This is a genomic window from Thermosynechococcus sp. PKX95 (assembly GCF_031583295.1).
Taxonomy (GTDB): Bacteria; Cyanobacteriota; Cyanobacteriia; order Thermosynechococcales; family Thermosynechococcaceae; genus Thermosynechococcus.
In genome coordinates, this window is record NZ_CP134171.1 from 56762 (window position 1) to 287447 (window position 230686).

The 230686-nt window shown below is 53.4% G+C and carries 191 protein-coding genes, 5 tRNA genes, 4 pseudogenes, 1 riboswitch and 1 other annotated feature (2 of these 202 cut by a window edge); of the genes and pseudogenes, 79 read left to right on the forward strand and 121 right to left on the reverse strand.

The window, feature by feature from the left end; translation table 11 throughout:
* The 4 genes in view from RHH81_RS00285 to RHH81_RS00300 are tightly spaced (at most 37 nt apart) and all read right to left on the reverse strand, a layout consistent with a single transcriptional unit that may run on beyond the window.
* On the reverse strand, positions 1-154 hold the 5' portion of the coding sequence (locus RHH81_RS00285; protein ID WP_206200575.1) for an OB-fold-containig protein. The gene continues 545 nt to the left of window position 1, outside the view; the window shows 154 of its 699 coding nt (coding positions 1-154); the start codon lies at positions 152-154; the stop codon falls past the left edge of the window.
* A 4-nt stretch (positions 155-158) separates the two neighbouring features.
* Entirely contained in the window at positions 159-947 is a 789-nt protein-coding gene (locus RHH81_RS00290; protein ID WP_310743184.1) for a TIGR03943 family putative permease subunit, read from the reverse strand.
* 33 nt (positions 948-980) lie between these two features.
* Complete coding sequence (locus RHH81_RS00295; protein WP_225901605.1) at positions 981-1433, reverse strand: diheme cytochrome c; 453 nt, start codon at positions 1431-1433, stop codon at positions 981-983.
* A gap of 37 nt (positions 1434-1470) precedes the next feature.
* A complete protein-coding gene (locus RHH81_RS00300; RefSeq protein ID WP_149817099.1) occupies positions 1471-1845 on the reverse strand; it encodes a DUF4346 domain-containing protein in 375 nt (124 codons plus the stop codon).
* A gap of 120 nt (positions 1846-1965) precedes the next feature.
* Between RHH81_RS00300 and RHH81_RS00305 the strand changes: the two genes are divergently transcribed.
* A tRNA-Met gene (locus RHH81_RS00305) sits at positions 1966-2038 on the forward strand.
* A gap of 19 nt (positions 2039-2057) precedes the next feature.
* On the opposite strand, the gene RHH81_RS00310 is transcribed toward RHH81_RS00305, so the two are convergent.
* The 10 genes from RHH81_RS00310 to RHH81_RS00355 form a co-directional block, all read right to left on the reverse strand.
* A complete protein-coding gene (locus RHH81_RS00310; protein ID WP_206200578.1) occupies positions 2058-4727 on the reverse strand; it encodes an RNA helicase in 2670 nt (889 codons plus the stop codon).
* A complete protein-coding gene (locus RHH81_RS00315) occupies positions 4724-8986 on the reverse strand; it encodes a response regulator (RefSeq protein WP_310743185.1) in 4263 nt (1420 codons plus the stop codon). The genes RHH81_RS00310 and RHH81_RS00315 overlap by 4 nt, the downstream gene beginning before the upstream one ends.
* A gap of 18 nt (positions 8987-9004) precedes the next feature.
* Complete coding sequence (locus RHH81_RS00320; RefSeq protein ID WP_310743186.1) at positions 9005-12172, reverse strand: methyl-accepting chemotaxis protein; 3168 nt, start codon at positions 12170-12172, stop codon at positions 9005-9007.
* Positions 12173-12371: 199 nt separating this feature from the next.
* A complete protein-coding gene (locus RHH81_RS00325; RefSeq protein ID WP_149817107.1) occupies positions 12372-12902 on the reverse strand; it encodes a chemotaxis protein CheW in 531 nt (176 codons plus the stop codon).
* 4 nt (positions 12903-12906) lie between these two features.
* Positions 12907-13272 carry a response regulator transcription factor gene (locus tag RHH81_RS00330; RefSeq protein ID WP_149817109.1) on the reverse strand — a complete coding sequence of 122 codons (366 nt, stop codon included), beginning with the start codon at positions 13270-13272 and terminating at the stop codon, positions 12907-12909.
* Between the two features lie 80 nt (positions 13273-13352).
* Complete coding sequence (locus RHH81_RS00335; RefSeq protein ID WP_302676941.1) at positions 13353-14543, reverse strand: response regulator; 1191 nt, start codon at positions 14541-14543, stop codon at positions 13353-13355.
* 58 nt (positions 14544-14601) lie between these two features.
* Positions 14602-15237 (reverse strand): MerR family transcriptional regulator, encoded by a 636-nt coding sequence (locus tag RHH81_RS00340; RefSeq protein ID WP_149817113.1) that lies wholly within the window; start codon positions 15235-15237, stop codon positions 14602-14604.
* A 321-nt stretch (positions 15238-15558) separates the two neighbouring features.
* Positions 15559-16881, reverse strand: a complete 1323-nt coding sequence (gene aroA / locus RHH81_RS00345) for a 3-phosphoshikimate 1-carboxyvinyltransferase (RefSeq protein ID WP_206200581.1) — start codon at positions 16879-16881, stop codon at positions 15559-15561.
* A gap of 48 nt (positions 16882-16929) precedes the next feature.
* Positions 16930-17472 carry a hypothetical protein gene (locus tag RHH81_RS00350; RefSeq protein WP_206200582.1) on the reverse strand — a complete coding sequence of 181 codons (543 nt, stop codon included), beginning with the start codon at positions 17470-17472 and terminating at the stop codon, positions 16930-16932.
* Between the two features lie 14 nt (positions 17473-17486).
* On the reverse strand, positions 17487-18338 hold the full coding sequence (locus RHH81_RS00355; RefSeq protein WP_206200583.1) for a hypothetical protein: 852 nt from the start codon (positions 18336-18338) through the stop codon (positions 17487-17489).
* A 73-nt stretch (positions 18339-18411) separates the two neighbouring features.
* On the opposite strand from RHH81_RS00355, the gene RHH81_RS00360 reads away from it, so the two are divergent.
* Complete coding sequence (locus RHH81_RS00360) at positions 18412-19437, forward strand: alpha/beta fold hydrolase (protein ID WP_310743187.1); 1026 nt, start codon at positions 18412-18414, stop codon at positions 19435-19437.
* 8 nt (positions 19438-19445) lie between these two features.
* On the opposite strand, the gene RHH81_RS00365 is transcribed toward RHH81_RS00360, so the two are convergent.
* The 3 genes from RHH81_RS00365 to RHH81_RS00375 all read right to left on the reverse strand — a co-directional run bounded on the left by RHH81_RS00365 (position 19446) and on the right by RHH81_RS00375 (position 21760).
* Positions 19446-19517, reverse strand: a tRNA-Cys gene (locus tag RHH81_RS00365).
* 59 nt (positions 19518-19576) lie between these two features.
* Positions 19577-21481 (reverse strand): sulfite reductase, ferredoxin dependent, encoded by a 1905-nt coding sequence (gene sir, locus RHH81_RS00370; protein ID WP_206200585.1) that lies wholly within the window; start codon positions 21479-21481, stop codon positions 19577-19579.
* A gap of 108 nt (positions 21482-21589) precedes the next feature.
* Entirely contained in the window at positions 21590-21760 is a 171-nt protein-coding gene (locus RHH81_RS00375; RefSeq protein WP_190278128.1) for a hypothetical protein, read from the reverse strand.
* Positions 21761-21918: 158 nt separating this feature from the next.
* On the opposite strand from RHH81_RS00375, the gene zds reads away from it, so the two are divergent.
* Both zds and RHH81_RS00385 read left to right on the forward strand, forming a co-directional pair.
* Complete coding sequence (gene zds / locus RHH81_RS00380) at positions 21919-23358, forward strand: 9,9'-di-cis-zeta-carotene desaturase (RefSeq protein ID WP_310743188.1); 1440 nt, start codon at positions 21919-21921, stop codon at positions 23356-23358.
* Complete coding sequence (locus RHH81_RS00385) at positions 23355-23804, forward strand: SRPBCC family protein (protein ID WP_206200587.1); 450 nt, start codon at positions 23355-23357, stop codon at positions 23802-23804. Before zds ends, RHH81_RS00385 begins: the two co-directional genes overlap by 4 nt.
* 7 nt (positions 23805-23811) lie before the next feature.
* Here the strand turns inward: RHH81_RS00385 and RHH81_RS00390 are convergent, their stop codons facing one another.
* The 3 genes from RHH81_RS00390 to RHH81_RS00400 form a co-directional block, all read right to left on the reverse strand.
* Positions 23812-24804 (reverse strand): inorganic phosphate transporter, encoded by a 993-nt coding sequence (locus tag RHH81_RS00390; protein WP_302676949.1) that lies wholly within the window; start codon positions 24802-24804, stop codon positions 23812-23814.
* A 3-nt stretch (positions 24805-24807) separates the two neighbouring features.
* On the reverse strand, positions 24808-26190 hold the full coding sequence (thiC, locus tag RHH81_RS00395; RefSeq protein WP_190278284.1) for a phosphomethylpyrimidine synthase: 1383 nt from the start codon (positions 26188-26190) through the stop codon (positions 24808-24810).
* A 10-nt stretch (positions 26191-26200) separates the two neighbouring features.
* Positions 26201-26299: riboswitch (TPP riboswitch) on the reverse strand.
* A gap of 42 nt (positions 26300-26341) precedes the next feature.
* Positions 26342-27277, reverse strand: a complete 936-nt coding sequence (locus RHH81_RS00400; RefSeq protein WP_304941100.1) for a septal ring lytic transglycosylase RlpA family protein — start codon at positions 27275-27277, stop codon at positions 26342-26344.
* Between the two features lie 519 nt (positions 27278-27796).
* On the opposite strand from RHH81_RS00400, the gene RHH81_RS00405 reads away from it, so the two are divergent.
* The 6 genes from RHH81_RS00405 to RHH81_RS00430 are packed head-to-tail and all read left to right on the forward strand — an operon-like array spanning position 27797 to position 33370.
* The gene (locus tag RHH81_RS00405) at positions 27797-29602 is read left to right on the forward strand and encodes a DUF2339 domain-containing protein (protein WP_310743189.1); all 1806 of its coding nucleotides are present in this window, start codon (positions 27797-27799) and stop codon (positions 29600-29602) included.
* The gene (gene pdxH, locus RHH81_RS00410) at positions 29599-30234 is read left to right on the forward strand and encodes a pyridoxamine 5'-phosphate oxidase (RefSeq protein ID WP_206200590.1); all 636 of its coding nucleotides are present in this window, start codon (positions 29599-29601) and stop codon (positions 30232-30234) included. The genes RHH81_RS00405 and pdxH overlap by 4 nt, the downstream gene beginning before the upstream one ends.
* Positions 30235-30269: 35 nt before the next feature.
* Entirely contained in the window at positions 30270-30575 is a 306-nt protein-coding gene (locus RHH81_RS00415) for an urease subunit beta (RefSeq protein ID WP_310743536.1), read from the forward strand.
* Between the two features lie 33 nt (positions 30576-30608).
* Positions 30609-31364 (forward strand): HEAT repeat domain-containing protein, encoded by a 756-nt coding sequence (locus RHH81_RS00420; RefSeq protein WP_206200591.1) that lies wholly within the window; start codon positions 30609-30611, stop codon positions 31362-31364.
* A gap of 14 nt (positions 31365-31378) precedes the next feature.
* Positions 31379-32176 carry an ABC transporter ATP-binding protein gene (locus RHH81_RS00425; protein WP_206200592.1) on the forward strand — a complete coding sequence of 266 codons (798 nt, stop codon included), beginning with the start codon at positions 31379-31381 and terminating at the stop codon, positions 32174-32176.
* 30 nt (positions 32177-32206) lie between these two features.
* Positions 32207-33370, forward strand: coding sequence for a glycosyltransferase family 4 protein (locus tag RHH81_RS00430; protein ID WP_302678555.1), 1164 nt, complete (start codon positions 32207-32209; stop codon positions 33368-33370).
* A gap of 6 nt (positions 33371-33376) precedes the next feature.
* Here the strand turns inward: RHH81_RS00430 and prmA are convergent, their stop codons facing one another.
* The 9 genes from prmA to RHH81_RS00475 all read right to left on the reverse strand — a co-directional run bounded on the left by prmA (position 33377) and on the right by RHH81_RS00475 (position 45179).
* On the reverse strand, positions 33377-34276 hold the full coding sequence (prmA, locus tag RHH81_RS00435) for a 50S ribosomal protein L11 methyltransferase (protein ID WP_206200594.1): 900 nt from the start codon (positions 34274-34276) through the stop codon (positions 33377-33379).
* 8 nt (positions 34277-34284) lie between these two features.
* Positions 34285-35868, reverse strand: a complete 1584-nt coding sequence (serA, locus tag RHH81_RS00440; protein WP_206200595.1) for a phosphoglycerate dehydrogenase — start codon at positions 35866-35868, stop codon at positions 34285-34287.
* 145 nt (positions 35869-36013) lie between these two features.
* Positions 36014-36913, reverse strand: a complete 900-nt coding sequence (locus RHH81_RS00445; protein WP_310743190.1) for a J domain-containing protein — start codon at positions 36911-36913, stop codon at positions 36014-36016.
* A 32-nt stretch (positions 36914-36945) separates the two neighbouring features.
* Complete coding sequence (locus RHH81_RS00450; protein WP_310743191.1) at positions 36946-38859, reverse strand: RAMP superfamily CRISPR-associated protein; 1914 nt, start codon at positions 38857-38859, stop codon at positions 36946-36948.
* 12 nt (positions 38860-38871) lie between these two features.
* Positions 38872-39261 carry a hypothetical protein gene (locus RHH81_RS00455; protein ID WP_206200598.1) on the reverse strand — a complete coding sequence of 130 codons (390 nt, stop codon included), beginning with the start codon at positions 39259-39261 and terminating at the stop codon, positions 38872-38874.
* Between the two features lie 2 nt (positions 39262-39263).
* Entirely contained in the window at positions 39264-40061 is a 798-nt protein-coding gene (cmr4, locus tag RHH81_RS00460; RefSeq protein WP_310743192.1) for a type III-B CRISPR module RAMP protein Cmr4, read from the reverse strand.
* A 72-nt stretch (positions 40062-40133) separates the two neighbouring features.
* On the reverse strand, positions 40134-41240 hold the full coding sequence (locus tag RHH81_RS00465) for a type III-B CRISPR module-associated Cmr3 family protein (RefSeq protein ID WP_310743193.1): 1107 nt from the start codon (positions 41238-41240) through the stop codon (positions 40134-40136).
* Positions 41241-41318: 78 nt separating this feature from the next.
* Entirely contained in the window at positions 41319-44366 is a 3048-nt protein-coding gene (cas10, locus tag RHH81_RS00470; protein WP_310743194.1) for a type III-B CRISPR-associated protein Cas10/Cmr2, read from the reverse strand.
* 375 nt (positions 44367-44741) lie between these two features.
* Entirely contained in the window at positions 44742-45179 is a 438-nt protein-coding gene (locus RHH81_RS00475) for a hypothetical protein (protein ID WP_206200602.1), read from the reverse strand.
* Positions 45180-45376: 197 nt separating this feature from the next.
* Between RHH81_RS00475 and gshA the strand changes: the two genes are divergently transcribed.
* Positions 45377-46516: a glutamate--cysteine ligase gene (gene gshA / locus RHH81_RS00480; protein ID WP_310743195.1), complete on the forward strand. Its 1140-nt coding sequence runs from the start codon at positions 45377-45379 to the stop codon at positions 46514-46516.
* 2 nt (positions 46517-46518) lie between these two features.
* Entirely contained in the window at positions 46519-47706 is a 1188-nt protein-coding gene (lpxB, locus tag RHH81_RS00485; protein WP_206200604.1) for a lipid-A-disaccharide synthase, read from the forward strand.
* A 50-nt stretch (positions 47707-47756) separates the two neighbouring features.
* Here lpxB and RHH81_RS00490 read toward each other — a convergent pair whose 3' ends face one another.
* The 3 genes from RHH81_RS00490 to RHH81_RS00500 form a co-directional block, all read right to left on the reverse strand.
* A complete protein-coding gene (locus tag RHH81_RS00490) occupies positions 47757-48197 on the reverse strand; it encodes a Spy/CpxP family protein refolding chaperone (RefSeq protein ID WP_206200605.1) in 441 nt (146 codons plus the stop codon).
* Between the two features lie 71 nt (positions 48198-48268).
* On the reverse strand, positions 48269-48589 hold the full coding sequence (locus tag RHH81_RS00495; RefSeq protein WP_206200606.1) for a hypothetical protein: 321 nt from the start codon (positions 48587-48589) through the stop codon (positions 48269-48271).
* The gene (locus RHH81_RS00500; RefSeq protein WP_149817174.1) at positions 48586-49191 is read right to left on the reverse strand and encodes a sigma-70 family RNA polymerase sigma factor; all 606 of its coding nucleotides are present in this window, start codon (positions 49189-49191) and stop codon (positions 48586-48588) included. The genes RHH81_RS00495 and RHH81_RS00500 overlap by 4 nt, the downstream gene beginning before the upstream one ends.
* A gap of 158 nt (positions 49192-49349) precedes the next feature.
* Here RHH81_RS00500 and RHH81_RS00505 point away from each other — a divergent pair, with 158 nt between their 5' ends.
* The 3 genes from RHH81_RS00505 to RHH81_RS00515 all read left to right on the forward strand — a co-directional run bounded on the left by RHH81_RS00505 (position 49350) and on the right by RHH81_RS00515 (position 51614).
* Positions 49350-50009, forward strand: a complete 660-nt coding sequence (locus tag RHH81_RS00505) for a MotA/TolQ/ExbB proton channel family protein (protein WP_206200607.1) — start codon at positions 49350-49352, stop codon at positions 50007-50009.
* A gap of 105 nt (positions 50010-50114) precedes the next feature.
* Positions 50115-50516 (forward strand): DUF3110 domain-containing protein, encoded by a 402-nt coding sequence (locus RHH81_RS00510; RefSeq protein ID WP_206200608.1) that lies wholly within the window; start codon positions 50115-50117, stop codon positions 50514-50516.
* Positions 50517-51614, forward strand: a complete 1098-nt coding sequence (locus RHH81_RS00515; RefSeq protein WP_206200609.1) for a glycosyltransferase family 2 protein — start codon at positions 50517-50519, stop codon at positions 51612-51614.
* Between the two features lie 61 nt (positions 51615-51675).
* Here RHH81_RS00515 and RHH81_RS00520 read toward each other — a convergent pair whose 3' ends face one another.
* Positions 51676-52050 (reverse strand): DUF4278 domain-containing protein, encoded by a 375-nt coding sequence (locus tag RHH81_RS00520; protein ID WP_286626129.1) that lies wholly within the window; start codon positions 52048-52050, stop codon positions 51676-51678.
* 173 nt (positions 52051-52223) lie between these two features.
* On the opposite strand from RHH81_RS00520, the gene RHH81_RS00525 reads away from it, so the two are divergent.
* Positions 52224-54539: an ATP-dependent helicase gene (locus RHH81_RS00525; protein ID WP_310743196.1), complete on the forward strand. Its 2316-nt coding sequence runs from the start codon at positions 52224-52226 to the stop codon at positions 54537-54539.
* Here RHH81_RS00525 and RHH81_RS00530 read toward each other — a convergent pair.
* Entirely contained in the window at positions 54520-55158 is a 639-nt protein-coding gene (locus RHH81_RS00530; protein WP_149817184.1) for a hypothetical protein, read from the reverse strand. The genes RHH81_RS00525 and RHH81_RS00530 overlap by 20 nt on opposite strands.
* 47 nt (positions 55159-55205) lie before the next feature.
* The gene (locus RHH81_RS00535; RefSeq protein WP_310743197.1) at positions 55206-55898 is read right to left on the reverse strand and encodes an HAD family hydrolase; all 693 of its coding nucleotides are present in this window, start codon (positions 55896-55898) and stop codon (positions 55206-55208) included.
* 350 nt (positions 55899-56248) lie between these two features.
* On the opposite strand from RHH81_RS00535, the gene RHH81_RS00540 reads away from it, so the two are divergent.
* Together RHH81_RS00540 and RHH81_RS00545 are read left to right on the forward strand one after the other, a co-directional pair.
* Positions 56249-58723 (forward strand): ATP-dependent Clp protease ATP-binding subunit, encoded by a 2475-nt coding sequence (locus RHH81_RS00540; RefSeq protein ID WP_149817189.1) that lies wholly within the window; start codon positions 56249-56251, stop codon positions 58721-58723.
* 14 nt (positions 58724-58737) lie between these two features.
* Positions 58738-60459 carry a transglutaminase domain-containing protein gene (locus tag RHH81_RS00545; RefSeq protein WP_206200613.1) on the forward strand — a complete coding sequence of 574 codons (1722 nt, stop codon included), beginning with the start codon at positions 58738-58740 and terminating at the stop codon, positions 60457-60459.
* A 6-nt stretch (positions 60460-60465) separates the two neighbouring features.
* Here RHH81_RS00545 and RHH81_RS00550 read toward each other — a convergent pair whose 3' ends face one another.
* Both RHH81_RS00550 and lepA read right to left on the reverse strand, forming a co-directional pair.
* On the reverse strand, positions 60466-60621 hold the full coding sequence (locus RHH81_RS00550; protein WP_206201713.1) for a hypothetical protein: 156 nt from the start codon (positions 60619-60621) through the stop codon (positions 60466-60468).
* Positions 60622-60631: 10 nt separating this feature from the next.
* Positions 60632-62443 carry a translation elongation factor 4 gene (lepA, locus tag RHH81_RS00555; RefSeq protein ID WP_206200614.1) on the reverse strand — a complete coding sequence of 604 codons (1812 nt, stop codon included), beginning with the start codon at positions 62441-62443 and terminating at the stop codon, positions 60632-60634.
* Positions 62444-62546: 103 nt separating this feature from the next.
* On the opposite strand from lepA, the gene RHH81_RS00560 reads away from it, so the two are divergent.
* Positions 62547-62620: transfer RNA gene (locus RHH81_RS00560), tRNA-Pro, on the forward strand.
* Positions 62621-62707: 87 nt separating this feature from the next.
* On the forward strand, positions 62708-64069 hold the full coding sequence (locus RHH81_RS00565) for a TrkH family potassium uptake protein (protein WP_315863395.1): 1362 nt from the start codon (positions 62708-62710) through the stop codon (positions 64067-64069).
* Here RHH81_RS00565 and RHH81_RS00570 read toward each other — a convergent pair.
* Both RHH81_RS00570 and RHH81_RS00575 read right to left on the reverse strand, forming a co-directional pair.
* Complete coding sequence (locus RHH81_RS00570) at positions 64066-65142, reverse strand: isocitrate/isopropylmalate dehydrogenase family protein (RefSeq protein WP_149817199.1); 1077 nt, start codon at positions 65140-65142, stop codon at positions 64066-64068. The two genes, RHH81_RS00565 and RHH81_RS00570, sit on opposite strands and share 4 nt — an antisense overlap.
* A gap of 199 nt (positions 65143-65341) precedes the next feature.
* Complete coding sequence (locus tag RHH81_RS00575) at positions 65342-65641, reverse strand: 30S ribosomal protein PSRP-3 (RefSeq protein ID WP_149817201.1); 300 nt, start codon at positions 65639-65641, stop codon at positions 65342-65344.
* A 91-nt stretch (positions 65642-65732) separates the two neighbouring features.
* Here RHH81_RS00575 and RHH81_RS00580 point away from each other — a divergent pair, with 91 nt between their 5' ends.
* Positions 65733-66530 (forward strand): TIGR01548 family HAD-type hydrolase, encoded by a 798-nt coding sequence (locus tag RHH81_RS00580; protein WP_310743199.1) that lies wholly within the window; start codon positions 65733-65735, stop codon positions 66528-66530.
* Here the strand turns inward: RHH81_RS00580 and rnhA are convergent.
* The 7 genes from rnhA to secE form a co-directional block, all read right to left on the reverse strand.
* Positions 66463-66942, reverse strand: a complete 480-nt coding sequence (rnhA, locus tag RHH81_RS00585) for a ribonuclease HI (protein ID WP_206200617.1) — start codon at positions 66940-66942, stop codon at positions 66463-66465. The genes RHH81_RS00580 and rnhA overlap by 68 nt on opposite strands.
* A gap of 79 nt (positions 66943-67021) precedes the next feature.
* The gene (rplL, locus tag RHH81_RS00590; protein ID WP_149817205.1) at positions 67022-67420 is read right to left on the reverse strand and encodes a 50S ribosomal protein L7/L12; all 399 of its coding nucleotides are present in this window, start codon (positions 67418-67420) and stop codon (positions 67022-67024) included.
* Positions 67421-67495: 75 nt separating this feature from the next.
* Positions 67496-68023, reverse strand: coding sequence for a 50S ribosomal protein L10 (gene rplJ / locus RHH81_RS00595; protein WP_149817208.1), 528 nt, complete (start codon positions 68021-68023; stop codon positions 67496-67498).
* An 18-nt stretch (positions 68024-68041) separates the two neighbouring features.
* Positions 68042-68174, reverse strand: a sequence feature (ribosomal protein L10 leader region).
* Between the two features lie 27 nt (positions 68175-68201).
* Positions 68202-68918, reverse strand: coding sequence for a 50S ribosomal protein L1 (gene rplA / locus RHH81_RS00600; protein WP_190278287.1), 717 nt, complete (start codon positions 68916-68918; stop codon positions 68202-68204).
* 84 nt (positions 68919-69002) lie between these two features.
* On the reverse strand, positions 69003-69428 hold the full coding sequence (gene rplK / locus RHH81_RS00605) for a 50S ribosomal protein L11 (RefSeq protein WP_206200619.1): 426 nt from the start codon (positions 69426-69428) through the stop codon (positions 69003-69005).
* Between the two features lie 14 nt (positions 69429-69442).
* Complete coding sequence (gene nusG / locus RHH81_RS00610) at positions 69443-70126, reverse strand: transcription termination/antitermination protein NusG (protein ID WP_310743200.1); 684 nt, start codon at positions 70124-70126, stop codon at positions 69443-69445.
* Positions 70127-70156: 30 nt separating this feature from the next.
* A complete protein-coding gene (gene secE / locus RHH81_RS00615) occupies positions 70157-70372 on the reverse strand; it encodes a preprotein translocase subunit SecE (RefSeq protein WP_149817217.1) in 216 nt (71 codons plus the stop codon).
* Between the two features lie 95 nt (positions 70373-70467).
* Between secE and RHH81_RS00620 the strand changes: the two genes are divergently transcribed.
* Complete coding sequence (locus tag RHH81_RS00620; RefSeq protein WP_310743201.1) at positions 70468-71349, forward strand: alpha/beta hydrolase; 882 nt, start codon at positions 70468-70470, stop codon at positions 71347-71349.
* 6 nt (positions 71350-71355) lie between these two features.
* On the opposite strand, the gene RHH81_RS00625 is transcribed toward RHH81_RS00620, so the two are convergent.
* On the reverse strand, positions 71356-72150 hold the full coding sequence (locus RHH81_RS00625) for a hypothetical protein (protein WP_206200621.1): 795 nt from the start codon (positions 72148-72150) through the stop codon (positions 71356-71358).
* Between the two features lie 176 nt (positions 72151-72326).
* Here RHH81_RS00625 and RHH81_RS00630 point away from each other — a divergent pair, with 176 nt between their 5' ends.
* Positions 72327-75335: a glycoside hydrolase family 38 C-terminal domain-containing protein gene (locus RHH81_RS00630; RefSeq protein ID WP_310744301.1), complete on the forward strand. Its 3009-nt coding sequence runs from the start codon at positions 72327-72329 to the stop codon at positions 75333-75335.
* A 157-nt stretch (positions 75336-75492) separates the two neighbouring features.
* On the opposite strand, the pseudogene RHH81_RS00635 reads toward RHH81_RS00630, so the two are convergent.
* From RHH81_RS00635 to RHH81_RS00680, 10 genes and pseudogenes are all read right to left on the reverse strand, one after another.
* Positions 75493-75831 (reverse strand): annotated as a pseudogene (locus RHH81_RS00635) (transposase); the annotation flags it as partial.
* A gap of 68 nt (positions 75832-75899) precedes the next feature.
* On the reverse strand, positions 75900-76940 hold the full coding sequence (gene pseI / locus RHH81_RS00640; RefSeq protein ID WP_310743203.1) for a pseudaminic acid synthase: 1041 nt from the start codon (positions 76938-76940) through the stop codon (positions 75900-75902).
* Positions 76941-76942: 2 nt separating this feature from the next.
* Complete coding sequence (locus tag RHH81_RS00645; protein WP_310743204.1) at positions 76943-77596, reverse strand: HAD family hydrolase; 654 nt, start codon at positions 77594-77596, stop codon at positions 76943-76945.
* The gene (locus RHH81_RS00650) at positions 77589-78548 is read right to left on the reverse strand and encodes an ATP-grasp domain-containing protein (RefSeq protein ID WP_310743205.1); all 960 of its coding nucleotides are present in this window, start codon (positions 78546-78548) and stop codon (positions 77589-77591) included. The genes RHH81_RS00645 and RHH81_RS00650 overlap by 8 nt, the downstream gene beginning before the upstream one ends.
* The gene (locus RHH81_RS00655) at positions 78541-79746 is read right to left on the reverse strand and encodes a class I SAM-dependent methyltransferase (RefSeq protein ID WP_310743206.1); all 1206 of its coding nucleotides are present in this window, start codon (positions 79744-79746) and stop codon (positions 78541-78543) included. Before RHH81_RS00655 ends, RHH81_RS00650 begins: the two co-directional genes overlap by 8 nt.
* Positions 79743-80468, reverse strand: coding sequence for a PIG-L family deacetylase (locus RHH81_RS00660; protein ID WP_310743207.1), 726 nt, complete (start codon positions 80466-80468; stop codon positions 79743-79745). Before RHH81_RS00660 ends, RHH81_RS00655 begins: the two co-directional genes overlap by 4 nt.
* Entirely contained in the window at positions 80465-82000 is a 1536-nt protein-coding gene (pseG, locus tag RHH81_RS00665) for a UDP-2,4-diacetamido-2,4,6-trideoxy-beta-L-altropyranose hydrolase (RefSeq protein ID WP_310743208.1), read from the reverse strand. The genes RHH81_RS00660 and pseG overlap by 4 nt, the downstream gene beginning before the upstream one ends.
* Before the next feature lie 16 nt (positions 82001-82016).
* Positions 82017-84038 (reverse strand): aminotransferase class III-fold pyridoxal phosphate-dependent enzyme, encoded by a 2022-nt coding sequence (locus RHH81_RS00670; protein WP_310743209.1) that lies wholly within the window; start codon positions 84036-84038, stop codon positions 82017-82019.
* Positions 84035-84910 (reverse strand): aldo/keto reductase, encoded by an 876-nt coding sequence (locus RHH81_RS00675; RefSeq protein ID WP_310743210.1) that lies wholly within the window; start codon positions 84908-84910, stop codon positions 84035-84037. Before RHH81_RS00675 ends, RHH81_RS00670 begins: the two co-directional genes overlap by 4 nt.
* Positions 84907-85596: a class I SAM-dependent methyltransferase gene (locus RHH81_RS00680; RefSeq protein WP_310743211.1), complete on the reverse strand. Its 690-nt coding sequence runs from the start codon at positions 85594-85596 to the stop codon at positions 84907-84909. Before RHH81_RS00680 ends, RHH81_RS00675 begins: the two co-directional genes overlap by 4 nt.
* A gap of 48 nt (positions 85597-85644) precedes the next feature.
* On the opposite strand from RHH81_RS00680, the gene RHH81_RS00685 reads away from it, so the two are divergent.
* The 4 genes from RHH81_RS00685 to RHH81_RS00695 all read left to right on the forward strand — a co-directional run bounded on the left by RHH81_RS00685 (position 85645) and on the right by RHH81_RS00695 (position 89258).
* Positions 85645-86382: a histone deacetylase gene (locus RHH81_RS00685; protein ID WP_310743212.1), complete on the forward strand. Its 738-nt coding sequence runs from the start codon at positions 85645-85647 to the stop codon at positions 86380-86382.
* A 94-nt stretch (positions 86383-86476) separates the two neighbouring features.
* Positions 86477-88063 carry a hypothetical protein gene (locus tag RHH81_RS00690; RefSeq protein ID WP_310743213.1) on the forward strand — a complete coding sequence of 529 codons (1587 nt, stop codon included), beginning with the start codon at positions 86477-86479 and terminating at the stop codon, positions 88061-88063.
* A 30-nt stretch (positions 88064-88093) separates the two neighbouring features.
* On the forward strand, positions 88094-88330 hold the full coding sequence (locus RHH81_RS13050; RefSeq protein ID WP_206200631.1) for a DUF29 family protein: 237 nt from the start codon (positions 88094-88096) through the stop codon (positions 88328-88330).
* A gap of 10 nt (positions 88331-88340) precedes the next feature.
* Positions 88341-89258 (forward strand): histone deacetylase, encoded by a 918-nt coding sequence (locus RHH81_RS00695; RefSeq protein ID WP_310743214.1) that lies wholly within the window; start codon positions 88341-88343, stop codon positions 89256-89258.
* On the opposite strand, the gene RHH81_RS00700 is transcribed toward RHH81_RS00695, so the two are convergent.
* The 4 genes from RHH81_RS00700 to RHH81_RS00715 are packed head-to-tail and all read right to left on the reverse strand — an operon-like array spanning position 89236 to position 92708.
* A complete protein-coding gene (locus RHH81_RS00700; protein WP_310743537.1) occupies positions 89236-89949 on the reverse strand; it encodes an FkbM family methyltransferase in 714 nt (237 codons plus the stop codon). The two genes, RHH81_RS00695 and RHH81_RS00700, sit on opposite strands and share 23 nt — an antisense overlap.
* Positions 89838-90941 (reverse strand): glycosyltransferase family 2 protein, encoded by a 1104-nt coding sequence (locus tag RHH81_RS00705; RefSeq protein WP_310743215.1) that lies wholly within the window; start codon positions 90939-90941, stop codon positions 89838-89840. Before RHH81_RS00705 ends, RHH81_RS00700 begins: the two co-directional genes overlap by 112 nt.
* Positions 90942-90949: 8 nt before the next feature.
* Entirely contained in the window at positions 90950-91216 is a 267-nt protein-coding gene (locus RHH81_RS00710) for a hypothetical protein (protein WP_310743216.1), read from the reverse strand.
* 1 nt (position 91217) lies between these two features.
* Positions 91218-92708 (reverse strand): DUF354 domain-containing protein, encoded by a 1491-nt coding sequence (locus RHH81_RS00715; protein WP_310743217.1) that lies wholly within the window; start codon positions 92706-92708, stop codon positions 91218-91220.
* A 234-nt stretch (positions 92709-92942) separates the two neighbouring features.
* Here RHH81_RS00715 and pseB point away from each other — a divergent pair, with 234 nt between their 5' ends.
* The 6 genes and pseudogenes from pseB (at position 92943) to RHH81_RS00745 (ending at position 99908) form a co-directional block, all read left to right on the forward strand.
* Positions 92943-93980 (forward strand): UDP-N-acetylglucosamine 4,6-dehydratase (inverting), encoded by a 1038-nt coding sequence (gene pseB, locus RHH81_RS00720; RefSeq protein WP_399378977.1) that lies wholly within the window; start codon positions 92943-92945, stop codon positions 93978-93980.
* A complete protein-coding gene (gene pseC, locus RHH81_RS00725) occupies positions 93981-95144 on the forward strand; it encodes a UDP-4-amino-4,6-dideoxy-N-acetyl-beta-L-altrosamine transaminase (RefSeq protein ID WP_310743219.1) in 1164 nt (387 codons plus the stop codon).
* A gap of 163 nt (positions 95145-95307) precedes the next feature.
* Positions 95308-95412: pseudogene (locus RHH81_RS00730) on the forward strand (IS630 family transposase); the annotation flags it as partial.
* A gap of 102 nt (positions 95413-95514) precedes the next feature.
* Positions 95515-97257 carry a M48 family metalloprotease gene (locus RHH81_RS00735; protein WP_310743220.1) on the forward strand — a complete coding sequence of 581 codons (1743 nt, stop codon included), beginning with the start codon at positions 95515-95517 and terminating at the stop codon, positions 97255-97257.
* Positions 97258-97281: 24 nt separating this feature from the next.
* Complete coding sequence (locus RHH81_RS00740; protein WP_310743221.1) at positions 97282-98709, forward strand: protein adenylyltransferase SelO family protein; 1428 nt, start codon at positions 97282-97284, stop codon at positions 98707-98709.
* On the forward strand, positions 98706-99908 hold the full coding sequence (locus RHH81_RS00745) for a lipid-A-disaccharide synthase-related protein (RefSeq protein WP_310743222.1): 1203 nt from the start codon (positions 98706-98708) through the stop codon (positions 99906-99908). The genes RHH81_RS00740 and RHH81_RS00745 overlap by 4 nt, the downstream gene beginning before the upstream one ends.
* 67 nt (positions 99909-99975) lie before the next feature.
* Here RHH81_RS00745 and psbC read toward each other — a convergent pair whose 3' ends face one another.
* The 3 genes from psbC to RHH81_RS00760 all read right to left on the reverse strand — a co-directional run bounded on the left by psbC (position 99976) and on the right by RHH81_RS00760 (position 102938).
* Positions 99976-101361: a photosystem II reaction center protein CP43 gene (gene psbC, locus RHH81_RS00750; RefSeq protein ID WP_190278038.1), complete on the reverse strand. Its 1386-nt coding sequence runs from the start codon at positions 101359-101361 to the stop codon at positions 99976-99978.
* Positions 101345-102403: a photosystem II D2 protein (photosystem q(a) protein) gene (gene psbD / locus RHH81_RS00755; protein ID WP_206199695.1), complete on the reverse strand. Its 1059-nt coding sequence runs from the start codon at positions 102401-102403 to the stop codon at positions 101345-101347. Before psbD ends, psbC begins: the two co-directional genes overlap by 17 nt.
* Before the next feature lie 385 nt (positions 102404-102788).
* Positions 102789-102938 carry a hypothetical protein gene (locus tag RHH81_RS00760; RefSeq protein ID WP_310453105.1) on the reverse strand — a complete coding sequence of 50 codons (150 nt, stop codon included), beginning with the start codon at positions 102936-102938 and terminating at the stop codon, positions 102789-102791.
* Between RHH81_RS00760 and rbfA the strand changes: the two genes are divergently transcribed.
* Positions 102937-103323: a 30S ribosome-binding factor RbfA gene (rbfA, locus tag RHH81_RS00765; RefSeq protein WP_149820016.1), complete on the forward strand. Its 387-nt coding sequence runs from the start codon at positions 102937-102939 to the stop codon at positions 103321-103323. The genes RHH81_RS00760 and rbfA overlap by 2 nt on opposite strands.
* On the opposite strand, the gene RHH81_RS00770 is transcribed toward rbfA, so the two are convergent.
* The 3 genes from RHH81_RS00770 to RHH81_RS00780 all read right to left on the reverse strand — a co-directional run bounded on the left by RHH81_RS00770 (position 103320) and on the right by RHH81_RS00780 (position 105515).
* Positions 103320-104207 (reverse strand): sulfite exporter TauE/SafE family protein, encoded by an 888-nt coding sequence (locus RHH81_RS00770; protein WP_302676999.1) that lies wholly within the window; start codon positions 104205-104207, stop codon positions 103320-103322. The two genes, rbfA and RHH81_RS00770, sit on opposite strands and share 4 nt — an antisense overlap.
* 3 nt (positions 104208-104210) lie before the next feature.
* Positions 104211-104753, reverse strand: coding sequence for a rhodanese-like domain-containing protein (locus RHH81_RS00775; protein WP_310453106.1), 543 nt, complete (start codon positions 104751-104753; stop codon positions 104211-104213).
* 63 nt (positions 104754-104816) lie between these two features.
* Positions 104817-105515, reverse strand: a complete 699-nt coding sequence (locus RHH81_RS00780; protein ID WP_024124642.1) for an MBL fold metallo-hydrolase — start codon at positions 105513-105515, stop codon at positions 104817-104819.
* Between the two features lie 187 nt (positions 105516-105702).
* Here RHH81_RS00780 and RHH81_RS00785 point away from each other — a divergent pair, with 187 nt between their 5' ends.
* The 5 genes from RHH81_RS00785 to RHH81_RS00805 all read left to right on the forward strand — a co-directional run bounded on the left by RHH81_RS00785 (position 105703) and on the right by RHH81_RS00805 (position 112362).
* Positions 105703-107166, forward strand: a complete 1464-nt coding sequence (locus RHH81_RS00785) for an FAD-linked oxidase C-terminal domain-containing protein (RefSeq protein ID WP_310437836.1) — start codon at positions 105703-105705, stop codon at positions 107164-107166.
* A 4-nt stretch (positions 107167-107170) separates the two neighbouring features.
* Complete coding sequence (gene cobW, locus RHH81_RS00790) at positions 107171-108187, forward strand: cobalamin biosynthesis protein CobW (RefSeq protein WP_310453108.1); 1017 nt, start codon at positions 107171-107173, stop codon at positions 108185-108187.
* Positions 108188-108193: 6 nt separating this feature from the next.
* Positions 108194-110530, forward strand: a complete 2337-nt coding sequence (locus tag RHH81_RS00795; protein WP_310743223.1) for an NAD-binding protein — start codon at positions 108194-108196, stop codon at positions 110528-110530.
* Between the two features lie 276 nt (positions 110531-110806).
* On the forward strand, positions 110807-111460 hold the full coding sequence (locus RHH81_RS00800; protein ID WP_206200646.1) for an FHA domain-containing protein: 654 nt from the start codon (positions 110807-110809) through the stop codon (positions 111458-111460).
* Positions 111460-112362, forward strand: coding sequence for an MnmC family methyltransferase (locus tag RHH81_RS00805; RefSeq protein WP_310743224.1), 903 nt, complete (start codon positions 111460-111462; stop codon positions 112360-112362). Before RHH81_RS00800 ends, RHH81_RS00805 begins: the two co-directional genes overlap by 1 nt.
* Here RHH81_RS00805 and RHH81_RS00810 read toward each other — a convergent pair.
* On the reverse strand, positions 112355-113098 hold the full coding sequence (locus tag RHH81_RS00810; RefSeq protein WP_302677006.1) for a M50 family metallopeptidase: 744 nt from the start codon (positions 113096-113098) through the stop codon (positions 112355-112357). The two genes, RHH81_RS00805 and RHH81_RS00810, sit on opposite strands and share 8 nt — an antisense overlap.
* A gap of 17 nt (positions 113099-113115) precedes the next feature.
* The gene (gene infC / locus RHH81_RS00815) at positions 113116-113610 is read right to left on the reverse strand and encodes a translation initiation factor IF-3 (protein ID WP_225901679.1); all 495 of its coding nucleotides are present in this window, start codon (positions 113608-113610) and stop codon (positions 113116-113118) included.
* A gap of 277 nt (positions 113611-113887) precedes the next feature.
* Here infC and RHH81_RS00820 point away from each other — a divergent pair, with 277 nt between their 5' ends.
* The 3 genes from RHH81_RS00820 to RHH81_RS00830 all read left to right on the forward strand — a co-directional run bounded on the left by RHH81_RS00820 (position 113888) and on the right by RHH81_RS00830 (position 120736).
* Positions 113888-115096, forward strand: coding sequence for an efflux RND transporter periplasmic adaptor subunit (locus RHH81_RS00820; protein WP_310743225.1), 1209 nt, complete (start codon positions 113888-113890; stop codon positions 115094-115096).
* A gap of 6 nt (positions 115097-115102) precedes the next feature.
* On the forward strand, positions 115103-118237 hold the full coding sequence (locus RHH81_RS00825) for an efflux RND transporter permease subunit (RefSeq protein ID WP_310743226.1): 3135 nt from the start codon (positions 115103-115105) through the stop codon (positions 118235-118237).
* 63 nt (positions 118238-118300) lie between these two features.
* Positions 118301-120736, forward strand: coding sequence for a DNA topoisomerase (ATP-hydrolyzing) (locus RHH81_RS00830; protein WP_310743227.1), 2436 nt, complete (start codon positions 118301-118303; stop codon positions 120734-120736).
* Here the strand turns inward: RHH81_RS00830 and tilS are convergent.
* Together tilS and ccsB are read right to left on the reverse strand one after the other, a co-directional pair.
* Positions 120657-121691 carry a tRNA lysidine(34) synthetase TilS gene (tilS, locus tag RHH81_RS00835; protein WP_310743228.1) on the reverse strand — a complete coding sequence of 345 codons (1035 nt, stop codon included), beginning with the start codon at positions 121689-121691 and terminating at the stop codon, positions 120657-120659. The two genes, RHH81_RS00830 and tilS, sit on opposite strands and share 80 nt — an antisense overlap.
* A gap of 13 nt (positions 121692-121704) precedes the next feature.
* Positions 121705-122664 (reverse strand): c-type cytochrome biogenesis protein CcsB, encoded by a 960-nt coding sequence (gene ccsB, locus RHH81_RS00840; protein ID WP_310453114.1) that lies wholly within the window; start codon positions 122662-122664, stop codon positions 121705-121707.
* 183 nt (positions 122665-122847) lie between these two features.
* On the opposite strand from ccsB, the gene RHH81_RS00845 reads away from it, so the two are divergent.
* A complete protein-coding gene (locus RHH81_RS00845; protein WP_190278036.1) occupies positions 122848-123630 on the forward strand; it encodes a YaaW family protein in 783 nt (260 codons plus the stop codon).
* On the opposite strand, the gene RHH81_RS00850 is transcribed toward RHH81_RS00845, so the two are convergent.
* From RHH81_RS00850 to RHH81_RS00865, 4 genes are all read right to left on the reverse strand, one after another.
* On the reverse strand, positions 123627-126626 hold the full coding sequence (locus RHH81_RS00850) for a DEAD/DEAH box helicase (protein ID WP_310743229.1): 3000 nt from the start codon (positions 126624-126626) through the stop codon (positions 123627-123629). The two genes, RHH81_RS00845 and RHH81_RS00850, sit on opposite strands and share 4 nt — an antisense overlap.
* Before the next feature lie 9 nt (positions 126627-126635).
* On the reverse strand, positions 126636-130433 hold the full coding sequence (locus tag RHH81_RS00855; RefSeq protein WP_310743230.1) for an EAL domain-containing protein: 3798 nt from the start codon (positions 130431-130433) through the stop codon (positions 126636-126638).
* Between the two features lie 252 nt (positions 130434-130685).
* The gene (trmD, locus tag RHH81_RS00860; protein ID WP_206200656.1) at positions 130686-131408 is read right to left on the reverse strand and encodes a tRNA (guanosine(37)-N1)-methyltransferase TrmD; all 723 of its coding nucleotides are present in this window, start codon (positions 131406-131408) and stop codon (positions 130686-130688) included.
* Positions 131408-132517 carry a S49 family peptidase gene (locus tag RHH81_RS00865; protein WP_206200657.1) on the reverse strand — a complete coding sequence of 370 codons (1110 nt, stop codon included), beginning with the start codon at positions 132515-132517 and terminating at the stop codon, positions 131408-131410. Before RHH81_RS00865 ends, trmD begins: the two co-directional genes overlap by 1 nt.
* 159 nt (positions 132518-132676) lie before the next feature.
* Between RHH81_RS00865 and pipX the strand changes: the two genes are divergently transcribed.
* Both pipX and gor read left to right on the forward strand, forming a co-directional pair.
* Entirely contained in the window at positions 132677-132958 is a 282-nt protein-coding gene (gene pipX / locus RHH81_RS00870; RefSeq protein WP_310743231.1) for a transcriptional coactivator PipX, read from the forward strand.
* A 47-nt stretch (positions 132959-133005) separates the two neighbouring features.
* On the forward strand, positions 133006-134391 hold the full coding sequence (gene gor, locus RHH81_RS00875; RefSeq protein ID WP_310743232.1) for a glutathione-disulfide reductase: 1386 nt from the start codon (positions 133006-133008) through the stop codon (positions 134389-134391).
* Here gor and ctpA read toward each other — a convergent pair.
* From ctpA to RHH81_RS00890, 3 genes are all read right to left on the reverse strand, one after another.
* A complete protein-coding gene (gene ctpA, locus RHH81_RS00880; protein WP_302678605.1) occupies positions 134378-135616 on the reverse strand; it encodes a carboxyl-terminal processing protease CtpA in 1239 nt (412 codons plus the stop codon). The genes gor and ctpA overlap by 14 nt on opposite strands.
* 65 nt (positions 135617-135681) lie before the next feature.
* Positions 135682-136545, reverse strand: a complete 864-nt coding sequence (gene truB, locus RHH81_RS00885; RefSeq protein ID WP_310743233.1) for a tRNA pseudouridine(55) synthase TruB — start codon at positions 136543-136545, stop codon at positions 135682-135684.
* Positions 136545-137984, reverse strand: a complete 1440-nt coding sequence (locus RHH81_RS00890; protein ID WP_310743234.1) for a TolC family protein — start codon at positions 137982-137984, stop codon at positions 136545-136547. Before RHH81_RS00890 ends, truB begins: the two co-directional genes overlap by 1 nt.
* Before the next feature lie 147 nt (positions 137985-138131).
* Here RHH81_RS00890 and RHH81_RS00895 point away from each other — a divergent pair, with 147 nt between their 5' ends.
* From RHH81_RS00895 to RHH81_RS00915, 5 genes are all read left to right on the forward strand, one after another.
* Complete coding sequence (locus RHH81_RS00895) at positions 138132-138770, forward strand: class I SAM-dependent methyltransferase (RefSeq protein WP_206200662.1); 639 nt, start codon at positions 138132-138134, stop codon at positions 138768-138770.
* Between the two features lie 36 nt (positions 138771-138806).
* On the forward strand, positions 138807-141677 hold the full coding sequence (gcvP, locus tag RHH81_RS00900) for an aminomethyl-transferring glycine dehydrogenase (RefSeq protein ID WP_310743235.1): 2871 nt from the start codon (positions 138807-138809) through the stop codon (positions 141675-141677).
* Between the two features lie 96 nt (positions 141678-141773).
* On the forward strand, positions 141774-143225 hold the full coding sequence (locus RHH81_RS00905) for a cytochrome ubiquinol oxidase subunit I (protein ID WP_302678608.1): 1452 nt from the start codon (positions 141774-141776) through the stop codon (positions 143223-143225).
* A gap of 11 nt (positions 143226-143236) precedes the next feature.
* Positions 143237-144250 carry a cytochrome d ubiquinol oxidase subunit II gene (gene cydB, locus RHH81_RS00910; protein WP_206200665.1) on the forward strand — a complete coding sequence of 338 codons (1014 nt, stop codon included), beginning with the start codon at positions 143237-143239 and terminating at the stop codon, positions 144248-144250.
* Positions 144251-144426: 176 nt separating this feature from the next.
* Complete coding sequence (locus RHH81_RS00915) at positions 144427-145257, forward strand: Tab2/Atab2 family RNA-binding protein (RefSeq protein ID WP_310437850.1); 831 nt, start codon at positions 144427-144429, stop codon at positions 145255-145257.
* 1 nt (position 145258) lies between these two features.
* Here RHH81_RS00915 and RHH81_RS00920 read toward each other — a convergent pair whose 3' ends face one another.
* The 4 genes from RHH81_RS00920 to RHH81_RS00935 form a co-directional block, all read right to left on the reverse strand.
* Positions 145259-146749 (reverse strand): hypothetical protein, encoded by a 1491-nt coding sequence (locus RHH81_RS00920; RefSeq protein ID WP_310743236.1) that lies wholly within the window; start codon positions 146747-146749, stop codon positions 145259-145261.
* A 9-nt stretch (positions 146750-146758) separates the two neighbouring features.
* Positions 146759-147805: a PstS family phosphate ABC transporter substrate-binding protein gene (locus RHH81_RS00925; protein WP_206200667.1), complete on the reverse strand. Its 1047-nt coding sequence runs from the start codon at positions 147803-147805 to the stop codon at positions 146759-146761.
* 80 nt (positions 147806-147885) lie between these two features.
* Positions 147886-149250 (reverse strand): glycosyltransferase family 2 protein, encoded by a 1365-nt coding sequence (locus RHH81_RS00930; RefSeq protein WP_310743237.1) that lies wholly within the window; start codon positions 149248-149250, stop codon positions 147886-147888.
* Positions 149171-150178, reverse strand: a complete 1008-nt coding sequence (locus RHH81_RS00935) for a radical SAM protein (RefSeq protein ID WP_206200669.1) — start codon at positions 150176-150178, stop codon at positions 149171-149173. The genes RHH81_RS00930 and RHH81_RS00935 overlap by 80 nt, the downstream gene beginning before the upstream one ends.
* Before the next feature lie 344 nt (positions 150179-150522).
* Between RHH81_RS00935 and RHH81_RS00940 the strand changes: the two genes are divergently transcribed.
* The 4 genes from RHH81_RS00940 to RHH81_RS00955 all read left to right on the forward strand — a co-directional run bounded on the left by RHH81_RS00940 (position 150523) and on the right by RHH81_RS00955 (position 155438).
* Complete coding sequence (locus tag RHH81_RS00940; RefSeq protein WP_255521475.1) at positions 150523-150678, forward strand: Mo-dependent nitrogenase C-terminal domain-containing protein; 156 nt, start codon at positions 150523-150525, stop codon at positions 150676-150678.
* Positions 150642-150746, forward strand: a complete 105-nt coding sequence (locus RHH81_RS00945; RefSeq protein WP_255521522.1) for a Mo-dependent nitrogenase C-terminal domain-containing protein — start codon at positions 150642-150644, stop codon at positions 150744-150746. The genes RHH81_RS00940 and RHH81_RS00945 overlap by 37 nt, the downstream gene beginning before the upstream one ends.
* A 66-nt stretch (positions 150747-150812) precedes the next feature.
* Positions 150813-153602, forward strand: a complete 2790-nt coding sequence (secA, locus tag RHH81_RS00950) for a preprotein translocase subunit SecA (RefSeq protein WP_310743238.1) — start codon at positions 150813-150815, stop codon at positions 153600-153602.
* 102 nt (positions 153603-153704) lie between these two features.
* Positions 153705-155438 (forward strand): phosphodiester glycosidase family protein, encoded by a 1734-nt coding sequence (locus RHH81_RS00955; RefSeq protein WP_310743239.1) that lies wholly within the window; start codon positions 153705-153707, stop codon positions 155436-155438.
* Here the strand turns inward: RHH81_RS00955 and RHH81_RS00960 are convergent.
* Both RHH81_RS00960 and RHH81_RS00965 read right to left on the reverse strand, forming a co-directional pair.
* The gene (locus RHH81_RS00960) at positions 155435-156589 is read right to left on the reverse strand and encodes a peptidoglycan DD-metalloendopeptidase family protein (protein WP_310743240.1); all 1155 of its coding nucleotides are present in this window, start codon (positions 156587-156589) and stop codon (positions 155435-155437) included. The genes RHH81_RS00955 and RHH81_RS00960 overlap by 4 nt on opposite strands.
* 61 nt (positions 156590-156650) lie before the next feature.
* The gene (locus tag RHH81_RS00965; RefSeq protein WP_310743241.1) at positions 156651-157976 is read right to left on the reverse strand and encodes a cobyrinate a,c-diamide synthase; all 1326 of its coding nucleotides are present in this window, start codon (positions 157974-157976) and stop codon (positions 156651-156653) included.
* A 156-nt stretch (positions 157977-158132) separates the two neighbouring features.
* On the opposite strand from RHH81_RS00965, the gene RHH81_RS00970 reads away from it, so the two are divergent.
* Together RHH81_RS00970 and RHH81_RS00975 are read left to right on the forward strand one after the other, a co-directional pair.
* A complete protein-coding gene (locus RHH81_RS00970; RefSeq protein WP_206200674.1) occupies positions 158133-160331 on the forward strand; it encodes a phosphoketolase in 2199 nt (732 codons plus the stop codon).
* Positions 160332-160337: 6 nt separating this feature from the next.
* Complete coding sequence (locus RHH81_RS00975; RefSeq protein ID WP_206200675.1) at positions 160338-161528, forward strand: Coenzyme F420 hydrogenase/dehydrogenase, beta subunit C-terminal domain; 1191 nt, start codon at positions 160338-160340, stop codon at positions 161526-161528.
* 74 nt (positions 161529-161602) lie between these two features.
* On the opposite strand, the gene psbA (RHH81_RS00980) is transcribed toward RHH81_RS00975, so the two are convergent.
* Positions 161603-162685, reverse strand: a complete 1083-nt coding sequence (gene psbA / locus RHH81_RS00980; RefSeq protein WP_206200676.1) for a photosystem II q(b) protein — start codon at positions 162683-162685, stop codon at positions 161603-161605.
* A 312-nt stretch (positions 162686-162997) separates the two neighbouring features.
* The gene (gene psbA / locus RHH81_RS00985; RefSeq protein ID WP_206200677.1) at positions 162998-164080 is read right to left on the reverse strand and encodes a photosystem II q(b) protein; all 1083 of its coding nucleotides are present in this window, start codon (positions 164078-164080) and stop codon (positions 162998-163000) included.
* Positions 164081-164344: 264 nt separating this feature from the next.
* Between psbA (RHH81_RS00985) and RHH81_RS00990 the strand changes: the two genes are divergently transcribed.
* Together RHH81_RS00990 and RHH81_RS00995 are read left to right on the forward strand one after the other, a co-directional pair.
* Positions 164345-165532 carry a TRC40/GET3/ArsA family transport-energizing ATPase gene (locus tag RHH81_RS00990; RefSeq protein ID WP_310743242.1) on the forward strand — a complete coding sequence of 396 codons (1188 nt, stop codon included), beginning with the start codon at positions 164345-164347 and terminating at the stop codon, positions 165530-165532.
* A 19-nt stretch (positions 165533-165551) separates the two neighbouring features.
* Positions 165552-166253 carry an ABC transporter ATP-binding protein gene (locus RHH81_RS00995; protein ID WP_315863390.1) on the forward strand — a complete coding sequence of 234 codons (702 nt, stop codon included), beginning with the start codon at positions 165552-165554 and terminating at the stop codon, positions 166251-166253.
* Here RHH81_RS00995 and RHH81_RS01000 read toward each other — a convergent pair.
* Both RHH81_RS01000 and purD read right to left on the reverse strand, forming a co-directional pair.
* Positions 166250-166543, reverse strand: coding sequence for a DUF3082 domain-containing protein (locus RHH81_RS01000; protein WP_206200680.1), 294 nt, complete (start codon positions 166541-166543; stop codon positions 166250-166252). The two genes, RHH81_RS00995 and RHH81_RS01000, sit on opposite strands and share 4 nt — an antisense overlap.
* On the reverse strand, positions 166540-167844 hold the full coding sequence (gene purD / locus RHH81_RS01005; protein WP_206200681.1) for a phosphoribosylamine--glycine ligase: 1305 nt from the start codon (positions 167842-167844) through the stop codon (positions 166540-166542). The genes RHH81_RS01000 and purD overlap by 4 nt, the downstream gene beginning before the upstream one ends.
* Before the next feature lie 559 nt (positions 167845-168403).
* Between purD and RHH81_RS01015 the strand changes: the two are divergent.
* Positions 168404-168987: pseudogene (locus tag RHH81_RS01015) on the forward strand (IS630 transposase-related protein); the annotation flags it as partial.
* Here the strand turns inward: RHH81_RS01015 and RHH81_RS13055 are convergent.
* The 5 genes and pseudogenes from RHH81_RS13055 to RHH81_RS01050 all read right to left on the reverse strand — a co-directional run bounded on the left by RHH81_RS13055 (position 168934) and on the right by RHH81_RS01050 (position 180716).
* A pseudogene (locus tag RHH81_RS13055) lies at positions 168934-171774 on the reverse strand (BPTD_3080 family restriction endonuclease). The pseudogenes RHH81_RS01015 and RHH81_RS13055 overlap by 54 nt on opposite strands.
* Positions 171774-173711, reverse strand: coding sequence for an AAA family ATPase (locus RHH81_RS01035; RefSeq protein WP_310743246.1), 1938 nt, complete (start codon positions 173709-173711; stop codon positions 171774-171776). The pseudogene RHH81_RS13055 and the gene RHH81_RS01035 overlap by 1 nt, the downstream one beginning before the upstream one ends.
* Positions 173708-176254, reverse strand: a complete 2547-nt coding sequence (locus RHH81_RS01040) for a DUF559 domain-containing protein (protein ID WP_310743247.1) — start codon at positions 176252-176254, stop codon at positions 173708-173710. The genes RHH81_RS01035 and RHH81_RS01040 overlap by 4 nt, the downstream gene beginning before the upstream one ends.
* Positions 176255-176565: 311 nt before the next feature.
* Positions 176566-177435: a DNA methyltransferase gene (locus RHH81_RS01045; RefSeq protein WP_310743248.1), complete on the reverse strand. Its 870-nt coding sequence runs from the start codon at positions 177433-177435 to the stop codon at positions 176566-176568.
* Positions 177436-177872: 437 nt separating this feature from the next.
* Positions 177873-180716, reverse strand: coding sequence for a UPF0182 family protein (locus RHH81_RS01050; protein ID WP_310744303.1), 2844 nt, complete (start codon positions 180714-180716; stop codon positions 177873-177875).
* 102 nt (positions 180717-180818) lie between these two features.
* Here RHH81_RS01050 and RHH81_RS01055 point away from each other — a divergent pair, with 102 nt between their 5' ends.
* Positions 180819-181358, forward strand: a complete 540-nt coding sequence (locus RHH81_RS01055; protein WP_310453140.1) for a peroxiredoxin — start codon at positions 180819-180821, stop codon at positions 181356-181358.
* Between the two features lie 4 nt (positions 181359-181362).
* On the opposite strand, the gene RHH81_RS01060 is transcribed toward RHH81_RS01055, so the two are convergent.
* The gene (locus RHH81_RS01060; RefSeq protein WP_206200691.1) at positions 181363-182208 is read right to left on the reverse strand and encodes a lipopolysaccharide assembly protein LapB; all 846 of its coding nucleotides are present in this window, start codon (positions 182206-182208) and stop codon (positions 181363-181365) included.
* 135 nt (positions 182209-182343) lie between these two features.
* On the opposite strand from RHH81_RS01060, the gene RHH81_RS01065 reads away from it, so the two are divergent.
* From RHH81_RS01065 to RHH81_RS01075, 3 genes are all read left to right on the forward strand, one after another.
* Positions 182344-182571: a hypothetical protein gene (locus RHH81_RS01065; protein ID WP_206200692.1), complete on the forward strand. Its 228-nt coding sequence runs from the start codon at positions 182344-182346 to the stop codon at positions 182569-182571.
* Between the two features lie 12 nt (positions 182572-182583).
* The gene (locus RHH81_RS01070) at positions 182584-183609 is read left to right on the forward strand and encodes an ABC transporter permease (RefSeq protein ID WP_206200693.1); all 1026 of its coding nucleotides are present in this window, start codon (positions 182584-182586) and stop codon (positions 183607-183609) included.
* Between the two features lie 70 nt (positions 183610-183679).
* Entirely contained in the window at positions 183680-184117 is a 438-nt protein-coding gene (locus RHH81_RS01075) for a peroxiredoxin (RefSeq protein ID WP_206200694.1), read from the forward strand.
* 60 nt (positions 184118-184177) lie between these two features.
* On the opposite strand, the gene RHH81_RS01080 is transcribed toward RHH81_RS01075, so the two are convergent.
* Positions 184178-184264: transfer RNA gene (locus tag RHH81_RS01080), tRNA-Ser, on the reverse strand.
* Positions 184265-184358: 94 nt separating this feature from the next.
* Between RHH81_RS01080 and RHH81_RS01085 the strand changes: the two genes are divergently transcribed.
* On the forward strand, positions 184359-185042 hold the full coding sequence (locus RHH81_RS01085) for a class I SAM-dependent methyltransferase (protein ID WP_310743250.1): 684 nt from the start codon (positions 184359-184361) through the stop codon (positions 185040-185042).
* Between the two features lie 34 nt (positions 185043-185076).
* On the opposite strand, the gene RHH81_RS01090 is transcribed toward RHH81_RS01085, so the two are convergent.
* From RHH81_RS01090 to RHH81_RS01110, 5 genes are all read right to left on the reverse strand, one after another.
* Positions 185077-185430 (reverse strand): hypothetical protein, encoded by a 354-nt coding sequence (locus RHH81_RS01090; RefSeq protein ID WP_310743251.1) that lies wholly within the window; start codon positions 185428-185430, stop codon positions 185077-185079.
* Positions 185431-186534 (reverse strand): cobalt-precorrin-5B (C(1))-methyltransferase CbiD, encoded by a 1104-nt coding sequence (cbiD, locus tag RHH81_RS01095; RefSeq protein WP_310743252.1) that lies wholly within the window; start codon positions 186532-186534, stop codon positions 185431-185433. It lies immediately after the preceding gene.
* 5 nt (positions 186535-186539) lie between these two features.
* Entirely contained in the window at positions 186540-187220 is a 681-nt protein-coding gene (locus RHH81_RS01100; protein ID WP_206200698.1) for a HEAT repeat domain-containing protein, read from the reverse strand.
* A 107-nt stretch (positions 187221-187327) separates the two neighbouring features.
* Positions 187328-189766 (reverse strand): phosphoenolpyruvate synthase, encoded by a 2439-nt coding sequence (ppsA, locus tag RHH81_RS01105; protein WP_310743253.1) that lies wholly within the window; start codon positions 189764-189766, stop codon positions 187328-187330.
* A 360-nt stretch (positions 189767-190126) separates the two neighbouring features.
* Complete coding sequence (locus RHH81_RS01110; protein ID WP_206200700.1) at positions 190127-191422, reverse strand: glutamate-5-semialdehyde dehydrogenase; 1296 nt, start codon at positions 191420-191422, stop codon at positions 190127-190129.
* Positions 191423-191543: 121 nt separating this feature from the next.
* Between RHH81_RS01110 and glgA the strand changes: the two genes are divergently transcribed.
* The 5 genes from glgA (at position 191544) to RHH81_RS01135 (ending at position 197599) form a co-directional block, all read left to right on the forward strand.
* Positions 191544-192968, forward strand: a complete 1425-nt coding sequence (gene glgA, locus RHH81_RS01115; RefSeq protein ID WP_206200701.1) for a glycogen synthase GlgA — start codon at positions 191544-191546, stop codon at positions 192966-192968.
* A 20-nt stretch (positions 192969-192988) separates the two neighbouring features.
* Positions 192989-194287, forward strand: a complete 1299-nt coding sequence (locus RHH81_RS01120) for a recombinase family protein (RefSeq protein ID WP_206200702.1) — start codon at positions 192989-192991, stop codon at positions 194285-194287.
* 136 nt (positions 194288-194423) lie between these two features.
* Positions 194424-195482, forward strand: a complete 1059-nt coding sequence (hrcA, locus tag RHH81_RS01125) for a heat-inducible transcriptional repressor HrcA (RefSeq protein ID WP_206200703.1) — start codon at positions 194424-194426, stop codon at positions 195480-195482.
* A gap of 93 nt (positions 195483-195575) precedes the next feature.
* A complete protein-coding gene (gene carA / locus RHH81_RS01130) occupies positions 195576-196724 on the forward strand; it encodes a glutamine-hydrolyzing carbamoyl-phosphate synthase small subunit (RefSeq protein WP_206200704.1) in 1149 nt (382 codons plus the stop codon).
* Positions 196721-197599 (forward strand): carbohydrate ABC transporter permease, encoded by an 879-nt coding sequence (locus RHH81_RS01135; protein WP_206200705.1) that lies wholly within the window; start codon positions 196721-196723, stop codon positions 197597-197599. The genes carA and RHH81_RS01135 overlap by 4 nt, the downstream gene beginning before the upstream one ends.
* Here RHH81_RS01135 and RHH81_RS01140 read toward each other — a convergent pair.
* The 8 genes from RHH81_RS01140 to RHH81_RS01175 all read right to left on the reverse strand — a co-directional run bounded on the left by RHH81_RS01140 (position 197592) and on the right by RHH81_RS01175 (position 207174).
* Complete coding sequence (locus RHH81_RS01140; protein ID WP_310743254.1) at positions 197592-199619, reverse strand: IMS domain-containing protein; 2028 nt, start codon at positions 199617-199619, stop codon at positions 197592-197594. The two genes, RHH81_RS01135 and RHH81_RS01140, sit on opposite strands and share 8 nt — an antisense overlap.
* Before the next feature lie 224 nt (positions 199620-199843).
* A complete protein-coding gene (locus tag RHH81_RS01145; protein WP_302677050.1) occupies positions 199844-200302 on the reverse strand; it encodes a hypothetical protein in 459 nt (152 codons plus the stop codon).
* Between the two features lie 25 nt (positions 200303-200327).
* Complete coding sequence (locus RHH81_RS01150) at positions 200328-200858, reverse strand: hypothetical protein (RefSeq protein WP_310743255.1); 531 nt, start codon at positions 200856-200858, stop codon at positions 200328-200330.
* Between the two features lie 42 nt (positions 200859-200900).
* A complete protein-coding gene (locus RHH81_RS01155; RefSeq protein WP_206200709.1) occupies positions 200901-201494 on the reverse strand; it encodes a 2OG-Fe(II) oxygenase in 594 nt (197 codons plus the stop codon).
* A gap of 33 nt (positions 201495-201527) precedes the next feature.
* Positions 201528-202757 carry an LPS export ABC transporter periplasmic protein LptC gene (gene lptC / locus RHH81_RS01160; protein ID WP_310743256.1) on the reverse strand — a complete coding sequence of 410 codons (1230 nt, stop codon included), beginning with the start codon at positions 202755-202757 and terminating at the stop codon, positions 201528-201530.
* Positions 202744-203439, reverse strand: a complete 696-nt coding sequence (locus RHH81_RS01165; protein WP_310743257.1) for an NYN domain-containing protein — start codon at positions 203437-203439, stop codon at positions 202744-202746. The genes lptC and RHH81_RS01165 overlap by 14 nt, the downstream gene beginning before the upstream one ends.
* A gap of 65 nt (positions 203440-203504) precedes the next feature.
* Complete coding sequence (metG, locus tag RHH81_RS01170; protein WP_206200712.1) at positions 203505-205094, reverse strand: methionine--tRNA ligase; 1590 nt, start codon at positions 205092-205094, stop codon at positions 203505-203507.
* Between the two features lie 13 nt (positions 205095-205107).
* Positions 205108-207174 (reverse strand): hypothetical protein, encoded by a 2067-nt coding sequence (locus tag RHH81_RS01175; protein ID WP_310743258.1) that lies wholly within the window; start codon positions 207172-207174, stop codon positions 205108-205110.
* A gap of 60 nt (positions 207175-207234) precedes the next feature.
* On the opposite strand from RHH81_RS01175, the gene pxcA reads away from it, so the two are divergent.
* Positions 207235-208620 carry a proton extrusion protein PcxA gene (pxcA, locus tag RHH81_RS01180; RefSeq protein WP_310743259.1) on the forward strand — a complete coding sequence of 462 codons (1386 nt, stop codon included), beginning with the start codon at positions 207235-207237 and terminating at the stop codon, positions 208618-208620.
* Here pxcA and RHH81_RS01185 read toward each other — a convergent pair whose 3' ends face one another.
* Positions 208621-209037, reverse strand: a complete 417-nt coding sequence (locus tag RHH81_RS01185) for a heavy metal-responsive transcriptional regulator (protein ID WP_149821266.1) — start codon at positions 209035-209037, stop codon at positions 208621-208623. It abuts the gene before it with no gap.
* Between the two features lie 123 nt (positions 209038-209160).
* Between RHH81_RS01185 and RHH81_RS01190 the strand changes: the two genes are divergently transcribed.
* Positions 209161-209241: transfer RNA gene (locus tag RHH81_RS01190), tRNA-Leu, on the forward strand.
* Positions 209242-209245: 4 nt separating this feature from the next.
* On the opposite strand, the gene cax is transcribed toward RHH81_RS01190, so the two are convergent.
* The gene (cax, locus tag RHH81_RS01195; protein ID WP_302678637.1) at positions 209246-210316 is read right to left on the reverse strand and encodes a calcium/proton exchanger; all 1071 of its coding nucleotides are present in this window, start codon (positions 210314-210316) and stop codon (positions 209246-209248) included.
* Positions 210317-210328: 12 nt separating this feature from the next.
* On the opposite strand from cax, the gene folB reads away from it, so the two are divergent.
* From folB to RHH81_RS01215, 4 genes are read left to right on the forward strand one after another with little or no spacing between them, the layout of a single operon-like run.
* On the forward strand, positions 210329-210712 hold the full coding sequence (folB, locus tag RHH81_RS01200; protein WP_255521478.1) for a dihydroneopterin aldolase: 384 nt from the start codon (positions 210329-210331) through the stop codon (positions 210710-210712).
* Entirely contained in the window at positions 210696-212732 is a 2037-nt protein-coding gene (locus RHH81_RS01205; protein WP_310743260.1) for a thioredoxin domain-containing protein, read from the forward strand. Before folB ends, RHH81_RS01205 begins: the two co-directional genes overlap by 17 nt.
* Positions 212725-213801 carry a glycine cleavage system aminomethyltransferase GcvT gene (gene gcvT / locus RHH81_RS01210; protein ID WP_304941101.1) on the forward strand — a complete coding sequence of 359 codons (1077 nt, stop codon included), beginning with the start codon at positions 212725-212727 and terminating at the stop codon, positions 213799-213801. The genes RHH81_RS01205 and gcvT overlap by 8 nt, the downstream gene beginning before the upstream one ends.
* A 49-nt stretch (positions 213802-213850) precedes the next feature.
* Positions 213851-214393: a hypothetical protein gene (locus tag RHH81_RS01215; protein WP_310743261.1), complete on the forward strand. Its 543-nt coding sequence runs from the start codon at positions 213851-213853 to the stop codon at positions 214391-214393.
* Here RHH81_RS01215 and RHH81_RS01220 read toward each other — a convergent pair.
* The 9 genes from RHH81_RS01220 to RHH81_RS01260 form a co-directional block, all read right to left on the reverse strand.
* Entirely contained in the window at positions 214390-214857 is a 468-nt protein-coding gene (locus RHH81_RS01220; protein ID WP_302677061.1) for an EVE domain-containing protein, read from the reverse strand. The two genes, RHH81_RS01215 and RHH81_RS01220, sit on opposite strands and share 4 nt — an antisense overlap.
* A gap of 23 nt (positions 214858-214880) precedes the next feature.
* A complete protein-coding gene (locus tag RHH81_RS01225; protein ID WP_206200719.1) occupies positions 214881-215828 on the reverse strand; it encodes an NAD(P)-dependent oxidoreductase in 948 nt (315 codons plus the stop codon).
* Complete coding sequence (hemE, locus tag RHH81_RS01230; RefSeq protein ID WP_206200720.1) at positions 215828-216859, reverse strand: uroporphyrinogen decarboxylase; 1032 nt, start codon at positions 216857-216859, stop codon at positions 215828-215830. Before hemE ends, RHH81_RS01225 begins: the two co-directional genes overlap by 1 nt.
* Positions 216860-217017: 158 nt before the next feature.
* Positions 217018-217596 carry a hypothetical protein gene (locus tag RHH81_RS01235; RefSeq protein WP_206200721.1) on the reverse strand — a complete coding sequence of 193 codons (579 nt, stop codon included), beginning with the start codon at positions 217594-217596 and terminating at the stop codon, positions 217018-217020.
* A gap of 105 nt (positions 217597-217701) precedes the next feature.
* On the reverse strand, positions 217702-218301 hold the full coding sequence (locus RHH81_RS01240; protein ID WP_206200722.1) for a hypothetical protein: 600 nt from the start codon (positions 218299-218301) through the stop codon (positions 217702-217704).
* A gap of 305 nt (positions 218302-218606) precedes the next feature.
* Positions 218607-220310, reverse strand: coding sequence for a R3H domain-containing nucleic acid-binding protein (locus RHH81_RS01245; protein ID WP_206200723.1), 1704 nt, complete (start codon positions 220308-220310; stop codon positions 218607-218609).
* On the reverse strand, positions 220303-221331 hold the full coding sequence (gene ldpA / locus RHH81_RS01250) for a circadian clock protein LdpA (protein ID WP_310743262.1): 1029 nt from the start codon (positions 221329-221331) through the stop codon (positions 220303-220305). Before ldpA ends, RHH81_RS01245 begins: the two co-directional genes overlap by 8 nt.
* Before the next feature lie 19 nt (positions 221332-221350).
* Complete coding sequence (locus tag RHH81_RS01255) at positions 221351-222136, reverse strand: RNA polymerase sigma factor SigF (protein WP_206200725.1); 786 nt, start codon at positions 222134-222136, stop codon at positions 221351-221353.
* A 233-nt stretch (positions 222137-222369) separates the two neighbouring features.
* Positions 222370-223191 carry an undecaprenyl-diphosphate phosphatase gene (locus RHH81_RS01260; protein ID WP_206200726.1) on the reverse strand — a complete coding sequence of 274 codons (822 nt, stop codon included), beginning with the start codon at positions 223189-223191 and terminating at the stop codon, positions 222370-222372.
* Positions 223192-223325: 134 nt separating this feature from the next.
* Here RHH81_RS01260 and RHH81_RS01265 point away from each other — a divergent pair, with 134 nt between their 5' ends.
* From RHH81_RS01265 to folE, 4 genes are all read left to right on the forward strand, one after another.
* Entirely contained in the window at positions 223326-224174 is an 849-nt protein-coding gene (locus tag RHH81_RS01265; RefSeq protein WP_206200727.1) for a hypothetical protein, read from the forward strand.
* Between the two features lie 15 nt (positions 224175-224189).
* Positions 224190-226577, forward strand: coding sequence for an ATP-dependent DNA helicase RecG (gene recG / locus RHH81_RS01270; RefSeq protein ID WP_310743263.1), 2388 nt, complete (start codon positions 224190-224192; stop codon positions 226575-226577).
* A 61-nt stretch (positions 226578-226638) separates the two neighbouring features.
* On the forward strand, positions 226639-228534 hold the full coding sequence (ftsH2, locus tag RHH81_RS01275; RefSeq protein ID WP_206200729.1) for an ATP-dependent zinc metalloprotease FtsH2: 1896 nt from the start codon (positions 226639-226641) through the stop codon (positions 228532-228534).
* A gap of 183 nt (positions 228535-228717) precedes the next feature.
* Positions 228718-229368, forward strand: coding sequence for a GTP cyclohydrolase I FolE (gene folE / locus RHH81_RS01280; protein ID WP_315863391.1), 651 nt, complete (start codon positions 228718-228720; stop codon positions 229366-229368).
* A 37-nt stretch (positions 229369-229405) separates the two neighbouring features.
* Here folE and RHH81_RS01285 read toward each other — a convergent pair whose 3' ends face one another.
* Entirely contained in the window at positions 229406-230059 is a 654-nt protein-coding gene (locus tag RHH81_RS01285; RefSeq protein WP_310744305.1) for a transposase, read from the reverse strand.
* A 93-nt stretch (positions 230060-230152) separates the two neighbouring features.
* Positions 230153-230686, reverse strand: the final stretch of a protein-coding gene (locus RHH81_RS01290; protein ID WP_206200732.1) for a mechanosensitive ion channel. It continues 1134 nt past the right edge of the window; 534 of the gene's 1668 nt are visible here — the last part of the coding sequence; its start codon lies beyond the right edge, outside the window — the gene reads right to left on this strand; the stop codon is at positions 230153-230155.

A 230686-nucleotide genomic window follows, 5' to 3' on the forward strand; every position in this document is an offset into this window, starting at 1 on the left:
CCTCCTCTAGATCGACCTCCACTTCCAAGGGATCGGCATCTCCCTCTAGCTCGACCTCTTCAGCGCCCACATCGCCAAAGATCACCGTCAAAAAGAGCAAGACCCCCATGCCCAAGACAATCCAGTAGGGAGTGTGAATCAAGTGAAATAGCATTGCCTTAGTACATAAAGGGATTTTCAGGCTCAGGAATCGGCGTTATCGTCTCAGCAACCAATACCAATTGGCGGCGGTCGTTGAGGGTTTCTGTGGTCATCCGACCTTCAACGCGAAACCACTGATCTTGGGGATAGGCTTGGCGCGATCGCCCCAATTTCACGGGCAGTCCCACAGGATAGGCATCCGCTGCACAACAGGTAATGACAAAACGGGTGAGCGTGAGATAAGTCTCTGGCAGTTGGGGACTATGAACCGCAAATCCCTCAATGCGAGCGGGCAACCCCCTATAGGCATCGGGTTCGGGATAGACATCAAGGGTGCGAATCCAGTCAATGAGCGTCCGCTCCTCAGGCCGTTGATTGAGGCGAAAGGCCACTGGACTATTGCGGGTCACTGTCAAGCCATCCTCGAGACCGCGATGAATGGCCGTGGCACTATTGAAAGGACGGGGCGTCATCACCAAACCCACGACTGCCGCGAAAATCAGAATACTGAGCGTCCAACGAGCCGGTAAGAGGGCAACATGCTGCACAGGTGTCACTCGCCCCCGCCATAACCGCCACCCTTGCCAACCACTCACAGCAACTAAAAGAAACCCAGCGGCGATCGCCAGTCCAAAGTAGTTGGGGTGAATCAGTAACCCCAGTCGCCCCTGCAACCAATATCGAAGAAACAACATTCCCCAGAGGAGAAGTGCCCCAACCGTCCACCACTCTTGCTGTAGCCAGCGACGGCGCATCATCATGCGTTGGACACGCGGAGAATAGCGATTGGAGGAGCTAGAAAACATCGGGCGGTGGAAAATTCGCCATCCCTAAACATTCTAGGGGGAATCCTGCCACTGCGGGCTTAGCTCACGAAAGTTAAAGAGGGTGGCCTTGGGATGGCACTGGGCACAACCATCGAGGGTGACGGGCTGCGGCACCGCAACACGGGGATGGAGGATACGAAAGAAGGGCGATCGCCCGACGCGAAAGGGAATTTGGGCATCGTTGGGCAGGGGTCGCGAATAGGTGCGCAAATAGTTCCACAGGGGAACCAGCTCTGGGCGGGGAATGGGTTCGAGGGTTGCGCCGTAGTGATTGGTATCTTGAATCAGTACCTGCCATGCCGGAGTGGGCAATGTTTCCGGGGGGACTGCGAGGTGACAACTGCCACAGCGCCGCAGATAGATTTGCGCTCCCAACTGGGCATTCAAGGGCAAAACATCGACGGTACCGCTCCAGTCGGGGGTGGCGATCGCTGCTAAGGCTGTACCCACTAGGGCACAGAGCATCAAAAGAACTGCCCCTACCCGCCAACGCCAGTGGTGTCTAATCTTGGATATACTCAAGCCCTTCATCCAAACAAAACTGTGCCCGCATCAGTTCTCGGCCGAGATAGGCCGCATGGTCAAACATCGTCACCAGTTGGCGATCCTTTTCAAAGAGTTCAATGCACAACTCCTTGGCTGTTCGACCGCTAAGTACTAGATCGGGTTCCCGCGTTACTTTCCCTTTGGTGGGAATGGGTTCTCCCGTATCGGGATCCACCGCTAAGCCCTTCTCATTGATGTCATTGGGATAGTGTTTCATCCAGATCAGTTCTTGCGCAGGGTCAATGTAGATAATGAAATACCCTGCCGGATCGAGATGAATAAATCGCTGCGATAGCTTGTTGTCAAGCGCCGTGCGTTCTGCTTTGCTCAACGCCTATCTTTCCTCTAATGGATCCACTCTATTATTGTACGGCGAACTCGACTGGAATCTGCGGGCCGAGCCTTGAGTTTTGGGACATTCGCGTTATAATGAGAATTGCGCAAAAATTTCGGCTCAGTAGCTCAGTGGTTAGAGCAGGGGACTCATAAGCCCAAGGTCGCAGGTTCAAATCCCGCCTGAGCCACTTCTTATGACGATTCAAACTATACGGTTGCTGCCTCTAGCTCGACTCCTTCTAGCAAGTCATTCACGGGGAAGCGATCGAGGAGGTAGCGTGCCTGCTGGGCGCTTTGGCGGAGTTGGGGACTGGTGTGGGGCGCATGGGGAATCTGGGAAAGAAAATCGAGGGTGCGCCGCAGCAACCGCACAATATCGCCGGCATCGAGATTGGTTTCAGTGCACAATTCATGCCACGGCGTGCCCAAGGCCCACTGCTCTACCAAGCCAATGAGATCCCACTCGTACCAGAGGGGAAAGATGATGTGATGGCGACGCTGCACCTGAAACAGTCGGCGGCGAATCGGACTAAGGGCGGCAAGGCGTTCTTCCACTTCACTGGGAATGGGGTAGTTGCACCAACTGTCGGAACGGGGCGTTTCAGTCACTAGAGCTGCGATCGCTGCCGCCAAGAGGTGGGGGGGCAAGTCATCGAGTTCACCAGAGGCCAAGGCCAGAGCCAACCACAGTTCATTTTCGCCGCGCAGAGCAGCGGCCATTTCCCCAAGGGGGGTGGGGGTTAGGTCGTTGAGGCCACCAAAGTCCTGCAGGGCAGCAATGAGGGCAAGAAATTGCTCCCAGTGGCGTTGGGACTGTTGCTGGAGCTTGTGCTGGCGATCGCGCAGTTCCGTTTGTAGCCGTTCTTCGCGACGAACTAAGCGTAGCAGCGAATGGACATTTTGCGGCAGACTGGCTTGGAGTTGCGTGAGTTTGGCCTCAAGGTCAGCGATTTTAGCGGCTTGAGCCGCCACTTCCGGCGCGGCTAAGACAGGTGGCAGATCCGGGAGGGTACCGAGGTAGTGATTCGCCTCATTGCAGGGATAACTTTCCCCTAGGCGCAGTTTCATTGCCTCTGGGGGCGGGGGGAGATTGCTACAGGGGGGGCGATCGGGATAGACAGCCAAAATGTCATCAATGCCAACGACCCGAAAGCGACCATCAGCCGCAAGGCACAGCCAGTGGGGCAACTGCCCGGAACCAGCAACGGGTTGACAGAGGACGGCGGCTAAGGGGGGATGGTCTCGCAGGGGGGATTTGATATGGAGCCATGTCCCCGGCGGCACCGCCATCATAAAGGGGAGGAGTTCTTGGGCACGTTCCTGCTCCGCCTGCTGTTCGAGGATTTTCAGGAGGCGTTGATCCTGTCGTAGCCGTTCCCGCAGCTTTTGATACTGCGCTAGTTGCTGCCGATCAATGCCTGTGAGGCGTTGTTGCACGGTTTGCAATTCCGTTTCCAGTTGGGCGATCGCCTGCCGTTGGGGCGTGAGTTGCAATGTGGCCAAATACTGCCCAAAACTGCGCTCCACCAATTCCCGCGCTTCTTCAAGGGTGTGGCGTTGGAGCAGGTTCAAGACCATGCCATAGCTGGGGGTAAATTGGCTAATGAGGGGATCCGGGGCGGCGGTGGCCAAAAATGCCGCTTCATGGGCGCCCTCAAAGGGGGTTTGCAGCGTCACCACATGACCCACGGTATCCATACCGCGGCGGCCGGCTCGCCCTGCCATTTGCAAAAATTCAGAGGCCGTCAGGAGGCGATGACCACTGTCGGTGCGCTTCGAAAGGGTGGAAATGACGGTGGTGCGCGCGGGCATATTGATCCCTGCGGCCAGCGTTTCCGTGGCAAAGACGAGTTTGATCAGGCCTTCTTGAAAGAGGGTTTCCACAAGGGTTTTCACCACGGGTAGCACCCCGGCATGGTGAGCGGCAATCCCTTGGTAGAGGGGGGCAATCATTTGCGGGGCAACAATGTCCTGATGTTGTGCCAAAAAGGCCTCGACCCGCTCCGCTAGTGCTTGCTGTTCTGCCTTGGTGAGGAGATTCATGCCCAGGACCTCTTGAACCGCTTGGTCACAGCCGCGCCGACTAAAGATAAAGTAAATGGCCGGCAGCATCTCCCGCTGTTGCAGTTGGCTGACCACGTAGCGGATGCTCAAAAAGTCCCGCTTGCCGCCGCGTCGCCGCAGTTCGGGCTGGCCGTGGAGCTTCGGGTTGAGGCGTTTGCGTTGGCCGTCCAAGAGGGGGAAGAGTCCCTTGCTGTTGCAAAAGTAAAAGTGCAGCGGTATCGGTCGCCAGTCGGAGTAGATCAGTTCAGCATCCCCATGGACGGATTGAATCCAGTCGGTGAGTTGTTCGCCGTTGGCGATCGTGGCGGAGAGGGCGACTAGTTGAATTTCCTTGGGGCAGTAGATGATCGATTCTTCCCAAACGGTGCCCCGCTGGCGATCGTTCATGTAGTGGCATTCATCGAGCACCACCACTTCAACCCCCGCAAGGGAGGTACCCACTTCGCCAATGGGAGTGCCGTAGAGCATATTGCGGAAAATTTCCGTCGTCATCACCAGAATCGGGGCATCGCGGTTAATCGAGACATCCCCGGTCAAGAGGCCGACCTGCTCTGCACCAAACTGCTGCTGAAAGTCACGCCACTTCTGGTTTGAGAGTGCCTTGAGGGGGGTGGTGTAAAAAACCCGCTGCTGCCGCGTCAGGGCACGGTGAATCGCATACTCACCAATGAGGGTTTTACCTGACCCCGTAGGAGCACAGACCACCACAGAGCGACCGGCATCAAGGGCAGCGATCGCCGCTTCTTGAAAGGCATCCAGTTCAAAGGGGAGTTGGGCAAGGAAGTCTGCTAGGGCCGGCGATCGCTCACTCATGGGGTAGGTGTCGGCTCCTGCTGCACCAGAACTTCACCCCTGAGGAGCCGTGCCGCCGCATCCAGTAATTGCTCCTCGAGATAGGGCTTGGTAAAGTAGCCCCGTGCCCCCAGTTGTGCGGCCATCTTGCGGTGGCGATCGGCGCCCCGTGAGGTCAGCATGGCGATCGGCAGATGGTTGAGTTTGGGATCTTTTTGAATCCGCGAGAGCAACTCCAAGCCATCCATGCGTGGCATCTCAATGTCACAAAAGACTAAGTCACAGGGCAAGCCAGAGCGCAGTTTTTCCCACGCATCTTGACCATCCCGTGCCTGCTCAACGCGGTAGCCTGCCCGCGTAAAGGTCATTGAGAGCAACTCCCGCACTGTAATCGAGTCGTCGATAATCAGCACCAAGGGTTCGGAGGCTTCCTCGGGTTCCGCAACATCCATGGTGTGACCAAAGCCACGCCAGTCGCGATCCATGCGTCCTAGGGACAGGTCAATAATTTCCAGCACGTCGGCGATCGCCATCGCGCGACCATCCCCTTGAACTGTGACTCCCGCTACCCCCACCGGCTTCGGCACCGGTCCAGACAACTGCTTAATCACGATTTCCTGTTCGCCGATGACCTGATCCACCTCCATGGCCACGAGATCATCGCCGCTGCGCAGCACAACAATTGAGACCATGCCATCGTCTTGGCTGCTCCCGCCATAGACATTGCTGCGGCTAATATTGCGGCTGTACTTGAGCAAGTCCCCAAGTTTACGCACTGGCAGCAGGCGATCGTGCCACGAGAGGACACGTTGACCATCTTCTAGGGTTTGGATGCGCTCTTGGGGAATATCCAGCATATCCTCCACACCGTCAATGGGGAAAGCAATGCGGCAGTGGTTATCAATGCAGCAGAGGGCTTTGGTAATGCTCAGCGTCAGCGGCAAGCGGATCGTAAAGGTGGTGCCTTTGCCCACCGTAGAGTCAATGTTAATCGTGCCGCGAATGTCCTCCAGATTTTTGCGCACCACATCCATCCCCACACCGCGACCGGCAAGGGCATCGGCTTGATCTTTGGTGCTAAATCCCGACTGGAAGAGGAAGGCATAGACCTCTTGGCGCGACAGGTTGGGGGCATCCGCCTCCTTCAGGAGACCCTTCTCGATTGCCTTGCGTTTTACCCGTTCTGGGTCAATCCCCGCTCCATCGTCACTGACGGAGATAATCGCTTGACTGCCTTGATAGAAGGCTCGCACGCGAATCAGGCCTTTTTCAGGTTTGCCCAATCGCCGCCGCTCTTCGGGGGGTTCAATACCGTGATAGACGGCGTTATTGATCAGGTGGGTCATCGGGTCAAAGAGCTTTTCGAGAATGCCCTTGTCAATGAGGGTATCTTCCCCTTCAATCTTCAGTTCCACCTGTTTGCCAATGGTACTGGCAACGCGGCGCACGGCACCCGGCAAGCGGACAGACATTTCACGGAAGGGCACCATTCGTGAGCGGCTCAACCCCTCTTGAACTTGGGTAGTGACTTGACGAAACTGCCGTGCCACCTGCTCCACTTCATCAATCACGTACTGGATGTCATCCGCTGCCTCCCGCACCCGCACGATCCGCTCAATCACCTCCTGAGAGAGGGTGTGGAAACCGGTAAAGCGATCCATTTCCAAGGCATCAAACTCGACCCCCGTGGCGTGGGTTCCCCGTTCCCCTTGGCCATTGGCTGCCCGTGCTGTCGTTACGCCCAACAGTGAACTCTCAAGGAGCGATCGCTCGTAGAGGTCTTGCATTTGTTGGCTGACATCCCCAAGTTGTTGGACTTGGTAGAGCAAGTTATCAAGAAACTGCCGCAGGCGTTCTTGGGTGTCTTCGAGGCTATTGCGGTTGACCACCAACTCCCCAACGAGGTTACTCAAGGTATCGAGGTGGCGTACGGGTACCCGCATGGTTTGCTCCACCAAGGCGCTACCTTTTGGCCCTGCCCCGGCTCGGCGAGGAGTGGCCGCCTTCGCACTACTCCCTGCGGGTTGGGGAATTAATTTCTCTAAATCGGCAAAACTATCATCCGCAGTCGAGGGGGCTGTTGTGGCCGGCGGTGGGGTGGGTGCCGTAGGGGTGGCTTGACCCAAGAGTTGCTCGAGATCCTCAAAGGCCGGTGGCGCCACCGTCTCTAAAAGCTGATCCAATTCGTTGAACGTGGCAGCCTCAGCTGGGGTTGTACTCGTTGCACTTTGCTCAATCAACCCCTCCAATTCCTCTAGGACGCTTTCGGGGGTGGCAGGCACAGTGGCATCATTCATCAGTGCCTCCAGTTCAGCCATGCTGGCAGCTTCAGGGGAGGGAATGGATTCCTCCACCACCGCTTCGGGTTCCGTCATGCCTGCAGCTTCAGGAGAGGTGAAGGAGGCTTCCATGAGGGATTCTCGCTCGGTAATGCTACTAGCAGTCTCAGGAGCGGGTACAATCTCCTCCACTAGGGGTTCGGGTTCAGCAATATTTGCCGCTGTGACTTCAGGCATACTTGGCTCAGCGATCGCCGGTGCCTCGGATAGCGTTTCTGCCCAAGGATCATCAGGGCTTGGCGGAGCAATAAATTCCGCGAGGGCTTCTTCCGCCGCATTATCCACAACCAAGTTTTCTAGGACATCGTTGAGACCCGGCACCTCTTCGAGGAACTCAGCCACATCCTCAGCAACATCACTGAGAGCAGGGATCTCAAAGTCCTCTTCTAAGGGAAGCAGATCGGGAGCCTCAGTGGTTTCCACCTCACCCAAAAAGTCTTCTAGGGAAGCAACTGCCTCATCAAGAGCGGCCATCTCTGAGGGGGCTTCCTCGGCGAATTGTTCAAGGAATGCATCCAGACCAAGTTCGACGGGTTCTGCGGCTGCACTCTCCTCAAGAGGACGGTCAAGTATCAAGGGCGCCTCAAGGGCCTCAGCCATACTTTCGGCGATCGCTGGCGGTGTGAGGTCATCGAGGGAGGCTTCCTCCACCTCCGCAGAGACCAGCTCACCCGAGAGTTCTTCAATTTCATCGAGAATGGCATCAAGGCGGGGTTCTGCCTCAGGCAACTCCTCAGCAGCGGTTATGTTCAAAAAGTCGGAAATCTCCTCATCAAAGGCCGCTTCATCCCCCAGCTCTAAACTGGCCAAATCCTCCTCAAGGGTGTCCTCCAGCCAGGCCGTCGGCAGCGCTGTGGCATCACTAAAAATGTCACTCAATTCTTGGAAATCAGTCCCACTCTTCTCACCAAAAACAGTGACACCATCGCCACCGCTGCTCATTGGCTCCATTGGCTCGGAAATCTCTTCTTCAGGCACCCTCACCTCTAGCGGAGCAACCTCAGAGGCCATTTCAAGGGGTTGCAGTGGTTCCTCAAGGGTGACGGGAGCTGATTCTAAGACCACAGGCTCTGGCGCTTCTGGAACAACAGCCGGCGCTTCCTCAATCACAGGGGGCTGAAGCGCCACTAAACTGTCACTGGGACGAATCGCACTGCCTTGACCATTGAGCACCAAGTCGCGAGCCGCCATAATCTCTTTAATCACCACGGGTGCCAAGGCCGTGAGGGGCTGAGCTGTGTTACTCACCGCCTGTTGGGCGATCGCCAGCAGTTCAACCCACTGGGGCAGCGCAAAGGTTTCCCCCAATTGACCCAAATTAGAACAGGCCTCCGCCAATTCTTGCCGCACTTGGGGCGAATCGGGTTGCTTAAAGAGTTGCAACATTGCCCGCAAGCGATCGGGCACCTCCGTTTGAAAGACTAAGCGGTAGCTGGAGTCAGCAACGGGTTGCACCGGCGGCTTAACGGGTTCGGCCACAGGGGGAGAAGGCGCAGCTACAGGGGGCGCCACCTCTGCTCCTTGGGTCAGGTGGCTCAAGTGGGCTTGCAGTTGATTGAAGACTGGCTCCACCCGATTCAGCGTTGCCGTTGCTGTCTCCTCCGTCAAACCAAAGGGGCCTTGCAATTCATCGAGGAGTTCCCGCAGCGCATCAAAGGCTTGCAAAAAGAGTTGCTCTAGGGTTTCATCCACCGTTACGGGGTGTTCCCGCAGAATTTTGAAGTAGTCCTCCAGCTTGTGGGCGGTGTGCTGAATGCTATGGAGTCCGAGCATAGCCGCTCCCCCTTTGACGGAGTGGGCTGCCCGAAACATTTCACTCATCGCCTCGGGGTCATTGACCACCTGCTGGAGATTCATCAAACTGTCTTCAATGGTGGTCAGGTGTTCCTGCGCCTCCTCAATGAAGTAGCCAAGAATGCGCTTTTGTTGATCGCTTTGCATAGCCCCCTCCCGGATTGCTTAGGCTTGATCTTCAGTATTTTCAACGCGGAACCGTTCCACCGATGCCTGCAAGTTGCGCGCCACACTCACTAGACCTTGCAACGAGTCAGACACCCGCTGTGCCTCCTGAGAGGTGGCCTGCGCTGTCAACTCAATGGATTGCATCACCTGAGCCATGGCTCGCGCCGATTCTGTTTGCTCGACCGTAGCGTTGGTAATCGAGCGCACAAGGGTATCAATTTGCGAGGACACTTGGATGATGTCCTCAAGAGCATGCTTGGCCTGTTCTGCTCGCTTGGTGCCCTCAATCACCTGCTGTGTGCCCTCTTCCATGGCGGTCATCACCGCGCCGGTTTCACTTTGAATTTGCAACACAATCTGCTCAATTTCTTTCGAGGCTTTGGCTGAGCGGTCTGCCAGTTGGCGCACCTCATCGGCGACCACCGCAAACCCCCGACCTGCTTCCCCAGCTCGTGCGGCCTCAATACTGGCGTTCAAGGCCAACAGGTTCGTGCGGTTGGCGATCGACGAGATCACACCGACAATCTTGGCAATCTCTTGGGAAGATTCCGCTAGGCGCTTCACCTTGCGGGTGGTCTCGGCCACCGTTTCCCGAATTTGCAAAATACCCGCCACTGTGCGTTCCACCGCCTCACCACCACGGAGGGCTGTTTCTGAAGCATTGCGTGCCACCTCATTAGCTTCTTGGGCACTTTCGGCCACCCGCTGAATCGCATTGGTCATCATCTGCACCGAGTTCAGGGTGACGGCTAGCTCCTCCGCTTGCCGCAGAGCATCTGCTGAGAGACTACGGGCAAAAGTTTCGTTTTCTGCCGCACCGCGACTCACCTGCTGGGCGGCAATTTTCACCTGTTGCACAATCGTCCGCAGGTTGTGAATTGTCAGGTTAAAGGAGTCGGCCACTGCGCCGAGCACGTCCGCTGTCACTTCCGCTTGTACGGTCAGGTCACCGCGGGCAGCCCCCTCCACATCATCGAGGAGTCGGATCACTTGGCGCTGTAAATCATCCCGCTGCCGTTCGTTTTCCTCTGCTTTTTTCTGGGCATCAGCAGTAATTTGCTGGATGGTATCCGTCATTTGGTTAAAGCTTTGTGCCAAGAGTCCCAGTTCATCGTTACTGGTGACCGGCACCCGCGCCGTCATATCACCGGCAATCACGGCATTACACTGTGCCTGCAAATCCGTACAGAAGCGCTTGATGCGGCTGACACTGCGCTGCCCCATGGCATAGACGGCCACCCCGGCGGTGAGACCAGCAGCAGTACCACTCACTAAAGGCGCAGGGCCGGAGGCACTAAAGCCTAAACTAACGGCACCCGCAGCCAAGGCGGAAAGGACACCACTGGTTACGGCTGAGGTAATGTTTTGCTGGCCAAAGGAACTCGTGGCCGTTGAGGTTGCTGGGACTGTTCTAGCCACAGGACTAGGACTACGGGAAGGTGTTGGCGCAGTAGCTGCTGGTGCTGCAACGGGTACTTGCTCGGTAAAGGCTGACAGATCCTGACTTGCTGCAGGGGGTGGGGTTTCAGCGCGGCTAGCAGTGCTTTGACTCAGGTCGAGGCTAAAATCGGCCAAGTCCTCAAGACTTTGCTGGCTGAGATCAAATTCATCCGGTAAAACTGCAAAGGTCTCGGTGCCGGCATCGGCCATCACGGTGGCATCTGAGCCAACAGCCCCCATACCATGCACTTGAGGATTGGCAATGGTCATTTCATCATCAAATCCCGCACCGGAGAGATCTGCATTGCCAAAGGAGAGATCCTCTAGGTTAAAGTCGGCAATGGATTCAAAGGGTTCAGCACCACCAGAGCTCGCTTCCCCTTGCGCGATCGCTGGTGCCTCTGGCTCCCTAACGGTTTCACCTGCGGGAAACTCAGACATGGCGATCGTTTGCTCATCCTCAAAGGTAGCGGGGTCAAAGGCCTCAGGAGACAGGGGTTCTGCCACAATATCTGGGGCTTCAAAAGCCTCAAGGGAAACCGAAAAGTCGCCAAAGAGATCGTCTTCCTCCTCGGCTGCATCAGAGGAACTTAATTCCGGCTGCGGCAACAATTCAATGGCATCTGCCGCCTCATTGGTCAACAAATCACTGATACCAGCGGCAGAGGTAGAGACTTCAGGAACATTGGTCTCAATGGATTCCGTCAGATTTGGCAAGAGGCTCTCTTCAGGAATGCTGGCTGCTGGGGCTTCCTCAATATCGCCAAAGAGACTTTCTGCCGACATATTTGCCGCTAGGGATTCCTCAAGACCGGGAAAAAGGCTCTCTTCAGAAGCGTTGGCTTCTCCCGATTCTGTAAGCCCCCCAAAGAGACTCTCTTCAGATACGGCTACTTCAGCAGCAAAGGGATCATCAAATGTTTCGAGGGCGGGGGGCGTCATTTCTTGAAACGGAGCCGCAGTACTTTCTGATGTCTCACCATCAAAAATAGGTCTGGCCGGTTCGGACGGGGTCAAAGGAGAACTTCCCATGAGCATTGTGACATCATCATCACTGATGGACTCTGTACCTAGGGGCTGCACGGATTCGCCGATGGGAATTTCTGGAATGTCCGCGACTGGCTCCTCCAAAGAATTGGCCGAAAAGGCAAAGGGATCCTGAACCGCCGCATCTTCGTCGAAGGGATTAAAGGCACCCTGTTCTAAACTGGCGCCAAATTCTTCCTCAATGCCGCCCACCTCAAGATCGTCAAAGGGGTTACTTGTCCCTAAATCGCTACCAAAGTCATCAAAGTGATCAAGACTCAATTCCTCTGAAGGGTTTGCGGCTTGGGGTTCCACAATGGGTGGCGTGGTTTGCAAAAAGGTATTGTCCCCCTGCAGTTGGGTGTGATCTCCTTGCAGGGGGGGGTGGTGTTCGCCGCCGTTTTTGGCAGGTTCAGCAGCGGGAATCAAATCCTTAATCTTGGCAAGGCTCTCGTTGGCCAAGTTGATCAATTCTGGATCCGTTGTGGCATTGAGAACCGCATGGTACTGCTCTTGAGCCTCGCTGTAGCGTTGTTGACAGCAGTAAATGTGCCCCCGCAGCAGCCGCAGGTTTGGATCGCCCGGTCGGGTGCCCACCAACTGGTCAGTGATTTTGGCTGCTTCTTCATAGTTGCCTTGCACATAAGCGGCAACCGCTTTTTGATATTCTTGGGTGTGTTGGGTGCTGCTGGATGCCATGGGCTTACTCCCAGAATGGACGATGACGAGGGGCAGAGAATTCTTAGGGACTACATCAAGGAAGCTTTAATTACTAAAGTATGCGCCAATCCTTGGGAAAGATAGCACGGGGGTGTTAATTTTCCTAAAGTGACTGGTGTTGATGGGTTCCATCGTGACACTTGCGGGCGAGTGTCATTGAGATTCTACTTTTTCTAGTTTAGAGTCCCCAACGAGCACTGCGTAAAATGGCGAGGGGATCCAAGAGCTTAACAATGTCCTGTTGCTCGGCATCAAAAACCCATTCGCCACGGACAAAGGGAGCCATCTGATCGCTGACATGGGTCGCGGGCTTAATGGTGTCATTGTTGAGCCACTCCATGCCTCGGACTTGATGAACTGCTAGCCCTACCATTAACTCATCATCTTCAATGGCAATAATCGATAGCTCAGAGCGATCGGTATTCAAGGGGGTGTCATCGCCAAGAAACTTACCGGTATCCGCGACCCAAATCACCTGCCCCCGCAAGTTCAAAATCCCCAGTAGGAGATTGGAGGTATTGGGCACTGGCGTAATGCGATCGGGAGTCACGGCCACAACTTCGCGTACCCCAATAGCCGGTAGGGCTAGGGTATCACCGCTAGGGATGGTAAAGAGGATATGTAAATCCCCCTCTGGGGTTCTGAGGTCATCGATATTGCCACTTTCGATGGGGGCATTGGTTGCGAGTAAGTCTGAGCTACTAAACATTTTTTTAGCCTCGCAAGAGTTGCTTGATGGTGCCAACCAATTCTTTGGGGTCAAAGGGCTTCGTAATATACGCATCAGCCCCCTGTTTCATGCCCCAATAGCGATCAAACTCCTCACCTTTGGAGCTACAGATCACCACGGGAATGGATTGGGTGCGGGGGTCGGACTTAATTTGGCGACAGACTTCATACCCATTCATGCGGGGCATGACAATGTCGAGGACAACCACATCGGGCGTGCTCTGCTGCAATTGCTCCATTGCCTCGACACCATCGGTGGCAACGGTTACTTCAAAGCCTGTTTTCGCCAGCAATTCGCTGATCATTTCCCGCTGGGGTGGACTATCTTCGACAACTAAGACTTTACTCATAGGGGGTTACACGTAGAATTCAGGGTTTGCTTTATATTCTAAAAGCCTAAGAGGTTGACAGGTTGATGATAGCTAACCTGCTAACGGGGCGTCTCAAGGCCTGATTTTGGTTCTAGCACGTCGCCAAAGGACTCGTCTGTTAAGGAGGTCACAGGTGGCGCTGCACCAATGTAATGGTGCGTAATTGTTAACAATTCTTGAGTTGAAAAGGGCTTGCTGAGGTAATCAGTGGCACCGGCCACTTTGGCGCGCAGGCGATCGCTCCAACCAACGAGGCTAGTCAGCATAATAATCGGCGTATAACGGAAGCGAGGGGTGTGCCGTAGAAGGGTGCAAAATTCGTAGCCATCCAATTCGGGCATGGCAATATCGAGGAAAATCAGGTCGGGGTTGAGTTGGAAAATGAGACTCAAGGCCGTTAAGGGGTGGGCGATCGCCGTGGCTTCATAACCTGCGGCTTGCAGGGTGGATTCAACCACTTGACGGACAGTGGCGGCATCATCCACACACACGACCCGGGGCGATCGCCGCCAAGAGAGGGGGGGAAATGTACGGGTGTGGCCATTGGTTCCCCAAGAACTGACTTGTAAGTACCCTTGATGGAGATAGGGCAGCAGGAGTTTGCCCACCGTCACGCCATCTCGTCCCAGTTGCCGACTCAGACGGCGCAAGGTGATCCGCTCGCGCACGAAGGGTTCCAGTTGGCGAAACCACTGATCCGCTGGATCGTTGCCTGTGGGTTTAATATCCGTCAGTTCGAGGGATTGATCAAGGGAACGCAACTCTGGATGCAGTTTTTTCCATTCCCGCAGATGACTCAGGCTGTCATTGAGCAGCATTGTCAGGGAGAGATTGTGCCATTGGGGGGTGAGGGGACTCGCACTATAAAACTTGAACCAAGCGCGATTGAGGCTAACAACGTCAAAGAGACTCTCCCGCAGCAGCGCCCGCCACACGCTATGGATTTGATTGAGCTTGCAGTGATCGAGGAGCCACCACAGGCATTCGTATTCCACCCAACTGGCACCGGCTTTGCTTTCGATGAAGCTATCGGGACTCGGCCAAGGAATGCCCTGCCCATAGAGCAGATCCTGCAACCGCTCTAAACTGTGGCTGTGGCGATCGGCAATATAAACCAAGTGACCATGACTCAAAAAGAGAAGCCACGTATGACCGGCATCATCTTCGAGGTAGAGTTCCCCGGTGCGCTGGCCAAGGGCAAGGGTTTGGCACAGCGTGTAAATATCCGTATCGTTGAGGCATCCTTCCATGGCGCTATTATAGCGATCGCCAGCGGGCTGACCGCGACACCGGATAGTTCAGTCTCAGTTAGCGCTGGGTATAGCTAGAGAGCAATTGCACCAGTTGCTTCACAAGGGCTTCCTGATCGCGATTGATCTGGGGAAAGTTAAAGTCATCGCGAATATGAACCTCAAAGCCCGGCACCACCTCAATGCGCTTCCAAGATTCTGGTTGCGGTGAATGGCTCGGGGGCGGTACCTCGCGGCGGCTGACACTGGGACTGACGCGCATGGGTTCCCCATAGCGATGCTCAGAGCGGTCTTGTACCTGTTGCAAAAAGGCCAAAGCTGGGTTGATCGGGGGTGGATTCAATTGCAGATGAACCCCTTGCTCAAGGAGTGCCCGCAGTTCTGGGGTGCTCATGCGATACACCAGCTTGTAAATGGCACCTGCGGTATAGCCCTCCATCAACAGCCGCCGCACCACCAGCAATTGCACCAGGTGGCGATAGCCGTAGCGCCCTTCGCGGCCAATGCGAGCGGGACGGTCAATCAATTTGCAGGAGGTGTAATGGCGCACCAGACGCGGGTTGACCTCTTCCAAAACACGGTTTTTGGAATCCTCCTGGGGGAGGTGCTGGGGTAAGAGTTCGTTGGCGATTTCCACCAACTCATCTAATGACCATTGATCCTGAACGTGGATGAAATCTTGAATTGTTGCCATGATGAACAAACACAGCCTTTTTTGAACGAAAAAACAAAGAAGTCAGTTAGAGAGGGATTTTCCTGTCCCAGATAGAGCGCAAGGGCGCCCCTAGAGCAGGAGTGAAACTATATTATCGTATTTTTTTGGTTCTGTATCATTTTGGGTCTAATTTAGTCTTACAATTATCAAGGAAAGTAAACACCTGAATATTACAACGCTACAGAGAGTTCAACGCAACGCGAAGCTGCATTGTGACACCAAAACAATTTATTTGATGCTAGCATACAGCGTTTGGTGTTGAGTGAAGTTGTCCCAAAAATTACTGGGATTTTTGTGTTGTCAAGCAATTTGTTGCAGAGTTGTTACAAATTCAGGATAGGAGACGGCTGCCGCACTGGCGTTGTGAATGTGGCTGGTTCCTGTGGCATTGAGGGCAGCGATCGCCAGACTCATGGCCATGCGATGATCGCCGTAGGTTTCCACATGGGTGCCTTGCAAGGGTACGCCCCCCTGAATATCGAGGCCATCACTGAGTTCAGTGACCTTAGCGCCCATTTTTTGCAATTCTGTGGCTACGGCCTTGAGGCGATCGCTCTCCTTCACCCGCAGTTCTGCTGCATCCCGAATTTCGGTGATCCCCTCGGCAAAGGCAGCAGCTACAGCCAAAATCGGAATCTCATCAATCAAGCGGGGAATCAATTCACCGCCAATACGGGTTCCCTTGAGGGCTGCCGATCGCACCCGCAGATCTGCAACGGGTTCGCCTGTGACGAGCCGCTCATTTTCAAGGGTAATCTCGGCCCCCATTGCCCAAAGCACGTCGAGAATGCCGGTGCGGGTGGGGTTAACTCCCACATTGGTCAGTACTAGTTCTGAATCAGGGGTAATGGAGGCTGCCACCAACCAAAAGGCGGCTGAACTGATGTCGCCGGGCACAATCACCTTCTGACCCTTTAAGACCGCAGGTCCTTCAAGACTCACCGTACAGGTGGCCTCATCCACGCTCAAACAGGCACCAAAGGCCTGAAGCATACGTTCACTGTGATCCCGTGAGCGGTGGGGTTCGCGAATAATGGTGGTGCCTTCGGTGTGGAGGGCGGCGAGCAATAGCGCTGATTTCACCTGAGCGGAGGCAATGGGACTGTAGTAGGTGATTGGCTCTAAGGGCTGCCCCAAAACGGCCAAGGGGGCACGGCTGTGGTGTTGACGCCCCCAAATCTGGGCACCCATCTGCATCAAGGGTGTGACGACCCGTGCCATGGGGCGCGATCGCAATGAGGCATCCCCAGTCATCGTAAAAAAGCGACCTGTTTGCGCTGCCAATACCCCCAACAACAACCGCATCGTTGTACCAGAGTTGCCGGCATTCAGGACATCCACGGGTTCTTGGAGATGGCCAATTCCCAAGCCTTGAACTGTGACTGCTGTGGCATTGAGATCTGAAATCTCGGCACCAAGGGCACGAAAACAGGCGGCGGTACTACAGGTATCTTCACCCACGAGCAGGCCTTCAATATGGGTAGTGCCCTCTGCCATTGCTCCCAACATCAGGGCACGGTGGGAAATGGATTTATCTCCCGGTACTTGGAGGGTGCCCTGCAGGGGATGGCCATCGGCCTGAATTTGCCAAGTGTCGTCGGATGTAATCTGAATAACCGCCATGGGATATTTGGATAAAACCGCGTTCTCGATTGTCCCACGTCTGTTGCGCTATAGCCCCATTGAGCGCTTCAGTTCCTCAAGGGCAGTTTGCAGTTCCAAGCGGCGAAACTCAGCTTCAATTGGGTCATTCAGGTCACTGGTCATGCGTGGTGGCGGTGGGGGCGGTGGTGGGGGCGCACTAGCACTAGGCACACGGTTCATGATTTCTCGCCGGCGATCGCGAATCTTTTGCAGCAGCTGCTGGGTAACGGGGATTTGATTGAGGGCGTCGAGGCGTTGCGTCCACAATTGTTCCCCCCGTTGGCGCAATTCGGCCTCCCGTTGTCGTGCCAATTCGGCCAGATCAGGACGCTGAGCGGCCATAGCGGTGTGGGTACGATCGCGCCAGCGGCGAATCTCGGAAACAAGGCCTAAAATTTGCTGTTCGCAGGTATTGACTTCCTGTTGCAGCCGCAGTAGCCGCTCTTGGGTTTCCCGTTCTTGATCCTCTAGCTCAAGGAGCAGTAGATTGAGTTCAAGCTGCGGATTGGCACGAATAAAGTCCTCGAGTTTTTGCTCTAGGAATGCATTCAAGTCGCGGAAAAAGCTCATGAGTGCCCCTTTTTTTAAAAACTTTGGCCAACAGTGAGGGAGCGCACTTCCCCTTGACGCCGTAGCACCGCCCGCTGATTTTGAATCTGTACCAGTTGCCAGCCGTCGTTGCCAATTGTATCGCCCACACTCAAGCGCAGTGTTTGGCCATTGCTTTGAAAAAGAGCCACTGAGCGATCGCCCAGTTCGAGGATGCCAACTAAGGTATGTTGGGGGGGCGCCGGTGTAGGGGCAGGGGGTACCGGTGTGGCTGCCGGCGTAGGAGCTGTCACCGTTGGTAAATTGGGCAGGGTCACCGTTGGCGCGCTGGGGGCTTGGTAGACGGGAACGTAAATGCGTTCAACCGTCGGGGTGGGGGTTGAGGGGGTGGGAACCGAATTGCTGGCGATCGCTGGCGATGCAGGGGTTGGGGGGGCGGCCCGTTGGCTGAGCAGCTGAAGGGAGGTTTGCAGATACTCAGCGAAGGCAATGTCCGCAGGGCTGGTGGTTGTGGTCACCGTAGCGTCAGGGGCAACTGCAACTGGTTGGCGATTCAGACTGATCCAAAGGCCAACTCCTAGGACAAAGGAGGCAATGCCAACCCCCATCAAAAAGCGATCGCCCCAAGAAAAGGCCTGCTGCGGTTGAGGGCGGTGCAGCCAGCGAGAAGGTTCCGCCGGTGGTGGAGGCGGAGGAGGAGTTGTCGCTTCAAAAGGGACGAGGAGGGAAGGTTCCGGTTCTAAAACCGCTGCTAGGGATTCTGGCTCATTGAGGTCGGCCTCCACAGCGGCAAAGACTTCATCCAGCAAGCGGTTGGCTTGGACATCTGTCAGACAGGTTTCCATGGTATAGGGGTCTGTCCTCTGCGGATCATCGCTCCGTGTCATCACCCATGCCTCACAATGATCACCAAAAACGCCCTACCTTACCTATTTTGCTTACGATGGATGACTAAATTCTATGCAATCCCTCTCCTATTGGCCACCACTGCCGCTGCACTCTGGCGTGATCCACACGGTCTTTACTGCCTATGTCCAACGCTGGGGGTGCCTCTACCCTTGGCAACCGCAAACCAGCCATGTTTTCCATGGGGCGGCGGGCGTGCCCCTGTACGGTGAGGGGTATCGGGTTGGCCAAGCACGCGGAACCATCATTGCCACCTACGGCATTACGGGTGATCTCAAGAATCAATGGTACTTGCATACCCTTGCCCATTGGGCGATCGCCCGCCGCTTTGATGTGGTGCTCTTCGACTGGCGTGCCCATGGCCGCAGTGCTGAACTTTCTCCGGCGTTGACCAGTGATGGGCTTTACGAAGGCCAAGACTTTGTCGCGATCGCCCAACAGTGCCAAGAACTGGGCTATAGGCCGCCCTACTGGTTTGTTGGCTATTCCTTGGGGGGGCAGTTAGCCCTTTGGGGGGCGTGGTATGCCCAACAGCAAGGGACAAAAGAGATTGGGGGGGCGGCTGTGATTTGCCCCAACCTTGACTCCAACCGCTCCCTTGCCCACCTCGGCACGACTTTTTGGGGACGGCAATTTGAACGCGCCATCAGCCGTCAACTCCAACACTTAGCTCGCCACCTGCATCGCCTTCATCCTCAAATCTTTGATCTCAACACCGTTGCCCAGATTGACACCATTGCCGGTTTTGATGCCGCCCTCGTCATTGACCGCCTTGGCTTTGGCAGTGTGGCCGAGTATTACGCCGCCAGCAGTCCCTTGCCGCTGCTGCCGCAACTGAACCTACCAGTCTGGATTCTCTATGCCGCCGATGATCCCCTATTTGATCCCAATCTGGTGCCAGAACTCCTAGCCATTGCCAAGGCGAACCCTGCCCTCACCCTGCTGATGACAGAGCAAGGGGGTCACGTGGGCTTTACCAGCGATCGCAAGTGTCAACACCTCTGGGGCGATCCCGACTACTGCTGGGGGATTCATCGGCTCTTGGATTGGCTAGCACAGCAGAGTTACACCAGAAGCTAAATGACCAAAGGCGGCACCCGGATTCGAACCGGGGGATAAAGGTTTTGCAGACCTCTGCCTTACCACTTGGCTATGCCGCCCTATTTGGCGATTTCTCATTATAGCCGATAGCGCTCTTCCCATCCTTGATTGTTTTAGCTTACTGACCAGATTGCTCAAGGTAACGCTGGATGGCTTCACGGGTCACTGCCGCCAGAGACATGCCCTTGGCCGCTGCTAATTCCTTAAGCTGCTGGTATTGATCGGCACGCACATCCACGCGGTAGCGCTTTGTCGCGGTAGCTGGAATATAGGTAGCGGCAAATTCCCGCAAGGCAGCCAAGCCGACGCGGTGGCAAAAGTCCCCAAAGGATTCGCCCTTGTGCCGGCGATCGCGATAAAAAACTAGCAATGGCTCTAGGGCTGTTTCCAGTTCGGCAATCGGTAACCGCTCAATATAGACCTCTGCTAAGCGGGTTTGATCGGGACTCCCCCCCAACCAAGTCTGATAGGCGCCGGGGACAATGCCAACAAAGCCCAATTCCGCCAAGTAGGGGCGGGCACAGCCATTGGGGCACCCCGTCATCCGAATCACAAAGTGCTCTTCTTGGAGTCCCAGCCGATCCATGAGGCGACGAATCCGCTCCAGTACCCCCGGAATTGCCCGTTCCGACTCGGTAATGGCCAAGCCACAGGTAGGCAACGCCGGGCAGGCCATGCTATAGCGTTCGAGGGGATCAATGGCATTGACATCACGCACCCCGTGCTGCTCAAGGATGTGCTGAATTGCATCCTGTTGATCGGGAGAAACATCACACAGGAGCAGATTTTGGTGAGGCGTGACCCGCAGGGGGAGCTGAAAGTCTTGGACGATTTTCTTGAGGGCCGACTTGAGTTTGAAGTTCCCCTGATCAAGGATGCGGCCATTGGCAATGGAGAGGCCATAGAAGAATTTGCCATCTCCTTGGGGGTGCCAGCCCAAAAAGTCCTGATAGCGCCACGGCGGCAGCGGGCGAAAGGGTTCGAGGGGTTTGCCAAAGTATTCTTCCACCTTGGCCTTGAATTTTTCGACTCCCCAATCGTGGATCAGGTATTTCAAACGGGCGTGGCGCCGATTATAGCGATCGCCATAGTCCCGCTGGGTGGCCACGATCGCCTTCACCGCCTCATAGACATCTGCCGCTCGGACAAAGCCAATTTCATCAGCCATGCGGGCAAAGGTTTCTTCTTTGTTGTGGGTGCGCCCCAAACCACCACCAGCATAGATATTGAAGCCCTCAAGATGGCCTTGGGCATCTGTAATCACCACCAGTGTCAAATCTTGGGAGAAGAGATCTACGGAGTTATCCCCCGGCACCGTGACACAGCACTTAAATTTGCGGGGCATATAGTGATCGCCGTAGATCGGCTCTTCGTTATTGGGAAAGATCGTGCCATTGCCATTGCGCTGCCGTGCCGCCTTGACATCGGGGTGCTCTTCGGCGGAGATCACCTTTTCACCATCGAGCCAAATCTCGTAGTAGGCACCGGTTTGTGGGGTCAGCAGATCGGCAATGCGGTGGGCATACTCATAGGCAAGGGCATATTCCGGGCGATCGCGAAAGGGGGCGGGTGGCGCCATGACATTGCGGTTCAAATCACCGCAGGCGCCCAATGTGGATCCCATGCTGCGAATAATGGCTGCGATCGCTGCTTTCAGATTCTTCTTGAGAATGCCGTGCAACTGGAATCCTTGCCGCGTTGTTGCCCGCAGGGTGTGGTTGCCATACTCATCCGCCAAGCGATCCAAGGTTAAATAGAGCTGCGGCGGAATATACCCTCCTGGACTGCGGGTACGCAGCATGAACTGGTAGTCTTTCTCCTGACCCTTGACGCGGTTATCGCGGTTGTCCTGCTGATAGGAGCCGTGGAACTTGAGGATCTGCACCCCCTCTTCGCTAAAACGATTCGTTGGTTCTAGCAGTTCTGTGGCTAGGGGTTCCCGCAGATGTTGGCTTTGTTCCTTGAGAGCCTCAATTTTTGAGCGTTTCAGGGCAGCATCAGCAGAGGGGGGCGAAGCAACCATAGTGTTCTTTTTTCCAGCAGGTGAAAGTAACTAAAATGACGACAGCCAAAAGTCCCTAATCTTGATCGGGAAAGTGAGCTATCTCATTTTAGCGAACCTGTGGAACGATTAACAGGAGGGTTCTTCCTTGGAGGCACAGTCCTTTTGCCAGCAGCGTTCGAGGTAAGCATCGTAATACTGCCGCCAGAACCGTTTGGGATTGAGGGTAAAGCCCGGACTAAATAGCCGTTGGTTCAAATACTGCCAGAGGGGAAAGGCGAGGACACGACGCGTAGCCATAAGCACACCGTGAGCGTGAGCGATTCAAAAACTTCAACTTACCTTGATCATAGACGAGGGTTCTGGGGGGCAAGGGTCTCTGCCAAGTTTCTTAACGCGCGAGAAACCGTCCGAGGGGCGGAAAATGTTAAAATCTGTAAAGTTTTCTGGGATCACCGATGCGGGTTGTCATTGTTGGTGCAGGATTAGCCGGCTTAGCCGCCGCAGTGGATTTGGTGGATGCCGGTCACAGTGTTGAAATCTATGAATCCCGTCCCTTTGTGGGGGGCAAAGTCAGCAGTTGGCAAGATGCCGATGGAAACCACATTGAGATGGGGCTGCATGTCTTCTTTTACAACTACGCCAATCTCTTCGAACTGATGACCAAGGTGGGGGCGATCGCCAACCTACTACCTAAGGAACATACCCACACCTTTATTAATCGCGGTGGTCAGGTGGGAGAACTGGATTTTCGCTTTCCCTTGGGTGCCCCCTTCAACGGTCTCAAGGCCTTCTTTACCACCAATCAACTCTCTGCTGCCGATAAATTCTTTAATGCCATTGCCCTTGGCACCAGTCCTGTGGTGCGGGGTCTGGTGGATTATGAAGGGGCAATGCGCCAAATTCGCGCCTTAGATCGGGTCAGTTTTGCGGAGTGGTTTCGCCGCCATGGCGGTTCAGAAAACAGTCTCAAGCGCCTTTGGAATCCCATTTCCTATGCCCTTGGCTTCATTGATACCGAGCACATGTCTGCTCGCTGTATGCTGACGATCTTTATGATGTTTGCCGCCAAAACCACTGCCTCACGGCTCAATATGCTCAAGGGGTCACCGGCAGAGTACCTGCTCAAACCCTTGGTGAACTACCTTGAAGCGCGGGGGGCTAAGATTCATCTGCGGCGACGGGTGAAGGAAATTCGCTTTCGCGGCGATGATCCGAGCACTTGGCAGGTGGAAGGGTTGGTGATTCCCCTAGGCGAAAAACTAGAAACAGTTACAGCGGATGCCTATCTATGTGCCTGTGATGTGCCGGGGATTCAGCGCCTGATTCCGGCGGCGTGGCGATCGCACCCAACCTTTGACAACATCTTTAAGCTCGAGGCCGTGCCTGTGGCCACGGTACAACTGCGATTTGATGGCTGGGTTACGGAACTGCAAGACCCCAGTAAGCAAAAACAGGTGGCGGCAACGGGTATTGATAACCTGCTCTACACTGCCGATGCTGACTTTTCCTGCTTTGCGGATCTGGCCCTCACTAGTCCAGCGGACTACTATCGCGAAGGTCAAGGCTCCTTACTGCAAGTGGTGCTTACTCCCGGTGATCCCTTCATCAAAGCCAGCAATGAAGAAATTGCCCAACATGTGCTGCGCCAAGTCCATGAACTTTTCCCCTCGTCGCGCCATCTGAACATGACATGGTACAGTGTCGTCAAATTAGCGCAGTCCCTCTATCGCGAAGCCCCCGGCATGGATCCCTATCGTCCGCCCCAAAAAACACCCGTTCCTAACTTTTACTTGGCGGGCAGCTATACGCAGCAGGACTACATTGACAGCATGGAGGGCGCGACAATGTCCGGACGACAAGCCGCCCAAGCGATTTTGGCAGGAGGTCATGGATGAGTTGGTTAGAGCATACGGTTCAGATTGAAGTGGCAGCCGATGTCGATCGCGTCTGGGCACTGTGGTCGGATCTGGAGAAAATGCCCCTGTGGATGAAGTGGATTGAATCTGTGGTCATCACTGAAGAAGACCCTACCCTATCGCGCTGGACATTGACCACGGGCAACTGGCACTTTAGCTGGCGATCGCGCATTTGCCGCCAAGTGAAGCACCAAATGATTCAGTGGGAGTCCGTGGATGGGCTGCCCAATCGGGGTGCAATTCGCTTTTACGATCGCCATGGCAGCACCATTGTGAAGCTGTCGGTGTCCTATGCCATTCCGGGAATTTTGGGACAAATGATGGATCGCCTTTTCCTTGGCCGCGTAGTTGAAAGTACATTGCAAGCAGATCTCGAACGCTTTCGTGAATATGCCCAACAAATGCAGCCCACACAGGTTTCCTGAGGTTGACTCAAAGTTGGGATAGACCAAAAGAGATCGCGATCGCCAGCAGGGCTGCACCGGGAAACGTGAGTACCCATGCCATGAAAATTTGCGCCCACACTTGCCAGTTCACTTCCCCTTGATGGCGATAGCCAGCACCCGTAATCGCACCCACCACGACTTGTGTCGTACTGACGGGAAAGCCCACCAGACTTGCGGCTCCCACAGTCAAGGCGGCACTGAGATTCGCTAAGCAGCCACTCACAGGGTCAAGGGGTGTAATTTTCTCCCCCGTAGTGCGGATAATGCGTTCGCCGCCGCCATAGGTACCGATCGCGATCGCCAAGGCACAGGCAGCCATCACCCAGAAGGGCACACCCGCCTCCGGTGACAGTTGTCCCCAACTCACAAGGGCAAGGGTGATCACCCCCATTGTTTTCTGGGCATCGTTGGCACCGTGGGCAACGGCCATCAATGTTCCGGAGAGAATCTGCAACCGTTGCCAGTGCTCTGGGGGGAGTTCTCCTTGCCATTGCAACCACTTTTCGACTAGGGTCATCAAACCAAGGCCGATGGCGATCGCCACCAAGGGGGACACGACCATGGGAATCACCACCGCCTCAACAATCCCCTGCCAATAGATGATTTGTGGTGACACTTGAAAGAGGGCTGCCCCCACCAAGCCACCAATGAGGGCATGGGAAGAACTACTGGGTAAACCCCAATACCAAGTGAGCAAATTCCAGCCCATCGCGCCGAGGAGTGCGGCACTAATCACGCCAAACCAATGGGCACCCAAGGCACTGCTGTTGAGAATGCCGGCTTCAATTGTTAGCGCCACCCGCGTACTCAAGAAGGCACCACCAAAATTAGCCGCAGCAGCAAGGATGAGCGCCGATCTCAGGGAAAGGGCACGGGTGGCCACCACCGTTGCAATGGCATTGGCGGCATCATGGAAGCCATTGGTGACATCAAAAAGGAGGGCGATCGCAATCAACCCCCCCTTGAAATCAATGGCCATGCCCTAGGCAGAGGCACTCACTTGATCTTTGTCCTTGGCGAGGAATTTCTCCAGTTCGGCAAGGGCATCGGCATCTACCTTCGTTTGCATGGGGCAGAACTTCGGCCCGCACATGGAGCAAAACTCAGCCGTTTTATAGATATCTGCCGGTAGGGTTTCGTCGTGGTATTCCCGTGCCCGATCCGGATCGAGAGCCAGTTCAAATTGGCGGTTCCAGTCAAAGTTATACCGTGCCCGCGACAGTTCATCATCGCGATCGCGCGCCCCCGGACGATGACGGGCAATATCCGCTGCGTGAGCCGCAATTTTGTAGGCAATCAAGCCATTGCGCACATCTTCAGCATTGGGTAAGCCAAGGTGCTCTTTGGGGGTCACATAGCAAAGCATGGCCGTGCCGTACCAACCCGCCATCGCCGCGCCAATGGCACTGGTAATGTGGTCATAGCCGGGGGCAATATCCGTGACCAAGGGCCCAAGGACATAGAAAGGAGCCTCAGAGCATTCTTCCATCTGCTTGCGCACATTGAATTCAATTTGATCCATGGGCACGTGGCCAGGGCCTTCCACCATCACTTGGACATCGTGTTCCCAAGCCTTGCGGGTGAGTTGACCGAGGGTTTTCAATTCTGCCAATTGAGCCTCATCAGAGGCATCATGGAGACACCCTGGCCGCAGCGAGTCCCCAAGGGAGAAGGAAACATCGTATTTTTTGAAGATCTCAATAATGTCGCGGAAGTGGGTGTAGAGGGGATTTTGCTTGTGGTGATACAGCATCCACTTGGCGAGAATGCCGCCGCCGCGCGACACAATCCCAGTGATGCGGTTTTTCACCAAAGGCAGATATTCAATGAGAATCCCCGCATGGATCGTCATGTAGTCCACCCCCTGCTGGGCGTGCTTTTCAATGACATGGAGAAAGTCATCGGGGGTAAGCCGCTCAACGCTACCGTGGACGCTTTCAAGGGCTTGATAGACGGGCACCGTTCCAATGGGCACGGGTGAGGCATTAATAATGGCGGTGCGAATGGCATCAAGGTCACCCCCCCCGGTGGAGAGATCCATCACCGTATCGGCACCATACTTCACTGCGAGACGCAGTTTGGCCAATTCTTCCTCGAGGTTTGAGGAGTTAGGAGAGGCACCAATGTTGGCATTGACTTTGCACTTGGCAGCAATCCCGATCGCCATCGGCTCGAGGTTGGGGTGATTGATATTGGCGGGAATAATCATCCGTCCACGGGCGACCTCATCGCGAATCAATTCCGCAGGTAGGTTTTCCCGCCGTGCCACATAGTGCATTTCTTCGGTGATAATCCCTTGGCGGGCATAATGCATTTGGGTAACATTGTCATGCCCTTTGCGGGCAGCAATCCATTCGCTACGCACCATTGATAGAATCCTCTCTAGACAGCTTCCCTGCGCCAGCATGATCTGGTTCAGGTTCTAAGGGTTTGCTCTCAGCCTGCTCTGACCGCAGACACCCCTAGCATGTCGTTCATTCTATCACTTTGCTTTTGGGGGGTGGGGATCAGTCTAATCAGTCTAAAACGTCAATGCGCACAGACCCGACACCGACACCAATGAGGCCAATGGCAGCCGCAGCCCCCCGCGAGAGGTCAATTTCCCGTCCCCCCGTAAAAGGCCCGCGATCGTTAATGCGCACCACTACTGAGCGGCCATTCTGGAGATTTGTCACCCGTACCCGTGTCCCAAAGGGCAGTGTGCGATGAGCCGCCGTCAGGGCGTCCTGATCAAATCGCTCGCCATTGGCAGTGCGGGCACCATGGAAGCCGGGGCCATACCACGAGGCAATACCCGTCAACTGCATCCGAATCGGTCCCATGGCCACAACGGTATTTGGTCTACCCTCTACGCTGGTTAGGGCAGGGGCATTCCCCAGTTGGCGGCGGATCAGGTTAGCAATGCGCAGGGCGTTTTCATCATTGCGTTGTGAACTATTGGGAAGCGTGACTTGATGGTTCAGAGTCAGGAGAGGTTCTTTGTCGGCGTAGATGCGGTATTGCTGTTGTTGGGCATCCCAACCCACGCGCACAAGGTTGGCATCAAAGCCCTGTTCGTGGAGCTGATTGAGGCGAGCGGTGAGAATGGTTGCCTGTTGGGCTGCTTCTGAGAGGGTGGTTTGCTCTGGTATCCCGGCGCCGTTGGCGGCAGCGACTTTGACGCCCTCTGTAGCTGCTACCCGTTGACCCAAGAAGGTGAGTACGGGAATCCCCCGCAAATAGACGGTTACGGCTTCGCGGCCTTGCTGTTGGTGACGATGCAGACTGGCGATCGCCCGCGTTGCTGTTGGGGTCGTGGATTGACGTTCCCCCACTTTGGTGGCAACGACAGCGGAAGAGGGGGCTGAACCTGACTCTATGGCTGGTGTGGTTGTGGTTGCACGGCTACTGGAAAGGATTCCCAACACAGCCAACGTGCTTGTTGTCAGACCCACATAAAGCGTTTTTTTCATAGGCGTCCGTTAAAAAGGGCATCCATACGGCTGGACAGTAGGGCACCAACATCACACAGGGGTTACCCCTACTGGTGCCGTGTTCGCTCTCATCGCGGAACTGTTTCAACCTACCACGAAGGCCTAGAATCAAGCATCAGGGGCATTTTGTTCATGGTAAACATTTTGAAAAAGAATAAAAAAGCGCTGAAGGCGGTGAAACCTACGCAGACTGGCATATTAACGGAATTTACAGTTGACGAAAGAAAATAAGAAAATTTTATAAACTTTTAACAAATCGTTTTTAATTTCTGAAGATTTCTGTGACTCAGATCACCAAAAATAAAAATTTATCTAAAAGAGAAAATTTGCTTTTTGCGACCTTTTCTGTGTGCCATAGGACGATTTCTCACCCAATTTTGTTTCCCGTTTTACCCCTTTTGGCATGCGCCTCTAGCCACTTCATAAAGTGCATTGCCCAAGGAATGGCTCTCTCCTCTAGCGCATAAAACGGGGATATAGTCCGTAGGGAGCCGAACCATGGAAGATAGGGATGACTTGCGGCGTCGTCTTGAAAACTTAGAAGCCGCTGTGGCTGCCCTGCAGCGATCGCTCGAGATTCTGCAAAGAGCCATTCTCCGTGAAGACCTCTCCTCTTCTGGAGTTCCAGAACCTGCAACACCATCAACGCCACCTGAGGAACCGACGGCGATCGCTCCTGCCCCTGCGACTGAATTACAACCCCCAGCGCCTGAATCTCCAGCGGTGCCACCGTTACGCCCAGTGAGGCCTTCCCAAGCTGACTGGCTACAAAATTGGGAACTGTGGCTCAACCGTCTCGGCATCGGCCTGCTGCTGTTGGGGATTGGCTTCCTCTTTCGGTACGCCGTTGAATTGGGCTGGATTACCGATGCAGTTCTTGTGGCCATGGGCTTTATCATCGGTACAGTGCTGATGGGGTTGGGCTGGCGGTTGCAGCAGCGAGCCATCTTTAGCCAGTTTTTGCAGGGGGGCGGTCTGGCGACCTATTACCTGACGATCTTTGCGGCCTATCAGTTTTTGACCGTCATGCCTTGGGGTGTGGCCTTCCCGTTGATGGTGTTAGTGACCCTAGGAGCATTTTTCATCTCGTTGCGCCAAAATCGAGCCATTTTTGCGGTGATTGGCGTGGTTGGCGGCTTAGCAACCCCTTTGCTGCTCTACAACACAGAGATGAGTCGTCCCTTGGCCTTGGCCAGTTATACCTTTTTAATTCTCTTGGGCAGTTGGGCAATTTACGCAGTGAAGGGCTGGCGATCGCTCCTGCTGTCAGCTTTTTGGTTGGGATGGCTGATGTTAACGGTGTCTATTACTGCTCAACGGCTTGATCGGGTCGTGGCATTACAGATCATTCTGGCGTTGACTTGGCTGGGCTTTACGGTATTACCCCCTTGGTATCAGGGACGCAATCACGACAGGGCAGGGGAGCTGTATCGCCCTCAGGAGACTTCCCCACCGCCCTATGGTCAGACGATCGCCCTCTTTAATCCGCTGATTGCTTTGGGCTTAAGTGCCTTCCTCTGGGATTGGTCGGCAACGCTAACGGGTCGGGTCTTGATCCTATTTGGCGGCCTTTACCTAGTGACTAGTGTACTGTGGCAACGCATTCCCCAACCTTGGCGCTGGGTCTATAGCTTGACGGGACTCGTGCTCATTGCCCTTGGCATTGTTGTTCGTTACTACAGCAATCGCTTTATCCTCGCACCGCTGGCGATCGAGGGGCTGATTTTGCATTATTTGAGCCAACACTATGCCTCGCGCACCCTGCGGGTTATTGCCCATCTTTGGTGGGGACTGCTCGGCCTTGGTTTTGTTGGGCAACTGCTGTTTACTGCCGCCGATCGCCCCCCGCTGTTGAATCTGGCTTTTTTCTCCCATTTGGTGGTGCTTGGCGCCGCAGCAGTCAGTATCCGTTTTTTGCCCCCACCCACCCGCCCCCTCTACTGGATATTGGGCTATGGGGTGACGATGATCTGGATGCAGCACGAACTGGCGCCCTTTGGTACGGGGGCAGCCACCCTTGTCTGGGGACTCTTTGGCGTCGGACTGCTGATCTATGGGTTGCGACGGGACACCTCAGCGGTGCGCACGGTGGCTCTAATCACGCTGATCATTACTTTGGTGCGGCTTTTCTTCGTTGATCTCATCCATCTTGCGCCGGTGTGGCGAGTACTCCTATTTATGGGGTTTGGTTTGATTTTTTTGCTGCTGAGCTATTTTTTCCGCGCCCTGTGGCGGCGATCGCCCGTGGAATCCTCTAGGATCAGTGAAGAAACCCCAACAAATGAGTCCGAAGAAACCCCATGACCCGCATTGCTGATCTGCGCCGTGATTACCGTCGTCAACGTCTCCTCGAAAGTGAGGCGGCTGAGGATGCGATCGAACAGTTTCGCCTCTGGTTTACGGATGCGGTCAACGCTGAATTACCGGAACCCAATGCGATGACGCTGGCCACCGTTGGCTTAGATGGGATGCCCGCAGCACGACTGGTCTTGCTCAAGGATGTGGACGATCGCGGGTTTGTCTTTTTTACGAACTATCGCAGTCGCAAAGGTCTAGAATTAGCCGCCCATCCCAAGGCTGCCCTTGTCTTTTGGTGGGCAGAGCTAGAACGGCAGGTGCGCATTGAAGGCACTGTTGAGCAAATTAGTGCAGCGGAGTCCGATGCCTACTTCCAGAGTCGTCCTTTGGGTAGCCGTTGGGGGGCATGGGCATCCCAGCAGAGTGAGGTTTTAGAATCCTACGCCGATTTGGAAGCCCGCCTTGCGGAAGTGGAAGCCCGCTATGGCGAAAATGTCCCTCGGCCAGAGCATTGGGGGGGCTATCGCGTTCTACCGACCCTGATTGAATTTTGGCAAGGGCGACCCAATCGCCTCCACGATCGCCTGTGCTATCGGCGCCAAGGAGACCACTGGCAGCGGGTGCGCCTCTACCCCTAGGATAGGGATATCTTTAGAGATTGGCTGAGATGCCCATGATTGCCGGTGAACTTATCCCCGCAGAGGGAACCATTGAACTCAATGCTGGCCGGCTAACGGTGACGTTAACGGTGGCCAATACGGGCGATCGCCTAATTCAGGGGGGATCTCACTACCACTTTTACGAAGTCAATCCAGCCCTCCAATTTGATCGTGAACAGGCACGAGGAATGCGCTTAGATATTGCCGCTGGCACCGCCATTCGTTTTGAGCCGGGGGATGAGCGGGTGGTGCAACTGGTGGCCTTTGGTGGCAGTCGCCAAATCTATGGCTTTCGCGGCGAAGTCAACGGTGCGCTCTAGTCGGGATTCCAAGCATCCTGTAGATTAAACAGTATGGATGACAATGATTTCCCCCTTCTCGACACTTCGGAAGATGCACTAGCGGCGCTGCCGAGTGAGGAGAGCGATCGCCCCGATCCCGAAGCCATGTTGCCTCTGCTGACCTCCGCCGATGTGACGGAGCGGATGTTGGCGGCTCGCGCCTTTTGCGAATTGCAGGATGAACGCGCCACACCCTATCTCATTAATCTCCTGCAAGAACCCTGTCCCCTTGTCCGTGTCAGTGCCGCCTATGCCCTTGGCCGTAACCCCAGTTTGGCAGCGGTGGATGCCCTCATTCAGCAATTGGAGCGGGACTGGAATGGCTATGTCCGCAAAGGCATTGTTTGGGCGCTGGGTAACTGTGGCGTCCGCTTTCCCCTGCCAGAAATTTATCGGCGCACCCTTGATCCCTTGATTCGTGCCCTGCAAACGGATATTTCTGCCGTGCGTCTCTGGGCGGCGAGTTCCTTGGGTCAGGTGGCAGAAGCTAGTGAAGAGGCGGCGACGGTTGCCATTCCTGCCCTTGCCCTTGCCTTGGCTCAGGATGCAATTGCCGCTGTGCGCAGTAACTGTGCTTGGGCCTTAGGTCATGCCTGCCGCAAAATTCCCCTTGGGCCTCTTTACACCCAAGCGATTGATCAACTCATTGCCGCTCTCCAAGACAGTGATATGGGGGTTCAAGAAGATGCCAAGGCGGCTCTTTTTAAGTTAGGAGATGCCCGCGGCCTGCAAGCGATCGCAGACCTTCAAGTAGAAGCCTTTAGCTAGGAGAGGCTGACACGATGGCCGAACCATTGGTGGAATTACGCGGTGTCTGCAAAGCCTTTGGCCATCAGCAGGTGCTGAATGATGTGGATTTGGCCATCTATCCCGATGATGCCTTAGTGATTTTGGGGCCTTCGGGAACCGGTAAGTCAACCCTTTTGCGGATTATTGCTGGCTTAGTCGCTCCCGATAAAGGTGAAGTGTATGTTGCAGGAGAGCGCCGTCAAGGATTACGGCAAGAAGGTCTCTGTCGGATGCGGATGAGCATGGTCTTTCAGCAATCTGCCCTTTTTGACTCCCTCACGGTTGCTGAGAATGTCGGCTTTTACCTGTACCAGCATACGCGTTTGCCGGAGGCACGCATTCGCGAAATTGTCAGTGAAAAACTAGCGATGGTCGGCCTCGCTGGCATGGAAGACCTCTACCCAGCGCAGTTGTCTGGGGGGATGCGCAAGCGAGTCAGCTTTGCCCGCGCCATTGTGGATAATCCCGAAGATCCCAATGACAACCCCTACCTGCTGCTTTACGATGAGCCAACGGCAGGGCTAGATCCCATTGCCTCAACAGTGATTGAGGATTTGATTCGCGAATTACGGGAGAAGACGGGGCATGCCTACGTTGTCGTTACCCACCAAAACAGTACCATTGAGCGCACGGGCGATCGCCTGATTCTCCTCTATCAAGGGCGCATTTGCTGGCAGGGCACCCATGCCGAAGCCCGCACGACCGATAATCCCTACCTGCGGCAGTTTCTCAGCGGCGATGTCAATGGCCCCATTCGGATCATTGATCAAGTGGGTACCGCTGCTCTATAAATAACGTAATAAATCAAGGAATCAATAATCGTGGCTTTACACATCGCATGGCTTGGCAAAAAATCTCCCCCCTGCGGCAATGTCACCTATAGTCGTGAAATTACCAATGGGCTATTGGATCGCGGGTACCAAGTGAGCTTTCTGCATTTTGCCCAAGAGGATGAACAGGAAGCTGAGAACGAAGGGGAGATGCCAGATGTGACGCTCCCTTGCCTGTATAAATCGCAAGTCTATACCCTGCCCTCCCTGCGAGCCAACAAAGTTCTGGTTGAGTCCCTTAAAAAACTCAAACCCGATATTGTCCACGCCTCATTGACCCTCTCCCCCCTCGATTTCTTTCTGCCCGACATTTGTGAAGAGTTAAACATTCCCTTGGTTGCCACGTTTCATCCTGCCTACAGCGAAAAGTATCGTACCCTAACGACGGGCACCGCCTTGATGACTTACCAACTGTATGCCCCCTTTTTGGCTCGCTATGACCGCGTGATTGTCTTTTCCCAATCGCAAAAGGAACTACTGATTCGTCTTGGGGTTGGTGCTGAGACGCTGCGGGTGATTCCCAATGGCGTCGATACGCGAAAATATACACCGGGACCTTCTACGACCAAAGAGGACTTTAAGGCACGCTACCTCTATATCTATCAAGGCCGGATGGCTATTGAGAAGAATGTTGAAGCGCTGCTGCGCTCTTGGTGTGCAGCGGAAATGCCGGCGGATTGTAAGTTGCTAATGGTGGGTGGCGGTGCCCTGATGCCCTCCTTGATGGCCAATTATGGTCCAGATCAAAATATTCTCTGGCTTGGCTCGATCGTTAATGATCAAGAGCGGCTACAAATTTTACGCGGCTGTGATGTGTTCATTTTGCCCTCGCAAATTGAGGGGTTATCCCTGTCGCTCCTAGAGGCAATGGCCTGTGGCTTGGCCTGCTTGGCTACCGATGTGGGTGCCGATGGTGAAGTGCTCACTGGGGCAGGCATTGTCTTGAATCCCCAGTATGTGAAAACCCAGTTGCAAACGCTGCTGCCCATTTTTTATCAACACCCGGAAATGATTCGCCTCCTAGGGGACAAAGCCCGCAAACGGGTGCTGGAGCACTATAGCCTCAGTCACAACTTGGATCGCCTAGAGGCCTGCTACCAAGAACTAATGGCTTCGTATTCTTTGGCGCGCCCGGCGGCCAAGGTGAAAAGCTAGCTCCCTCTAGTCTGGCAAACGCTCAAAGCGAGCATTGAGACAACACCATTCGTGCCGTCGCCAGACACTGCCCAAGCTCCAGCCCTGTTGTTCCAGTTGCGCCGCTACGCGATCCGCTTGATCCAAAAGAATGCCACTAAAGATGCCCCAGCCCTTGGGTTTCACAATTGCTGGCAAGTGGGGCAGAATCTCGATAATCACGGGTGCCAAAATGTTGCAGACAAGGCCATCCACCAGTTCGAGGACTTGTTCCCAACTCCCTTGCTTGACAATCAACTGGTCGGCTCTGATGCCATTGAGTTCAGCATTGCGTTGAGTCGCAGTCACCGCCAGATCCGAGGTGTCCACGGCATAGGCTTTGTTTGCCCCTAGCAAGAGGCTGGCGATCGCCAGAATGCCGCTACCACAGCCAATATCAGCCATCACCGTGGGTGGCAGCGGCTCAAAGGTTTGATCCAATTGCATCTCTAGAGCCTCAAGGCAAAGCTGCGTGGTTTCATGGGTGCCGGTGCCAAAGGCCATGCCAGGATCCAGTTTGATCACCAAGCGGGTGTTGTCAAGGGGTGGGGTTTCCCAAGCCGGACAAATCAGCAGGCGATCGCCCACCGGTATTGGATGCCAATAGGCTTGCCAACTATGGGCCCAATCCTGTTCATTCACCAACTGCCAGTGGAGTTTTGGCGAGAGGTAGCCCTGCGCCACCACATCTTGCTCAATCCAAACCCCTAGGGCAGCAATGTCCAGTAGGGTCACCTGCTGCTGCGGCACATAGCCTTGGATCAACACCCGCCCCTGCTGTTGCTGGGTTGCCGTACCTTGACAGCCAAAGGATTGAAGGCGCCAATAGACCAGCTCTTCCGCCTCAGCTTGACAAGTGACGGTAATTTCCCACCAACGCTGTACCACAGCCGTGCCTACAGATTCACGATATAGGCATCACGAATACCGGGGACTTTCAAGATTTCCTCCAAGAGGCCTTCGGGTAGGGGATCGTCCAAGCTAATCACCATCACCGCGTTACCGCGTACCATCTTGCGTCCCACCTGCATACTGGCAATGTTGACATTAAAGCTCCCTAACTGGGTGCCAATTTTACCAATAATGCCTGGCATATCGCGGTGTAGCGTCAGCAACATATAACGGGTTGGCGCCACACTAATGGGAAAGTCATCAATACTGGTGATGCGCAATTCACTGTGAGCCAGCAAGGCACCAGACACCGAGCGGGTTTCCGAGGGGCTTTTAGCAATCAACGCTAGGGATCCCGCATAGTCACGCTGTGATTCATCGCGGGTTTCGACCACGCGAATTCCCCGTTCTTTAGCTTCTAACCCAGCATTCACGTAGTTCACCCGTTCCCGCAGCGCTGGTGAGAGTAGCCCCTTCAAAGCGGCAATCACAATCGGTTGACTGTCATTGGTGGCCAATTCCCCTTGCAAACGGACTTCCAGAGACTCGACCCGACCGCCCGCCAATTGCCCCACAAGATTACCAAGAGTTTCCGCCAACTGCATGTAGGGCGCCAGTTTCTCAAGAACCTCCGGACGCAGACCCGGAATATTTACCGCCGATCGCGCCGGCAACCCTAGGAGCACATCGCGAATCTGCTCGGCAACATCAATGGCCACATTCACCTGTGCTTCTTCCGTGGAAGCCCCCAGGTGGGGAGTCAAGATGGCTTCCATCCCCAAGGCACGCAGCGGAGACTCCGCCTCAAGGGGTTCAGTTTCAAAGACATCGAGGGCAGCCCCCGCCAGCTTACCCGTCTTGAGCGCCTCCACAAGCGCTGCCTCATCAATAATGCCCCCCCGCGCACAGTTAATGATGCGGGCTGTGGGCTTCATCTTGGCAATGGTTTTGGCGTTAATCAGATGCTGCGTTTCTGGGGTCTTCGGCAAGTGCAGCGTAATAAAGTCGGATTCCGCAAAGAGAACATCCAACTCCACGAGGCGGCAGCCCAGTTGTTCGGCGCGTTCCGTAGATAGATAGGGATCGTAAGCAAGAAGCTTCATGCCCATAGCACGGGCAACGGTGGCCACGTGGGAGCCGATTTTTCCTAGGCCAATAATGCCCAAGGTTTTCTTATAAATCTCTACGCCCGTAAAGCGTTTGCGATCCCATTGACCTGCTTTCACCGCAGCATTCGCATCGGGAATATGACGGGCAAGGGAGAGCATCATCGCCAAGGTGTGCTCCGCAGCAGCAATGGTGTTGCCCTCTGGGGAGTTGACCACCATGATCCCTTTACGGGTGGCCGCAGGCACATCGATGTTATCTACACCAACCCCTGCCCGACCAATAATCTTCAGTTGGTTGGCGGCCTCAATGACCTCCTTTGTGACCTTGGTTCCCGATCGAATCATCAGGGCATCGTACTCGGGAATGATTTTGATCAGTTCTGCCTCTGAGAGGCCAAGTTTGACATCGACTTGTGCCACTTGGGCAAGTAAATCAAGCCCCACCTGTTCAATGGGATCGGAAACCAGAACTTTGGGCATAGGTAAACACTAGGTATAATGCCAGAACAGTTATGCTATCACATTTTATTTCGCTAAGGGTAGGGGTAGAATGCGTTTCAGCAAAACTCTTCCTAATAGGGGGGCGATCGTTCCTCCCTTCCTGTTTTTCTTGGTTGCGCTCAGATTAGAATGGCTCACCCAGAAAGAGTTGCGACAGAAGTAGAACCACACCCGCTGCTGCAGCAATCTCTACACCGGCTGCAACTGTGCGCGCCCACTGCTTATCATCCTCTTTTTCTTTGATGGCCAAGAGCAGGAAAAACTGATCTTCATCACTTAAATTTTGAACAAAGGATTCTGAAAGCATTTCCAAGGGTAGAGTTTTGAAATAGTCAATCTGACGACGAATGTAACTAGATTGCTCCTGTAATCGTCGTTCTTTTTTCTGCGCAGCAGCGGCCTTTGCTGCTTCAGTTTCCTTTTTAATCTCACAAATAATTTTATATTTTCGGGGACTCACTGTTTTTGTCAGCATTGCCCCCAAGGTTCCCCAAAAGCAGAAGAAAGCCCACAGGTATCCCAGAAAGCCCAAAAGACCGCCTACACTCCCTACCAATAGGCCAACCAACAAGAGAATCCCCCCCTGAATAACGTTGCCCCATTTGGTTGCTGGATCGACTGTATCCAAATCGTCAATCTTGAGGCCGTGGCAAGCTAGCTTTTGCCGCTGTTGTTGGTCAATAGCATTGATTGATTGCTGATACTGCCGTTGAATGGCCTGCCGCTCTGTCTCCAGTTTCCGAGCTACGGCTTCCATACGAGCGGGATCGAAAATGGAGCGGGCAGTTCTAACATCTGTTGCTGGTTGGGTAGGTGGGGGCGGGCGATCGCCCTGCTCCATGAGGTAGGCATAGGCTTCGTTGATTTGCTTGAAGTGCTCCTCGACGATTTGCCGCGCCTTTTTGGGGGTCTCAGGAGGCAGTTTATCAGGGTGGCACTCTTGGCAGAGGCGGCGATAGGCTGCTTTGATCTGCTCTTTGGAAGCACCCGGCTGGAAGCCAAGAATGTCGTAGTAGTCGGTCATGGCTTCTTAGGTATTTATTCAAGCTCAAAAGGTCAAGAAGATTTGAAAGGAAATAGTTGCAAACATCTTCCAGACGTATTCAAGTGTTTCAGAAACTTGAGTCGTGGATTTTTGGTGACCCCAAAAATCGTAATAACTTGATAGTTCTCTAAGTCAGCCACCCAAACTGGCGAGGGTTTGCCAGTGGAACCACAGAGATTTTTGTCGTAGTTACCATTTACCTTAAGGCTAGGGTCATGAAGAAGGGCAAGGCCGTAGGGCTTTTCTCCGCTGGGATCACCACTGCAAACGACGATACGGCAGTTTGCATCAATTGCTTCTGCCCATTGGTCGGTAGTAACAGTGCCAATGGATAATGGTTGAGTCGGGTTGATTGGGTGATTACTAAGCTGCCCTAAAGCTTCATAAAACCTTTGAAGTCGCTGTTGAAAAATTTCTTTGAATTCCTTGGCACTGCTGGGGAGTTCCCAAAAGGGAGCCTCGTCTTCAGGAATCAGATTAGAACCACGCCACCAGGGTGCTTGGTTACGGGTTTTACGAGAGTAGCAAGGGCGACGTGCCCCTTGACCAATGCCACCCAAGTGAAACATGAGCCACATCAAGTTGCTTGCCAGCTCTTTTAGCGTTTCTTTGTGGGCATCAGGAACTTCAGAAGAAAAGTCTAATACCAGTGTCCCCTGTTCTTCTCCATAGGGATCGTTTTTACCTTCCTCATTAGGGCGTGCCTCAGGTTGGGTCACCCTCCCATTAATCACCCGTACCCGCAGGTAGCCATGTTTGGGTTGCGGCTGAATTGCGCCAAAAATCATTCCCTCAAGGCGTTGGACTTCTGCTGGGGGCAACACCCCCCGCGCAAAGGCACGAAACCAGTACCGTAGCATTGACTTGAAGGCTGTGGCTCGCACCTCGGCCTCTGGTTGTCCCCGCATTTGCCATTGTTGATTTCTATCATTCCATCTCCATCCAGTAAATTCTTGGCGACCGTGGATGAGTTGGCCTTGAACAGTAAAATCCACACTAAAGAAGCCACGCCCCACCTGTTTTTGGGGTTCGACTAAAACGCCGTAGCCTGCATTCACTTGCGAACCAATCCCTTGGGTTAGGCCACGAATCAACCACTCCTTGACCTGATGGAGCATTTCAGGAGAACAGTGCTTTGTGGGCTTGATACCAATGAGAAACGAGGTTTCCCGCAGTGAAAAGAAAACGTTCGGATTGGCAGAGTACTTGAGGTCGCCATTATTCCATGACCAAAGGTTGTTGGCCATGTCCACTGCTAGCCCCCCATTCTTCTGTTTAGGCAAGGGGTAGGCATCGAGGAAAATAATTTTGCCAGCTTTTTCGCTAGAGTCGCTGCTCTCAAGATGGCCAAAGTAAGACTGGCCGACCAGTTTATCCGCTTCAGCCCAAGGTACGCCTTCGTTTTGCATCACCTCCCGAATGGCTTGGGCACGAGCAACGCCCCGCAAGGTACTGGAGGGAATATAGGGAATGCCTAGGTTATCAAAGGCAGGCAGAAGGATACTTTCAGGACCACGGTGGCCACCAACACGGATGCGCCATGGGCAGGTGACTGCAAAACAATTGTTTTTGCCGGCAATTTGGCGAGTGCGCTCTGTTAAGACCTGCAAACGTTGGCGATAGTCACCCTGCTCTGCCACTGTCATTAGTTCCACTTTCGTACCATCTTTGGCGGGGCTAGCGGGCGATCGCATCCAGCGCAGATACTCGACAAACCCTGCACTTCGATGGGGGGTGGGATTTGGATCAAGGGGATGTTCGAGCCATGGGGGGGGTGGAGTGTTCCCACTGTTCCCGCCCTTTTGGGAACCACCACTATTGCCTCTGCCACCTTTGCCACTACCGCTATTGCCAGCGTTTCTTGAATTGGGACGCTGTGTTGCTTTATGAGTTTGAGGTCGCTGTAATGCAGGGTTATTTGTCATGTTGTCCTCCTCCTAGTCTGCATTGCCGATGTCAACGTAAAGGGCGGTTGTCCAGAAGCTAAATTCACGGGCAATTTGTAACCCTAAGCCGGTTAAGCCAAGGTAGGATTCTGTGTCAAGGTTCTTGAGGGTCTCCAAGCCTTTGTCATCCGCCAAATTCTGAACATGCGCTGTTTCTTCAAGGGCACGGAAAAAAGCTTTGACAACCTCCTTCTTCCCCTCTTGACTGAGAGCGGCTTCCTCCGCTTTTAGGCGCATCAGTCCCCAAGTGGCCAAATAGGTGTAGAGTTCAACGGCTTGGCTTTTTTGCTCCCGCAGCCGAGTGTCGTCTTTTGTATCATTCCGCAGTTTACTCAAGGCTTCATAGACTGGCTGTGCCATTGTGCGTGGATCAAAGGCCATAGCTAACTCCCAAGGGTTACAAGTTGGACAAAGCCGCGACCAAGGCTTTCTTGACCACCAATTTGGAGAATTGGGTGGCTATCGAAAACATCCCGCAGATCGCTTTCCACTTTTTCTGCGGCGCCATTGAGTTGGGCAACCGTCCCCCACGGGAAGTACATCAATGTATCGGGGGGAATGGCTTCCTCGTAGCGAAAACCGCCTTCAACGGTTTTATGCTGATCGAGTTTCACCTTGACCTGTCGCCACAGGCTGGTTTCAATGAGGGTTTTGCAGTGCTGATCGGGTAGAACCAAGACCTGTTGAATTTGGGTTTGCTCGCGGATCGGAATCCACTCTTGCCATTTCTCCCAAGGCTTGAGCTGATTGCCTTTGAGGATCGCGTCCTTGAGATAAACAGGTTTGCTGGTGTCTAAACTGGTGCTGTAGGCAGCGACTGTTCCTGAGGACTGACCAGTGAGGCGTTGCCAACGATGCAGCAGCATGGGGCAGCTAATCCAGATCACGCCATGGCTGAGGGAGGGAACCGGTACCCACAGGAGTGAACCATCGCCGACCCACACTTGCCCTTGGGTAAGGTTGGTGTTTTCGCCGCCCATGACATCTTCAATGGTGTTGCCCCAAAGGCGGTTGCGGTCTTTGTGGGGGGTACTGGCACGCAAGCGACCCCGAATCGTGCTGGAGGGAATGTAGGGCAACTCTGTGTGGGACTCCCGCGCAATGCCGAGAAGGTTGCCCTCTTGGGTGGTGCCACCCGTGTGGAGGGGGGAGAGAAGGTAGAGGTAGGCAAGGTTAAACATTGTTGATCATCCAGTCTCTTTGAGGTCAACGTGTATCGGTGCTCACCTATTTATCCATTCGTATTCGGGTGGTTATGCAGTGCCCCAGAGCAATTGGCCGTAGTGAAGTTTTTCAAAGGTGGTGCGAGCTTTGGGGGCTACACCGCCGAGGAGTTGTTGGGGCTGGGGAGAGGGAGGCTGAGCAAAGCGATAGATAGTTCCCGGCCTGACATAGGCACGCTGTGCGGAATAGCCCAATTGGGGTTGCCCATTGCGACGGGTAAAGGTACTGAGACCACCGGCTAAAAGGGGGCGATCGCCCACCACACCAATCAGATGCTCTTGCCAATCATGGGGATACAGTCCATAAACAGGTGCGTCAGCCACCACGGGCGCCAAGCCGGGAGTCAGCACGTAGGCTAGGGTTTCTTGACCGGTGCCTTGAAACCGCTCTAGGTCTGCAAAGGGAGGTTTCTTTAGGGCATGCACCTGTGCCTGATGCCCCTCACCCCCAATGCGCACGACTCCCTCTAGATTGGCAACACTGATGCCGGCCACAAAGCCCCAGCCCGGATGCATCCGGTTGGCCACTTCCGTAAAGTAGCCGGCTTCGTCCTCCACATTGCGACTTTCGGTTTGCATTTTGATGTGGGGGAGGACTTGGGTTGACCACGGCAAATCATGGAAGTGCTCTTTGGCGTTGAGCTGATCCAGCTTTCCTTGGAGATAGAGGACAAGAGCATCCAAGCGCATCAGGGGAGCCGGTCGGCCTTGGGCTTGCTCATTCTCCCTGAGGGTCGGTTCCACAATAGGGCGTAACTTTCCCGGCAACGGATGGCAGACATCTTTCCAAGCAGGGTCGTCGGTGGCAGCGGGTTGAGTGCGGGCAAAGCCCTTGACTTTACTGAGGTCGGCACGATCATTGATGTCGACTTCCTCGTTGCTTTTGTTGCCAATGCACACCAAATCCTTGGGCGTGTCTACCCAGACTTGGTTTTTGGCATCAATGAGGAAAGGCCCAAGAAACTCCAGATTTTGCGCGTAGGAGTCACACAGAGAGCGTAAGGCTTGAAAGACCGTAATTGGCAGGGGCGGAAAGAGACTTTTTGCCCAAGAGCCTTCTCCCGGTTGAAAGGGTCGGGAGTCACGAAAAAGGAGGACATCTAGGGGATCTAGACGATACCAACTTAATTCAGTCATGATAATCAACCTCATGTGTCTTTCGTTATCCTTGAAGCAGAATAGTTTTGCCCAAATGAGTTTTAGAACTCTCTGCTTTCATCGATCGCCATCCTGATTACTCCCTAGGGGTACAAACCGTTTATCAATGAAGAAGGCCATGAGCCGCAACAGGTTGAGCAGGTCTTGCAGATCCGTTCCTAGCTGACCTTCATGCTGGAGCGCCCAGTCTTCCCATTGATTGCAACACCGACAAAGCTGCTCAATCAGTTCTGAAGGGATGTCTTTTTCGCGGCGATTGGCAATGCTAGCGATCGCCTTCTCAATGACCCGCTCTTTGCTCAACCAACAATGTTGGGGCAACTCTGTCACGAGTCGGTACAGCAGCGGACTCACCTCTTCATTTGCTTGCTCAAGTAATTCTCGCCAAGCCGCTAGCAGTTCACCCTTCAACACTGCTTCGAGGACATTGCCAGACCCATAGAGCACCCGGAAACAGAGGCCATCTTTGCCGGGGAGTTTTTTCGCCCGTTCCTTTTCGGCTTGCCAGAGGTTTTCTAGAACCGTGGGCAGAGGAACACTCTTGTAGGCAATGACCACGCCCATACTCATTGTTGCCCCTTTGCCCATCGTAAACAGGCGACGCATGCCCAGCCACTTAGCCGCTGTACTGTCCTGAACCGTTTGCCAGTAGTCCCCGTGGGGTTCAAACTCCCCGGCTGGATCCGTACCGCCGCACCATGCTTGGCGTAGGAGATGAATCGCCGAGAGGGCATCCTCTAGGGGCAAGACGGCCATGACATCATCGCCACCGCTATAGACCACACGGCCACAGTGACGTTGCTCCACTAAGTAGGGCACAAGGCGATTCGAGAAATCTAGCAGGGCACGGTTGAGTCCCACATGGGTGGCAGGTCCCATGCGTTTGGGGGTCTGGTTGAGCAGTGTTTGCCACTCATCAGGGTTTTTGATGTAGCTCTTTCTTTGCTGAATGTCTTGAATAATGTTCGTAGCAACATACTCACGATACTTCTTCAGGTTGCGACCGCGGACGTAGTTGCCCATGCTGTCGCCATCGGCCAAGAGGATACACCACCAGTCAGCAGGGGAGCGATCGCCCCAACCCACTCGTTTTTGTGTCTGATTCACCGCCCTCCGAAGTTCGGCCAGCTCCTGTTTACTGTCAAGACCTAAGGCTTCTGCCAACCACTTGGCCGAGAACATGACACCGTTGTAATTCCCTAGCCTGGCATCTACTTGGGGAATCTGGGTTGGGCGGCAAGTGGTGCTGTTAAAGCGAGCGTGATAGGGCTGTAAAGCCAGATCGGCAGTAAATTCTTGGTTCAATTCTCGCCAATACCGCTTGACCTGATTGGGATACTTCACCATAAAGCGAGCGGCAGCGATACTGCTGGCATTGGGAAAGCGCACCAAGTTTTCATAGTCCTCCTCAGGGCACGCAACTCCCAAAGACTCAGCGACACCGCCATGTTTCCATGCCATTCGCTTGGTGACTTCAATCGCATTCAAGCGCTCACTGCCATTAAATAGCCCCGGAAAGGCTTGGCTCATCACATACCAAAACAGGCGCAGGGAACTCGCCGGCAGGCCATGCCCCTCGCGAAAAGGATCACGGTACAGCAAATTCGGGTGCAGGGCACTGTAGGCTCCAGAAATCGAGGAGCGCTCACCCGGCGAAGCGGGAAACTGCCAGTTGCGAGTGTTTTTGACAGCGGAGAGGGCTGACCCAAGGCGCTGTTGCAGCAATGGCCACCATGTACCCACGTTAATCGTGGCATACACCTTTTCCTCAACCTGAGTGGGCAGGGGATCCTCGGCTTTTGCTAACGTGGTTTGGGCGGTTTTCCAAGTTGGGTAGGTGGATGCTCCACGCTGGCAGGTTAGAGGTTGGGTTGGCTCCCCAAGGGGCAAAGCGATCCAGTAGCTTTCCCAAAAATTCTCTAATTGGGCTTGCCAAAGGGCATTCCACTCCCAGCGTCCTCCCTGCTGCCAACTGAGAAACTCTTTCTTTAACTCCTCTTGTTCTGCCGCAGGAAACTGTGTATCAATCCACGCTTCAATGTGAGCAATCCAGTGACAATCTTCATAGCCACTCCGTACCTTGGTTTTGATGGCTTCGCGCACATTTTTGCCAAGGTTGAGCCATGTTTCCCGCAAATGGTCTTGAAGCTCTTTGCCAATCGTGTCTTTGTCTTGTTCAGGAATGAGTGCCGTAATCACGTTGGGAAAACCCGCTGTCACCAAGCTGGAGGACGGCTGCTCTTGCGCCTCAACTGGTTTGGGAATACCAAATTCCGCAAAGTAGGGTTCAAAGTCTGGGTATTTTTGCAGCAGAAAGGCATCAATGATCGTTTGGTTGTAGAGATTGGGGGTAATCACAACATCAGGGCCATAGCGTTCGGCAAGGAACCAGCAGGCCTTGGCACTTAGGTAATGGAGTAGATAGGAGCCTGACCAAAAGTCCAGCAGCTTGCGTGAAGATTTAATGAATTCCTGAACCGGTGAAAAGGAAAACATCAACAGCCATGGGTGCTGCGGTTTATCCCCATTACTGGCGTTTCGGGGAAAGAGGGTGCCGGCAAGGGCAGCGGTAATCGAGGTGTGAGCTTCGAGGGGGCAGTCGGGAATGCGTGTGTCTGAGGGTAACAGCAAGACATCTTTGGCATAGACCGCTTGATCTTTGATGCGCTGATCGCCAGCAATGGCTTCGCCATAAAATCGCCAAAACCACCAGAAGACCTTTTCAGCATCGGTTTCTTGGCGAATCTTGCTCCAGATGGACTGCGCCTCAATTTCAGCTAAATTCTCATCGCTGAGACTCGCTGCAAAGGCAAAGTTCAAATCACTTTTGGCACCAGTAATCGGGTGACGAATTTCCACTTGGGTGATATTTGCAGTGGTTGTTGGGGGGGTGCTCATGCCGCGCTGAAAGCTCAGGCGATCGCTGGCCGAGGCAATATGGTCTGCGGTAATACCGCCGTGATGCTTCCACCAATTTTCCAAATCCTGGGCATGTTGATTCAGGCAAGACACCTGTTGCCATGGGCCTTTGAGAGCTTTGTTGCGGTACAACGCCTTGAGGTAGGGGTCGTGGAGGAGGGCAAAGAGTTTGCGTTCGTAGTACATGGATGGCCTTCCTAGAACAATTGACTCCACTGCGAATCGGCGACCGTGCGCCTTGGGCGATCGCAGCTAATGTTTTATCCAGTGTCGTGAGTTGGGATATGCAGTGGAAGCAAAATAAAAATTCTTTTGTAATATTTAACAGTTTTTTCTACTAGCTATAAGAATTGAAACATTTGGGTCTTGCTTCCGAGAGATCTGCCAAGTTGCCTCCAACCCTGATGCTTTCGTTGAATCCCTTAGCGTTTCTCAGGAAGCGGGTTTGAGCATTTTCTAGTATTTCAGATGAAAATGACAATCCCTACCTAGGGGCGGGGCATTCAGAAGCTCCCCACTGGCCTCAAACCCTGATTTTAAGGGGACTCACTGCAAACTAACCTAGAAGCGATCGCCCGCCTCAAGAACTTTTTCAAGTTCGTCTGCCACCTCAAGAACCACGCGGATACTGGTGTAAAGGGCTTCGGGGTCACAGTCAGCAGCAACCTTCGTACAAAATACAGCGATATACCTATTGTCAGCAAGGGGACGCAACTCCCAAGCGCCAATTTTCTTATTGGCATTTTCAATTAACAGATAATTGGCTATCTCTTGGTCAAGAAAGCCCTCGCAACTGTAGCCCACAGACCAGACATCCCGAATTTCATAGCTTCCCAGCTGCTGGGTTTTGGAGTCAATAAAGGCCTGTTGCGTTCGACCGTTGGATAGCTCAAAGACAACGCGGTAATCACCATCCTCATCCACTTGATAGCGGATTCCCAGGCGATCCAAAACGCGACTGACACGGACATCTGCTTCGACTCGCCGCTGACCAAACATCTTGAGATTCTCACTATAGGGGTGATTTGTGTCATTGATAATACAGGTTAACTGATCAGGTTTTGATCGCCACAGGGAGGGTTTTACGAATGTTCATATGTGCGGCAGGGACGCGGGCATGGTATTGTGGCTAAGTAGCTCAAAATTCCCACTTTCTGCGAGGGGGCTCGCTGACCCAAGTTAGCCAAAGGGATGCCATGTTGTCAAAGGGCTTTGAGGTTGAACTCTACACGGGTAAGCCCACGGGCGAGATTGTGGGACTGTCGGATCGCATTGTGAGGGACTTACCGGGGTTTGTGCGTGAACCCGATAGCCGCAATGTTGAATTTACAACCCCGCCGGTCTTTCTATATGACCAAGCCCTCTGTGACTTGCTGCGCCCCCGCTTTCGGCTGCGCGCTTATTTGCAATCCCTAGGGGATTTAACGCTGGTTCCCGGTAGCACCCTGAGTCTAGGGGACAGTCAACGCTTTTATCGCTCTGACCCCCAGAATCCCTATCACACCTACATCGAGCAAACCTATGGCACAAGGGTTGTCACCGCCAGTGTCCACATCAACATTGGCCTGCGGGATCCAGAAGAGTTGATCCGTGCCTGTCGGCTAGTGCGGCTGGAGGCGTCCCTGTTTCTGGCGCTCAGTGCTGCGTCGCCGTTTCTTGATGGCAAGGTAACGGGCTATCACTCCACCCGTTGGGCAATCTTTCCGAAGACCCCACCCCAAGTGCCCCTATTTACTAGCCATGCCCACTTCATTGAGTGGACAGAGCAGCAACTCCAACGCGGCACGATGCAAAATGTGCGGCACTTGTGGAGTGCTGTGCGCCCCAATGGCGATCGCCGACCCTATGATCTCAACCGCCTTGAACTGCGAATTTGTGATCTAGTTACGGATGCCATTTCCCTACTGGCGATGACCGCTCTTCTAGAGGCGCGGCTCCTGCAATTGCTGGATACCCCTGATCTTGATCCCCTGCGGTGGGGGGATGGCGATATGTTGGCACAACTGGCAGACAACAATGAGCAGCTCGTCGCAAAAAGTAGTTTAGAGGCGGTGTTAACCCACTGGCGCGATCGCCGGCAACTAACGGCAGCCGCTTGGGTAGCCGAACTCTACGAAGAGGTTTGGCCGATCGCCAAGGCACAGGGCTTTAGCTGCTTTCTGGCACCGATTAAGAAAATCCTGCGACAGGGAAACACCGCCCAGCAATGGCTGGCTCAATATGCAGCGGGGCAATCGATCCCTGAGATTATGGCCACCGCCGTACAGGAAATGGCCGCTACGGAACAGGAATTTGCCGATCAACTCTGTCAACCAGTGGCGGCAGTGCGGGGCTAGGCATGGCGCATTTGTTCATTAGCACCGGCGAAGTCTCTGGGGATTTGCAGGGCGCCCTGTTGGTCAAGGCACTCTATCGCCTCGCAGCAGAGCGGGGGATTCCCTTAGAAATTTCTGCCCTTGGGGGCGATCGCATGGCCGCTGCGGGGGCAAAGCTACTCTTTAATACTGGAGGAATTGGCTCCGTGGGGCTACTAGAAGCCCTGCCATTGATCAAGCCAACGATCGCGCTCCAACTCAAGGCTCGCCGCTATTTACGGCAGCATCCCCCTGATTTAGTGGTTTTAATTGACTACATTGGTGGCAATGTCGCCATGGGGCGGTTTATCCGCAAACATTTTTCTATTCCCATGGTTTACTACATCGCTCCCCAAGAGTGGGTCTGGTCCCATAGTTTGAAGGCCACTCGGCAAATTGTTGCCCTCAGCGATCGCCTGATTGCCATTTTTCCAGAAGAAGCCACCTATTACCGCCGTCATGGTGCCAATGTGGTCTGGGTGGGGCATCCCCTCTTGGATCGCATTGCTGCGGCTCCCAGTCGCGAAGTGGCACGCCAAAGTTTGGGCATTGCTGCCGATGAGCTGGCGATCGCCCTGTTGCCCTTGTCCCGCAAACAGGAAATCAAGTCCCTCTTGCCTCTAATTTTGGGGGCTGCCACAAATATCGCCAAAGCCTATCCTGAAGCCCGCTTTTGGTTACCCCTTTCGCTGCGGCAGTATCGCTCAGCCATTGAAGCAGTTCTCAAGGAATATCCCATTCGCGTCACATTGGCGGAAGACTCCCTGCAAGTTCTAGCGGCCGCAGATCTGGCGATCGCTAAATCCGGCACGGTGAATTTAGAAACCGCGCTGTTGAATGTGCCTCAAGTCGTGATCTACCGCGTTCATCCCCTCAGTTTGTGGCTTTATCGGCGTTTCCTGAAGTTTGACCTCAAATTTGTCTCTCCCCCCAATTTACTCGTGAATAGAGACATCGTCCCCGAACTCCTGCAGGAACGAGCCACCGTTGCCAACATTACCGCTGCTGCCCTTGCGCTATTGGATCATCCTGAAAAACGCCTAGCCATGCAGGCAGGCTATGCCAAAATGCGAGCTGCGATGGGCACCCCCGGCGTGGTCGATCGCGCTGCCACCGAGATTCTTGATCTGCTGAGCAACAAAAAAGTGCAGGATCCGCTGTCCCGCACTTAGGGAAGTCATGAACTCCTTTAGAGCTTTAGAGCGTTGCCAAGTTTAATGGGTTACTGCTGGGGTTTCATGGGGCGATTGCCCGGCCGCCGCTGCTGCATTTGGGCGGCCAAGGCTTGCCGTTGCTGCGGTGTGAGAATGCCCCGCATGGCCAGCATGCTTTCAAAGCGGAGAGAGGCGAGTTGGTTTTCCAGTTGGCGCACTTGCTGATACTTGCTGCGGATTTGCTCCTCCGAGGCATTGCCACTCATCATCTGCCGCAGTTCTGTCTTGGCGGTGCGCAGTTGGTTGCGAGTTTGTTCCATTTGGCCTTGGTATTGTTGCTGCACGGCTTGTAAACGTTGCCGCTGTTCAGGTGTGAGGTTTAGGTTGTCCAGATTGGCTCTCCAGCGAGGTCCGCCATAACCGGGGTCAGCGACGCTCGGGGGAGCGATCGCCAGTAGGGGGCTGAGGCTACCACATATAAGAAGCGTGGCTAAAGATTTTTTCAACATAGCTGTGTTCTCCTTTGTCAAAACTTAACTTGTCAAAACTCAACAAAGAGTAAAAGTAGGGTGGACAGAATTTAGTCGAAGATGGCGGGTTCTGCGTCTTGAAACATTGCTTGCCAATTGGTGGTGATGAAGATAGCCACTGCATCCGGGGACGTCTGCTTTGCCACTTGAGTTGAGGGTTTGAGGAACCACACACTGGTGGCGGTGGCGATCACCCCAGCCCCCAAAAGAGACACGATTTGCCAGCGTCGCTTACTCAGTTGATGTTGATGCAGAGCCGCTTGGACAATGCGCTGCTCCAAATGGGGGTGGGGGGGCGGGGGCGTCCCCGCATAGGTTTGTAAAAATTTAACCAAGGGTGTATCCTCCACAGGTGGGGGTTCACGTTTCATAAAGTGATTCCAGCCTCCGTAAAGTAAGTCCGCAATGTGCCTCGGGCACGAAAGAGGCGGGATTTCACTGTACCCACGGGAATCCGCAGAATTTCAGCAATTTCTTTTTGGGGCAAGCCCTGCAGATCATGCAGGACCAAAACACTGCGGTACTCCAAGGGCAGTGTGGCTAAACCGCGCTGAACTAAATCTTCGTAATGCAATTGTCGTAGATCCAGTCCAGGAGTGAGCGGCTCACTTTGAGACAGGTATTGCTGATGTCGTGATTTGCGCGTTGCCAGTTGACGGCGATAGTCGCAAGCCACATTCCAGGCAATCCGATAGAGCCATGTTGAAAACTTTGCCTCATGTTTGAGACCCTTTAGCCCCTTCCATGCCCGCAAGAAAACCTCCTGCACTAAATCATCAAGGGCAACCGCACCGCACAACTGAAACAGGAGCGATCGCACCCGTTGCTGATGCCGTTGATAGAGTTCCCGAAACCCATTTGGATGTCCGGAAAGGCACTGCTCAATAATCCGCCGATCGGGATCGATCACTTGGGGTCGGGTCACGATAGCCGTTGATGCTGTTGCCGCTGATAGGGGTAAAGATACACTCATGCGAGGTATCACTCCATTAACGTAATTATCTATTTAGACGGGGCATCGAAAAGAGCGGTTCAAGACCCTTGGCACCACGGTTCGCTAGAATTTGGTAAACAATTGCGGCTACTGGCTGGACTATACTAAACGTCGGATGCTCTGACAGGGAACTGATCGTGAATATCGCTGAAATTTTTAACCGTGGTGGCTTGGCCATGTGGCCACTACTGATTCTCTCGATCTTGACCTTAGGCACCATTTTTGAGCGGCTTTGGTTTTGGAGCATTGTTCTCCGAGGAGAGACGAAACTGGCCGAGCAGATTCTGGATGCCGCTCGCCACGATTGGCAAGAAGCCATTGAATTAGCAGCCAATGCCTGTGACCAACCGATTGGTCGCTTCCTCTATACCCCTTTACAACTGATTGACACCAACCCAGAAATCTTTCGCCTAGCCCTAGAAGCTGCGGCTGATGAGGAGCTGAGTGCCATGCGGCGGGGAGAAAAGGTCTTGGAAGCAACGATTACGATGGCACCTCTACTGGGTTTGTTGGGAACGGTGTTAGGTCTGATTAGTGCCCTCAGTTCTATTCGCTTGGGGGATATTGGCACACCTGCAACCATGGGCGTGGGTCTCGGGATTAGTGAGGCCTTGATTAGTACCGCCTCTGGCCTAGTGGTGGCAATCATTGCCCTTGCCTTTCAGCGGCTCTTTCAAGCGTTTCTCTTGCAGCAGGCACAAATTTTTCGCCGCACCGGCAATGAATTAGAACTCACCTATCGCCAAGCATGGCTAGAGCAGCGGATCAAAGGGGAACCTGAAAAAACATTGTTCTAACTCAAGCTATTTTTGCCCCTTTGACAGTTCTGAAGGGGAAAATCCTACGGGTAGGGGGAACCAAAATCGTTATAATCGCTGTTGAGATTTCATTAGCGAGGCATCATGCGCGTTTACGTGTTGCTCTACAACCCGGGGACTGAAAATGAGGGCATTCACTCTCTGCAACTGGGCGATCGCAACCTGATTCTGATGTTTGAAAGCGAAGACGATGCCAGTCGCTATGCCATGCTTTTAGAGGCACAGGATTTTCATCCCCCCAGCGTTGTCCCCATTGATGCCAAGGAAATTGAAGAATTTTGCGAATCCTCAGGCTACACCTGTCACTTGGTTCCCGAAGGATTTGTGCCGACAAACGATGCTGAGCGTCTTTTCTTGGCACCCCCTGAACGCAATGTCGAAGAAACCGACTGGGAACTAGAAAATCGCGTGCCCCCCGCTGCTGAGAGTGAGTTCTCCGAAAGTGAACTGAATCAGTTGCGCCAACAACTTGAAAAGCTGCTGTAGATGGTGCGGGTCTGTGCCTGTCTAATTGTCAAAAATGAGGCAGCCCATTTGGCACGCTGTCTGGGCAGTGTCCAGCTTTGGGTAGATGAGATCGTTGTGGTAGATACTGGGTCAACGGATGAGACGATCGCGATCGCCCGCCAGTTTACAGAGCGCATTTTTACCTTCCCTTGGCAGGATGATTTTGCCGCTGCCCGCAATTACTCTCTAGAGCAGGCCACGGGCGATTGGATTTTGGTCATTGATGCTGATGAGGTGCTTGTGACCTTGCGGGAGCCGCCTGTGCCCCTCGGCCAACAACTGGAGGGCAGCACTTTCAGTGCTTATCAACTCCTACGACGGGAAATCGGCACGGGGCAGCAATTTTCTGACTTTGCCATTGTGCGACTCTTTCGCAACCTGCCGACGCTGCGCTATCAGGGACGCTTCCATGAGCAGTTGGTTTCGACAGCCGCAGAACCGCTGACCATTGGTACTCTGGAAACGCTGCGTATTGACCACTATGGCTATCAACCCGCACAAATTCAAGCCAAGATGCGCGATCGCAACATCCCGATTTTGGAACGCATCCGCGCTAGTGAAGGTCTGCCTTTGAATCTCCTCTTTGCCTTGGCGGATATGTACCACGCTGTGAATAACCCCACGGCTGCGGATGACTGCTACCAAGAACTTTTTGAGCGGCTCTTGCCCCATCTCCTCATCAGCCAACTGCCTGAGAATGCCCCTGGCGCCCTGCCCGAAATTCTGAATCAACTGGGGCGGCGTCTGCTGGCTATGGGGGATCACGAAACATTGCAACTCCTCTGTCAGCAAAGTCTGGTGTGGTTTCCCACCTATCCTCCCCTCAATGATTTGGCCGGGCGCTGGCTGATGGCTTTAGGATTCCCCTTGGGAGCAACGGCCTACTTTGAGTATTGCCTTGAACTGGGGCGCACCAATGGCTACAGCAAGCAGATGATTTTTCCCTTGGGCTATGTGCGGGAGATTGCAGCCGAACAACTAGGGCGTGCCTATGAAACCTTGGGCGATCGCGAGCGGGCGGCGGCGGCCTTTGCCCAAGCAACAGCTTTTCGCCAAGAAAGGGGCAATCACCAATAGAAAATAAAAAAAGTGCCGCTGTTAGCAACGGCACCGCAGTTTGGGTTTCGGTGATCCAACCTTAGGCAAATTGCTGCCACTCTTCTTCCAGCAGACTGATGAGATCTTCATTGCCCTGACTCCGAGCCACTTGCAGCCGCCGCTCAAGAGTTTTCAGAATTGCATGGCGATGGGCTTCGGCCAAGGAGTCACGCTTACGCTGGGGAAGTACTGAAGGGGCAGTACTCGTCGTCGGAGCGCTTGTGGTAACTGGTGTACCGTTCGTTTGGTAGGTCACCCCCCGCCAGCAGAGGACATGATTGGGTTGAGGAACCGGTTCAGCCGCTTTGTGCCCTACCCATTGCGCCCCCCGGTAGAGACCCTTGGCGCCCGATTCAACAAGGGGAATGTGCTGCTCAGAAGTTTCGTATTTAACGCCGCGATAAATTACTTGCATAATTAAATCAAGGCTTCTAGGTGAATACTATTGACTCGTTATCAAGCTTTAGGTGGTCTGCGTTAGGAAACAACTTGCTTTTAACTTTCTGTATTCTATTATACGATTTTTCGATCTTCATTGGGTAGAAGCCGGTTTTTTTAACAAATCTTTAGCCCTCCCACAGTCCTCCTATGAACGTGTTGTCACTCCCCGCCAATGCCAGTCACCTTCTAAGGACGTTGCGTCCGGGTCAACGGGAAATTAGTGAATGGCAAGGGGGTCTCTTGGCGGTATCGGCAGTGCCCGGAGCAGGCAAATCCCATGGCATGGCCGTAGGAGCCGCGATCGCCATCGCTCGCGAAAAACTCCATCAGCAGCGGCAACTGGTCGTAGTCACCTATAGTCGTTCGGCAGCGGCCAATATCAAGGTGCGGATTCGCCAGTACCTGCGGGAAATGGGCTTGCCCCGCAATGGTTTTAGTGTGCAGACGCTCCACAGTTTGGCCTTGAAAATTGCCACCAGTCACCCCACAGCGGGTCTGCGTTGGAGTGGCGAGAATTTAATGAGTGAGCATGAGCAGCGACGCCTGTGTGTTACCTGTGTTAAGGAATGGGCGCGATCGCACCCCGACATTCTCGAGCAACTGATCCAAGGCTGCGATACCAGTCCCCTGAGTGACGTTGAACACGATGGTCGCAGAAGTGCGCTTTTGACTGACATCTTGGTGAAGTTGGCACAAACCGTTATTAGCAGTGCCCGCAGTATGGCGTTGACGCCCCATGATCTGCGGCAGTTGTCCCAGCAGTTGCGCTCCCAAAGTGCAGCCGCAGCAGAACCCTACCCCTTTTTAGAAATTGGTGCCGACCTTTTGGAACTGTACCAGCACCATTTAGCGCAGCGAGAGCAAATTGACTATGATGAGATGATTTTGGCAGCGGTACAACTCCTAGAGGGCGATCGCCAGTGCCGCCAAGAATGGCAACAGCGGGTGTATGCCGTCTTTGAAGATGAGGCGCAGGACTCGACCCCCTTGCAATCGCGGTTACTGCGACTTCTCGCCGAGGACAACACCACAGGGCAAGTGAATTTTGTGCGGGTGGGGGATCCCAATCAAGCCATTAACTCCACATTTACGGCGGCAGACCCGCTCTTTTTCAATGAATTCTGTGACGAATGTGCCCGGCAGCAGGCCTTCTATAAAATGACCCAAGCGGGGCGATCCACTGAGTTGGTGATTCGAGCTGCTAACTATTTGGTGCGATGGGTCAATCGTGCGCTAAAGGATCAGGAACTCCCCTTTCGAGAGCAAGCCATTCAGCCCGTCTCGACGGATCCGCAACCGGGGGCGAACCCACCCCCCTGGGGAGAAGGGGTAGAAATTGCTCGACCAGCTACTATTTTCGAGACCGTGCGCGAGCTGGCAGCACGTATTTCTGAGGTTTTAGCAGAGTATCCTGAGGCCTCAATTGCGGTACTGGTGCGTACCAACCGCCAAGGGGAATTTGTCGCGGATCTGTTGCGATCGCCCGCTAGCTTCAGCATTAATACCGACCTTGCCGCTCAGGGGATTCCGATTCTCGATGTATCGGGCATTGAACGGCGATCGCAGGTGCCCAAGGAATTGCTGGACATTCTTTATTTTCTCCACTGTCCCTATTCTCCCGAAGCGGTCAAAGCAGCCCTGACTGTTCTTCAGGAGCGCAAACGCATTTCTGTCCAAAATTTGGATCGCTTAGCCGCCCAGCCAGAGGTGTTTCTCTACCCTGGTCCTTTAGACCCCCCTGCCGAGGAACCAGTACTCAAGGCACGGCACTACTGTCAACGTCTCCTCAAAGCCCGCCTAGAGCTATCTCTATTTCCTTTGATCACGTACTGCGCTCAGGAATTGGGCTATGATGCCGCTGAATTGGCCACCAGCGATCGCCTGATCTGCCACTTGGCACAGCAGGAACCAACGCAACTGTGGGAGCGTATCCATCCCCGTTGGCAGGAGTTGGTGGCAGCGGATCGCTTTGACGCTGTTGAGATGGAAGACCTCCATAGCCGCTTAGTGCGATCGGGGCAAGTGACGATTATGACGATGCATCGCGCCAAGGGTCTGGATTGGGATGCCGTTTTTGTTCCCTTTTTAGAGGCAAGAACCCTCCCCGGTGAGAGCTGGGTGGCGGCCAATGCCAAGTTCCTCAGTCCAGAGGTGGATTTTACGGATGTGGTGCGATCGCAACTGCGAGCCTATGGCCATCGGCAACCCCTTCCCAATTGGCAAACCGCCTATCAAAAAGCCACAGAGGCCAAAGTTGCCGAGGAATACCGCCTGCTTTACGTGGCCATGACCCGTGCTAAGCGTTTACTGTGGCTCGCCGCCGCTCACCAAGCCCCCTTTAACTGGCAGACCTTTGACTGGCGAGGGTTTTATCAACTGCAAGACAGTGACCCTTGTCCTTTCTTACCTGCCCTAGAGCAGAAGCTAAAGAAACATGCCAAGGCTACTCGCGGCGATCGCTAAGGCTATCACGCCCCGGCAAGCGTTCCATGGCTGCCAAGACGGCCCGTTCTGCTGCCAGAATATCCCGCTCCGCGCCCCCCAAAAAGAGTCGGCCAAAGCTGCCCACGGCTGAAATCTGCAAGATATTAATGAGTGCTGCCTTTTCCGCTTCATTGGCGGCCAGTGCGGCATAGGCGGCAGGTTCCACTTCAAACACATAGAGGGTTTGCCCCGCCAAAATCATATTGCCCCGCCGCGAACGGTTAATTAGTTGGGTGTGGTGGGCATCAATATTGCGAATGACTTGACTCGAAATCACCCGTGGCCGCAAGCAATCCTGTACCCGAGCGCCAATGGCATCTAAAATTGCTTGCCCTGCTGCGCGTACTTCCCCCTGATTGCCCGAATGCACCTCCAATAGTCCGTAGAGTCGCTCGATAAACAAAACTCCCGGCCGCACCACCGCAGACTTCAAGGCAATATCCAAAAGGCGATTGACATCAATCCCCGGTGAAATCTCCACCCAGAGGGAGCAATCCCCCGGCAAAGGCAAAAACCCTTGAGCCACGGTTCCCAAGTAGGCCGCGTGTTGCGGTTGAATCGAGTCGAGATAGACATAACTGCGCAGATCAACGCCCAAGGTGGTGGATTCCTAACGCGCCAGTACCCATGATCGCCGAAAATGCCCTAGGACAATAGCCATTGCAGGCGTGGATCCGTAAAGTCCTCAATGCAGACCTCTGCTCCTGCGGCTTGCAGTGCCGTTTCCGATTGCGTTGTTAACACTCCCCAGCAGAGCATCCCTGCCCGCACCGCTGCCATCACCCCTGCCACGGCATCCTCAAAGACAAGACAATGCTGCGGCAACACCTGCAACCGCTCCGCCACTAGGAGATAGCATTCTGGATCGGGCTTGCCCCGCTGCACATCCTGCTCCATCACCACCGTATCGAAAAAGTTGCCCACCCCCTCGCAGGAGAGCACCAATTCCACATTGGCAGCACAGGCCGAGGTGCCTAAGCCCAAGCGATAGCCTTTTTCTTTAGCACTTTTGAGAAAGGGCAACAGCCCCGGCAACAGTTCCAAATGGGGTGCCAAGAGTTCGCGAAACACTGCCTCTTTGCCGGCGCCCCAGCGTTCGACTTCTGCTTCAGTGACCGATCGCCCCAGGAGTTCTGGCAGGAGTTCGGCATTGCGTTTACCCCCCATTTGCCGCAACTGTTCCAAATTGATCTGCTGCCGCAGTTCAGGGGTGCGATCGACATAGACCCGCCAAGCTTCAAGGTGGTAGGGCATAGTATGGCAGATGACCCCATCCATATCAAAAATCAGGGCACGCTGCGAGGGTTCAACGGCAAGAAACTGGGAAAAATTAGCCATTGGCGAAAAATTTGGGCATCAGCAAGTGTAGTCTATCGTCTTTTGAGACTAAAGAGGCTGGCCAATCGATCAATCGAATTTTGCTGCAGGCTAGTCCCCAAAATCTCAATTAAAATACGGGCAACCACACCTGCAAAAAAATGAGTCAACATCTACAGTAGGAGTACAGCCCTTTATCTAAGCTATAGGGTACGTCAAGGGACGTTGATCCTGTTTAAGAGTGGATTTGACGGTTCTGGGTCTGTTCCATCTTTTGGGAAGAGGGCTGTAAATTGGCATACAAAAACACGCCAAAGTGGACGTGTTAAGATGAGTGTTACCAGCACGCAGGAGCCATTAGGGGAAGGGTCATGTTTGAACGGTTTACAGAAAAAGCCATTAAAGTCATCATGCTGGCACAGGAAGAGGCTCGCCGCCTCGGCCACAACTTTGTCGGTACCGAACAAATTCTCCTCGGATTGATTGGTGAAGGCACCGGTGTGGCTGCGAAGGTGCTACGTTCCATGGGGGTGAACCTCAAGGATGCCCGCATCGAAGTGGAAAAAATTATTGGCCGTGGGTCTGGTTTTGTGGCGGTGGAGATTCCCTTTACCCCCCGTGCCAAGCGAGTGTTGGAACTCTCCCTCGAAGAAGCCCGCCAACTGGGACACAACTATATTGGTACTGAGCACCTTCTTTTAGGTCTGATTCGCGAAGGGGAAGGGGTAGCAGCACGGGTCCTTGAAAATCTCGGCGTTGACCTGTCGAAAGTGCGCACCCAAGTGATTCGCATGCTGGGTGAAACCGCAGAAGTGGCTGCCGGTGCCAGCCAAGGGCGTACCAAAACACCGACGCTGGACGAATTTGGTGCCAACCTCACCCAGATGGCCATTGATGGCAAGCTAGATCCCGTGGTGGGTCGGCAAAAAGAAATTGAGCGGGTGATTCAAATCCTTGGCCGCCGCACCAAAAATAATCCTGTGCTGATCGGTGAACCGGGGGTAGGTAAAACCGCTATTGCTGAAGGCCTTGCCCAACGCATTGCCAATAAAGATGTCCCCGATATTCTGGAAGACAAGCGGGTGGTCACCCTCGATATTGGCCTGTTGGTGGCGGGCACGAAGTACCGCGGTGAGTTTGAAGAGCGGCTGAAGAAGATCATGGATGAGATCCGCCAAGCCGGTAACGTGATCTTGGTGATTGACGAGGTACACACGTTGATTGGGGCTGGGGCCGCTGAGGGTGCCATTGATGCGGCGAATATCCTCAAACCCGCCCTAGCTCGTGGTGAGTTGCAGTGCATTGGTGCCACCACGTTGGATGAGTACCGCAAACACATTGAGCGGGATGCTGCCTTGGAGCGCCGCTTCCAACCGGTGATGGTGGGTGAACCCTCCGTTGAGGAAACCATTGAGATCCTCTACGGCCTGCGGGAACGCTACGAGAAGCACCACAAGCTGAAAATTTCCGATGAAGCCCTTGAGGCGGCAGCGAAGCTGTCTGATCGCTACATTAGCGATCGCTACCTGCCCGACAAAGCCATTGACCTCATTGACGAAGCTGGCTCACGGGTGCGCCTGATTAACTCGCAACTACCGCCTGCGGCCAAGGAACTGGATCGCGAATTGCGGCAAGTGCTCAAAGAAAAAGACGATGCCGTGCGTGCCCAAAACTTTGACAAAGCGGGTGAATTGCGCGATCGCGAGATGGAACTGAAAGCGCAAATCCGTGCCATTGCCCAGCAGAAAAAATCCGAAAGCGCCAATGGTGAAGAGGAAACCCCCGTCGTTACCGAAGAGGACATTGCCCACATTGTTGCCTCTTGGACAGGTGTGCCTGTCAGCAAGCTCACCGAAAGCGAATCGGAAAAACTGCTGCACATGGAGGAGACCCTGCACCAGCGGGTCATTGGCCAAGATGAAGCGGTGAAAGCCATCTCCCGTGCCATTCGCCGTGCCCGTGTCGGTCTAAAAAATCCCAACCGTCCCATTGCTAGCTTTATCTTCTCTGGGCCAACCGGTGTGGGTAAAACCGAGCTAACGAAAGCCTTGGCCGCCTACTTCTTTGGTTCTGAAGAGGCGATGATCCGCTTGGATATGTCCGAGTACATGGAGCGGCATACCGTCTCCAAGCTCATTGGTTCGCCCCCCGGCTATGTCGGCTACAACGAGGGCGGTCAACTGACCGAAGCCGTGCGGCGGCGTCCCTACACGGTGGTGCTCTTTGACGAAATCGAGAAAGCCCATCCCGATGTCTTTAACCTGCTGCTGCAAATCCTTGAGGATGGTCGCCTCACTGACTCTAAGGGGCGTACCGTTGACTTCAAGAACACCCTCTTGATCATGACCTCGAACATTGGCTCGAAGGTGATTGAGAAAGGCGCTGGCGGTCTTGGCTTTGAGTTTGGCACTGAGGATGCTGCTGAATCGCAATACAATCGCATTCGCTCCTTGGTGAATGAGGAACTGAAGCAGTACTTCCGTCCAGAGTTCCTCAACCGCGTGGATGAGATTATTGTCTTCCGCCAGCTGACCAAAGACGAGGTCAAGCAAATTGCTGACATCCTCTTGAAGGAGGTCTTCTCACGCCTGACCGAGAAAGGAATCACCCTAGAAGTGACGGATCGCTTCAAGGAGCGACTCATTGAAGAAGGCTACAATCCCAGCTACGGTGCGCGACCCCTGCGGCGGGCCATTATGCGCCTCTTAGAGGACACCTTGGCTGAGGAAATGCTCTCTGGCCGTATTCGTGAAGGGGATACTGCCCTCATTGATGTGGATGAATCAGGTCAAGTGAAGATCCAAGCTCAACCTCGGCGTGAGCTACTGCCCCAAGCGGTTGAGTAGGGTATTGACTTCCTATGCCAGACACACCGCAAGAGGTTTATGGGGACTCCCTCAGCTCCCGAGCGCTGGATCACGACTGGCGCACCATTTATCCCTTGGGTGCTTACCAAATCCACGGTCTGGCATGGGTCGATCCCCAAGCCCTGTGGCTACGTCAATTGCCCCGTTTGCCCTTTTGCCAAGCAACCCTTGGCGCCAGTTTTTTGGCCTTGGACCGGGTACGGGGCTTTATTTTGCTCATCAATGGCGAAAATGACCACAGTGAGATTCTCAATCCCTACGATCTAGAGGCATTTCTCGATGCCGATGGCCTCTGTCTCCATCGCGAAACCCTCTGGTTTTGCCGGGACACATGGCTCTATCGCTGTCATCTGCCTGACTGGCATGTAGAAAAGGTGTTGGCGTGCCGCTATCCCATTTACGGTGTGGCGGTGGATGACACAGGCATCTATGTGGCCTGTCAAAAATCGGGTTACATTCACTGTTTTGACGAGACGGGTCGAGAGCAGTATCGCCTCAGTGCGCCGGGCATTGGCTGTGAAAATTTAGCCCTTAAGGATGGCTATCTGTGGGTGAGCGATCGCTTAGAGCAATCCATCTATTGTCTCGATCGCCAGAGTGGCCGTGTTGAATGGGTGGCCTTGACTCCCTTTGCCCAGCCAACAGCGTTTACCTTTGATGCGACGGGGCGACTGTGGGTGGCCTATGGCGGCGAAGAACCCTATTTGCGGGATAACCCCAACAACCGCGAAGCCCCCCTCGAAATTGATCATCGCGATATTTGCCTGATTCATCCTCTGCTCTATCAGACCCACAAAGAGCAGCATTACACGGTCTCCAATGGCTATCTGATTGAGATGGCCTACGTGGAGGAAATGTCTCCCCTTGAGGCGCTGCACCTAGATAACCTAGAGTGGCGAATTGCTCTGCCCGCCAATTCCCTGCGCCAAAAATTGCTGCGGGTTGAACCCGTCGGTACCCCCTTTCACTTGGAAACCGTGGGTGATCAGCAGGTGGCGGTGTTTGATTTTCCTGAAGTGCGTCCCTACGAAGCCCGTCTTTTTGGTTGGCGTGCTTGGCTAGAAGTGAGAGGTATCAAGTACCATCTCAGCTTTGACGACATTGATGAGACGCTACCGCTGCCACCAGAATTTGCAGCACAGTATCTAGTGGATAACGATGAGTTGGCGATGGATCAACCCATTGTCCAAGAGGCGGCACGGCAAGCTGTGGGCACAGAGACCAATATCCTGCGTAAGATGCTCAAGATTCGTAACTATGTGTACGATCGCCTGAGCTATGCCATGCGACCCACGATTGAAACCCCCGATTTGGTTTTGAAACGGGGAACGGGGTCCTGTGGTGAGTACGTGGGGGTGCTCCTTGCCTTGGCGCGATTAAATGGCATTGCCTGCCGTACGGTGGGTCGCTACAAATGTCCCCCCCATCCCCAAAAGCGGGGTATTCCCCTCCAACCCACCTATAACCACGTTTGGTTGGAGTTTTATGTGCCGGGGGTTGGCTGGTTGCCCATGGAGTCCAATCCCGATGATGTCGTAGAGCGCGGCCCTTATCCAACGCGGTTCTTTATGGCACTGCCTTGGTACCACGTGGAAGCGGGTAAAGGGATTCGCTTTGAGAGCATGAATTATCGCGATCGCGGGCTACGCCTTGGAGATTTAGCCCTCAATCATGTGCGCTTTACCATTCATAGTGAGCTGCCCCCAATTGCCTAAACAGTTCTAAGACAGGAGCACTCGCAGTAATCCCAAAGGAGCCGGCTGCCAATCGCCGCGCCAATCCAAAAGCTGTACTAACACCAAGTAGCCAATTCCCAATAACAGGGAAATGACACCGGTGACGATCGCCACCCATTTGCCCGATGACCGTTGAGACACCCTGAGCCTCCTATTCATTCTTGAGTCGCAATACCGCCATAAAGGCCTCTTGGGGGACATCCACCCGCCCGATCGCCTTCATCCGTTTTTTACCCGCTTTTTGTTTTTCGAGGAGCTTGCGTTTACGGGTCACATCGCCGCCGTAGCACTTGGCCAAGACATCTTTGCGTAAGGCGGGAATACTTTCACTGGCAATCACCCGTGAGCCAATGGCCGCTTGAATGGGAATTTTGAACTGGTGGCGTGGGATCAAATCCTTGAGTTTGCTGACAAGGGCACGTCCCACATAGTAGGCCTTATCGCGGTGAACAATCGCTGCCAAGGAATCCACTGGGTCGTTATTGATCAGGATATCCAGTTTCACCAGATCATTAGGACGGTAGCCAATCAGGTGGTATTCCATACTGGCATAGCCCCGCGATCGCGACTTCATTTCATCGAAAAAGTCCGTCACAATTTCCGCCAAGGGCATTTCATAGACCAATGTGGTGCGCCCTTGGGTGAGGTAGCGCATATCCTTAAAGATGCCCCGCCGCGACTGCGCCAATTCCATCAGCGTTCCCACATAGATTTCGGGGGTAATCATTTCCAGTTGAACGTAGGGTTCCTCAATTTTTTCGCGGTATTGGGGTTCCGGTAGCAGGCTGGGGTTATCAATCGTCAGCACCTCCCCTTTCACCGTGGTCACGCGATAGACCACCGAAGGGGCAGTAATGATTAAGTCCAGATTGTATTCCCGCTCTAGCCGCTCTTGGATAATTTCCATGTGCAGCAGCCCCAAAAAGCCACAGCGGAACCCAAAGCCCATGGCACTGGAGGTTTCCGGCTCGTAGTGGAGCGAAGCATCGTTGAGCTTCAATTTTTCAAGGGCTTCCCGCAGATCCTCAAACTGATCGGCATCGGTGGGAAAAAGACCACAAAAGACCATCGGTTTGGCCTCGGTGTAACCCGGAAGAGGTTCCTTGGCTGGGTTTTGTGCCAATGTAATCGTGTCGCCGACACGGGCATCGCCAACGGCTTTAATGGCGGCTGCGAGGTAGCCCACTTCCCCGGCATGGAGACTGTCCACGGGTTTTTGGTTGGGGGCGAGGACGCCGAGTTCATCAATTTCGTATTCTTTGCCAGAGGCCATCAAGCGAATGCGATCGCCCTTGCGAACCACACCATCCATGACCCGAAAATAGACAATCACCCCTCGGTAGGCATCGTAGTAGCTATCAAAAATCAATGCCCGCAGGGGTTGATCTACCGTATCCCGAGGCGGCGGCACCAAATGCACAATCGATTCCAGAATTTCCTCAATGCCAATCCCTTCCTTGGCGGACGCTAGAACCGCTTGGGAGCAATCGAGACCAATAATCTCTTCGATTTCGGCCTTGACGCGATCGGGTTCAGCACCGGGTAGGTCAATTTTGTTGAGGACCGGAATAATCTCTAAATTATGCTCCAATGCCAGATAGACATTGGCCAGTGTTTGCGCTTCTACCCCTTGGGAGGCATCCACAACGAGGAGTGCCCCTTCACAGGCAGCCAGCGATCGCGACACCTCATAGGAAAAATCCACGTGGCCGGGGGTGTCAATCAAATTCAAAATATACGTTTCGCCATCGCGACTGGTGTAGGTCATGCGGGCAGCTTGCAGCTTAATCGTAATTCCCCGCTCCCGCTCCAGCTCCATATTGTCAAGAAACTGTTCCTTCATTTCACGGGGATCCACCGTGCCTGTAAATTGCAGCAGGCGATCGGCAAGGGTCGATTTGCCGTGATCAATGTGGGCAATGATCGAGAAATTGCGAATGTGGGAAACGGGGACGTCGGTCATACCAGCGAGGACAACCTTAACAAAATGAAAAACTCCTTTCTTGATTCTAAGCGTCCCTGTCCGATTGTGCTGAGAATTCGGTGGTAGGATAGAAATTAACTGCCGGGATGTAGCGCAGCTTGGTAGCGCATCTGCTTTGGGAGCAGAGGGTCGCAGGTTCAAATCCTGTCATCCCGATTCGGAACCGTAAACCTAGAACGATTGTTGCCCATACAATCCTGCGGTAGATTAGCCTCAGGCCTTTTGGATACGTATTCATTGATGCTGACGGTTCCACGGACAATTTGCCTTGGATTTTTGGCGGTGATTACGCTGGGGACGCTGCTGTTGTGGCTGCCTTGGTCCACTAGTCATGGGGAATGGAACCCCTTTATCGTTGCGCTATTTACCGCAACATCGGCCGTTTGTGTGACCGGCCACATTATTGTCGATACGGGAACCCACTTTTCTCCCTTTGGTCAACTGGTGATTCTGCTGTTGATCCAGGTGGGTGGTCTGGGGTACATGACGGCGACCACCTTTTTGATTATTTTGCTGGGACGCAAGTTTAACCTGCGGCAGAAGATAGCGGTACAGCAAGCCTTGGATCGGCGGGGCATGCAGGGGGCACGGCAATTGGTGCGCTCGATTTTGGGTCTCACGTTTCTCTTTGAACTGACGGGTGCCTTGTTGCTGTGGCTGATTTTTCGCCAAGACGTTAGTGATCCACAGGCACTGTGGCTGGCGGTGTTTCACAGTATCAGTGCTTGGAATAATGCCGGGTTTAGTCTGTTTAGTGACAGCTTGATGGGGTATCAAACCTCTGTGCCCCTGAATTTCGTGATTTCACTGCTGATTATTTTTGGCGGCATTGGCTATGAGGTGATCTTTGAATTTTATCTTTGGCTGCGGGAGCATCTGCGCCACTGGGGTAAACCCGCCTATCTAATCCGCAAGGCGAGCCAGATGACGTTTAGCCTCAATTTCAAAATTGTGACGAGTACAACGGCGATTCTCCTCATCTTGGGAACGGCGATGCTGTTTGCGACGGAGATGCGATCGCCAGAACGATTTGGTCTTTTTTCCTTTGATCAGAAGCTCCTCTTGGCCTGGTTTCAGTCGGTGACAGCGCGGACGGCGGGCTTTAATACCGTCAACATTGGTGAATTCAATAATGGCGGGCTATTTATTATGATTGCCCTGATGTTTATTGGTGGTAGCCCCGGTGGCACGGCAGGGGGCATTAAAACAACCACGTTGCGGATTTTGGCAGGGATTACCAAGTCAGCTCTGCAAGGGAAAGAGGTGGTGCTGCTCTACCGCCGTCAGGTGCCCCCCTCGCTGATCATGAAAGCGGTCGCTGTTGCCTTTGGCTCAATGTTTACGGTGCTGGTTTCCACTACCCTCATCGCGATCGCTGACCCCGAAGAGAATTTCATTAACATTCTCTTTGAAACCGTTTCCGCCTTTGCCACCGTTGGTCTCTCCACCGGTATTACCAGTGGGCTAACCGCCTTTTCCAAGTTGATCTTGATTGTAACGATGTATGCCGGACGGGTAGGTATCCTGCTGCTGATGGCGGCAATTATCGGTGACCCCCAGCCTTCTAGTGTCCAATATCCTGAGGAGAACCTGCTGGTGGGTTAGGGGGCGGCATACTCGGCAATGGCGGCAGCCATCTCTTGGGTACCCACGGGTTCTTTGCCCGGCGCAGCCAAATCATAGGTGACAAAGCGCCCCTCAGCAATGACTTTTTCCACAGCTGCCTGAAGACGCCGTGCCGCTTCCATTTCACCCAAGTGTTGCAACATCAACACACCAGAGAGAATCAATGCCGTAGGATTGGCTTTATTTTGGCCGGCATATTTAGGTGCTGAACCATGAATCGCCTCAAAAACGGCATATTCATCGCCAATGTTTGCCCCCGGTGCCACTCCTAGACCCCCAATCATCCCGGCACAAAGGTCGGAAAGAATATCACCGTAGAGGTTGGGCATCACCATCACATCATAAAGTTCGGGCTTCTGCATCAACTGCATGCACATGTTATCGACGATGCGATCTTCAAAGGCAATGTCGGGGTAACGGGTAGCAATTTCGCGGGCACGTTCAAGGAAGAGGCCATCGGTAAATTTCATGATGTTGGCTTTGTGAACGGCGGTCACTTTCTGGCGATGGTTGGCCTTGGCATATTTGAAGGCAAACTCAATGATGCGATCGCTCCCCAGCACAGAAATCGGCTTGACACCAATGGCAGCATCCTCACGGATCGGCTTACCCGCTAGATCACTCAAAAAGGCACGGGCTTTGGCCGCCTCGGGACTGGTGTATTCAAACTCAATCCCGGCGTAGAGGTCTTCGGTATTCTCGCGAACAATGACAAGGTCAATGTTTTGAAAATAGCTTTTCACCCCAACAATGGATTTAGCCGGCCGTAGGTTCGCATAGAGATTGAGCCGCTTGCGGATCTCGACATTCACAGAACGAAAGCCGGTACCCACGGGGGTGGTAATCGGCCCTTTGATGGCAGTTTTCGTGCTTTTGATGGCATCGAGAACGTGTTCGGGCAAGGGGGTACCATAGCGTTCCATCATGTCCACGCCGGCATCCACCACCACCCAATCAATTTTGACGCCCGTAGCATCAATGGCCGTGCGAGTGGCAGCGGCAACCTCAGGACCAATACCGTCGCCGCGAATTAAGGTAACAGCGTGGGACACGAGTTCTCTCTCCCTATGCAGAACTGAAAGACAAAGGTATTAGGAGGGTATGATGCCGCTAAATGAGCTTCACCGTACGTAGCGTGTGAAACAAAATTGTCGCCAAGGCGATCGCGCCTGCAACAATGACAAAGTACAAAACAATTCCCATCATGTTTCTCCTCAACAGGTAGTGATTTACCTCGGAATTCAGAATACCCTAGGCTGTGCCTACAAAACTAACATCACTAAAGCGCTTTTGTGCCTCGCTGACGGGACGATTTTTGCCTTCCTCTTGCCAGTAGTTAATGATTTCGGTGGCACGGTTGAGGAGTTCAATCCGCTCGGCTTCCGTAATCCAAGATTTCTTCTCTAACTCCGCCTTCAGGAGTTCCCAAGCATCGGTGCGCGGCCAAAAGAAGTAGGAGGTGAGGGGGCTTGTCCCTTTGCCAACAATTTGATCGACAGCGATCGCCACGTCTTTTTCTAACCAAAGTACTCTCAGGGTAAAGCGGGACAATTCTAACCTCCTAAAACTCGTTTTTCACAAAAAGCCATCCTTTATAATAACCAATCAGGCCAACTGCATACAAGTTTCTGGAGAGCTGCCGTTGAGTACCCCCTACGCCTGTGTCTTTTTTGATATTGATGGGGTGATTCGCGATGTCAGTCGTTCCTATCGCCGTGCCCTAGCGGATACCGTCGAGCATTTTACGGGGGGTGCCTATCGTCCCAGTCAAAAGGAAATTGACAACCTCAAGGCGGAAGGCTGCTGGAATAACGACTGGGAAGGGTCGCGTGAACTCATTTATCGCTACTTTGAACGCCAAGGGAAACCCCGCTGCCAAGTGCCCTTGGATTACGAGCGCCTTGTAATCTTTTTTGAGGAGCGCTATAGCGGCCAAAATTGGTGCGGCTATATTCAAGATGAGCCACTGCTGGTGGATGTTGCCTATTTTCAGGCTCTTGATCAGGCACAAATCCGCTGGGGGTTTGTCAGTGGTGCGACGCGGGACTCGGCAGAATATGTTCTGAAACACCGCTTGGGTCTCGATCAGCCCCTTTTGATCGCCATGGAAGATGCCCCCGGCAAACCCGACCCCACAGGACTCCGCATGGCCTACCGTCAGGCCGCGGCTCAGGAAACCATTCCTGCCTTTTATGTGGGGGATACAGTGGCGGATATGCAGACCGTTGTCAATGCCCGCAAAGAACAAGCAACAACGCCGTGGATTGCCTTAGGGGTGATTCCTCCCCATGTCAAGCCCGAAGATCGGCAACGCTATGGCGATCGCTTGCGCTCAGCGGGAGCCAGTGCAGTTTTTGAACACACGCGCGACATTACCCCAGCGATGGTGGCAGCGTTCTTAGGGCAATTGGCTGCCCACGACTCAAACTGCGGGCAATAAGATCACAGCGTTCATTGCCGACATCGCCACTATGGCCACGCACATGGTGCCACTGGACTAAGGGATCATTGAGGGCATCTAACTCCTGCCACAGGTCTTGGTTGAGAACAGGCTTTTTGGCGGCTGTTTTCCAGCCCCGCCGTTTCCAGTTGTGGATCCACTCCGTAATTCCCTTGAGGACATATTCGCTGTCGGTGTAAAGGGCGATCGCGCTCCCCGGAGCCAGTTGGCGCCATGCCTTGAGGGCTTCAATGGCCGCCTGCAATTCCATGCGATTATTTGTGGTCGCGGGGTGATGTCCCCCCCGTTCCTGCACAGAGCCGTCGGCAAAGTAAATGACCACGCCCCAGCCCCCCGGTCCCGGATTGCCTTCGCAGGCACCATCGGTATAAATGGCACGAATCTCGGTCATGAGTCTCTATGCCCTCCAAAGGTTGCAAATAAAAAAGGGTGGCCACAAGACCACCCCCGAAACAAATGGATACCAAAGACTACTTGATGCTGACTTTGGCGCCGGCTTCCTCGAGTTCTTTCTTAGCGGCTTCGGCGTCTTCTTTGGTGGCACCTTCTTTCACGGGTTTGGGCGTGGATTCCACCACTTCCTTAGCTTCCTTGAGACCCAAGCCGGTCAAAGAGCGCACCACTTTGAGCACGGCAATCTTCTTGTCGGCGGGGACTTCTTCGAGAATGACATCGAAGGCGGTTTTCTCTTCGACTTCTTCTGCGGGAGCAGCAGCCCCACCACCCACAGGAGCGGCGACCATCATGCCACCGACCGGCGCAGCGGCACTGACACCAAAGGCCTCTTCAATTTGCTTGACCAGCTCAGCGGCTTCCAGCAGGGTCAAGGATTTCAACTTTTCGAGAATTTCATCGGTTGCAGCAGACATTGTCAACTCCTATCGTTTCAAGGTTGGAAAACAAGAACAGGTGGCTTCCCAAGGGAAACCGAAAACAGGATCGATCTATGCCGCACCTTTGTCGGCGATCGCCTGGGTTGCCCGCGCCAAGGAAGCAGGAACCTCCTTGATGCCAATGGCAATCTTCGCTGTGACGGCATTGAGGGCACCAGCAATCTGCGCCATGAGTTGTTCTTTTGAGGGCAGATCACCAATGGCCTTCACTTGCGCTTCATCAAGGGCCCGTCCCTCCATGACCCCACCGCGTAGGGTGGTTTTTTTCGTGGCCTTTTGGAATTCTTGGTAGGCCTTGATCGTGCCGCCAATGTCATCCTTGACCAAGAGGAACGCCGAAGGTCCCTTAAGGAATTGGGTCATGGGTTGCCAAGTGTCACTTTCTTTAACCGCCAATTCCATCAGCGTATTTTTAGTGACCTTGCAACTGGCATTACACTTGCGCAAGCGTTGCCGCAAATCCTTCATCTCAGCATCGGTGAGACCTTGGTAGTCAATCACCAGTGCCATTTGTGACTCGCTCAGGCGTTCCTTTAGCTCCGCCACAATTTCTTTTTTGTTTGCTAGCGTGCGTCCCACGCGCATCACCTCCTGTAGTCAGTGAAAGAAAAACCCCAGCAGTGGTGCCGGGGCGATCGCCCAATCCCAACGGATGGACTTCGCAAACCTCGGCAGGAAGATTATGTCTGAGCCAGACCCCTGCGGTCTTCGGTTTCAGTCTTGAGTTGTCCAGTATTGGGCAATAGACAAGTCCTCCTTAGGCGGCTTCGGCCAGTTTTAGCTCCCGCAGGGCGTTGATGTCCACTTGAATGCTCGGCCCCATGGTGGCGGCCACATAGACACTGCGCCAGTAGCGACCCTTGGCACCACTCGGGCGGTTGCGGTCAATACTCTCTTGTAGTGCCTTGAGGTTAACGAGCAAGTCTTCGGCGCTGAAGCTAGCTTTGCCAAAGAGCACATGGACAATCCCGGTGCGATCGGCGCGGAATTCCACTTTCCCCGCCTTGAACTCTTGAATCGCTTGGGGCAAGTCAAAGGTCACCGTACCGGCTTTGGGCGATGGCATGAGCCCCCGCGGACCCAAAATCCGACCCACTTTGGCCACTTGGGGCATCATATCGGGGGTGGCAATGAGCAGATCAAAGTCCATCCGCCCCTTTTGAATTTCGTCAATGAGTTCCTCTGAACCCACAACATCGGCACCGGCGGCACTGGCTTCAGTCACTTTTTCACCCCGGGCAATGACCGCGACGCGAATCGTTTGACCGGTGCCTTTGGGGAGCGCCACAGTGGTTCGCAATTGTTGGTCGGTATATTTGGGATCAATGCCCAAGCGGATGTGGGCTTCTGCCGATTCAGGAAATTTGGCTGTGGCTGTTTCCTTCAGCAGTTGCAAGGCCTCGAGGGGAGCGTAGGGACGATCCTCCACCTTGGCATAGAGTTCGCGCAGTCGTCGCGAGAGTTTACGCATCAGAATTTACCTCCACGGGGTACTAACGAAACGCAGTTTCTCCCCCAACACAACAACGGACTCAACAGGAACACACGAAGGAAAGCTTTAGTCGGCAATGGTCACGCCCATATTGCGAGCGGTGCCTTCGATAATCCGCATGGCCGCTTCAATATCGTTGGCATTGAGATCCGGCATTTTCTTCTCAGCAATTTCCCGCAGTTGGGCACGGGTGATCCTGCCCACTTTTTTCTTGTTGGGTTCGCCGGAGCCTTTTTCAATGCCCGCAGCTTTTTGAATCAGCACGGAAGCGGGCGGCGTTTTCAGAACAAAGGTGAAACTGCGATCTTCATAGACCGAAATTTCAACGGGAACCACCATCCCCACTTGATCGGCGGTGCGAGCATTGTACTCTTTGCAGAACATCATGATGTTCACACCGTGCTGACCAAGGGCTGGACCAATGGGGGGAGCAGGGTTGGCTTTACCCGCTTGAATGGCAAGTTTAATAACTGCGACGACCTTTTTCGCCATAGTGAGTTAGCGTCCTAATCTACTTTTTCCACTTGAGTCACTTCGAGTTCGACCGGCGTTTCGCGGCCAAAAATCGAGAGTAATGCTTTCAGTTTGCTGCGCTCAGCACTGACTTCAATCACCTCTCCCTCAAAGTCCTTAAAGGGACCATTGAGAACTTTGATCTTATCACCACTATTGAGATCAATGCGGTGAACCGCTTCTTGTTCTTGGGCTTTGCGGAAGATGCGATCCACTTCGGCCGGACTCAGGGGCATGGGCTTGACGTGACCGCGGCCGCGGCCTGTACTGCGGCGTTGCTCGGCACCCACAAAGTTAATCACATTGGGGGTGTTTTTAATCACCTGCCAAGCTTCATCATCAATTTGCCATTCACCCGTTTCGGGGGACTGCTGTGCCCGCACTTGGACAAGAACATAACCGGGAAAAACTTTTTCCTCAATGGTTTGCCGCGAGCCATCTTTTTTGATTTTGATGACGGGGGTTTGGGGAATTTCAATGCGAAAGATGCGATCGGCCACATCCAGCGTATGGAGCCGCTGCTCGATGGTGCTTTTCACTTTTTTTTCGCAGCCAGAGGCCACCTGCACGGCATACCAAAACCGTTTGACCTTACCCGCTTGATCCCCTTCGGCCACTTCAACGGTGTCGTCAAGAGGATCGTTCAGATCAGAATGATCAGTAAATTCACTCACCATAGGCGCGTACTCGTAGGAATCTTTGGCTGTCTAGAAAATCAGTGTGGCCAGCCAACGAAAGAGTTCATCCACTAGGTAGATGACCGCAGCCGAAAGGGAAACGATGAGAATGACTGCCGCAGATTCGCCAATCAGACGCTGGCGATCGGGCCACACCACTTTGCTGAGTTCTTCCTTGGTTTCGCGGAAAAACTCGGTTAGATTAAAGCCACTAGTGGGCTTTTCGCCTTCGGTACTCTTGGTCACGGCGGCACTCCTTAGGGCGGGGGCAGCCCGTTGCTACCCGTTTAATTCAGCGCGATTTATTATCATAGCAGGTTTCTTCTTTTTAGGAAATCCCGATGTTTGATTGCTTGCGATCGCGCACCCTCACGACGGCTATGGGTGAGGTGGCCTACGTTACCAATGATCTCGGCAATGTTAACCCTGCTCGGCCGCCTTTATTTTTTTGGCATGGCTTTGGCGGTGGCTCGAGCCGCTATGAATGGTCGGTAGTTTACCCGGCCTTTTCAGCCGAGTATCCCCTTTTTGCTTTGGATTTGCCCGGTTGGGGCGCCTCTGAGCATCGCGATCAACCCTATACGGTGGCGGCTTATGTGGATCATTTGCTAGAGTGCCTTGGTCAATTGACGGCAGAACCAGCGGTGGTGATCACGTCGTCACTGACGGCAGCCTTTGCCATCCAAGGGGCGATCGCCCATCCCCAACGCTTCCGTGGCCTGATTCTCACCTGCCCAACGGGGTTGAGTGATTTTGGTCAAGATTACCGCCAGACCCCCCTTGCCCAGATTGCCCGCCAGCCCTATGTGGATATCGCCTTTTATCGCCTCGGCGTGGCCAATTCCCTGAGTGTGCAGTCCTTTATGGCCAATCAACAGTTTGCCCGACCTAGCCGCATCAGCCCGGAAATGATTGCCACCTATACCCAAGTAGCGCAGTCGGCGGGGGCAGAATTTGCCGCGTTGGCCTTTGTGCGGGGTGATCTCTGCTGCGACCTCAGTCGCTTCTTGCCCCATTTGACGGTGCCGACCTACATCGTTTGGGGAGAGCAGGCAAAACTCCCTCCTGTGGCCGTGGGTCAACGCTTGGCACAGTTAAACCCCGACGCGATTCGTGCCTTTGATGTGATGCCAGAGGTGGGACTAACGCCGCAGTTGGAGTGCCCTGCGGTGATGATTGGCTGGATTGATCGCTACCTTGGCCAGTTGCTGGCCTCCCCTTGAGGTGATCTAACGCTGGGCATTGGCAGTGGCGGGTAGGGTTGTGCCATAGACACGGGGGCGATCGCCCTGGGCCAATTGGGTGCTGCCTTGAGTATCCACTGCCCAAATTGTGGCTTTGGGGTTCCCCATGGTTTGGGTTTGAAAGAGTACCCGTTGCGGATCCGTTGTGCTCCAGCCCAAAAGGGTGGCAAAGTCGTATTCATCAGCGGTGGGATAAACCGTGGCCACATGACCCACCCCCGCCTGCCAAATCCATGCGCCATCGCTAATTAAATCAGTAGCAAACAAGCCGCCAAGCTGGCGCACCAAGAGACGATTGCCCGTTTCTGACCAGCCAACTGGAACTAGTACTGCAATCAGACCTTGGCCTTGGGGCACCTCTGCCAAAAACTCAGGCGGCATTTCCTTGAGGCTTTCAATGCGCTGCTGACTGCCGCTCTGGCGATCGCGAATTTCAAGAACGCTCACCAGTTGTTGCCGTTGCGCCTCGGGATCAGCCGTGAAGTAGAGGGTGGCCTGTGCCACATAGCGGCCATCGGGAGAGAGATATTGGGGCGTCTGCTGAGTCAAGCGGAGAGATTTCTTAGCCTTTAGAGCAGCGGCGTGGCCGTCGTCAATCCATTTCCAAGGGAGGGGGAAAGGACTCTGAAGCGGATCTGTGACTACTGTTTCTACGGGTTGATCGGGGGCTGAGGGTCGCTGGGCTTGGGCAGGCGTTACTGGGGCGATCGCAAGGGCTGTCAATATCCCACAGATTGAGGAGATGAAAAAGCCCCGCCACGGCGCAAATCGGGTTACCATGAGGTCACTCCTCTGAAATAAAGTTTGCTTATTTTATTGACAGTTTGGTTAAACGAGTGACGACGGCTCCTCACACCTCTAGCATAGCAATTGGCCTAGGCCGATCGCAGGAAAATTAACGAAGTTTTATGCTCTTGACAGAATTAGTCAAAAAATCTTGTGGCTATTTGCAATCATTGGCAGTCATTGAGATTCATTCCCAGTGGTTTCCCCTCAGTTCCCCCTCGCTCAAAGATGCGGGGACGAGCCCCTATGCAGTGAATGCTAAAGGGCATTTGGCGTGGCCCAAGGGTCGGCACTCCCTCTGGTTGGGGCAGCGAATCACGGTACCCGCGACGGTTCAAGGCTATAGTGTGGCGGGTTTAACTCTACGCCTTGATCTCACGTGGTGGGCGGATCGGGCAACGGTGTATGTCAATGGTCAGGTGGTGCATCAGGGGGATTTATTTGATCATTCGGTGAGTCTGTGCCTAGGGGAGGCGGTGACCCCCGGCCAAGCGTGGGAGGTGGTGTTGCATCTTGTGAGTCCCGGCCACGATGACGGTGCTTTGGTGAGATCAGGCCTGCGGTTTGAATCGCCAACGGGAGTGGATCCCGACTTTATTGCCACTGAGTTGGACATTTTGGCGATCTTTGGTGAAACCCTCAACCTGCAACCCCTTGAACCCCTGCTGAAGGACGTTTTAGAAAGTCATGGACAGCGCCCCATCTTAGATCTGTTGCTGGCGGAGATCCACGAGAAAATGCAGGCGATCGCCACCCCCTTGCGGGACTTCACCATGCACCTGTGTAGCCATGCCCATCTGGACTTGGCGTGGCTCTGGCCGATCGCTGAAACGTGGCAAGTGGCACAGTCCACTTTTCGATCTGTATTACAGCTGAAGGAACGCTATCCCGAACTCACCTTTACCCACTCCACTCCCGCCCTCTATGCCTATTTGCAGATCCATGCCCCAGAACTTTTTGGGCGGATTCAGGAAGCCGTGGCAGCGGGTTGGTGGGATGTAGCGGCAGGCCTTTGGGTCGAACCGGAACTCAATCTCATTCATGCTGAGTCCATTGCCCGTCAGATTCTCTATGGTCAGCAGTACGTGCAGGAGGCCTTTGGTGGCATTAGCCCCATTGCTTGGTTGCCCGATACCTTTGGTTTTCCGGAACGGCTCCCCAGTTTCTTGGCTCAGGGGGGCATTCGCTACTTTGTCACTCAAAAATTGCGCTGGAATGACACCACGCGCTTTCCCCACGGTTGGTTTGTCTGGCGGGATGTGGCGAGGGCGGAGGTGAATGCCCTGATGTCAGCACCCATTGGCGAGGGGATTGCTCCCGTGAAAATGGCTACCTATGCCCAAGAGTGGTGGCAACAAACGGGATCGCGGCGCAGTCTCTGGCTCCCCGGTGTCGGCGATCATGGCGGTGGACCAACGGCAGACATGTTAGAACGGGTGCGACGCTGGCAACACCTCGGTGGTATTGGGCCGCAGTGGCGGTGGACAACCGTGCAGCAGTATCTGGAACAATTAACCCAGGAAACACCCCCTACAACCGCTTGGCAAGGGGAACTCTACTTGGAATTCCATCGCGGCTGCTACACCAGCCATGGCGATCAAAAGGCTGCCCACGATCGCGCCCAACGCCAACTGCAAGAGGCGGAACGCTGGTGTGCCCTCGCGGCAATCACAACTTCTTTTTCCTACCCCAAAGAAGAACTCAAAGCCTGTTGGCAACAACTTCTCTTTAACCAGTTTCATGATATTCTCCCTGGCTCCTCGATTCCAGAGGTCTATGCTGAGGTGGCGCCAACGTGGCAGCAACTCCTGACCACGACAGAGACAGTCCTAAGGGAAGCACAAACAGCGCTGTGCCAGTCCATTGACGGCGGTGAACCGCCGGTGACAGAGGCAATTCCCGTTGTGATTTTCAATGGATTGGTGGGCGATCGCGCCGGGGTTGTCCACATTGACTTGGCGCAGCTACCGCAGGAGGTTCCCTCTTGGCGGGTTTATTGTCCACGGGGCGACTACGATTTACCAGCGCAGTTGAATGCTCCCCAAGGTTGCTTGACGTTTCGTACCCCTGAGGTGACGGGAATTGGCTACACGCTGCTGTGGCTTTGCCCGCGATCGCGCCCTGATACGTTACCAACCCCACCCTTGGGCTATGTCTTAGAAAATAACTATCTCCACGTTGAAATTGATCCGGCAACAGGGGAAATCACTAATCTGTATGACAAGTTGAATCATCGTCCCTGCTTGGGCGATCGCGGTAATCAACTGCAATTTTTCCGTGATCAGGGGCAATACTGGGATGCTTGGAACATTGACCCCAACTATGGGCAGCATCGACTGCCGGGAGCGACCCTAGAGGCTATTGAATGGGTGACGTGGCATCAACTGGAGCAGCGACTACGGGTCAGATGGCGCTTTCAGTCCTCGCAGATTCAGCAGGAGTATGTGTTGCAGTATCAAACCCCGTGGCTGCGCATTGATACGGTGATTGACTGGCAGGAGGAACATATTCTCCTCAAGGCGGCTTTTCCCTTGGCAATCAGTGCTGAGCAGATCACCTGTGAAACTCCCGGCGGCGTTACGCTGCGCCCGACCCTTCCCAATCCCCACCTCAGCGCCCATGAGCAAACAAAATGGGAGGTGCCCTTTTTAACGTGGGTGGATCTGAGTACCCCAGAGTATGGGGTGAGTCTTTTCAGCGACTGCAAGCATGGCCTTGATGCCCAAGCGAATCAACTGCGATTGACCCTGTTGCGATCGCCCACTTGGCCGGATCCGACGAGCGATCGCTGTCAGCACCGCTTTAGCTATGGTGTGTTTCCCCACAGTGACTCGTGGCAAGTGGCCGGTGTCCCGCAGCAGGCGGCTCAGTTTAATCAACCTCTGAGGGGAGAAATTGCCCCCGCCAACCCATCAGGATCATTACCGCCCCACGCTCAGCTTCTCCATTGGTCGGATGCCCGCATTCAATGCCTTGCCCTCAAACAAGCAGAGGATGGACAGGGTTGGCAATTGCGAGTAGCAGAAGTGGCTGGGGAAGGGGGCACCTTGGAACTGAACTCAACGCTAATCCCATGGCAGATCAAGGCACCGCAAACACTCTTGGAGACGCCCACAGAGAATACCAACACAGTGACCCTCAGCCCATGGCAAATTCAAACCTTCCGACTACACCCTTGACCTACAATTGCGCCTTGAGGATTCTTGGCGATTCTGAGACAAATCTCCCTCACTCAAGCAGGGCAGCTTGTTGACATTACAGCACATCAATCGTCGGGAAAGCTGTTGAAATATGACTCAAGTCTAAACTATAGCTATTCCAATAAAGAATGAGATATCATCCAGCACAATACTTGCGAATCACCTCATCAATCGAACTGTTTGACCCTGCATACATCCGCGCTCACTTCAGCGCACTAAAGTCGTGCTCAATCACATTCAAATCAGGAGAGTATTTCGGTAAAAATAACACCTCGTGACCCGCCGCTTTGACCGCTTCCTGAATCACCCCTTTTGGATGAATCGGTACATTATCCATCATCAACAGCGAACGTTTCTCTAACGCCGGCAAACAGTACTGACTCAGCCAGTTCACAAACCCTACCGCATTCAAATATCCGCAAAACAGCATTGGGGCGATGAAGTCTTTCTGGTGTCTATACCCTCCTGCTACTAATACTAATATCATCTAAAGAACCATATTATTTGCTTATTATGGCCAATACTACAACAGATAGTACAAACTCAGCCAATATGCTCCCATGAAACAGCCGTACCCCGCTCAATGGCCTGATTCACTCGCTTGCCCAGCAGTACCTCATAGTATTTAGGAGGCAACCCATACCCAGGGCGAATCGAACGAATACACTCTGGCGTAATCACTTCCCCTGCCACCATATCTTTGACAAAGTACAGTGAGCGGCGATACACCAGCGACTTTTTCTCCGCCTCCGTAGGCCCATAGTGCACCCGCCCCAGCGCTTGATAAGCCCGCTGCGTTTCCTCCACCAGCAGTTTCATTTCGTGGGGTTCCAAACTAAAGGCGGCATCTACCCCGCCCTCAGCACGACTCAGCGTAAAGTGCTTTTCAATGACCGTTGCCCCTAGAGCCACCGCCGCTACTGCGACACCGATGCCCAGTGTGTGATCCGATAGCCCCACTTCACAGCCAAAGAGTTCCCTTAAGTGCGGAATTGTCCGTAAGTTAGAATCCGTTGGACTCGCAGGATAAGTGCTAGTACATTTGAGCAAGACAATCTGATCATTGCCGGTTGCCCGAATTGTTCGCACCGCTTCATCCAGTTCCGCAAGAGTTGCCATCCCTGTAGACATAATGATGGGCTTACCCGTTTGGGCGACCCGACGGATCAGTCCTAAGTCCACATTTTCAAAGGAAGCAATCTTATAGATTGGGCAATCCAACTCTTCAAGAAAATCAACTGCTGTTAGATCAAAAGGGGTGCTGAATGCAATTAGCCCCAGTTCTTTAGCGCGCTTGAAGATGGGTTCGTGCCACTCCCAAGGGGTATAGGCTTTTTGGTAGAGATTGTAGAGATATTCCCCTTGCCAAAGACTGGTCTTGTCACTAATGAAAAAATCAGGCTTCTCACAGCGGAGCGTGATTGTATCCGCCGTGTAGGTCTGAAGCTTTAGGGCATGGGCACCAGACTTGGCGACTACTTCAACGATCTCTAAGGCTCTATCAAGGGACTGATTATGATTCCCTGACATTTCGGCAATGATGAAGGGAACAGTGGTTTGGAGTTTATTTACTTTAGCATTCATTGTTAGTTTCCCAAAAAACTGACTATTTTAGTCAACATACTAATGCTTGTGACTTTCGAAGGCAATACTTCTGAAATTGGTCCTCCTTCTAAATGTATAAAATTTATACCCGCAGAGATTGAAGCAACACCATCAACATGGTACCAATCTCCAACACTCATACATTCATGCGGTTGTAGATTATATTTTTTGAGAAGGCTTAAAAAGGCAAAGGGAGAAGGTTTTGCATGAGAGCCAGTAGCTATAAAAATTTCATCCATAATTGTTTCTAACTGTAGTTCTTTAATTTTTTGAGCTTGTGTCTCATAGTTTCCATTTGTAATAAGGAATTGCCTAATACCTTGGTGTCTATTGTATCTAAGTAAATTATTTATTTCAGGTTCTATAGTCAGCGAAGTATTATAATTCCTATATGCATGAATTAAATCATGCTTGGTTATAGATAGAGAAAACTCTTTAATAACATTATCGATAATATTTGTTTTTGTTGGGCCATTATCAAGCCATTCATTTAACCAAAAAGATTTTACTTGTGATGCATCTTTTAATTCAAAATAGCTAACGCAAAAATCTATCCTTTGTTCTACATCGATTATTTGAGGATAAAGAGTATTGTCTAAATCATAAAAAATAGCTTTTACTTTTAGATTATTCATAGTAATATTCCTCCAGATATCTCAACATTTTTAGCTTTCTAGGTGTAGAATATTTTGTTATCTCTTGATTATTTTTATATTGTATAAGATTCAGTAAAAAATCGACTCCAGCTTTTACGCTGAATATAATTGTACCGCTTGGTCGCATATTAACATCTGTGATAAAAAGTGATTCTGCTGTTTTTATGATCTGTATATTGTTTAATCCATCAAACGTGAATGACTTAGCAAACTGATATGTATATTCTTCAAGAAATTCATCAATTACTATTTCTCCGAGGAGAGTGACACCAGAGTGCTCAATTCTTTTTCTGCAGACTATGTTGATAATTTCACCATTTCTACAGAAAAAATCTACCGTATATTCTTCTCCTTCAATAAACTCTTGGGCTATAAATAAATCAAGATCCTCAAAATTATGCTTAATTAATTCAACAGTGTGGCTCATGATTTTTGGAGAGCTAACTATTGTTACATTCTTTGAACCTGAACTTCTTCTTGGTTTTATTATTTTAGGAAAAGGTAAAGATTCAACCTCTTCACTTTTGCTTAGGATCACTGATCTTGGACAATGAAAACCAGCATTACTCAGGGTTGTATAAAGTTCGAACTTATCATAGAATTTGTTCATATCGTCCCTAAAGTTAAATGCGAAAACATGCTTTATTTCATCATTCGGATAGGAAAGAAAATACTCATTCCAGAAAAGTATTTCCTCATCTAGCCAGCTTATAAATATTTCGGGTTGATAACTTTTGATCAAAGATTTCACGACATGTGGATAGTCCTGATTGTGTACATTCGGGACTAACTCAAAGTGATCACATAAAAATTTTCCTACAGCGGTTTCTTTAGAGTCAATACCTATGATAGTATAGTTTTTATTCCTAAAATAATTTAAAATTCCTCGAATAGCTCTACCACCTACAGGAGAGATTAAAACACTAGACATACATCTGGCAAATAATTTTGATTTCTTGGACTTGTAGTGATTCTCTTTCAATCGTACGGAGAATCTCTTCATAAAACGATGAAGCAATAATTAGTAGCTTCTGCTTTCCATCTTCTTTTAAGATATGAAAAGGTTCTACATCTATATTCAAGCATGGAATAGTCATTCCCCACTTTCTATCATCTCCATCAATGACTCTTAGTTTACTTCCGATTAACAAGCTTTGATCAATCAATGTGAGTATATCAACAGAAAGACTACCTGCTCCCCACCAATAAATTTCTTTTGTAGAATCTTTTATAATGTTTTCCACTTCTATAATAATTTTGTTGATCTGGTTCTGTTTCTCTAGAGCAAGACTTATAATTTTTTGCCTGTATTCTTTGACGATGTCGACTGGTTTTTCTATGGGTCTCCTGACCTTATTTATAACAATTCTAAGAATATCCTCAGTTACTACTTCCTCTTCAATTGAGAAACCCATATCATGAGCCAATTTGTAAAAAAACGGAATATTAAAGAAATACAAATGCTCATGACAGTACCCTTCAAAATTAGGAACTTCTATTATAATTCTACCTTCATCATCTAAATAATTTTTAAGTAGTTCTAGAGCCAAAAACGGATCTTCAAAATGCTCTATAGTGTGTACCAGAAGAAAGCAATTAACTTTTCCTATATCGTTTAATATTTCCTCATTTAGAAATGTTTTGAATACTGTAATGCCATTTTGACTAGCAATATCTGCAGCATTACTTGGCTCGATACCAACCAAACTTTGATAACCCATATTCTTTAAGATTGTCAAGAGATAACCATCATTACAACCTATTTCAACGATTTTTTCTCTTAATTTTATAAATTTACTCACCAAATCTACAATACCTCTAAATTTTGATTGACCTAAACTCTGTGAAGGAAGAATATATCCCCCCTCTGAGTAAGCAACTTCGTAAATAAACCTAAGCTCTTCTTGTGGTAAAGGAGTTGCATTAAAGCCAAGCAAGCAGTCCAAGCATAGCTTTGCCACTAATTTTCTTCTAGGAATCTGCAAAGCTATATCTCTAGGAACTGCTCTCTCAACGGTTGGAATATTTAAATTTAGATATTCTAATAGATTCTGACTATTGCAGTAAGGACATCTATCTATAGAACTAAAGTCTTTTTCGTTTTGCTCATTAGTGAGTTGCTTGCTCATCTTATGATTCTCCCAACCTGAAATGCTTCTGCACTAAAAAGACCCACAGATGAGCCACGAATATAGGCTAGGTACTTTACCACATCTATAGAGCGATAGTGAGGATATTGACGCATCTCTTTAGAATACATGTCCAATGCTCTCAACTTAAGGTCAAGTGCATTTTCAGTATCATTCACTTTCTCGGATAAATTCACAAAGTACTGCGGAATAAAAGTATTAGAAGCCGTTGGTGTATTCCATCCAGTGGCAGAGGGAACCTCAAAGAACAGAATCTGCTTTACTGAACTACCGGGCAAGGGGCGTACTGCTGTCATAACTGCTTCATGGGTAATACGGTGATCAATATTGAGATCGCTGTAGTGATGAGTATAGATTATTTCTGGGCGAATGTCATCTATTACTCCCTCAATTACTTTCACAACATCCAGCAAGTCCACGCTGTCCATCCGATTATCTGGAAAGCCACCAAAGCGCACATCCCTACACCCTACCACTTCCCCAGCCCTTCGTGCTGTTTCCTTCAGTTGCTCCAGTGCCTCCTCCCATTCTTCAATATCTCGCTTGGCGCTCCGACTGGTTAGGCCTTCGGCCAAGATTAGAGTCGTCACTTTATCCCCGTGGGCAGCATGTAAAGCTATCGTGCCACCACAGCCAAGAATTTCATCATCAGGATGGGCAGCAACGACTAATACCGATCTTTTTCTAAAATAACTAGTCATTTTTCAGTGTTTGTAATTATTTTTTCAAAAGAGAAGTAGCTAGATTGCTCGATCACATTCTGCTTTATAGCATAGCCACTCTTTTGGAAACAGGCTACCGAAACAGTGTTCTTTTCTTTTACCTCAGCTAAAATTCTTAAGGGAGAACCACGTTCTTTCAACAAATACTTTTCACCTAGTTCTAAAAGTTTCGAACCGATACCGAAACCTCTAAGTGCACTTGTAATGCTGTAATCTATCAACCATTTTTCATTAAAGAAGTCATATCTTATTTGTCCAATAGGTATATCTTTATACATTAGGATATATATCTTGACCTTGTCGCTGTTTAGTTTGTTGTTAAACCATTTGTTATGTTGATTTAGAGTAATAAACCCTTGATTCCACGAATTTTGACGAACATTAATATCATTTGCCCAGTAGAACAAATTAATCAAATCATTTTGGCTGGCAGGTCTTAACCATAACTGCTTCTGCTCAATCAACCGAGTCATCTTTAATACGACTTTTTTGCTACCCTTGCCATCAGTAATTAAGATATTTTTAAGCCCTAGCTTAGTATCTAAATTACTGGAATTCAAATTTTTCTTAACTAATTCTTCTAAGCTGGAGATATCAAAAATCACAATATCGAAACCATCAGCATGTAAAGCCTCACAGAACTCTATTTGATTATCAGAGGTCACTACAACAATTCCCGTCAAACCAAGGCACATTCGCTCCCATGTAATAGAACCTCCAGACCCCAAGTACCATGAGCACCTTAACATAATGTCGGGCATTTGATCTGTTTGAATATGCAACTGTCCTTCAGGGAAATACTGCATTTGCGATTCCACTTCCGCACGGTGAGGGTTGGCTCCACCAATCACCACTTCAGGGGCAAAATCCCCAATTTCCCGCAGGATTTGCAGGGCTCGGGTTGTGTAGTTCTGGGGATCCATCCCGCCAAAAAAGACCAGTACCTTACGTGGATCAAACGGTGGGCGTCCTTGTCGCTCCAATTTTTCGCGGGCAGCAATGAACTCTGATCTGAGGAGAGCGTACTCAGGCCCTAGCAACTGGCAACAGTGCGGAGGAACTAAGCCGACGTAGCGATCCCAGCGATGTGTATAGTTTTGATCCAGCAAGACATCACAATCATGGAAGCGGTTGGCAAGGTCATCAATGACAAAAATTTGCTTGACCACTGGGCGCAACTGCTGCTCCCACGCCTTATCAATGCCGTAGTGATCCACCACCAGCCAGTCAGGGGTTGCCTCTAGACTTTCGATAATTTGCTTGGTTTGTGCTGCATCCACTTGTTGAGGCACGCCTAGGTCAGCCGCTGTTGTGGGTTCATCTCCCCTTGGCAGCTCATAGACCCTAAAGCCCTTTTTCTGCACAAGGGCGATGATATTGTTTGGATGGTTGCGACAAATGAAAATACAGGTTACCCCTTGCTCACGCAGCGCTGTTGCCAATGTCATACACCGCATGATGTGTCCAGTGCCAATGTGGGTTGCCGAGTCGGCACGGAAAACAATGAGCATTTCCTAGCCCTCCTCCCTAGTTGAGTCTTCGCATCTCTGCATGGCAGATTGATCCCTTTAGCAGGGTCTTGACATCCCGACCCTCTTCACACTCTTTGATGAGACCAAAGACTTCATCTAGGGCTTGACCATAGCCCTGAATAATCTCCGGTGTATGCTCTGTGCAAACATATACGGCGTTGGTTGCCAAATAGCCTCGTGCTAGCATCTCTTGAGTAATGAGGGTTTTATACGCTAGGTTGTTGGTTGTGTTCTCAAACTGAAAGCGAATCAAAGCAGGAATTCCAGAGATTCTCAGAGCCAGTTGATGCTTGACAGCTAGTTGTTGCCAAAGCTCAGCAATATTCCGACCGGTCTGGGTGATTCGTTCCCAAGAACGGGTTTTCTCCATCACTTCAAGAGTTTTTAGGCCAGCTGTCGGCCCAATGCGCTCCGTCCAAAAGGTGCTGCTAATAAATGTGGACTGAGCAGCAGTCATGACTTCCGTGCGGCCAACAACTGCGGTAATTGCGTAACCGTTGCCTAGGGCTTTGCCAAAAACGGCCATATCTGGCTCAACACCATAGATTTTGTGCAAACCGCCAAGTGCCTGCCGAAAACCTGAAGTACACTCATCAAAGATTAAAACGATTCCTCTATCGGTTGCTAGTTTTCTGACTTTTGCCAAAAAACCGTCTTTGGGGGGCTCGTTGCGCTGTACCTCCATTTTGATAACGCCAATGTCATGCTGATTCACCAAGGCTTCGAGTTCATCAAACTGGTTATAGTGAAAGGGAAAGACGGTTCCCTTTAATCCTGAGGGAATACCCTTTGGCTCTAGCCCTGGGAGTAAATGCGTAGCTAAGGTTTGCTCATCACCAAGGTTGGCGGCTAAGTACCAGTCGTGCCAGCCATGGTACCCACAGATGGCCACCGAATCCTTGCCTGTGGCTGCCCTAGCAATACGAATGGCGATCGCGTTCGCTTCACCCCCCGTTCGGGCAAACCGCACCATATCAGCCCATGGATGTAGTTCAATGAGTTTTTCAGCCAGATAGACTTCTTCTGGACAGTTGAGGGTCGATAGATTGCCTTTGGCAATAACTTGTTGAACCGCTTCATCCACTTCTGGGTGAGCGTAGCCCAAGGTATTGGTGCCAATTCCCATCATTGACATATCAATATATTCGCGGTCATCTAAGTCCCAGATGCGGCACCCCTTAGCTTTGCTAAAATAGCTGGGCCAGTACTCTGGCAGAAACATTTCAGCGCGCTTGGAAAGGAGCATGCTGCCCCCAGGGATGATGCGCTTAGCTCGTTTCCACAACTTTTGGCCGGTTCCTAAGATGGCTCCCTCGTTTCTGCCAATATGCTCATTCAAACTAAAAGCCGCAGGATACTCCTGCTGCATTTGCCAAATTTCCCGCCAAGAGAAGTCAATTCGCGGGGCAAAGTGCTCAATCACCTGCCGAACAATTTGGTAATCTTCCGGTTCATCAACCGTCCAGCGACAACTGGACAAGTCAATAGGTGGTTCTAAAAACCTGAGCCGAAATTTGCCACTGTTCCTAATGTAAGGGGAGACATGCTCACGGTCAAAGGGTAAGTAGGCGGCTTGCCATGCTGTTTCTAGGGCTTGGAAGGTAAATACTTCTACATCTAGACCATCGGCAAAGCGAGTGCTGGTCGCACAATAGTCGGCACTAGAGCTTTGAAATAGATCGATAACTTGGTCAACAATTTCAGGATCAATCAATGGACAGTCAGCTGTTACGCGTATAACAGTTTTAGCACCATACTTTTTAGCCACTTGATAATATCTATCTAAAACATCCTTTTCACTGCCTTGCTCACAACAGAACCCCAGCCCATGCACATAATCTACAATTTTCTGATTTTCTGGTTGAGAACCAGTGGCCACAACTATTTGGTCTACTAACTTGGTATTTCGCAATCGCTGAAGCAAAAAATAAATCAAGGGCCTACCGTCCGCTTTCAGCATCACTTTGCCGGGTAAGCGGGTTGAACCCATGCGTGCCTGCACAATTGCGATTTTCATAGTTGCTCCCAGCGACTAGGATGGATTAAGTCTAGATCATCACTACATAGATGACTAGGCCAAGGAGGAAGATCGGTGTTCATTGCCTCTAAGATAGCTTGCAGTTGGCCGCAACTTTCAACACCAACGAGGATCCGGTCTAGTCCCTGTTGATGGAAGGCTGCACCTAAGCAAGCTTGCAAGGGAGTGACCCTTACGGTAGCTTGCCATGTTTCTATCGCCTGCCACAGCTTAGACCAACGGGAGAACTTTTGGGGATGCTTTTCAGCGGGCATGAGGAGCAATCCCTGTAGAAAAACAGAGCGCGCGTGCACCTCAACACCATCGCTTTTTAGACGAGCCAGCCAACCCGATTTCACTAGCCGCTGGTCTAGACCGTTAAAGGGAGCCTGAACAAGATCAGGTTTAAAGTTGGGATACAGTTGCTCTAATTCTTGCGGTGAATAAATGGAAAAACCAATCTTGTCAACCCAGCCATCTTTTTTCAATTCTAGGAGTGCATCATACAACTCCTTTCCCTCTGACCTAAGGAGATCCAAGGGATGATGCAATAATAGCCCATAGAGCTTGTCTAGCTTAAGACGCTGCAGTGATCTTCTACAGTTGTCTTGAACCCACTGCTGAACATTAGACAAGTTGGAAGGTAATTTGGGAAGTTTAGTGACAACATTCCAGCTCTGAACACCAATGTCCCCTAGCCTTGCTTCACTGTCACCATAGGCTATTGCTGTATCAAGGGTATCTATGCCCACCTCTTGAGCCTGTTGTAAAATGGCTTTTGCTTCTTCAAGGGTGACTTGACCTTGCTGGTTGGCAATTCCATAGGCAAGACCAAACTGAACGGTACCAAGAGCCAAACGCTGAGTATTCATTCCGACTTGTGAAAATAGCGACCCTGCAGATCTTTTCTTAGGATGCTTGTTACCCACTGACGATCATAAGGGTCGTCTAGATCACTACCGCTGTGGTCAACAAGTGTTTCCGAAAAGCGATAAATCAAGTGATAAATGCCAAGCTGACGAAAAATTTCAGCATAGTCCTGCTTGTAGGTGTATAAGCCAGACCGATGTTTGTAGGCATTTGCTCGTAAGAAGGGAGAATCAAAATCGGAGATCACTAAGTAGCCGCCATCCTTAAGCGCTAAATCCACATTGGCGACCGCACGGCTGAGAAGGGAGCGATCAACCCAGTGAAATACCGATGAAATAACTACAATCGTTGCTTCTTGCCAAGGTAATCCTTGGGCTTGGGTGATACTCCCCTGAGTAAACTCTAAGTGGGGAAAAGCTTTTTTACCTGCGGCAATGGCTTTGCCTGAAGGTTCCACGACTCGGCAGTGCCACTGTGGGTATTGTCTTCTAAATCCTTCAGCAACCCTGCCTGAACTGCCACCAACATCAATGAGTATTCCCTGCGCTGGCAAAGTCAGGTGTGATAGGGCTTGTAAAATTTTATCGTTGGCCGGTGCAGGTTCGGTGGCACTTGCTGCATTGCGCTCATACCATGCATCGGCTTCTTGATTGACAAAAATAGTATCTTGTTGGTTGAGAGAGGTCATATGAAATGATGATGAATAACCCTGCGCTCTAGGATACCGATTTTATGCATGGACGCAACAGCAGTGCCAACTCCTGTCTTTATCTATAGCGATCGCTTCCTCGAACACCGCTGCCGCCAGTTTCACTTTGAGCGACCCGAACGGTTAGTGGCCATCCGTCAGCACTTAGAGGCAGCATTTCCAGCAGCAGAATGGCGTGAACCTACACCTGTCGGAGAAGGATTAACTCCTTGGTTGGAAAAGGTACATAGTCGGGTGTATTTAGACCAATTAACGCGGATTGCAGCAGAAGGGGGCGGCTGGCTAGATGCCGATACCTACCTCAATGACCAGAGCGATCGCGTGGCGCGGTTAGCAGTACAGGCGTGGCTCGATGGGGTGGATTTAGCTGTGCAGCGGCAGCAACCGATTTTTGTTTTGGCACGCCCCCCCGGCCACCATGCGTTGCGGGAGCGGGGAATGGGCTTTTGCCTACTAGCGAATGCAGCCATTGCTGCCCACTATGCCCTCAGTCTGCCAAGGATAAGACGAGTCGCAATTCTCGATTGGGATGTCCACCACGGCAATGGTACCCAAGCACTGGTTCAAGACCATCCTCAGATTGCCTATTGTTCACTTCATGAGTTTCCTGCCTATCCCTATACGGGGGATGGGGGCGATCGCGGGCACCACAACAACGCCCTTAATCTGCCTCTGCCCAGTGGCTCAACCGGGGCAACCTACCGAAGAGCTTTCCAAGCGGACAACAATGACTATTTCCGGGTATTTCCTAACCATCCTCCCTAGTTGAGTCTTCGCGTTTTCCTATGGCAAACTGGTCTTGACTCCTTAGTCTTTTCATTATAGAATTAAAAAATTTAGTAAATATTGGGAAACTGAAATGGCAACTCCATACAGGGCGATCGTTTTACAGCAACCCTACTTTGCCAAGATGCTATCAACTACTATTGACCTAGAATTTTGCTTGTGTATTTACCAATTTAGTTCATTTAAGTATCACAGAAAGAATAAAGAATTTTCAAATGTAAACTTTACTATAGAAATCATGGATCATGATGATCTTCAGCACTGTATTTACAATCAAAAATTGCTTGCTAGCATACCTCCAGTAGATAGATACATTTTAAATTCAATGGAAATGTACAAGTCAGAAATAATATCTATTATTTATAGATGGCTTAACTTGTCGTATACACAAGCTAGAGACCAATACTATCAACACTTAAAATTTTGGTCATGGTACTTAAGGGATAGAAAAATTAATCTCTTTTTTGGAGTTGTACCCCATGAAACTTACTATTCAGTTATTTATTACCTTTGTAAACTAATGTCTATAAAAACTATCCTTGTTCACCCCTTAGGAATCTCGAAGTCGTACACCCTAATGAGTGACTGGAGAATTCCAGATCCTAGGGTAGATACCTTGTGCCAAAAGTACATCAATGATCCTGATTCTGTGGACATAAGTTACTGGTCGCCACAGTTTGCCGAGTTTATAAGTAACCAGAAACTCCAAATGCATCCTCCTTACATGAAGCAGACTTTTGATCAGCTAAGTAAAAATAAAATATTGGCATACTTAATGGCTATTAATACCAAGTCTATCAATCCTAATTCAATTAGAAATAAAATTTTAAAATACTTGATGACTATTAGTATTAAGTTTTCATATACCAAGTTAAAATTGACTGGAATTTTGAAAAGAATAGCTAGGATTTTAAAAATAACTAGAGTTGTTAAACCAGTAGAAAGAACTTTTAAGTTAGTAAATAGGCATAGACCTAGATTTGGTAACCTATGCTTTGATACTTATTACGAAGGTTTATGTACAGTCACAAATAACAGCTGCTTAGATAACGAGCCGTATATTTATGTTCCTCTACATTATCAACCCGAATGTTCCACACTTCCAATGGGCGAGTTTTTTGAGAACCAAAAAATCATGATAGAATGGCTGTCTCACTCAAGACCAGAGGATGTATGGTTATATGTGAGGGAGCACCCAGCTCAGACATACGACCTAAACACCAGTAGATATAGGGAGCCAAGTTTCTACAGCGATATCTTGAGAATCCCTAGAGTAAGGTTAGTTTCTCGTCGCTGTTCTTCTTTTGATTTAATCAGGAATAGTCTTTGTGTTGCGACTATTACTGGAACCGTTACTTTGGAGTCGTTATATCAAGAGAAACCAGTTTTATTTTTTGGCTATCATGTTTATCAGTATGCTCCTGGAGTCTTTCCAATACGTGATTTGAGTGATTGCTCTAACGCTTTGAAAAAAATATGCAACCAAGAATTCGATCTAACAAGAGAAAAGTTTCTTCTTTACTTAAAAGCTTTAGAGAAAAACTGCATAATGAATATAAGTGAAAATGATTGGTATGAGCTAGGAAGAGCAAATGATGAGACTGAAAAGAAATTCTTGGATTCTTTTTTAGAGTTTCTAAATTTTCTAGATTGCTCTTGAGTTTAGTCCTCTTTGACAGCTAGGGTGTTAGTGGCTTCTGGAGACACTACCAATATTCAGCGGCATTTGCGCTGGAGCCCTAGTCTGCAGAGCTTGGGAGCTGAAGCCTTAAGTGATGGCCTCGAAAGGGTGGTGGTAGATTTAACTTTGCGAGAAACGTTGCTGTCTCTGCGAGTCTTTCCCGACGTCTATCCCTACACGTTGGAGCAGGTACTCAATCCAACGTTTCTTTGTGATACAAGTGGCGATTGCAACAACCTAGCCTGACCAAGCGCCTATGTTTTCCCCTGTCTTTATCTATAGCGATCGCTTCCTCGAACACCGCTGCCGCCAGTTTCACTTTGAGCGACCCGAACGGTTAGTGGCCATCCGTCAGCACTTAGAGGCAGCATTTCCAGCAGCAGAATGGCGTGAACCTACACCTGTCGGAGAAGGATTAACTCCTTGGTTGGAAAAGGTACATAGTCGGGTGTATTTAGACCAATTAACGCGGATTGCAGCACAAGGGGGCGGCTGGCTAGATCCCGATACCTACCTCAATGACCAGAGCGATCGCGTGGCGTGGTTAGCAGTACAGGCGTGGCTCGATGGGGTAGATTTAGCTGTACAGCGGCAGCAACCGATTTTTGTTTTGGCACGCCCCCCCGGCCACCATGCGTTGCGGGAGCGGGGAATGGGCTTTTGCCTACTAGCGAATGCAGCCATTGCTGCCCACTATGCCCTCAGTCTGCCAAGGATAAGACGAGTCGCAATTCTCGATTGGGATGTCCACCACGGCAATGGTACCCAAGCACTGGTTCAAGACCATCCTCAGATTGCCTATTGTTCACTTCATGAGTTTCCTGCCTATCCCTATACGGGGGATGGGGGCGATCGCGGGCACCACAACAACGTCCTCAACTTACCCATGCCCACAGGCTCCACTGGAGCGGCCTATCGCACTGCTTTTCAAGATCAAGTCATGCCCTTTTTGCAGCAATTTGGCGCAGATGTGCTCATCATCAGTGCGGGCTACGATGCCCACCGCGATGATCCCCTTTCTAGCATTGAATTACAGGAGGCAGACTATGGCTGGATGATGCACCAGTGCTTGCAGATCACTCACTGTATTGTCATTGGCTTGGAGGGAGGGTACAACCTTAATGCCTTGGGGCGATCGCTGGTTGCTACAGTTAAGGTGATGGCTCACGACTGAAAATGCCATCTACTTGAAGCAAGTGACCAGTACTTAAGTCTGCAAATCCAGGGACTAAACCGACTAGCCTATAACCATAACCCTTCATCAACCCAAGCATATCCTCAAATAAAATTTCACCTTCATATAAGCTAACTAGTGACATTTCCAGCTGAATTAGAAGAATTTTTTTCAAAGAGTTTTCTGCACCTTTCAACACTTTACTTTCAAATCCTTGAGTATCTATTTTCATAAAAATTTTATCTTGTGAACTAGCTATATTACTAAAAATGGAATCTAGTGTTTTAATGGTGATATTTTCTTTAGAGATATATTTTGAATTTGGTGCAGCATCCAAATGGGCTTGCATCATGTTTAAGAGAGAGCTACTATAACTATTTTCAGAAATATTAATTTCAGCTTCACCGGTAAAGTCACCTAGGCCATAATTATAAACAGTCCACAACTGATCATTTCTAGCCTTTATTTCCAGTATTTTGAATGCTGAACTTAAAGGCTCAAAAGAGTTAACTTTACCTGAATAACCAACTTGATCACGTAAAAACGATACAAACTGACCAGTGTTTGCGCCTACATCAATTATGTTATCAATTTGATAAAATTCGAGTAACCGTGCAAGCCGAGCAACTGGGTGTAAACCAGAACGGTAACGAACAAGATCATAACCAAATTTACGAAATATTGTTTTGATAAAATATTTGAAGTTAGCCATTTTTTGAATTGATATTTAAGATAAGTATTTATTACATTACTAAATTTGAAATAAATTCTTCTTATTAGATAAGTTAAATTTCTTGGAAAATACAGATACTTACCTCCATAACGTTCTTTAAAATCGTGTTGATCTGCTTCTTTATTCACACTAATATCAACTGGATGTAAAATCTCCTCAAGAGAAAATACTGGCAAATCGGCCAAAGGGTCATTGGGGCTGTGTGTGTGTGTGGCATCGCTCCCATAACCTATATTACTGACCAAGTTAACAATTGGAGTTGCAGTAAAAGATTGTGGTGCATAGTACCATTGGCAAGCTAGCCATTGATAATCCCAAGTATCAATCTTGCCTTGATAGGTAAGGTCAAATATTTTTTGCCAATATCTACGTTCAACAGAATCATCAAACATCATTTGCCACTCTACAGAGCTTTTCCATAAAGGCCAAAAAGGGATATCAACTTGATATTTCTCCCATGAGCGTCTCCAAGTTGCCCATCCCCATATATGGCAATATTTTGAAAAGTAGTAGCTACTCTGACTTTGTATCATCCGCTTCTGAAAATTATTTCCTGTAATCGCCCAGACGTTTGAGTCATTTACATAATAGTCAAGCAATTCATCACAAAACCTAAAAAAGTCAGGATGGGGCAAACAGTCATCTTCTAGAATAATCCCCTTTTCTTCGTGCTCAAAAAACCAAGTAATAGCACTACTGACCGCTACCTTGCATCCTAGGTTCTTCTCTCTAAAAAGAGTTTTAACTTCACAAGGCCAATCTACTTGGGTTGCAATTCTTCTCACCTCAGCAACTTTTTCTGCTTCCCCTTCTCGATCTGCCCTAGGTCCATCAGCAGCCACATAGAGCCTTGGTGGCCGAACCTGACGAATCGCCTCAAAAACTCGTTGTGTCGTATGAGGACGATTGAAAATGAGAAAAAGAACTCCTTTACCTAGCTGATATTTCATAACGAATACTACCTTAAATATTTCGATCTTGCCTTAAAAAATGGTTCATAATGTATTAAATTAGCTTGATAATAGTTATAGAATTGGGGCAAAATTTTGCTTTCATCAATACCTTTATAATTTTGTCCAAATTTACTTAAAGAAAACTGAATTTGCAACAAAAGACGAAATCCTTTTTCTAAAGGTTTTCCCTTATGAAAGCCAATTGTGTCAGCAGCTATAATTGTTCCTTTTGCTCCGCAAATTTCTACTATCTTTTTCAGAAAATATCGCATTTTAACTCCTTTTCATAAATTGAAACAATCGAGTCAATTTTAGCTTTATTTCATGTAATCTCGAAAAGATTTGATTCTCATAGAACAAATAATCGTTCACAAATTTACCCTGAAATAAGCTATAAGGCTTGTAGTACGAAAATAAGTTTCCATAAAGCATATAGTAATATCCAAATGGAAGTGAATTTTTAGCCTCTTTAGGTTCAAGTTTCTTCAAAGATAAGTAGTCCTTTAGCTCTTGCAACGATGATGGCTCGTAAGTACAGTCTAATCCTTTGTAAGTAGCATCACCAATAGTAATCACAGGTTTACCAAGATAGGCTGCTTCTACTCCCATAGTTGAGCCATAAACAATAATCAGATCAGAGTTTTTAGCTAGGGCATAGGAATCAATAGGAGAGTGGCTAGGAATTACTGATACATTCTTACCACCAAGATTATTCCAAAAATTTCGGAGTCTTTGACTCTTTTGTTCTTTATGAGGATGAACACGTATAACTAGCTCTACGTCATCTAGTTGTGCTGCATAATTTATAAGCCAACGAATTGCTTCAATTTGTGACTTAAAAATAGGATGTTCTATTGAGTCTTCAACATAGATATATTCATCATCACTGGAACTATAATACGTCCATCTATACTTTTTACTTTTTTCAGGAACCATCCCTTTTATCTGTTTTTCTGTGAAAGAAACCCAGCCGATTCCTTCACCTTTTATTTTTCTTAAAAAATAAGATTCTGCTATTTCTTCTTTATTTTGATCTTGAGAAAGCTCCCACATTTTCTTTATTGATGCCCTAATAGCCTTAAAGTCATGGGGAGGCTTATCCGATAGATAGTATCGCTCTTTTGTTGCACCTCGTTCATGATAAAAAACAGGTATTGAGTATTTCTTGCATAAATAGATAATTGGCTTTGAACAAGCAAATCTACCATTGTAAGTTACAACTTGAGAAGGCTTAAAATATTGAATTAATTTTTCTACTTCTACATAGGTGGCGATCGCTGATTTGAAATAGCGCTCAATTAAGGCTTTATCTATATCTGGCTCAATATCCTTCATGTACGACACATATGAACTTGCAACTCCCATACCAATTTTTATATTATTTAGTTCTATTTTTCTCAAGCAATCGACATTATTACAAGACCTTATTTGATCTTTGATTTTTTCAAACAATAGATCGACTAATGATTGATCAGGAGTTTTTACTAAGCAGTTAATACCAAGCTTAGAAAGAATTCTAAAAAGAGCCTCAACACGATTTCGGCGACTTCTAGATATCACAAAGACACTTTTTGGAATATAGTCATCAGGATTATCTACATCAATAAACACAATTCCAACTCTAACGCCTTCTTTTCTGTATTTAATTGCAATCTCTCCAGCAGTTTCTAAGTGAGGACAGTAGGCAAATGTTTCAATTATTAAAACATCAGGCTTTTGGAAATTAAATCTAGTTTCCTTATGATTATCGCTTTTGTCTTTCATGTTTTCCTACTAGTAGCAGGCCTTCTATATAACTCCAGAAACTGGTAAATTGCATAATTTCTGTAGTTGGTTACTTACAAGCTGTGTTTTTATTTATACATCTCTGCTACCCTTTCAAGAAAATACACTAAAGCTAGTATTTATGTCAAGTGCTAGCTACAGTTCTTCACTATGGCACTGAGAGTTAAAATTTAAATATTTATGTTTAATTTGTAGGTACTACAGCGGTGAGGACTGACTAGAGTGAACCAAGGATTAACGAAAGAGAGCGGCGTACTTGTGACGGGGGGCACAGGGTCGTTTGGCCGTGCGTTTGTCAAGGAGGTGTTGCGGCAGTTCCCTGATATTCGACGTCTCGTCATTTTCAGCCGTGACGAGCTAAAGCAGTTCGAGATGGCTCAGGAGTTCCCCTACCAAAAGTATCCAGGTATCCGCTACTTCATTGGCGATGTTAGGGATCGCGATCGCCTACGCCGGGCTCTGAACAAGGTCGATATTGTGGTTCATGCGGCTGCCCTGAAGCAAGTGCCGGCGGCTGAATATAACCCCATTGAGTTTATTCGCACCAATGTCATGGGGGCCGAAAACGTCATTCAAGCCTGCCTCGACACCGGTGTCAAGCAAGTCATTGCCCTCTCCACCGACAAGGCGGCTGCCCCCATCAACCTCTACGGGGCAACAAAGCTCTGTAGTGACAAACTCTTCATTGCTGCCAATAACTTTGCGGGTCGTGATCTGCGGTTCAGTGTGGTTCGCTACGGCAACGTTATGGGGTCACGGGGGTCAGTGATTCCTCTTTTCTTGAAAAAGCGCTGTGAGGGCTGCCTACCAATTACGGATCCAGCCATGACTCGCTTTAATATCTCCCTCCAAGAGGGGGTAGAAATGGTACTGTGGGCACTGCAGCACAGTTGGGGAGGCGAAATCTTTGTGCCGAAAATTCCCTCCTACCGCATTCTCGATGTTGCAGAGGCGATTTGCCCGGAATGTGAGCAACAGTTTGTGGGTATCCGTCCAGGGGAAAAGATCCACGAAGAGATGATTACCACTTCCGATTCTTACACCACGGTTGATTTAGGCCAGTACTATGCCATTTTGCCCATTCAAGGGCGGTTCACGCTAGAAGAGTACTGTGCCCAAACAGGGGCAACACGGGTTAAACCGGGCTTCAGCTATAATTCTGGCACCAACGATCGCTTCCTTAGTGTCGAGGAGCTGCGCACTCTGATTCGCCAACACGTTGACCCGAACTTTATCCCAGGCAGGGGCTAAATGGGCACAATTCCCTACGGTCGCCAAGACATTACGCCAGAGGATATTGCGGCTGTCGTTGACGTCCTGCAATCGGACTGGCTGACCCAAGGCCCCAAGGTTCCCGAGTTTGAAGCAGCACTGGCCAGTTGTTGTGGTGCACGGTATGCCGTTGTGGTTAGTAGTGCCACAGCAGCGCTTCACCTCGCCTGTATTGCAGCGGGGCTACAAGGGGGCGATCGCCTGTGGACCTCGCCGATTACCTTTGTTGCCTCGGCGAATTGTGGCCGCTACTGTGGTGCCACGGTGGATTTTGTTGATATTGACCCCCACACCTATAACCTGAGTGTTTCTGCCCTTGCCGACAAGCTAGCAATTGCCAAAAAGCAAGGGACGCTTCCCAAGGTTGTCATTCCTGTTCACCTCGCCGGACAATCCTGTGAGATGGCTGCCCTTGCTGAACTTGCACAGACCTATAGCTTTACCCTCATCGAAGATGCCTCCCATGCCCTTGGGGGTCACTACCGTGGCCGACCCATTGGCTGCTGTGAATTCTCGACGATGGCGGTTTTTAGCTTTCATCCCGTCAAGATTATCACCACGGGTGAGGGCGGTGCCATTCTCACCAATGATCCAGGCCTCTACCAGCAACTCATCCGTCTGCGCAGCCACGGGATTACCCGCGATCCCCAACACATGGTGAGCGACTCCCACGGCCCTTGGTATTACCAACAACTGGAACTGGGCTTTAACTACCGCATGACCGACCTGCAAGCGGCCCTCGGCCTACAGCAACTGCAACGCCTCGATCAGTTTGTCGAGCGGCGCCGTTTTTTAGCCCAACGCTACCATCAATCTCTTGCGGATTTGCCCCTCACGCTCCCCTTTCAGCATCCTGATACCCGCTCCAGTTGGCATCTCTACATCATTCGCCTGAAGCGAGACCAAATTCAAGCTTCCCATCGCGAAGTCTTTGAAGCCCTTCGTTCCCTTGGAATTGGGGTGAATCTCCACTACATTCCTGTGCATACCCAACCCTACTATCAGCAATTGGGCTTTCAATGGGGAGACTTTCCCAACGCCGAGGCCTACTACCAAGAAGCGATTAGCTTGCCTCTGTACTATGGACTGACCCTTGCCCAACAGGATCAAGTCATTCAGGCGCTCAAGCAAGTCTTGGCTTAAGACCGCAACGCAAACAGCCCCTCCCCTATGCGAAAGTAAGCCTGCATCAACCGCTCAAAGCGATCGCCCAAGTCCCGTTTTGACTCTGCTGGCGATCATCTCACCCTAGGGGCTTTTAAGGTTTGAGGCCTCTTGCCTTCAAGAATTGTAGGAGGTCACTCCTTTGAATGTGATTGAGCACGACTTCAGTGCGTTGAAGCGAGCGTGGATGTATGCAGGGTCAAACAATTCTATTGATGAAGTGATTCGCAATTATTGTGCCGAATAGCGTCTCATTCTTTATTGGAATAGCTATAATTCTAACGAAGACCCAATTCACCCATGCCTAGTGATTAGACTATAAAGCATCAGGTGGCTTGAGGACAGTTTCATGGTGCAAGATGGGTTACGCTACTGGCCGCTGGGTATTGTTCTTCTTTTAGGGGTGGCTCTTGAACCGGTTAGAGCAGCAGAGATGTCCCTACCCCAAACGGGTGTAGCAGAGGAGGAGTTGATTGCTCTCATTAAAGAAGACCCCTTTGCCCAAGCTCGCCTGCCGCAATCTGAAGGCTCTGCTGTTGATCTATTGCCGCTGCCACCCCAACCCCCCGCAGAAGTCGTTCCGCCTGTAGAATCCCCTGCTCCCCTACCCACGAGCACTGAGATCAAGGATGATTCAGCAGCCCCCTCTGTGGAACCTGCACCAAGAACGACTGACAATTCTTCAGAAGCTCCAACAACAGTGGAACTGACCGCAGAGCAAGCCGCACAGGAGGCGCGGTTAGCACTTCTACGGGAGGGCGATCGCCACTGGCAATTAGGAGACACCGTCACAGCCCAAACCTATTACCAAAAGGCCAAGGCTGACCTAGATTTGCCACCCCCCCGTGTCACCCCCCCCGCTGTACTGGAAATTAGTCAACTGCCCCCCGCTGCCCAAGTCTATTGGCGAGAAGTTCAAGGGGGTTCCCAACTCTACAGTGCCCAAGCCGTGCCCCTGCGGCTGTTGGTGGAGCAATTCCCAGAGTTTATCCCCGGCCAAGTGCGCTTCGCTGAGTTTCTAGCGCAGCAGGGTTCCCTCAAAGAGGCCTATGCCCATCTCGAAAAAGCCGCCAGCCTCTATCCTGATCAACCCGATATTCAACGTAGCCTCGTCACCCTCTACGATCGCCAGCAACAGTGGCTAGAAGCGGCTCTTGCCGCCCAACGTTTTGCCCTACTGAATCCTGACCACCCCGCCACACCCGAATTTCAGCAACTAGCCGCAGAGCGAATGCAACGGTTCCGTCGTCGCCTTCAGGGACAACTGCGCGAAGGCATGATTGTCGGCGCCCTCACTGGACTGGTGGGTGTGGCACTCACGGGCAATCCCTTACTATCCTTGGACTCGATTCAAATGATGGCCTTGATGATGCAGGGAGAATCTGCCCTAGGCCGTTCAGCAGCACAGCAAATTAGCCGCCAAGTCAAGCTCCTTGAGGATCCTGAGGTTCAAGCCTATGTCAATGAAGTGGGGCAACGCCTCGCCAAAGTGGCCGGTCGCAATGAGTTTGAGTATGAGTTTTTTGTGATAAAAGATAATGATCTCAATGCCTTTGCCCTGCCAGGAGGCAAGATTTTTATCAATTCCGGTGCAATTCTCAAAGCCAATACCGAGGCAGAACTTGCTGGCTTACTGGCTCACGAAATTGCCCACGCGGTGCTCTCCCACGGTTTTCGCTTGGTCACCCAAGGCACGGCCACTGCCAACTTGACGCGGTTATTACCTGCTGGTGGCTATGTGACAGGGATTCTCGTGACTAGCTATAGTCGAGAAATGGAGCGAGAGGCGGATATTTTGGGCACACGGATTCTGGCGAGGGCAGGCTATGCCGCTGATGGCCTACTTAACCTCATGCACACCCTCAAGAAGGAATACCGTCATCAGGAGCCACCGTTACCATGGTTTTCTACCCACCCACCGACCAATGAGCGCATTCGCTATATCCGTGGTTTGATGCGCGATCGCGGGTACACCCCCTTTGCCTTTGAGGGGGTCGAACGCCATCAACAAATTCAAGCGCGCTTGCGTACCCTTGTGGATCCCCCCAATCCCAAAAAGTCCAAACGGGAAACTGCCAAGACGCCGCAATAGCTGAGTCCGCTTTGAATGTTCTGAATGTCTCGACATTGCTTTCAAACCCTTGAGTACGAACCCGCATTTCTCTCCCTAGGGGAAGAGTACTGGGACGAGGTACAGGCGGCAACCTTTCCGCAGCATATTCTGCGTTTTCGCAATGATGCCCTCTTACCCCTGATGGGTCTGAATCCCGCCAAGGTAACCGATGCTGACTTTATTGCGGCCTTTGGCCAGTTTCAGGGGCGTGAACCTTTTTTAGCGATGCGTTACCACGGCTACCAATTTGGGGAATACAATGCTCGCTTGGGGGATGGCCGAGGGTTTCTCTATGGTCAGTTTCGCGGTGTGGATGGTCAACTGTATGACCTTGGCACGAAAGGATCCGGCATCACACCCTATTCGCGGGGGGGAGATGGTCGGCTGACGCTCAAAGGCGGTGTCCGTGAGGTTTTGGCCAGTGAACTGCTGCATCGCTTGGGGGTGAGCACCTTTCGCAGTCTCAGTTTGGTGGAAACGGGAGAATCCCTCTGGCGGGGGGATGAGCCATCGCCGACGCGATCGAGTGTCTTAGTGCGCCTTGGCCGTTCCCATATTCGCTTTGGTACCTTTGAGCGGCTCCACTATCTGCGGCGACCGGACTTGATTCGACGGTTACTCGACCACGTCATTTACTACTACTACCCCCACTTGCTAGAGATCCCAGACCCCAAGGAACGGGATTGTACCTTTTATCGGGAGCTAGTGGCACGCACAGCGGATCTGGCGGCGCAGTGGTTGGTGGCGGGGTTTTGTCATGGGGTTTTGAACACCGATAATATGGCCATTACGGGCGAGAGCTTCGACTATGGTCCCTATGTCTTTTTGGAGCACTATGATTTGGGGTTTACAGCCGCCTACTTTGACTACTATGGCCGCTACGCCTACGGCAATCAACCAGCAATTTGTGCTTGGAATTTGGAGAAGCTGCAAATCCCTCTGTCTTCAGTAATGCCCCTTGAGGAAATGCAAGCTGCCCTAAAGACCTTTGGCGATCGCTGCCAAACCACCTACTTGAAACTCATGCTCAAACGCCTCGGTTGGGCAGACCTTCCTCTAGAAATTGGCTGTCCCTTAGTGGCAGAGACCCAAGCTTTTCTCAGCCGCAGCACCATCAGTTATCCCCAATTCTTTGTCAGCCTGCGGCAGGAATTCTCCCCTGAGTGGGCTGTAGATCCCAGTCATATCTTTCGTAACAGCTCAACCCTCACGCCAGCAGATCAGAAATTGCTAGAGGCTTGGAAAAGAACCTATTTTGAGCTACTTCAGCAAGCCAGCCCACGGCAGCGGGCGGCAATTCCCCAAACCCTACAGGCAGCCAATCCCCTTGTCATCCTCACTCGTTCCCAGATCGAACACATTTGGCAGGCCATTGATCAGGCGGATGATTGGTCACGATTTACTACAGCTCTTGAGTTGATGCAGGCATGAAGCGACTCCTTTGCCTGAGTAATGGCCACGGTGAGGATGCGATCGCCAGCTCGATTTTGCAGGCCTTGCGGCAGCGGTGTCCACACTTAGACCTAATGGCGTTGCCCTTGGTGGGCTTAGGGTCTGCCTATACGCGGCTGGGAATTCCTGTATTGCAGCCTGGAAAAATACTCCCCTCTGGGGGCTTTATCTACATGGATCTGCGACAGCTATGGCGGGATCTTAGAGCAGGGCTGCTGGGACTGTTGGGGGCGCAGGTTCGTGCTATTCAGCGTTGGCAGCGATTCTCAGCAGGGCATCTCTTAGCGGTGGGGGATATTGTGCCCCTATTGCTGGCCTATGGCACAGGGGGAACCTATAGTTTTATCGGCACTGCTAAGTCTGACTACTACCTATATGACGCGACGGGGCGTCCCTATCGTTGGGGCATGGGCTGGGCGGGGAGTGACTACCTGCCTTGGGAGCGATGGTTGTGGCGATCGCCCCGCTGTCGAGGCATTTTTGTCCGTGATGAGTTAACCGCTAAAGGGTTGCGGCAATTCGGTTACACGGTTCACTACTGTGGCAATCCCATGATGGACTTAGTGATGCCACCCCCTGAGCGATCGCCTTTTACGACTAGAACCATTGTGCTACTGCCGGGGTCTCGTGCCCCTGAGGCCTACCGCAATTGGCAACAGATCCTACGGGTACTGGCGCCCTATCCCGATCAGCCGCTGACCTGTCTTGCCGCTGTCAGTCCCAGCCTTGATTTACGGATGCTTGAGCAAAGCCTTGAGGGCTGGCAACCCATCGCCAGTGCATTACCCCAGACCAGCGCATGGCAGTTGGGTCAGCAACAACTGATTTTAAGTTCACATCACTTTCGTGAATTTCTGCATTGGGCAGAAGGGGGCATTGCCCTCGCCGGCACAGCCACAGAGCAGTGTGTGGGCTTAGGGAAACCCGTGATCACCTTTGCGGGTGCAGGCCCCCAGTTTACCCGTGAGTTTGCTAGTCGCCAAAAACGCCTTCTCGGAGACTCGATTTTCCTACTCGATGATCCTCAAGAGGCCATCCCGACCCTTTGGCAGATTTGGGAAGATGCGACTTTACTTGCGCGAATTGCCGCCAATGGCAAAGAACGCATGGGCGACCCCGGAGCGAGCGATCGCATTGCTGAGCAACTGTTAAAAATACTCGGCATTGAGTCCTGCTAAAAAAAAGACCCCCATCCGTAGATGGGAGCCAAGGACGATTGAGTTTGGTTAGATGAAGTCAGTGACTCTAATCAAGGCTCGGCATCGAGAGTACGGGTTCAGACTCACGGTCAATCCCCTTCTCGAAACCAGCCGCCGCCGCACGGGCACGACCAGCATGCCACAGGTGACCCACTAGGAAGAAGAAGGCCAAGACAAAGTGGGACGTAGCCAGCCAAGAGCGGGGTGACACGAAGTTCACCGAGTTGATTTCGGTGGCCACACCACCCACGGAGTTCAAAGAACCCAGAGGGGCATGGGTCATGTACTCAGCGGCACGACGCTCTTGCCAAGGCTGAATGTCATTTTTGATCTTGTTGAGGTCAAGACCATTGGGACCGCGCAACGGCTCCAACCAAGGACCACGGAAATCCCAGAAGCGCATTGTTTCACCACCGAAGATGATTTCACCCGTAGGAGAGCGCATCAGGTATTTACCAAGACCGGTGGGGCCTTGAGCCGAACCGACGTTCGCACCCAATTTTTGGTCACGGATCAAGAAGGTCATTGCCTGAGCCTGAGAGGCCTCTGGACCCGTAGGACCATAGAATTCACTGGGATAGACCGTGTTGTTGAACCAGACAAAGCAGGTGGCAATGAAGCCCATCATGGACAGGGCGCCCAAGCTATAGGACAGATAGGCTTCCCCAGACCAGATAAAGGCACGGCGTGCCCAACCAAAGGGCGTCGTCAGAATGTGCCAGATACCACCAGCAATGCAGATCAAACCGATCCAAATGTGACCACCGACAACGTCCTCAAGGTTGTTGACGCTGACGATCCAGCCCTCACCGCCAAAGGGAGACTTCAGCAGGTAGCCAAAGATCACCGTGGGGTCAAGGGTGGGGTTGGTAATGACGCGGACATCGCCACCGCCGGGTGCCCAAGTGTCATAGAGGCCACCAAAGAACATGGCTTTGGCCACCAACAGCAGGGCACCAATACCGAGGACGATCAGGTGGAAACCGAGGATCGTCGTCATTTTGTTTTTATCTTTCCAGTCGTAGCCAAAGAAGGAGGAGTATTCCTCAAGGGTTTCAGGGCCACGAATGGCATGGTAAACCCCACCAAAGCCGAGAACAGCAGAGGAAATCAGGTGCACCACCCCGACCACAAAGAAGGGGAAGGTGTCCACGACTTCACCCCCAGGGCCAACGCCCCAACCAAGGGTGGCAATGTGGGGAATGAGGATCAGCCCTTGCTCGTACATTGGCTTCTCAGGAATGAAGTGAGCCAACTCGAACAGGGTCATGGCACCGGCCCAGAAAACGATCAGGCCAGCGTGGGCGACGTGAGCACCCAAGAGTTTGCCGGAGAGATTAATCAGACGAGCATTACCGGCCCACCACGCGAAACCGGAGGATTCTTGGTCGCGATTGGTGGCAAAAATCGAGTTACTAGAGAGCGTTACCACGGGGGAGTACCTCTTCTGGGAAGACAAAGTTTTCATGGGGTTGGTCTTGGGGCGCCATCCAAGCGCGAATGCCCTCGTTCAAGAGCAGGTTCTTCGTGTAGAACGTCTCAAACTCAGGGTCTTCCGCTGCCCGAATCTCCTGCGAAATAAAGTCGTAAGACCGCAGGTTCAACGCCAGACCCACCACGCCAATCGCACTCATCCACAGCCCCGTCACGGGCACAAACAACATGAAAAAGTGCAACCAGCGCTTGTTCGAGAAGGCAATGCCAAAAATTTGGCTCCAGAACCGGTTGGCCGTCACCATCGAGTAGGTCTCTTCCGATTGGGTGGGGCTAAAGGCACGGAAGGTGCTGGCGCCTTCGCCATCTTGGAAGAGGGTGTTCTCCACTGTGGCACCGTGGATGGCACACAACAGGGCACCGCCGAGCACACCGGCCACCCCCATCATGTGGAAGGGGTTCAAAGTCCAGTTGTGAAACCCTTGGAAGAACAGCAGGAAGCGGAAGATGGCAGCCACGCCAAAGCTGGGGGCAAAGAACCAACTGGATTGCCCCAAGGGATACATCAAGAAGACGCTGACAAAAACGGCAATGGGGGCACTGAAGGCAATGGCGTTGTAGGGACGGATGCCCACCAAGCGAGCAATTTCAAATTGCCGCAGCATGAAGCCAATGAGGCCAAAGGCGCCGTGGAGGGCGATAAAGGTCCACAGACCGCCCAGTTGGCACCAGCGGGTGAAGTCCCCTTGGGCTTCGGGACCCCAGAGGAGCAGGAGGGAGTGCCCCATGCTGTTGGCGGGGGTGGAAACGGCAACGGTGAGGAAGTTGCAGCCTTCGAGGTAGCTGGAGGCGAGGCCGTGGGTGTACCAAGAGGTCACAAAGGTGGTACCGGTCAGCCAGCCCCCGAGGGCAAGGTAGGCGCAGGGAAACAGCAGGATGCCTGACCAGCCGACAAAGACAAATCTGTCACGCTTGAGCCAGTCGTCGAGGATGTCAAACCATCCCCGTTCTGCTGGCGCTCGTCCAATTGCGATCGTCATGGAATTAAATCCTCTTGCAGATATAGATGCCAGATTTAGAACCTTACAGTTGCTGGTAGGGTGTGATCGGCTCTCTAAAACTTAGGAGCGATCGCTCCAGCATCCTGTTAATTTGGCTTCATAAATAAGAAACCCATCCCTCGCTAACGCTTGAGCTAGTAGGTGGTTTTACCTAGTTGCTGTTGGCGTTCACCAAGGGTAGGTTAAGCTTCCCATCAGCATTTGCTGCGGGAGAACTATATTAACGTGATAGCGGAATTCTTACGAAATATCAAGGTGATTGTTGCCTAGCTTCTCAGCTTTCTCATTTTTGAGCAGGGGTCGCAATCTGGCAAGAGAGCAAGAAATTCAGGCCTCAACTTGCAGAGAACGTCAGCAAGAAATGTTAACTTTTGTAACACTGCTGCCAGCGGTTGCTGCCATAAAAGTCTTGAGCGATCGCCCACCCGCCAGAAACAGAGGGATAGCTGTCTTGATAAGATAGGAGACGTGCAGGATAGTCTTTGCCAACAACCGAGAAAAGGAGGCCCGCCATGGCGACCGAACGACGGGTGGCACGGGTAGCAGAATTAATCAAACGGGAAGTGAGCCAGTTGTTAATGTATGAAATCCGCGATGAGCGCGTGGGGGCGGGCATGGTCAGTGTCACCGATGTGGAAGTTTCCGGTGATTTGCAGCACGCCAAGATCTTCGTCAGTATCTACAGCACCGATGAGGTACGGCGCTCAACCATGGCCGGCTTGAAAGCGGCTTCAGGCTTTGTGCGACGGGAATTGGGGCAGCGCATTCGCCTGCGGCGGACACCGGAGGTCGTCTTTATTGAGGATCGATCGCTGGAACGGGGCAGTCGCGTTCTTTCGCTACTGAATCAAATTGGGCAACAGCAGAGTGCTGCAGAGACTCCTGAAACAGCGTCTTAGGTGCGGCTTGGTCTTGCGGGAACCGATGCAGTAAGGTAGTGCCTCGGCGGTAGGGAGGAGCTTTTGCTGCGCTGGGGAGGTGCCAGTAGGGTTTTCAGGATCACAAAGGCCGCAATGCCAATTAAGAAGTAACCAAAGCCCTGCTGAAGTCGCTTGGCAGAAATGCCGTGACTGAGATAGCTACCGATAACAGAACCGCTAGCGGCGGCTAAGGTGAGGGTCAGGGTTAAGCGGGGATCCAAGCTAACCGTGCCCAGATAGCCCCAAACCGCAGCTACGGAATTGGCGGTGATAATCAGCAGTGAGGTGCCGATCGCCTGCCGCATTGGAATTTTGCCCAATAAAACAAGGGCAGGCACAATGGCAAAGCCCCCACCAACCCCCACCAACCCCGTCAGAATACCCACACCAATGCCTTCGGTGGGTAGCCACAGCCAACAGTACTTACAGACTGGAGGAGCATAGAGCTGGCTCTCAAGGGAACGTTCCGGCGGGGTGAGTTCAGGGGCAGGGGGACGCTGTTGCCGCCGAATCATTAAAATAGCCGCCACCATCATGGCAACGGCAAAAAGTAAGAGTTGCACCGTATCGGTAATCCAAGGCAAGGCTGCCAGTCGTGCCCCAAGATAGGCACCCATCATGGTTGCCGAACCAAAAATCAGTGCCAGACGCAAATTAACGTAGCCGCGCCGCCACTGGGGAATGACTGCCAGTAAACTGACGCTGCCGACAATCACAAGCGTCATCGGGATCGCGACCTTGGTTTCAATGCCCATGACATAGACCAGCACTGGCAGGGCAAGGACAGAACCGCCGCCCCCCAATAGACCCAGACTCAAGCCGATGGCGATCGCCAGCCCATGCCCTATCCAGTAGCTCAGCATGGGTTATTTCACCTGTGGGCGATTGAAGGGCAGCAGTGCCAAAACCCGCGCTAGGGCACAGGTACCGGTGACACCGGCAAAGACCAAACCGGCACCGACAAAGCCCGACAGGAAGAAGAATCCCGGATTGACGGTAAAGCCCAAGATCACTCCCGTGAGAATCAGACTGCCGGCCACAATTTGCACCTGCCGCATCAGGCTGATGGGCGCACTAACCGCACCCGTGATCGGATAGCCCCCCTGTTTCCAGCGTTGAATGCCCCCTTCAAGGTTTTTCAGATTTGCGAACCCCCGACTGGCAAGGATTTCGCAGGCCATGCGCGATCGCCGGCCAGATTCACAGTAGAGCACCACCGGGGTGTCAGAATTACAGGCGGGTTCAAGTTCCTTCACATTGGCCAAAGGACAGAGCAGCGCTCCCGGAATGTGGGCATTGTTGTATTCGCTTGGCTCCCGCACATCAATGAGCAGTACCTGCTGGCGTTGCAGGGCATCGTGCAGTTCAGCCGCAGAAATGAGGGGAGACTCAGTCGTTGCTGTGGTCATCGTCGTTGGTTCTCCAGTGGTTACTCAGGGTTGGCTAGACAGGGGCGATCAGGGGTCAAAGGACTAGACGGCGGCGGCAACCATGCCACACTGTTGGTTAGCGGGCACCGCTTCCATAATTTTCTTGGGATCCGGCAGGTTCAGGTTGGCCATGAACTCAATGAACTGCTGGCGATCGCGACCGACAAAGCGGGGATTAAAGCGTTTTTCTTCACCAATGGTGGAAACGGTGTGACCGCGATAGTCATGGCCGGGATAGACCAATGTGGTGTCTGGGAGCGTAAAGAGCCGCTGTGTTACCGCATCGTACATTGCGCCTGCATCGCCACTTTGGAAATCAGTGCGCCCACAGCCACGGATAAACAGGGAATCCCCCGTCAGCAGGTGGGTACCATTCACGAGGAAGGCCATGTGGCTATCGGTGTGCCCCAAGGTGGCGATCGCCTGAATCGGAATGCTACCGACGTGAATCACTTCACCGTCTTTAATATAGCCATCGGCGCAGTCCACATGGGCATTTTCGGGCACAAGGGTTTTGCAGCCTGTGCGTTCGCGGACTTTGCCCGCCCCGGTAATGTGGTCGGCGTGGACATGGGTTTCGAGGCAGTAGCGCAGTTTCAACCCCAATTGCTCAATTAACTGCACATCCCGATCCACCTGTTCAAGGACGCTATCCACCAAGGCGGCCTCACCCGTGGCTTCATCGGCAATCAGGTAAGAATAGGTCCAAGTGTCGTAGTCAAAAAGTTGGCGAAACAGCATAACGGACTCCTTTATGGGGTATCGCGTGAGGGGAATCGTGCAGACTTAAAACGGTGACGACTTTAGCCTAGTCAATCTAAATATAATTTTATAACTATCTAGTAAATAAATGTCAAATGCCCCCTAGTCCCATTCCTGAGGCAACAGACCCATTTACGATAGGAGAAGGCGGTTTAGAGCACTGGGGATGTCCACACTACAGCAAATTACCCCTTGGCAGCGGGTTACAGAGGAGCTAACAGCCATTGTCGGCAAGGGGAGCGTCATCAGTGATGCAGCAGAAGCCCTTGTGTATGAGTGCGATGGGCTATCCATGTATCGGCAACGACCCAAACTGGTCGTGCTACCGCAAACCACTGCCCAAGTCTCTGCCATCCTCAAAGTGTGCGATCGCTACCGTATTCCCTTTGTTGCCCGCGGTTCAGGGACGGGGCTATCGGGGGGAGCCTTACCCCACACCGAGGGGATTCTCGTCGTCACCTCCCGCATGAACCAGATTCTAGAGATTGATCTGGCCAACCAGCAGGTGGTTGTGCAGCCAGGGGTAATCAATGCTTGGGTAACGCAAGCCGTTGCCGATCAGGGCTTTTACTATGCCCCGGATCCCTCCAGTCAAATTATTTGTTCCATTGGCGGCAATGTCGCTGAAAACTCTGGGGGCGTCCACTGCCTGAAGTATGGCGTGACCACGAATCATGTGCTGGGACTGACGGTGGTGTTGCCCAATGGTGAGATTGTTGAACTGGGGGGTGCGGCGCCAGAAATGCCCGGCTACGATCTCATGGGTGTCTTTGTTGGCTCCGAAGGGACGCTGGGAATTGCCACAGAAATTCGGCTGCGGATTCTCAAACAGGCGGAGGCGATCGCCGTGCTATTGGCGGACTTCACCACGATTGAAGCAGCGGGAGAAACGGTTTCCGCGATTATTCGGGCGGGCATTATTCCCGCTGGCATGGAAATCATGGACAACCTCAGTATCAATGCCGTTGAGGATGTGGTGGCCACCAATTGCTACCCCCGCGATGCTGGCGCCGTACTCCTAGTGGAAGTGGATGGCCTAGATGCCGAAGTGCCCATTTTGCAGGAGCGCGTCACACGCATTTGCTATGAACAGGGAGCACGCCATGTAACGGTTGCTACAGAAGCTGAAGATCGCCTCCGCCTTTGGAAGGGTCGCAAAGCGGCTTTTGCGGCTGCGGGTCGCCTCAGTCCTAATTATTTTGTCCAAGATGGGGTGATTCCTCGCAGTCAACTGGCCACCGTCCTCAAGGAAATTGAACAACTGAGTCAGCGCAGTGGCTATCGCATTGCCAATGTTTTCCACGCTGGGGATGGCAATCTGCATCCCTTGATTCTCTACGATCAGGCAGTGCCGGGCGCCCTTGCCGAGGTGGAGGCTCTAGGCGGTGAAATCCTCAAGCTCTGTGTGCGCTTGGGGGGCAGCATTTCCGGTGAACACGGGATTGGTAGCGATAAAGCCTGTTTCATGGGTGAGATGTTTAGCCCAGTAGATTTAGAAACGATGCAGCAGGTGCGCTCCGCTTTTGATCCCAAACGCCTTGCCAACCCCGAAAAGGTGTTTCCCACACCCCGAACCTGTGGCGAAGCCGCCCATCAACTTCAAGATTTTGCCGGTATTGAGGCCTTTTAGCAAAATGAGTGCAAAAATTCCAGTCACGATTATCACGGGTTTTCTAGGGAGCGGTAAAACCACCCTAATTCGGCAGTTGCTTCAGAATGCAGCGGGCAGGCGCATTGCCGTGATTGTGAATGAATTTGGTGATGTCGGTATTGATGGCGAACTTTTGCAGTCCTGTTGCGATCGCACAGCGGGCATCTGGGAACTCACCAATGGGTGCCTCTGTTGCACAGTGCAGGAGGAATTTTTGCCCACCATGCAAACCCTCTTGGCACGACGGCAGGAGATTGATCACATTGTCATTGAAACCTCTGGACTCGCCTTACCCAAGCCGCTCGTGATGGCTTTTCGTTGGCCGCAGGTGCGCCATGCCGCAACCGTCGATGGGGTGGTGACAGTGGTAGATGGCGTTGCCTTGGCAGCCGGTCAAGTGAGTGCTGATCTGGAGGCGCTCTTTGCCCAAAAGGCAGCCGATCCTAGCTTGGAGCATGAGGACACCCCCCTTGAGGAACTCTTTAACGATCAACTGGCCTGTGCCGACTTGGTCATCCTCAGCAAGGCGGATCAACTGACTCCCGATCAGGTAGAGCTGCTCATCGCTGAACTGCGCACTCAATTGCCCCCACGGATTAAGCTGCTGGCGGCTCACCAAGGACAGGTGCCGGCGGATCTGCTGCTGGGATTTAATGCAGCGGTGGAGGAGAATTTGGGGCAGCGACCCAGCCATCATGACTTTGAGGAGGAGCATGACCACGACGCGGAGATTCAAGCGGTTTGTTTAGAGCTAGGGGCTTGGGATCTGCAACGCCTACGTCAATCCCTCGAGCGCTTGCTGCAAATACCTAACATTTACCGCGTTAAGGGCTTTGCGGCCATTGAGGGCAAGCCGATGCGTCTGGTGGTGCAAGGGGTGGGTCAACGGTTAGACTTGTTTTACGATCGCCCGTGGCAAGCGGCAGAGTCACGCCAAACTCGTCTAGTGGTGATCGGTCGTCAGTTGGATCCACAGGAGTTGCTGTCCCATTTTGGCTAGGAGGCTATGGCCAGCCTTGAGGATGTCATTGACCGCCAACTGCACCAACTATTGGGTAGCAGGGCAACGTGGTTCATTGATATCGGCGATCGCCACCTCAGCATCTGGGTTGAATCGACAACTTTAGAGCCAACAGATTTAGATCGCCTATCTAGGTGGGGCAAGACCCTTTGGCAGCAGTGGCAGCGGGGCAGTCTCCAACTCTTTGCGGCAGAACCCCATCAGCCCTTTCCCTATTGGTGGAAATCTTGGTCTGTTGCCTCAGCCACACCGCAGGCCACTCAAATAGGTGAAACGACTGCGGGCGATCGCTTTATTATCTGCGGCCTTGGGAGTTTGGGGCAATTTTGTATCCAAAGTCTGCGCCGCTTTGCCGGTGAGCATTTGGCCCTAGAGATTCGTGCCATTGAACGCCACGCCAACATTGAGTGGGAAATTCCGCAGTTGACGGAGTTGCTCAGTGAACCTGTGATCATCGGTGATTGCCGGCAGGAGGCGGTTCTGAAAGCGGCTGGGATTGATCGCTGTCGTACCTTACTGGCGGTGACCAGTGATGAGGCCACCAATATTGCGACGGCGATTGTGGCTCGGCGCTTAAATCCCGATGTCCATCTTGTGGTGCGCTCTAGTCGCGATAATCTCAACGCCCTTCTAGAGAAAAAACTGGGGAGCTTTGTGGCGCTCAATCCCACGGAACTACCAGCTCCTGCCTTCGCCCTTGCAGCCCTTGAGGAAAATATCCTTGCTGCGTTTACGATTGAGGGTCAGCAGTTTCGGGTGTTGCAACAAACGATTACCGCTGAGAGTCCCCTCGTGGGTACGCCTGCCCACCGCTGGCAGCGCCGTCACCAACGCCTCATTAGTGTGCGCTCGTGCCATGCCCAATCCTCAATCTTCCAGCCAACGCGCCCCCACCGCCTCTTTAACCATTGGCCGCCGGATTTGTGCTTTGCGGTGGGCGATCGCCCGATTTGGATTGAACGGGTAGAAGTGGTGAAATCCTTGCCCATCCCTGACCCCAATCCCACCCAGCGCCTCATTCAGCAGGTGCGCCAACTGCCTGAGCAGGTAGAACAATTCTGGCAGTGGATCCATGGCGATCGCTCTCGTGAGTTGATCTTCAATGGCCTTTGGATGGGCAGTGGTCTGTGGCTTGTGACCGCGATCCTGCTGCGCTACAACGTCCCCGAACTCACATGGCAAAAGGCCTTTGCTGCCGGCTTTATTCTCCTTTTGGGGGGCTTTGGCGATGTCTTTGGCGGGCTAGAAAACGATCCGATTCCCCCTTGGCTGCTGGTGGTCTGTATTTTGGTGGCGATCGTTAGTCTCCTCTTTATTGTCGGTGTCTTGGGACTTTTGGCGGAAAAGCTGCTGCAAGCGCGGTTTGACTTTCTCAAGAAACGTCCCCCCCTGCCCACGGCGGATCACGTGATTGTTGTTGGCTTAGATCGCATTGGTCAACAGGTGGTGCAAATCCTACGTGCCTTCCGTCAACCCCTTGTGCTACTGGTGGACAACCCAGAGCAAACTCAGCTTTTTGAAGACCTGCCCATGCTCCTTGGCAACATTCCAGAAAAGCTCCCCCAAGCCCATTTGGAGACCGCCAAAAGTGTGGTTCTCACCACTGCCGATGAAATGTTGAACCTAGAGGCAGCCCTCATTGCTCGTCAAGCCACGGAGCAGCGGGAATCCCCCATTGGGTTGGTCATTGGCATCTATGATCCCAGCCTCACTAATGATCTGCGGGATCTCCTACCGCGTGCCCGCCCCCTCTGTGCCTATGCCCTTGCTGCTGAGGCCTTTGCCGGTGCCGCCTTTGGCGAAACAATGTTGGGTCTGTTTCAAATTGACCAGCAGACGGTACTGATTGCCGATTACACCGTTACTGCCGGCGACACCCTTGAGGGCAAGTTGATTGGTGAGGTGGCCTATGGTTATGCAGTCATCCCCATTTTCTACAATCGCCATGAGCAGTTTCTCGGCGGTGAGATCAGTCATCAGTTTTTGCCCAGTGATACGCTGCAACTCACGGTGGGCGATCGCCTGATTGTTTTAGCAACCATTGATGGCCTACGGCGCATTGAACAGGGCAAAATGGCGCCCCGCCGTCTCTGGCGGCTTTGGGTCGGTCATCCTCGCAACGCGGAAGCTGCCCTAGAAATTGGCAATCTGATCACCAAGATTACGGGTCTGCCCCTGCCGCGATCGCGCACCTTTATCCAGCAACTGCCTGCGACACTGACTCTTGGACTTTATGAACCCCAAGCCTTTCGCCTCGGTCAACAACTGCAAGCCCTCGCCCCCGTGCGCCTCTTTCCCTTAGTGGATCAGGAAACTGCGTAGGTGAAAATCGGCTTCACCTTTTCACCCCAACCGATGCCATGGGGGAGGGCTCATGCGTTTGTTGTGTTGGTTAGGACACTATGCGCCGTCAGCCCCTCTATCTTGAAGGCACAACCATTGGCACAGCGGCGTTAATGCCACACCGTAGGTTCTAGTTTCTGAGCCTCTTATTGATACGGGATGATCGTTGCCCTTAGCTTTTGTAGTATCTTTGGGAATTCTAGCCCTCAGGCTAAGATATTGATTAACAATCGTCAATTAATCTAAGTTGTTCCCATGAGTGGTAACCGTCAGCACCATCTACTCAACATTGAGGACGAAACGGGTAAGCGCACGATCCCTTTGGAGGCGGCAACCTACTCCATTGGCCGCGATGTCACCAATGCGATCGTGATTCATGGTCACGGTGTCTCACGGCAACACGCGCTGCTGCTGCGGATTCCCTCACCAAATGGCTATCGCTACCGCGTCGTGGATGGCAATGCTGATGGTAAGCCCAGTGCCAACGGTATCCTAGTGAATGGCCAGCGGGTGCAAAGTCATGAGCTAAAAGATGGAGATGAGATTAACTTTGGCGGTTCCGTTAAGGCGCACTATGCTACTGTGTCCATGGGGGAGGCGGAGTTTATTAAGTATTTGAAGAGCGTTAACTATCACAGCATTAAGGCCGTGCCCATGACCTCAACGATTACCCAAGCTGAGGAAGGTGCAGACGATAAAAAATCAGAAGAAGAAACAGAATTTAATGCCACGCCCCCATCGCTGCCAGCCAATGCTACCCCAGCGTCAGCACCCGCCCCTAAATCCTCTCCCCCTTGGTTACTGATTGTTGGCGGCATCGTCGTTGTTCTTTTGATCGCGGGAATTGGCGTTGTGATCATGAATCGACCACCTGCTCACCAACCGGAAACTCCCACGCAAATGCAGTGATGGCCTATTCCCAAAACTTAGCTCCTGCCCTAAACTCAATCTGGCAGCCGCAACCAACGGCGGATGGCTCTTTTACGTTTTTTTCGCCAGAATTTCAGGAAACGTTCCATAGCCTTGGGGGAGCGCGTCAAGAAGCCTTTGAAAAGTTCGCGATCGCCACCGATTTGCCCCGCAAAGCCCAAGCGTCTCATCTGCGCCTTTTGGACATCTGCTATGGTTTGGGTTACAACACCGCCGCTGCGTTAGAGGTGATTTGGCAGCACAATCCCACCTGTCAAGTTACAGTTATTGGCTTAGAACTGGATCTGGGCGTTCCCCAAGCAGCCTTAGCAGTCATGCCCCCTTGGCCAGCATCGGTTCAAACGATTCTTGAAGGACTCGCTCAGCAACAGCAGGTGAGCACCCCCCACTGTGAGGCACAGCTTTTAATTGGGGATGCTCGCCAAACCATTCAAGAGCTTGTTCGCCAAGGATTCCAAGCAGATGCCATTTTTCTTGATCCCTTTTCACCCCAGCGCTGTCCGCAACTCTGGACAGTGGAATTTCTGCGTCTGGTGGCTCAGTGTCTGGCACCAACGGGGCATTTGGCCACCTATTGTCGTGCTGCTGCCGTTCGTGCCGCTTTGCAGGCGGCGGGTTTACACCTTGGAACGCTACCACTTGTTGCCCCCCAGCACCGCCATGAATGGGCACAGGGCACCGTAGCTCGCTGGCAAGCCGATCAGCTTATTCCGCTGTCGCTGATGGAGCAGGAACATTTGCAAACCCGTGCGGGTATTCCCTACCGCGATCCGCACCTGCGGGATAGTGCGGAGATGATTCGATCGCGCCGCCAAGCGGAGCAACAAACCGCTAACCGTGAATCCACCAGTCGTTGGCGACACCGCTGGGGCATTACTTAGGGCGGGTATAGGCCACCTTGAGACTCCACAGCAGCAACCCCAAGGTCATCACAGAAATCAGCGCCCCCCACAGCCAATAGGGGAGCCAGAGGTACCGTTGGAGAAGCCCTGTATCGGAAAGCTGCCCCCCCGGCATGGCATAGGTAAAGAGGTAGTCCACCTGCTGAAATGTGCTAATACAGGCTTGCACCCCAAGGAATTGAATCGAAATCCCCTTGAGCCAGCGATTGCCGCGATAGGCCACCAGCAGAATGGCAATCCCCACCAATGTCATGAAGACAATGCCAAAGAGCGATCGCACCCACAGCAGCACTGAGGCGAGAATAATGATTCCTAGGGCTTTGAGGCAAATATCTGTGGCGCGATGAGAGCGGCTCGACAAAATAAAGACACTGCCAGCGATCGCGGGTCCTAGAGGTCCGCCAATGGCGACTAAGCCATGTCCCAAATTGCCCAGCAGCACCTCGCCCCCATAGCGCGCAAATCCTGAACCACTGGGATAGATGACTAATTCGCGAAAGTAGCCCCCCAACAGAATCGCCGTGAGGCCATGCCCCATCTCGTGGAACCATGTGGCCAAGATTGTAAAGGGATACAGCAGATAGTTCCCCAAGGGAATCTGCCAAAGAAGAATCGTGACAAGGGCGGCGATCGCTAGCAGCAGTGCCGAACGAGGTTTCTCAGGGTCTGAAATATCCAGCGGGGTAGATTTGGGGTCTGGACGATAGCCAAACATACGCTCCCCAGCATGGATTACCGCTTCGGTGCCAAAAACATGATCATATTGCGCCCCTCTTGCTTGGGTGCCTGCTGCACTTCGGCCACCGCTTGCAGGTCATTGGCCATACGGTTGAGGAGTTCTTCGGCTAGGTGGGCGTGTTGAATTTCCCGCCCGCGAAAGGTCACAGTGGCCTTCACCTTGTCTCCAGCCTTAAGGAAACGCTCGGCGCGGTTGATGCAAACGTTGTAATCGTGTTCTTCGATTTTGTAGCGCATCTTCACCTCTTTGACATCGGAGGTGTGCTGCTTTTTGCGGGCTTCCCGCGCCTTCTTCTCCTGCTCAAAGCGAAACTTGCCGTAGTCAATAATTTTGCAAACGGGTGGATCTGCCTTGTCACTGACGAGAACAAGGTCAAGTTCCTTTTCACGGGCGATCGCGATCGCCTCTTGAGACGACATAATCCCCAATTGGGAACCATCACTATCCACCACCCGCACCCGAGGAAAACGGATGCGCTCATTAATCATGGGTTGTTCTTGCTGTGTTTTCTTGGTAAGAGCCACTGGTACCTGTACTGTCGTTGATAAAGGTTGGTGCAAGGACTGTCCTAGGCTCTAAGGTGAGCCAGCAATGACCCCCTGCCCCTTGCTCTACATCTTAGCGGAGGATTGCCAATAGGAGCTATTCTCGATTTCGCCTAGATACACAGAAACTAATTATTAAAGCAGCACTCGCCATAGGGGCCTCTAGGCTAGACTGAGGATATTTATTGCCCACTCTGGGTGACATTGTAAGGTCTGAGGTATGGTGCAACGGCAACTGTTCACGTCAGCTCTCCTAGGCAGTCTTTGTTTCTTTGCTACCGCCTGTGGCCAACCAAAGGCAACGGCTCCCCCACCAGCGGCACGGGTGAAACTTGCGGCGGTTCAAACGGAAACCCTTTCGCAAACTGCTGTTTACAATGCCTCTTTGCAATCCCGTGAGTCCATCACCCTCCAACCCCAAGTTTCGGGTCGAATTGCGCAAATCAATGTTCAAAATGGCCAGTTTGTTACTCAAGGTCAGCCCCTCATTCTCCTTGACCCCTCAGAACAGCAAGCCGTTGTGGCCAGCAACTTAGCTGCGATTCAATCCGCCCAAGCCAATGTAGAGAATGCCCGCTCGATCCTCCGCGCCCTTGAAGCCCAGCGCCGCTCCAATCTGGCCACCGTAGAGTTCAATCGGATTCAAGCGGAACGCTATACAGCACTCTTTGAAGAAGGGGCTGTTTCCAAAGAACAAGCGCAATCCTTCATCACCAGCTTTCGCACTGCCCAAGCAGCACTCCAACAAACCGAGGCGGATATTCGTGCCCAACAGGCTACCATTGCCCAGTTAGAAAAAGCCCTCTTGGCTGCCCAAGCCAATGCCCAGCAGCAGGCCGTTGTCCTGAATTGGTTTCAGGTGCGTGCTCCCTTTAGTGGTGTTGTCGGCAATATTCCCCCCAAAGTGGGCGATTTTGTAACGCCCCAAACCGACCTCCTCACCCTGACCTCAAATCAACCCCTAGAAGTCTATATCCAAGTGCCCATTGAGCAAATCCCCCGCATTCGGATGGGGACGCCGGTGGAATTAATAGACATGAATGGCAATGTCGTCGGTACGAGTTCCGTCTTTTTCATTGCCCCCAATACCACAAATAATACCCAAACCATTTTAGTGAAAGCGCTCTACGACAATACGCGGAATAATCTCCGTGCCGATCAACAAATTCAAGCCCGCATTATTCTCGATCAGCAACCGGGGATTTTGGTGCCGACTACGGCGGTATCCAATCTTGCCGGGCAAAACTTTGTCTTTGTGGCCGAAAAAGACGCCGAGGGCAAAATGATTGCCAAACAAAAGCCCATTCAAGTGGGGGCAATCCAAGGAAATAGATATCAAGTTTTTGAAGGCCTCAAACCGGGAGAGCAAATTGTTGTCTCGGGAATTCAGCGCCTGCGCGATGGTGTGCCCATTACTCCTGAGTCCTAAAAGAGCATGATTAGCGATTTTTTTATTAAGCGCCCGGTTTTTGCCACGGTTTGTTCTCTGCTGATTATTTTGGTGGGGACGATCGCGCTGCCAACGCTGCCCATTGAGTATTACCCTAACGTTACACCGCCAACAATTCAGGTGTCTGCCAACTATGCAGGTGCCAACGCTGAAACCGTTGAAACGAATGTCACCACGATCTTAGAAACGCAAATTAATGGCGTGGAGGGGATGGATTACATTGACTCCAGCAGTAACAGCTTTGGCAACAGCAATATCACGATCACCTTCACTGAGGGCTACGACGAAAACATTGCAGCGGTGGATGTGAATAACTTAGTGGCATCAGTCACCTCCCAACTGCCACCAGAGGTCATCAACACTGGGGTAAATGTCAGGAAATCCACAAATCAGATTGTTTTGGCCTTAGCCCTATACCCAAGGGAGGGATACAACTACGACGCCACATTCATTAGTAACTACGCGACCCTCTACGTGGTGCAACCCCTGCAACGTCTGAACGGGGTAGGGCAGGTTCAGGTCTTTGGTCAACGCACCTATGCCATGCGGATTTGGCTTGATCCCAATCGCTTAGCCAGTCGCGGTCTGACGGCTCAGGATGTGGTGCGTGCCCTCTCCGATCAAAATGTCCAGGTGGGAGCCGGGATTATTGGTGCCCCCCCAGCACCAGAGGGACAGGAGTTTCAAATTTCTATTCAAGCCCAAAGTCGCTTGGCCTCAGAGGAAGAGTTTGCCGACATTATTATTCAGCGCGGCGACGATGGTTCCGTGATTCGCATTCGCGATGTCGGTCGCACCGAGCTAGGGGCACAAAACTACAACACGAACTTTCAGTTTGATGGCCGTGACGCCGTTGGGATTGGTATCTATCAACTCAGTGGTGCCAATGCCCTCGACATTGCCCGCGCTGTCGAAGCGGAGATGGCTGTTTTAGCTGAGAAATTTCCCCCCGGTCTGAAATGGAGTGTGGGCTTTAGCACCACGGATGCGGTACAGGAATCAATCAAAGAGGTGGTCATTACACTCATTGTGGCCATCATCCTTGTCATTGCCGTGATCTTTTTGTTCTTGCAGGATTGGCGTGCCACGATCATTCCCTCGATCACGATTCCCGTTTCCTTGGTGGGCACCTTTGCCTTTATGAAGGCTTTTGACTTCTCAATCAATAGCTTGACCATGTTTGGTCTGGTGTTGGCCACGGGGCTGGTGGTGGATGATGCCATTGTGGTCGTGGAAAATGTCACCCGTCTCATGGAAGACGAGGGCATGACCCCCCAAGAAGCTGCCAGTCGCTCGATGGAAGAGGTGACAGGGGCACTGATTGCCACCTCGTTGGTAATGATGGCGGTCTTTATCCCTGTGGCCTTTTTTCCGGGGGTCACTGGGCGGCTCTATCAGCAGTTTGCTTTGACGATTGTTTTTGCGATCGCCCTTTCTACGTTTAATGCTTTAACCCTCTCTCCCCCTTTGTGCGCCCTGCTCCTGCGGCGGGAACGCCCCCCGATGGCGAACTTTATTTTGTTTCGCTGGATTAACCGCTTTCTCGATACAATGCGGCGGGGCTATGAACGCAACCTGACTGTGGTCGTGCGCCTAAAATACTGGGTGCTGGCAGGCTTTGTGGCACTGCTGGGGGTGACCTACGGGCTGTTTCAGATTGTTCCCGGTGGCTTTGTCCCCCAAGAGGATCAAGGTTATTTTGTTACCCTTGTGCAATCGCCTCAGGGGGTGTCCCTCGAATACACGAGCAATATTGTCTTCAAAGCAGCGGACGCGATCGCCCAAAATCCAGCGGTCGAACATACCTTTGCCATTGGCGGCTTTAGCTTCTTCGGCACAGGTTCAGACAAGGGAATTATCTTTACGAGTCTCAAGCCCTGGTCACAACGGCCAACCCTTGATCAGTTGCTGCCCCAGTTTCAGAAGGCCGTCGTGGGTGAACTCGGAGCAGTGGTGTTTTCATCCAATGTGCCGACCATTAACCTTGGTGGCAGCGGCCTTGGCGGCTTTGATATGCAGGTGATGGATCAGCAGGGTCTCGGCCTTGAAGCCCTTGCGAGTTCAGTGAACGAGCTAATCCTCAAAGCCAATGCAACCCCCGGCCTTGTGTCAGTGAATACCCCCTTTGCCATCAACGCTCCCCAGTTAAATGTAACGGTCGATCGCACCCGCGCCCTTGCCTTGGGGATTCCCCTCAAGGACATTTTTAATGCCATGCAGATTTACTTGGGGTCGTTATACGTTAACCAATTCACGATTTTTGCCCGCAGTTACCAAGTGATTGTGCAGGCGGATAAGCAGTTTCGCGCGAATCCCGATGACATCAACCGCATCTATGTACGCTCGGAGCAAAATGCGCTCATTCCCCTCAGTAATCTCGTCACGATTGAACAGGTCTCGGCACCGCCGATTATTTATCACCATAACTTGTTCCGTTCGGCGGAGGTGACTGGTCAAAATGTGCCACCCCTCAGTGATAGTCAAGCGATGATGACAATGGCATCCTTGGCTCAGGAGGTTCTCCCCAATGGCATCGGCTATAGCTGGACGGGGTTATCCCTAGAGTCCACCCGCTCCGCAGGCCAAGCACCGTTGATTTTTGGCCTTGGTCTCGTGTTTGTGTTCCTCGTGCTCTCGGCGCAGTACGAAAGCTATATTGACCCCTTGATCATTATCCTTTCGGTGCCTTTGGCGATCATGGGCGCTTTGTTGGCACAGTGGTTGCGGGGGCTGAGTAATGATGTATTTTGCCAAATTGGTTTGGTGATGCTGATTGGCCTCGCCAGTAAGAATGCAATTCTGATTGTGGAGTTTGCCAACCAAATTCGCGAAAGCAAGGGCACGTCCATTGTCAAGTCGGTGATCTATGCCGCCGAGGAACGGCTGCGCCCCATTTTGATGACGGCCATCTCCTTTATTCTGGGCATCTTCCCGCTGGTCATTGCTACGGGTGCTGGGGCAAAATCCCGTCACTCCTTGGGAACAAGTGTCACAGGTGGCATGCTTGCGGCCACATTTCTCAGTTTCTTTGTGGTGCCGATCATTTACATCCTCATTAAGGAACTAGTGGCGCGGCTGACCAAGGAGAAGCTTGAGGAAGCAACCCCAACGGAGTCTTAACTTACTTTACAATTCGCAAAACTCTTGTATCGTGGGGAATGATCCTTTGGCTCGCTCGTGATCATGCCCAAACAACTGGATTTGCTGACCTCTGGACAGGTGATCCCAACACCACTGCACAGTGAAATGCAACGCTCCTATCTGGAGTACGCCATGAGTGTGATTGTGGGGCGGGCACTACCAGATGTGCGGGATGGGCTAAAACCAGTGCATCGGCGGATTCTCTATGCCATGTATGAGTTGGGGTTGACGCCCGATCGCCCCTTTCGCAAGTGTGCACGGGTGGTGGGGGATGTGCTGGGGAAATATCACCCCCATGGGGATCAAGCGGTCTATGAGGCACTGGTGCGCTTGGTGCAGCCCTTTAGCAGTCGCTATCCCCTCTTGGCAGGGCATGGCAATTTTGGCTCCATTGATGATGATCCTGCGGCGGCAATGCGCTACACGGAAACGCGCTTGGCAGCGATCGCCCACCGCACGCTACTGGAGAATATCAGCGACGCCATTGTGGATTTTGTCCCCAACTTTGACAGTTCCCAAGAGGAGCCATTGGTGCTGCCGGCGCAACTGCCGATTTTGCTGTTGAATGGCGCAACGGGAATTGCTGTGGGCATGGCCACAAACATTCCACCCCACAATCTGGGGGAAGTGGTGGATGCTCTGATTGCGCTTATTGACCGTCCCCATCTCTCCCTAGAGGAACTGCTCACCCACCTGCCGGGACCGGACTTTCCCACGGGGGGTGTGATTGTGGATGGGGCAGCATTGCTGCGCGCCTACGCCACGGGTCGAGGGACGATCACCCTGCGGGGGGTGGCCACCCTTGAGGATATTCAGCCCGGACGCGGCCGCCACCGTCGCCAAGCCATTGTGGTGACAGAGCTACCCTATCAGGTGAATAAGGCGGCATGGATTGAGAAGGTGGCGGATTTGGTGAATCAAGGTCGCCTTGAGGGCATTGCCGATCTGCGGGACGAAAGCGATCGCGAGGGGCTGCGGGTGGTCATTGAACTGAAGCGGGATGCCTCAGCGGCACAACTCTTGGAGCAACTCTACCGCCTGACGGCCCTACAAGTAACCTATGGCATCAACTTGATGGCACTGGTGGGCAATCAACCCCGCCAACTCTCCCTCAAGGAGATTCTCAGTGAGTTTTTGCAATTTCGCGAGCAGACCCTGCTACGGCAATATCGCCATGATCTCGAAACGGCTCAAGCCCGCCAGCATGTGGTGACGGGACTCTTAATCGGCCTCAATGCCATGGATCAGGTGATTGAGATTTTGCGATCGGCAGCGGATGGCAGTACTGCTCAGCGGGAATTGATGACCCGCTTGGGTTTGAGCGATCGCCAAGCCAGTGCCCTGATTGCCATGCCCCTACGCCGCCTCACTCAACAGGAGCGCCAAGACCTAGAACGGGAACAGGCGGAGCTACAAGCGCGGATTGCCCAGTTGGCAACCCTGATTAGCCAGCGTCCTGAGCGCCTCAAGGCACTGAAGAAAGAATTGCGGCAGTTAAAGAAAGCCTTTGCCGATCGCCGCCGCACTCAAATCCTCACGGCAGCGCCGCCGCCCCCCACCGCCGTGGAGACCAATGATCGTGACGATACGTCCCTCTGGGTCGAAGTGAATCATCGCGGTTACGGGCGCTGTCTGTCCCAGCGCAGTCGGGGGAGTCTCCAGTGGCAAACGTGGCTACCGTGGTCAGAGCCATTGCCCTTGGCCTTCTCGGTACAGGCTAGGGATCGCCTGTGGGTGTTTACGGAAAGTGGCAAGGTCTATCCGCTGCCCGTAGAGCGATTACCCGTTACCAGCCGCCGTGAGAGCGATCGCGGTCAACCCCTACTGACTCTCTTGCCGGAGTCGGCGCAAGGGGAAACCCTCCTGACGGTCTTGCCCAGTCAAGCCCCAGCAGAGAAGCTGATTTTGCTGACGCGCCAAGGCCGCATTAAGGTCATTCCAATCTCAGATCTGCAAGACCTGAGCGGGCGGGGTCTGCAACTCACGAAACTCAAGGCGGGGGATGCCCTCGGTTGGGTACTGCCTGCAGATACGGATCACTTAGTGTTGGCCACCTCGCGGGGGCGGGTCTTTCACTTTTTCATCTCCAACATTCCCGCTTTAGGGCGGCTGAATCAAGGTCAAGCGGCGGTGCGCCTCAGTGTGCGAGAAACCTTGGTGGGGGCGATCGCCCTGTCGGAACTGGAGAATGTGATCCTCGTTACCGCTTCAGGCCTTGGTAAACAAGTGCCGCTGCCCCTAATGGAAGTTGTGCCCCTTGGTCATTTAGGCCAGTTGGCGATGCCTCTGCGGCAAAAAGCGGATCGCTTGGCGGGCATTGGCCGCGGCGGTAGCCCCCTGGCACTGGTGACGAACCAAGAGCGAGCCTGGATCACCAACGGCGAAGAGATCCCCATCCTCAATAAAGAGGCAGTAGGGGTGGCGATCGCTCCCCTTGATCCGCGGGAACAGATTCAGGCGGTGGTGCCGTTGGCCTGATCAGTTCAAGCCACTGACCACAGACCCGCAGGTGGTACCCCCCTGGCAGCGTTGAGGTTTGGCTGCCATTACCTGCCGTGATCAGAGGACGCACCGCTTCAATCAGGCTGAAATCAATGCCCCGTTTCAGGTGCTGACGCAAAAATCGCTGGATCAAGCGGCGTTGCAGCGCAAGGGGCAATTCCCGTAGGCGCAGCCGCTCCAAGGCAGGGGGATGCTCGCGGATCACGGTGGGGGCAAGACGCTCCACCTCAGCCTCGAAATAGGCGCGATCGCTAGCCAGCAGTTCAGCGGTTTGGGCAAGCACCTCTTCCACATTCGGATTAAAGTGCGCTTGCAGATAGGGAATTAACTCCAAACGCAGCCGATTGCGGCGATAGTTGAGATGGTGGTTCGTTGCATCCTGCCAGACGGGTAACCCGTAGGTTTGGCAAAAGGTAGCCGTTTCCGCTCGCGTCATCCCTAGGAGTGGACGTACTAACTGAATCGCACCCAAAGCACGGCTAGGTAAGAGGGTGGCTAGGCCATCGGGGCTGGTGCCGCGCAGTAGATGTAGTAGGAGACTTTCGGCGCGATCGCTCTGGGTGTGGGCGGTCACCACATGGGTGCAATCCAACGCCTTGGCCACGGTCTCAAAGACTTGGTAACGCCATGAACGGGCTGCCGCCTCCGTTTTGGACATCTCAGGGGCACTCACCACCTCACAGGGCAGGTGCCATTGCTGCGCTAGCGCTTGGACAAAATTTGCATTGGCAGCGCTATCTGCCCGCCAGCGGTGATCACAGTGGACAGCCGCCAAAAACCACCGCCAGTAGGGCTGTAGATCCAATAGCAGGCGCGTTAAACAAACGGAATCTTGCCCCCCCGATAGAGCAATCAGAATTCGTGCCCCCCTAGGGAGCCATTGTTGGGTTTTTAAGGTGGTATGCAGGCGGGCGTGGTAGATGCCCCACACGGGCAAAAAACCGCTAGAAAAACCAACCGTAGGAGTGCAGACCTTTCCCCAGCAGGTTCACCCCCAAGTAGCACACCCAGACCACCCCAAAGCCAACGGTGGCGAGAATCGCCGGCTTGCGCCCCTGCCAATCACGGGTCATGCGGGCATGGAGATAAGCAGCATACACCAGCCAGACAATCAGTGCCCAAGTTTCTTTGGGATCCCAACTCCAAGGCGCCCCCCAAGCCTCATTTGCCCAGACCGCACCAGAGATAATGCCGATGGTTAGCAGTGGGAAGCCAAGACCAATCATGCGGTAGCTCAAGTTATCGAGGGTCTCAGCCAAGGTGAGGCGTTGCAAACTCAATTGCAGGGTGGGTTGGGTCAGTACCGTGGTGCCGCCGCCCCCAGTCGAGGGTTCTAAGGAAGGTTCTGGCGCGCGACTGCGGAAGCTGCCTGTGCCCACAGAGCTGCCCTTAAGGCTGACGGGTTTGCCCCATGTGACCACTAGGAAGGCGATCGCCAGCAGTGACCCCACCATCAAGGTGGCATAGCTGAGCATCATCACACTGACGTGCATCATTAACCAGTTGGACTTCAGGGCAGGCACCAGAGGCGCTGACTGCTGCATTTCCGGGGGGAGCGAGAGAGCCGCAAAAGCCGTAATTCCCATGGCAACGGGTGCAGTAACAACCCCCACAAGGCGCTGGCCACTGATGGACTCGGCGACAAAGTGCATGGCTGTCAAACCCCAGCACAGGAAAAAGAGGGATTCATAGAGATTGCTGATGGGAAAGTAGCCCCCCTCAATCCAACGCGCCGCCAGCAGGCCCGTAATACAGAGATTGGCGATCGCCATCCCCGTGCGACCCGCAGCCGTGAGAACAGGCCATTGGGGAAACGCTGCCCCACACCAGTAGAGCAACATCGTGATCAAAAGCACCGCAAAGGCCGTGTTATCGAGCCAACCTTCTAGGGTTAATAAATCCATAGCTTTTTATTTTGCCAGCCTGCTACTCTTTTGTATTGTACTGTCCGAACCGTGCTTTTCTGGGATAGTGGCGCATCTCCCATTCTTGTGAAAAGGGCTGTACCACAATTTCAGCCTGAATCCCTATAATCAGGGGTGAAGAATCATCATGTTCTATTGTGCTGCTGCTGGAGCGAGAACCCCATGAACGAGCTACGGGCTGCGCTGGAATTGGCGACGGAGGAGGAGTTGCAAGACCTAACAGAAATTCTGTTTCGTCGTCGGCTCAATCCCTTGGACTATCTCACAACGCCGGATCCCATTGCCGTCCAAGCTCAGGATCGCCAAGCATGGCTCGATGATATTGAGGAGCGGTTTCGCTTTTTGGCGGCAGATGGTCTGACAGTACTCAAGGGCAAAGCACAGCAAATCAGCTATCGGCAAACGTTGATGCGGGTCTGTCGCTATCTGAAAATTAAGTTTTCCCCCAGTTGGACAGTCCCCGAACTGGAAATGGAAATCTTCTTGAATGTGTTGCAGCGGATGTGGAAAAAGCTGGGGGATGAGGATCGCAAGGTCTTGGCTGCCCAAATCCAAGATAGCTTGCCCGAACTGCGCAACGGCCACCCGATTTCTATGGAAACTGTACGCCTGATCCTAGAGGGAGGCGCGGCGATCGCCATCAGTTCTGTTGTCCGCTCCATGGTGGTGCAGCAGGTGGCTCGTCAATTTGCCATTCACTTTGCTGGGTACAAGCTCTCCATCACTCCCTTGGTGTCTCGGGGCGCTGCCGTGGGAGCCGCTAAATTTGCCCTCGGTCGCAGCGTCTTAGCCTTTGCCAGTACAGCTTTGTGGGTGTGGTTTATTGCCGACTTGGGTTGGCGTGCCATTTCCACCAACTATGCGCGCATTATTCCCACCATTTTCGCGATCGCCCAAATTCGCCTCCTACGCGGTGAGCAGGCATCCCAGTGGGCAATGGCCTAGAGTGTGATCATCCGCTCTTTGTCCAGGGTGAGCAGTTGCCGCAGTTGATCGAGGTTGAGTTCGGTTAACCACTGTTCGCCACTGCTCACAATCATGTCCGCAAGCGCTTTTTTCTGCTCAATTTGCTCGTGGATCTTTTCTTCAAGGGTACCCGTGCAGACAAATTTGTGGATTTGGACAGTGCGGGCTTGGCCAATGCGGAAGGCGCGATCGCTGGCCTGATTTTCAACCGCGGGGTTCCACCAGCGATCGTAGTGAAAGACATGATTGGCACGGGTGAGATTTAAGCCCACGCCCCCCGCTTTTAGGGAAAGAATAAAGACCGTGGGTGCCTCAGGATCGTGCTGAAAGCGTTCCACCATGAGTTCTCGCTGCGCTTTGGGGGTGCGTCCCGACAGGAAAAAGATCTCCTGCTGTAGTGCCTTTTCGAGATAGGTTTTCAGGTGGGTGCCAAATTCGGCAAATTGGGTAAAGACAAGGGCGCGATCGCCCACTTCCTGAAGCTCTTGCAACATTTCTATGAGGCGTTGCAATTTACCCGAGCGATCGGGGGCATAGTCTTCCTGCTTGAGATACTGGGCGGGATGGTTACAGATTTGCTTGAGTTTGGTCAGCGTAGCCAAGATATGGCCGCGCCGCTGGATACCTTCACTATTTTCAATGGCAGCAAGGGAGTCTTCCACCACCGCAGTGTAAAGCTGCATCTGCTCTAGGGTGAGACTGCAATAGACCAGCATCTCCTGTTTTTCGGGCAGGTCTTGGATAATGCTGCGGTCAGTTTTCAGGCGCCGTAGAATGAAGGGCTGAACATAGGTGCGCAGGGCGTTGAGGGAGGTAGTGTCACCATAGCGTTCAATGGGTCGCACATAGCGGTGCTGAAAGTAGGTGCGATTGCCCAAGTACCCCGGATGCAGAAAGTCCATAATCGACCAGAGTTCAAGGAGACGATTTTCTAGGGGGGTTCCCGTCAGGGCAATGCGAAACTGGGCGGAGAGTTCCCGTGCCGCTTGGGACTGCTGGGTGTTGGCATTTTTAATGTTTTGGGCTTCATCGAGGACCAGATGCTGCCATGACACCTGTTGCAAGGTGGCGCGATCGCGCTGCAGGAGGGCATAACTGGTGAGAATCAGATCGTGAGTTTCGACGTTTTTCAGAAATGCCTTGCCCTTGGGGCGATCGCTGCCGTGGTGGACGTAGGCACGCAATGTCGGTGCAAATTTTTGGCACTCCCGTAGCCAGTTGCCCAGTACCGAGGTGGGACAGATCAACAGTGTCGGTCGGTAGGCACGTCCTGCTTCCTTGAGGTGGAGCAAAAAGGCCAACAGTTGAATCGTTTTCCCTAAGCCCATATCATCGGCCAAGCAAGCCCCCAACCGCCAGCGTTCCAAGAAACTCAACCACGCCACCCCTCGCGCTTGGTAGGGACGCAGTTCACCACAAAATTCCTGCGGTGTCGGCACTGGATCAAGGGTTTGTTTACCCGTGAGGCCATCGAGTAGTGCCTGAAGGGCATCATTGGCGTCTAAACCAAGAATGGGTAACTTGGCCACCGTTACCGTATCCCCGGTGGCAATGCGTAGCGTATCGGCAAGGGAGAGCTGGGTCTTTTGGGGAGACTGGAGAAACTCTTGAGCGGCCTTGATCTCTTGGGGACGCAGCAGCACCCACTCACCATTGAGATAAACAAGGGGACTCTCTTGGCGGCGCAGTTGATCAAAATCTGCTTCCGAGAGGGGATGCTGCCCCAACTGTAATTGCCACTGAAACTGCATCAAGCTCTCAATACTCAAGCCGCTGGTGGCGGTGGGCGGCAATGAAGCAATCATCCTCAGACCCAAACGATGCTGGGCGCTATTGCGGCGCAAACTCGGCGGCACAATAATTGCAACCCCCTGCTGCTCAAGGAGCGGAATGGCACTTTGCAAGAAGGCATAAACTTCCGTGGTTTGCAGCGTCAGACCCACAGGGGAGGGTTCTTGGAGACTGCGATCGAGGGGACGATAAATGCGTGAGGCCAAACCCAGTCCCCGCAGCAGGGTTTCTTGGGGCTGCCAGAGCACTTGTCCGTGATAGAGGAGGGACTCTTGCGTACATTGCCAAATCTCGGCCGCCGCCAGCATCGTTTCCGTTTCGCCCTCCGTTTGTAGGCCAAAGGCCAAGCGCCAATCACCCTCGGCAGTATCTGGGGGCACCAGTTGCAGTGCCAAGCGCCATTGGGGGCGCAGATCCAACTGCTCGCGGTAGGGTTCTTGCCAACGTTGGAGCCGTTCCACAAAAGAAGGCGGCAGTTCCGTTGCTTGCCCTGTTTTGAGGAAAGTCAGCCAGTGACTATGCTCCTTAGCCAAGCCCACTTTGGGTAACTCTAGGGCGGCAAGGGCAGTGTGGAGATAGCCCTGCAAGGTGTGGTGCAGAAAATCTGCCAATAGATCGGTGGCATGGGGCGGAAACCGCAGCGCCGTGGCATCAGTTTGATAACAGCGACATAAATGCGGCATCCGTTGGCTAAATTGCCGAAAGCGATCGCGATCGCCCCCATGGGTGAGCAGAATCCGCCACCCTTCAGCCGTAGGCAAGTATTGGCCGCGCACAATTAAATCCAGTAACCAGCGACTAACGTGCAGCCAATAGCGCAGATCATCGCCAATAGCAGCGCTTTCGCGACCCTGAAGACCCAGTTGATGTAGTTGCTCTAAAACCCCTGAGGCAGGAATCGCCCAACCCGGCACCTGCCAGAGAAACAGCGGTTCGCCGTTGACTTCCGCTAGGGGAGGCGGTAATAGGTGATGCTCCTGAATCTGTGCGGGCAAAGCAGCATAGGCAACACTCGGATCGGCATTGACAAGCGGAGGTGTCTTCAGTTGGGTGGCATAGGGATAAACAGGCACAGCAGTCGGAACCCAAGGCGTGATTGCCTGAGTGAGCGATCGCCATTCTTCTGCCCATGCAAAAAAGCGCGGCGTCGGCGTTGCCAGCCACGTCCCATGGAAAACAGCCATGCCAATATTTTAGTGGGCTTTCAAGAGGGATGCGAGTGCTTCAGCAGGCATGGGTCGGGCAAAGAGATACCCTTGCCCATAATCACACCCCAGTCGCTGCAGGATGTGCAGTTGGTCGCGGGTTTCAATCCCTTCGGCAATAACGCGGTAGCCCAACTCCTGAGCAAGGACTAAAATCATCTTGGTAATTTTGAGGTTGCGCTGGTTGTCTTCCAATTGCTGGACAAAGGCGCGATCCACCTTGAGGTGGTGAATCGGTAGGCTGTGGAGATAACTCAGGCAGGAATAGCCCGTTCCAAAATCGTCAATACTAATTTCAATGTGGCGCTCCCGCAGTGACTCTAGGAGACTCAGCATTTCACTGCCCAATTCAAGGGCGATGCTTTCGGTGAGTTCTAGAACCAACTGTCCTCTGCCCAAGGGATACTGTTGCTGAATGCGGCTAAGGTGGTGGAGGAAACTGGGGTGCTTCAGTGTCTTGGCCGAGACATTCACACTCAGGATCAAGTTGGCTGCCCCTTGGGACTGCTGTTGCCACAACCAAAACTGTCGACAAGCCTGCTCCAAAACCCACTTGTCAAGGTCAACAATCAGCCCTGTATCCTCAGCAATTGAGATGAAAGCACCCGGCAGAATCAGTCCGCGTTCAGGATGTTGCCAACGCACTAGGCTCTCCATGCCCACCAGTTGTTGATCTGCCAAATTAAAAAAGGGCTGATAAAACAGCTGCAGTTCTCCATGGCTGAGGGCATGGCGCAGATCGTGTTCAAGGTGGAGGCGCTCTAGCACCTGTTCGTACATCTGGGCGTTAAAGATGGCGTAGCGTCTTGTGGAGTGGGCTTTTGCTTGATACAGGGCAATATCGGCATCCCTGAGGACAGCAAAAGCCGTTTTATACTCATTTTGGGCAAAGACGACACCAATACTACTGCTGAGGAAAATTTGCCGCTCCTCTACGACCAAGGGTTCTTGGAGGCAACGGGTAATTTGCTCGCAAAGAGCAATGGCACTCTCCAAGTTGGGTAAAGCGGTTGCCAAAATCACAAACTCATCTCCGCCGAGGCGAGCCACAATATGCCTATTTTCGATGAGACACCGCAGCAAAGTGGCAAAGGCAATGAGCAGGCGATCGCCCACTGCATGGCCGAGGCTGTCATTGATCACCTTAAAGCGATCCACATCCAAAAACAGCACGGCATAGTGAAGCTCAGGATTCCTTTGAGCTGCGGCAATTGTGGCTGCCAACTGCTCCATGAAGTAGAGGCGGTTGGGCAACCCTGTCAGGGGATCGTGATAGGCCTCATGCTCTAGTTGCAATTGCACCTGTACCCGACTGGTGACATCGCGGGAACTGGTCTGCAACTGTTGCAATTGCCCCTGACTGTCGTAGCGGGGCTTGAAGAGGGTTTCTAGCCAGAGCAACTCCTGATTCGCTGTACAGGCTCGATGGGTGATGGGCCAAAACCGCTGCTGCTGAAGCATCTGTTGCAGTTCCTGCTTGACCCGCGATCGCTCATCGGGATGGCACAACTGCGTAAAATGCTGACCAATGAGCCTCCCAGAAGACCAACCCAATAGGGTTTCATAGGAGGGACTAACATACAAACACCGGCCTTCCCGATCTAAAAGGCACACAATATCGGTCATGTTTTCCGCCAGCAGTCGATAGCGTTCTTCGCTTTCGCGCAGCGCCAGTTCAGCAGCTTTGCGGTCTGTAATATCAATATGGGTACCCACCACCTTAGAGGGGCGACCTTGGGCATCCCGAATTAACACGGCATTGCTGTGGAACCAGCGGTAGGTTCCATCGTGGTGGCGCAGGCGAAAATCAATGTCATAGTCCGCTTCACCGCGCAGAAATTGCTCGTAGGCCGCAAGGGCGCGATCGCGATCCTCGGGATGGAGTTGCTCCTGCCAATCTGCGCAACTGAACGCTTCAGTCCTAGGCAGGTCGCCCAGCTGGGCTCTGTGGGTTGGCGAAACAAGCATGGTTCCCGTAGAGAGGTCATGAAAATAAAAGCCAATCTTGGAAGCACGGATAGCCACCTCTAGCTGGGCCTGCTGCTCCTTGAGGCGCTCTTCGGCCAAATGGCGCTCAGTGACATCCAACATCACGGTGTACCAGACCACGACCCCATTAGCCGCCAGTGTGGGCTGTCCGGCGCCCTCTAGCCAGCGCACTTCGCCGCTGGTGGGATGAATAATGCGCCATTGCCAAAGCCATGGCGTCAAATTTGCCGCAGAATAGAGAACCGATTGCCATGTGGCTTCCCGATCCTCTGGATGTACCAGCTGCCACAAACTTTCACCATCCTCAGCAGCCACCGCCGCCGGGATGCCCCAAAGACGTTCGCACATTGGATTCAGATAAAATACCCGATTGCGACCATCGGGGTACTGTTCATAGCGAAACAGGGCACCAGGTAGGTGAAGAGCTGTCAAACGAAACCGTTCTTCACTCTTGCGCAATGCCGCGGCAAGACGGGAACGTTTAGCCAGTTCTTTGCGGGCTTGGGCGTATAGATTGGCTTGGTAAACCGCCACCTCCAGTTGGGTGGCAATGGTACGCATAAAATTGATTTCCACTTCTGACCACGCATGGGTTTGGTGCGGCACAAACAAACTCAGGCTGCCCCAAGGGCGCTCTTTAACAATCAAAGGCACCAGTAACCATGCCCCCGGCAATTGTTCCGCAAAGGCTCGATTCACTGCATCGGTCAGTTGGCAGGTGTCGGCGATGGCAACCACTTCTCCTGCCTTCAGCCGTGTGGCCAAGGGATTGTCCTGATCTGGGATTTCAAAGCCAAGAAACCGCGGCGCATTGGCATCGCTGTGATATTCAGCAACCGGCTGCCACACCTGCCTTTCCGGAAGGTAGCGAACCACACAGGCATCCCATCCCAGCCCTATTTCCACAATTTCCCGCACAGCGGTGTCAAAGATGGTTTCAAGGTCAAGGGAATTGCGGATGGCTTGAATGACACGATTGAGAGCCTGCTCGCGCAGTAGTTGATTTTTGAGCGTGGTCACATCTCGGCCAACGGATTGAATCCCACTGAGGGAACCATCAGCCGTAAAAACCCCTGAATTCAGCCACTGGATCCAGCGACTCCCTTTTTGGGGATGAGGTAGGCAACTTTCGCAGGTAAATAGGGGCGCAGCGGGTGTAAGCTGCATCACCTGCGCTTGGAAACAAACGGCATCTTCACAGCAGACGAACTCCCCTAAGGGGCGACCAGTGACTTCAGCAGCAGAACAGTTAAAGAAGCGGCAAAAGGCCTCATTGGCAAATAGGATGGTGGTATCTGGGTGCAGGGATAAAAGAAAGTCACCTTGGTCTTGGAAGATGCCGGAGTCACACTGCCTAGAATCAGGCTGCTGCTGACGAGAACAGGCAAGCCCTTGGGGCTGTATTTTCTGAGGTTGGCGCCCAGTAATGTCCTGAAACGTGAGCACAATGCACTGCAGATTGCCGCTGGGATCAACAATGGGGCAGCCTTGGATTGCTAGGGTTAATCGCCGATCGCTCAACAGCAGATCTACGTCCACAGAACAGGGTTCTAAACGCTGGTGGACTTGCCTATTGGGCAACTCTTCCTTGGGATAGGGGCGATCGCTACCGCAGTAGTAAACCTGCAGATTTGCCCAAATGTCGGCTGCCGCCGCTTGGGGATCCGTCACCGTCAAGAGTCTTTGGCCAAAGGGGTTAATGTAGCTAATTTCCCCCGCGGGATCAGCAAGAGCCACAGCAATTGGTAACGCCCCTAGGATTGCTGTTAGGTAGTGCCCCCCATCACTTTTCCCCATTCCATCTGACCGGTCGATCACTGAATCTGCACCGCCACTGGCATTGGGGGTGGCAGGCCTTAGGAAAGTGGGGAACAAACTATCCATAGGATTAATCGTAGGAAGTTACTGGGGCTCCTGACTAAAGCTAAGCGCAGCAGCTTTCTGATTACATATTCGTAATAATTACGATGGTACTTGCTATTATTTTTTTTTTTTTTTGACATATAACTGATTTATAACTGATTTTCTTAAGAAGTATAAAGTAATTTCCTATTCTCCTTCCTTGGTTTTGAGTGTGGCTTCCCGCTGAGCCAGCCAGCGCGCATACAGATCTGGGCGGCGTTGGCGAGTGCGTTCAATTTGCTGTGCCCGCCGCCAAGCAGCAATTTCCCCATGGTGACCAGAAAGTAAGACCGGCGGTACCGTCCACCCTCGAAACTCTGCGGGTCGAGTGTAGTGGGGATAGTCCAATAAACCGTCCTCAAAACTGTCTTGATGCAGGGAAGCCGCTTTGCCCACCGTGCCGGGCAGCAGTCGCAGCACACCATTGAGAATCACCAGAGCTGGAATTTCCCCACAAGTGAGAACAAAGTCGCCAATGGAGATCTCTTGGGTCACCAAATGCTGGACGACCCGCTCATCCACGCCCTCATAGTGACCACAGAGAATCACTAGTTGATCTCGCTCCTGCGACCAATGCCAGAGGTGCTGTTGGGTCAGGGGTTGCCCTTGGGGGGTGACATAGATCACTTCACGGCGGGGCAAGGAGGGCAGCGATTCCACCGCCGCAAAGAGGGGTTCAGGCTTCATCACCATGCCCACACCCCCCCCGTAGGGTTCATCATCCACCCGCTGGTGCTTATCAGTACTAAAGTCACGCGGATTCGTCAGGACGACCTCGGCAATCCCGCGTGCCAAGGCTTTGGCCATTAAGCCACTGCCGAGGGGGGAGGCAAAGAACTCTGGAAAGAGGGTAATAATATCGAAACGCATTACTGGCGGTGGCAAGAGAGGGAACCATAGTAGGCAAGGGCGCGCAATTGGCTGAGGGCACACAGTTGCTCTTGTTTCCACACCTGCTGGGTTTCTGGTGCTGGGGGAGGTGACTGGACACCAAAGAGTTGATTGATCAAAGGGGAGCGATCGCGCCGAAAACGGACAAGGGCATATTCTCCTTCCTTGAGCTTGGCAGCACTAGCAAGGGCACTGAGGGTGTCTGGACGGCTGCGGGTGCCATCAATGAGGCGATAGCGCTGCGCCTGCTCGTTACTGAAAATCATTGCTCCCATTTTGTTGCGAATAACACTGGGATCAATGCCCCGTGCCTGCGCCACATGATTAATAAACTTGCTGTACTCCTGTTCAAGGCCGGCTTGGAAGACCTCAATTTCTTGGGGGGTGAGGCGACGGAAGGGATTGCCAATATCTTTGCTACGACCGGCGCTCAGTGTCCGTTCTTCAATACGGTTGGCAGTAACGCCTCCCATCAATAGGCCATTATCGAGACTGGTGGGGCGATCGTAGTAGAAAACACTAGGGCCGAGAATGCCAATACTGCCAATCATGCTGCCGTGATCAGCGTAGATCCGATCCGCTGTCACCATAGCCCAAACGCCACCGGAGGCAGAAATGCCCTCAATAAAGGCATAGACCGGTTTTTGGGTGGCTGCGCGGTAGCTCCTAATGCCTTCGGCGATCGCCTGCGAGCCAAAGATCGTGCCGCCGGGAGTGCTGATATTGACAAAGACAGCCTTAATCGTTTCGTCCTTAGCCGCTTCTGCTAACTGCCGCTGCACTTCATAGCCGTAGGTGACACCGACAAGGGGCGCAAAGAAGCTATCTTCTTCGTTTTGCGGGCTGCCGAGAATTGGCCCAGTAATGTCAATTCTGAGAATGCGATCGCGACTGCCCTCCTTGCCGCTGACGTGCTCGTAGGGACTGGTTTCACTGGCGGGCGCCAACAAGACCCCGAGGAGGGCAAAGAAGATCGTGGCACTGAAGCCCACCACCCCCAATGTGAAAAAAAAGGTTAGCGTGCCAAAAAAGATCACACCGCAGCGGTGAAACACACTGGGCCAAAAGGGGGGAAGGGAGCGCGTCATAGAGGAGGAAAGGGTTGAGTATAATCTGAAAAGTTTTTAGTCAAATGTTTTACTTATTTTAGCCGCCCCCTGCGGTTTTCTCCTGTTTTTGCCCCTCACAAGCCACCCTTGCCGTGTTGACCTGTCACGATCCTTTTGCGAGGTAGGTTCTCTCTACGAATGAAACTCTCGATGACCGCTGAGCAGTATCTCAATCACCCCACCTTTGGCTTGCTTTATGGGGTGTGCCCTATTGATGAGCATCGGCAACTTTTTACCACGTTGTATGCACAGCGGCTGTTCTTCATTGTCAGCCAACGGCCGGCAGGGATGGCGTTTGAGTCTATTAGTCGCACCGATGCGCGGATGCTCATTGAACAGCGGTTGCGATCGCTGCGCCGTCTTGGCAAAACTGCTGAATACCAAGCCCTACAAGCGATTCATCGCCAAGCCTTCATGTAACCCGATCCAGATTTCGCTAGACTGAGGCTAGGTTTTGGGGAGCAAGGATGAGCTACGACTATGACCTATTTGTGATTGGTGCCGGCTCCGGTGGCTTGGCGGCCTCAAAGCGGGCAGCTTCCTACGGCGCTAGGGTGGCCATTGCCGAAGGGGATAAAGTCGGCGGTACCTGTGTGATTCGGGGGTGTGTCCCTAAAAAGCTCATGGTCTATGGCTCCAAGTTTAGCCACCTCTTTGAAGACGCTGTCGGCTATGGCTGGCGCCCCGTTGCAGCCAAGTTGAACTGGGAGCGACTGATTCAAGCAGTGAACCAAGAGGTAAATCGTCTCAGCCAACTGCACATTAGCTACCTTGCCAAAGCCGGGGTCGAACTGCTGCCCTTTTTTGCCCGCTTTGCTGACCCCCACACCCTAGAACTCGTGGATCGCCAAGGACAGGTGCAACGGCGAGTGACAGCGGCGAAAATCTTAATTGCTGTCGGGGGCGAAGCGATTAAGCCCAATGTGCCGGGCATTGAACACAGCATTACCTCGCGGGAGATGTTTTTGTTGCCCAAGCAGCCAAAGCGCATGGCTATCCTTGGGGGCGGCTACATCAGTGTTGAGTTTGCCGGCATTATGCAGGGACTCGGCACGGAAGTCATTCACTTTCTGCGGGGCGATCGCCCCCTGCGCGGCTTTGATCAAGACATTCAAGATGGTGTCTATGAGGGGATGATTCGCCACGGCATTGATGTCCGTCCCCAGTGCCACATTACGGGCTTGAAGCTCACCAAGAAGGGCAATATCCGCATTCGCTACGAACAGCAGGGGCAAGCCTGTGAAACTAAAGTTGATATGGTGCTGTGTGCCGTGGGGCGTGCGCCCAACTTGCAGGGGCTAGGTCTTGATCAGGCGGGGGTGCATCTTACGGCCAATAGTCAAGGGATTGTCGCCATTGCTGTGGATGAATACTACCGCACCAATCAAGAACACATTTTTGCTGTCGGGGACTGCACTAACCGCGTCAACCTCACTCCCGTAGCCATTGCCGAAGGACGCGCCTTTGCTGATACGCAATTTGGTAATCTACCGCGCACCCTCAGCTATGAGAATATTCCCTCGGCGGTGTTTTCCCAGCCGGAGGCGGCTTCGGTGGGGCTGTCTGAGGCGCAGGCCAAGGCGAAATTGGGGGAAGAGAATGTGACAATCTACCGTGCGGCCTTTCGCCCGATGTACCACAGTCTCACGGGTCGAGATGAAAAGGTGATCGTCAAATTGGTGGTGGAGAAAAATACGGAGTGGGTGCTCGGTGCCCACATGGTGGGGGATCATGCGGCTGAGATTATTCAAGGGATCGCGATCGCCCTCAAAATGGGCGCCACCAAGAAGGACTTTGATGCCACGATGGGCATTCATCCCTCGACGGCGGAGGAGTTTGTCACCCTGCGTTAGTGGCCACTTGCACCGGACTGTGGAGCAGCTCTAGGGCCGCCAGATATTGGGGATCTGCTGCTGTACCCATAGCCATGAGACTCTCGGGAGCATCGAGAACCCGCCGATCTGGCTCAATCCCCACTTTGTTGATGTTGTGGTGATTAGGGGTTTCGTAGTGGGCAATGGTAACCGCAAGGCCAGAGCCATCACTGAGGTTAAAGAGGGACTGAATCGAGCCTTTACCAAAGGTGCGATCGCCCACCAGTCGAGCACGGCCATGATCTTGCAGGGCACCGGCTAAAATCTCACTGGCACTGGCGGTTCCGCCATTCACGAGGACGACGAGCGGATCATGGGTGAGGGCACCGCCACTGGCATTGAGGCTATCCACAATCCCTTGGCGATCGACGGTATAGACAATGACCCCCGAATCCAACCACAGTTGAGCAATTTCCACCCCCGCCTGCAACAGTCCCCCCGGATTATTGCGCAGATCAAGAATGTACTCCTCCGCTCCCTGCTGCTCTAGCATTTGAATGGCTTTGCGCATTTCTGTGGCCGCCATAGCGCTAAATTGACCAAGGCGAATATAGCCAATGGTGTGTCCCTGCACTTGGCGAACCTCAGCCATAACCGGATTAATCTCAATGTGTCCCCGTTTCAGGGTGATTTCTTGAGGAGCTTCACTGCCCCGTTGTAACAACAAATGCACAGCAGAACCGGCGGCTCCCCGCATTCTTTCGGCGGCTTCATCAAGGCTGAGCTGGGTGGTGGAGACGCCATCAATGGCAAGAATGCGATCGCGGGGTTGAATCCCCACTTGGGCAGCAGGGGAGCCATCAATGGGAGCAATCACTTCGAGGACACCGGTTTCAGGGTCAGTGCTAATTTGCAAGCCGACACCAGTGAGTTCCCCAGCCGTGGTGGTTTGCAGGCTACGAAATTGGGCGGGGCGCAGTAGCCGTGTAAAGGGATCCTCTAGGCTCGCCAACATGGTTTGAATGGCCTCATAGGTCGCCTCGCGATTGGGTAGGGGACGTTTCAGCGCCTTTTCGCGCACCAGCCACCAGTTTTGGCCATTAAAAGAGGGATCCACGTAGGCTTGGTTGACAATGCGCCATGCCTCATTAAAGAGTTTTTGTTCCTCCGTTAGGGCGATCGCCGAGTCAGTGGGGAAAATGCCCCAGACTCCCACCAAGACCACCAAACAACAAATGAGACGTTGCAGCCAACGAACCCCCATTCCTTCACCTGCTGATTGCTTCTTTTTCCTAAGCTAGCACTAGAAAAATGTTTCGGAAGACACCGTTATGCCTTGAGAACCACCTTGGGATGCAGGCGATCGCCCCCACTCACTCCGATCCCCACACAGGTAGCGGCAAAGGTGACGCCCACGAACCTCTCCGCCGGCGGTAGCCCCTCACCAATCACGGCGCGGCCATGATACCAGTCGTTGAGTTGTACTTCATTGAGTTCAAGCCACGGTAGATGTGAGAGAACCGCTTGGGGCGGGCGCAGTGGTAAATGCTCTGGCGAAATGCTTTCTAGGGAATGGCTCTCCTCAATCCTCAGGCCACCACTTTCAATCCGTTGCAGGGCTGCCAGCGTTCCCCCTACCCCCAGTGCCGCCCCCAAATCGCGGGCAAGGGCGCGAATATAGGTGCCACCGCCACAGGTAATGCGCAGGGTCAATACTGGGTAGCATCCTGCTTGCCAATCTAAGACATCAATGCTGTACACCTCAACGATCCGCGGCGGCACGCTCACGACTTCACCCGCACGGGCACGGGCATAGAGCCGCTGGCCATCCACTTGAATCGCACTATAGGCGGGGGGATATTGCTCAATCTGGCCAATGAATTGGGGAAGCTGTTCCTCAATGGCCTCAACGGTGAGGTGACTGGCAGATTGTTCTTGGCAAATGTCACCCGTAATGTCATCCGTGGTTGTGGTGATGCCAAAGCGCACCGTGCCAATATAGGCCTTGCGATCGCTCAAATAGGGGAGGAGTCGCGTCGCTGCACCAAGGGCGATCGGCAGCACCCCTGTGGCCATTGGATCTAATGTGCCCCCATGACCAATGCGCTTGAGCCGCAGCCGCTTTCGCAGTTCGTTAATGCAGTCGTGGGAAGTGCAGCCGGGCGGTTTATTGAGATTCAAAAAACCAAACATCAAGGCGTTGCCGTCAAGGGTAAGCCACTCACAAAGCGTTGCAGGGCAGCGATCGCTCGGTTGTAGTCAATGGTAGAACTCAACAGGTTGCTCTGGGCTTGAATCAGAGCCGTTTCTGCATTGCTCACCTCCGCTTGGGTGCCAATCCCTGCTTGGAAGCGCAGACGGGCAAGGCGCAGTCCCTCGGTGGCTTGGCGCACTGCCACTTCATTGGTGCGGATATTTTCCTGACTGGATTTGAGCGTGTAGTAGGCCTGCTCCACTTGAAAGCGAATTAAGTTGCGAAAGGCGGCATACTGGGCTTCAGCGATCGCGGCAGCGCTTTCCTGCTGGGCGGCACTGGCACGGGAGACCCCGCCATCAAAGAGGGTCAGGTTCATTTGACCCCCAACCGTATATCCCCAACGGGGTGCCCTCCCATCTGTGAGGCTATCAAGGGTGTTAAAACTTCCGCCGGCCACCAACTGCGGCCCTAGATTCCCCAAGGCCACCCGGCGCTGCTGCAGTGCTGCATTTCGTTGTGTCAGTTGCTGTTCCAATTCCACACGATTCCGAAACGCCAAGGCAATGCTCTCCTCAAGGGAGAGTTTCCATTCCCCAACTACCCGAATGGGGTCAGCCGCCCGCACATTGGTTTTGTCATTGAGACTGAGCAGCTGTGCCAGTTGGCGTTGAGCCGTTTGCAGTTGGCTTTGGGCTTGCACGAGTTGCTGTTGGTTATTGGCCAGTTGTACCTGTGCTGTGAGGACATCGAATTGCGTGCCTAAGCCAGCCCGTTCGCGGGCGATCGCATCCCGTAGACTAATTTGCGAGTTTTGTACCGCTGCTTCACCAATGCGCACCAGCGCCTCCGCCTGTTGAATGTTGTAGTAGGCATTGGTGACATCCTGCCGCAGTTGTTCAAATTCTCGCTGCAGATCCAGTTCGGCATTGCGCACCTGTTCCTGTGCTGCTTTGATACTGCCATCCCGTTGGCCAGAGGTGAAAATGTTGTAGCCCAGTTGCACCGTGCTGGTCCAAGTATTGCTGGTGGGATTGGCCTGCAAGGGGGGTGGTAGTTGGGCATTTTGCAGGCGAATCGCCGCTGAATCCGTGCGACTAATCCCCAATTGCAAGGAGATGCTGGGATAGAGAGCCGCCTCCGCTTGGCGCAGAACCGCCCGACTTTGTTGCAGTTGCGCCTCAAGGATTTGCAGTTGGCGATTATTCCGCCGCGCCAGTTCAATCGCTTCGTTGAGGGTAATGGGGCGATCCAAATCAATTTTTACTTGATCGGGACGACTCGGGAGATAGAGGGGATCGGGATTGGGATTGAAGGGCAGGAGATCGGTGGCCGTAGGGTTGGGTTGGGCGATCGCCCCCCCGCTCATGGTGATCAAGACCGCCACAAGGCTCCCCAGCAGCAGACTGCTTTGTTGGCAGATGGATGGTTGACCCATGCTCACTCCCGACACCGTTACAACTACGGATTCTTGCTACCACATAAGACTATAACAGTCCTTTCTCAAGGAATCGTTGCCAAAAAGGCGGTACACTGACACTGAACTGGTTCCAATTCTGCAAAATTCAAGGCTTGATCCAGCGCTGTGGCAACCATTTTACGCACTTGGAGCTATCAATATCCGTGGCTCTACGACACCATTAGTGCCCTCGCAGCAATAACGGTGGGGGGGAGCGATCGCCTGCATCGGTTGGCTTGGCAAGATTTGGACTTACCCCGCAGTGCCGTGGTTTTAGACCTTTGCTGTGCCCATGGCGTGGTGACTCAAGCCTTAACTCAAGCCTTTGATCAGGTCACGGGACTAGATGCTTCCCCGAAGGCGATCGCCCGTGCTCGGCAGCGCGTGCCCCAAGCCACCTATGTGGAAGCCTTTGCGGAGAAGATGCCCTTTGCCGATGCCACCTTTGATCTGGTACACACCAGCATGGCGCTGCACGAAATGACTGCGGAACAACTGCGTGCCATTGTGGCGGAAGTGTGGCGGGTTCTCAAGCCCGGTGGCTGGTTTGCCCTGATTGATTTTCATCGTCCCCAAGTGCCTCTCTTTTGGCCGGGGATGGCTCTTTTTTTCTGGCTCTTTGAAACGGAAACCGCTTGGCAACTGCTGCAAACGGACTTAGCTGAGCAGCTACGGTTACAGGGCTTCACTGTCGAGCGGCAGACCTACCACCTCGGGCGCAGCTTGCAGGTTCTCCATGCCCGCAAACCCTGCCCAAAGAATTAAGATATATGAACGATTTGCAACACGAGTGCGATAGCGATGGTAAGTTCACTGCCCCAACTGGAGATCAACTTAGAGACCGATGCCGAATTTGTCGCGCGGCACATTGGCATTACGCCCACCGATCTACCCAAAATGTTGAGCCTGTTGGGGTATGGCAGCCTCAAGGAGCTGATCACTGCCGTCATTCCCCCGGAAATTCGCTTGCAACGCCCTCTCGCTCTGGGTGAAGGTCTCAGTGAAACAGCAGCCCTGCAAAAATTACGCACCCTTGCCCAGCAAAACCAAGTTTGGCGCAGCTACATCGGCATGGGCTATTACAACTGCATTACGCCAGCGGTGATTCAGCGCAACATTCTGGAAAACCCCGGCTGGTACACCCAGTACACCCCTTACCAAGCGGAAATTGCCCAAGGACGCCTCGAAGCCCTCCTCAACTTTCAAACCCTTGTCAGCGATCTAACGGGCTTGCCCATTGCCAATGCCTCTCTCCTTGATGAGGCGACGGCTGCCGCTGAAGCCATGACGCTGAGCTTGAATGCCTGCCGTCAAAAGGGAGCCAACCGCTTCTTGGTGGCGCAGGATAGCCATCCCCAAACCCTAGCAGTGCTGCGCACCCGTGCCCTGCCCCTTGGCATTGAGATTGTACCCATTGACCCGATCGCCAGTGAATTGCCTTGGGAGAATGCCTTTGGCCTGCTCTTGCAATATCCCGCCAGCGATGGTGCGGTGCGATCGCCCCAAGCCCTGATTGCCGCTGCCCATGAACGGGGACTCTTGGTGACGGTGGCCACTGATTTGCTGGCCTTGACATTGCTGACACCGCCGGGAGAATTGGGGGCAGATATTGCCGTCGGCAGCTCCCAGCGTTTTGGTGTGCCCTTGGGCTATGGGGGGCCTCACGCCGCCTTCTTTGCCATCCGGGAAGACTTTAAGCGGCAATTACCCGGCCGACTAGTGGGGGTTTCCCACGATGCTCTTGGTCAAAAAGCATTGCGCCTTGCCCTGCAAACCCGTGAGCAGCACATCCGCCGCGAAAAGGCCACCAGTAACATCTGCACTGCCCAAGTTCTCCTCGCAGTTGTTGCCAGTATGTACGCCGTCTATCATGGAGCCGCGGGGCTGCGGCAAATCGCTGAGCGCATCCATCAACGGGCAGTGACCCTAGCAGCAGGCTTAGCAGCAGCGGGCTATCCACTCTACCATTCTGAGTTTTTTGACACCCTACGCATTGGCTTGGGGAACCTGCCAGTACAGGTGCTCAAGGAGCGAGCAGCAGCGGCGCAAATCAACCTGCGTTACTTTGAGGATGGCAGTGTCGGCATCAGCCTCGATGAGACCACCACCGAGCAAGATGTGGCGGATTTACTGGCGCTCTTTGGCACAAGTCCTGCGGCAGTTGCCGCGGGCGATCGCCTACCGCCAACCCTAAAACGCCAATCTGCTTACCTGCAGCACCCCGTCTTTCAGGACTACCACAGCGAACACGCCCTGCTGCGCTACATTCACCGCCTTCAGGCCAAGGATCTCTCCCTCACCACCTCGATGATTCCCCTTGGCTCCTGCACCATGAAGCTCAATGCCACGGCGGAAATGCTGCCCATCAGTTGGCCAGAATTCAATCAACTGCATCCCTTTGCCCCGGCTGAGCAAGCCCAAGGCTATCAGCAGCTGTTCCGTGAGCTAGAGGCAATGCTGGCAGAAATTACCGGCTTTGATGCCATTTCCCTACAACCCAATGCCGGTTCCCAAGGGGAATATGCGGGACTCCTAGTGATTCGCCAGTACCACCACAGCCGCGGCGAAAGCCAGCGCAATGTGTGTTTGATTCCCACCTCTGCCCATGGCACCAACCCTGCCAGTGCGGTCATGGCTGGCATGCAGGTGGTGGCAGTCAATTGCGATGCCCAGGGCAATATTGATGTGGCGGATCTGGCGGCCAAGGCCGAAACCTATGGCGATCGCCTAGCGGCCTTGATGATCACCTATCCCTCGACCCACGGTGTCTTTGAAACGGGAATTCGCCAAATTTGTGAGATCATCCATCGCTACGGCGGTCAAGTCTATATGGATGGTGCCAATATGAATGCCCAAGTGGGGCTGTGCCGTCCGGCGGACTTTGGTGCCGATGTCTGCCATCTCAACCTCCACAAAACCTTTTGTATTCCCCACGGCGGCGGTGGGCCGGGGGTGGGACCCATCGGGGTCAAGGCGCATTTAGCCCCCTTCTTGCCAACTACACAACTGATTCCCCAAGGATCGGAAATTGGCCCGGTGACTGCCGCCCCTTGGGGCAGTGCCAGTATTTTGCCGATTTCGTGGATGTACATTACCCTGATGGGGGGGGTGGGGTTGACACGCGCCACCGCAATTGCCATCCTCAATGCTAACTACATTGCCAAACGCCTTGAACCCTACTACCCGGTTCTTTACAAAGGTGCCCACGGTTTGGTGGCTCACGAGTGTATTCTCGATCTGCGTCCGCTGAAAAAATCCGCGGGAATTGAGGTAGAAGATATTGCCAAGCGGCTGATGGACTATGGCTTCCATGCCCCCACCATTTCTTGGCCGGTGCCGGGCACGCTGATGATTGAACCGACAGAAAGTGAAACCAAGGCGGAATTGGATCGCTTTTGTGAGGCGATGATTGCCATTCGCGCCGAAATTGCTGAAATTGAGGCCGGCGTCAGCGATCGCCAGCAAAACCCCCTGAAAAATGCCCCCCATCCCGCCCTGATGCTGGCCACAGAGCCATGGCCTTACCCCTATTCACGGCAAGTGGCTGCCTACCCCGCCCCTTGGCTGCGGGAGTACAAATTTTGGCCAGCGGTTGCCCGCATTGACAATGCCTATGGCGATCGCCACCTCGTGTGTAGTTGCTCAGTGCCCATCACTTCACCAGAGTCTTAAGCAAAGCTGAAATTTTTGCAGCGGTTCGCCATTCTCCTTGTCACCGCTCAAAGGGGGTTGCTAAAAGTAAGGCAGATCAACCCCTAGGGTGGCGTTATGACCTTGGCTAGTCTCGATACCATTGTTCTCTCCCGTTGGCAATTTGCCCTCACGGCCATTTTCCATATGCTCTGGCCGGTCTTGACGACGGGCATGAGTATTTACCTCGTGGTCATTGAGGGGCTATGGCTGAAAACCAAGAACCTGACCTACTATCACCATGCTCGCTTTTGGTCAAAGCTGTACATCCTCAACTTTGGTATTGGCGTGGCTTCGGGGTTGCCCATGGCCTTTCAATTTGGCCTCAACTGGGCACCCTTCTCGGAAGCAGTGGGGGATTTCTTCGGCACTGTCTTGGGGTTTGAGGGCACCATGGCCTTCATGCTGGAAGCCAGCTTCTTGGGCATTATGATTTTTGGCTGGCAACGGGTACCGCCAGTGATGCACTGGATTTCGACCATCTGTGTCGCCTTTGGTGCGAACCTCTCCACCTTCTGGATTCTCTCGGCCAACTCATGGCTCCAGACACCAGCGGGGGGCGTCTTTGTCGAGGGTAAGTTCCGCGTTCAAGACTACTTCCAAGCCATTGCCAACCCCTTCATGGTCAAGAGTTTTTTCCACATGTTCTTTGCCACCCTAGAAACCTCGCTGTTTGTTATTGGCGGCATTAGTGCTTGGTATCTACTGCAAAATCGCCTGCCCAATTTCTTCACGAAATCCCTGAAGGTGGTGTTGGTGATGGCCTTGGTGATTGCACCGCTACAGGTGTTTGTTGGCCACCTCAGTGCTGAGCAGGTCTATCATTACCAACCCGCCAAATTAGCCGCCATGGAAGCCCTGTGGGAAACAATACCCGCAGGCACCCCTGCCAATTGGAGTGTGATTGCCTTACCCAATGAGGCCGCCCAAGCAAATACCTTGGAACTGAAAATTCCCGGCCTGCTGAGCTACCTACTGGAGTTGAAACCGCAGTTAGACACACCGATCTTGGGCTTGAAGGAGTGGAACGCTAGCGATCGCCCCCATTTGATTGGCCTGATTTACTATTCTTTTCGCCTGATGGTGGCCATTGGTCTGTACCTCGCGGCTCTCGCGATCGTCACCGTTTTTGTCTGGTGGCGCACAGGCCTCGAGGGCGATCGCCTACGCAATTACCAGTGGCTCTGGTGGGGCTGGATCTTTGCAGGACCCTTGGGATACCTTGCCGTCGAAGCCGGTTGGATTGTCCGCTGTGTCGGCCGTCAACCGTGGATTGTCTATGGCCAGTTGCGGACGGCAGAAGCGGCCTCCAATTTACCGCCCCAAGTGGTGCTCTTTTCCCTTAGTGGCTTGGTTGCCCTGTACACCATTTTCTTCTTTGCTGCCCTCTTCTTTGGCAGTCGCATCATCCAAAAAGGCCCCAATGTTGCCTTGCCGGTGCCGGGGCTGCACAATGCTGAACAACTGGAAATCCGCATCAAACTAGCAGAGCACCAACCGGATCGCCGTCCCCTAGAAACTCAACAATAAGGGAGTACACCATGGAACCGAATCCCCTTGCACCCTTGGAGCACTTTTTGCCGCAGGTATGGTTTTTTATCCTAGGGTTGTTTCTCTTTCTCTACATTCTCCTAGATGGGTTTGACCTGGGCATTGGCATTCTTTCTCTCACCAGCAGTAACGAACGGCGCCGCAATATCCTCATGACCAGCCTTGGCAATGTTTGGGATGCCAATGAAACATGGCTGGTGCTGATGGGGGGGTCGCTGTTTGGTGCTTTTCCCTTGGCCTATGCCACCATCCTCAATGCCCTTTACCTACCCGCAGTGATTATGGTGGTGGGGCTAATTTTGCGGGCAGTGTCCTTTGAGTTTCGCGAGAATGCCAATAATAAACGGGTGTGGAACCTTGCCTTTGGCATTGGCAGTTTTTTGGCTGCCTTGGGGCAGGGCTTTGCGGTGGGCACTGTTTTTGAGGGCATCAAAGTAGATGCTGCGGGTCACTTTGCTGGAGGCATGTGGGATTGGTTGACGTGGCACTCGGTGTTGGTAGCACTGACGCTGATTCAGGGCTATGTGCTGATTGGGTCAACCTATCTGATTTACAAAACCACGGGTGAGTTGCAGCAAACCCACTACCGCACGGCCACGATTGCAGCTTGGACAACGTTTATCGGTGCTGTGTTGATTACCATTAGCGCCCCCATTTTCCATGAGCACCTGCGTGCCCAACTGTTTCAGCCACCGCTGTTCTACATTTTTGCCGCCATTCCCATTTTGGGTATCTTGCTGATTTTTCTATTGCTGCGTAGTTTACAAAAACGGGAAGAAGTCATGCCCTTAGTGTGGACGTTTTTACTGTTTCTCCTGTCATTTATTGGCTTGGGCTTTGTCATTTTTCCAAACATCATTCCCCCCAGCGTCACCATTTACGAAGCCGCTGCCTCTCCTAGCGCTCAAGTCTTTATGCTGATTTTCGTCGCTTTCTTAATTCCAATTATGCTGGCCTACAATCTCTACAATTACTTAGTGTTTCGTGGCAAAGTTGTGGCCTAGGTATTGAAAAAATTCAGGCCTAAAACACCCTAGCAGAGGAGGCAAAACAAGGCACAATAGCAACAGATAGCCTTTTTCTCTCGCTTGAGGACGCATCAGCAGAATTAGCGGCAAGCTTAGCGGCTTTCAATGGTTGTGAAAAGGCTGTTAACTTCCTTTGCTGCTCATTTCCGTCCATGTCCTGTTGGCAAGTTGACCTTTACCGTCGGCCGTTGCGTACCCCCAGTGGTCTTGATCTGTGGGAACTTGTGATTTGTGACCCTGAGGAAAATTTTTACTACACGGCTTTTTGCCCAGAACCCCTCGTGAGCAGTTCATGGCTGGCCACAGAGTTTAAAAGTTGCGGGCAGCCCCTGCCGCAGCGAGTGCAGGTTTTTCGTCCCCAGAGTTTAGGCCTCGTGGAAGTGGCTTGCCAAGAACTCAACCTTCCCCTCGAAGCCACCCGCCGCACCCCGGCTCTGAAGCACTACCTGTGCCAACGCACTCAGGAATACCAAAGCCTGAAAACCTACACCGGTGAAGCCTACGATCCCTTGGCCATTGAGCAGCCGCCGCCATTGCCCCTGCCCGATGATATTTGGGGAGATTCTTGGCAGTTTGCAGCAATTACTCCCCCCGACTTGGCACAACTGATGCAATATCCGCTGCGGATTCTGGCCTTTGAGATGGCAATGTTGCCAGAGTCTTTGGGGCTGGCTCCCGATACGTTGATTCCGGGAATTATTCTCTATGGCGGTCGCAAGTCCCTGAAGCTAGCGCGGTGGTTCCAAGAGCAACTGCCCTATCGTTTGGAGTTTGTGCCGGGGCAACCCTGTGGGGTGGTGTTGCACAGCGGCTTGCGCGATCGCTGGGTCTTTTTAACGTTTGAAGATACTGACATTGCTCGGGCAGGGGAAGTGTTTCGCGATCGCCTGCGCTCCACTCAGGGTCTGCACTTTCTTCTCATTCAACCGACTCCCAATGACACCACCTACACGGCTCTCTGGCTGCTCCAACCTCTTGAATAGCCTAAGGTTTGAGCCGTCCCTGTTCTAAGCTTTCCTGCAGGGCACGGGTTTCATCCAAAACCGTTTCAATGCCTTCAAGGTGGGTCTGCCGCACAAAATTAATTTTGATTTCCTCTAGCCACATCACCAACAGATCTTGAATCACCTTGCCCACCTGTTCCTCTTGGAGTTCGGCAGTCAGGGTTTGGCCAAATTTTTGCGCCAGTTGACTCGCCAGTAATGCGCCTTCGCGGGGTGGATTGCCTTGGTGTTTGCTCGCTTGCTCCAATAGCAGAAAGAGGCGATCGCTAATCTCCTTGGCAAGGGATTGGTGCCAGTGGCGCGGTAAGGCCTCAAGGGATGGAATTTCCAATAACCGCCGATAGGGGGGCGCTTGCCGTAGGACTTGATCGACACTGTAAGCCACTAAGCCTTCCACTTCTGGTCGCAGTTGGGGGATCACGCGGTAAATGACTACCTGCACAACTAAGGCTGCCAGTTCCCCCAGTTCATCAATGTCATTGAGCGTCTTGCTCCCTTGGCCGCCAGAGACACGCGGTAGCCAGCGACTCAATTGGCCGCGACGGATTGCTTTTTGCAGTTGGGTGAGGACTTGCAGGACAACCACTTCCGAAATATCGGTGGCGATCGCTGCCACAACCCCCTGCGACGCCTGCCGCTCAAGGGTATCAAGGCAGATAATCTCCGCTTGATCCAAGCGAATGGTCACTGGGATAATCCGCAGCCATGCCCACGTCGGTGCCAACCACCAGAAGGGAAAAAAGAGGAGCACATCATACCAGCGCCAAAACATGGCATCTCGCCAGTGATAAGCGCGATACTGGCGACTCAGCCAAAACGTCCGCCCCAAAAATTCAACAAAGAACAGGAGAGTGAAGGGAAGATCAATGGCATCAAAGCGGTCAATAAAATTTCCATCCTCACCGTAGCGGCGCCAATAGTTGGTAGCCATCAGGGGAATGATCTGCGCCTCAAACCAAGCAAGGCTGGTCTGCCAGTCCCGTTCATTGATGTACTCCGGACTCCAAAAGCGCTCAAAGGACTGTTTAGAGGAGGCATTGCGATCGCCAAAGACCCGCAACCGCATCAGGTTCTTGATTCGCTCAAGGGTGCCGGTTTTATTGGCAAGGGCAAAGGGGTCGGTGTCCACCATAGTTTTACTCTGCTCGCGCAACTGAGCTAGAAGTGCTTGCGTCGCCGCGGCATCCACCCCTTCAGTGGTAATCGTTTGCCGGAGTTGGTTGACCGTGTTGATGTACCGCTCCGTCGTCCGGTGGGGTTCGATTCCCTTAATGGGGTCATAAAGGGCAGTCATCGGCAAGGGCTGGGGCAGATAAATCACCCGCTGAATCAGGGGAATGCGGATCTTTCCCAAAAGCCAGAAGTCCCGTAGGGGAATATAGGTGAGATCAAAGAGCACCAACAGAAAATTGGCGCTGGCAATGGCCACCATGATCCGCTCATAGGTTCGATTCAATGGTTTATCAAACATCTGGCTCCCCTAGCGCAAGCGGACATAGCCGGCTTTTTCAATTGCCGCTTGACCCTGATCCGTTAATAACAGGGCTGCATAGGCACGACCGGCTTGGGCATCCGGGCTATTGTCATCCTTAGTAATGACAAACAGACGACGGGTGAGGGGGTAACTGCCCTCCTGAAAGGCGCGATAGTTCAGCGTATTCCGTCGCTGTGGACATTGAGACGGATCCACATAGGGCTCCTGATAGGGGGGAACATACTGATTGGGCTGCCGCCCCAAGGGCAAGGGTCGCACACTACACTGACCAACAATTTCCGGTGCCGAGGCATAGTAAATGCCGCCGGGGGTCGCCCCCACCCGCCGTAGGGCATCTGTGGTATCCCGCACCATCACCACCTTGGGACTGAATGGCTGGTTCCCCAAGACATCTTGGACGAAAAACTCTACCGTTCCGCCATCTTCCAGCCGCCGTGAAAAGGGAGTAATGGCTAGATTCGAACCGCCCACTTGGCTCCAGTTCGTGAGTTTTCCGGTATAAATATCAACCACTTGCTGTACCGTGAGGCCAGGAATCTGGAGGTTGGGATTGACAGCGATCGCGATGCCATCGATCGCCACCGGTAGTTCCAGCAATTTTATCCCTTGGCTCTGCGCCTGCTGCCGCTCCTGTGGATTGAGGGAGCGCGAGGACTGGGCAAAGGCAAGTTGATTATTGAGAACCATGCGAATGCCACTGCCCGAGCCTGGCGTGCCGGTGGGGGGGTTGGTGTAGCGCAGGCGAAAATTGGGCCAAGCTAACTGAATCAGGGGATCGACATCGCGGCGAATCGGTGCCCACGTCGTACTGCCCCCGTATTGAAACGTACCACTGGGAACATTGCTGACATCGCTGAAATTCGCAGCCGCCATCTCTGGCGTACTCTGGGGCACCCCCAAGTTTTCAGTCACCTGTTCAAGGGGATTTTGATTGCCCAGTAACCGAATCACGAGCACCGCCCCCACCCCCAATAGACCACAGGTGAGGACAAGAGACACCAGCAAAGGCAGCAGGTTGCTATTGCGAGACATGGCAAAACCAGTCAAAACTCTGACCCTAGCCTAGCTCAAGGTTGTCCCCACACTGATCTTTTTTTAGCCAATGTTTAGGTTTAGACGCCGTGGTGCAGGGTTTTTACCCACTTGAGACGCTTCGCCCGTACGGCCATACGCAGCGTCGTCGTACTCACCACTGGTAACCAATGGAGCATATAGAGGGTTCCCCGCAAACTTTGCCAAAAGAGTTGCCAGATGCTCACCGATTGTGCCTGCGGAATGCCCCGCAACATCCCCACCATCGAAATCGTAAAGCTCAGTGTCGTCAGGGGTACTAGCATCGGGCTGCGGTGACGCAGTAGAGCCATCAGCAGGTCGGGAATTGTGGCCGTGGGAATGGCGTATTTGATCAAAAACCAGCAGAGCACATCCCAACTTTTTTGCCAGCCAAGGCGATTGCGCAGCAGCGGTTGCCAGTAGTCCAAGTAGCTTTGATAGCCCCCTTCAGCCCAGCGGTTGCGTTGGTGCCACAGCGCCACGAGTGTGGTCACCCCCTCCTCCTGTACCGCTGGATTCATCAGCACGTCAATCTGCCAGCCATGGAGATGCAGCTTCAGACTGAGATCCAGATCGTCAGTAATGGTTTCTTCATTCCAGCCGCCACAGCGCTCTAGAGCTTGCCGCCGCACAAATTGGCCATTGCCCCGCAATTCCCCCATACCCCCGCAGGCGACCCGCTGCTGTTGATAGTAGGCATCGAGGATCATTTCTGCCGCTTGGCCTTGGGTCAGCAAATTGATATTGGCATTACTGATGGCTTTGCGCACTTGCACCGCGCCGACACTGGCCACCTGAAAGCGGTTGACCACCTGTTGCAATAAATCTTGAGGGACGGTGGCATCGGCATCAAAGACACCAATAATCTCCCCCCGCGTCAGGGGCAGGACTTGATTGAGGGCACCGGACTTACCCCCGCCCGCCCCCGGCAGCCGCCGCAGCACTTTGAGGTGAGGATATTGCTTTTGTAGTTCACTCAAAATATCGGGGGTGCGATCGCTACTGTTGTCATCAATAATCCACACCTCGTAGTGGGGATAATCCAAGCGGCAAAGGTTTTTGACGAGGCGACCAATCACCGCCTCTTCATTTTTGGCAGCCACCACTAGGGACACCATTGGCTGCACACTTTCTGTGGCCTCTAATGCAGGTAGCGTTTGTGGCTTGGCTCGCCAGTAGCGCAGTGTTTGCAAGCTCATTAGCAGCGTTAGGGCATAGATCAGCCAAATGCCACCCACAATCAGATGCAGGGCGATCGTGCTCCCCCAAATCAGAGAAAGCGCTAGGAAAGCCTTGCGACGGCGACCCTCAGAACGCGGTTGTAATGGAGGACTCTCTGGGGCATCAACCCACTCCGACAGGAGTTCGTCGAGGGGATCGGCTTCGTTGTAGAAACTGTTTTCGGGCCAGGAATTCTCCGGCATAGGTCACCTGATTGAGAAACCAGTACTTATCCACTCCCTTAAAGAAGCTGGGAATGAGATAACACCACACTGTGCAGCCTTCGCAGACGGAGAGTCGGCCTTGGGAGCGGCGATACTCCTCTACCACCTCGGAGGACTTGTACAGCTCGTACAGGCGACCGTTGATGGGGACTCCCTTCTGCGCAAAGTGGTAGCACGGTAGCAGCAACTCATCATTGGGGGAAATGGCAATGACTGCATCCACCGCCTTGCAACGGGGATTTTGGGTATTGTTTCCCCCCGCACGGATGAGGGCTAATGCTGCCTTATTGTAACCAACATTGTTATACTTCTTCGCATTTTGTTCAATGTGGTCGGCAATTTCAGGGGTGGGGTTCTTCTTGTCGTTGTAGTGTTCATGGGCGGTAAAAGCGGGATTCAACCAAACCCGTACCCCTAGACTTTGGGCAAATTCGGCCACCTCACCAATCCGTTCATAATTTTGAGCAGTGACGGTGTGATTCAGCACTGGATATTCACCAAGCTCAAGGGCAATTTTGACGGACTCCACCAACGTGTCAAAAATTTTCACGCCCCGCGACTGATCATGGGTGGCCGCATCAGGCCCATCGAGGGAGAAGTTCAAGAAATCCACCAAGCCCTGAATTTCCCTAGCACGGCGGGGATAGAGAATCGTGTTGGTCGTCATGCTGGTGATGAAACCCAGACGCTTGGCTTCACGGTAGATGGCTGGGGCATCGGCACGCAGCAGCGGTTCACCCCCCGTAAAGTCCACATATTTGACCCCCAAACGTTTCAAATCGCGGAGATTGGTTTGGATGGCGCTAAAATCAGCTTCTTTGCCCGGTTCCAGTGCCCAAATGTCGCAAAAGTGGCAGCGGGCGTTACAGCGGTAGGTCAGGTAGTAGTTAGCAACCAGTGGACGCATTGAGTCTCTTCCTTAACGAATTCAAGCAAGGCCAAAATGAATAAAGCAGTCAATGAGTTTATGCAAGCAATTGAAAAATTTCTAGACAAAACTTCATCAGAGTTTGAGTTGCTGAACAGTTTAGCACTCTGCTGAGCTGAGGAATGGAGATCTATCCCTGAAGCGGCTGCAAGTTTAGCAATGCTTATTATTGATAAATATTTTTTATATTAAAAGCGTATTGCTATTTGCCTAGATTATCTTTTACCGTGAGGGTATGCGCAATTGTGAGGATAGCCCCATGAATCAACGCCTTGCCCAACGCACGTCTACTTCATTTAACGACCAAAATCCGTCAGTGGCTAATGACTTATCCGATCACAACGCCAGCGATCGCCCACCGCATTTGCCGCCTTATTCCAGCCCAATCTCCCTTTGCCCGCACCCTCTGCTTCTTGGGTCGGCCAGTCATCACCATTCCCCTCTGTGTAAACTCAATCCCTTTTATGAAGAAGTCGTGATGCTGCGGTTTCGTGCCCTCACCGACCTCAGCAATGTCTGGCAAGAGGACATCAGCCAATACGTCTAGGCAGCGAGGAACTTGCAGTTGCTATACGATTAAAATGTATAGCTTTGTATCCATGGTGCCCGTCCCATGCTGAAAGCCCTCTTTGGCGATCCCAATCAGCGCAAGATTAAAAAGTATCAGCCCCTTGTGGTCGAAATTAACCTGCTGGAGGAACAAGTTCAGGCTCTCAGCGATAGTGAGCTACAGGCAAAAACGGCTGAGTTTCGGCAGCGACTCGACAATGGCGAGACCCTCGATGATTTACTGCCCGAGGCCTTTGCCGTGGTGCGCGAAGCCTCACGACGGGTACTGGGGATGCGCCACTTTGATGTCCAGCTCATCGGTGGCATGATTCTCCACGATGGCCAGATTGCCGAAATGAAAACGGGGGAAGGGAAAACCCTCGTGGCCACGCTGCCGGCCTACCTGAATGCCCTGACGGGGAAAGGGGTGCACATTGTTACAGTCAACGACTATCTGGCACGGCGGGATGCGGAATGGATGGGGCAGGTGCATCGCTTTCTGGGTCTGACGGTCGGGCTGATTCAGCAGCACATGGCTCCCCAAGAGCGGCAGAAAAGCTATGCCTGCGATATCACCTATGCCACCAACAGCGAAATTGGCTTTGACTACCTGCGGGACAATATGGCTACGTCCATGGCTGAGGTGGTGCAGCGTCCCTTCAACTACTGCATCATTGACGAGGTGGATTCGGTACTGATTGACGAAGCCCGCACGCCCCTGATTATTTCAGGTCAAGTGGAGCGTCCCACCGAGAAGTACCTCAAGGCGGCTGAAGTTGCCCGCCTCCTGAAAAAGGACGAGCACTACGAGGTGGATGAAAAGGCTCGTAATGTCCTCATGACCGATGAGGGGTTTATCGAAGCTGAAAAACTATTGGGGGTGAGCGATCTCTATGACCCCCAAGACCCTTGGGCACACTATATCTTTAATGCCATCAAGGCCAAGGAACTCTTCCAGCGGGATGTGAACTACATCGTCCGCAATGGTGAAGTGGTGATTGTCGATGAATTCACGGGACGAGTCATGGTGGGTCGCCGCTGGAGTGATGGCCTGCATCAGGCGATCGAAGCCAAGGAAGGCCTAGAGATTCAAAATGAGTCCCAAACCCTCGCCACAATTACCTACCAAAATCTCTTTTTGCTCTATCCCAAGTTGGCGGGGATGACGGGGACAGCCAAGACGGAAGAGGCGGAATTTGAGAAAATTTACAAGCTGGAAGTGACGGTGGTGCCGACCAATCGCCCCAGCCAGCGGCGGGACTTTCCCGATGTGGTCTATAAAACGGAGCGGGGCAAATGGCTGGCCGTGGCCTCTGAATGTGCCGAGGTTCATGCTACGGGTCGCCCAGTGCTCGTGGGTACCACCAGTGTTGAAAAGTCGGAGCTACTGTCGCAACTGCTGCGGGAGTTGGACATTCCCCATAACCTGCTGAATGCCAAACCTGAAAATGTGGAGCGAGAGTCGGAGATCATTGCCCAAGCCGGCCGCAAGGGCGCAGTGACGATCTCAACCAACATGGCAGGCCGAGGCACCGACATTATCCTAGGGGGGAATGCCGACTATATGGCACGCCTCAAGGTGCGGGAATACTTTATGCCTCGCATTGTCATGCCCCCCAGTGACGACCCGATGATGCTATTGGGGCTGAAAATGGATCGCGGCGGTGGCCAAGGCTTTAGTCAGGCGGCGCAGAAAAACTGGAAAGCCTCACCGGGACTCTTCCCCTGCGAAATTAGTAAGGAGGCGGAAAAGCTGCTGCGCCATGCGGTGGATGTGGCGGTCAAGACCTATGGTGAGCGCAGTCTGCCGGAGTTGCAGGCGGAGGATATGCTGGCGATCGCCTCGGAGAAAGCACCGACCCAAGACCCTGTGATTCAAGCCCTGCGGGATGCCTTTAACCGTATCCGCGAAGAATATGAGGTGGTCACCAAGAAAGAACATGAAGAAGTGGTCGCCCTCGGTGGTTTGCACGTGATTGGGACAGAACGCCATGAATCGCGGCGGATTGACAACCAGTTGCGGGGACGGGCAGGACGCCAAGGTGACCCCGGATCCACACGCTTTTTCCTGAGCTTGGAGGATAACCTACTGCGCATCTTTGGGGGCGATCGCGTCGCCAGTATCATGAATGCCCTGCGCGTTGACGAGGATATGCCCATTGAGTCGGGACTCCTTACCCGCAGCTTGGAAAATGCCCAGCGCAAAGTGGAAACCTACTACTATGACATCCGTAAGCAGGTCTTTGAATACGACGAGGTGATGAATAACCAGCGGCGTGCCATCTATGCTGAGCGGCGGCGGGTGCTGGAAGGGGAAGACCTCAAGGATCGGGTGCTGGAGTACGCCGAAAAAACCATGGACGACATCATTGCCGCCTATGTCAATCCCGATCTGCCGCCAGAGGAATGGGATTTAGAGGGCTTGGTGGCCAAAGTACAGGAATTTGTCTATTTGCTGTCGGATCTGCGCCCTGAGCATCTGGCTCATCTCAGCGTACCGGAGATGCAGGCGTTTTTGCATGAGCAAGTGCGCACCGCCTACGAGCAAAAAGAAGCAGAAATTGAGCGCATTCAAACGGGTCTGATGCGACAAGCGGAGCGGTTCTTTATCCTACAACAGATTGACCTGCTGTGGCGGGAGCACCTACAACAAATGGATGCCCTGCGGGAGTCGGTCGGCCTACGGGGCTATGGTCAAGAGGATCCCTTGGTGGAGTACAAACGGGAGGGCTATGAATTGTTCTTGGACATGATGGTGATGATTCGCCGCAATGTCGTGTATTCTCTCTTCCAGTTCCAGCCCCAAGTGGCACCGCCCCCAGAGGAGGTGTCCTCGTCCTCAGATCAGGCCTAGCCGAGTTGCCCAAAATTGATCCTTGTTGCTCTGGAGCAATCTGTAGCGCTACGGGGTCAACTATACTGGCAGAGTTTCAGTGGGCAGGGTGTGGCGTTAAGCGTGTTGGCAAGATCGGCTTCTCGGGTTGTTGGCAGTGGGATTGCACTTGCGATCGCTAGCTCCAGCGCCAATATCGCATTACCTCAGGAAATTCAAGGCGATCGCCTGAACTTAAATGGCCGCGACTACCCCGTGGCTTGGCAGCAGTGGCGCGATAACCAAAATCAACTGCGCACAGGGATTAGCGATGGTGGCCTTGCCAATCGCTTGGGGGTGCTCCTTGGGGATACTACAGACCCGTTTCAGCAACCAGTGGCTTGGTTTCAGCCGCAATTTAGCCCCTTGGCGGTGCGCTTTAGCCCCAACGGCATGTATCGCTACTTGGACATTACACCGTGGATTGAGCAATATCAGTGGCAGGTGCAACCCCAAGGGAATACGCTCCAGATCAGTACCCCCCCGGCACGGATTCTCAGTTGGCGGCAGGGACGACAACCGTGGGGCGATCGCTGGGTCTTTGAATTAGACCGCCCCACCCCTTGGCAAATCAATCGGCTCACCTTTAGCCGCACAGGTCTTACCCCTCGCGATCTCAGCCTGACGATTGAGGCGACGGGACAATTGGCCACGATTCCCAATGTCAAAATTACCGCTACCCCCAATCGCACAGTACTGGAAACACAAATTCCCGGCACGGCTCGCCCAGTGGCCTCAATGCTGCTCAATCCACCGCGTCTGGTGATTGATTTTCGCAGGGATGCGCCCCCCCCGCGTACGATTCAATGGGCACCGGGGCTACGTTGGCAACAGCAAACCGTGACCCTCGGCAGTCGTCAGTTTCCTGTGGATCTGCTGATCATTAACCCTCAGCAGCCGGGGCTGCGTCTGCGTCCCCTCGGCATGACCCCCACAACCTTGGTGGGCTTAGCAACGGTGCCCGAACTGGCTCAACGCTGGCAAGCCGCCGCCGCCATTAATGCTGGATTCTTTAATCGCGATCGCCAAGCTCCCTTGGGGGCCATTCGCAGTGAGGGCAACTGGCTCTCAGGCCCGATTCTCAATCGCGGTGCCATTGGCTGGGACGATCGCGGCCAGATGGTTGTCGGTCGCCTGAGTTTGCAGCAGCGGGTGAGGACGCCGGCCGGTACGGTGCCCATTGTCACGTTCAATTCTGGCTATGTCCAAGCCGGTCTTGCCCTTTATACCCCCAGTTGGGGCGCGAGCTACCAAGGGAAAACGGGCAGCGAAGTGGTGATTACGGTGCGCAATCAGCAGGTGGTGGGGCAGCAACCGATCCATAACAATCAAGCGATTCCTATTCCCGCAGATGGCTTTCTACTGGTGGCGCGTAACTTTAATTCCGCCTTGGCCAACTTCCCACCGGGAGCTTCCGTGCAACTGGAAACCACGGCTGTGCCCGCTGTGTTTAATAGCATTCCCAATATTGTTGGTGCAGGTCCCCTACTGGTGGATCAGGGGCGAGTGGTCTTGAATGCGGCACTGGAGCAATTTGGAGCAGGTTTAGATGCGCAGGCAGCCCCCCGCAGTGCCATGGGCAACCGCAGTGATGGCAGCATTGTCTGGGTCACCACCCACAACCGTATTGGGGGTATGGGGCCAACCCTCGCCGAATGGGCACAAATTGTGCGGCAGTTGGGCTTGATCAATGCCGTCAATCTGGATGGTGGCAGTTCCACGGCTCTCTACATTGGTGGGGTCTTGGTGGATCGCCATTCGGTGACAACAACGCGGGTCAATAATGCCATTGGGGTCTTTTGGCAGCCAACCCCCTAAAGATAGGCCAAGGGATCGCTGGGTTCGCCATTGAGGCGCACTTCAAAGTGGAGGTGGGGGCCTGTTGAGAGTCCCGTCGAGCCAACTTCAGCAATGGGCTGCCCCTGTTGCACGAATTCACCTTCTCGTACGAGCAATCGCTGGGCATGGGCATAGAGGGTCGTCATGCCGCCGCCATGATCCAAAATCACGGTTTGGCCGTAGCCCCCTGACCAACCGGCAAAGATCACGGTGCCCGCTTCAGCAGCAAAGATGAGGGTGCCAAAATCTGCCCCAAAATCCACCCCAGCATGAAATCGCCGTGTGCCTAAAATTGGGTGAATCCGCCAACCAAAGGGACTGGTCAGCGGTGCTTGAATGGGGTAGGCAAGACGACCACTGCGGGGAAGGGGTGGGGCGCCCCTAGGGACATAACCGAGGCGTTGGTTAATGAGCTGCTGAATGGCGGCACTATCACGGGCGAGTTGGGCTTCAATGGAGGCAAGGGCTTGGCGATCGCTCCGTAGGCGAGCAATGAGTTGCCGTTGGTTTGCAGCTTCGCGCTCATAGATGGCCTGTTGCTGTTGCAGTTGTTGGCGTAGGGCTTGAATGAAGCGCTGTTGCACTTGAATTTGTCGCTCCTGCTGCTGAAGTCGCTCGCGATCGCGAACCAAGGCGGCCAAGTGCTGGCGATCGCGCTCATAGACCTGACGCAGACGCCCCTGCTGCTCAAACCAATCGTTAAGGGTTTCCGCCTCAAAGACCATTGCCCACTGGGGAATCTCGCGGTAGCGTTGGAGCCACCGCAGGCGATCGCTAATCACGGCCACGCTGGCTTCGTAGCGCTGGCTGAGGGTTTGTTGCTGTTCCTTGAGGTCTTTGAGCAGTTTTTCCGCTGCTTGCAGGCGATCGCTGGCCGCCATTAATTGCTGCGTTGTCGTGTCCACATTGGTTTCCAAACTCTCAAGGCGATCGCTCGCCGCTGCCTCAAGGCGTTCGAGTTGTTGACGCTGCTGACCCACCGCCTGCTGGTGCTGCTGATGTTGTTGGATCACCCGCTGCCAATACGCCAAGTTTTGGGAGGGCGCCGTTGCCCAAGCCGCCAAAGTCACGCCTAGCATCACTAGCAGCCCAAGGCAAAGGTATAGCCCGTTGCGGTATTGCTTTGGCATTGACCTTCCCCAACACCACCCTACAAAAATACCTTCAAAAATTACGCTGCTGTGAGTCGCATTATCCAACCTTTGCTGCCTGCTGCAGAAAGCGAATCGCCCACTGCGGATGGCCGCCCCAATGGAGATGGAGATAACTGGCGTGGAGTTGAGAACTGCCCCAGCCCTCGGCTTGACCGTCCAATTGCCACAGCGGCGTTGGCGGCGGCACACTCAAACAGGAATAGTGAAATTCATGGCCTTGAACCGTCTCTCCTGCCCGCAGACACACCGTTGTTTGTAAAGCCGTGGCTTGGCGATAGCCGAGGGTGAGTTTTTTACCCATGCGGGCAACCGTCGGCAAGTATCCCACCAAAGGATAGTAGTGTCCCTCACAGGTTTGGATGCCTTGGCTGAGGTACATGAGGCCACCACACTCGGCATAGAGAGCTAAGCCCCCTTCAATGGCCTGCCGCAGTGATTCAAGGAACGAGTGATTCGCCGCTAGCTCTGGGGCAAACACCTCTGGAAAGCCACCCCCCAGGATCAACCCCTGTAGACCGGTGGGCAAGGGGGCATCCCGCAGGGGTGAGACCGGAATTAACGTTGCCCCTAAAGCGTGGAGCAGATCAAGAGTGTCAGCGTAGTAAAACTGAAAGGCGGCATCTTGGGCAATGCCAAGGGTGACTGGAGTCAGGGGGGAAACGCTAAAAGGGGGGGCTGCGGGGGTGGGGGCTGGGGCAAGGAGTGGCGTGAGGCGCTCCCAGTCAAAACAGGTGTTTCCTAAATGGGCAAGGCGATCGCCGAGGTGCTGAAATTCCCCTGATTCCTGGGGCGGCACTAAGCCGAGGTGGCGACTGGGGAGTGCCAAGGCCTGATCGCGATAGATGATGCCGAGAATGGGCACCCCAAGGGGGGCAAGGGCAGCTTCTAACATTTGCCGATGGCGATCGCTGGCCACCCGATTCAAGACCACGCCAGCAATCTGGAGGGAGGGATCATAGTGGCAAAAGCCATAGACCAAGGCCGCCACGGAAGCTGCCTGTTTTTGCACATCCAAAACCAGTAGGATGGGAGCCTGCAAGAGTTGGGCAATGTGTGCCGTACTGCCCTCATGGCTGCCCCCTCGGCCATCAAATAGCCCCATCACTCCCTCAATGAGCACTGCATCCATCCCCTGACTGTAATAGCCCACACAGGCGCGGACATAGTCAGCACTGGTCAAGACCACGTCAAGGTTACGGCAAGGCCGGCCACTGATAGCACTGTGAAACAGGGGATCAATGTAGTCAGGCCCCACCTTAAATGTTTGGACGCGCTGCCCCCGTGCCGTTAAGGCTGCATTCAAGGCCAAAGCAACCGTTGTTTTGCCGACACCACTGCGATCGCCCGCTATCACCAATGCCATCGTTAATCCCGTTCCCCAAGAAAAATCAATCTATGGCCACAATCCATCGCAATGCCTGCATTCCAAGGAGATTCCCTGCCCCAGCCGCCGTGAGAGCGCCCCCCACCCCTGTAAGATAGGAGACTAAGCGTGCAGTCAACAGTTGGGTCAAGGTCTATGACAGCGGTAACTTCGGTGCCCAGTTTCTGTGAAGGAATCCAGTATTTTGGCGACGATTGGCCAGACTGGGATCGCTATGGTCAAACACCGCTTCTGAATGCCCAACAGCCTGCCCTTACCGACTTAGACGCCACCGAGGCCGCCTATCAAACGCTGCTCTATGCCGATGCCCTCCGCTATCTGATCTTACAGATGACCGGCAGTAAAGCCTCAGGTCACCCCGGCGGGTTTGCCAGCCAAGCGGAAGCCTATGCCGCCCTAGTGATGTTGGGGCACAAGAATATCATCACGGAAGTGGGGCACCATGCCCCCGGCTTCTATGCCGCCATGTTCTTGGATCGCTCCCTCGAAAAGATGGGCATTTATACGGTTCAAGACCTGCGCGATCGCTTCCGCGAAAAACATGGCCTTCTGGGTCATCTCTCTGGCTATATTCCGGGAATTCTTGCCCCCGCCGGCCCCCTCGGACAGGGGCAGCACTTTGCCATGGCCGCTGCTTGGTTGCACCGCCAGACCCTCTTTCCCTTCACCTTAGGCGATGGCGGTCTGGGGGAACCCTACGTCATGAGCAGTATGGCCCACTTCCACACGGCTTTCCCAGAGGTCACCAACTTCCTGCCTGTCCTCGTGTGGAATGGCTTTAGCCAAGAGCACCACAGCATGGTCTCCCGCAAAACCAATCCCGAAATGATGGCCTACTGGCACGGCAATGGCTTCCAAGAGGTGGTGCTGGTGGATGCCAAGGACTTTGATGATAGCGACCAAGAGGGGGATTACGTTGATAGCACGCTCTTTTCCTTTGGTCAGCGATTGGCCTTCATGCAGGCGGTGCTCAAGGGGGTACAGGAGGCGGCGCGATCGGCTCTCTCCGGCAAGTTAACGGTCTTTATCCTCAAGCAACTGAAAGGCGCCGGCGTGCATGCCAAGGGGGCAAAATCCCATAACCTCTATGCCCAGCACACCCTCGACAACCCCGATATTGTCAATGCCCTGAAAGCCCGTGCCCTGTCTCCCGCTGCTTGGGAACTGGTGCGCCAAAACTGTGTTGCTGCGGCCGGTGGGCCTGCGGCAGAGGTGGTGGTCACTGAGCAGGTCTTAGATTTACCGCCCCTTGGGGAGATTTCCCTTGAGGCCTATGCCTTGGGGGAAAACAAAGTAGCCACAACGGCGATGGGGCGCATGGTGGCAGAAGTGGGACAGCGCGATCGCCGCTATCTGGTCACGAATGCCGATGGCAATGAGGCCTCTGGCATTGGCAACATCAACCAAGCCCTGAAGATCATTCACCCGACCACGGATCCCCTCTACAATCAAGTGCCCAATGGCCAAGTCTATGAACCCCTCAGCGAAGATGCCTGTGCCGGTCTAGCGGCAGGGCTTTGCTTGATGGGCAGCCGCAGTCTTTGGTGCTCCTATGAGTCCTTTGCCATTAATGGTCTCCCCATTTGGCAAACCGTCACCCAAGCCATGGCAGAGCTGCGCCGTCCGACGCCAGCCACAGTAACCCTCTTTACCGCCGGTGCCCTTGAGCAGGGGCGCAATGGCTGGACGCACCAACGCCCAGAAATCGAAGCCTACTACGCTGCCCTATTGCGCAATGGCAATGTCTTTGTCCTCTTTCCGCCGGATGCCAACAGCATTCAAGTGTGCTACCGCTGGGCACTCACAGCACAAAACAAGGGGATTGCCATCTTTGCCAGTAAAACACCGCTGCCGGTGCGCACCACGTTTGCCCAAACCGAACAGGCCCTTGATGAGGGCGCGGTAACCCTCTACGAGTCTGCTAGTGGTCGTGCCACATTGGTGCTAGCGGTGCTAGGGGATATGATTTTGCAGCCCGTGTATAGTGCCCTACCCCAGTTGGAACAGCTCGGCTATCGGGTGCGCATTGTCTCGGTCATTAACCCCCGCCGCCTATATCGGCCTACGGATGTGGCTTGGCAAACCTGTGCCGAACCCGATGGTGGCTTTGCCGATGAGGCCACCTTCCAACGACTTTTTGGTGGTGATGCCCTTTTGGGAGTCACGGGCGGGCCTGCGGCACTGTTGGAGCCAATTCTTTTGCGTGCCACCTGTCCCCGCGATGTCTTGGCTTGGCAACGGGGAGAAACGACGGCTAGCCCCGCCGAACTCATGGCCTACAATGGCCTCACTCCCGAAGCGATTTGCGATCGCGCCCGTTCACTGCTGAAGTAAGTGCCCATGACTGCTGCCCATCAAAAAGCCCGTGCCCTCAAGCCCGGCAGCCCTCGCCCCGCCAAAGCCCTCTGTAGCGAGTGTGGTCTTTGCGACACCTACTATATCCACTACGTCAAAGAGGCCTGTGCCTTCCTCAATCAGCAGTTTGAGACTCTCGAGCAGCAAAGTCATGGCCGTGCCCGTGATCTTGACAATTGGGATGAGTGCTACTTTGGCGTTCACCAGCAGATGATGGCGGCTCGCAAAACCGAACCCATTGCGGGGGCGCAGTGGACGGGCATCGTCAGCAGTATTGCCATTGCCATGCTGGAGTCGGGGCGGGTTGAAGGGGTGGTCTGCGTTCAAAATAGCGAGAGCGATCGCTTTACCCCCAAGCCCGTGATTGCCCGCAGCCGTGAAGAGATTCTCGCTGCTCGCGTCAATAAACCGACCCTGTCTCCCAATCTATCGGTTCTCGAGCAGGTGGAACAATCTGGACTCAGGCGGCTGTTGGTGATTGGGGTTGGCTGTCAAATTCAGGCGCTGCGAGCCGTACAGGACAAACTGGGTCTTGAAAAGCTCTACGTCCTAGGCACTCCCTGCGTGGACAATGTCACCCGTGCCGGTCTGCAAAAATTCCTAGAAACCACCAGCCGATCGCCCGCAACCGTCATTTACTACGAGTTCATGCAAGACTTTCGGGTGCATTTCAAGCACAGCGACGGCTCCACGGAAACCGTGCCCTTCTTTGGCCTCAAGACCAATCAACTCAAGGATGTCTTTGCCCCCTCCTGCATGAGTTGCTTTGACTACGTGAATGGCCTTGCCGATCTGGTCGTGGGCTACATGGGCGCCCCCTTTGGTTGGCAGTGGCTGGTGGTGCGCAACGAGCTTGGCCAAGAAATGCTTGACCTCGTGCGCGATCAGTTAGACATTCAGCCTGTTACGAGTGCCGGCGATCGCCACGCTGCCGTGCAACAAAGCATTCCTGCCTACGATAAAGGCGTCACGCTCCCCATGTGGGCGGCGAAACTAGTCGGCCTAGTAATTGAGCGCATTGGTCCCAAAGGGCTTGAATATGCCCGTTTTTCCATTGACTCCCACTTCACCCGCAACTATCTCTATGTGCGGCGCAACTATCCCCAAAAACTGGCCGCTCACGTGCCCGCCTTTGCCAAAAAAATTGTTGATCAGTATCAACTCCCTGCCCAATAATCCCGACAAAAAAAGCCCCCCCTGTGGGGAGCGATATTTGGACTTATCACTAGAGCGGTTTAGGAGCGACCTGTTTAGGCTTCAATGCTTGGGGCAATCATCGCCACAGGAGCCGATTCACCGCTTGCCAAGTCGAGGGGGAAGTTGTGGGCATTGCGTTCGTGCATCACCTCAATACCAATGTTGGCGCGGTTGATGATGTCGGCCCAAGTATTGATGACATTCCCTTGCGCATCCACAACGGAGTGGTTGAAGTTGAAGCCATTGAGGTTAAAGGCCATCGTGCTAATGCCAAGGGCAGCAAACCAGATGCCCACCACTGGCCAAGCAGCGAGGAAGAAGTGCAGCGAGCGGCTATTGTTGAAACTGGCGTATTGGAAGATCAGCCGACCAAAGTAACCGTGAGCTGCCACGATGTTGTAGGTTTCTTCCTCTTGACCAAACTTGTAGCCATAGTTGGTGGATTCGGTTTCGGTGGTTTCACGGATCAGGCTGGAGGTCACCAGAGAACCGTGCATAGCGGCAAACAGGGCACCACCAAAGACACCCGCCACACCCAGCATGTGGAAGGGGTGCATGAGGATGTTGTGCTCAGCTTGGAACACAATCATGAAGTTAAACGTACCGGAAATGCCCAGCATCAGGCCATCGGAAAAGCTGCCTTGACCAATGGGGTAGATCAACAGCACAGCCGTTGCCGCTGCCACGGGAGCTGAGAAGGCCACGGGAATCCAAGGCCGCATCCCCAGACGGTAGCTGAGTTCCCATTCCCGACCCATGTAGCAGAAAATGCCGATCAGGAAGTGGAAAACAATCAGTTGATAAGGACCACCGTTGTAGAGCCACTCATCGAGGGAAGCAGCATCCCAGATCGGGTAGAGGTGTAGCCCAATGGCATTAGAGGAGGGCACCACTGCCGCTGTAATGAGGTTGTTGCCATAGAGCAAGGAGCCAGAGACAGGCTCACGGATACCATCAATATCCACGGGGGGTGCCGCAATAAAAGCAATGACAAAGCAAATCGTTGCGGCAAGGAGCGTCGGGATCATGATCACCCCAAACCAGCCAATATAAAGGCGGTTTTCTGTGCTGGTAATCCAATCGCAAAAACGCTCCCACAGATTCGCTGTCTGACGACGTTGCAGAACTGTAGTCATAGTCGTTATGAATCCATGAATAACAACAGAACTTAAGCAGCAGCAACGAACGCTGCAAGCTCCTATTTATTGATTATATGGTTATATTTCTGAGCGGCAAGGGGTTTGAGGTCGGCTTTTATAGAATCAAAAGACCTTTGTCTATCCATTGACTTTTATCAATCTTTTAGATTGACGTTGGGCGGGTAGCAGCGTCTCTGAGACGTGGTTTCTTACCGTGTTGAGCGTGTTAATGCCTGTGGGCTATAACGCAATAAAAAACCGCCCCTAGGGCAGGAGCGGCTGTGTCAAAGTTCAGCAGATGAGTGTTGCTTAGCTGTTGATGCTGGGAGCAATCATGGCCACAGGAGCAGATTCAGCGCTAGCCAAGTCGAGGGGGAAGTTGTGAGCATTGCGCTCGTGCATCACTTCCATACCCAAGTTGGCACGGTTGATGATGTCTGCCCAAGTGTTGATCACGTTGCCCTTGGCATCAATGACCGAGTGGTTGAAGTTAAACCCGTTGAGGTTGAAGGCCATCGTGCTGATACCCAGAGCGGTGAACCAAACCCCGACCACCGGCCAAGCGGCGAGGAAGAAGTGCAGCGCACGGCTGTTGTTGAAGCTGGCGTATTGGAAGATCAAGCGACCAAAGTAACCGTGGGCAGCCACGATGTTGTAGGTTTCTTCCTCTTGACCGAATTTGTAGCCGTAGTTGGTGGATTCCGTTTCGGTGGTTTCACGGATCAGGCTGGAGGTCACCAGAGAACCGTGCATGGCGGAGAACAGTGCGCCACCAAAGACACCGGCCACACCCAATTGGTGGAAGGGGTGCATTAGGATGTTGTGCTCAGCTTGGAACACAATCATGAAGTTGAAGGTACCGGAGATACCGAGGGGCATCCCGTCGGAGAAGCTGCCTTGACCAATGGGGTAGATCAAGAAGACCGCAAAGGCAGAGGCCAAGGGAGCGGAGTAGGCCACGCAAATCCAAGGCCGCATACCGAGGCGGTAGCTGAGTTCCCACTGGCGCCCCATGTAGCAGGAGGCACCCAACAGGAAGTGGAAGACAATCAACTGGTAGGGGCCACCGTTGTAGAGCCACTCATCGAGGGAAGCAGCTTCCCAAATGGGGTAGAAGTGCAAGCCAATGGCGTTGCTGGTGGGCACCACTGCACCAGTGATGATGTTGTTGCCATAGAGCAAGGAGCCAGAAACAGGCTCACGAATGCCATCGATGTCCACAGGGGGAGCAGCGATGAAAGCAATCACAAAGCAAATGGTTGCGGCCAGCAGGGTGGGGATCATAATCACACCGAACCAGCCCACATAGAGGCGGTTATCGGTGCTGGTCACCCAGTTACAAAACCGCTCCCACAAATTCGCGCTTTCGCGACGTTGGAGAGTTGTGGTCATAGTCGTGATAAGTCCAAATATATTTCCCGTTACAAACCCTTGAAAACAGTTATAAACTGCAAGGGCTTAAGCATTAACTTAATATTTGCCCCAAGGGATCGGGGAGAGGCCTAAATTATTGTTAATAAAGCTAAATAAGCAGTTGTATTTATTTATTTTTCTTAATGATTTTATTTTCATTGATTGCGAGCGATCGCCCCCCCCTGAGGACAAGCTCAAGGGTTAAGATATTTTAAGCAACCGTGTTTAGGGCAGGGCCTTCCCATGCGCGTAATTTTAATGACTGGCAAAGGTGGCGTTGGTAAAACCTCAGTGGCGGCAGCAACGGGGTTACGCTGTGCTGAGTTGGGGTACAAAACGCTGGTGCTGAGCACCGATCCCGCCCACTCCCTTGCTGATAGTTTTGACCTTGAATTGGGGCATGTCCCTGTGCCCGTCGCCGAAAATCTCTGGGGAGCGGAACTCGATGCTCTCATGGAACTGGAGGACAACTGGGGTGCGGTGAAGCGCTACATTACCCAAGTCTTGCAGGCGCGCGGGCTAGAGGGCGTTCAAGCTGAAGAATTGGCGATTTTGCCGGGGATGGATGAAATTTTTGCCCTTGTGCGCATGAAACGCCACTATGACGAAGGCCAATACGATGTCTTAATTATTGACTCTGCCCCCACAGGTACGGCACTGCGGCTGTTGAGTCTACCCGAGGTGAGCGGCTGGTACATGCGCCGCTTCTATAAACCCCTACAGCGGATGTCCGTGGCCTTGCGACCGATTGTGGAGCCAATTTTCAAGCCCTTGGTGGGGTTCTCTTTGCCCGATCAAGAGGTGATGGATGCGCCCTATGAATTCTATGAGCAGATTGAAGCCCTTGAAAAAGTCCTCACCGACAACACCCAAACCTCAGTGCGCTTGGTCACCAATCCAGAAAAGATGGTCATTAAGGAGTCGCTGCGCGCCCATGCCTATCTCAGCCTCTATAACGTGGCCACCGACTTAGTCATTGCAAACCGTATTCTGCCGAACACGGTACAGGATCCCTTCTTTGCCCGCTGGAAAGAAATGCAGCAGCAATACCGTCAAGAAATTCACGACAATTTCCGCCCGCTACCGGTGAAGGAAGTGCCCCTGTTTGCTGAGGAACTCTGTGGTTTAGCGGCACTGCACCGCCTGAAGGAGACCCTCTACGCTGATGAAGATCCAGCTCAGGTTTATTACCAAGAGCAAACGATTCGGGTGGTGCCCAGTGATGGCCAGTACAGCCTTGAACTCTATCTACCGGGGGTACCCAAGGAAAAAATTGAACTGAACAAGACGGCAGATGAGTTGAATATCCGCATTGGTAACCATCGTCGTAATATGGTGCTCCCCAAAGGATTAGCAGCACTGCAACCGGTGGGCGCGAAAATGGAGGCGGACTACCTGAAAATCCGCTTTGCTAGTGCCACCAGTAGCTAATTCGGCTAATCAATGACTGATGAGACTTGCCACTGTGACAACAACTGGGCTGGCGATCGCCACCACCAATCTGACTAAAGTTTATCGTTCTGGCCATCACGAGACCCCTGTTCTTCAGGGCATTAACCTGCAAATCCAGCGCGGTCATATCCATCTGCTAATGGGACCTTCGGGGTCAGGGAAAACCACCCTGCTCTCGATTTTGGCTGGCATTCTTGCCCCCACCAGTGGCCAAGTGGTTGTCTTAGGCCAAGAGATTACGCAACTGTCCAAGGCTGCACTGGCAAAATTTCGGCTGCAAAATATTGGCTTTGTCTTTCAGAGTTTTAATCTTTTCCCCGCCTTGACCGCACTGGAAAATGTGGAACTGGCGCTCAATCTCAAGGGAATCAAAGGCAAACAGGCCAAGGAACAGGCGGCAGCCCGTCTAGAGGAAGTGGGGTTGGGTCATCGCCTCGACTTTGTGCCCGCAAATCTTTCTGGGGGTCAGAAACAGCGGGTGGCCATTGCGCGTGCCCTAGCGGGTGAGCCGCAGATCATTTTTGCCGATGAACCGACGGCTTCCTTGGATTCCCAAAATGGCCAACAGGTGATCAAAATTCTCTACAAGCTAGCAAAGCAAAAAGGCTGCACAGTGTTGATTGTTACCCATGATCCACGGATTACAGCCATTGCCGATCGCATCACCAAAATCGAAGATGGCAAAATTAGCGACGGTTAAGCCTGCTCCCGTTGTACCCAGCGTTCCCAAAGCAGTTGCAGCGTCAGCGCCACCAGACCCACGGCAATAATGCTAAAGACCCCCGTTGCGAGGGTACACAAGCCCACCACAAGGGTGCGCACGGCCACGGCCAAGCTATAAACCAGTTGATTGTGGTAGCTCACTGCGTGAGTGGCAAAGACGTAGGCGATCGCCCCTGTTAGCCGATAAAGGAGAATCCCAAGCGTGCCAGCAATCAGCGCACCAGTTAAACAGCGTAATGGGTTAGTTTTTGGGGGGAGGAGGGTCATGGATGGTATTCACCTTTGTGAGCCGATGATTCCAGAATACGGTAGCCAATGTCACGACGATAGTAGCAGTCGGCAAATTCAATGGCGCTGACGCCCGCATAGGCCTTGGCTTGAGCCGTGGCAAAATCAGGAGCCAAAGCGGTAATGTTCAATACCCGACCGCCATTGGTGTACCATTGCCCCTCTTGCCAGCGCGTTCCAGCATGGAAAACGAGAACCCCTTGGGCGATCGCTGCGGGAATACCCTGAATCACATCCCCCTTGCGGTAACTCCCCGGATAGCCCCCCGCCGCCATCACGACGGATAGAGCTACCTCATTGCGCCATTGCAACGCTCCCAAACTGGCTAAGCGTCCCTCGACACAGGCCAAGAGCACCTCAATCAGAGGGGTTTCCAAGAGGGGGAGGACGACTTGGGTTTCAGGATCACCAAAGCGACAGTTAAATTCCACCACGTAGGGATCCCCTGCGGACGTCACCATCAGACCGGCATAGAGCACCCCACAGTAGTGGATTCCCCGATCCTGCAACGCCCCAAGGGCAGGTTCAAGAATCGTCTGTTGAATTCGTTGCATTAACTCTGGTGTCACCCAAGGGACAGGGGCATAGACCCCCATTCCTCCAGTATTTGGACCTGTGTCCCCTTCGCCAATGCGCTTGTGGTCTTGGGCGGGCAGCAGCGGCAGAATGGTTTTGCCATCCGTAACGGCGAGTGCGGAGACCTCTTGCCCCTCTAGTACTGATTCAATGACCACCTGTTGACCAGCGGCGCCAAATTCACCCCCAAAAATCCGCTCGAGGGCAGCGATCGCCTCCCCTTCGGTGGCCGCTACCGTCACTCCTTTACCTGCCGCTAAACCATCGGCCTTAATGACAATGGGTGCCCCTTGGGCTTGAACATAACGAGAGGCCGCCTCATAATTGTCAAACACTGCTGCTTTGGCCGTAGGAATCTGAGCCGCCTGCATGAGCGCCTTTGCCCAAGCTTTACTGGCTTCAATTTGTGCGCCGGCCTTGACCGGCCCAAACACAGGGATGTTCAACGCCTGTAGGTGATCGGCCAAACCCACTGCCAAGGGAACCTCTGGCCCGACAACCACTAAATCAACGTTATTCTCTTTGGCAAATTCACCAATACCCGTGAGGTCGGTGGCTGCAATGGCCACATTCTCACACCGCTCCAAGCAGGCTGTGCCCCCATTCCCCGGCAGACAATAGACCTGTGTCACGCGAGGAGAATCGAGTAATTTCCAAGTGATCGCGTGCTCTCGACCACCACTGCCAACGACAACGACCTTCACAGATGCACTCCAAAAAGATAAGCCATATTTTGAAATCAATCTTCAGGGGACTATCAAGTTTATCAGTCAATAGGCAACGTTCTCTCCAAAGGTAAAATGATTGGCTTATTCCTTTGCAGAAGTATTGAACAACAGTTTGAAGAGGTAGGAAAAAGAGAAGAAATATTGTATTCTTCCCTTAAAAGATTAAAAAACAGTCAATTTACTATGGCATCTTTTGGAGCTATTGTCAAGTCTATTCTCAGGCGCCTCAGCCCTTGCGACTATCCCGTCCTGAACTCACAACTGCTCTTCAAAATCTGGCTGACGTACATTTTGGACGCCAGCTTAAACAGTATGAGAGCCTTGTTTTATCGGCTCAATCAGTCAGGAATAACAGCCGTTTTCACAAGGATGACGAGAAACAGTAGTCTGGCTATGGCGTAAAGTTACGTCCTATCAAGATATTGACCCGAATAGGAAACGGCTGTTCAGGTAGATATAGCTATTTCGAAAGGGAGTGAGATATTTTCAAGAGGGATAGGCTATACTCAAAGCGTCATGAATGTTACTCAAGAATATGAGCTATAGCTTGGACTTACGAGAGCGGGTTGTCTCCTATATCAAGCAAGGTGGCAAAATCAGTGAAGCGACTCAAATTTTTCAGGTCAGTCGCGCCACCATCCATCGCTGGCTGAAGCGAGAGGACTTAGCGCCCACGGTTGTCCCCCGTCGTCCTTGGAAACTGGATTGGGCGGCCTTAGCAGCGGATGTTGCTACCCATCCCGATGACCGTTTAATCGACCGTGCCCAGCGATCGAGTGGAGTCTGAGTATGGGTGGTCAGCGCGAGGCCAACGAATTGATGGAGAGCGAGCGGGGAAGCGTCAGAAAAGAGAGAGTTTAGTCGCAGGACGGTATAGATACCAGAAAGACTTCATCGCCCCAATGCTGTTTTCAGGATATTTGAATGCGTTATGTGAGTTGGTTGAGTCAGTACTGTTTGCCGGCGTTAAAGAGACCGTCGTTGTTGATGATGGATAATGCACCGATTCATCCGAAAGGGGCGATTCAGGCAGTGGTGAAAGCGGCGGGTCACGAGGTGTTATTTTTACCGAAATACTCTCCTGATTTGAATGTGATTGAGCACGACTTCAGTAATCTCACCGGGCGTCTTCGCTACTTCCGCGCGCCATCGCCCGAAGCCACCGTGCGCGTTCACAGCTTCGCACCACTCTGCAAGATACTGACGCTTCACCTCGTCCTGCTCCGCATCCTGACCCTTTGTTTCTAGAATCAGATGATCACCGTTCTTCAGCCGCACCAGGAAATCAGGCCGGTACTTGCGCACCACACCGCGATAAACGTAGAGCACTTCGAAGCCTAGGTGGTCATTCTTGGCCTAGGCAGCCACCGCGTCACTGTTGTCGAGCGCGAAGGCGTCGGACGCTTCCCATGTGCTGTCGTACACGCAGACGTTGATATGGGATTTCTTCGTGCGCTCGCAGGGCTTGCCCGTGTACCAAGTGCGCATCTCGCCTGTGGAGCGGATAGGATGATCGCGGTCGAAGACCGGCTCGATGCGATCGGTGTTCTCCTGCCGAACCGCCTCCCATATATGCTGCACCACCCGCGACAGGTTCAGCGTGATGATCAGCCGTCGGCGCAATTCGTCCTGATAAAAAAGCGGTGGCGTAATATGAATACGGTCGGAGCGGATGAATTGCTCGACGATGCGAATCAATTGCGCCAATAATACTTCGCGGCTGCCTTTCCAAGCGGTCTGCATTTGGTCAAAGACATCGCGCACCGTCTCGAAAATGATGCGTTGGGTGCGGAATTTCCCCGCCAGCCGCTCCAACTTGATGCGGTTGATCCGGGTGATGTCTGGCTTGCCTTCGAGGATCGGCGCCAGCTCGGCGACCTTCGCTGTCTGCGCCGCGTCCAGTTCCAATGGTCGCACCTTCGACCAGTCCAAGGTCAGCGTCGGTTGAAAGACGCGCTCGATGCGCACCACATTCGGCCAGCGGATCTCGAGCTGTGCCTTGGCCGGGTCTGGCTCAACGGCGGTCTTGGGCGTGGGCGGCGGTGGCGGGTCGTTCTCGCCGCCTTCGTGGGGCAAGAAGGTGAAGGGCACGCCGAAGATGTTGACGTATTCCGGCTCGAACAGCCCCGTTTCCGGGTTGACTTCGTACGAAGTGCGCCGCAAGCCGCGACCGACCACCTGCTCGCACAGCAGCTGCGACGTGAACGCCCGCAGTCCCATGATGTGCGTCACCGTCTTGGCATCCCAGCCCTCGGAGAGCATGCCGACGGAGATGACGTTTTGGATTCTCTCGCCCGGCTGTCCCACCTTGCCCACCGTGTCCACCATCTGGCGCAAGCGCTGGCCTGCTGGGCCTTGGTGAGTTTTGCGTTTTGAGTTGCTGGTTTTGCGTTTTCTGCCGTTGCCTCGACCCCTTCTTCATCTTCGACAAACTGACCACTCGAAACGAAAAACTCTTCTTTCGCTTCCGCCTCATCGAGCACCTTCGAGTCGATATGCAGGATGCGCTCTGGGTCGCACAGTTCATCGATGTGGATGCGCCGCGAATCGAAGGCGTGCTTCACGCGCGCCGCGGTCTCGGTGCGGTTGCAGACGGTGATCATCACCGGCGGAACGGGCACTCCGGCTGTCTTCCATGCCTTCCACGTCTCGCACCAATCGTAGCCTAAAAGGTAGTAGGCGTTCAGCACTAGGTCGGGCAGCGGTTCGTGTGGTTCGGCGCGGCGGTTCAGGTCGTCTTTCACGTCCGGGTCGTTGTAAATGTGATAGAGGCGCGACTTGTAGGTTTTAGCGTCGGGGACAGCATCGTCGCGCACCACCACGCGCGGGGTCTTGACTAGGCCAGACTCGATGGCGTCATTCAAGCCGAAGTCGCTAACGATCCAGTCGAAGAGCGCCTCTTCGCTGCTCTTTTTGCCCGAAGGCGTGAAGGGAGTAGCGGAAAAATCATAGCACCTGAGGATGCCCCGCGAGCGGTGCAGGCGATCCAGCCCGCCGATCCACACCGTGGCCTCCGCGGCGCTATCCTTGAGATCCCGCTGCCGCAAATACTTTCCTTCCGCCTCCCAGTTCACACGCCAGGCGTGGTGAGCCTCGTCGTTGATGACCAGAAGGTTGCGCGCATTGGCCATCTCGCCCAGCACCTCGCGGGTATAGGCCTCGTCGCTTTTGACCCCGCGTTTGTCCACAGACTTGCGTTTCTTGATCTGTTCTTCGCTCTCCCAGGCGAGGGCGTGCCAGTTGCGCACCAGCACTTTGCCTTGGCGCAATTTCTCGAGCAAGGACGAGGGCTTCGTAGTAATTGCCGTCCGCGGCGGGGTAAAGCACTTCCAGACGCTTTTTGACCGTCAGCCCCGGGGCGATGACCAGCACGTTTTTGGAGAAACGGGCATCCTGCGGGTTGGCCACCTTGTTCAGGACCTGCCAGGCGATGACCAAGGCCATGACGATGGTCTTGCCCGAACCGGTGGCCATCTTGCAGCATTGGCGGATGTACTCGCCGCCATCGCCGGGGATTTCGATGCCGGTGCGCTCAGCGGGGGCGGCCTCGGTCAGCCAGATGAGCGTCTCCACCGCCTCCAGCTGGCAGAAGAAGAAGCGCCGCCGGTCAAAGTTTTCGGGGTCGGTCCAATGTTCCAGCAGCCGCTTGGTGATGCTGGTGACGCCCGGATAGCCCGCCTCGCGCCAGGCCTTGACGCGCGGGCGGATCTGGTTGACCAGCGGAATCTCGACGAAGATGCCCGGGTCATCGAAGGCTTTTGAGCCGGGCGTCGCCACCACGTACCCCGCCGGGCGGCGGCCCTCCACCAATTCGAAAATACGCGTCTCGCGGTCGTAACGCCAGTGCCGCTGCGGCTCCTCGTAGGGCGAGTTGATGATCAGGCGGTCAATGGTGGTGCTGGGCATCAATTTTCCTCTCTATTTTCATTCTTATTAGCAAACTCCATGATCTTATTGCAAAGCTTCTCGAGAGAATCCGATTTCTTGCCAGCATCCCAAGCTATCTGGAGTCTCGATGCAATGTGCAACGCGTTCTTCTGTAGATTCCCGGCAGACCCGTATTTAGCATCTGCCTCAGATCGAAACTCATCCCAGTTCTCTTTTCCAATCTCTTGCTCAACCACCTGCCCGATGTCTGAGGACCACATGACTACAGCGGCTCCCCAGAACGTACTGGTCGGGAACGGCTCAGGATCAGATACACCGCATAACTTGAGGATTGCGCTGTTGTCTCTGCGGTGTTGCTCCCTGCTTCCGTTTTTGTCCGGCTTGTCGCCGTCCGAATCCAGTACCGCGAGAGTCGGGATCTGCAGGCACCTGGCTACCGCGAGAGGTTGAAGCATCCGACTTTTTCCACCGGTGGGGACAATGTGACAGCCGAGTCGTCTGAACTCATCCCACCGGTTGAGCAAGTGAAGGTAGGTGGTCAAATATGCAGTATCCTCTAGCCCCTCGACGAATACGATCCTAGACGCGAAGAATATTTCGCTGAGCTCAGGCTGGAGTGCTTGATGGATCTTTGCCAACTGCTCGCTCGGTTCGACAGGTTGCTGGCCTTTCACAGCCGCAATTTGATTTGCCACCTCTTGATGGGTGGTCCTAGTAATAGACGAAGCACCATTGACCTTGCGGACCATCCGGACACTCTCGAATCTCTCACCTGATATGAAGTATGGACTGTGGGTTGTAACCAAGATTTGAGAGTTCTGTTCGCTCAGCTTCACGAGCACGTTATAAAGATGCCTTGCTTGTGGGGGATGCTGATAGAGCTCCGGCTCCTCACAGGCGAGAATCAGCCGTGGATCTGCGTCGTCTCTGTCAGAGAGTTCTTGGAGCAGTGCGAGAATAAACGAACGTTGAAGCCCGTGCCCGAAACGTGTAAGCTCCCCTTCAAACCCTGCCTCACCGAGAATGGCCTGAGCAAAAGGCTCATCAACACGTACCGCCTTTTCGGGGTCTTGGTACCATTGCACTCGAAGCGTTGCGTCTTGATGCGCCCACTGCACAAGCCGATTTCGCAGAGCTGTAGATATTTCGGTTAGCTGTGCCTGACTATCGGCAAGGAGTTGTCTGTACTTCTCCTGCATTTCCTTGCGGATGGGATCAAATGACTCCTTGAGGTTGACTTTGGACCGAACCGTGCGGCTCAAAAGCTTCCCTAGGGCTGTGTCCTTAGACTCTTTCTGCTCGCTAGCCGCTTCCTTCACTGCGGGCACGTACACCCACTGGATGTATTTCTCGAGAAGGTTTTTACCCTTTGATACACCATAGAATTCGTCCGCACTAGGGAGTTCTTCGCACAATTCCGGGTGCTTTTCTTCATACTCACGAAGTGCTTGGACCATTGCATCCTTTGTGCCAGGATGCGGAAGATCAGGGTACTTCTCTCGCACCCTGGTGTATATATCCTTCAGCTCAGCAACCTTTTTCCCAGCTTTTTCGGCTTCAAAAAACAGCGCGAAATCCTTGATAACCATCCGGCGACCGTACTGCTTTACTTCGGCTGTGTTTGCAACAGGATCAAATTGTGCCTCAACTGAGACAACCAATTGATCATGGCGCACATAATGCTGGAGTTCATTCTTAGCTTCCTCTGAGAAGTCTGTAAAAGTGATCGTTATCTCGATAGGATCCGTTGTGTTTTTGGCATGGAAATCCTCCTCACTGAGCGAACGCGTGTTGAGACCGGGTATCCCTGATTCACCAAAGAAGACGTTGAGGGCATGCAGGACACTTGACTTCCCTGAGCCGTTGGCTCCGACGAAGCACGTGTAGTCATCAAGTTCGATAGTCTGTTCCTTTATCGAGCGGAAGTTTCGAATGCGGACGGATTTGATCTTCATGTGTCAATCTCCATAATCTTCAAACTCTCGATCCCCCGGTCGTCCACGATCTTGACCGCGATGCGCTTGTGCTCGCCCGGCTCGAATGGCAGCGACACCGTGCCGCGATAAGCCTCAATCAGTTCCTCGTCGATCTCGGCCTTGAGATTGCGCGCCAGTTTCGCCCAGCCTTCGCCCTCGCCCGCCATCGGGAAGAAGACTTGACGCGGGTAGAGGCTGCGCCCATCATAGTCGGTATCCAGCATCCAGACGGCAATCTTGTCCGCCCCGCCCGACTCGACCCCGCCCGTTTTCGTGTTGTAGTAGTCGAAGCCGTGCACCTCGACCACGTATTTGTCGTCGTCCTCCCGACGCACTTCCACGTCCGGCTGGCCGATGAGCCAAAACGATTCGTTGCTGGCGCGCTTTTTCTTGAGGTCGTCGGTGAGCAGATCGGCGTTCATCTGCACCTTCAGAAACTGCATACCCGCGAGTTCCGGCTTCATCTCGTCAATATCCTTGGCGGCTTCCGGGTCGAACTGGAAGGCGGCGAAGACCAGCAGTTTCGGCTTAGGGACAAGCTGCTGGGCTTCTTCCCATGCCCGTTGCACTTGGCGCTGTTCCAGCGGCGCGTGTTCAGGGCCGAAGGAGACCACCACGCGCATCGGGCTGTCGGCCGGGCCGGTCTCGCGCACCGAATCGGCACCTTCGTCGCTGGGGCGCGTCTCGCCGTCGGCGTGCAAAAAGCGGCAGCCGGGCAGCGGCTCTAGGCGCGCGAAGCGGATGTACTGCCCCGCCTTGCCGCGGATGCCGGCGCGCAGCAGTTCGTCGCGCCATTCGGCCTGGCGCAGCGTCTCGCCCGAGCGGGCGATGGATGTGTCGGCTGGTTGGGATCTGGCTTCGAGAATCTCCTCCGGCGACTTGACCGCCGGCGCGGGCACCGCCTCCACGGTGAACGGGCCAGTGACGCGCACCTTCTTGCGGTCTACGAAGGGCTGGTCGTAGAGCGTCTCCTGCGGCGCATGGCGGGCGATCGCCTCATCCATGGCCTTTTGCATTGCGCGGCGGGCGGCGTGGAAGGCGTCGAAGGGCTTGCGGGCCGCTTCGGGCCAGTCGGCAGGGAACTCAAAGGGCACCTCCCACTCCACCAGCTCATTGACCTTGACCGCCTGGCCGGCGGGCATAGTGAAGGTGGCGCTGTCCGGCGCGGCAAAATCCACGAATTGCCCGGCGCGGCCGCCTTGCGTGACCTTGAAACGGGGATAGCCCTCACCCCCGGCCCACCTGCCCCCGTCAGGGGGTCTCCCAGCGGGAGAGGGGAGACGGAGCGCGGCGTTGAGGTCTGCCAGCGCCTGTTCGATGGCCGGGTGCATGCGGGCGTAGATGCCGTCGATCTCTGGGTTGTTGGCGATGGACTTGAGTGTCACATGCGGCACGGTCTTGTACTTGAAGCCGCTGCCCACCCCCTCTTCGGGATGCGCCAGCTCGTAGTAGTCGAAGACCGCGGTCATCAGGCGCTGGCGGGCGAGGGTGAGCGCCACGCGCGATGTGTCGCAGGTGATCCAGCGCCGGCCCCACTGCTCGGCCACATAGGCCGTCGTGCCGCTGCCGCAGTTGTGTACGGCGCAGACTTCCGTTATAAACGAGTGAGCGTCCTCTACTTCTAAATCGTAAACCTCTTCCTCGGACAAGTCTCTAACCACCTCCACAAGGCGCACGGGAACGCGGTCGGAACCGTGGAACAGGATGTCTCCCTCTTGTATCTGCTCTGCCTCCATCCACTGGGCATACTCTGGCGAAAGTTGCTCTTTACACGCCTGTCCAATAGCAGTGCAAACCCCTTCGAGATTATGCTCTACTTCTGCGGCGGGAACACGCAGCACTTTTAGATTCAGCGCGTGCATGAACTCATCGCGAACACGGTCATGTTCCATGGCGGCCGGAGTGCCATGAGCCATGGCGCCGTCCACTTCTACCACTAAGGCAGCTTCACGGCAATAGAAATCGGCGATATAGGGGCCAATAGGGTGCTGACGTCTGAAGGTAAAGCCCAACCCATTGCCTCGCAAGACTTTCCAAAGTTTCCGTTCAGGCGGAGTCATTTCCTTGCGGAGTATTTTGCTTCTGCCGCGCAGCGCTTTGGGAATACCGGACCAGTCGGAATGTCCACCCAGGCTGTGCGGTCGTCTGTGGGCCAACACCCTGTGATCGGGCGTAAGCCATAGGGTTTGCCCGCTAAGGTCGTGCCGGATGCCGATCATCACGCTGCGATACATTCGCCGTATCGTGCGCACGACGCGATGGGGCAAGCCGTCATGCGCCAGCAGGTAGTCGCCGGGGTGGATGTCTTCGATGGCGATGAGGGTAGCCCCCCTGTCATCCCCCCGCACGCGGGGGGATAGGGCTTCTCCCTCCCCACACGTGGGGAGGGTCGGGGAGGAGCCGCAAACCCACACCCTCGTCCCCTTCCGCACACAGGTCGGGTCGAACACCAGGTCGCCAAGGTCGGTGGTCAGCGGCAGTATCATTCCAAAGGTTGTCAATCTGCTGGAGAGGAAAATCATCAAAGCATTGCTTGTATCTTGGAATGTTGCCGGTGTCGTATAGTCTGCAAGCGGTAATAAGGCGTTGCATTCCCTCCCTATGTGTGCGCCAGCTTTTCCTTTGTGCGGATATGATCCTTCCTGAGAACTCAAAGTCATAGGTGCAAGACTCGGTGTAACCAGAAGACTTGAGGTCACCCAAAGCCAGCCTCTTTGATCCTTCAATTTGGTCAAGCTCGGTTGACAATGCACGAATTGGTTTTACCTCTCCACTCGGCAACTCTACGAATCCAAACCAGGATTCATCAAGACTCTTCTCCGTGTAAAGCTGCCTATATTTCACGCCCTCCCTGTTTTTTGCATACCAAATTAATGATATCGTGAACTCTCGGTAATTCTCCAAACCCAAGAGGCGATGTTTTGCGGAAAGATATTTGTCTTACAAAATTCCCCGCCCCGAACACCTCATCCATCAACTCCCGCACGTGGTGCACGTTCTCGTCACTGATCTGCACGAAGATGCTGCCGCTCTCGGTCAAGAGTTCCCGCGCCAAAAGCAGCCGGTCGCGAAGATACGTGAGGTAGGAGTGGATGCCCAGCTCCCAAGTATCGCGGAAGGCGCGGATCTGCTCCGGCTCGCTAGTTAAGTCCTCGTCCTTGCCGTCCTTCACGTCGCGTTTGTTGACGAAGGGCTGGAAGTTGGAGCCGTAGCGGATGCCGTAGGGCGGGTCAATGTAGATCATCTGCACCTTGCCGGCCATGCCCTCCTTTTCCAGCAGCGAGTTCATCACCAGCAGCGAGTCGCCGGCGATGAGGCGGTTGCTCCAGTCGTGCTTGTGTTGGTAGAATTCGACGGCCTTGTGCAAGGGTTCTTGGCGCTCGACCTCGAACAACCCCAGTTGCACCGGTTCCTGTTGCCCATTTTTCTTGCGCACCGCCTCGATAATTGTGCGCGGGTCAATGCGCTCGTGGACGTGCAGGGAGACGGTAGGAACTTCAAACGAGGTATGCTCGGCTTTGCCCGCCCAGACCAGTTGCGGGTCGAGGTGCGGGTCGTAGGCGTAGCGCTTTTTCTGCTGTCCGGTGTCGGGGTCGGTTTCGGGCGTGACCAGCCCAACGGGCGGGTTGTTGACGCGCGCTTTGTCCCGATGCTCGTAGGGTGCGATCGGACGCTTGGTCTCGGTCTTCTTTTTTCGGGCCATCAAGTCCTGTCTGCAGATTGGTGGTTTTGAAAGCTAAACAGTAATTAAACTGCAATAGTAGATACGTATGCAAGGACTTAATTTGTAACGATAAACAGCATAGAGACCCCATACTTAACCTGCTATCTAAGCAAAATACCCAAACAGAACAATGGCCTGAGTATCGAAAGTGAGTGCGCTTTTACCTGCATTTCTGCAACAAGTATGAGTCGGATTCTGGCAGCCTGCACTAGCTTCCAAGAGACAGACGGTGAAATAACAGGCTGAAGCCCAGCAGTCGATTGGTTATTACAGACCCCTCCTCTCGCCATTTAGTCAACCAAGGGGAAAAGCCCACTCCGAAACCATGGAATCTGTCACTGCTGATGAGAAATCAGGTGCTCCCATTACGGAAGTAATACCAATTAAACTATCTTTCAACGTTTCTGCGATGAAAGTTAATCAGGAAACAGTTTTTGCAAAGCCTCCTCTAGGGTAGGTGCCATCACAATCCGCTGGTTATCCATAACAATGACCCGTGCCAAGGTGGGCAGTTGATTTTGATCGGCTTCGAGGTAAATGGGTTCGACGTAGAGGAGCGATCGCTCGATGGGGATAATGAGGAGATTGCCCTGCACCGATCTTGACCCTTGGCGATTCCAGAGGGAAATTTGCTGTGAAATCATTGGGTCTTGATTGATCCGCGCCTCCATTTGTTCAGGGCCAAAGACCAGTTCTTGCTTGGGAAAGACGTACAGCAGGAGCTTGCCATAGTTTTGACCATCGGAGCGAGCCGCTAGCCAACCAATGAGGTTGGGACGATTCACGGGCGTAAAAGGAACAAGCAGAATAAACTCCTCAGTGTAGCCAATGGGCAGCTTGGTAATCAGATAGTAAGGGGCAACGGCTTGGGGCTTTTCGCGGTAGATCTCCTTGGGAATTTGCCAGAGGTCTTCGCGGTTGTAAAAGACCACGGGATCCGTCATGTGGTATTTCAGGAGTTGTTCCGACTGCACCTGCATCAAATCAATGGGATAGCGAATGTGGCGGTAGAGGCGGTGGGGCATGGCACTCAGGGGATGAAAGAGGGTTGGAAAAACCCGCTGCCACGTGCGAATTATGACATCGTCGGGTTCCACCACATAAAACGTGACATCGCCGTTATAGGCATCCACCACCACTTTGACAGAGTTGCGAATGTAGTTAAAGGAGTGCTCGCCGGGATCGCCATAGGGATAGTAGCGACTGACGGTATAGGCATCAATAATCCAGTAGAGATAGCTCACCCCTGTGGCGCTAGGACTGGCGGCAATGTCCTGTTCAGAGCGTGGATCGGCGACCACAAGGTAGGGTTCACTGTCAAAACGTAAAAAGGGGGCGATCGCCCGCACCCGCTCTTGAATTAAGCGGCGAAAAAGTACCCGTGAGTCCGGTCGTAAATTGGGGGTCAACAGCAGTTGCCAGTCACCAAAATAGACACCGTAGACCAAGCGCCGCCACCAACTGGCAATGGGAACCCCCCCCGTACCGTCGTAGTGGTTATAGACATTTTCGGCGCCACGGGGAAAATCCAGCTCTGGAACCACCGAAGGGGCAAAGACATAGGTATGGGTGAGTTCACCGTAGTAGATCCGGGGGTAGAAAAAGGGAATGCTTTCACGGATTTGCGGCGGATCGACCAGTAGCTCACCCGTATCGCCAATATCGCGGACAAAGTATTTGGGCAGACCATTGGCTTCGGCGGTATTCACGGGACTCATGGTGAAGCCATAGCCGTGGGTAAAGACCAAGTGCTCGTTAATCCAAGTACGGGCAAAGCGCTGAACCGCACTGTAGTCCACTTCGCGAGCGGCAATGAGGACTTGGCGAATTTCTGATTGGTCTTGCTCAGGGGATAGTTTGAGATAGTAGCGATCCAAAAAGGCCGCTGGAAACCGATAGTAGGAGCGCAGTTGTTGCAGTTGCCGGTTCGTTTCTAAAAGGGGGCGGGTATCCCAAAGGCGGATATTGCGGGTGGTGGCGGCGTTGGCAGCAATGATCTCGGCGTTGAGGTTATTTTCCGGCTGAAAGGGTTCGACCCGCATTTTTTCAAGGTTAAAGCCTTCGCGGGTGTGGGTAATGGTGCGTTGAATGTAGGGGAGTTCCCGTTGCAGTTGATTGGGTTGAACAATGGCCGCTTCAATGGCTGTGGGCAGGAGCCAATCGGCAATCAGGATGACCACTAAATAGCCCAATGTAAAGCCAAAGAGGCCGGGGGCGATCGGTCCTAGCCGCCGCTGCCCTTCGCCGCCCCGTCGAATCGCTGACCAAGCCAGTAAACAGGCGACGCCAAAAGCCGAGGCTGAAAGCCAACCATAGAGGGGTAAGCGTACAGTGACGTCGGTATAGCCGGCGCCAAAGGCAGCCCCATTGGTCGAATAAAGAAGTTTGTAGCGTTCTAGCCAGAAGCTAAAGGCCACTGTGGCAAAGACAAAGGCGCTTAAGCCCTGTAAATGCCGCCGTTGCGATCGCACGAAGCCGAGGAATTTGCCATGACTGAGACTTTCATTGGCAAGGAGATAACCCAAGGCCGTTCCCCCTAAGCCGACAACACTGAGGTTCACCAGCCATAGGCGCAACAATTCCCACAGGGGCAGCTGAAACAGGTAAAAGCTCATCGAATGGTGAAAGAGGGGCTCGGTGTGGGGATCACTGGCGGCAAACAGTCCCTTGAGCACCACCGGCCAGCTCAGGCAGGCGATCGCCCCCATGGCAACGCTCAAGAGAATTGCAACCCCCTGAAAGAGGCGCAGGGGCAACCACAACCCCAGTACCAATGCCGCCAAACTCGGCACGAGTAGCCAAGGATTCTGCACCACTAGAAGTGATAGCTCTGCCACCCGCCAGACACTCAATTGCGGCAGCAGAGGGCTGTTAAAGGTGATTTCTGAACGCTGTTGCCACAGTTGCAGCGCGATCGCCCCAATGTGGTAAGTAGCAACAATTAGCAGCCAAGTTAAACCGCTAGCACACAACAAAAGCCGCCACAGCCCCAGCCCCCGATAGGTACTCTGGGCGGTCAGGGTGGGCTCGAGGGTCACGGTGCGTTGCCGCAGGAGCCAGTGTTGCTGCCAGCCATAGAACAGTGCCGATGCCCCCGCAACCGCCAGAAACAGTACAGCTTGGACACTCCAGCGCTGCCAGACCACCGCCAAATAGCCCAGTTGATCAAACCAGAGACTTTCGGCAATGAAGCGACACAAGCCAACCCCAAGGGCGATCGCTAGAACCAGACCACCCAGCCAGCGCAGCCAGCGGGGCATCAACTGTACAAGAGGGAGTGACGGCATCAACCTCGAAAAATCGTTAAAACTACGGTACAGTGCAGCTAGATGCTTTCCTAAGGCCAGTTTAGCGATTTAACCATGTTCTTGCGCTCACTACTTGTTGCCCTTTTGAGTTTGATTCTGTTTCTGAGCCCATCAGTTCCCAGTTGGGCTCTCGGGGGTGAATTGCCGCCCCTCAATGCCCCAGCACCCGACTTTTCTCTTCCCAGCAGTGTCGATGGCCAGCCGATTTCCCTGAAGGATTATCGCGGCAAGTGGGTGGTGCTGTACTTTTACCCCAAGGACTTTACCGCTGGCTGTACCCTCGAAGCCCAACGCTTTCAGCGGGATATTGAGCAATTTCATGCCCACAATGCTGAAGTCATTGGCGTCAGTGCCGACTCCGTGGACTCCCACGAAGATTTCTGTGACAGTGAAGGCTTGACCTTTCCCCTCCTCTCTGACCCCGATGGCCGCGTCAGCAAGGCCTATGGCTCCTGGTTGGGGTTTGTCTCGCTGCGCCACAGTTTCATCATCGATCCTGAGGGGATATTGCGCGAGCGGTTTGTCAAAGTGAATCCCGCGATCCACAGTCAGGAGGTACTGGCTCGCCTAGAGGAACTGCAACAGCAAGTTTAGGCCTCTATTGCTGTGGCGGGGGTTCAGGGGTTGCTGGAGATTCCTTTTGCACCTGCTGCGCCGCCTGCTGAATGGCATCTTTATACTTGGCGGGTGCAAGTTCCACGGCTTTGGCATACAGAGGCGCAGCTTCTGTCTTTTTCCCCTGTTCCGTCAGTGCCATCGCTTGGGCAAGCACCGGGCGAAAATCGTTGGGGTTTTCTTTGCCCAGATTTTGGAAGAGGGTCAGCGCCTCATCGTAGCGTTTTTGCGCCATATAGACATCGCCAAGGAGAAGTTGTACCGCCGTGACATCGACGCTCCCTGGTTGGACTTTGTTGGCTTGCTCTGCCCCTTGGAGGGTCTCTTCAATGAGGCCAATGGCCGCTTGGGGACGATTTTCCTTCAAGTAGAGATCCACTAAAGCCCGCAGGGCATTGAGATTGCCGGGGGATTTGGCCAGAACCCCCTGAAAGGTTTGGGCAGCCCCCTCGCGATCGCCCGTTTGCTGCTGTGCCTGTCCCAGCAGAATCGCATAATCTGTTTGTTCGGGGCGCTGAGCAGCTAAGCGGCGCAGGGGGTCAATGACGCTAGCAATTTCTCCTTTGCCCAGTTGAATCAGTTGCAGCCGAGCCAGCACCAACCCTTCTAAGGCTGTGGCATTGTTGGGTTCACGCTCCAGCACCAGTTGGTAGCCTTTTTCTTGGGCTTGCAGTTCGGCAACTTTGTCAGTGGCGGCAGGACTGGTCACGGGGCTTGGCGTGGGTTGCGCTGGGCTAAAGGCACTGCTGAGCAGGGGCATCACCGAAATGGCAATGAAAGGAACCACGCCCAACAGCAAAACCAAAAGGGTGAGCCACTTCTTGCGCATTGTGCCTCCTTGAGGGTGCCCAGCATTTCCAGTGCCAGTATGATTCTAGCCTAGGAGCCGAGGGGAATCACGGCCAATTTTCAGGTCGGCCACCTTCCCCCTGTTAAAATTTGAGCAATTCCTCGGAGAGCTGCCATGGGTGAACTAACGCCAGAAACCATCAATTGTGCAGAGGCCTGTGTCAATGGCTGTGTCTTGGGCGATCGCTGTCCCAACCGTGAGTACATTGCTGCCGCCACCAAGTTTATGAATGATACGCCCCTCGATCAAATTCTGCAAATTGCAGCGGATAGCTATCCCAAACGTCTTTTGGCCGCGATTGAGCGCGATCGCCAGCGAGCGGCGAACCCACCTCAAGAATAACTCGAGCAATTCATGTCTCGTCTGCGTGCATTGCAGGGGTACCTGCTCCTGCGGCTTTTACTTGCGCCGCTGATGCTGTGGACGATTGTCACCGTCGTCTTTTTGCTGCTGCGAGCCACGCCGGGGGATCCCGTGGATGCGATTTTAGGTCCCCGTGCCCCGGTGGCTGTCAAGGAAGCCTTGCGAGAACAATTGGGCTTGGCTCAACCCCTGTGGCAGCAATACTTGACTTACTTAGGGCAACTCCTGCGATTTGATCTGGGAACCTCCCTCACCAGTCAAGGGGAAGCCGTCACGAGTATCATTGCTCAGCATTTTCCTGCAACGGCAGAATTAGGCCTCGTCAGTCTAGCGATCGCCTTTGGTTTAGGGGTGCTCATTGGCAGTCTGGCTGCGGTCAAATCTGGCACTGCTTGGGATATCGGAGGGCGTCTCTTTGGCATCATCACCTATGCCTTGCCCCTCTTTTGGCTGGGGATGCTTTTGCAACTGCTCTTTGCGGTGAATCTGCGTTGGCTTCCCTTGGGTACCCGCTACCCAATCACGGAAACACCCCCCCAAGGTCCCACAGGGCTGTACCTGCTGGATGCGCTCCTGAATGGTAATCTCCACCAACTGGGAACTGCTTTTAGTTACTTGCTCCTGCCTGCGTTGACGCTGGCGATCGTCCTCAGTGGTATCTTTGAGCGCATTGTGCGGGTGAATCTCAAGCAAACCCTAGTGGCCGATTATGTGGAAGCCGCCCGTGCCCGTGGTATCCCTGAGCATCGGATTCTCATTCACCATGCCCTCAAGAATGCCTTGATTCCAGTGATCACGGTTTTGGGGCTGACCCTTGCCAGCCTCTTGGGGGGAGCCGTGTTGACAGAGGTGACGTTTTCTTGGCCGGGGCTGGGTCAGCGACTCTACGAGGCCATTGCTCTGCGGGACTATCCAACCGTACAGGGCATTGTGGTTTTCTTTGCCGTGATTGTGGTTGCCGCCAGTATTCTCATTGACTTGCTCAATGCTTGGATTGACCCCCGCATCCACTACTAACTTTTTGGCATCTGCCGATAAAATAAAGAACAAGCACGTAATAAAACTTAACATTAGGAGGTTATCCCCCATGGCTTTAGCCGTTGGTACACCCGCCCCTGCCTTTACTGCCAAAGACACCCATGGCAATACGGTGTCCCTCAGCGACTTTGCGGGCAAAACTGTGGTGCTCTACTTCTACCCTAAGGATGACACCCCCGGCTGCACCAAAGAGGCTTGTAGCTTCCGTGACAACTATGCTGCCTATCAGGGCAAAGAGATTGTCGTTTTGGGGGTGAGTACCGATGACGAAACCTCGCACCAAAAGTTCACTGAAAAATACAACCTCCCCTTTCCCCTCTTGGCAGATGTGGACAAATCCATTATCAAGGCCTACGACGTGGATGGTGGCGGCTACGCCAAGCGAGTCACCTATGTCATTGATGGCAATGGCATTATTTCCCACGTCTATACCAGTGTGAAAACCGATACCCACGCCACCGACATTTTGGCAGATCTTGGTCTGTAAGGGTTTCCAAGAGTGATGTTTCGGCGGCTAGAGCAGTTCTAGCTGCCTTTTTTCATCCAACGGAGAGAGAGGGATTCGAACCCTCGGTGGCATCCCTGCCACACTCGATTTCAAGTCGAGCGCATTCGACCACTCTGCCATCTCTCCCAGTATCCTATATTGTACCCTCAGCTAGGATAAGGTAGAGCCACAAGAAGTCGCTGCCGGAAATACTCCCATGAGTTTTAGCCCAGAATATTTCATGACAACAGAACCCCTAGCCCATAACCAGCAAAAGATGGAAAGCTATTTTGGGGATTTTTTTGGCCTGATGCGGAAGGCACTCGTTGCTGGTGGCTCAGAGCTGGGGTTAGGAATGACCCTATTTTCTCTAGCCGTAAGTATTCGCGCTACTCGGATCATTGAAATTGGACGTTTTAAGGGCTTTTCAACTCTCTGTCTAGCAAGTGCCCTACGATTCATTGATATTGGCTGGCAAGAACCACAACAACATAAGCAGCGACCTGACATCAATTACAACGAATTTGAAGCGCCGAAAAAACGACAACTGCTTTCAATTGATCCATTTCCAACCAAGGAAGCTGAGGAATTAATTCTTGAAGCAAATCTTGAAAACTATGTTGAATTTATTAATACCCGTTCAGATGAAGTCACGATTGACGGTTTAGTTGATCTCATTTTTATTGATGGCGATCATAGTTATGAGGGGTGCAAAGCGGATGTTTTTAATTATGTGCCTTGGTATTTACGACCGGGTGGCTACTTTATTTTGCATGATTACTATGGCTGGTATGATGCTGAAGGTAATAATAACTCACCCGTGAAGCAAGTTATTGATGAATTGATTGCAGAGGAACTATTTGAGCATATCTTAATTGATACTGGCTATCAATCTTTTACCGTCTTTAGAAACCCCAATCCTTAGTAGACCGCTTTCCTTAGCTTCTATGAGATCAACCCTAACTCTGAGATAGATATTCGTTAATGTTCAGTTCATCACTAACATTGATATTGGGATTTTCCTCATCGGGATAGAATACAATTTCTAATCGCACTCTACCCTTATGCCAACCCGTCTTATCGAGCATCATAACTCTTGCTGAGCAACCTCTAACTAATGGTGGAATCAATCTAGCATCATTAAAAATAAGATTTAGAAATTCTCCTGGATAAGTAATATCAGTATTACGGTGTTTGTAAATAATTCTTGAGTTATCATCTTCATTCGGGATAAAACGAATGACCTCTTCGCGATCAAGAACATGGCAGTTTGTACCCATAAGTGCTGGTACACATTTTATTGAGTCTTTCACTTAGTATAGCCTAATCCTTGTCAAAATTAGGTTTCCTGCCTCGCTGATGGCAACAATTTGGCGATCGCGCCCAAACAAGGCACATCCCACCTGTAATGACCGCCCCATGGGAGCAGCACAATGGGCATGGATATAGGTAATGGCGCGCTCATCAATGCGGTTGGCAATGTGGCTGAGAATCTCAGGCAAGGCTTGGGGAGCCATTGTTGCTAAAAATTTGAGGGCAGCTTCAACCGTTGGTGCTTGCCACACCTGATGCAGAATCTCTGGGTCTAAACCTGCAAGGGCACAAAAGGCGGTGAGAATTTCTTGGCGAGCATCCGCAAGGTGGTGATGGGTATGGAAAATGCCGCCAGCGAGTTTAATTAATTTGCCGTGGTAACCCAAGAGGAGCAACTGTTGAACCTTGTGTTGAGCAGCGGCCACCAGCATTGGCCCTAGCCAATTGGCAGTTTTTACACACAGGGAAGGGGGAATCTGGAGTTGCTGCGCCACCTGAAGGCCGTTCTCGCCAATACAAAAGACGAGGATGGGAGATTTTGCTGCCTTCTGGGCTAAGTCCTCGCGATAGCGATCCAGTTGCTCCGAGGCTGTGAGGGGTTGGGCTAAGGCAGTGGTTCCCAGTAGGGAGAGTCCCTCAACAATGCCAAAAGCCGCATTCGAGGTGCGCTCTGCCAAATCTCGCCCTTGGGGCAGGAGAATCGTGACGGCGATCGCCCGCTCCTTAGGACAATAGAGCAACAGGTTAGTGGTTAACAACAAGCGGGCATAGCGGTAGATAGCTGCCTCGCCCGTGGCGCGATCGCGCCCAACCCCAAAGCCCCCCTCAATGTGAATTTTGGGAGCCGTTACAGGGTCTTGCCAGCGCACCCAAGCCCAGATCGGGGTATGGCGGGTGAGATCAAGGGGATCACTGGGTTCACTGTAGGTAATGGCTAAGGCCTGCTGATCATCTAAGGATGCCCCTTGGGCAATGGATAGGGTTGCACAGCGATTGGGGCGTAGCAGCGCAAGGGTGACTTCCTTAGGACAGGTTCCTTCCGTAAGGCAACGCAATGCCGCCACCGCCGCCGCCGCCGCAAAAACTGGTAGCGTATAACCCACGGGTGTTAAGTAGTTAACTGAGCCAAACTAGTGCGAGCCGCTTCGGCAACCGCTTCCGCAGAATCAGTGGTTAATTGTTCAAGCAGGGGGCGAGCCTCTGGAGTGCCAATTTGGCCAAGGGCGATCGCTAGCCGATGGCGGACTTGCCAATCGGGATACTCGACAAACTGCCGCAGGTGGACAATGCTTTCTGGTTGTTTCAGTTCACCCAAGGAACCAATGGCGGCTAATTTCACCAATTCTTGGGGATTATTGAGGGCTTCCGTGAGCAGCCCAACAGCAGCAGGATTGCCTAGGGCACCCAAGGCGGCAATGATACTAAACTGCAACAGCCAATCATCGGTACTGTGGTAGGCCGTTTCTAAATCTTCAAGGGCAAAGGGAACTTGTAGGGCAGCCATCGCATCCGCTGCGGCAGCACGGACATCCGTTTCGCTGTCATGGAGCAGGCGATCGCGCAACAGGTCATGGGCTTGATTGAGATTGACGTGCCCAAGGCTGGCAATTTGACTCACCGCAGCGTAGCGGACACGGGAATTTTCATCTTGGCTGAGGGGTTGAATGAGCCGAAAGGCATCGTTGGGGTCAAGGCTACGCAGTTGATTGATGCCCCGCAGGCGATCGCCCACATCCGCCGAGGTAATGAGTTCCTGAATTGCTGCTGTGTCCACGCCAATATTCTCCACCTGATTCCTTTGATCCTACTGGGTTGCGTCACCCACAGAAAAGGGCAGAGCGATCGCGGCTTCAATTCTCTGCCCTCAGCTTAGGCGTTGTCACTGGGTTGTGCACTCTAGACCTGTTTTTCAGCCTCAGCAATTTGCAGCATCGTCTTCAGGACGGAGTCGGGGTTGAGGCTAATGGAGTCAATCCCTTGCGCCACCAAGAATTGAGCAAACTCAGGATAGTCACTGGGGGCTTGACCACAGATGCCAATTTTGCGCCCCTTGGCCTTCGCTGTTTGAATCGCTTGCGCCACCATGCGTTTGACCGCTTCATTGCGTTCATCAAACAGGTGCGCCACCAAGGCCGAATCGCGATCCAACCCCAGTGTGAGTTGCGTCAGGTCATTGGAGCCAATGGAGAAGCCATCAAAGACCTCGGCAAAGGCATCCGCCAACACCACGTTGCTGGGGAGTTCGCACATCACATAGACTTGCAGACCATTTTCCCCTTGCTTCAGCCCATGTTTGGCCATCTCTGCCAGTACTCGCCGTCCTTCCTCTGGGGTACGACAGAAGGGAATCATCAGAATCACGTTCGTCAGCCCCATCTCATCGCGGACTTTCTTCATGGCGCGGCATTCAAGGGCAAAGCCTTCGGCATAGTTGGGGTCGTAGTAACGGGAGGCGCCCCGCCAGCCAATCATTGGGTTTTCTTCATGGGGTTCAAACTGGCGACCGCCCAAGAGGTTGGCGTACTCATTGCTTTTGAAGTCGGACATGCGCACGACCACAGGCTTGGGATAAAAGGCGGCAGCGATCGCCCCAATCCCCTGAGCCAACTTATCGACAAAGTATTCCGCCTTGTCGGTGTAGTTTTGAGTCAGCTCGGCAATTTTCAGCTTCGCCACCTCATCGGTCAACTCATCGTAGTGGAGCAATGCCAAGGGATGGGTCTGAATGTGGTTAGCAATAATGAACTCCATACGTGCCAACCCCACCCCATCATTGGGAATTGCCGCCAAGCTGAAGGCTTCCTCGGGGTTACCCACATTCATCAGGATTTGGGTGCGGGTTCGCGGCAGATTTTCCAGAGCCACTTCCTCCACATGGAAGGGCAGTAATCCCTGATAGACGTGCCCCTCTTCCCCTTCTGCACAGGAGACCGTGACCTCAACACCATTGGGAATGGTTTCGGTGGCATCGCCACAACCGACAATCGCAGGAATGCCCAACTCACGGGCAATAATCGCCGCATGGCAGGTGCGTCCCCCCTGATCGGTGACAATGGCACTGGCTTTTTTCATGATGGGCTCCCAATCGGGATCCGTGCGGTGGGTCACCAGCACTTCCCCCGCTTGGAACTGATCGATATTGCGGACATTGAGAATGACGCGGGCACGGCCTTGGCCAATCATTTCGCCAACTGCCCGACCTGTGGCAAGGAGCGTTCCTTTTGCTTCAAGATGGTAGCTGCGCAGCACGTTCGTGGCTTTTTGGGATTGGACAGTTTCGGGGCGCGCCTGCACGATAAAGAGTTCACCTGTGAGGCCATCCTTTGCCCACTCAATATCCATCGGGGTGTAGGTTCCCCGCAAAGCAGAGTAGTGCTCCTCAATGAGGCAGGCCCAGCGGGCTAGGGTGAGGATTTCTTCGTCGCTGAGGGCAAATTGTTTCCGCAGGGGCTCAGGCACGGGTTCATTGCGGGTGAGCTTCGTCCCGCCAAGGGCATAAACCATGCGAATTTCTTTGGTGCCGAGGGCTTTTTTCAGGATCGGCTTATAGCCCGCCTTCAAGGTTGGCTTAAAGACCAAGTATTCATCGGGGTTGACGGCGCCTTGAACAACGTTTTCACCCAAGCCATAGGCGGCCGTGATCAGGGCAGTGTCCTTAAAGCCCGTTTCTGTGTCAATGGAGAACATCACCCCAGAGCAGGCCAAGTCGGAGCGCACCATTTTTTGCACCCCCACCGACAGGGCCACATTGAAGTGGTCAAAGCCTTTGATCTGGCGGTAGGAGATCGCCCGATCCGTAAAGAGTGAGGCAAAGCAGCGATGACAGGCGTCGAGAACGCCCTTGAGACCATGGACATTGAGGTAGGTTTCCTGCTGACCGGCAAAGCTAGCATCGGGCAAATCTTCAGCGGTGGCACTGGAGCGAACCGCCACGTCCGTATTCGGGCCATAGCGATCGCACATTTTTTGGTAGGCGGCAGCAATCGCATCCGTCAATTCTTGGGGAAACGGCGTGTGCAAAATTAGCGAGCGAATCGCTTGCCCCACGCGGTGGAGTTCTGTGACATCCTCGACATCGAGACCTTCAAGGAGCCGCCGCAGTTGGGTATCAAGATTTCCCGCTTGGATAAAGTAACGGTAGGCATAGGCTGTGGTCGCAAAACCATCGGGGACATTAATGCCTTTGGGCGTCAGTTGTTGGAGCATTTCCCCCAAGGAAGCGTTTTTGCCCCCCACTAGGGGCAGGTCTTTGCAGCTCAAGGAATTCAGTTCTAAAACAAACGCTGTTTCCCGATGGGTCACTTCACTGGTTGGTCTAGGGATGGATTGAGTCATTGTTATGCTCCCAAACATTAAGTTTCATTGATTAAATTGCCGTTTGCTGTCCCTCTGGGGATGCAACAGCAGTGCTTGAGCCGTTAAAGTTTTGAGTGTCTTTGGCTCCCTTTGCTATCGTGAATCTGTGAATCACCTAACTGCACGCAATTCCCAAGTCAGACTTGTCCGTTGCCAAACGCAGGCTGCTCCTTTGCTCAAACACTGGGTAAAGCACGCAACACATTTCCAACGGAGACTGGATAGGCAAAGTTTGCAGCGGTCATCATCTGCACGGTGGTTAAATCACTATTGCCCTATATCTCCATTCTGAAACAGAAAAATTGGCTTTGTTTGTTGCTTAACAATCCCTTAAATTCGTTAGGATTCCAAATCACGATGGGTAAAGGGTTTGGCATTGGCGCCGCTATAGGTTGCCACAATGTGGCCATTCCCCACCAGTTGGTATTTGTAGGTAACTAATCCCTCTAGCCCCACCGGGCCTCGCGGCGGTAGTTTGTGGGTACTGATACCGACTTCAGCGCCAAAGCCATAGCGGAAGCCATCGGCAAAGCGGGTGGAGCAATTGTGAAAAACGCCAGCGGCATCCACCTCTTGCAGAAAACGGGCGGCGGCGGCAGCATCCTCGGTAACAATGGCTTCAGTGTGCCCCGATCCATAGGTGGCAATGTGATCCAGCGCGGCATCGAGATCCGGAACGACTTTGATGGAGAGGATCAAATCGCAGTATTCTGTCGCCCAGTCGGCTTCACTGGCAAGGGTCATGGGCACAAGGTGGCAGGCGATCGCGTCCCCCCGCAATTCCACCCCTGCTTTCTCAAGGGCAGCAGCCACTTTGGGTAAAAAGGCCTCGGCAATGCCCCGATGGACAAGAAGCGTCTCAATGGCGTTACAGGCAGCCGGGTACTGGGTTTTGGCGTCGAGGGTAATGGCGATCGCCTTCTCCAGATCTGCAGCGACATCCACATAGAGATGACACAGACCATCGGCGTGCCCCAGCACAGGAATCCGCGTGTTGTTCTGGATATAACGTACAAATTCATTGGAACCCCGCGGAATGATCAGATCAACCCATTGATCCAGTTGCAGCAATTCCGTAATTTCTGCCCGCCGCATCAGGAGGGCGATCGCCCCAGCGGGCACTGCCGACTTTTCTAGCCCTCTGTGAATGGCCTGCATAATCGCTTGGCACGAGCGACTCGCCTCCTGTCCTCCCTTGAGAATGGCGCCATTCCCCGATTTAATTGCCAAGGAAGCGATCTGCACGACGGCATCGGGACGCGCTTCAAAAATTACCCCCAGCACCCCCAAAGGGCAGGTGACGCGACTGAGAATTAAGCCTGTATCCAATTCGCGATGGAGTTGGCGCTGACCCAGAGGATCCGCAAGGGCCGCCACTTGACGCACCCCGGCGATCGCCGCCGCTAGTTTACTGGGACTCAGTTCCAACCGCGCATAGAGAGAAGGATTGAGCTGATTGGCCTTGGCCTGCTCACAGTCGGCAGCATTGGCCGCCAGAATCTCCTCCCGCGCCGCTTCAAGGGCACAGGCCACCTGCTCTAGGGCATCATTGCGGCCAGTGGCATCCAGCTGAGCCAACAGACGCGCCTGCTCATGAACTTCTTTGACCCGTTGCACGAGGGGAGAATCTGCCATAGGGGTTGCCAATTCCAAAGACGTATAAGAGCGATCGTACGCCAAATTGTCCCGCACTTGTGGTAGGTTAACGGCAATTGCGTTGCCCTAGAATTGGCCAAAAAACAGGTTCAGGAGGATCATGCGAATTCTATTTGTTGCTGCTGAGGCGGCACCGCTGGCGAAAGTGGGGGGCATGGGAGATGTGGTGGGTTCCCTGCCCAAGGTGTTACGCCGCATGGGACATGATGTGCGCATCTTTATGCCCTACTATGGCTTCTTGCCCGACAAGGTGGAGATTCCCAAGGATCCCATCTGGATTGGCCATGCCATGTTTCAGACGTTCCATGTCTATGAAACGGTGTTGCCGGGGTCGGACGTGCCCCTTTACCTGTTTGGCCATCCCTGCTTTAATCCCCGCCGCATCTACTACGGGGAGGATGAGGACTGGCGGTTCACCTTCTTTGCCAATGGGGCAGCGGAATTTGCTTGGAACTACTGGAAACCCCAGATTATCCATTGCCACGATTGGCACACGGGAATGATCCCAGTGTGGATGCATCAGGATCCCGACATCACCACTGTGTTCACCATTCACAACTTGGCCTATCAAGGGCCCTGGCGGTGGCGCCTCGAGCAAATTACTTGGTGTCCGTGGTACATGCAGGGGCACAATACGATGGCAGCAGCACTGCAGTATGCCGATCGCGTCAATACGGTTTCGCCCACCTACGCCGAACAGATTAAAACCCCCGAATATGGTGAGAAATTGGAAGGGCTGCTGTCGTTTATTAGTGGCAAGCTCTCCGGCATTCTCAATGGCATTGATACAGAGGTCTTTGATCCCAGTACCGATCGCGCCCTTGTGCAAAACTACACCGTAGATACCCTTGAGCGGCGTAAGGCCAACAAAATTGCGCTCCAAGAGGAACTGGGGTTGGAGGTGAATTCCGGTGCTTTCTTGGTGGGGATGGTCACCCGCTTGGTGGAGCAAAAGGGGTTGGATCTGTTGATTCAGGTGCTGGATCGCTTTTTGGCCTACACCGATAGCCAGTTTGTCCTCTTGGGAACGGGCGATCGCTACTACGAAACCCAAATGTGGCAAATTGCCTCACGGTTTCCGGGGCGCTGTAGTGTCCAGTTGCTCTACAGTGATGTCCTGTCGCGGCGGATCTATGGCGGTGCCGATGCCTTCATCATGCCGAGTCGCTTTGAACCCTGTGGCATTGCTCAGATGATTGCCCTGCGCTATGGCTGTGTACCAATTGTGCGCCGTACCGGTGGCCTTGTGGATACCGTCTTTCACCATGACCCCGAGAAGCAAACGGGAACGGGCTACTGCTTTGACCGCTATGAACCCCTTGACTTCTACACCTGTCTAGTGCGGGCGTGGGAAGGGTATCGCTACAAACGGGAGTGGCACACCCTCCAGCAGCGGGGTATGCGCGAGGACTTTAGCTGGACAAAATCAGCACTAGCCTACAATGCCCTCTATAACTCCATTTATGGCTTGCCGCCAGAGACCATGCCCAATCCTAGTCCAACCCTAGTACCGGCAACGACCTGATCCTCAGGACGATGTAATGTGTGGTCATTATTGCCTACGAGTACATTGATCCCCTCTGGCAGCCCCTCCCCGATCCCCAAGGGTGGGGGCAGGAGATTGACCACTGGGTACTGGATGTGGAGGCTGCTCGGCCGCAGTTGCGGTACTGGTTGCAGCGGTTAGCACCGGGCTATTGGCTGTTGCACCAATTAAGTGCCCTTGGCCAAACGGTGATGGAAGTGAGCGATCGCCTGCGGCAACTGGAGGCAGCGGGTATTATGGTGATTGCCCTAGCCGAAGGCTACGTAAGCGATCGCCCCCCCAGCGGAGATCAGCTGCTATCCCTTTGGGATCAAGTAAAGCAGCAACTCCATCACCACACTCTCTGCCATGGCCATGCCCGCAATCGCCTCAAGCACCGTCCGCCGCCGGGTCGTGCTCCCTATGGCTATCGCCGGGGCAAAGAGCACTATGTCATTGATCGAGCGGCAGCCGTTGTCGTCAAGGATTTTGTCGAGCATTTTCTCCTCTATGGCTCCCTCAGTGCAGCGGTGCGCTTTATTGCCACCACCCACCACAAGCAGATTAGCGTAGCGACCGGTCGGCGCTGGTTGACCCACCCCGTCTATCGCGGCCATCTCTACTACCAAGGGAAAACGGTGATTCCTCAGACCCATGCCCCCCTGATTGCCCCCGATGAAGCGGCTCAGGTGGATCGGCTGTTGCGACGCCAACGCTCTCTGCCTCGTCGCAGTGCTAGTGCCCCCCATCCTCTGGCGGGATTGGTGATTTGCCGCCAATGTCAGCAACGCTTTGGCCGGACTCAGGTGCAGCCTTACCGCCAACCGAGCCAATATGCCTACTTGCGTCCCCTGCACTGTCCCCTCTCCCCCAAATGTCGCAGCATTCCCTACGACGCGGCCTTGGCTGCTGTGATTGATCAAATTGCTGAGCGCCTGCCGCCCGCGATCGCCCAACTGTCGCTGCCGCCGCCACCGTTGACGGCTCAACTGCAAGCAATTGAAACCCAACTGCACCGCCTTGCCGAACTAGAAGCCCAAGGCCTCTTGGATCCCGAAACCGCTCAACTGCGCCGCTATAAACTGGCTGGGGAACGGGCACAAATTGAGGCACAGCAGGCCCAATTGCCCCCTAGTAATCTTTTGCAACTGGCGGTGACCCTTGGTCAGCCGCAATTTTGGTACCAACTCTCGGCAGCAGAGCAACGGTTCTATCTACGGGAGTTTTTACATGCCATAGCGGTCACCAGCCGCCCGCCACAGCCTTGGTCGATCCATCTGCAATTTATTTGGGAATCCCCCATTGGCAGTACTGCTTAGCCATTTCTAGCTGAGTTTTTAGTCACAAAAGACCAATCGCCATAGCCGCAAGTTGCAACTCAGAATTGCTGAAATACAAAGGCTAGTTTATAGATAGATAAAAAACACAGATAACAAGTCACAGGTGTAAGGGGTTATGACGATTGAACTCAGCGATCGCCAAAAACAAATTCTTGGCGCCACGATTAACCATTACATTGCCACGGCAGAACCCGTCGGCTCAAAAGCGATCGCCACGGAATACAACCTCAACGTCAGCCCGGCCACGGTGCGCAATACGATGCTGCTCCTCGAAAAAAGTGGCCTGCTTTACCAACCCCACACCTCCGCAGGGCGGGTGCCCTCTGATTCTGGCTATCGCGTCTATGTGGATGAACTGATCCAGCCCATTCCCGATGTGGCTCGCAAAGCCGAGAGTCTCTTGAGTGAGCGGTTTATCTGGGGGCAACAACGCCTTGAGGTGATCTTGCGGCAAGCGGCGCAGTTGCTCTCGGATCTCAGTGGTTACATTACCCTGATTACGCTCCCCAATCGTTTGGAGCGGCAGATTCGGGTGATTCAACTGGTCGCCTTGGATTCCCAGCAGGTGATGGTGATTCTTGTGCTCGATACCTACGAAACCCAGTCGGCACTGATCCAATTGGGGCAAGGGGAAGAGGATCCTGAGCTGCGGGAGCGCACCCTCCAGGTACTGACCAACTTCCTCAATCATCAGTTGCAGGGGCGATCGCTGGTGGAACTCAGTGCCATTGACTGGCAAAAACTGGATTTGGAGTTTCAGACCTACAGTCAGCAGCTTCAGACCCTACTGCGGCAGTTGAGCGATCGCTACAGCCACCAAGGCACTTCCTTTGTCATCAGTGGTCTTGCCGATGTTCTCCAGCAGCCGGAGTTTTCCCAAGTGGAGCAGGTGCAAATGCTACTGCATCTTCTCGAAGACCAACAGGATCAACTGGCTCCCTTGATCAGTGGCGATAGCCAAGCCCCCTCGCAGGTGCAAATCCGCATTGGCAGTGAAAATACCTTAGCGCCGATGCAGTCCTGTACACTGGTTTATTCCTGCTATTGCTATGGGGACTCCCCCGTGGGCAGTATTGGCATTCTAGGGCCGACGCGGATGCCCTATGCACGGATTATTCCCCTAGTGGCCACAGCGGCAGATTATCTAACCGAACAGGTGAGTCGCCGCAAGTAAGAAAATCAAAACATCCGAGAATTCTTGTGCAGTCAACGGCCGGCTTTATCATGCACAATAAACTATTGGGCTTTCCCAGTTGGAGATATTGAAATGCCGACACCCGCCTTGCTGGTTCTTGCCGATGGTTCAGTCTTTCGCGGTTTTTCCTTTGGGGCACCGGGAACAGCCATTGGCGAAGTGGTCTTTAATACCGGCATGACGGGTTATCAAGAGGTACTCACTGACCCAAGCTATTGTGGTCAAATCGTGACATTCACCTACCCTGAGTTGGGCAATACTGGAACAACGCCCGAAGACGATGAATCCGATCGCCCCCAAGTGCGCGGTGCGGTTGCTCGCCATATCTGTGACATTCCCAGTAACTGGCGATCGCAACAATCCTTACCTGATTACCTCAAAGCCCATCGCATTCCCGCCATTTACGGGATTGACACCCGCGCCCTCACCCGCAAAATTCGTACTGTCGGTGCCATGAATGGCGGCATCTCCACGGAAATCCTTGATCCCGTTGAACTGCTGCAAAAAGTCCTTGCCGCTCCCAGTATGCAGGGACAAAATCTAGCCAAGGTGGTGACCACCCGCACCCCCTATGAATGGACAGAACCGACGCCCCCGGCTTGGGAATTTCGTCCCCAAACAGCCACCGAAGAGCCACCCTTGACGGTTGTGGCCATTGACTTTGGCGTGAAGCGCAACATTCTCCGTCGCTTGGCTAGTTATGGTTGCCGTGTGATTGTTGTGCCGGCGGATACCCCAGCGGAAACGATTCTCAGCTATGACCCCGATGGCATTTTCCTCTCCAATGGCCCCGGCGACCCTGCGGCGGTTCAGGAAGGCATTGAAACCGCACGCAAATTACTGGCGGCTCAGCGTCCCATGTTTGGCATTTGTCTGGGGCATCAGTTGTTGGGACTTTCTTTGGGGGCGGAAACCTTCAAACTGAAATTTGGTCACCGCGGGTTGAACCAGCCCGCTGGCCTGACCCGGCAAGTGGAAATTACCAGCCAAAACCACGGCTTTGCCATTACTGAAGAATCCCTTGCCCAAACCCCCGTTGAGATTACCCACTTTAACCTCAATGACAAAACCGTTGCCGGTCTGAAGCACCAAACATTGCCGATTTTCTCAGTGCAGTACCACCCTGAGGCCAGCCCCGGCCCCCACGATGCTGATTATCTCTTTGGCGACTTTGTGGCGCAAATGCGTGCCTATCGTCAACAACACCCCCGCAGCCAATGAAAGGGCGATCGCTCACCCCCTATCTCTTTCTTGCCCCTGCCTTGGGGTTACTCACACTGACGGTCTTTTGGCCAGCCCTACAGGCCTTTTTCCTGAGTTTCACCCGCTATGAGATGGATCTCCTGAGTCCGCCTGTGTGGGTGGGATGGGCCAACTTTGCGCAATTGTGGCGCGATGGTGTTTTCTGGAAAACCTTGGCCAATACTTTCCTCTATTTAGTGGTCGTGGTGCCGATTCTGGCGATCGCCCCCCTGCTGTTGGCGATTCTGGTCAATCAACCCCTGCGGGGCATCCACTGGTTTCGTGCTGCCTACTACAGCCCCGTGATTATCTCAATGGTGGTGGCGGGGATTGCTTGGCGCTGGCTCTATGCCCCCAATGGCCTCTTCAATCAACTGGTACAGGGTCTGCATCTGCGGGACACCCCGATTCCTTGGCTGACAAGTCCCCAACTCGCCCTCTTTAGTGTCATGGCCGTCACGATTTGGAAAGGCTTGGGCTACTACATGGTGATCTATCTGGCGGGACTTCAGGGGATTAGTGGTGAACTCTACGAAGCGGCAGCACTCGATGGCAGTGACGGCTGGCGACAGCATTGGGATATTACCCTACCGCTGATGCGTCCCTATATTCTTTTGGTGAGCATTATCTCAGCAATTTCTGCCACGAAGGTCTTTGAAGAGGTCTATGTCATGACCCAAGGGGGGCCCCTCAATAGCTCCAAGACCATTGTTTATTATATCTACGAGAATGCCTTTCAGCGCTTAGAGATCAACTACGCCTGTACGATGGGACTGGTCTTATTCCTATTTATCCTGTCGTTGTCTCTCTTGAATCTCAAGTTTGGCCGACAGGTGGAAATGCCCCTTAGCTAACCACCTGCATGCGTTGAATCAACCATTGATTGCCGCGACGGGTAAAGGTGTAAATGACGCGGTAGGGATCACTATAGGAAATATCATTGCGTAGGGTTCCCTGTTCATAGAAACGGGCATCCTCATTGACTTCCACCAATACATCCACGCGATCGCTGCCTCGGGGACGGACTTCCTTCACTTCTAGGTTCCGCAGGGTATAGACCCAATGGCTACCCTCGGATTTTAAGCTCTGTGCCCGCGATCGCCAGCGGCTGAGTTCTGGCTCCGCCAAAATCGTTGCTAGTTTGTCCATCTCAAATGCCGTGCCAAGGGCTTGGGCTTTAATTTGCTGCCACGTGCGGAGACGATCGCGTGCCATCTCCGGCGTTAAGGTGGTGGCTAAGGTCGTTGGTTGTGGCGTTGGGGTTGGCGTTGCCACAGGAGTTGGCGTCGGGGTCACTGGCGGTGGTGGTGGTGGGGCTTCAGCCGTTTTGGCTGGCCAATAGACTTTTGCCAAGGCGCCTAACCCAACGAGAACAACCCCTGCACCCATCCAAAACCAAGTCTGACGTTTTTTGTGGTGACTGGTTGGAGGGCGGCGCCGTTTGCGAGTGGATGCTGGGGGCGTGTCGGTCTCCGTTGCGGTTGAAGAGCGGGTAGCAGCCGCTGCCGAAAAGCCTTGACCCAGCCCAGTATGATACTCCAAGGGCAACGTTTCCGCTGTGAAGGAGACGGGCGGCGGCACGGCCACCGTTGGTCTAATGACTTCGGGGAGGGCAGAGGCAGTGGTGCTGGGCGGTTCAGGGGCAAAGGAGTCGTCACTGAGAGCCTCTAAGTAGGTTTGGATATCGGGATCCGCAAAGTAGGCATCCAAGGCCACCGGCGTTTCCCCCAAATCCCGAAAAGCAGGATAAATTTCTTCCCGTAGCCATTGCTCTGTGTAGTAGTACAGGCCCGGCAGCAGATCGCTGGAGTCATGGGAATGACGGCGGATAAAGGCGAGACTCTGCTGATCTTGAGATTTATCGAGAGCGGCCAAGGCCTCAGCAGGTTGTCCCAACAGCAGTAAACAACTGGCCAGTTCGAGGTAGATGTCTTGATTGGGGGAGAGTCGCTCTAGTAAATCCTTGGCACGGCGAATATAGCTCGGCTGAAGTTCCTGTACGCCCCGTGCCACCAGCGCATGCACTGCCAGATAGGTCGCTACTGCTGAGGGACGGCGGGATTCTCGTTCAAAGAGTTCCTGTTGCTCTGCTACGGTGAGATGGCTGCGCAGTTGCAAAATAAATTTCAGAAAATCCTCAACCCCTAGGCCAGAGTGATCGTCATGGCGACCTTCAATGCCCCCGCGATCGCTGAGCATCTCCCGCAGCAATAAAATACCCCGCTGCCGATTCACACTATCGGATAGAGGCAGTGCCAGTAACTCCAGAATGCGGTAGGGACGCAGCCGATGCAGTTCCGTCTGCAACTGCTCTTGGAGGTCGGGAAACAGGTTCGCCCGCTGAAGTACCTCTAGACCGGCTTCGAGGCGAGAGGCGGCGGCTTGGTAGGACTGCCGCTGCCATTCCTCGCGTCCCAATTCCAAATAGGCCAAAGCCACAGTCAGCGTAATGTCAGCAACGGCGGCAGAGGAAGTATAGGGGCGGTTGAGATCAAAAGCATCCTCCTTTAGGAATTGTTCTCCCAGTTTGACCACTTGGGAGTAGTTCCCCAGTTCATAGAGCAGGAGGAGTGCCCCCGAAAATTGCTGATCACTAATTTCAAGGTGGGGAGCGGTGGCATCGGGATCCAACTGGGCAATCAAATCATCGGGAGCGACGGCACGGCAGTGGCGATCGTAGGCATGGCGCTGCTCAGGTTCTCGCAAAACCGCATAGGCTTGCTCAATGAGTTCACGACGGGTGGCAACGGTGGTGGGGGAGTGTTGATGGGTGGGCAGTTGCAACAGCCGATCCTGAAACGCTTGCTCGATTTGCTCCGGCGTTGCCTGAATTGGCACACCCAGCACTTGGTAATAGTCGAGGGGAATGCGCACCTGAACCCAAACCTCTAGAGATAAACCAGTCCATCAACCGCAACACGTGCCTTGATTTAGGAAGAACAGGGAACCCCTCCAAAAATGGCTAAGGGTTTAGAAATGACACCATAATCCTTTGGGAATAACCCTACAGAGGATTCCCAGAAAAAAGGGAGCATCAAGCGTTCTAGGATATCACAATTTTTGCCCCTCAGTGCGAGTTTGCGCAGAGATTGGCTGGCTTAGCCGCGCACTTTTGCTGTAAAGCCAGAGGCCTTAAATTGCTCCAACTGCAAAGGTGTTGGTTGGTCGTAGGGCACGCTAATGCGAATTTCAAAATCGCTAATGCCGGGTGGAATCACATCAATTGCCCCAACCCGTGTGCGGTTTTGCAACACTGGATTGCCATTGGCATCGTAGATGCGGCCAAAGACATCGGCATCCACCACTGTTTTGCCGGATTTATTCTCTGCTTTGCCAGTAATCAGGTAGCAGTTGGCCTTGAGGGTCGTGCCCCCGGGTGTGACTGAACCTTCACCAATTTCTGGCGGGCATTCGTGGTAACTGAGGTCAAAGAGCCGCACTTGAATAGCGGCGATCGCCGGCAGCGGGGCGATACTTGACCAGCACAGGACACTCAGGAGCAAACACACCACTCCTCGACGCAGATATGCCACAAACCGATTCGCACTCATGGTCATCGCTCAGCACTTCAACACGCCCCTATTATCCCACAGTGGTCAAAATCCACAGATCAACCGCTCCCAATAGCAGCGTAAAGACGGCCAAAATACCGTACATCCAAGGCTGAGCAAGGGGCTTAATCACCTCTGTGGGCAATCCCGTATGAGCTTCAATGGCACGCATCATTTGGGCAAACCCCGCCACTCGCATTGGCAGAAGATACCCCTGACCTGTGGCAGTGACTAGATAATAGACCAAGCCCCCTTGGCTGGTACTGCGGGGCTGAAGCCCTTGAATCTCTGACCAAGCCAGTTGCCACTGCCGCCGCAGGAAGGGGGGCACCCAACCGGGATAGGTGAGGCGAATCCCTTGCGCGTCCAGTTCTACCCGCTGACTCAGTGCCCCCCAGAGCAAAATGCCCCCACAGGCGATCGCCCCCCAAAGCAGCAGGGGTGAAACAGGCGCCGCCGTCTGTGCCGCCAAAAAGGGGAGAGGAAGTGTGAGTGCGCCATAGAGGGCAATGAGCGTTCCAGAAATCAGGGGCGAGGTTTTGAAGCGCAGAGGTTCAGTCATGGTTGTTGCTGAGTTATTGCCTCAAGGGTTCATGATCATCCATCAATAGAATAGCCAAGTGGCAAAGGCATATTTAGTCCCCTGCACCACGGGCAAAGCCGTATGGGGATGGGTGTAGTAGGCGGGAAAGACAACGACATCACCGGTGCGGGGTGTGACCTTCACCCCTTGGCGATCGAAATAGGTTTCTCCCCCCTGAAAGTCCTCGTTGAGATAGCCCACTAAACTCACATCCCGTGTTGGGATACCTTGCGCCAGTTCCATTTGCCGACTGGCCAGCAGCAGGTTGTCCACATGGCGGCGATAGCCCTCGCCTACGCGATAGCGCAGGATCGAGAAGTTCTCAATTTCAGGAAAGCGAATGCCATAGTGCTGGTAGAGAACAATCTGAATCGTTTGTGTGGCTTGAAGCAGAATCTGCCGCATTGTCGCCTGTTGGGGATCTTGGGGATCAAAGCGGAGCAAACTGCCGCCGCGCACTGAGCGATCGACCGTCCCCATGAGAATTTGTGCATCCTCAAACCCCACCTTCTCAGCCGTAGCAATCACCTGCTGACACTGGTGAGCCGGAATCAAACGCTGAAAAAGGAGAATCTCACCCCCCAAGTCAAGAATTTGCAATGGTGCAGCACTCATAGGGCAAAGATTGTCGCTATCTCTACCATCGGTTTAGGGGAGGCGTAGTCGCAGCGGTACTTCACTTTGGACATTGCCACTGACAATCACCTCTTGGCGATCGAGCCACCCCTTTGCCCGCTGTCCCTGAATTTGAATGCGGGGATTGCGCTGGCGGTAAAAGACGCCCCCTTGGGCTTCCACTTCCTGTTGAGGAATCCGCCAAATCAGTTGAGCCGTGCGCAGGTGGGCATTGGGGCGCTGAATTTCCACTTGACCGCTGGCTTCCACCCGCTCTTGGGGAATCCACCAATTGAGGCGTTGGGCACGCAGTTGTGCCTGTTGAGGTTGGCTATTGATCTGGGCATTGTCAAAGATGGCGCGGTTTTCAGCCATCAGGAAGACACCACGATTGGCCTGCCCTTGAATGCCTTGAGTGGAGGACTGCACCCGCACCGGGCGATCGCTCACCAATTGCTGCTGCGGAATCAACCAGCGTACCGTTTCTCCTTCAACCCGTAGGGCAGGGTTGGGAAGCTGCACTTGAACACCCCCCTCAAGGGTAACTACCTGATCGCTAATCGACCAGATGGCCCTTTGGGCTTGCAGCCGCTGCCCTTGGCGATCGCCCGCCACACCGCGGACGGTGACCCCCCCTTGACCAATCACCCCTGCCAACAGTCGATTGGGTTGCTGCTGCCACACTAGACTCTCCGTACTGAGTTGCAAATCCTTGGCCTCCTTGGCTGACGAGGTCACCTGAACGGCATTGAGGGCACGCAGTTCTTGGCGTTGGCTATCGGCTTCGAGGCGCTTAGCAGTAACAGTGACTTGGGGATAGCGGGCTTGCAAGTTTTTCTGGGCAATGAGAACGCCGCGATCGCCCTGCCAGACCAATTGATCGGCCACAATCGTCCCCTTTTGCTGGAGATCAGTGACGGTGGTGCGGCCTGCAATCCAGAGTTGCCCATCCCGCTGCCGCACATTGACTGCCTTAGCTTGCACCTTGTAAGCAGTTTTGCCCTCTGCCTTTAATTCCCCCGTGAGGTTTTGAATCTCCAATTGCTGGCGATCGTCATCGCGATAGCGCGCTCCCGCCGCTTGTAATAACCAGAGAAGTTCACCTTTGGCATTGGTTTGCCGTAGGGTCAGATTTTGCAGCTTGACATCCCCCCTGATTTCTGGTTCTGGTGAGGGTTCCTCGCCCACCCATTGATCCACCCAGCCGCAGCCTGTCAAGGCCAGTACAAGGCAAAGGGGGAGGAGGGGTCTAGGCAGAGGCATTGTTGTCTAGGTTCTCTAGGGTCTCAGGTGACTTATTGGCCGCAGCTTCATCTTTCCCTTCGGCGGTATTCTGCTCCCAATGGGGAGTCACAATGGGGGGCGGCGTCAGGCTACCCGTGACGGGGCGATAGGTATAGGTTGGGCGGGGTGCTTTTTGGATTTCTTCGCGGATGCTTTCGAGATCAATGTAGCGATCGGCAACGTTAATCAGGCTATCGCTCGTCATCGATCGCAAGCTCACCACCTCGACCCGTGCCCCCCGATAACTCACAGCATCCACCGCATAGGCCAAATCCCCATCGCCGCTAACCAAGATGGCCGTATCATAGCAGCCCACCAGTGCCATCATATCGACGGCAATTTCTACATCAAGGTTGGCCTTTTTCGAGCCATCCGGCAGCTGCACCAGTTCCTTGGAGACGACACGGTAGCCATTGCGGCGCATCCACAGCAAAAACCCCTGCTGTTTTTCATTGGTGGGGTCAACCCCTGTATAGAAGAAGGAGCGAAAGAGACGGGAACCTTGGGTCAAGTAGCAGAGGAGTTTTGAATAGTCAATTTCAATGCCCAGTTGCAGTGCTGCATAGAAGAGGTTGGAGCCATCAATAAAAATGGCAACGCGCCCGCGATTTTGTAACACCTGTTCTGGCGTGTAAATAGCTGAAGACGAAGATGTAACCATGTAGAAATCATCTCAAAAAAAGTGTGTTATCGAAATATGAAGTCATACCTCTAGCGTATCGCGCGTCAAGGGGAATCGGCGACAGTTGCAGGCAGCGACAGTTTTTGGAAAATCGGCTCTGGATTGGCCAGAGGTTGTGACGCAGGTAAAACACCCCACTGGGCTTGGCGATCGCCCAAAAGGTCGGGGTCAACTGATCCGTTAAATTTAATACTATAGCCCAACTGCCCATAGATAGCCTCACTCAGTTGGGGGATAATCGGGGCAAGGACATAGGCCACAAGGCGCACTGACTCCAATACACAGTAGAGAATCTCCGCCACCGCTTGCGTTTCCCCAGCCTTATAGCGTTGCCACGGTGCCTCTTCATCAAGGAACTTATTCCCCGCCCGTGCCAGCGTCAGTGCCTGTTGACACACCTCATGGAAGGCCAGTTGCCGATACCCTTGGCCATAGGTTTGGCAGAGGTGCTCCGCCAGTTGCCGCAGGGGATGCTCGCGCGGAATCGCTGACCCTTGGACATTGGGTACTTTCCCATCGGTATATTTCCAAGCCATTTTCAGCGTGCGATTGAGCAAATTGCCCAGATCATTGGCCAGATCCGCATTGAGGATATTGACAAAGCGGGTCTCGCTAAAGTCACCATCGCGGCCAAACTCCACCTCTTTCATGAAGTAGTAACGCACGGCATCGGCACCGTATTGCGCCACCAAGGCAAAGGGATCAAGGGTATTCCCCAGACTTTTGCCCATTTTTTGACCATCCTTGGTGAGAAAGCCATGGACAAAGATCTGCTCTGGCAGTGGCAAACCCGCCGACATTAACATTGCCGGCCAAGAAATGGCATGGAAGCGAAGAATATCCTTGCCAATAATGTGCAGATCAATCGGCCACCAAGTTTTGAGGGCATTGGCTAAGGTTGGCTCATCTTCTGGTTCCAAGAGGGCAGTGACATAGCCCAAGAGGGCATCAAACCAGACATAGAGGGTCTGATCTGGATCCGTGGGCACGGGAAACCCCCATGCCAGATTCACCCGCGAAATGGAAAAGTCCTGCAGCCCCCGCTCAATAAAACTCAGCACCTCATTGCGACGGCTAGGGGGCTGGACAAAGTCAGGATGTTCAGCGTAGTAGTCCAAGAGCGCCGGCTGATACTTCGAGAGGCGGAAAAAATAGTTGCGCTCATCTCGCCATTCCACCGTCCGATTCACGTGGATCGGGCAGCGCCGACCCTCAAGCAGTTCGCGTTCCTCCTTGAATTCTTCGCACTCGACACAGTACCAACCCTGCTGCTGACCGAGGTAAATGTCGCCGTTGTCCCATACCCGCTGAAAAAACTCGTTGACAATGGCGTGGTGGCGAGGACTGGTGGTGCGGCTAAAGCGATCGTAGTGGATATTCAATTGTTGCCACAGGGCTTGAAAACCAGCGGCAATCTCATCGCAGTGGGCTTGGGGACTGAGACCCCGCTGTTGGGCGGTGCGCTCAATTTTTTGGCCATGCTCATCGGTACCGGTAATGAACCGCACCTGATAGCCCTGCAAACGATAGAAGCGAGCAAGCACATCGGCAGCAATGGTTGTGTAGGCACTGCCAATGTGGGGAAGGGCATTGACGTAGTACAGGGGGGTAGTGAGTGAAAAGTGCGGTGACAAGCAGTGTTTCTCCCTAGGAGGACGAGCAAATCGCGTTATTTATCATAGTGCCATCGGTAACAGCTTGGAGGCGATCGCCCACCGCCAGATCCACCCAAGGACTCAGGGGGCCTTCTTGCTCACTGCCATTGGCAGCCAAGTCACTGTGGCAAAGGAATAGGCGATCGCTCACCCGTGAACATAGATCCACCAGTAAATGCTCCAGACGTTCTGACTCCAATTGCCACACCCGTGCACTGGGACTCGCCGTTCCCTGCCGCAAAAAGATCGGCGCCTGCCAAAGGCATTGCAAGCCGCCATCCTGCCAACGCGGACTGCCGACATCTAACCAAAAATGCCAGCGATGAGCCAGTTGGGCACTGCGATATTGAAATGTGGTTGCCAGTAAGACCCCTTGGGGCTGCCGCAGGGGTGGAGCGGGATCAGCGGTTACAATTCCCCGCCGCAGTAGGGCGATCCATTCCCGTAGTCGCTCAGCCGTTGGCGTAGCTTGGTGTTCTGGGAGGTGATCATAAATTTGCCAGTAGGCGGCTGTGCCCTCAAGGAGCGATCGCAGGGGAGCCAATTCACTGGCTGTCAGGTTGTGTGGCCAGAGATAGCGTTGAATCGCCGCCTCTAGGAGATACACAGGCATTTGGCTAGGATCTAGTGTGCTCAGCCAATGACGCAAGTTCTCATAGGCGTCCGTGGCACGATGACCAAAGCGATCCCAATGGCTGTACTGGGTTGTACTCAGCAGTTCGGCTTTCTCCAGACCCGGCTGAAAACAATAGCAAGAGAGCAGGCCTGCCCGCACAGGATCAATCGCTCGCGGCAGCAAAACCGTTAACATCTCCGCAACCGCCGTTGCCTCTGGGATCATTCCCGTTCGCGGATAAACAAACAGCAACAGCGTCAAAAGGGCACGCACAAAGGGGGATTGAATCAGAGGGCGCTGCTCATTCCAGATCACCAAGGGAATGTCGCGTTTTTTTAACTCAGTGCTAAAGACATGGCGGGCAACGCTATCTAAACCGGGGGCAAGGATGGCGATCTCGTTTGGTTGCACCATCCCTTGATGAATGGCGGTGGCGATCGTTGCAACCACTTCCTGCAACAGTTGCATCCGCGAAGTGGTCTGAATAGCCGCGATGTTTTCGGGCAGCGTAGCTTGGGGCGTAGTGAGGCGTTCTTGAATCTCAGTTTGGAGAGGGGTGTTGCCAAAAATCGTTTCGGCAGGGCAGGGTTGCTCAATGACGGTGGCTTGGTTTTTCAGGCTGAGAAACGCATCGGGATCAGCTCCCAGACCGAGACGGACAGCGCCAATGGGTTGGTGAGTCAGGACAATTTTGATCCCCTGTTGGTTGAAGCGGGCGATCAAATCCGCCATCACCGCTGGATAGTTGTGGGTGTTGTCAGCCAAAAGACACTGAAACCGTTGCCCCAAGGAGGCTTGGTATCGAGGATGGTCAAGGAGAACTCGGCCAAATAAATCCGTGGTAATGCCGTAGGTGAGAAGGCTGTGGGCAGTACACCAACTTTGCCACTGTTTCAGGGCAGTGACGATCGCCCCCACGGTTTCTGAAGGCATCTCAAGCTGATGATCCCAAATGAGTTGGGGTAGATCATCGAGGCTGAGGCGGGCAAAGGCAGCCAATTGAAAAATATCAAGCAGATGGCGAGTGGCGCGATCGCGATTTTCACTGAGGACAGCAAACGTCTGGTTGGCAAGCCAAGGCTGCCACAACCGCTGTGCCCATACCAACTCCGTTTCTGGTTTCAGACGCAAAGGGGGATGCGGATCGACGGCCTTCGTCTGCACCAGAAGCGGCCAAAAAAGTTCCACCTCATCCTGCATGAAGCCCACTGGCGTGGTGATATAAGGTCTGTAGCCACTGCCCAACTGTGACTCAATTTCCCGTTGGATGACTTGGCGGCCTTCTACGCTATCCGTCAAAAAGAGGAGCGATCGCTCACGGGGAATCACGGACTTGTCCTGCCCGACCCACTGGGCAAATTCCCTTACCAGTGCACAGGTCTTGCCACTGCGACTACCGCCACTGATCCACTGCAACACCGCCAACAAAGCCCGCAAAGCCAATTTGCTACGATTCTATCTATCCTATCGATTTATTGCTGCTGCGGTAAGAGAACAATAGCAATGTCCAGCAACCCCTTTATTCGCCTCAGAGACTGGATCAAGCGTGCAGAGCAGTGGTATCGCACAACTCCGAACCGCGCCCTACAGGAAGCCTATGAAGCCGCTCTGAAAATTCGCGCCATCGAACTGGAACACTTTGACGGTCAACCGATTAGTCTCCTCAATCTACCCGTGGGAGAAGTCTCTAGCTACTTCGAGACAGAGCTAAAACAACTGCTAAAAACCATTCGTATGCGGATGATGGAGTTTCGCGCCAGCCGTCAAATTTTGCCCCTTGCTCCCCCCCAAAGCCCCCCCACTCCTGTCAACGATAGTGTCAATGGTGCAACGGCAACCTATACGGTGACGGCTACCGTCAGTAGCACGACCGAGGAACCCAGCGTTTATGAAAAGCTGCGGGTGATTGATGCCACCCTCAACCGCTATAAACGGCAGCGTGAAAAGGAACTCAATGCCCTTGCCCGTCCCAGCCTCAGTCGCCAAGATCCCCAACAACGCCAGCAGGCGGCTGCCCTCGACAAAATTGAGGATGATTCCCTTTATCTCTCGGAATATATCAGTGATGATCTCACCGATGATTCCAAGCTGGACAGCAGCAGCTTTATTCCGCGCTCGATTTTGCGCACCGCCGATCGCTTTCGCCGTGAACTCAATTCTGATGAAACCACCGAAGCTGAAGTCGTTCGTGATTTTCGCACCTCAAAGCTGCGCACCCGTCTGGCGGTTCGTTTTATGCTCTTGCTGGTGATTTTGCCCCTGTTGACCCAGCAAATTTCCAAGGCGCTCATTGTCAGCCCCCTCGTCAACCACTTTAAGGCGGTAGGGCAGATTGAACGTATCATTAACTCACAATTGGAGGACAACATTCTCGATGAACTGGCTCGCTTTGAAAATAAAATTCGCTTTGAAAGTCTGGTGAGCAATGTTCCTGTTTCTGCAGAGGAAATTCAAGCCCGCATCCGCGAGAAGGCGATCGAGCTATCCACGGAATACCAAAAGGAACTGATTGAACCCCTGAAAAACATCCTTTCCGATGCCTTGGGGTTTACCGTCTTTCTGGTGCTGGTTTTCACAGGTCAGCGGCAACTGGCCATTGTCAAGGTCTTTTTGGATGAAGTGGTTTATGGCCTCAGTGACAGTGCCAAAGCCTTTATCATTATCCTATTTACGGATGTCTTTGTCGGATACCACTCCCCCCACGGCTGGGAAGTGTTGGTGAACAATACCCTCGAGCACTTTGGCTTTCCGCGCAATGAGGACTTTATCAACATGTTTATTGCCACCTTTCCGGTGATGCTCGATACGGTATTTAAGTATTGGATTTTCCGCTATCTCAACCAGATTTCCCCTTCGGCAGTGGCCACCTACAAGAATATGAACGAGTAGTTAGGAGCACACCACTGGCTGGAGAATGGGACAGATCCTGCCCTTTTGGAGTTGCGCGGGCGATCGCCAGCCAGATAGGAGGCCTTGCAATTCCTGTTTAAGAATCTGCAACTGCTGAATTTGTGCCTCAATGGCCGCCAATTTTTCCTCTAACTTTTCCTTGATGTGATCACAGGGAATCTCACCGCGATCGTATACCTCAAGCAAGGCTTTGATGTCGCTCAGGGTGAGGCCAAGGGACTGGGCACGTTTGATAAAACTTAGGCGAGCAAAGACATCCTCAGCAAAGAGGCGATAGCCCCCACTGGTTCTGCCAACTGTTCGCAACAGCCCCAATTCCTCGTAATAGCGAATGGTCTTGACGGGCAGGCCACTACTGTGGGCAACGGTACCAATCAAGTAGGCAGCTGCATTCATGGCAGTTCTCCCAAGATCAGCGAGACAGCGATTTTAGAGAAGGGCACTTTAATTTTCTGCCATCGAGAGGCCAGATCACCACTTTCAGAAATTCAGCCATCTGCGCTATAATCATAAAGCTACGCGGATGTGGCGGAATTGGTATACGCGCACGTTTGAGGGGCGTGTGGCTTTGCCTTGCGAGTTCGAGTCTCGCCATCCGCATTGTTTATGGGTGAATAAAGAAGGCGATCGCCAGCACGAGGTAAGTCATTATCAGCAGGACGCCCTCTAGCCAATTGCTGCGCCCATCACTACTGATGGAGTTAGTGATCGCGACAGCAGCCACAACTGCCAGTAGCTCAAAGAGGTTAAAGCTCAGGTTCATCTCCCGTTGTCCCAAGAGCCAGCCCACCAGCACAAGCACCGGCGCCACAAAAAGGATAATCTGCAGGCTAGACCCAATCGCCACCGCCACTGCCCCTTCCATACGATTATTGAGGGCAAACTTGATACAGGTGATGAACTCAACCACACTGCTGAAAATGGGAATGAGAAACACGCCTGTAAACAATTGGGTCAACCCGATTTCACTAATGCTGTCCTGCAAACTATCCACGAGGATGTCGGAAACAAAGACTAGCAAAATCGTACCCACCAGCAGAATGGCAAGGGGCACCTTGAGATTGACAGTGGGAGAGGGTTCCTGACCAGCGATCGTCTCATCCATCAGGTAGAGGTGACGATGGGTTTTCATGGAAAAGAGCAACATCAGACCGTAAAAAATCAGCAGCAAAATCGCCGACGCATAGGAGAAGTGATCAATCAAGTGAAGCGGCACACTGGGTGCCGCCGCCTGAATCGCGGTCGGGGTCATCAGCACAATCACCGATAGGGTGAGGGCAGAGGCATTAATGCGTGCCACAGGTGCTGAGAACTGTTGCTCTGGAAATCGGATGCCCCCAACAACAATGGCCAGACCCAATCCCAAAAGCAAATTGGCAATAATGGCACCGCTGAGACTGGCTTTTACCACCTCTGCCAGACCCTGACGCAGGGCGACAATGGCGATAATCATCTCAGTGACATTGCCAAAGGTGGCATTCAAGAGTCCGCCAAGGGCAGGGCCAATGACTTCGGCGATCGCCTCTGTGGAATTGGCAATCCCAGCCGCAAGGGGCACAATGGCGAGACCACTGAGGATAAAGCTCACCATTGGCGGCATTTTGACGATAAAGTTAAGGAGGGCAAGGGGCACAAAAATCAGTAGGCCCAGCAGAATTTTTTCCTGTGTTGTCATGGATCGATCCCCTTGAGCGAATCATCAACTGACTGTCTCCACCTCTCGGGAATTCGCTACTACGGCTATACGGGCGCCCTACCAGAGGAACAAATTCTCGGCCAGTGGTTTGAGATTGATATTAAGCTCTGGTTGGATATGGCACAAGCGGCGGCCAGCGATCGCCTTGAGGACACCCTTGACTATCGCCCCCTCTTGCAAGCCATCGAGCAGTTAATGCAGCAGCAACGCTTTCACTTAATTGAGACCCTAGCAGCAGCAATTATGAAACTGTGCCTAGCGCCCCCCCAAGTGCAGCGAGCTGCTGTGCGTGTAACCAAACTTGCCCCCCCCGTGCCCAATTTTACGGGTCAAATTAGTGTTGAAATGGTGCGCTGCCATGCCGAATCGCCTTAGCCAGTGCCAAAGTCTCTATTTGCGCAAGCATGCCGAAAACCCCATTGACTGGTGGCCGTGGTGTGATGAAGCCCTTGCCAAAGCAGCGGCAGAGGATCGGGTGATTTTTCTCTCGATTGGTTACTCCAGTTGCCACTGGTGCACTGTCATGGAGGGGGAAGCCTTTTCGGATCTGGAGATTGCCGCCTATCTCAATGCCCATTTCCTGCCGATTAAGGTGGATCGCGAGGAGCGACCCGATCTGGACAGTATTTACATGCAGGCACTGCAACTGATGACGGGTCAAGGAGGCTGGCCGCTCAATGTATTCCTGACGCCGCAGGATCGCCGTCCCTTTTATGGTGGTACCTACTTTCCTGTGCAGCCGCGCTATGGCCGTCCGGGCTTTTTACAGGTGTTGCAGGCGGTGCGCCGCTTCTATGACCAAGAAAAGGACAAGCTCGCTGCCCAACAGGCCACGCTCTGGCAATATCTCGCTCCCCCCCCTGAGATGGGAGAAGCCGTCCCCTTGACTGAAGAACTCCTAAGGGCAGGGATTCGCCAAGTGACGCCGATTTTGCGCGATCGCCCCCAAGGCACCTGCTTCCCCATGATGCCCTATGCCCAAATGCTCCTACAGGGGCTGGCGTTCAGTCCCGATCCCCCAGAACTGTTGCAGCTGTGTCAGTTGCGGGGACACAACCTCTTGCGGGGGGGGATCTATGACCATGTGGGCGGTGGTTGGCATCGCTACACCGTGGATCCCCAATGGACAGTGCCCCACTTTGAAAAAATGCTCTACGACAATGGCCAAATTGTGACCTATCTAGCGCGGCTGTGGCAGCAGGGCGATCGCGCCCCCCAGATTCCCGCTGCAATTGCCCAAACAATTCAATGGCTTGATCGCGAAATGACGACCCCTGAGGGGTACTTCTATGCAGCACAGGATGCCGATAGCTTTATCAGTGCCAATGATCCTGAACCCGAGGAGGGCGCCTTTTATTGCTGGCAATATGCAGAGCTAGAGCAGACCCTAACCCCAACGGAATTGGCACAACTGCAAGCCCACTTTGACATCTCTCCCAGTGGCAACTTCGAGGGCAAGATTGTGCTCAAGCAAGTGCGCCCGCCGGCGAATCCTGAGGTGCTAGCACCGATTCTGCGTAAACTCTTTGCTCGCCGCTATGGTGCCGATACGCCCATGGATCAACCCTTTCCCGTGGCCACGGATAATGCAACCGCAAAGGGACAGGCTTGGCCGGGACGGATTCCGCCGGTCACTGATACAAAAATGATTTTGGCTTGGAATAGCCTGATGATCACTGGCTTAGCAACGGCAGCCCAAGTCTGGAGAGAGCGCACCTACTGGCAGCGAGCGGCTAAAGCGGCACAATGGCTCCACGAGCATCAATATCAAGAAGGCAAACTCTACCGCCTCAACTATGGCGGCACCGTGGCCGAAGTGGCGCAGGCCGAGGATTATGCCTACTGGATCCAAGCCCTGCTTGCCCTGCATCAAGCCAGTTTAGCGGTGGGGGAGGCGGCTCAGCCGTGGTTGGAATTGGCCACGCAGTATCAAACCCTCTTTGATCAGGAATTGGCGGCAACGGAGGGGGGCTACTACAATGCACCGGAGCGCGCCGATTTGATTGTGCGCCAGCGGGAAGGTCTCGATAATGCTACACCTTCTGCGAATGGGGTGGCGATCGCCAACTTGGTGCAACTCTTTTTGCTCACAGAGAATCCCGCCTACCTCGAACAGGCAGAAAAGGGATTGCGTTTCTTTAGCCCATTGATGAAGGAGTCTCCCCAGAGTTGTCCGAGCCTTTTGGCGGCGTTGCAGTGGTATCTGCGTCCTGTCTGTGTGCAAGCGCGGCCTGATCAGGTTACAACCCTCTGGGAGCGCTACTTGCCAACGGCTGTCCTCAAAGTTCGCGATGACCTCGAGCCAGTCGCCCTTGTCTGTGAAGGCTTGCGCTGCCGCGAACCGGCACTGACCCCCACCCAACTACAACAACAACTGGATAATCTCTATGGCTGAAGCGTTGCGTCGTACGCCCCTCTATTCCCTGCATCAAGGGGCACGGTTTACCCCCTTTGGCGAGTGGGAGATGCCCTTGCAGTACAGCAGCATTTTGCAGGAACACCAAGCGGTGCGGCAGCGGGTGGGGATGTTTGATATTTCCCACATGGGCAAGTTTCTGCTGCGCGGCTCTGAGGCGATCGCGGCACTCCAAGAACGGGTACCCACCAATCTCAGTCGTCTCCAGCCCGGCCAAGCGAAATACACCGTTCTCCTGAATGAGGCCGGGGGCATTGTCGATGATGTCATTCTCTACATAGGCGAGGGTCAAGTGCGTTGTATTGTCAATGCAGCCACCACTGCCAAGGACTGGGCATGGTTGCAGACCTATTTACCCGCCAGTATTGAGTTCATTGATGAGTCAGCGACACAGGTACTGATTGCCCTTCAAGGTCCTGCCGCGACAGCGACCTTAGCTCCCCTGTGCGATCGCCCCCTAGATGACCTCAAGGCCTATCGCCATGCTCAAGTGAACCTGCTGGAACAGCCCGCTTGGATTGCGCGTACGGGCTACACGGGCGAAGACGGTTGGGAAATTCTTGTGGCACCAGAATTGGGGCAACAGTTGTGGCAAACCCTGCTGGCGGCGGGTGTGACTCCCTGTGGCTTGGGGGCGCGGGATACCCTGCGCTTGGAGGCGGCCATGCTCCTTTACGGCCAAGACATGGATGAGCAAACCACCCCCCTAGAGGCGGGTCTCGATTGGCTGATTGATTGGCAAAAGCCCGATTTTGTGGGTCGTGCGGCCCTCTTAGCCCAAAAGCAGCAGGGGATTGAGCGGCAATTGGTGGGGTTAGAACTGGTGGGCAAAGGCATTGCTCGCCACGGCTATCCTATCTATGCGGGGGCACAGGCTGTGGGGGAGGTTACCAGTGGCACCCTATCTCCCACCTTGGGGAAGGCGATCGCCCTTGGCTATGTCTTTCCAGAGTTTGCCCACATCGGTCGGGAACTGGCGGTACAAGTGCGCGATCGCCAAGTCCCAGCCGTGGTGGTTCCTCGCCCCTTCTATCGCCGTCCTCGGTAGCCGCTGCAATTCCGCTAAAATTTGATTCATCAGTCGTAAAGTGCAACGAATGCTGGAAACTTGCCCTCGCTGTGGTGCTCGTTTAGGAAAGCCCTTGTCCTCTGGCCGCCAAGTGTGTAGTGCCTGCGGTTGGAGTACAGTGGTTATTGAGCGATCGCCGCCACCGCCCCCCACGGGATTGTCTCTCCTTCTCAGTCAAATCAGGCGGCTGATCAAGCGTTTTTTCCAGTATCTAGGAGGACAACTGCAACGCTTGTGGCGATCGCTGACCGCTCGTTCGCAGCAGCAAAAGCCCCGCCGCAATCTCTGGGAAAGCCTCGTCACCAAGCTCAAACACCTCGAGGAAAAAATTCCCACCGGTGATCCCAGTAAGGAGTGGCTGACTCCTGAAGAGGCCTTTCAACTCTTGGGCGGCAACCCAGATAACCCCAACTCCAAGGTGAGTACCCTCGATGGCAAGCGGCGGATTGGCTTATCGGCCTTTCGGCGACTGGTGAATACCGCCGAATATGCGGATTTTGGCTTTCAATACTCTAGCGATCGCCACCTGAAAAATTTACCCTATTTGCGCCGTCTGCCTCGCCAACCCTAGGGCGATCGCAAACCGAGAATAATCTGCCACTCCTGTTCGGTGACCGGTTGTACCGAGAGACGGCAGCCCTTTTGCAACAGCAGCATCCCCTCTAGGCCGGGCGTTTGCCGCAGTTCTGGAAGTGTAATTGGCGGTGAAAAATCGCGGCGATACTGAATATCCACCATGAACCAGCGGGGATTGTCAGGCGTACTTTTGGGGTCAAAGTAGCGACTGTCCGGATCCCAAGCAAAGTGGTCGGGATAGGCGGCCTTGACGACTTCGGCAATGCCCATGATGGCTGGTGGGTTGGCATTACTGTGGTAAAAGAGCACGCGATCGCCCACCTGCATGTGATCGCGGATAAAATTGCGAGCTTGGTAGTTGCGTACCCCTTCCCAACAGGTGGTTTGTTGTGGGGCTGCCTGCAAATCCTGCCAAGAAAAAACGCTTGGCTCCGACTTCAGTAACCAAATCCCTGCCATCAAAGATTCCGCAATGGTTAAGTTTAGAGGTCTGCCGTGCCCAAGCTACAGCGTAGCAAATCCTCAACGGTTGCACAGTAGGGAGTTAGCCCCAAGGTTTGAGGATTAAGCACGGTGTCATAGGTGAAGTTACGATAGTTCAAGCAAAAATAATCCCACGGCGACATTTGCACTCGAAATACCCGCACAAAGAAGTTGATCACTGGCAGCGTCAAGGGGACTTGCAAATAGATGGGCAGCTTTGCCGCAGCGCACAACTGCGCCAACATCTCATTGACAGTAATTGGCGGGTTACCCAGAGCCACCCGACGCGGTACGGGATACTCAGGATGCTGCAACAGGTAGAGAACCACTTGGGCAATATCGCGGGCATGGACAAAGTGAAAACTGGCATCAGCACGGAAAAAGCGAGCCAACCACAGCCACTTGAGCACTTCGCGCATGCCTTCGGTGATAAACGAGGGTCGCTTGCCATCGGCGCCACCACCAAAGACCATCGTGGGAAACAGTTCAATCACGCGATCGCCCACCGGCAACTGCTCAATGGCATGGAGACACTCATACTTAGAGCGAATATAATCCGTTCCCAAGGTGCCTGCTTCCGGCAGCGGTTCCATTTGATGATTGAGGATACTTGCCGTTGAAAAATAAAAGACCCGCTGGCAGCGTTGCGGATCCAGTTGCTTGAGGAGATGGCAGGTTTGCTCGTAGTTGATGGCAAAGACATTGTTCCCTCCCCAAGCGGTTGCCGTTAGGATTGCAAGATCGAGGGTGGGCAGTAGCGGTTCCAAGGGGGTCAAATCCATGAGATCCGCCTGAATCACGTTCACCCCGGCTCTTTGGTGAGGATCAATCTGCAACCGTGCTGGATGCCGCACCAGCAAAAAGAGTTCATGATCCGTCTCTTGGATCAGCGCCTCAGCGATGTACTGGCCAATGCAACCACTGGCACCCGTCATTAAGATGCGCATTAGCCGAGGGACTTCACCAGATCAAAGAGAAAACCCACATTCTCCTCAGGGGTTCCTTGGAGAACGCCATGGCCAAGGTTAAAGATATATTTGCCCTTGCGACCCGCTTCGATAATGGCTAGCGCTCGTTCCTTGAGCACTGGCTGGGGGGCAAAGAGCGTGACGGGGTCTAAATTCCCCTGCAGACCGACACTGGCAGGAAACTGCTGGCGAATCGTGCCGATGTCCACAGTCCAGTCAAGGCTGACAATATCTGCCCCAGTTGCTGCCATGCGATCGACCACTGCGGCACTGCCATTGATATAGAGGATGATTGGCACATCGGGATAGACGGCTTTGACCTGCTGAACCACCTGCTTTTGGTAGGGGAAGGCAAAGGTATCGTAGTCCTGACGGCTGAGTTGACCCGCCCACGAATCAAACAGTTGCACCACTTGGGCACCACAGTCAATTTGATAGCACAGGTAGTCGGCAATGGCAGTGGCCAAATGGTTTAAGAACTTGTGGAGCAACTCTGGCTCACGGTAGGCCATGGTTTTGATTTCAATGTAGTCCTTGGAGCTTTTGCCCTCAATGGCATAGGCGGCAAGTGTCCAAGGGGCACCGGCAAACCCCAGCACCGTGGCGCGATCGCCCACCTCTTGGCGTAGGGTCGAGAGAATTGGACGAATAAAAGGACAGGCCACTTCCGGTTCCAAGGGATGGAGTTGTTGCACCTGCTCAAGGGTACGGATGGGTGGATCAATGATCGGCCCTTTACTCTCGACAATGTCAAAGGGAATACCAATCCCCGGCAAGGGCGTGAGAATATCCGAAAAGAGAATCACACCGTCTGGGGCAAAGGCACGAAAGGGTTGGAGTGAAATTTCAATAGCCAGTTCAGGGATTTCCGATCGCTCACGAAACGAGGGATAGCGATCGCGCAGGTCACGGTAGACCTTCATGTAGCGTCCAGCTTGCCGCATCAACCAAATGGGGGGACGCTCAACGCTTTCACCACGGGCAGCACGTAGGAGTAAAGGGGTGGTCATCCTAAAATGTGTAATTCCAATCGTTTTCAATGGCTCTGGAAGACTCGCTCAGCAAGCCCTATTGAAGTCAGGTGTTGCCTGCGATTCACAGAGTTTAACCCTACAATCATACCCTAGGGGGCGATCGCTCCCACACCTCAGAGGAGAATTCCCTTGCTTTACCACGCGCGGGGCTGAAACTGCGGGTCGTTGAGAATTGCCACGCCATCTCCCGACTGTGCCAACACAAATAGACCCTGCCGATAGGCATAGCGAGCCACCTCAGGCGGCACAATCATCCCCGCCACGGCTCCCAAGAGTTTTGTACCCCGATACTGATGAGCCAAACGGCGAAATTTGGCAATCCGCTCTAGGTGTTCATCCACATCACTTTGGCTGAGCTTGGTTTTCACCTCAACGAGAACGGCTTCATCGGTGTTAACGACCAACAAATCAATCTCTAGGCTCTCATTCCCATCTTGGAGGATCACATCGCTGTAGAGTTGGGAGACAGCAATCCCCCGACTCTGAAATAAGCGCAGCACGGCTGGACGTACCTGCCATTCCACAAATTCTCCAAGACGGTTGCCCAGTTTGCCAATTTGTTGGTTAAGTTGGCGAGCTTCTTCTCGCAGTAACCGTTCAGTCTCTTGAAAACGCCGCTCAGTTTCTTGAAATCGGCGTTCTGTTTCCTTTTGAGCTTCCAGTAGTTCCCCCAATAACCGCCAAACATCCTCAGGGGTATGGGCTTGTGTCATGATCTGGGTCGGGTTTTCTAGGCTACAGCTAACCCTCTCATCATAGCCTAGGAGGCGCTCAGAGAATTTCCATCATAAACTGCGCAAGGGCACTGCCACTGTGCTTTACCACGCGCGGGGCTGAAACTGCGGGTCGTTGAGAATTGCCACGCCATCTCCCGACTGTGCCAACACAAATAGACCCTGCCGATAGGCATAGCGAGCCACTTCAGGCGGCACAATCATCCCCGCCACGGCTCCCAAGAGTTTTGTACCCCGATACTGATGAGCCAAACGGCGAAATTTGGCAATCCGCTCTAGGTGTTCATCGACATCACTTTGGCTGAGCTTGGTTTTCACCTCAACGAGAACGGCTTCATCGGTGTTAACGACCAACAAATCAATCTCTAGGCTCTCATTCCCATCTTGGAGGATCACATCGCTGTAGAGTTGGGAGACAGCAATGCCCCGACTCTGAAATAAGCGCAGCACGGCTGGACGTACTTGCCATTCCACAAATTCCCCAAGGCGGTTGCCCAATTTACCAATCTGTTGGTTGAGCTGCCGTGCTTCTTCCCGTAGTAAACGCTCAGTCTCTTGGAAACGTCGGTCAGTTTCTTGAAAACGCCGCTCAGTCTCCTGAAATCGACGTTCTGTTTCCTTTTGGGCTTCCAGTAACTCCCCCAATAACCGCCAAACATCTTCAGGGGTGTATGCTTGTGTCATTGAATTGATTATTGACTTGATTATTGACTTGATTGAGGATTGCCGCCAAGCTCAGGTATTTTCTATACGATCATAGCCTAGGGAATAGAACCCATGAATGATCCACTACTCGCACAATTTCTAAACCTCAGCCGCTGACAAACAGGAACCTGCATTCATGCCCAAACTATACTTACTGCGCCCAAGATGAGGCCACCCGTGTCATTTTTGGCATCCCCAAGCAGGCCATCGCCCTTGGCGCTGTGCAGGATGTTTTGCCCATTGGGCGCAGAGGTGCCTTTTTGCAGGCACTGGTCAATCCCTGATTAGCGTGATAGATTCGGGTAAATCCGCAGCCGCCGATTCGGCTCTTCACCAAAGCTACAGGAGGTCAACTGGTAGTGCTCAATCAACTCGTGTTGCATTCGCCGAATGTTGGCCGATCGCGGGAGTAGCTCCACTGCTTGCCCCTTGGGAATAACAATTTCTTCCACAGCTAAGCGCGCCTCCTCAAGGGCTTCCAATTCGTCATCACTGCCCGTTGGACTAAAGAGGGAAAGATCTGCTGACTCGGCTGGACTGGGGTCTTCAATGCCAAGCAAATGCCGTAACCCCCGCACAATTTGCGCCATACTATTTGTCTTAATGGCATGGACGGGGAGATGGTGAATATGGGCAAGGTGCCGCAGCTTGCTTTCCCCCTTGAGATGGGAGCGGAGCGTCAAAATCACATCCGCTTGATCAATATCCTTAGTGACAATAATGGGTAGGTTGAGAGTGCGAATGGCTTGCTCTAAATGATGGCGGCTGACGGCATAGGGAAAGACGTGGAGGGGGAGTTCTTCGCCATTCGGCCCAACCGTGGGGGCATCCAATGTGGCTTCGAGCAGTTGGGCAAAGTTGGCTCGCAGAGGTTCTTTGTTGGCATCGACGACGGGTAGCATCTGGCCACTCTCACGCCAAGAGGGACGCTGAGGCACAGATTTGACCTCCGATCGCTGGGAAGGAGGCTCAGGACGACTAATCACCACTGAGCCATCGGCAGCAACACTGCGAATTTCAGGTGAGGGTTGGCGACCCCGCAGTAGGAGATCCACACTGGCGGCCACATCGAGATGCACAACCCAGCGATCGCGCTCCAGCATTTCCACGGCTATTTGAAAAGTGGGTGGAGCTTTGCGTTCAAGAACACTCTTTTGGGTGCCCCGCCGCCGCGCTTCTTCATCCCCAAGGGTGACCGATTGAATGCCCCCCACCAAATCCGCGAGGGTCGGGTTTTTCATCAGGTTCTCAATTTGGTTGCCGTGGGCAGTACCAATCAGTTGTACGCCTCGCTCCGCAATGGTGCGTGCTGCTAGTGCCTCTAGTTCGGTGCCAATCTCATCAATGACAATCACTTGGGGCATGTGGTTTTCCACCGCCTCAATCATCACCTGATGCTGAAGTTCCGGGCGAGCCACCTGCATTCGTCGTGCCTTGCCAATCGCTGGATGGGGAATATCACCGTCGCCCGCAATTTCATTAGAGGTGTCAATAATCACTACCCGTTTGTGCAACTCATCGGCCAAGACGCGGGCAATTTCCCGTAGTGCCGTTGTTTTACCAACACCGGGGCGACCTAAAAGCAAAATAGACTGGCCACTTTCCACCAAGTCGCGAATCATACCAATCGTGCCAAAGACGGCTCGCCCCACCCGGCAGGTCAAGCCAATAATCGTTCCTTGGCGATTGCGCAGGGCACTAATGCGGTGCAGCGTACGCTCAATGCCAGCGCGATTGTCACCACTAAACTCACCCACCCGATCCACGGCATATTGCAACATCTCACGGCTGACGGGCGTCTCGGCAAGGTATTGGGTGCTGTGGATAAACCGTGCTTCCGGCAATCGCCCCAAATCGAGAACGATTTCTAAGAGTTCTTCCCGCTGTGGATGATCGGTGAGGGACTGTCCAAGGGGCGGCGGTAGGATCGCCAATAATTGATCGAGATCGTCAGTGACTTGGCGTTGTCCAGCAGTCAATTCAACCATAGGGTACAGAGGGTGACGGGACAGATTTCAAAGGAGACACAAGGGTAGCTGCTTCAGCAACAGCCGCTGCAAGGACGGCAGGAACAGTTTGCCAGGGTTGGTCGGCGATCGCGTGGAAAGGGGCAAGGCGTTTGCGAGCATAACTACCATAGGCAACACCAGCAATTCCCTGTGGATCTAGCAATCCCATTGCCCTGAGTTTAGCAACCGTATGGCCATTTGTGCCGCCCGCCAACTGCACAAATCCGGGTAAATTTGCCCCTAAAATGGCTTGACCCAATTGAATGGTGGCTCGTGTTGCACCATCGCCAATATCGCCACTCATGGGACGACCATCCGCCTGCCAAATGAGGGCACACTGCAACGGTTGAATCTGCCCATTGATCCAGCGCAAATAGTCAATTACTCCCTCGCCTTGGGGACAACTGATGGCTAGCACCTGTAAATAGCGCACCCAAGGCCGCACTCGCTGCCAAAGCTCGTGAAAGGCGCTGTAGCGTTGGGGTTGAGTATGAATTTCGAGGGCTTGGATCGTGCCCGCCTGAATCAGGGGCGTGAGCTGCTCAAAGACTGCGGGTTGCTCATCGGTGCGAATCAAACCCAAGGGGCACAGGGGTAAACAGCGGCCACAACCATAACAGCGATCGCGCACCACCCCCTGCACCTGTTCATCAAAGCGAATGGCGGCAGCAGGACAAATGCGTTCACAGGGGCGATCGCAGGCGGGCGGACAGCGACTCGGATCAAACGTGGCCTTACGAAAATGCGGGTCAGCCCCATCATTAATACTCACCATCAGCAGGGGGCGAGTGGCCCCAAGGCTTGCCGCAACCGTCAAAGCGTCATTAGCCGCGTAAATCACGGCAGGGTCGGCGGCCACATCAATACAATCAGCCCCTGCCAGTGCATAGGCCAACGTCAAGTTATAAATTTGGGCAACATCTTGGAAACTGGCACCGTTAATGAGTTTGAACCAACGATGTGCCGCTAAAGCCGCTAGGGGGGCAGCAAAATTAACCATAAATATATTTTATGCGTTTTCAGGATTCAGCGTCGTCGTGACTCATCATCCGTTGTAGGGCTTGCAGGCCTTTTTTAATCTGGCGAGAAACTGTGACCGCACTTAGACCCAAGAGTTCAGCAGTTTCTTTTTGACTCAAATCGTGCAAAAAGACAAATTCCAGAATCTGACAGGTGCGGGCTTCTAGTTTTTGCAGACACTGCTGCAAACGAATGCGATCTTCTTGGGCGAGTTGAAAACTTTGGTACCGTTGATCGGGCACGATGTCACCGAGGGAAACGGCATCTTCCTCACCCTCAAAGGTGGGGGCATCTAGGCTGACCGGGGTGGTGTGGTAGTTGGCAAATTTTGCCGCTTGCCATTCTTCAAGGGGAACATCGAGCGCTTGGGCAATTTCGTTATCGGTGGGGGGGCGATGCAGTTGTTGGCGGAGTTCTTGAATCACCCGCTTTCCTTGGCTTTGGAGGGCTTGCCAACGGCGGGGGACGCGAATTTGTGGACTTTTGTCGCGCAAATAATGTTGAATTTCACCGCGAATGTAGGGAATGGCAAAGGAACTAAAGGCCACGCCCTTACTGGGATCAAAGCGTTCAATGGCGTGAATGAGGCCAAGGGTGCCCACTTGCATCAGGTCGTCAAAGCTTTCTTGGGTGCACTGTACCCAGCGATGGGCTTCCTTGCGTACCAGTCCCATGTTCAACTCGACAAGGCGATTCCGCAATTCGCGTGCAGGGTTGTCTTGGTATGCCTGCAACAGCGAGAGGGTGGAATGCTTGAGGTCAGTATTGGCTGTCGTGCTGAACATAGAACACACCGTACCTTAAATCCCCCACAGCTTCAAAATGAGCAGATCAATGAGCACATCCTACGGTCTTCTTGGGTTATTGAACAACAACTTAAATAGATACCTGAACTAGATATCAACTGCGACTATGAAATCGCCTATTCTTACGATTCCACATCTAGTATGGCAAGGCATCCGTAGTTTCCCTGTGATCTCGACCACAGGTTAGGTTAAATTTTGCTAAATGTTGTTCCTTAGGTTCGCAGACTACCGAGGGCGATCGCGCCCCACAATGCAGTTCCCAAGCCAATGCGATACCAGATAAAGACCCAAGTGGAATGGCGTTGCAGGAATCGCAGCAGCCAAGCGATCGCCAAATAGGAAAAAACCATGCTCGAGAGTGTGGCAATCACAAGAGGAATAAACAGCGTCCCCTCATCAAAAACATCTTTGGCTTGGACAAGGGTGGCGATCGTCAGTGTGGGAATGCCCAACAGAAAAGAAAAGCGCGCCGCTGTTTGCCGCTCCAGCCCTAAAAATAAAGCTGTCGTTAGCGTGGAGCCTGAACGCGAAGCCCCCGGCAGCAGGGCAATCATCTGGCCACAACCCACTAGAAAGCCATCTAAAATGCCAATGTCTTGATAGGTGCGTTTGCGGGAACCCCATTTTTCTGCGAATCCCAAAAGAATTGCCATGGCGATCGCCATCGTGGCAATGATCTGAGGCCGATCCAACTCAACTTTGGCCCATTTCAGAAGAAGTCCTGCCGCTAGTGCGGGAATCGTGCCCACCGTGATCCCAACCAACAGTTTCCATTCTTCCCGCTGCCAATCCCGCTGTTGCCATGCCTGCCAAGCCCCTTGGACAATTTGGCGAATATCCTGCCAGAAATAGCCAAAAACCGCGATCACGCTACCAAACTGCATCGCATCTAGGGCAGTTTTATGCCAGACACTTTTCCACCCCAAGAGGTCACTAAAGAGAATCAAGTGAGCGGTACTGCTAATGGGCAAGAACTCTGTAATACCTTGCACGAAGCCGAGGATGACTGCTTGCAGCCAGAGAATAATATCCACGTTTCTGTCTCACCTTTGCAACCCCACTATCTTGCCATGAGTCGGTGAACAGGCTATCCTCGCCAAGATGTTGTAATAGATTGTAGAAACAGTCTTCTTAAACGCAGCAGCACTGTTTTGCCAGTTAGGCGTGTATGTCGGGTAACTTAGAAGCCGTTGAGCGGGAAATTTTAGGGTTACAGGGGATGCTATTGGCCGCCTTGGCGGAAATGCGTCAGCTTTATGATGTTTATCTAGAAATGCTCGCCCCCATTGCCCGCCAGCAGTTGATCACCGTCAGTTATCAGGTGTGCACTCAAGTCTTTCCAGAGAAATTTTTGACCCTTGAAGACCCAGAGCGACAGGATCTTCAGCGTCAGATTGTTGAACTGGCGATCGCCTTGGAAACCACGATTTTAGGCCTACAGCCCCGTCGCCAAGAAGACTCAACTGCAAAGCAAGAGGCGACGAATGGGGAAGAAAACGCAACCAAGGAACAGGAACCCCCCTCCCTATCGGAGCAATTGAGCCAAGTTCTTTATCAAAGTTCGCTCAAGATAAACCATCTACTGCAACGGGCGGCTATCTTACCGCCTGCCCCAATCGCGGTCATTTTAGAGATTGCCAGTAAGGCGGAAAACCGTCCCCTTGGGCGGATTCCCCATTTGTTGACGATGATGCTAGATGAGCAGAAACTACAAGAGGAGGGCGAAGAGGAGCGAGACACCAGTGAGTCCCCAAGGGAATCTTCCAGTCATCACCCCATGGCAGCCATTTACCTGCAACTTGAGGAACTGGAGTTTCAGCATCCTCCCCTCGGCAATCAGCGCAGTCAAATTCGCCAACTGGAAGCACGTCTGGCCACCCTCCAGAAGCAACTGCATAAAAAACAGCGGCAATATCTGGTTCTCAAGGCCAGTCGGGCATGGTGGCAAACGTGGAAAGCCAATGAAGCCGCAGACGCGACCGCCAGTGTCCCCGAAGCAATGGATGGTGAGCAATAGGGAAGGAGGCCTGCTGTGTCCCTTGACTGGCCACGCCTACAACGCGCCCTTGCCATTGAAACGGAGCGGGGTTTTTGCAACCTTCAGGGCAATACCTATCGGTTTAATGAGTATTTACACGCAGCGTTAACGCAAGCCCCTCTGCAACAACTCCCCCTTCAGGTGCGCGATCGCTGGCAGGAAACGGCGGCAGCCTATGCCCACTACAACGATCTCTCCCCCAGCCAACGACAACACCTCGTGGTGAAAACGCGCCAACTGCTCCACGATGTCCACAAACAACTCACGAGTCCGCCCCCGCGCCCCCGTCCCCTCGATCAAGCGCTCAAAACAGTGAATGGGATTGGTGAGCGCACTGCGGCGAAACTGGAAAAACTTGGGCTTTATACGGTTGCGGATCTCATTTACTACTTCCCCCGCGATCACATTGACTATGCCCGCCAAGTGCCGATTCGGCAACTCCAAGCTGGGGAGACCGTCACCCTTGTGGGTAAAGTCCGCCGTTGCAACTGTTTTACCAGTCCCCGCAATGCCAAGCTGACGATCTTAGAAATTGTTCTTCAAGATCGCACCGGGCAAATTCGCCTGAGTCGCTTCTATGCGGGTGCCCGCTATGCCCAACGGGGGTGGCAAGAGCAGCAAAAACGCCTCTATGCCCCACAGACCATTGTGGCTGCCTCTGGCCTCGTGAAACTGACGAAGTATGGCCTTACCCTTGAAGATCCGCAGTTGGAAGTGCTGGATCATGCTGGGGCAGAAATAGACTCCCTCACGATTGGCCGTATTGTGCCAGTCTATCCCTTAACGGAGGGAGTATCTCCCGATGTCATTCGCCGTGCGGTCGATCGCGTTCTGCCCTTGGTGCAGGGCTATCCTGATCCCCTACCGCAGGGGCTACGCCAACGTCACCAATTGATTCCCCTAGATACGGCGCTGCGGCACATTCACTTTCCGCCAGATCAAACGCAACTGAGTCTGGCACGGCGGCGGCTGATTTTTGATGAATTTTTCTACCTGCAACTGGGATTGCTCCAACGGCGGCGCCAGCAGCAACAGCAGGCCAGTGCCCCCCTCAACCCCCAAGGGGAACTGATTGAGCAGTTTTACCAGGGGCTGCCCTTTCAACTCACAGGGGCGCAGCAGCGGGTGGTGGCGGAAATTTTGGCGGATTTAGAGCGCCCGATTCCCATGAATCGCCTTGTCCAAGGGGATGTGGGATCCGGCAAAACCGTTGTCGCTGTGATTGCGCTATTGGCGGCTGTGCAGTCCGGCTATCAAGGGGCACTAATGGCACCCACAGAGGTTCTGGCAGAGCAGCACTATCGCAAGCTCTTGGAATGGCTCACCCCCCTCCATGTGCCGGTGGAACTGCTCACAGGATCGATACGTACAGCCAAGCGCCGCCAGATTCTGGATCAACTGGCAACGGGGGAATTGCCGGTGCTGGTGGGCACCCATGCTCTGATCCAAGAGGGGGTGACGTTTCAGCAGTTGGGTCTGGTGGTGATTGATGAACAGCACCGCTTTGGGGTGGCGCAGCGGGCAAAGCTGCAAGCCAAGGGACTCCTGCCCCACGTGTTGACAATGACGGCAACACCGATTCCCCGTACGCTTGCCTTGACCCTCCATGGGGATTTGGATGTGAGTCAAATTGATGAATTGCCCCCCGGTCGGCAGCCGATTCAAACAACCGTCTTGGGACGGGGCGATCGCTCCTGCGCCTATGATTTAATCCGCCGTGAAGTGGCCCAAGGGCGGCAAGCGTATATTGTCCTGCCTTTGGTTGAGGAATCGGAAAAACTAGATCTGAAATCCGCCATTGCCGAGCACGAGCGATTACAAACGGAGATTTTTCCCAATTTTCGCGTCGGGCTGCTCCACGGTCGCATGGCATCGAGTGACAAGGATGCCACGATTCAAGCCTTTGCCAAGGGGGAATTGGATATTCTGGTGGCTACCACGGTGGTCGAGGTGGGGGTGGATGTCCCCAATGCCACGGTGATGCTCATTGAACATGCTGAACGCTTTGGCCTATCCCAACTCCATCAACTGCGGGGGCGGGTGGGGCGGGGTGCCCAACAGTCCTATTGTCTGCTGCTCAATAGTTCTCGCAATGATGCTGCCAAGCAACGGCTGAATGTGCTGGCGCAGTCTCAGGATGGCTTCTTTATTGCAGAGATGGATCTGCGGCTGCGCGGTCCGGGGGAGGTTTTGGGGACGCGGCAATCGGGATTACCGGACTTTGCCCTCGCTAGCCTTGTTGAGGATCAAGATTGCCTAGAGGCGGCGCGATCGGCGGCCAGTGAACTGATCGCCCAGGATCCTGAGTTACGGGGCTATCCTCTGCTGCAAGCAGTTCTCCAGCAACGGCGCGATCGCCTGCTGGAGGGCATGATGAACTAATACTCCCCCTTTGGGAGGGATATGTTAAATTTAGTTAAGAACCTGATAAAAAGCGCCGCCAATGAAAGTCTCTTGGAAAACTGTTCTCCTTTGGTCAATCCCCCTACTGCTCATGGGGGTTCTCCTCTGGCAGGGGGCGAGCAACTTTATGCTCAATCAAAGTCAGCCTCCTCTGAATACCGCCAGTACGCGCATGAGCTATGGGCGATTCCTCAACTATTTAGATGCGGGTCGCATTAGTAAAGTGGACATTTTCGATAATGGTCGCACCGCCATTGTGGATGTCTCTGATCCAGAATTGATTAACGGTCGCCCCCTGCGGGTACGGGTAGATATGCCGGGGACGGCTCCAGAAGTCATTAGTAAACTGCGGGAGCAGCACATAGAAATTGATGTCCATCCCGCTCGCAATGATGGTGCCCTGTGGGGACTCTTGGGTAATTTACTCTTCCCCGTCTTGCTCTTGGGGGGACTCTTTTTCCTCTTCCGCCGCTCCAGCAACGTGCCCGGAGGACCAGGTCAGGCGATGAACTTCGGTAAGTCTCGCGCCCGCTTCCAAATGGAGGCCAAAACGGGTGTCATGTTTGACGATGTTGCTGGTGTCGATGAAGCCAAGGAAGAACTACAAGAGGTGGTCACCTTCCTGAAGAAGCCCGAGAAATTTACAGCGGTGGGTGCTCGCATTCCCAAAGGGGTTCTCCTAGTAGGTCCCCCCGGCACGGGGAAAACGATGCTCGCCAAGGCGATCGCGGGTGAGGCAGGGGTACCCTTCTTCTCCATCTCGGGTTCAGAATTTGTCGAGATGTTTGTTGGTGTTGGTGCCTCCCGCGTCCGGGACTTGTTCCGCAAGGCCAAGGAAAATGCTCCCTGTCTCATCTTTATTGATGAAATTGATGCTGTGGGTCGCCAACGCGGGGCTGGCATTGGCGGCGGTAACGATGAGCGGGAGCAAACCCTCAACCAACTGCTGACCGAAATGGATGGCTTTGAGGGGAATACCGGCATCATCGTGATTGCGGCAACCAACCGCCCGGATGTCTTGGATGCGGCTCTCCTGCGTCCGGGTCGTTTTGACCGACAGGTGGTGGTGGATGCGCCGGATATTAAGGGTCGCTTGGCGATTCTCAAGGTGCATGCCCGCAACAAGAAATTGGCGCCCGAAGTTTCCCTTGAGGCGATCGCTCGCCGTACCCCCGGCTTTACGGGTGCCGATTTGGCCAACCTCCTCAATGAAGCGGCGATTCTCACGGCCCGGCGGCGGAAACCCGCCATCACCATGCTGGAAATTGACGATGCCGTGGACCGGGTTGTTGCTGGTATGGAGGGCACACCGCTGATTGACGGCAAGAGCAAGCGCCTCATCGCCTACCACGAAGTGGGTCATGCCATTGTCGGTACCCTCTTGAAGGATCACGATCCTGTGCAAAAAGTGACATTAGTGCCTCGTGGTCAAGCCCGTGGCCTGACTTGGTTCATGCCTTCAGAGGATTCCGGATTGATCTCGCGATCGCAACTGATGGCGCGGATGGCTGGTGCCTTGGGCGGTCGGGCTGCTGAATACGTCGTCTTTGGCGATGCTGAAGTCACGACTGGTGCTGGCAATGACCTGCAGCAAGTGACAGCGATGGCACGGCAAATGGTGACCCGCTTTGGTATGTCAGATCTAGGACCTCTCTCCTTGGAAACCCAAAACGGTGAAGTGTTCTTGGGGCGGGACTTGGTGTCTCGAACAGAATACTCCGAAGAAATTGCGGCTCGCATTGATGCCCAAGTGCGGGAGTTGGTGCAGCACAGCTACGAACTGGCCATCAAGATTATCCGGGACAATCGCGTGGTCATTGACCGCCTCGTCGATCTCCTAGTAGAGAAAGAAACCATTGATGGTGAAGAGTTCCGGCAAATTGTTGCTGAATACACCGTTGTTCCCGATAAAGAGCGCTTTGTACCGCAGCTTTAGATAAGCTAAATTAGTAGATTCAATCGCCCTAACCCCTCTCCCAATGCGGATGAGGGGGATTTTATTTTGACTGCTTTTCCTCTGTAAATTCTATGCTCAACTAAACCGACTTTCATATCAGTTTCCTTGACACCATTTCCACCAGTAAATAGAATGATAATCGTTATTATTTTTAGGTACCCTATGTCCCAGCAATCCCATAACCAGTTGTTAACCGTGCAAAGCAGCCTTGAAAGTATACCCACCTGCGTCTCGACCCAGGTGTCAGATGCTGAGATGGAGCAGGCGGTTCGCACACTCCTCATTGGGCTAGGGGAAAATCCTAATCGCGAAGGCCTGCGGGATACCCCCAAACGGGTTGTTCAAGCCTTGAAGTTTTTAACCAGTGGCTACCGCCAATCCTTGGATGAGTTGCTGAATGGTGCCGTTTTTTACGAAGACACCAATGAGATGGTCTTGGTGCGCGACATCGATCTCTTTAGTTGTTGTGAGCACCATATTCTGCCAATCATTGGGCGAGCCCATGTCGCCTACATTCCCAATGGCAGGGTCATTGGCCTGTCAAAAATTGCCCGCATTTGCGAGATGTATGCGCGGCAGCTACAGGTGCAGGAGCGCCTGACCCAACAAATTGCAAATGCTTTGCAAGGACTCCTGAAACCGCAAGGGGTGGCTGTGGTTGTTGAGGCCACCCATATGTGTATGGTGATGCGAGGCGTACAAAAACCGGGCTCTTGGACGGTCACCAGTTCAATGCAAGGGGTGTTTGCTGAAGATGCCCGCACCCGCCAAGAGTTCCTAGATCTGATCCGCCACCAACCCTCCTTCCGCTAGTCTGATTACCAGACGAGGGGGAGAGGACACCGTTCTGCTACCAGCGGTCGATAACGATCAGCTGAGTGCCGTAGCGCTTGCCCTTGTATGCCATTTGCCAGCGGCACAGACCAAAACCCACGTTGCTGATGGCGCGGGCAAGCCGCTCATTCGCCAGCATCCCCTTGATCCCCACCGCTGGGTTTTCGCGGCAGAGCCGGGGCGTGAGCTTGTGGCAGAAATCGGCTCGGACATTGGCGATGCGAGCATGCAGCCGTGCCAATGCTTCAGAGGACTTCCTGCGGTTGTTGGAAATGGGAAGCTTTTTCCCTTTTGGCAGTCTATCTTTCGGTGCACATCCAGCTGCGATTTTGGCCGACGCCATTTTGCGGCTCAAGCGCCTGCTCCGAATTCTGAGACGACGCAGCGCCCTTTTGAGAGGCTGCGGGGATTCGACGGTCTCACCCTTAGAAAGTGTTACCGCTGCTGTAACACCAAGGTCGACACCGGTTATTTCATCCGCTGTGCGCCAGCGATAAAACTGCGCATCGGGTACTTCCACTTGGATGGCCACATACCAGCGATGTGCTGTAGGGAAGACCGTTGCACCGAGAATCTTGCCGCTAAAGCGCAGTGCCTCAGCCATGGCAACCTCGCCGCTTGGGTAGGCGAATGGTTTTGCCCGAAACACAGAACTGGTTGTTGGCAACATCGAAGCTGTCGCGGCAACGCCCCTTCTTCTCATTCAGCTTCACCTTGCGTCAGTTCCTTTACTAAATTCCTAGGCCAGCTCTTGCTACCTGCCTCAATTATTTTCAGAATTTCTGCCTTTGAGTAAATTCAGCCATTCCTCAACTTGAGCCGCTGCAATTTGCCGGCATCCCAAGCCAAAGGCAAGGGCGATCGCCACCGCAATAGAACCAAAGAGCAAGCCAAAGGCTAAATTGACAATGCTCGTTGCAATGCCCATCTGCTGCAGAGCCATTGCCCCCACAAACGTCATCGTTGCTAGCCGTGCCGCCTGAGCGAGAAAACGCCCTTGGGAGGTGCCAGAACTAGCAACAAGCCGAAATACTAAATTGGCAAAGTACAACCCTACCGCTAAGATCAGCGTTCCGACCAACACCCGACCAATCACCACTACTAGGGCAGTGACAAAAGCACTGAGAGCAGGAATATCCAGTACATCAACGGCAGCGATCGCTCCAAATAACAAAACGCCAACAAAGGCAACGATGCCCATCACTTCTGAGGGCTGTCGCCAGCGCTGCTCGGGTGCCTCCGCAGGCTGAGACTCCTGAGAATCCACCATCGGACGCTCTAGACCTAGCCAGACCAA

What these genes read in the sequence shown, in the direction of transcription:
- RHH81_RS00545 (WP_206200613.1), top strand. Translation starts at nt 58,738, where the DNA reads ATGCCAGACACACCGCAAGAGGTTTATGGGGACTCCCTCAGCTCCCGA.
- secA (WP_310743238.1), top strand. Translation starts at nt 150,813, where the DNA reads ATGCTGAAAGCCCTCTTTGGCGATCCCAATCAGCGCAAGATTAAAAAG.
- RHH81_RS00865 (WP_206200657.1), bottom strand. Translation starts at nt 132,517, where the DNA reads ATGACGCGCTCCCTTCCCCCCTTTTGGCCCAGTGTGTTTCACCGCTGC.
- RHH81_RS00315 (WP_310743185.1), bottom strand. Translation starts at nt 8,986, where the DNA reads ATGCAAAGCGATCAACAAAAGCGCATTCTTGGCTACTTCATTGAGGAG.
- RHH81_RS01255 (WP_206200725.1), bottom strand. Translation starts at nt 222,136, where the DNA reads ATGTTCAGCACGACAGCCAATACTGACCTCAAGCATTCCACCCTCTCG.
- RHH81_RS01060 (WP_206200691.1), bottom strand. Translation starts at nt 182,208, where the DNA reads ATGCGCAAGAAGTGGCTCACCCTTTTGGTTTTGCTGTTGGGCGTGGTT.
- RHH81_RS00670 (WP_310743209.1), bottom strand. Translation starts at nt 84,038, where the DNA reads ATGAAAATCGCAATTGTGCAGGCACGCATGGGTTCAACCCGCTTACCC.
- RHH81_RS00620 (WP_310743201.1), top strand. Translation starts at nt 70,468, where the DNA reads ATGTTTGATTGCTTGCGATCGCGCACCCTCACGACGGCTATGGGTGAG.
- RHH81_RS00320 (WP_310743186.1), bottom strand. Translation starts at nt 12,172, where the DNA reads ATGGCATCCAGCAGCACCCAACACACCCAAGAATATCAAAAAGCGGTT.
- RHH81_RS01285 (WP_310744305.1), bottom strand. Translation starts at nt 230,059, where the DNA reads ATGTTGCCAACAACCAGTTCTGTGTTTCGGGCAAAACCATTCGCCTAC.
- RHH81_RS01145 (WP_302677050.1), bottom strand. Translation starts at nt 200,302, where the DNA reads ATGACCATGAGTGCGAATCGGTTTGTGGCATATCTGCGTCGAGGAGTG.
- RHH81_RS00655 (WP_310743206.1), bottom strand. Translation starts at nt 79,746, where the DNA reads ATGAGCAAGCAACTCACTAATGAGCAAAACGAAAAAGACTTTAGTTCT.
- RHH81_RS00745 (WP_310743222.1), top strand. Translation starts at nt 98,706, where the DNA reads ATGAAGCGACTCCTTTGCCTGAGTAATGGCCACGGTGAGGATGCGATC.
- RHH81_RS00660 (WP_310743207.1), bottom strand. Translation starts at nt 80,468, where the DNA reads ATGACTAGTTATTTTAGAAAAAGATCGGTATTAGTCGTTGCTGCCCAT.
- trmD (WP_206200656.1), bottom strand. Translation starts at nt 131,408, where the DNA reads ATGCGTTTCGATATTATTACCCTCTTTCCAGAGTTCTTTGCCTCCCCC.
- RHH81_RS00475 (WP_206200602.1), bottom strand. Translation starts at nt 45,179, where the DNA reads ATGTTTGGTCAGCGGCGAGTCGAAGCAGATGTCCGTGTCAGTCGCGTT.
- RHH81_RS00695 (WP_310743214.1), top strand. Translation starts at nt 88,341, where the DNA reads ATGTTTTCCCCTGTCTTTATCTATAGCGATCGCTTCCTCGAACACCGC.
- RHH81_RS00405 (WP_310743189.1), top strand. Translation starts at nt 27,797, where the DNA reads ATGGAAGATAGGGATGACTTGCGGCGTCGTCTTGAAAACTTAGAAGCC.
- RHH81_RS01055 (WP_310453140.1), top strand. Translation starts at nt 180,819, where the DNA reads ATGTTCTTGCGCTCACTACTTGTTGCCCTTTTGAGTTTGATTCTGTTT.
- pxcA (WP_310743259.1), top strand. Translation starts at nt 207,235, where the DNA reads ATGTCCAGCAACCCCTTTATTCGCCTCAGAGACTGGATCAAGCGTGCA.
- ctpA (WP_302678605.1), bottom strand. Translation starts at nt 135,616, where the DNA reads ATGGGGGTTCGTTGGCTGCAACGTCTCATTTGTTGTTTGGTGGTCTTG.
- RHH81_RS00420 (WP_206200591.1), top strand. Translation starts at nt 30,609, where the DNA reads ATGGATGACAATGATTTCCCCCTTCTCGACACTTCGGAAGATGCACTA.
- ftsH2 (WP_206200729.1), top strand. Translation starts at nt 226,639, where the DNA reads ATGAAAGTCTCTTGGAAAACTGTTCTCCTTTGGTCAATCCCCCTACTG.
- RHH81_RS01040 (WP_310743247.1), bottom strand. Translation starts at nt 176,254, where the DNA reads ATGATTTTCCTCTCCAGCAGATTGACAACCTTTGGAATGATACTGCCG.
- cmr4 (WP_310743192.1), bottom strand. Translation starts at nt 40,061, where the DNA reads ATGTTTAACCTTGCCTACCTCTACCTTCTCTCCCCCCTCCACACGGGT.
- RHH81_RS00330 (WP_149817109.1), bottom strand. Translation starts at nt 13,272, where the DNA reads ATGAGTAAAGTCTTAGTTGTCGAAGATAGTCCACCCCAGCGGGAAATG.
- RHH81_RS00625 (WP_206200621.1), bottom strand. Translation starts at nt 72,150, where the DNA reads ATGGTAACCCGATTTGCGCCGTGGCGGGGCTTTTTCATCTCCTCAATC.
- ldpA (WP_310743262.1), bottom strand. Translation starts at nt 221,331, where the DNA reads ATGGTTAATTTTGCTGCCCCCCTAGCGGCTTTAGCGGCACATCGTTGG.
- RHH81_RS00975 (WP_206200675.1), top strand. Translation starts at nt 160,338, where the DNA reads ATGACTGCTGCCCATCAAAAAGCCCGTGCCCTCAAGCCCGGCAGCCCT.
- RHH81_RS01000 (WP_206200680.1), bottom strand. Translation starts at nt 166,543, where the DNA reads ATGACCCTCCTCCCCCCAAAAACTAACCCATTACGCTGTTTAACTGGT.
- RHH81_RS00690 (WP_310743213.1), top strand. Translation starts at nt 86,477, where the DNA reads ATGGCAACTCCATACAGGGCGATCGTTTTACAGCAACCCTACTTTGCC.
- RHH81_RS00510 (WP_206200608.1), top strand. Translation starts at nt 50,115, where the DNA reads ATGCGCGTTTACGTGTTGCTCTACAACCCGGGGACTGAAAATGAGGGC.
- RHH81_RS00905 (WP_302678608.1), top strand. Translation starts at nt 141,774, where the DNA reads ATGACCTTGGCTAGTCTCGATACCATTGTTCTCTCCCGTTGGCAATTT.
- RHH81_RS00925 (WP_206200667.1), bottom strand. Translation starts at nt 147,805, where the DNA reads ATGTCTCGCAATAGCAACCTGCTGCCTTTGCTGGTGTCTCTTGTCCTC.
- RHH81_RS00805 (WP_310743224.1), top strand. Translation starts at nt 111,460, where the DNA reads ATGGCCTATTCCCAAAACTTAGCTCCTGCCCTAAACTCAATCTGGCAG.
- RHH81_RS01070 (WP_206200693.1), top strand. Translation starts at nt 182,584, where the DNA reads ATGTCTCGTCTGCGTGCATTGCAGGGGTACCTGCTCCTGCGGCTTTTA.
- RHH81_RS00355 (WP_206200583.1), bottom strand. Translation starts at nt 18,338, where the DNA reads ATGACACGGAGCGATGATCCGCAGAGGACAGACCCCTATACCATGGAA.
- RHH81_RS00535 (WP_310743197.1), bottom strand. Translation starts at nt 55,898, where the DNA reads ATGGCTAATTTTTCCCAGTTTCTTGCCGTTGAACCCTCGCAGCGTGCC.
- sir (WP_206200585.1), bottom strand. Translation starts at nt 21,481, where the DNA reads ATGGTTGCTTCGCCCCCCTCTGCTGATGCTGCCCTGAAACGCTCAAAA.
- lepA (WP_206200614.1), bottom strand. Translation starts at nt 62,443, where the DNA reads ATGACCGACGTCCCCGTTTCCCACATTCGCAATTTCTCGATCATTGCC.
- RHH81_RS00970 (WP_206200674.1), top strand. Translation starts at nt 158,133, where the DNA reads ATGACAGCGGTAACTTCGGTGCCCAGTTTCTGTGAAGGAATCCAGTAT.
- RHH81_RS00340 (WP_149817113.1), bottom strand. Translation starts at nt 15,237, where the DNA reads ATGGCAACAATTCAAGATTTCATCCACGTTCAGGATCAATGGTCATTA.
- RHH81_RS00515 (WP_206200609.1), top strand. Translation starts at nt 50,517, where the DNA reads ATGGTGCGGGTCTGTGCCTGTCTAATTGTCAAAAATGAGGCAGCCCAT.
- RHH81_RS00965 (WP_310743241.1), bottom strand. Translation starts at nt 157,976, where the DNA reads ATGGCATTGGTGATAGCGGGCGATCGCAGTGGTGTCGGCAAAACAACG.
- RHH81_RS01220 (WP_302677061.1), bottom strand. Translation starts at nt 214,857, where the DNA reads ATGGCAGGGATTTGGTTACTGAAGTCGGAGCCAAGCGTTTTTTCTTGG.
- psbA (WP_206200676.1), bottom strand. Translation starts at nt 162,685, where the DNA reads ATGACTACAGTTCTGCAACGTCGTCAGACAGCGAATCTGTGGGAGCGT.
- nusG (WP_310743200.1), bottom strand. Translation starts at nt 70,126, where the DNA reads ATGGTGAGTGAATTTACTGATCATTCTGATCTGAACGATCCTCTTGAC.
- gcvT (WP_304941101.1), top strand. Translation starts at nt 212,725, where the DNA reads ATGGCTGAAGCGTTGCGTCGTACGCCCCTCTATTCCCTGCATCAAGGG.
- rplL (WP_149817205.1), bottom strand. Translation starts at nt 67,420, where the DNA reads ATGTCTGCTGCAACCGATGAAATTCTCGAAAAGTTGAAATCCTTGACC.
- RHH81_RS00540 (WP_149817189.1), top strand. Translation starts at nt 56,249, where the DNA reads ATGTTTGAACGGTTTACAGAAAAAGCCATTAAAGTCATCATGCTGGCA.
- cobW (WP_310453108.1), top strand. Translation starts at nt 107,171, where the DNA reads ATGAGTGCAAAAATTCCAGTCACGATTATCACGGGTTTTCTAGGGAGC.
- cas10 (WP_310743194.1), bottom strand. Translation starts at nt 44,366, where the DNA reads ATGTACTACGAACGCAAACTCTTTGCCCTCCTCCACGACCCCTACCTC.
- pdxH (WP_206200590.1), top strand. Translation starts at nt 29,599, where the DNA reads ATGACCCGCATTGCTGATCTGCGCCGTGATTACCGTCGTCAACGTCTC.
- hrcA (WP_206200703.1), top strand. Translation starts at nt 194,424, where the DNA reads ATGACGATTGAACTCAGCGATCGCCAAAAACAAATTCTTGGCGCCACG.
- RHH81_RS00850 (WP_310743229.1), bottom strand. Translation starts at nt 126,626, where the DNA reads ATGGCTGTTTTCCATGGGACGTGGCTGGCAACGCCGACGCCGCGCTTT.
- RHH81_RS00705 (WP_310743215.1), bottom strand. Translation starts at nt 90,941, where the DNA reads ATGAAATATCAGCTAGGTAAAGGAGTTCTTTTTCTCATTTTCAATCGT.
- pseI (WP_310743203.1), bottom strand. Translation starts at nt 76,940, where the DNA reads ATGAATGCTAAAGTAAATAAACTCCAAACCACTGTTCCCTTCATCATT.
- RHH81_RS00735 (WP_310743220.1), top strand. Translation starts at nt 95,515, where the DNA reads ATGGTGCAAGATGGGTTACGCTACTGGCCGCTGGGTATTGTTCTTCTT.
- RHH81_RS00375 (WP_190278128.1), bottom strand. Translation starts at nt 21,760, where the DNA reads ATGGCTACGCGTCGTGTCCTCGCCTTTCCCCTCTGGCAGTATTTGAAC.
- psbA (WP_206200677.1), bottom strand. Translation starts at nt 164,080, where the DNA reads ATGACCACAACTCTCCAACGTCGCGAAAGCGCGAATTTGTGGGAGCGG.
- RHH81_RS00825 (WP_310743226.1), top strand. Translation starts at nt 115,103, where the DNA reads ATGATTAGCGATTTTTTTATTAAGCGCCCGGTTTTTGCCACGGTTTGT.
- RHH81_RS00715 (WP_310743217.1), bottom strand. Translation starts at nt 92,708, where the DNA reads ATGAAAGACAAAAGCGATAATCATAAGGAAACTAGATTTAATTTCCAA.
- rbfA (WP_149820016.1), top strand. Translation starts at nt 102,937, where the DNA reads ATGGCGACCGAACGACGGGTGGCACGGGTAGCAGAATTAATCAAACGG.
- truB (WP_310743233.1), bottom strand. Translation starts at nt 136,545, where the DNA reads ATGTTTGGTTTTTTGAATCTCAATAAACCGCCCGGCTGCACTTCCCAC.
- RHH81_RS00785 (WP_310437836.1), top strand. Translation starts at nt 105,703, where the DNA reads ATGTCCACACTACAGCAAATTACCCCTTGGCAGCGGGTTACAGAGGAG.
- RHH81_RS00295 (WP_225901605.1), bottom strand. Translation starts at nt 1,433, where the DNA reads ATGCTCTGTGCCCTAGTGGGTACAGCCTTAGCAGCGATCGCCACCCCC.
- RHH81_RS01205 (WP_310743260.1), top strand. Translation starts at nt 210,696, where the DNA reads ATGCCGAATCGCCTTAGCCAGTGCCAAAGTCTCTATTTGCGCAAGCAT.
- RHH81_RS01075 (WP_206200694.1), top strand. Translation starts at nt 183,680, where the DNA reads ATGGCTTTAGCCGTTGGTACACCCGCCCCTGCCTTTACTGCCAAAGAC.
- RHH81_RS00935 (WP_206200669.1), bottom strand. Translation starts at nt 150,178, where the DNA reads ATGCGTCCACTGGTTGCTAACTACTACCTGACCTACCGCTGTAACGCC.
- zds (WP_310743188.1), top strand. Translation starts at nt 21,919, where the DNA reads ATGCGGGTTGTCATTGTTGGTGCAGGATTAGCCGGCTTAGCCGCCGCA.
- RHH81_RS00680 (WP_310743211.1), bottom strand. Translation starts at nt 85,596, where the DNA reads ATGACCTCTCTCAACCAACAAGATACTATTTTTGTCAATCAAGAAGCC.
- pipX (WP_310743231.1), top strand. Translation starts at nt 132,677, where the DNA reads ATGAAACTCTCGATGACCGCTGAGCAGTATCTCAATCACCCCACCTTT.
- serA (WP_206200595.1), bottom strand. Translation starts at nt 35,868, where the DNA reads ATGCCCAAAGTTCTGGTTTCCGATCCCATTGAACAGGTGGGGCTTGAT.
- RHH81_RS00400 (WP_304941100.1), bottom strand. Translation starts at nt 27,277, where the DNA reads ATGAAAAAAACGCTTTATGTGGGTCTGACAACAAGCACGTTGGCTGTG.
- RHH81_RS00920 (WP_310743236.1), bottom strand. Translation starts at nt 146,749, where the DNA reads ATGTTTGATAAACCATTGAATCGAACCTATGAGCGGATCATGGTGGCC.
- gshA (WP_310743195.1), top strand. Translation starts at nt 45,377, where the DNA reads ATGTTGTCAAAGGGCTTTGAGGTTGAACTCTACACGGGTAAGCCCACG.
- RHH81_RS00425 (WP_206200592.1), top strand. Translation starts at nt 31,379, where the DNA reads ATGGCCGAACCATTGGTGGAATTACGCGGTGTCTGCAAAGCCTTTGGC.
- RHH81_RS00830 (WP_310743227.1), top strand. Translation starts at nt 118,301, where the DNA reads ATGCCCAAACAACTGGATTTGCTGACCTCTGGACAGGTGATCCCAACA.
- psbD (WP_206199695.1), bottom strand. Translation starts at nt 102,403, where the DNA reads ATGACGATCGCAATTGGACGAGCGCCAGCAGAACGGGGATGGTTTGAC.
- RHH81_RS01050 (WP_310744303.1), bottom strand. Translation starts at nt 180,716, where the DNA reads ATGCCCCGCTGGCTGCGCTGGCTGGGTGGTCTGGTTCTAGCGATCGCC.
- RHH81_RS00800 (WP_206200646.1), top strand. Translation starts at nt 110,807, where the DNA reads ATGAGTGGTAACCGTCAGCACCATCTACTCAACATTGAGGACGAAACG.
- RHH81_RS00740 (WP_310743221.1), top strand. Translation starts at nt 97,282, where the DNA reads ATGTCTCGACATTGCTTTCAAACCCTTGAGTACGAACCCGCATTTCTC.
- RHH81_RS00770 (WP_302676999.1), bottom strand. Translation starts at nt 104,207, where the DNA reads ATGCTGAGCTACTGGATAGGGCATGGGCTGGCGATCGCCATCGGCTTG.
- RHH81_RS01215 (WP_310743261.1), top strand. Translation starts at nt 213,851, where the DNA reads ATGCTGGAAACTTGCCCTCGCTGTGGTGCTCGTTTAGGAAAGCCCTTG.
- RHH81_RS01045 (WP_310743248.1), bottom strand. Translation starts at nt 177,435, where the DNA reads ATGGCCCGAAAAAAGAAGACCGAGACCAAGCGTCCGATCGCACCCTAC.
- RHH81_RS00795 (WP_310743223.1), top strand. Translation starts at nt 108,194, where the DNA reads ATGGCCAGCCTTGAGGATGTCATTGACCGCCAACTGCACCAACTATTG.
- RHH81_RS01165 (WP_310743257.1), bottom strand. Translation starts at nt 203,439, where the DNA reads ATGGTTACATCTTCGTCTTCAGCTATTTACACGCCAGAACAGGTGTTA.
- RHH81_RS00710 (WP_310743216.1), bottom strand. Translation starts at nt 91,216, where the DNA reads ATGCGATATTTTCTGAAAAAGATAGTAGAAATTTGCGGAGCAAAAGGA.
- RHH81_RS01245 (WP_206200723.1), bottom strand. Translation starts at nt 220,310, where the DNA reads ATGGTTGAATTGACTGCTGGACAACGCCAAGTCACTGACGATCTCGAT.
- hemE (WP_206200720.1), bottom strand. Translation starts at nt 216,859, where the DNA reads ATGACCACCCCTTTACTCCTACGTGCTGCCCGTGGTGAAAGCGTTGAG.
- RHH81_RS00930 (WP_310743237.1), bottom strand. Translation starts at nt 149,250, where the DNA reads ATGCCGGAGAATTCCTGGCCCGAAAACAGTTTCTACAACGAAGCCGAT.
- RHH81_RS01155 (WP_206200709.1), bottom strand. Translation starts at nt 201,494, where the DNA reads ATGAGTGCTGCACCATTGCAAATTCTTGACTTGGGGGGTGAGATTCTC.
- RHH81_RS00855 (WP_310743230.1), bottom strand. Translation starts at nt 130,433, where the DNA reads ATGGGGAAAAGTGATGGGGGGCACTACCTAACAGCAATCCTAGGGGCG.
- RHH81_RS00445 (WP_310743190.1), bottom strand. Translation starts at nt 36,913, where the DNA reads ATGACCGACTACTACGACATTCTTGGCTTCCAGCCGGGTGCTTCCAAA.
- RHH81_RS00490 (WP_206200605.1), bottom strand. Translation starts at nt 48,197, where the DNA reads ATGTTGAAAAAATCTTTAGCCACGCTTCTTATATGTGGTAGCCTCAGC.
- RHH81_RS01150 (WP_310743255.1), bottom strand. Translation starts at nt 200,858, where the DNA reads ATGACTGAACCTCTGCGCTTCAAAACCTCGCCCCTGATTTCTGGAACG.
- RHH81_RS00960 (WP_310743240.1), bottom strand. Translation starts at nt 156,589, where the DNA reads ATGCCAAAGCAATACCGCAACGGGCTATACCTTTGCCTTGGGCTGCTA.
- RHH81_RS01265 (WP_206200727.1), top strand. Translation starts at nt 223,326, where the DNA reads ATGTCGGGTAACTTAGAAGCCGTTGAGCGGGAAATTTTAGGGTTACAG.
- RHH81_RS00325 (WP_149817107.1), bottom strand. Translation starts at nt 12,902, where the DNA reads ATGTTTAGTAGCTCAGACTTACTCGCAACCAATGCCCCCATCGAAAGT.
- RHH81_RS00685 (WP_310743212.1), top strand. Translation starts at nt 85,645, where the DNA reads ATGGACGCAACAGCAGTGCCAACTCCTGTCTTTATCTATAGCGATCGC.
- cydB (WP_206200665.1), top strand. Translation starts at nt 143,237, where the DNA reads ATGGAACCGAATCCCCTTGCACCCTTGGAGCACTTTTTGCCGCAGGTA.
- RHH81_RS00500 (WP_149817174.1), bottom strand. Translation starts at nt 49,191, where the DNA reads ATGAGTGTATCTTTACCCCTATCAGCGGCAACAGCATCAACGGCTATC.
- RHH81_RS01235 (WP_206200721.1), bottom strand. Translation starts at nt 217,596, where the DNA reads ATGACACAAGCCCATACCCCTGAGGATGTTTGGCGGTTATTGGGGGAA.
- RHH81_RS00775 (WP_310453106.1), bottom strand. Translation starts at nt 104,753, where the DNA reads ATGACCACAGCAACGACTGAGTCTCCCCTCATTTCTGCGGCTGAACTG.
- RHH81_RS00940 (WP_255521475.1), top strand. Translation starts at nt 150,523, where the DNA reads ATGACTTATCCGATCACAACGCCAGCGATCGCCCACCGCATTTGCCGC.
- lpxB (WP_206200604.1), top strand. Translation starts at nt 46,519, where the DNA reads ATGGCGCATTTGTTCATTAGCACCGGCGAAGTCTCTGGGGATTTGCAG.
- RHH81_RS00810 (WP_302677006.1), bottom strand. Translation starts at nt 113,098, where the DNA reads ATGTTTGGCTATCGTCCAGACCCCAAATCTACCCCGCTGGATATTTCA.
- carA (WP_206200704.1), top strand. Translation starts at nt 195,576, where the DNA reads ATGCCGACACCCGCCTTGCTGGTTCTTGCCGATGGTTCAGTCTTTCGC.
- ppsA (WP_310743253.1), bottom strand. Translation starts at nt 189,766, where the DNA reads ATGACTCAATCCATCCCTAGACCAACCAGTGAAGTGACCCATCGGGAA.
- pseC (WP_310743219.1), top strand. Translation starts at nt 93,981, where the DNA reads ATGGGCACAATTCCCTACGGTCGCCAAGACATTACGCCAGAGGATATT.
- RHH81_RS00465 (WP_310743193.1), bottom strand. Translation starts at nt 41,240, where the DNA reads ATGACTGAATTAAGTTGGTATCGTCTAGATCCCCTAGATGTCCTCCTT.
- pseG (WP_310743208.1), bottom strand. Translation starts at nt 82,000, where the DNA reads ATGCTCATTGTTTTCCGTGCCGACTCGGCAACCCACATTGGCACTGGA.
- RHH81_RS00990 (WP_310743242.1), top strand. Translation starts at nt 164,345, where the DNA reads ATGCGCGTAATTTTAATGACTGGCAAAGGTGGCGTTGGTAAAACCTCA.
- RHH81_RS00350 (WP_206200582.1), bottom strand. Translation starts at nt 17,472, where the DNA reads ATGAGCTTTTTCCGCGACTTGAATGCATTCCTAGAGCAAAAACTCGAG.
- RHH81_RS00495 (WP_206200606.1), bottom strand. Translation starts at nt 48,589, where the DNA reads ATGAAACGTGAACCCCCACCTGTGGAGGATACACCCTTGGTTAAATTT.
- RHH81_RS00520 (WP_286626129.1), bottom strand. Translation starts at nt 52,050, where the DNA reads ATGCAAGTAATTTATCGCGGCGTTAAATACGAAACTTCTGAGCAGCAC.
- rnhA (WP_206200617.1), bottom strand. Translation starts at nt 66,942, where the DNA reads ATGACCGAGATTCGTGCCATTTATACCGATGGTGCCTGCGAAGGCAAT.
- RHH81_RS01085 (WP_310743250.1), top strand. Translation starts at nt 184,359, where the DNA reads ATGACAACAGAACCCCTAGCCCATAACCAGCAAAAGATGGAAAGCTAT.
- RHH81_RS00525 (WP_310743196.1), top strand. Translation starts at nt 52,224, where the DNA reads ATGAACGTGTTGTCACTCCCCGCCAATGCCAGTCACCTTCTAAGGACG.
- RHH81_RS01185 (WP_149821266.1), bottom strand. Translation starts at nt 209,037, where the DNA reads ATGAATGCAGCTGCCTACTTGATTGGTACCGTTGCCCACAGTAGTGGC.
- infC (WP_225901679.1), bottom strand. Translation starts at nt 113,610, where the DNA reads ATGATTAATGAGCGCATCCGTTTTCCTCGGGTGCGGGTGGTGGATAGT.
- RHH81_RS00450 (WP_310743191.1), bottom strand. Translation starts at nt 38,859, where the DNA reads ATGACAAATAACCCTGCATTACAGCGACCTCAAACTCATAAAGCAACA.
- RHH81_RS00890 (WP_310743234.1), bottom strand. Translation starts at nt 137,984, where the DNA reads ATGGGTCAACCATCCATCTGCCAACAAAGCAGTCTGCTGCTGGGGAGC.
- RHH81_RS00915 (WP_310437850.1), top strand. Translation starts at nt 144,427, where the DNA reads ATGTCCTGTTGGCAAGTTGACCTTTACCGTCGGCCGTTGCGTACCCCC.
- RHH81_RS00455 (WP_206200598.1), bottom strand. Translation starts at nt 39,261, where the DNA reads ATGGCCTTTGATCCACGCACAATGGCACAGCCAGTCTATGAAGCCTTG.
- RHH81_RS00645 (WP_310743204.1), bottom strand. Translation starts at nt 77,596, where the DNA reads ATGAATAATCTAAAAGTAAAAGCTATTTTTTATGATTTAGACAATACT.
- RHH81_RS01065 (WP_206200692.1), top strand. Translation starts at nt 182,344, where the DNA reads ATGGGTGAACTAACGCCAGAAACCATCAATTGTGCAGAGGCCTGTGTC.
- rplK (WP_206200619.1), bottom strand. Translation starts at nt 69,428, where the DNA reads ATGGCGAAAAAGGTCGTCGCAGTTATTAAACTTGCCATTCAAGCGGGT.
- RHH81_RS00390 (WP_302676949.1), bottom strand. Translation starts at nt 24,804, where the DNA reads ATGGCCATTGATTTCAAGGGGGGGTTGATTGCGATCGCCCTCCTTTTT.
- RHH81_RS01135 (WP_206200705.1), top strand. Translation starts at nt 196,721, where the DNA reads ATGAAAGGGCGATCGCTCACCCCCTATCTCTTTCTTGCCCCTGCCTTG.
- RHH81_RS00310 (WP_206200578.1), bottom strand. Translation starts at nt 4,727, where the DNA reads ATGAGTGAGCGATCGCCGGCCCTAGCAGACTTCCTTGCCCAACTCCCC.
- RHH81_RS00290 (WP_310743184.1), bottom strand. Translation starts at nt 947, where the DNA reads ATGTTTTCTAGCTCCTCCAATCGCTATTCTCCGCGTGTCCAACGCATG.
- RHH81_RS00675 (WP_310743210.1), bottom strand. Translation starts at nt 84,910, where the DNA reads ATGAATACTCAGCGTTTGGCTCTTGGTACCGTTCAGTTTGGTCTTGCC.
- RHH81_RS01110 (WP_206200700.1), bottom strand. Translation starts at nt 191,422, where the DNA reads ATGGCAGATTCTCCCCTCGTGCAACGGGTCAAAGAAGTTCATGAGCAG.
- RHH81_RS00780 (WP_024124642.1), bottom strand. Translation starts at nt 105,515, where the DNA reads ATGCTGTTTCGCCAACTTTTTGACTACGACACTTGGACCTATTCTTAC.
- RHH81_RS00820 (WP_310743225.1), top strand. Translation starts at nt 113,888, where the DNA reads ATGGTGCAACGGCAACTGTTCACGTCAGCTCTCCTAGGCAGTCTTTGT.
- RHH81_RS00760 (WP_310453105.1), bottom strand. Translation starts at nt 102,938, where the DNA reads ATGGCGGGCCTCCTTTTCTCGGTTGTTGGCAAAGACTATCCTGCACGT.
- RHH81_RS01225 (WP_206200719.1), bottom strand. Translation starts at nt 215,828, where the DNA reads ATGCGCATCTTAATGACGGGTGCCAGTGGTTGCATTGGCCAGTACATC.
- cax (WP_302678637.1), bottom strand. Translation starts at nt 210,316, where the DNA reads ATGACAACACAGGAAAAAATTCTGCTGGGCCTACTGATTTTTGTGCCC.
- RHH81_RS00995 (WP_315863390.1), top strand. Translation starts at nt 165,552, where the DNA reads ATGAGACTTGCCACTGTGACAACAACTGGGCTGGCGATCGCCACCACC.
- RHH81_RS01240 (WP_206200722.1), bottom strand. Translation starts at nt 218,301, where the DNA reads ATGACACAAGCATACACCCCTGAAGATGTTTGGCGGTTATTGGGGGAG.
- lptC (WP_310743256.1), bottom strand. Translation starts at nt 202,757, where the DNA reads ATGCCTCTGCCTAGACCCCTCCTCCCCCTTTGCCTTGTACTGGCCTTG.
- RHH81_RS00385 (WP_206200587.1), top strand. Translation starts at nt 23,355, where the DNA reads ATGAGTTGGTTAGAGCATACGGTTCAGATTGAAGTGGCAGCCGATGTC.
- gor (WP_310743232.1), top strand. Translation starts at nt 133,006, where the DNA reads ATGAGCTACGACTATGACCTATTTGTGATTGGTGCCGGCTCCGGTGGC.
- RHH81_RS00650 (WP_310743205.1), bottom strand. Translation starts at nt 78,548, where the DNA reads ATGTCTAGTGTTTTAATCTCTCCTGTAGGTGGTAGAGCTATTCGAGGA.
- ccsB (WP_310453114.1), bottom strand. Translation starts at nt 122,664, where the DNA reads ATGGATTTATTAACCCTAGAAGGTTGGCTCGATAACACGGCCTTTGCG.
- RHH81_RS00415 (WP_310743536.1), top strand. Translation starts at nt 30,270, where the DNA reads ATGATTGCCGGTGAACTTATCCCCGCAGAGGGAACCATTGAACTCAAT.
- aroA (WP_206200581.1), bottom strand. Translation starts at nt 16,881, where the DNA reads ATGGCGGTTATTCAGATTACATCCGACGACACTTGGCAAATTCAGGCC.
- folE (WP_315863391.1), top strand. Translation starts at nt 228,718, where the DNA reads ATGTCCCAGCAATCCCATAACCAGTTGTTAACCGTGCAAAGCAGCCTT.
- RHH81_RS01035 (WP_310743246.1), bottom strand. Translation starts at nt 173,711, where the DNA reads ATGAAGATCAAATCCGTCCGCATTCGAAACTTCCGCTCGATAAAGGAA.
- gcvP (WP_310743235.1), top strand. Translation starts at nt 138,807, where the DNA reads ATGGTAAGTTCACTGCCCCAACTGGAGATCAACTTAGAGACCGATGCC.
- RHH81_RS00360 (WP_310743187.1), top strand. Translation starts at nt 18,412, where the DNA reads ATGCAATCCCTCTCCTATTGGCCACCACTGCCGCTGCACTCTGGCGTG.
- RHH81_RS00335 (WP_302676941.1), bottom strand. Translation starts at nt 14,543, where the DNA reads ATGGAAGGATGCCTCAACGATACGGATATTTACACGCTGTGCCAAACC.
- RHH81_RS00845 (WP_190278036.1), top strand. Translation starts at nt 122,848, where the DNA reads ATGAACGAGCTACGGGCTGCGCTGGAATTGGCGACGGAGGAGGAGTTG.
- glgA (WP_206200701.1), top strand. Translation starts at nt 191,544, where the DNA reads ATGCGAATTCTATTTGTTGCTGCTGAGGCGGCACCGCTGGCGAAAGTG.